At 65.4% G+C, this 177,653-nt stretch carries 169 protein-coding genes, 6 tRNA genes and 1 other RNA gene; 96 read left to right on the top strand and 80 right to left on the bottom strand.

Features of this window, described 5'->3' with window-relative positions:
- Positions 1–68 precede the first annotated feature (68 nt).
- The 3 genes from pdxA to Q8Q53_RS08565 all read right to left on the bottom strand — a co-directional run bounded on the left by pdxA (position 69) and on the right by Q8Q53_RS08565 (position 5,096).
- Positions 69–1,073 carry a 4-hydroxythreonine-4-phosphate dehydrogenase PdxA gene (gene pdxA / locus Q8Q53_RS08575; RefSeq protein ID WP_305701346.1) on the bottom strand — a complete coding sequence of 335 codons (1,005 nt, stop codon included), beginning with the start codon at positions 1,071–1,073 and terminating at the stop codon, positions 69–71.
- 245 nt (positions 1,074–1,318) lie between these two features.
- The gene (locus tag Q8Q53_RS08570) at positions 1,319–2,695 is read right to left on the bottom strand and encodes a peptidylprolyl isomerase (protein ID WP_371136532.1); all 1,377 of its coding nucleotides are present in this window, start codon (positions 2,693–2,695) and stop codon (positions 1,319–1,321) included.
- 139 nt (positions 2,696–2,834) lie between these two features.
- Complete coding sequence (locus Q8Q53_RS08565; protein WP_305701345.1) at positions 2,835–5,096, bottom strand: LPS-assembly protein LptD; 2,262 nt, start codon at positions 5,094–5,096, stop codon at positions 2,835–2,837.
- 109 nt (positions 5,097–5,205) lie between these two features.
- Between Q8Q53_RS08565 and Q8Q53_RS08560 the strand changes: the two genes are divergently transcribed.
- The 5 genes from Q8Q53_RS08560 (at position 5,206) to Q8Q53_RS08540 (ending at position 8,955) form a co-directional block, all read left to right on the top strand.
- Positions 5,206–6,669 (top strand): leucyl aminopeptidase, encoded by a 1,464-nt coding sequence (locus Q8Q53_RS08560; RefSeq protein ID WP_305701344.1) that lies wholly within the window; start codon positions 5,206–5,208, stop codon positions 6,667–6,669.
- Positions 6,670–6,678: 9 nt separating this feature from the next.
- Positions 6,679–7,113 (top strand): DNA polymerase III subunit chi, encoded by a 435-nt coding sequence (locus tag Q8Q53_RS08555; protein ID WP_305701343.1) that lies wholly within the window; start codon positions 6,679–6,681, stop codon positions 7,111–7,113.
- A 77-nt stretch (positions 7,114–7,190) separates the two neighbouring features.
- A complete protein-coding gene (gene ndk / locus Q8Q53_RS08550; protein ID WP_305701342.1) occupies positions 7,191–7,613 on the top strand; it encodes a nucleoside-diphosphate kinase in 423 nt (140 codons plus the stop codon).
- Between the two features lie 103 nt (positions 7,614–7,716).
- A complete protein-coding gene (locus Q8Q53_RS08545) occupies positions 7,717–7,962 on the top strand; it encodes a hypothetical protein (RefSeq protein WP_305701341.1) in 246 nt (81 codons plus the stop codon).
- Positions 7,963–8,076: 114 nt separating this feature from the next.
- Complete coding sequence (locus tag Q8Q53_RS08540; protein ID WP_305701340.1) at positions 8,077–8,955, top strand: type II toxin-antitoxin system death-on-curing family toxin; 879 nt, start codon at positions 8,077–8,079, stop codon at positions 8,953–8,955.
- Between the two features lie 112 nt (positions 8,956–9,067).
- On the opposite strand, the gene purN is transcribed toward Q8Q53_RS08540, so the two are convergent.
- Both purN and purM read right to left on the bottom strand, forming a co-directional pair.
- Positions 9,068–9,958, bottom strand: a complete 891-nt coding sequence (gene purN, locus Q8Q53_RS08535; RefSeq protein ID WP_371136533.1) for a phosphoribosylglycinamide formyltransferase — start codon at positions 9,956–9,958, stop codon at positions 9,068–9,070.
- Positions 9,959–10,013: 55 nt separating this feature from the next.
- Positions 10,014–11,105, bottom strand: a complete 1,092-nt coding sequence (purM, locus tag Q8Q53_RS08530; protein WP_305701338.1) for a phosphoribosylformylglycinamidine cyclo-ligase — start codon at positions 11,103–11,105, stop codon at positions 10,014–10,016.
- A gap of 83 nt (positions 11,106–11,188) precedes the next feature.
- On the opposite strand from purM, the gene Q8Q53_RS08525 reads away from it, so the two are divergent.
- From Q8Q53_RS08525 to Q8Q53_RS08510, 4 genes are read left to right on the top strand one after another with little or no spacing between them, the layout of a single operon-like run.
- Positions 11,189–12,460: a heavy-metal-associated domain-containing protein gene (locus Q8Q53_RS08525; protein WP_305701337.1), complete on the top strand. Its 1,272-nt coding sequence runs from the start codon at positions 11,189–11,191 to the stop codon at positions 12,458–12,460.
- Positions 12,461–12,470: 10 nt separating this feature from the next.
- A complete protein-coding gene (locus tag Q8Q53_RS08520) occupies positions 12,471–13,088 on the top strand; it encodes an ATPase (RefSeq protein ID WP_305701336.1) in 618 nt (205 codons plus the stop codon).
- 60 nt (positions 13,089–13,148) lie between these two features.
- Complete coding sequence (gene epsC, locus Q8Q53_RS08515) at positions 13,149–13,883, top strand: serine O-acetyltransferase EpsC (protein ID WP_305701335.1); 735 nt, start codon at positions 13,149–13,151, stop codon at positions 13,881–13,883.
- Entirely contained in the window at positions 13,880–14,227 is a 348-nt protein-coding gene (locus Q8Q53_RS08510) for a DUF2794 domain-containing protein (RefSeq protein WP_305701334.1), read from the top strand. Before epsC ends, Q8Q53_RS08510 begins: the two co-directional genes overlap by 4 nt.
- A gap of 140 nt (positions 14,228–14,367) precedes the next feature.
- On the opposite strand, the gene Q8Q53_RS08505 is transcribed toward Q8Q53_RS08510, so the two are convergent.
- Entirely contained in the window at positions 14,368–15,282 is a 915-nt protein-coding gene (locus Q8Q53_RS08505) for an SDR family NAD(P)-dependent oxidoreductase (RefSeq protein ID WP_305701333.1), read from the bottom strand.
- Positions 15,283–15,490: 208 nt separating this feature from the next.
- On the opposite strand from Q8Q53_RS08505, the gene Q8Q53_RS08500 reads away from it, so the two are divergent.
- Positions 15,491–16,912, top strand: a complete 1,422-nt coding sequence (locus Q8Q53_RS08500) for an OprO/OprP family phosphate-selective porin (protein WP_305701332.1) — start codon at positions 15,491–15,493, stop codon at positions 16,910–16,912.
- On the opposite strand, the gene Q8Q53_RS08495 is transcribed toward Q8Q53_RS08500, so the two are convergent.
- Entirely contained in the window at positions 16,909–17,571 is a 663-nt protein-coding gene (locus Q8Q53_RS08495; RefSeq protein WP_305701331.1) for an HAD-IA family hydrolase, read from the bottom strand. The two genes, Q8Q53_RS08500 and Q8Q53_RS08495, sit on opposite strands and share 4 nt — an antisense overlap.
- Positions 17,572–17,633: 62 nt before the next feature.
- Here Q8Q53_RS08495 and glmU point away from each other — a divergent pair, with 62 nt between their 5' ends.
- From glmU to Q8Q53_RS08470, 5 genes are all read left to right on the top strand, one after another.
- Positions 17,634–18,995: a bifunctional UDP-N-acetylglucosamine diphosphorylase/glucosamine-1-phosphate N-acetyltransferase GlmU gene (gene glmU / locus Q8Q53_RS08490; RefSeq protein WP_305701330.1), complete on the top strand. Its 1,362-nt coding sequence runs from the start codon at positions 17,634–17,636 to the stop codon at positions 18,993–18,995.
- Positions 18,996–19,050: 55 nt separating this feature from the next.
- Positions 19,051–19,296 (top strand): CopG family transcriptional regulator, encoded by a 246-nt coding sequence (locus Q8Q53_RS08485; RefSeq protein WP_305701329.1) that lies wholly within the window; start codon positions 19,051–19,053, stop codon positions 19,294–19,296.
- A gap of 3 nt (positions 19,297–19,299) precedes the next feature.
- Positions 19,300–19,665, top strand: a complete 366-nt coding sequence (locus Q8Q53_RS08480) for a type II toxin-antitoxin system VapC family toxin (RefSeq protein WP_305701328.1) — start codon at positions 19,300–19,302, stop codon at positions 19,663–19,665.
- A gap of 18 nt (positions 19,666–19,683) precedes the next feature.
- The gene (glmS, locus tag Q8Q53_RS08475) at positions 19,684–21,507 is read left to right on the top strand and encodes a glutamine--fructose-6-phosphate transaminase (isomerizing) (protein ID WP_305701327.1); all 1,824 of its coding nucleotides are present in this window, start codon (positions 19,684–19,686) and stop codon (positions 21,505–21,507) included.
- A gap of 116 nt (positions 21,508–21,623) precedes the next feature.
- Positions 21,624–23,930: a bifunctional diguanylate cyclase/phosphodiesterase gene (locus Q8Q53_RS08470; protein WP_305701350.1), complete on the top strand. Its 2,307-nt coding sequence runs from the start codon at positions 21,624–21,626 to the stop codon at positions 23,928–23,930.
- A 119-nt stretch (positions 23,931–24,049) separates the two neighbouring features.
- On the opposite strand, the gene purQ is transcribed toward Q8Q53_RS08470, so the two are convergent.
- The 6 genes from purQ to Q8Q53_RS08440 all read right to left on the bottom strand — a co-directional run bounded on the left by purQ (position 24,050) and on the right by Q8Q53_RS08440 (position 29,930).
- A complete protein-coding gene (purQ, locus tag Q8Q53_RS08465) occupies positions 24,050–24,727 on the bottom strand; it encodes a phosphoribosylformylglycinamidine synthase subunit PurQ (protein WP_305701326.1) in 678 nt (225 codons plus the stop codon).
- Entirely contained in the window at positions 24,724–24,960 is a 237-nt protein-coding gene (gene purS / locus Q8Q53_RS08460) for a phosphoribosylformylglycinamidine synthase subunit PurS (RefSeq protein ID WP_305701325.1), read from the bottom strand. Before purS ends, purQ begins: the two co-directional genes overlap by 4 nt.
- Positions 24,961–25,046: 86 nt before the next feature.
- Entirely contained in the window at positions 25,047–25,721 is a 675-nt protein-coding gene (locus Q8Q53_RS08455; protein WP_305701324.1) for a response regulator transcription factor, read from the bottom strand.
- Positions 25,722–25,816: 95 nt separating this feature from the next.
- Positions 25,817–28,687, bottom strand: a complete 2,871-nt coding sequence (locus Q8Q53_RS08450) for a pitrilysin family protein (RefSeq protein WP_305701323.1) — start codon at positions 28,685–28,687, stop codon at positions 25,817–25,819.
- Between the two features lie 73 nt (positions 28,688–28,760).
- A complete protein-coding gene (purC, locus tag Q8Q53_RS08445; RefSeq protein ID WP_305701322.1) occupies positions 28,761–29,543 on the bottom strand; it encodes a phosphoribosylaminoimidazolesuccinocarboxamide synthase in 783 nt (260 codons plus the stop codon).
- Between the two features lie 132 nt (positions 29,544–29,675).
- Positions 29,676–29,930, bottom strand: coding sequence for a hypothetical protein (locus tag Q8Q53_RS08440; RefSeq protein WP_305701321.1), 255 nt, complete (start codon positions 29,928–29,930; stop codon positions 29,676–29,678).
- 20 nt (positions 29,931–29,950) lie between these two features.
- Between Q8Q53_RS08440 and Q8Q53_RS08435 the strand changes: the two genes are divergently transcribed.
- Positions 29,951–30,700: an enoyl-CoA hydratase/isomerase family protein gene (locus tag Q8Q53_RS08435; RefSeq protein ID WP_305701320.1), complete on the top strand. Its 750-nt coding sequence runs from the start codon at positions 29,951–29,953 to the stop codon at positions 30,698–30,700.
- Between the two features lie 27 nt (positions 30,701–30,727).
- Here the strand turns inward: Q8Q53_RS08435 and Q8Q53_RS08430 are convergent, their stop codons facing one another.
- Positions 30,728–31,912: a glycosyltransferase gene (locus Q8Q53_RS08430; protein ID WP_305701319.1), complete on the bottom strand. Its 1,185-nt coding sequence runs from the start codon at positions 31,910–31,912 to the stop codon at positions 30,728–30,730.
- Positions 31,909–32,481, bottom strand: a complete 573-nt coding sequence (locus tag Q8Q53_RS08425; protein WP_305701318.1) for a helix-turn-helix domain-containing protein — start codon at positions 32,479–32,481, stop codon at positions 31,909–31,911. Before Q8Q53_RS08425 ends, Q8Q53_RS08430 begins: the two co-directional genes overlap by 4 nt.
- A 98-nt stretch (positions 32,482–32,579) precedes the next feature.
- On the opposite strand from Q8Q53_RS08425, the gene Q8Q53_RS08420 reads away from it, so the two are divergent.
- Complete coding sequence (locus tag Q8Q53_RS08420) at positions 32,580–33,050, top strand: DUF6456 domain-containing protein (protein ID WP_305701317.1); 471 nt, start codon at positions 32,580–32,582, stop codon at positions 33,048–33,050.
- A gap of 4 nt (positions 33,051–33,054) precedes the next feature.
- Here Q8Q53_RS08420 and Q8Q53_RS08415 read toward each other — a convergent pair whose 3' ends face one another.
- A complete protein-coding gene (locus Q8Q53_RS08415) occupies positions 33,055–34,833 on the bottom strand; it encodes an ABC-F family ATP-binding cassette domain-containing protein (protein ID WP_305701316.1) in 1,779 nt (592 codons plus the stop codon).
- Between the two features lie 67 nt (positions 34,834–34,900).
- Here Q8Q53_RS08415 and Q8Q53_RS08410 point away from each other — a divergent pair, with 67 nt between their 5' ends.
- From Q8Q53_RS08410 to Q8Q53_RS08390, 5 genes are all read left to right on the top strand, one after another.
- Positions 34,901–35,743, top strand: coding sequence for an aminotransferase class IV (locus Q8Q53_RS08410; RefSeq protein WP_305701315.1), 843 nt, complete (start codon positions 34,901–34,903; stop codon positions 35,741–35,743).
- 46 nt (positions 35,744–35,789) lie between these two features.
- On the top strand, positions 35,790–36,083 hold the full coding sequence (locus Q8Q53_RS08405; protein ID WP_305701314.1) for a PepSY domain-containing protein: 294 nt from the start codon (positions 35,790–35,792) through the stop codon (positions 36,081–36,083).
- A gap of 91 nt (positions 36,084–36,174) precedes the next feature.
- Entirely contained in the window at positions 36,175–36,852 is a 678-nt protein-coding gene (locus tag Q8Q53_RS08400; protein WP_305701313.1) for a response regulator transcription factor, read from the top strand.
- Positions 36,853–36,949: 97 nt separating this feature from the next.
- Positions 36,950–38,272: an ATP-binding protein gene (locus tag Q8Q53_RS08395; RefSeq protein WP_305701312.1), complete on the top strand. Its 1,323-nt coding sequence runs from the start codon at positions 36,950–36,952 to the stop codon at positions 38,270–38,272.
- Positions 38,272–38,967, top strand: coding sequence for a hypothetical protein (locus tag Q8Q53_RS08390; protein ID WP_305701311.1), 696 nt, complete (start codon positions 38,272–38,274; stop codon positions 38,965–38,967). Before Q8Q53_RS08395 ends, Q8Q53_RS08390 begins: the two co-directional genes overlap by 1 nt.
- Positions 38,968–38,970: 3 nt before the next feature.
- Here the strand turns inward: Q8Q53_RS08390 and Q8Q53_RS08385 are convergent, their stop codons facing one another.
- Entirely contained in the window at positions 38,971–39,264 is a 294-nt protein-coding gene (locus Q8Q53_RS08385) for a chorismate mutase (protein ID WP_305701310.1), read from the bottom strand.
- 89 nt (positions 39,265–39,353) lie between these two features.
- Here Q8Q53_RS08385 and Q8Q53_RS08380 point away from each other — a divergent pair, with 89 nt between their 5' ends.
- From Q8Q53_RS08380 to Q8Q53_RS08320, 13 genes are all read left to right on the top strand, one after another.
- The gene (locus tag Q8Q53_RS08380) at positions 39,354–40,370 is read left to right on the top strand and encodes a polyprenyl synthetase family protein (RefSeq protein WP_305701309.1); all 1,017 of its coding nucleotides are present in this window, start codon (positions 39,354–39,356) and stop codon (positions 40,368–40,370) included.
- Positions 40,371–40,468: 98 nt separating this feature from the next.
- A complete protein-coding gene (locus Q8Q53_RS08375; protein WP_305701308.1) occupies positions 40,469–41,485 on the top strand; it encodes an aldo/keto reductase in 1,017 nt (338 codons plus the stop codon).
- Between the two features lie 164 nt (positions 41,486–41,649).
- Positions 41,650–44,100 carry an ATP-dependent helicase HrpB gene (gene hrpB, locus Q8Q53_RS08370; RefSeq protein WP_305701307.1) on the top strand — a complete coding sequence of 817 codons (2,451 nt, stop codon included), beginning with the start codon at positions 41,650–41,652 and terminating at the stop codon, positions 44,098–44,100.
- Between the two features lie 91 nt (positions 44,101–44,191).
- A complete protein-coding gene (locus tag Q8Q53_RS08365; RefSeq protein ID WP_305701306.1) occupies positions 44,192–44,470 on the top strand; it encodes an ETC complex I subunit in 279 nt (92 codons plus the stop codon).
- 18 nt (positions 44,471–44,488) lie between these two features.
- On the top strand, positions 44,489–45,526 hold the full coding sequence (locus tag Q8Q53_RS08360) for a hypothetical protein (RefSeq protein WP_305701305.1): 1,038 nt from the start codon (positions 44,489–44,491) through the stop codon (positions 45,524–45,526).
- 214 nt (positions 45,527–45,740) lie between these two features.
- An RNA gene (gene ffs, locus Q8Q53_RS08355) (signal recognition particle sRNA small type) lies at positions 45,741–45,838 on the top strand.
- 36 nt (positions 45,839–45,874) lie between these two features.
- Entirely contained in the window at positions 45,875–47,695 is a 1,821-nt protein-coding gene (locus Q8Q53_RS08350; protein WP_305701304.1) for a DNA polymerase III subunit gamma/tau, read from the top strand.
- Positions 47,692–48,030 carry a YbaB/EbfC family nucleoid-associated protein gene (locus Q8Q53_RS08345; protein WP_305701349.1) on the top strand — a complete coding sequence of 113 codons (339 nt, stop codon included), beginning with the start codon at positions 47,692–47,694 and terminating at the stop codon, positions 48,028–48,030. Before Q8Q53_RS08350 ends, Q8Q53_RS08345 begins: the two co-directional genes overlap by 4 nt.
- A gap of 314 nt (positions 48,031–48,344) precedes the next feature.
- A complete protein-coding gene (lon, locus tag Q8Q53_RS08340; RefSeq protein WP_305701303.1) occupies positions 48,345–50,753 on the top strand; it encodes an endopeptidase La in 2,409 nt (802 codons plus the stop codon).
- A gap of 231 nt (positions 50,754–50,984) precedes the next feature.
- Positions 50,985–51,257 carry an HU family DNA-binding protein gene (locus tag Q8Q53_RS08335; protein WP_305701302.1) on the top strand — a complete coding sequence of 91 codons (273 nt, stop codon included), beginning with the start codon at positions 50,985–50,987 and terminating at the stop codon, positions 51,255–51,257.
- A gap of 178 nt (positions 51,258–51,435) precedes the next feature.
- Entirely contained in the window at positions 51,436–51,714 is a 279-nt protein-coding gene (locus Q8Q53_RS08330) for a hypothetical protein (protein ID WP_305701301.1), read from the top strand.
- A gap of 90 nt (positions 51,715–51,804) precedes the next feature.
- Positions 51,805–54,531 carry a preprotein translocase subunit SecA gene (gene secA / locus Q8Q53_RS08325; protein ID WP_305701300.1) on the top strand — a complete coding sequence of 909 codons (2,727 nt, stop codon included), beginning with the start codon at positions 51,805–51,807 and terminating at the stop codon, positions 54,529–54,531.
- Between the two features lie 100 nt (positions 54,532–54,631).
- Positions 54,632–55,369 (top strand): sulfite exporter TauE/SafE family protein, encoded by a 738-nt coding sequence (locus tag Q8Q53_RS08320; protein WP_305701299.1) that lies wholly within the window; start codon positions 54,632–54,634, stop codon positions 55,367–55,369.
- 40 nt (positions 55,370–55,409) lie between these two features.
- Here the strand turns inward: Q8Q53_RS08320 and Q8Q53_RS08315 are convergent.
- Together Q8Q53_RS08315 and Q8Q53_RS08310 are read right to left on the bottom strand one after the other, a co-directional pair.
- Positions 55,410–55,484 (bottom strand) — tRNA-Asn (locus Q8Q53_RS08315).
- Between the two features lie 78 nt (positions 55,485–55,562).
- Positions 55,563–56,342 (bottom strand): NAD kinase, encoded by a 780-nt coding sequence (locus tag Q8Q53_RS08310; protein WP_305701298.1) that lies wholly within the window; start codon positions 56,340–56,342, stop codon positions 55,563–55,565.
- Positions 56,343–56,415: 73 nt separating this feature from the next.
- Between Q8Q53_RS08310 and Q8Q53_RS08305 the strand changes: the two genes are divergently transcribed.
- The gene (locus Q8Q53_RS08305) at positions 56,416–57,720 is read left to right on the top strand and encodes a GGDEF domain-containing phosphodiesterase (protein ID WP_305701297.1); all 1,305 of its coding nucleotides are present in this window, start codon (positions 56,416–56,418) and stop codon (positions 57,718–57,720) included.
- Positions 57,721–57,881: 161 nt separating this feature from the next.
- Here the strand turns inward: Q8Q53_RS08305 and mfd are convergent, their stop codons facing one another.
- The 3 genes from mfd to Q8Q53_RS08290 form a co-directional block, all read right to left on the bottom strand.
- A complete protein-coding gene (gene mfd / locus Q8Q53_RS08300) occupies positions 57,882–61,370 on the bottom strand; it encodes a transcription-repair coupling factor (protein WP_305701296.1) in 3,489 nt (1,162 codons plus the stop codon).
- 91 nt (positions 61,371–61,461) lie between these two features.
- On the bottom strand, positions 61,462–61,758 hold the full coding sequence (locus Q8Q53_RS08295; RefSeq protein ID WP_305701295.1) for a succinate dehydrogenase assembly factor 2: 297 nt from the start codon (positions 61,756–61,758) through the stop codon (positions 61,462–61,464).
- A gap of 160 nt (positions 61,759–61,918) precedes the next feature.
- Positions 61,919–62,323, bottom strand: coding sequence for a host attachment protein (locus tag Q8Q53_RS08290; RefSeq protein ID WP_305701294.1), 405 nt, complete (start codon positions 62,321–62,323; stop codon positions 61,919–61,921).
- 140 nt (positions 62,324–62,463) lie between these two features.
- Here Q8Q53_RS08290 and recG point away from each other — a divergent pair, with 140 nt between their 5' ends.
- Positions 62,464–64,521, top strand: a complete 2,058-nt coding sequence (recG, locus tag Q8Q53_RS08285; RefSeq protein ID WP_305701293.1) for an ATP-dependent DNA helicase RecG — start codon at positions 62,464–62,466, stop codon at positions 64,519–64,521.
- 94 nt (positions 64,522–64,615) lie between these two features.
- The gene (locus tag Q8Q53_RS08280; RefSeq protein WP_305701292.1) at positions 64,616–65,050 is read left to right on the top strand and encodes a DUF3429 domain-containing protein; all 435 of its coding nucleotides are present in this window, start codon (positions 64,616–64,618) and stop codon (positions 65,048–65,050) included.
- A gap of 37 nt (positions 65,051–65,087) precedes the next feature.
- Here Q8Q53_RS08280 and Q8Q53_RS08275 read toward each other — a convergent pair.
- Positions 65,088–65,164: transfer RNA gene (locus Q8Q53_RS08275), tRNA-Pro, on the bottom strand.
- A gap of 111 nt (positions 65,165–65,275) precedes the next feature.
- On the opposite strand from Q8Q53_RS08275, the gene thyA reads away from it, so the two are divergent.
- The 4 genes from thyA to Q8Q53_RS08255 all read left to right on the top strand — a co-directional run bounded on the left by thyA (position 65,276) and on the right by Q8Q53_RS08255 (position 70,318).
- Entirely contained in the window at positions 65,276–66,238 is a 963-nt protein-coding gene (gene thyA, locus Q8Q53_RS08270; RefSeq protein ID WP_305701291.1) for a thymidylate synthase, read from the top strand.
- Between the two features lie 270 nt (positions 66,239–66,508).
- Positions 66,509–67,822, top strand: coding sequence for a 3-methyl-2-oxobutanoate dehydrogenase (2-methylpropanoyl-transferring) subunit alpha (locus Q8Q53_RS08265; protein ID WP_305701290.1), 1,314 nt, complete (start codon positions 66,509–66,511; stop codon positions 67,820–67,822).
- Between the two features lie 166 nt (positions 67,823–67,988).
- Entirely contained in the window at positions 67,989–69,023 is a 1,035-nt protein-coding gene (locus Q8Q53_RS08260) for an alpha-ketoacid dehydrogenase subunit beta (protein WP_305701289.1), read from the top strand.
- A gap of 5 nt (positions 69,024–69,028) precedes the next feature.
- Positions 69,029–70,318 carry a dihydrolipoamide acetyltransferase family protein gene (locus Q8Q53_RS08255; RefSeq protein ID WP_305701288.1) on the top strand — a complete coding sequence of 430 codons (1,290 nt, stop codon included), beginning with the start codon at positions 69,029–69,031 and terminating at the stop codon, positions 70,316–70,318.
- 158 nt (positions 70,319–70,476) lie between these two features.
- Here the strand turns inward: Q8Q53_RS08255 and Q8Q53_RS08250 are convergent, their stop codons facing one another.
- Positions 70,477–70,923, bottom strand: coding sequence for a hypothetical protein (locus tag Q8Q53_RS08250; protein WP_305701287.1), 447 nt, complete (start codon positions 70,921–70,923; stop codon positions 70,477–70,479).
- A 244-nt stretch (positions 70,924–71,167) separates the two neighbouring features.
- Between Q8Q53_RS08250 and Q8Q53_RS08245 the strand changes: the two genes are divergently transcribed.
- Positions 71,168–71,244, top strand: a tRNA-Asp gene (locus Q8Q53_RS08245).
- A 16-nt stretch (positions 71,245–71,260) separates the two neighbouring features.
- Here Q8Q53_RS08245 and Q8Q53_RS08240 read toward each other — a convergent pair.
- From Q8Q53_RS08240 to Q8Q53_RS08220, 5 genes are all read right to left on the bottom strand, one after another.
- Complete coding sequence (locus tag Q8Q53_RS08240) at positions 71,261–72,337, bottom strand: MBL fold metallo-hydrolase (RefSeq protein ID WP_305701286.1); 1,077 nt, start codon at positions 72,335–72,337, stop codon at positions 71,261–71,263.
- A gap of 48 nt (positions 72,338–72,385) precedes the next feature.
- Positions 72,386–72,601, bottom strand: a complete 216-nt coding sequence (locus Q8Q53_RS08235; protein WP_305701285.1) for a DUF2842 domain-containing protein — start codon at positions 72,599–72,601, stop codon at positions 72,386–72,388.
- Positions 72,601–73,173 (bottom strand): 5-formyltetrahydrofolate cyclo-ligase, encoded by a 573-nt coding sequence (locus Q8Q53_RS08230; RefSeq protein ID WP_305701284.1) that lies wholly within the window; start codon positions 73,171–73,173, stop codon positions 72,601–72,603. The genes Q8Q53_RS08235 and Q8Q53_RS08230 overlap by 1 nt, the downstream gene beginning before the upstream one ends.
- A 220-nt stretch (positions 73,174–73,393) precedes the next feature.
- Positions 73,394–73,696 carry a cell division protein ZapA gene (locus Q8Q53_RS08225; RefSeq protein WP_305701283.1) on the bottom strand — a complete coding sequence of 101 codons (303 nt, stop codon included), beginning with the start codon at positions 73,694–73,696 and terminating at the stop codon, positions 73,394–73,396.
- Positions 73,693–73,896 carry a hypothetical protein gene (locus Q8Q53_RS08220; protein ID WP_305701282.1) on the bottom strand — a complete coding sequence of 68 codons (204 nt, stop codon included), beginning with the start codon at positions 73,894–73,896 and terminating at the stop codon, positions 73,693–73,695. The genes Q8Q53_RS08225 and Q8Q53_RS08220 overlap by 4 nt, the downstream gene beginning before the upstream one ends.
- Positions 73,897–74,116: 220 nt before the next feature.
- On the opposite strand from Q8Q53_RS08220, the gene tkt reads away from it, so the two are divergent.
- The 5 genes from tkt (at position 74,117) to thiE (ending at position 80,197) form a co-directional block, all read left to right on the top strand.
- Positions 74,117–76,114, top strand: coding sequence for a transketolase (gene tkt, locus Q8Q53_RS08215; protein ID WP_305701281.1), 1,998 nt, complete (start codon positions 74,117–74,119; stop codon positions 76,112–76,114).
- Between the two features lie 19 nt (positions 76,115–76,133).
- The gene (gene gap, locus Q8Q53_RS08210; protein WP_305701280.1) at positions 76,134–77,141 is read left to right on the top strand and encodes a type I glyceraldehyde-3-phosphate dehydrogenase; all 1,008 of its coding nucleotides are present in this window, start codon (positions 76,134–76,136) and stop codon (positions 77,139–77,141) included.
- Positions 77,142–77,250: 109 nt separating this feature from the next.
- Positions 77,251–78,453, top strand: a complete 1,203-nt coding sequence (gene pgk / locus Q8Q53_RS08205) for a phosphoglycerate kinase (RefSeq protein WP_305701279.1) — start codon at positions 77,251–77,253, stop codon at positions 78,451–78,453.
- A gap of 102 nt (positions 78,454–78,555) precedes the next feature.
- Positions 78,556–79,452, top strand: coding sequence for a fructose bisphosphate aldolase (locus Q8Q53_RS08200; protein ID WP_305701278.1), 897 nt, complete (start codon positions 78,556–78,558; stop codon positions 79,450–79,452).
- A 109-nt stretch (positions 79,453–79,561) separates the two neighbouring features.
- On the top strand, positions 79,562–80,197 hold the full coding sequence (thiE, locus tag Q8Q53_RS08195; protein WP_305701277.1) for a thiamine phosphate synthase: 636 nt from the start codon (positions 79,562–79,564) through the stop codon (positions 80,195–80,197).
- Here the strand turns inward: thiE and Q8Q53_RS08190 are convergent.
- Entirely contained in the window at positions 80,194–80,577 is a 384-nt protein-coding gene (locus tag Q8Q53_RS08190; RefSeq protein ID WP_305701276.1) for a hypothetical protein, read from the bottom strand. The two genes, thiE and Q8Q53_RS08190, sit on opposite strands and share 4 nt — an antisense overlap.
- Before the next feature lie 129 nt (positions 80,578–80,706).
- On the opposite strand from Q8Q53_RS08190, the gene efp reads away from it, so the two are divergent.
- From efp to Q8Q53_RS08150, 8 genes are all read left to right on the top strand, one after another.
- Complete coding sequence (gene efp, locus Q8Q53_RS08185; protein WP_305701275.1) at positions 80,707–81,273, top strand: elongation factor P; 567 nt, start codon at positions 80,707–80,709, stop codon at positions 81,271–81,273.
- Positions 81,274–81,280: 7 nt separating this feature from the next.
- Complete coding sequence (locus Q8Q53_RS08180) at positions 81,281–82,099, top strand: inositol monophosphatase family protein (RefSeq protein ID WP_305701274.1); 819 nt, start codon at positions 81,281–81,283, stop codon at positions 82,097–82,099.
- An 89-nt stretch (positions 82,100–82,188) separates the two neighbouring features.
- Positions 82,189–82,536 (top strand): hypothetical protein, encoded by a 348-nt coding sequence (locus tag Q8Q53_RS08175; protein ID WP_305701273.1) that lies wholly within the window; start codon positions 82,189–82,191, stop codon positions 82,534–82,536.
- Positions 82,537–82,605: 69 nt separating this feature from the next.
- A tRNA-Leu gene (locus tag Q8Q53_RS08170) sits at positions 82,606–82,689 on the top strand.
- A 49-nt stretch (positions 82,690–82,738) separates the two neighbouring features.
- Entirely contained in the window at positions 82,739–84,061 is a 1,323-nt protein-coding gene (locus tag Q8Q53_RS08165; protein ID WP_305701272.1) for a M20 family metallopeptidase, read from the top strand.
- A 133-nt stretch (positions 84,062–84,194) separates the two neighbouring features.
- On the top strand, positions 84,195–84,620 hold the full coding sequence (locus Q8Q53_RS08160) for a rubrerythrin family protein (protein ID WP_305701271.1): 426 nt from the start codon (positions 84,195–84,197) through the stop codon (positions 84,618–84,620).
- 101 nt (positions 84,621–84,721) lie between these two features.
- Positions 84,722–86,047: a heterodisulfide reductase-related iron-sulfur binding cluster gene (locus Q8Q53_RS08155; protein ID WP_305701270.1), complete on the top strand. Its 1,326-nt coding sequence runs from the start codon at positions 84,722–84,724 to the stop codon at positions 86,045–86,047.
- Between the two features lie 41 nt (positions 86,048–86,088).
- On the top strand, positions 86,089–86,685 hold the full coding sequence (locus Q8Q53_RS08150; RefSeq protein WP_305701269.1) for a DUF3501 family protein: 597 nt from the start codon (positions 86,089–86,091) through the stop codon (positions 86,683–86,685).
- On the opposite strand, the gene Q8Q53_RS08145 is transcribed toward Q8Q53_RS08150, so the two are convergent.
- Complete coding sequence (locus Q8Q53_RS08145) at positions 86,682–87,227, bottom strand: hypothetical protein (protein WP_305701268.1); 546 nt, start codon at positions 87,225–87,227, stop codon at positions 86,682–86,684. The genes Q8Q53_RS08150 and Q8Q53_RS08145 overlap by 4 nt on opposite strands.
- A gap of 131 nt (positions 87,228–87,358) precedes the next feature.
- Positions 87,359–87,535: a hypothetical protein gene (locus Q8Q53_RS08140; RefSeq protein WP_305701267.1), complete on the bottom strand. Its 177-nt coding sequence runs from the start codon at positions 87,533–87,535 to the stop codon at positions 87,359–87,361.
- Positions 87,536–87,701: 166 nt separating this feature from the next.
- On the opposite strand from Q8Q53_RS08140, the gene Q8Q53_RS08135 reads away from it, so the two are divergent.
- The 7 genes from Q8Q53_RS08135 (at position 87,702) to Q8Q53_RS08105 (ending at position 98,070) form a co-directional block, all read left to right on the top strand.
- Positions 87,702–89,090: a short-chain fatty acyl-CoA regulator family protein gene (locus tag Q8Q53_RS08135; protein WP_305701266.1), complete on the top strand. Its 1,389-nt coding sequence runs from the start codon at positions 87,702–87,704 to the stop codon at positions 89,088–89,090.
- A gap of 96 nt (positions 89,091–89,186) precedes the next feature.
- Complete coding sequence (locus tag Q8Q53_RS08130) at positions 89,187–90,572, top strand: TIGR03013 family XrtA/PEP-CTERM system glycosyltransferase (protein ID WP_305701265.1); 1,386 nt, start codon at positions 89,187–89,189, stop codon at positions 90,570–90,572.
- A 1-nt stretch (position 90,573) separates the two neighbouring features.
- Complete coding sequence (gene prsK / locus Q8Q53_RS08125) at positions 90,574–92,688, top strand: XrtA/PEP-CTERM system histidine kinase PrsK (protein ID WP_305701264.1); 2,115 nt, start codon at positions 90,574–90,576, stop codon at positions 92,686–92,688.
- 1 nt (position 92,689) lies between these two features.
- Entirely contained in the window at positions 92,690–94,054 is a 1,365-nt protein-coding gene (prsR, locus tag Q8Q53_RS08120; RefSeq protein WP_305701263.1) for a PEP-CTERM-box response regulator transcription factor, read from the top strand.
- A 5-nt stretch (positions 94,055–94,059) separates the two neighbouring features.
- A complete protein-coding gene (locus Q8Q53_RS08115; RefSeq protein WP_305701262.1) occupies positions 94,060–95,895 on the top strand; it encodes a tetratricopeptide repeat protein in 1,836 nt (611 codons plus the stop codon).
- Between the two features lie 94 nt (positions 95,896–95,989).
- Complete coding sequence (locus tag Q8Q53_RS08110; protein ID WP_305701261.1) at positions 95,990–97,048, top strand: CaiB/BaiF CoA-transferase family protein; 1,059 nt, start codon at positions 95,990–95,992, stop codon at positions 97,046–97,048.
- A gap of 68 nt (positions 97,049–97,116) precedes the next feature.
- Positions 97,117–98,070: a bile acid:sodium symporter family protein gene (locus Q8Q53_RS08105; protein ID WP_305701260.1), complete on the top strand. Its 954-nt coding sequence runs from the start codon at positions 97,117–97,119 to the stop codon at positions 98,068–98,070.
- Here the strand turns inward: Q8Q53_RS08105 and Q8Q53_RS08100 are convergent, their stop codons facing one another.
- Together Q8Q53_RS08100 and panB are read right to left on the bottom strand one after the other, a co-directional pair.
- Positions 98,071–99,138, bottom strand: a complete 1,068-nt coding sequence (locus Q8Q53_RS08100; RefSeq protein WP_305701259.1) for a DUF475 domain-containing protein — start codon at positions 99,136–99,138, stop codon at positions 98,071–98,073.
- A gap of 54 nt (positions 99,139–99,192) precedes the next feature.
- Complete coding sequence (panB, locus tag Q8Q53_RS08095) at positions 99,193–100,062, bottom strand: 3-methyl-2-oxobutanoate hydroxymethyltransferase (protein ID WP_305701258.1); 870 nt, start codon at positions 100,060–100,062, stop codon at positions 99,193–99,195.
- A 146-nt stretch (positions 100,063–100,208) separates the two neighbouring features.
- Between panB and Q8Q53_RS08090 the strand changes: the two genes are divergently transcribed.
- Positions 100,209–101,816 (top strand): amino acid permease, encoded by a 1,608-nt coding sequence (locus tag Q8Q53_RS08090; RefSeq protein ID WP_305701257.1) that lies wholly within the window; start codon positions 100,209–100,211, stop codon positions 101,814–101,816.
- A gap of 219 nt (positions 101,817–102,035) precedes the next feature.
- Here Q8Q53_RS08090 and Q8Q53_RS08085 read toward each other — a convergent pair.
- From Q8Q53_RS08085 to recJ, 3 genes are all read right to left on the bottom strand, one after another.
- Positions 102,036–102,111, bottom strand: a tRNA-Glu gene (locus Q8Q53_RS08085).
- A gap of 26 nt (positions 102,112–102,137) precedes the next feature.
- Positions 102,138–102,213, bottom strand: a tRNA-Glu gene (locus Q8Q53_RS08080).
- A gap of 77 nt (positions 102,214–102,290) precedes the next feature.
- Complete coding sequence (gene recJ, locus Q8Q53_RS08075; RefSeq protein ID WP_305701256.1) at positions 102,291–104,075, bottom strand: single-stranded-DNA-specific exonuclease RecJ; 1,785 nt, start codon at positions 104,073–104,075, stop codon at positions 102,291–102,293.
- Positions 104,076–104,190: 115 nt separating this feature from the next.
- Here recJ and Q8Q53_RS08070 point away from each other — a divergent pair, with 115 nt between their 5' ends.
- The 3 genes from Q8Q53_RS08070 to Q8Q53_RS08060 all read left to right on the top strand — a co-directional run bounded on the left by Q8Q53_RS08070 (position 104,191) and on the right by Q8Q53_RS08060 (position 106,090).
- The gene (locus tag Q8Q53_RS08070) at positions 104,191–104,673 is read left to right on the top strand and encodes an NAD(P)H-dependent oxidoreductase (protein WP_305701255.1); all 483 of its coding nucleotides are present in this window, start codon (positions 104,191–104,193) and stop codon (positions 104,671–104,673) included.
- Between the two features lie 299 nt (positions 104,674–104,972).
- Positions 104,973–105,542 (top strand): hypothetical protein, encoded by a 570-nt coding sequence (locus tag Q8Q53_RS08065; protein ID WP_305701254.1) that lies wholly within the window; start codon positions 104,973–104,975, stop codon positions 105,540–105,542.
- Between the two features lie 2 nt (positions 105,543–105,544).
- Entirely contained in the window at positions 105,545–106,090 is a 546-nt protein-coding gene (locus Q8Q53_RS08060) for an AHH domain-containing protein (RefSeq protein ID WP_305701253.1), read from the top strand.
- A gap of 118 nt (positions 106,091–106,208) precedes the next feature.
- Here the strand turns inward: Q8Q53_RS08060 and Q8Q53_RS08055 are convergent, their stop codons facing one another.
- The 4 genes from Q8Q53_RS08055 to Q8Q53_RS08040 all read right to left on the bottom strand — a co-directional run bounded on the left by Q8Q53_RS08055 (position 106,209) and on the right by Q8Q53_RS08040 (position 110,329).
- Entirely contained in the window at positions 106,209–107,189 is a 981-nt protein-coding gene (locus Q8Q53_RS08055; RefSeq protein ID WP_305701252.1) for a nitronate monooxygenase family protein, read from the bottom strand.
- Positions 107,190–107,273: 84 nt separating this feature from the next.
- Positions 107,274–108,431 (bottom strand): iron-containing alcohol dehydrogenase, encoded by a 1,158-nt coding sequence (locus tag Q8Q53_RS08050; RefSeq protein WP_305701251.1) that lies wholly within the window; start codon positions 108,429–108,431, stop codon positions 107,274–107,276.
- Between the two features lie 157 nt (positions 108,432–108,588).
- A complete protein-coding gene (locus tag Q8Q53_RS08045) occupies positions 108,589–109,629 on the bottom strand; it encodes an amidohydrolase (RefSeq protein ID WP_305701250.1) in 1,041 nt (346 codons plus the stop codon).
- A 58-nt stretch (positions 109,630–109,687) separates the two neighbouring features.
- On the bottom strand, positions 109,688–110,329 hold the full coding sequence (locus Q8Q53_RS08040) for a TetR/AcrR family transcriptional regulator (RefSeq protein WP_305701249.1): 642 nt from the start codon (positions 110,327–110,329) through the stop codon (positions 109,688–109,690).
- A gap of 76 nt (positions 110,330–110,405) precedes the next feature.
- On the opposite strand from Q8Q53_RS08040, the gene Q8Q53_RS08035 reads away from it, so the two are divergent.
- From Q8Q53_RS08035 to Q8Q53_RS08020, 4 genes are read left to right on the top strand one after another with little or no spacing between them, the layout of a single operon-like run.
- Positions 110,406–111,434, top strand: coding sequence for a phosphotransferase family protein (locus tag Q8Q53_RS08035; RefSeq protein ID WP_305701248.1), 1,029 nt, complete (start codon positions 110,406–110,408; stop codon positions 111,432–111,434).
- 10 nt (positions 111,435–111,444) lie between these two features.
- Positions 111,445–112,182 carry an SDR family NAD(P)-dependent oxidoreductase gene (locus Q8Q53_RS08030; protein ID WP_305701247.1) on the top strand — a complete coding sequence of 246 codons (738 nt, stop codon included), beginning with the start codon at positions 111,445–111,447 and terminating at the stop codon, positions 112,180–112,182.
- A gap of 18 nt (positions 112,183–112,200) precedes the next feature.
- Complete coding sequence (locus tag Q8Q53_RS08025; protein WP_305701246.1) at positions 112,201–113,427, top strand: acyl-CoA dehydrogenase family protein; 1,227 nt, start codon at positions 112,201–112,203, stop codon at positions 113,425–113,427.
- Positions 113,428–113,441: 14 nt separating this feature from the next.
- Positions 113,442–114,482: an alcohol dehydrogenase family protein gene (locus tag Q8Q53_RS08020; RefSeq protein WP_305701245.1), complete on the top strand. Its 1,041-nt coding sequence runs from the start codon at positions 113,442–113,444 to the stop codon at positions 114,480–114,482.
- 231 nt (positions 114,483–114,713) lie between these two features.
- Here the strand turns inward: Q8Q53_RS08020 and leuA are convergent, their stop codons facing one another.
- Positions 114,714–116,387 carry a 2-isopropylmalate synthase gene (gene leuA, locus Q8Q53_RS08015; RefSeq protein WP_305701244.1) on the bottom strand — a complete coding sequence of 558 codons (1,674 nt, stop codon included), beginning with the start codon at positions 116,385–116,387 and terminating at the stop codon, positions 114,714–114,716.
- Between the two features lie 234 nt (positions 116,388–116,621).
- Here leuA and Q8Q53_RS08010 point away from each other — a divergent pair, with 234 nt between their 5' ends.
- A complete protein-coding gene (locus Q8Q53_RS08010) occupies positions 116,622–117,059 on the top strand; it encodes a PaaI family thioesterase (RefSeq protein WP_305701243.1) in 438 nt (145 codons plus the stop codon).
- Positions 117,059–118,195 (top strand): epoxide hydrolase family protein, encoded by a 1,137-nt coding sequence (locus tag Q8Q53_RS08005; RefSeq protein ID WP_305701242.1) that lies wholly within the window; start codon positions 117,059–117,061, stop codon positions 118,193–118,195. The genes Q8Q53_RS08010 and Q8Q53_RS08005 overlap by 1 nt, the downstream gene beginning before the upstream one ends.
- A gap of 17 nt (positions 118,196–118,212) precedes the next feature.
- On the opposite strand, the gene Q8Q53_RS08000 is transcribed toward Q8Q53_RS08005, so the two are convergent.
- The 5 genes from Q8Q53_RS08000 to miaA form a co-directional block, all read right to left on the bottom strand.
- Complete coding sequence (locus tag Q8Q53_RS08000) at positions 118,213–118,863, bottom strand: YceI family protein (RefSeq protein ID WP_305701241.1); 651 nt, start codon at positions 118,861–118,863, stop codon at positions 118,213–118,215.
- A 59-nt stretch (positions 118,864–118,922) separates the two neighbouring features.
- Positions 118,923–119,942 (bottom strand): ketol-acid reductoisomerase, encoded by a 1,020-nt coding sequence (ilvC, locus tag Q8Q53_RS07995; RefSeq protein ID WP_305701240.1) that lies wholly within the window; start codon positions 119,940–119,942, stop codon positions 118,923–118,925.
- A gap of 128 nt (positions 119,943–120,070) precedes the next feature.
- A complete protein-coding gene (gene ilvN, locus Q8Q53_RS07990; protein WP_305701348.1) occupies positions 120,071–120,586 on the bottom strand; it encodes an acetolactate synthase small subunit in 516 nt (171 codons plus the stop codon).
- 163 nt (positions 120,587–120,749) lie between these two features.
- Positions 120,750–122,492 (bottom strand): biosynthetic-type acetolactate synthase large subunit, encoded by a 1,743-nt coding sequence (gene ilvB / locus Q8Q53_RS07985; RefSeq protein WP_305701347.1) that lies wholly within the window; start codon positions 122,490–122,492, stop codon positions 120,750–120,752.
- A 150-nt stretch (positions 122,493–122,642) separates the two neighbouring features.
- Positions 122,643–123,614 carry a tRNA (adenosine(37)-N6)-dimethylallyltransferase MiaA gene (miaA, locus tag Q8Q53_RS07980; protein WP_305701239.1) on the bottom strand — a complete coding sequence of 324 codons (972 nt, stop codon included), beginning with the start codon at positions 123,612–123,614 and terminating at the stop codon, positions 122,643–122,645.
- Between miaA and serB the strand changes: the two genes are divergently transcribed.
- Complete coding sequence (serB, locus tag Q8Q53_RS07975; RefSeq protein WP_305701238.1) at positions 123,607–124,488, top strand: phosphoserine phosphatase SerB; 882 nt, start codon at positions 123,607–123,609, stop codon at positions 124,486–124,488. The genes miaA and serB overlap by 8 nt on opposite strands.
- Here the strand turns inward: serB and Q8Q53_RS07970 are convergent.
- Positions 124,485–125,063, bottom strand: a complete 579-nt coding sequence (locus Q8Q53_RS07970) for a hypothetical protein (protein WP_305701237.1) — start codon at positions 125,061–125,063, stop codon at positions 124,485–124,487. The two genes, serB and Q8Q53_RS07970, sit on opposite strands and share 4 nt — an antisense overlap.
- 108 nt (positions 125,064–125,171) lie before the next feature.
- Between Q8Q53_RS07970 and Q8Q53_RS07965 the strand changes: the two genes are divergently transcribed.
- The gene (locus Q8Q53_RS07965) at positions 125,172–126,017 is read left to right on the top strand and encodes a Coq4 family protein (protein WP_305701236.1); all 846 of its coding nucleotides are present in this window, start codon (positions 125,172–125,174) and stop codon (positions 126,015–126,017) included.
- A 69-nt stretch (positions 126,018–126,086) separates the two neighbouring features.
- Here Q8Q53_RS07965 and purL read toward each other — a convergent pair whose 3' ends face one another.
- The 3 genes from purL to Q8Q53_RS07950 are packed head-to-tail and all read right to left on the bottom strand — an operon-like array spanning position 126,087 to position 129,360.
- Positions 126,087–128,270, bottom strand: a complete 2,184-nt coding sequence (gene purL, locus Q8Q53_RS07960) for a phosphoribosylformylglycinamidine synthase subunit PurL (RefSeq protein ID WP_305701235.1) — start codon at positions 128,268–128,270, stop codon at positions 126,087–126,089.
- Positions 128,271–128,302: 32 nt separating this feature from the next.
- A complete protein-coding gene (locus Q8Q53_RS07955; protein ID WP_305701234.1) occupies positions 128,303–128,956 on the bottom strand; it encodes a hypothetical protein in 654 nt (217 codons plus the stop codon).
- A gap of 8 nt (positions 128,957–128,964) precedes the next feature.
- Positions 128,965–129,360 (bottom strand): DUF2177 family protein, encoded by a 396-nt coding sequence (locus Q8Q53_RS07950; RefSeq protein ID WP_305701233.1) that lies wholly within the window; start codon positions 129,358–129,360, stop codon positions 128,965–128,967.
- Between the two features lie 63 nt (positions 129,361–129,423).
- Here Q8Q53_RS07950 and Q8Q53_RS07945 point away from each other — a divergent pair, with 63 nt between their 5' ends.
- The 5 genes from Q8Q53_RS07945 (at position 129,424) to queA (ending at position 133,131) form a co-directional block, all read left to right on the top strand.
- On the top strand, positions 129,424–129,681 hold the full coding sequence (locus Q8Q53_RS07945; RefSeq protein WP_305701232.1) for an exodeoxyribonuclease VII small subunit: 258 nt from the start codon (positions 129,424–129,426) through the stop codon (positions 129,679–129,681).
- A gap of 3 nt (positions 129,682–129,684) precedes the next feature.
- Positions 129,685–130,581 carry a polyprenyl synthetase family protein gene (locus Q8Q53_RS07940; protein ID WP_305701231.1) on the top strand — a complete coding sequence of 299 codons (897 nt, stop codon included), beginning with the start codon at positions 129,685–129,687 and terminating at the stop codon, positions 130,579–130,581.
- A complete protein-coding gene (gene coaD / locus Q8Q53_RS07935) occupies positions 130,582–131,094 on the top strand; it encodes a pantetheine-phosphate adenylyltransferase (protein ID WP_305701230.1) in 513 nt (170 codons plus the stop codon).
- A gap of 86 nt (positions 131,095–131,180) precedes the next feature.
- The gene (locus Q8Q53_RS07930; RefSeq protein ID WP_305701229.1) at positions 131,181–131,861 is read left to right on the top strand and encodes a peptidylprolyl isomerase; all 681 of its coding nucleotides are present in this window, start codon (positions 131,181–131,183) and stop codon (positions 131,859–131,861) included.
- A 232-nt stretch (positions 131,862–132,093) separates the two neighbouring features.
- A complete protein-coding gene (gene queA / locus Q8Q53_RS07925; protein ID WP_305701228.1) occupies positions 132,094–133,131 on the top strand; it encodes a tRNA preQ1(34) S-adenosylmethionine ribosyltransferase-isomerase QueA in 1,038 nt (345 codons plus the stop codon).
- A gap of 253 nt (positions 133,132–133,384) precedes the next feature.
- On the opposite strand, the gene Q8Q53_RS07920 is transcribed toward queA, so the two are convergent.
- The 3 genes from Q8Q53_RS07920 to Q8Q53_RS07910 are packed head-to-tail and all read right to left on the bottom strand — an operon-like array spanning position 133,385 to position 135,012.
- Positions 133,385–133,762 (bottom strand): hypothetical protein, encoded by a 378-nt coding sequence (locus tag Q8Q53_RS07920; RefSeq protein ID WP_305701227.1) that lies wholly within the window; start codon positions 133,760–133,762, stop codon positions 133,385–133,387.
- A 6-nt stretch (positions 133,763–133,768) separates the two neighbouring features.
- Positions 133,769–134,425 (bottom strand): YkgJ family cysteine cluster protein, encoded by a 657-nt coding sequence (locus Q8Q53_RS07915; protein ID WP_305701226.1) that lies wholly within the window; start codon positions 134,423–134,425, stop codon positions 133,769–133,771.
- The gene (locus Q8Q53_RS07910; protein WP_305701225.1) at positions 134,422–135,012 is read right to left on the bottom strand and encodes a TetR/AcrR family transcriptional regulator; all 591 of its coding nucleotides are present in this window, start codon (positions 135,010–135,012) and stop codon (positions 134,422–134,424) included. Before Q8Q53_RS07910 ends, Q8Q53_RS07915 begins: the two co-directional genes overlap by 4 nt.
- 44 nt (positions 135,013–135,056) lie before the next feature.
- Between Q8Q53_RS07910 and Q8Q53_RS07905 the strand changes: the two genes are divergently transcribed.
- The 5 genes from Q8Q53_RS07905 to Q8Q53_RS07885 all read left to right on the top strand — a co-directional run bounded on the left by Q8Q53_RS07905 (position 135,057) and on the right by Q8Q53_RS07885 (position 141,852).
- Positions 135,057–136,496: a carotenoid oxygenase family protein gene (locus Q8Q53_RS07905; RefSeq protein ID WP_305701224.1), complete on the top strand. Its 1,440-nt coding sequence runs from the start codon at positions 135,057–135,059 to the stop codon at positions 136,494–136,496.
- 96 nt (positions 136,497–136,592) lie between these two features.
- Positions 136,593–137,723, top strand: coding sequence for a tRNA guanosine(34) transglycosylase Tgt (tgt, locus tag Q8Q53_RS07900; protein ID WP_305701223.1), 1,131 nt, complete (start codon positions 136,593–136,595; stop codon positions 137,721–137,723).
- A 70-nt stretch (positions 137,724–137,793) separates the two neighbouring features.
- Positions 137,794–138,909: a DNA cytosine methyltransferase gene (locus Q8Q53_RS07895; protein ID WP_305701222.1), complete on the top strand. Its 1,116-nt coding sequence runs from the start codon at positions 137,794–137,796 to the stop codon at positions 138,907–138,909.
- Positions 138,906–139,745 (top strand): NotI family restriction endonuclease, encoded by an 840-nt coding sequence (locus tag Q8Q53_RS07890; protein ID WP_305701221.1) that lies wholly within the window; start codon positions 138,906–138,908, stop codon positions 139,743–139,745. The genes Q8Q53_RS07895 and Q8Q53_RS07890 overlap by 4 nt, the downstream gene beginning before the upstream one ends.
- A gap of 109 nt (positions 139,746–139,854) precedes the next feature.
- Positions 139,855–141,852: a S9 family peptidase gene (locus Q8Q53_RS07885; protein WP_305701220.1), complete on the top strand. Its 1,998-nt coding sequence runs from the start codon at positions 139,855–139,857 to the stop codon at positions 141,850–141,852.
- A 302-nt stretch (positions 141,853–142,154) separates the two neighbouring features.
- Here Q8Q53_RS07885 and rpsD read toward each other — a convergent pair whose 3' ends face one another.
- The 6 genes from rpsD to Q8Q53_RS07855 all read right to left on the bottom strand — a co-directional run bounded on the left by rpsD (position 142,155) and on the right by Q8Q53_RS07855 (position 146,711).
- Complete coding sequence (rpsD, locus tag Q8Q53_RS07880) at positions 142,155–142,769, bottom strand: 30S ribosomal protein S4 (protein ID WP_305701219.1); 615 nt, start codon at positions 142,767–142,769, stop codon at positions 142,155–142,157.
- A gap of 168 nt (positions 142,770–142,937) precedes the next feature.
- The gene (locus Q8Q53_RS07875) at positions 142,938–144,164 is read right to left on the bottom strand and encodes a TrmJ/YjtD family RNA methyltransferase (RefSeq protein WP_305701218.1); all 1,227 of its coding nucleotides are present in this window, start codon (positions 144,162–144,164) and stop codon (positions 142,938–142,940) included.
- 87 nt (positions 144,165–144,251) lie between these two features.
- On the bottom strand, positions 144,252–144,728 hold the full coding sequence (gene nrdR / locus Q8Q53_RS07870) for a transcriptional regulator NrdR (RefSeq protein ID WP_305701217.1): 477 nt from the start codon (positions 144,726–144,728) through the stop codon (positions 144,252–144,254).
- Positions 144,729–144,944 carry a hypothetical protein gene (locus tag Q8Q53_RS07865; protein ID WP_305701216.1) on the bottom strand — a complete coding sequence of 72 codons (216 nt, stop codon included), beginning with the start codon at positions 144,942–144,944 and terminating at the stop codon, positions 144,729–144,731.
- A gap of 4 nt (positions 144,945–144,948) precedes the next feature.
- Complete coding sequence (gene glyA / locus Q8Q53_RS07860) at positions 144,949–146,262, bottom strand: serine hydroxymethyltransferase (RefSeq protein WP_305701215.1); 1,314 nt, start codon at positions 146,260–146,262, stop codon at positions 144,949–144,951.
- The gene (locus Q8Q53_RS07855) at positions 146,259–146,711 is read right to left on the bottom strand and encodes an RpiB/LacA/LacB family sugar-phosphate isomerase (RefSeq protein WP_305701214.1); all 453 of its coding nucleotides are present in this window, start codon (positions 146,709–146,711) and stop codon (positions 146,259–146,261) included. Before Q8Q53_RS07855 ends, glyA begins: the two co-directional genes overlap by 4 nt.
- 187 nt (positions 146,712–146,898) lie before the next feature.
- Between Q8Q53_RS07855 and Q8Q53_RS07850 the strand changes: the two genes are divergently transcribed.
- Entirely contained in the window at positions 146,899–148,596 is a 1,698-nt protein-coding gene (locus tag Q8Q53_RS07850; RefSeq protein WP_305701213.1) for a M20/M25/M40 family metallo-hydrolase, read from the top strand.
- 54 nt (positions 148,597–148,650) lie between these two features.
- On the opposite strand, the gene rpoD is transcribed toward Q8Q53_RS07850, so the two are convergent.
- The 4 genes from rpoD to Q8Q53_RS07830 form a co-directional block, all read right to left on the bottom strand.
- Positions 148,651–150,663 carry an RNA polymerase sigma factor RpoD gene (gene rpoD / locus Q8Q53_RS07845; RefSeq protein WP_305701212.1) on the bottom strand — a complete coding sequence of 671 codons (2,013 nt, stop codon included), beginning with the start codon at positions 150,661–150,663 and terminating at the stop codon, positions 148,651–148,653.
- 20 nt (positions 150,664–150,683) lie between these two features.
- On the bottom strand, positions 150,684–152,555 hold the full coding sequence (dnaG, locus tag Q8Q53_RS07840) for a DNA primase (RefSeq protein WP_305701211.1): 1,872 nt from the start codon (positions 152,553–152,555) through the stop codon (positions 150,684–150,686).
- Between the two features lie 81 nt (positions 152,556–152,636).
- A complete protein-coding gene (locus tag Q8Q53_RS07835) occupies positions 152,637–152,960 on the bottom strand; it encodes a GIY-YIG nuclease family protein (protein ID WP_305701210.1) in 324 nt (107 codons plus the stop codon).
- A 147-nt stretch (positions 152,961–153,107) separates the two neighbouring features.
- Positions 153,108–153,560 carry a GatB/YqeY domain-containing protein gene (locus Q8Q53_RS07830; RefSeq protein ID WP_305701209.1) on the bottom strand — a complete coding sequence of 151 codons (453 nt, stop codon included), beginning with the start codon at positions 153,558–153,560 and terminating at the stop codon, positions 153,108–153,110.
- 156 nt (positions 153,561–153,716) lie between these two features.
- On the opposite strand from Q8Q53_RS07830, the gene carA reads away from it, so the two are divergent.
- Positions 153,717–154,883, top strand: a complete 1,167-nt coding sequence (gene carA / locus Q8Q53_RS07825; RefSeq protein ID WP_305701208.1) for a glutamine-hydrolyzing carbamoyl-phosphate synthase small subunit — start codon at positions 153,717–153,719, stop codon at positions 154,881–154,883.
- A 188-nt stretch (positions 154,884–155,071) separates the two neighbouring features.
- Here carA and Q8Q53_RS07820 read toward each other — a convergent pair whose 3' ends face one another.
- Positions 155,072–155,419: an endonuclease domain-containing protein gene (locus Q8Q53_RS07820; RefSeq protein WP_305701207.1), complete on the bottom strand. Its 348-nt coding sequence runs from the start codon at positions 155,417–155,419 to the stop codon at positions 155,072–155,074.
- 68 nt (positions 155,420–155,487) lie between these two features.
- Between Q8Q53_RS07820 and carB the strand changes: the two genes are divergently transcribed.
- Together carB and greA are read left to right on the top strand one after the other, a co-directional pair.
- Positions 155,488–158,811, top strand: coding sequence for a carbamoyl-phosphate synthase large subunit (gene carB / locus Q8Q53_RS07815; protein ID WP_305701206.1), 3,324 nt, complete (start codon positions 155,488–155,490; stop codon positions 158,809–158,811).
- A 108-nt stretch (positions 158,812–158,919) separates the two neighbouring features.
- Positions 158,920–159,396 carry a transcription elongation factor GreA gene (gene greA, locus Q8Q53_RS07810; protein ID WP_305701205.1) on the top strand — a complete coding sequence of 159 codons (477 nt, stop codon included), beginning with the start codon at positions 158,920–158,922 and terminating at the stop codon, positions 159,394–159,396.
- Between the two features lie 48 nt (positions 159,397–159,444).
- On the opposite strand, the gene Q8Q53_RS07805 is transcribed toward greA, so the two are convergent.
- The 5 genes from Q8Q53_RS07805 to Q8Q53_RS07785 all read right to left on the bottom strand — a co-directional run bounded on the left by Q8Q53_RS07805 (position 159,445) and on the right by Q8Q53_RS07785 (position 161,597).
- Positions 159,445–159,672, bottom strand: a complete 228-nt coding sequence (locus Q8Q53_RS07805) for a DUF4170 domain-containing protein (RefSeq protein WP_305701204.1) — start codon at positions 159,670–159,672, stop codon at positions 159,445–159,447.
- A gap of 92 nt (positions 159,673–159,764) precedes the next feature.
- A complete protein-coding gene (locus tag Q8Q53_RS07800; protein WP_305701203.1) occupies positions 159,765–160,256 on the bottom strand; it encodes a hypothetical protein in 492 nt (163 codons plus the stop codon).
- Positions 160,253–160,600 (bottom strand): hypothetical protein, encoded by a 348-nt coding sequence (locus Q8Q53_RS07795; RefSeq protein WP_305701202.1) that lies wholly within the window; start codon positions 160,598–160,600, stop codon positions 160,253–160,255. The genes Q8Q53_RS07800 and Q8Q53_RS07795 overlap by 4 nt, the downstream gene beginning before the upstream one ends.
- The gene (locus Q8Q53_RS07790) at positions 160,597–160,986 is read right to left on the bottom strand and encodes a phage holin family protein (protein WP_305701201.1); all 390 of its coding nucleotides are present in this window, start codon (positions 160,984–160,986) and stop codon (positions 160,597–160,599) included. Before Q8Q53_RS07790 ends, Q8Q53_RS07795 begins: the two co-directional genes overlap by 4 nt.
- Positions 160,987–161,018: 32 nt before the next feature.
- Positions 161,019–161,597 (bottom strand): hypothetical protein, encoded by a 579-nt coding sequence (locus tag Q8Q53_RS07785; protein WP_305701200.1) that lies wholly within the window; start codon positions 161,595–161,597, stop codon positions 161,019–161,021.
- A 160-nt stretch (positions 161,598–161,757) separates the two neighbouring features.
- On the opposite strand from Q8Q53_RS07785, the gene eno reads away from it, so the two are divergent.
- Positions 161,758–163,044 (top strand): phosphopyruvate hydratase, encoded by a 1,287-nt coding sequence (eno, locus tag Q8Q53_RS07780; protein WP_305701199.1) that lies wholly within the window; start codon positions 161,758–161,760, stop codon positions 163,042–163,044.
- Between the two features lie 57 nt (positions 163,045–163,101).
- Here the strand turns inward: eno and Q8Q53_RS07775 are convergent, their stop codons facing one another.
- Both Q8Q53_RS07775 and Q8Q53_RS07770 read right to left on the bottom strand, forming a co-directional pair.
- Positions 163,102–163,503, bottom strand: a complete 402-nt coding sequence (locus Q8Q53_RS07775) for a hypothetical protein (protein ID WP_305701198.1) — start codon at positions 163,501–163,503, stop codon at positions 163,102–163,104.
- A gap of 225 nt (positions 163,504–163,728) precedes the next feature.
- Positions 163,729–164,085, bottom strand: a complete 357-nt coding sequence (locus Q8Q53_RS07770) for a hypothetical protein (protein ID WP_305701197.1) — start codon at positions 164,083–164,085, stop codon at positions 163,729–163,731.
- 43 nt (positions 164,086–164,128) lie between these two features.
- On the opposite strand from Q8Q53_RS07770, the gene Q8Q53_RS07765 reads away from it, so the two are divergent.
- Genes Q8Q53_RS07765 through Q8Q53_RS07750 form a run of 4 tightly spaced genes read left to right on the top strand, consistent with a single transcriptional unit; the run spans position 164,129 to position 167,389 of the window.
- Positions 164,129–165,202, top strand: coding sequence for a phosphotransferase family protein (locus tag Q8Q53_RS07765; RefSeq protein WP_305701196.1), 1,074 nt, complete (start codon positions 164,129–164,131; stop codon positions 165,200–165,202).
- Positions 165,203–165,208: 6 nt separating this feature from the next.
- Positions 165,209–166,294: a hypothetical protein gene (locus tag Q8Q53_RS07760; protein ID WP_305701195.1), complete on the top strand. Its 1,086-nt coding sequence runs from the start codon at positions 165,209–165,211 to the stop codon at positions 166,292–166,294.
- On the top strand, positions 166,287–166,871 hold the full coding sequence (locus Q8Q53_RS07755; protein ID WP_305701194.1) for a DUF1214 domain-containing protein: 585 nt from the start codon (positions 166,287–166,289) through the stop codon (positions 166,869–166,871). The genes Q8Q53_RS07760 and Q8Q53_RS07755 overlap by 8 nt, the downstream gene beginning before the upstream one ends.
- Positions 166,868–167,389, top strand: a complete 522-nt coding sequence (locus Q8Q53_RS07750; RefSeq protein WP_305701193.1) for a DUF1254 domain-containing protein — start codon at positions 166,868–166,870, stop codon at positions 167,387–167,389. Before Q8Q53_RS07755 ends, Q8Q53_RS07750 begins: the two co-directional genes overlap by 4 nt.
- 43 nt (positions 167,390–167,432) lie before the next feature.
- Here the strand turns inward: Q8Q53_RS07750 and Q8Q53_RS07745 are convergent, their stop codons facing one another.
- The 7 genes from Q8Q53_RS07745 to Q8Q53_RS07715 all read right to left on the bottom strand — a co-directional run bounded on the left by Q8Q53_RS07745 (position 167,433) and on the right by Q8Q53_RS07715 (position 174,704).
- Positions 167,433–168,365: an aldo/keto reductase gene (locus Q8Q53_RS07745; protein WP_305701192.1), complete on the bottom strand. Its 933-nt coding sequence runs from the start codon at positions 168,363–168,365 to the stop codon at positions 167,433–167,435.
- Positions 168,362–168,781, bottom strand: coding sequence for a 6,7-dimethyl-8-ribityllumazine synthase (gene ribH / locus Q8Q53_RS07740; protein WP_305701191.1), 420 nt, complete (start codon positions 168,779–168,781; stop codon positions 168,362–168,364). The genes Q8Q53_RS07745 and ribH overlap by 4 nt, the downstream gene beginning before the upstream one ends.
- A 5-nt stretch (positions 168,782–168,786) precedes the next feature.
- Entirely contained in the window at positions 168,787–170,058 is a 1,272-nt protein-coding gene (ribB, locus tag Q8Q53_RS07735; RefSeq protein WP_305701190.1) for a 3,4-dihydroxy-2-butanone-4-phosphate synthase, read from the bottom strand.
- Positions 170,059–170,117: 59 nt separating this feature from the next.
- A complete protein-coding gene (locus Q8Q53_RS07730; protein WP_305701189.1) occupies positions 170,118–170,921 on the bottom strand; it encodes a crotonase/enoyl-CoA hydratase family protein in 804 nt (267 codons plus the stop codon).
- Between the two features lie 61 nt (positions 170,922–170,982).
- Positions 170,983–171,966 carry a HupE/UreJ family protein gene (locus Q8Q53_RS07725; protein WP_305701188.1) on the bottom strand — a complete coding sequence of 328 codons (984 nt, stop codon included), beginning with the start codon at positions 171,964–171,966 and terminating at the stop codon, positions 170,983–170,985.
- Positions 171,966–172,796: a peptidylprolyl isomerase gene (locus Q8Q53_RS07720; RefSeq protein ID WP_305701187.1), complete on the bottom strand. Its 831-nt coding sequence runs from the start codon at positions 172,794–172,796 to the stop codon at positions 171,966–171,968. Before Q8Q53_RS07720 ends, Q8Q53_RS07725 begins: the two co-directional genes overlap by 1 nt.
- Positions 172,797–172,808: 12 nt before the next feature.
- Complete coding sequence (locus tag Q8Q53_RS07715) at positions 172,809–174,704, bottom strand: DUF3604 domain-containing protein (RefSeq protein ID WP_305701186.1); 1,896 nt, start codon at positions 174,702–174,704, stop codon at positions 172,809–172,811.
- A gap of 142 nt (positions 174,705–174,846) precedes the next feature.
- Between Q8Q53_RS07715 and Q8Q53_RS07710 the strand changes: the two genes are divergently transcribed.
- On the top strand, positions 174,847–175,620 hold the full coding sequence (locus Q8Q53_RS07710) for a tyrosine-protein phosphatase (RefSeq protein WP_305701185.1): 774 nt from the start codon (positions 174,847–174,849) through the stop codon (positions 175,618–175,620).
- A 3-nt stretch (positions 175,621–175,623) separates the two neighbouring features.
- Here the strand turns inward: Q8Q53_RS07710 and Q8Q53_RS07705 are convergent, their stop codons facing one another.
- Positions 175,624–176,496 (bottom strand): alpha/beta fold hydrolase, encoded by an 873-nt coding sequence (locus Q8Q53_RS07705; protein WP_305701184.1) that lies wholly within the window; start codon positions 176,494–176,496, stop codon positions 175,624–175,626.
- Positions 176,497–176,615: 119 nt separating this feature from the next.
- Between Q8Q53_RS07705 and trxB the strand changes: the two genes are divergently transcribed.
- Positions 176,616–177,566 (top strand): thioredoxin-disulfide reductase, encoded by a 951-nt coding sequence (trxB, locus tag Q8Q53_RS07700; protein ID WP_305701183.1) that lies wholly within the window; start codon positions 176,616–176,618, stop codon positions 177,564–177,566.
- Positions 177,567–177,653: the final 87 nt, after the last annotated feature.

Genomic DNA, 177,653 nt, shown 5'->3' with positions numbered 1-177,653 from the left:
TGTCGAGCGAAGTCGAGACACGTGTGCGCAACGGGTCTCGACTTCGCTCGACACGAACGGGTGTGGGTTTACCGATCTGCCCGCCGCATTGCGCATTCGCCTGCCATGCGGATCGCGGCGATGGTCGCGCCTGCGTCGGCTTGCCCGGTCCCGGCAATCCCGAACGCGGTGCCGTGGTCGGGCGAGGTGCGGATGATCGGCAGGCCGAGCGTGACATTTACGCCGCTATCAAAATCGAGCGCTTTCAGCGGGATCAGCGCCTGATCGTGATACATGCACAGCGCTGCATCGAACCCGGCGCGGGCGCGCGGGGCGAACAGGGCGTCGGCGGGGTGGGGGCCGGTGGCGGTGATCCCTTCGGCTTGCAGCGCGGCGATGGCGGGCGCGATGATCCGCGCTTCCTCGTCCCCCATGCGCCCGTCTTCGCCCGCGTGGGGGTTCAACGCGGCGATGGCGAGGCGGGGCTGCGCGATGCCGAAATCGCGCTCCAGCGCGGCAGCAACGATCCGGGCGCGGCGGACGATGAGGTCGGTCGAAAGGCGCCGGGGCACTTCGGCCAAGGCGATGTGAACGGTCAGCGGCACCGTGCGCAGGCTTGGCCCGGCCAGCATCATCACCGCGTCGTCGGCGGCAATCCCGCAGGCAGCAGCGACGAATTCGGTCTGGCCGGGATAGTCGAACCCGACTTCGGCCAGCCGCGCCTTGGCAATCGGCCCGGTGACGAGCGCGGCGGCTTCGCCGTCCACCGCCAGCCGGGCGGCTTCGGTCAGCGAGGCGAGTGCAAACTCCGCGCCTTCGCGGTCCGGCGCGCCGGGGCGGTAATCAATGTCGATCCCGGCCAGAACGGGCAGGGCAACATCGAAACAATCAAGCGCTTCGGCAGGGTGGAAAATCTGCACGACTGGCAGCGACAGCCCGCGCCGCTTGGCCGCTTCGGCCAGCAGGTCCGGCCCGCCAACGGCGAAGAACGGCGGCAGATCGTCAGCGAATCGCCGCGCCCAGGCGGCGGCGATCAGTTCGGGGCCGACGCCCGCCGGATCGCCCAGTGATATGGCCAGTGCGGTGTCGGTCATGGGGTGCCGGTCATTGGGTGGTTGCCTCTGCCGTCTGAAGCCGCTGTTCACGCCAAAAACCGCCGTCATGCTGAACTCGTTTCAGCATCCATCGGGCCGCCGCACGCTGCCGCCGCCCTGCAAGCCCAGCCGGGCCGCCGGGCCTGCATCGCGCGCTCTGTGGGTGCAGCGCGATGGACCCTGAAACAAGTTCAGGGTGACGAAGCGAGGCGGCGGGAAGTGAGGCGGGCCGCACTTCCACCAGCTCAGTTGTAATCGATCACCGCATCGCGGCGCAGATCGCGCAGATAGGTTTGCGCGCGCTTGTTGACGCGTTCGTCTTCCATCTGGGTCTGGACCTGTTCGAAATCCGGGCCGGTATCGGCCTTGGGATCGTCACGCCCGCACAGCATCAGCACGCGCACGCCTTCCTGGATCGAGCCGAACGGCGGGGTGGTTTCCCCCAGGTTCAGGCTGAGCACCAGATTTTGCAGCGGGGTGGGAAGATCGCGCGCCTTGATCTGATCGTTGTTGACGACGTCCGCGCCGAGCGAGGCGGCAACTTCATCGGCATTCGCGCAGCCGCGCGCACCGGCCATCGCGTCGGCAAACGCCTTGGCGCGGGCGGTAGCCTGCGTTTCGGTTACGCCGGGGGCAAAGCCGATGGAAATCTGCTTGAGGCTGAGCAGCGCATCGCGCGGATCGGCGGTCAGCACCTGACGCTTGTCGATCAGCAGCAGGATCGAGAACCCGCCCCGGATTTCAACCGGGCCAACCAGCTGGCCGCTTTGCACGGTGGGCAGCAGGGCATCGAGTTCGGTCGGCAGCACGCCGCGCTTCACCCAGCCCAGATCGCCGCCGGTGGCCGCGGTCGAGGCTTCGGAGAACTGGCGGGCATAGCCCACGAAGCTGCCGCCTTCCTTGAGCTGTTCGACGATCTTCATGGCGTTCTGATAGACCGCATCGCGGGTTTCGCTGGTGGCCGAGAGGAAGATTTCGCCGACCCGGTATTCTTCGGTGCCCTTGGCATCCTGCATCCGTTTCAGCACTTCGCGCACTTCTTCGTCCGAGACGTTGACGAACGGCTGGACGTTGCGGCGCAGCAGGCGGTTCCACGACAGTTCACCGCGAATCTGGCGCTTGAGCGAGGCCGAGGATGATCCGACCTTGGCCAGATAGGCTTCCATCGCCTTGGCATCCTGGCCAAAGTTCTGCTGGGCGATGCGCGCGAAGGTCTGATCGACTTCGCTGTTTTCGACTTCGACCTTCTGCGCCTTGGCTTCCTGAATCTGGAGCGTTTCGTCCATCAGGTTGCGCAGCACCTGCATCTTCAGGCGGGTCAGTTCATCCGGGCTGACTTTCCCGCCGCTGGCGTTGACGATCAGCGCCACGCGCTGGTCAACATCGGTGCCGGTGATGATCTCACCGTTGACGATGACCGTGGCCTTGCGGAGGTTGGGATCGTTCTTGGTGAAGAATTCGGGGTTGTCGGGCAGGACCAGGCCGCCCATCGACCCGCCATCCTGCGCCGTGGCGGCGGCGGTCATGGCGACAGTGCCTGCGGCCAGCGCGGCGGCGGCAACACGGAACGACAGACGGGCCTGAAAACGGGCCGAAGAACGGAACAGCGCGGTGCTTTTCACAGTAACCTAATTCCCAATAACGACCGGAGATTCCGGGCCGGACTTGCCAGGGGCACTGCCGCAAACAGGCTTAACCCAAGCTGAGCATCGCGGCGGATAGCGCGTTTAGACGCCAGTGCCAATGTTGCGCACGCCGCTATCACCTGAACCCAAGGTTCCGCAGCGCGAAATTGATCTGGAACGTATTGCCCTTGCGCGCGTCCCCGGTCGCCACGAAATCGCGCCGCCAGGTGAACGCCAGCTCCAGGCATTCATCCTGATAGGCCACGCCGATGCGCGTGCGCAGCGGCTGGAAGCCGTCGGTCGTGGTCAGCGGGTCTTCGTTCTTGCTGGTCAGGTTGATCACGCCCGATCCGAACAGCGACCAGTAACGGGCAAACGAAACCCGCCCGGCAATGCGCAGTTCCTCACGGTCGATCAGATCCTCGATCCCCGAACCGATATTGCGGTTGAGCCGCAGGTAACCGATTTCGGCGTAAGTGCTTTCGGTCCCGATCGTCGCGTCGAATTCGTTGCGGCGGACCGCGAAGTTATCCTTGTCGAGCCGGAAGCGATGCGTGAGCTTCACGAAGTCGCGGAACCGCACTTCGGTCCGCCCGACTACATCGGACACCCGGTTGGACAGGCCGGTGCCATCGGGCAGCAGGGTGGGGCGGCTGGACAGGCGATACGACTGGCCGATGGTGGTCATGATCCGCCAGCCCGGCCGGTCAAACTGCCAGTCCAGCCCATAAGTAAAGCGCACCCCGTCCTCAACCCGGTCATATCCGGGGAAACGGTTGAGCGCGAACAGGTTGGAATCTTCCAGGTCGATCGCGCGGGCGTCTTCGTTCGGCACCGCCAGGTTGCGCAGCCGGGGGCTGGCGACGACCTGGAACCGCGGGGTCAGCACTTGCGTTCCGCCCGCGAACTCGCCCATCAGCGGCCACTTCACGTCGATCGCCGCCGTGGCCAGGCCGCGCGTTTCCCAGCCCGGATTGCCGCGATAGATCGCCGTTGAGGTGAGCGCGTTCTCATCCGAATGATAGACATCGCCGCGCACCAGCGTGGTCAGCGTCACTTCCTGCCCCAGCGGGGTGATCCGCCGCAGATCCCACCGTGCGCTGGCAAAGGCGCGCTGGGTATCCTGCCCGCTGGTGCGGGTGATCGCCATCGAATTGGCCTGCAATTCGATCTTGCCGCCCAGCAGCCGTTCGCCGATCCGGCGGCGATAATCGATGATCGGCAGCGCCACCGGCACCTGCCCCTGGCTGTCGCCGACCCGCAAGGTCTGGGTCGCCCAGCCGGAGATCGAGAGATACGAGTTTTCGTCGATCCGCTCTGCCTCGATCATCGAGCGCAGCCGGTCATCCCGGCTGATGTCATAGCGGCGCAGGAACGTGCGGTCGGATGCGAACCGGCCCGAAGCCGTGATGCTCCAGTTCGGGTTGAACTGGAACTTGCCGTTGGCGAAGAAATAGCCGCGAAAGTCCTTTTCCGAACCCACGCTGTTGCCCGAAATCGAAATGCGGCTGCTGCGCGTGGCATAGCCGGTCACCTGATAGGCGCCCTTGCCGGTCAAGGCCCGGTACTGCGCCGAAATCATCGGCAGCGCCTCGGTATAGACATAGCCGGTCACCGAAATGTCGCGGTTGGGCGACAGGCGCTGATACCAGGTCTCGGAAAACTCCACGCCGTTGGATGCCGACAGGCGCACGTCGGGGATCAGCAGGCCCGAAATCGGCCGTCCATCGGTGGTCAGCACCAGCCCCGGCAAAGGCAGCAGCCGCGCGCCGAACAGTTCCAGCCGCGCGCCCTTGAAAGTCACCTGCTTTTTGCTGTCGTCATAGATCACGCGCTGGGCGGTGATGCGCCAGCTGGGCTGGCGGGGGCAGCCTTCATCGTCCTCGATCGCGCAGGCGGTATAGACCGCGCGTTCCAGCAGGATCGTGCCGTCCTCGGCGCGCGAACCGCTGGCCGCGGCCAGCCGCCCGCCTTCACGCAGGGCCAGCAGCATGTTCTGCATCGCCCCGGCCTTGAACTCATCGGTCAGTTCGATCTTGTCGGTGAACAGCTGGTTGCCATCCGCATCGACCGACCGGATATTGCCAGTCGCCTCGATCAGGCCGGTTTTCCGGTTCCAGATGATCTGGTCAGCCCGGACGGATTGATCGCCGCGCCGCATCACCACGCTGCCGAAGGCGGTGATGATTTCCGTGTTGCTGTCATAACTGACGCCGTCGGCTTCGAATCCGATGGTTTCACCATCGCTGGCCGTCAGGGCGGCGTCGGCCGGTTCGTCCTGCGCCAGGGCCGCGACCGGCGCGCAGGCCAGCATGATCGCCAGCGCTAGGCCGCCGGTTCGCCAGCTGGATGGGCACAGTTCCGGAAGTGGCAGCAGGGGCTGCGGGTCAGGGAGCATGGCTTGCCTATCGCACCGCCCGCGCCTAACTGCAATCCACGCAAACCACTTGGACCAACACTTCATCGCGGGTGCGGGGCCGGTGGGTCAGTTTCCCATGGGAGCAAGCATGATCATCGAATTTCTCGCCGGACCAATTATCGCCGGAACCAGCCCGGTCGCGCGCATCGTCAACCTTGATGCGCTGCCCGCCGATCTTGACGCGGTGCTGGTCGAAGGCGCGCGCGCCTCGCGCTTTACCGGCAAGACCGGGCAACTGCACGAAGGCTTCGTCGCGCAGGGCGGCGCGGTGGTGCGCATCGCGCTGGCCGGGGCGGGCGATCCCAAGGCCAAGGACCGCAGCGCCGCGCTGGAACGCGCGGGCGCGGCGGTGACGGCAAAGTACCTGACCTCCGGCGTGACCGCGCTGACGCTTGACCTGTCGGGTGCAGGCCTGTCGGCCACCGATGCGGCGGCGGTGCTGCTGGGCGCGCGGCTGCGCGGCTGGCGGCACGATGCCTATCGCACCAAGCTGGCCGACGATCAGAAGCCCAGCCTGACCACGATCCACGTCGCCAACGCCCCCGCCGGGACGGTTGAGGCCTGGGCCATCGAAGCCGCGCTGGCCGAGGGCGTGGAGTTCACCCGTGAACTGGTGACCGAACCGGCCAACGTGATCTATCCCGCCAGCTTCGTCGCCCGCGCGCAGGCGCGCCTTGCCGGAACCGGCGTGGTGATCCGCGTGCTGGGGCAGGCCGAAATGGCCGCGCTGGGCATGGGCGCGCTGCTCGGCGTGGCGCAAGGTTCGGTGCGCGAACCGCAATTGCTGGTGATGGAATGGAAGGGCGGCCCCACTGGCGGCAAGCCCGCCGCCTTCGTCGGCAAGGGCGTGACGTTCGACACCGGCGGCATTTCGCTGAAAGCCCCTGGCGGCATGGAAGACATGAAGTGGGACATGGGCGGCGCAGGCGCGGTTGCGGGCGCGATGCTCGCGCTGGCCAAGCGCGGGGCCAAGGCAAACGTGGTCGGCATCTGCGGGCTGGTGGAAAACATGCCCGATGGCAACGCCCAGCGCCCCGGCGATGTCGTGACTTCGATGTCGGGCCAGACGATCGAGGTTATCAATACCGACGCCGAAGGGCGGCTGGTGCTGTGCGATGCGGTGACCTGGGTGCAGCAGGAATTTGACCCCACGGCGGTAATCGACCTCGCCACGCTGACCGGCGCGATGATCATCTCGCTGGGCAACGAACACGGCGGGCTGTTCTCCAACGATGACAAGCTGGCGGGCAAGCTGCTCGCTTCCGGCACAGCGACGGGCGACAAGCTGTGGCGCTTCCCGATGGGTCCGGCCTACGACAAGCTGATCGACAGCCCGATTGCCGACATGAAGAACGTCGGCCCGCGCGAAGGCGGCTCGATCACGGCGGCGCAGTTCATCCAGCGGTTCGTGAACAAAGGCACGCCCTGGGCGCACCTCGACATTGCGGGCATGGTCTGGGCGGCCAAGCCCGGCGCGACCTGGGACAAGGGTGCAACGGGCTTCGGCGTGCGCGTTCTGGACCGCTTTGTGCGGGACCATCTGGAAGACTGAGGCCCGCCCATGCGCGTGGATTTCTATCAGCTTGGGCAGGGCGGCGCGGAAAGCGCCCTGCCGCTGATCGCGCGCAACACGCTGAAACTGGGCGAACGGCTGCTGGTCGTGTCCGCCGATGACGACCTGACCGCGCGGCTCAGTCAGGCGTTGTGGGCGCTGAAGGACAGCTTTCTGGCGCACGGGCTGGCGGGCGGGCCGCACGATGCCAGCCAGCCGGTGCTGCTGGCCGACCTGCCCGATGCGGCCAACGGCGCGCGCTATATCGCCATGGCCGATGGCCGCTGGCTGGACCAGGCGCTGGAATATGAGCGCGCGTTCCTGTTGTTCGACAACGCCAATATCGATGATGCGCGCGGCGTGTGGCGCACGCTGGGCGGCCATGCCGGGCTGGAGCGCAACTTCTGGCGGCAGGAGGACGGGCGCTGGATCAAGGCTGCATGAATGTTGCAGCGCGGCGCAATCCCCGCTAGGGCGCGCGCCAACAGACCCCTCCCGTAATAGTTCGCAAGGATAATACCATGGCGGTTACCCGCACTTTCTCGATCATCAAGCCCGATGCCACGCGCCGCAACCTGACCGGCGCGGTCACCGCCAAGCTGGAAGAAGCCGGCCTGCGCGTCGTTGCCTCGAAGCGCATCCAGATGACCCAGGAACAGGCCGAAGGTTTTTACGCGGTCCACAAGGAACGCCCCTTCTTCGGTGAACTGGTCAGCTTCATGGTCAGCGGCCCGGTGGTCGTGCAGGTGCTGGAAGGTGAAAACGCCATGCAGCGCAACCGCGACGTGATGGGCGCCACCAACCCCAAGGACGCTGCCCCCGGCACGATCCGTGCGGAATTCGCCGAATCGATCGAAGCCAATTCGGTCCACGGCTCGGACTCGGACGAGAACGCGGCGATCGAAATCGCCTACTTCTTCAAGCCGGAAGAAATCGTCGGCTGAACCATCCGGTTCACCGTTTCAGGAAAGGGCCGTCGGAGCGATCCGGCGGCCCTTTCCTTTTGCGCGCGGTTCGGCCTATCCTGCCGCGCAAAGGAGAGACGCAATGAAAGGCATGGGTGCGGGCGGAGAAGATTGCCCGTTTGAATTCAATTTCGATCCGGCGACGTTCAAGGTCGGCGATACGGTCAGCTACCGGGTGGGTGGCAGTTTCGACGGCTTTCCCTTCGTCGGCACGCTGATCGAAGTGGGCGATGATTTCGTGGTGATCTCACCGGGCGAAAGCGAACCGGACGCCCGCTACAAAGGCACCCGCGAAAGCCGCCCGCTGGTGGATGAGAGCGAGATTTAGCAGGCGCGGCGCTGCCTGGTCTGGGGGGGGCTTGCAACTGTCGCGGTAATTCCTTCCACACATTGCGTCGGAGGTGCCGTTGTCAGTCCGTTGGCGGATTGGCATCTGTCGAGCATGAACGATCTTGAACCCGCAATCCTCGAACAATACCGGCGAGTTTCCGAAAGTTATAACGAGGTCACCCAGTTTCCTCGCCCCTGCTTGAGCGTGGGCGATGTACTCCGCGCCCACTACATGATTGCCAATCACTTCTATCTGGAGGGCGAAGGCATAGGAGGCATCGGCCCCAAGGATATTAATGCGCTGGAATCGACCGTTTGCCGGCAAACCAGCGGATATGGCGGACGGTCCAAGTGGAACGGTCCATTCGAAATATCAGCGACTCTTTTTTTTGGAATTATAAAAAACCACAGCTTTTATGACGCGAATAAGCGCACGGCGTTCCTCTCTATGCTCTACCAGCTTTATAGCGTCGGCTTCTGCCCATCGGTCGGTGAGAAGGAAATTGAAGATTTCACCGTTGAGGTCGCCGAAAACTCTATAGAAAAATATTCCCGCTTCAGGGACTTAAAGAAGTCTGGCGATGAGGATCCGGAGGTCAAATTCATCGCTTACTGGCTGAAGAAGCGTATGCGCCCTATGAACAACGAAAGGCATTCAATTACCTTTCGGGATTTGCAGAGAATCCTGAACCGATACGGCTACTCTCTGGAAAATCCAGATCGCAACTACATTGATATCATGAGGGAAAGAGAGGAGAAAAGGGGCTTCCTTTTCAAAAAGACCGAGTTGGTGAAGTCCAGAGTTGGGCACATCGGCTTTCCGAGATGGGGCGCTGAGGTGCCAAAGGGAACGATCAAGCTAGTACGCTCACTGACAAAGCTCCGGCATGAAGACGGCGTCGATTCAAAAGCTTTTTTTGACGGGCTAGATTCCATGCAATCGCTAATTACAACCTACAACGCGCCATTGCTAAGTCTTGCCCATCGCTAACGTTGCCGCAATTACGGTGACCAATTACGGTGACAGTGCATTAAATTGGCAACTGCGATTGACCCCAAGCTTCGCCGACGAATGGGTTACTGTCTCTGAACTGCTTCCCGCCTCAAAATTCGAACATCGCCGCCAGTTTCGCCGAAGCAACTGCACGCCAGCTGCGCGCCAGCCAGTCGGACACGCCGTCCCAGTCGACGTCCGGCTGGTTCAAGATTACCCCGACCCAGCCTGCCGCGCCGTAATAGGCCGGGCGGAAATAGGCGTGGGGCTGGGTGTCGATCAGGCCGTCGAGTTCGTCCGCGCCGCTGGTCTTGGCCAGCAGGGCGATGTGCGCCGTGCCGTGGTGCTGGTCGTTGAAGTGGGCGAAATACTTGCCCCCCACGCGCCAGCCGGGGGAGCCGTGGCTGGGGCGCTCTTCCGCTTCGGGCAGGGCCAGCGCCAGTTCGCGCACCCGCTCCAGCAGCCAGACGGGATCGCTGCCGCGCGCGACGAGGGCGGAGAGGCAGCGCGAATAGAGCTGGTGTTCCGCGATCAGCACCCGCGCGGCGAGGCTGTCGGCAGTGTCACCGGGCAGGATCGCCACTGCCGTCTGCCCCAGCATGGGGCCGTCATCCAGCTCTGCCGTCACCAGATGCACCGTGCAGCCGCCGTGGCTGTCACCCGCCGCCAGCGCGCGGTCATGGGTGTGGAGGCCGGTGTATTTGGGCAGGAGCGAGGGGTGGATGTTGACCATCCGACCGTCCCAGCCGCTGACGAATTCCGCCGTGAGGATGCGCATATATCCGGCCAGCGCGACATACTGCGCGCCGCTGGCCCGGATCGCGGCGTCCATCGCGGCGTCATGGTCGGCGCGGGCCATGCCCTTGTGCGGCAAGGCGAACGTCGCCACGCCCTCCGCCGCGGCCAGCGCGAGGCCGCCCGCGTCCGGGTTGTTGCTGGCGACCAGCACGATCTCGTAAGGGCAATCCGCCGCGCGGCTGGCATAGAGCAGCGCGGCCATATTGGTGCCGCTGCCTGAAATCAGGACGGCGACTTTTGCCCGATCAGGCCGGGTTTCAGGCAAGATGGATCGCTTCCCAGGCCTCGCGCGCGCTCCACGCCTCGGCGCTGCCCTGCACGGTGCAGCCGCGCGGCCCCGGTTCAATTGCGCCGATCACGTGGACCGTTTCGCCCGCCGCGACCAGATCGGCCTGCACGCTGGCGACATCGTCCGCCGCCACGGCCAGCACCATGCCGATGCCGCAGTTGAAGGTGCGCGCCATTTCGCCCGGCTCGATATGGCCCTGCGCCTGCAGGAACGCCATCAGCCGGGGCTGTTCCCACGCATCGACATCGATCCGGGCGTGCAGGCCCTTGGGCAGGACGCGCGGCACGTTTTCGAGCAGGCCGCCGCCGGTGATGTGCGCCAGCGCGTGGACCCGGCCAGAGCGGATCACCGGCAGCAGGCTTTTTACATAGATCCGGGTCGGCTCGATCAGGTGGTCGATCAGCAGCCGGTCGGCATCGAACAGCGCCGGGCGATCGAGCTTCCAGCCCTTGTCCGCCGCCAGCCGCCGGACCAGCGAATAGCCGTTGGAATGGACCCCCGAACTGGCGAGGCCCAGCAGGACGTCACCCGCCGCGACGCGGTCGCCGGTCAGCTGCTGGCCGCGCTCCACCGCGCCGACGCAGAAGCCCGCCAGGTCATAGTCCCCGGCGGCATACATCCCCGGCATTTCCGCCGTTTCGCCGCCGATCAGCGCGCAGCCCGAAATCTTGCAGCCATCGGCGATCCCCGCAACGACGCGCTCGGCCACGCCGCTGTCGAGCTTGCCGGTGGCGAAATAGTCGAGGAAGAACAGCGGCTCCGCGCCCTGCACGATCAGATCGTTGACGCACATCGCGACCAGATCGATCCCGATTCTGTCGTGACGGTCATGGTCGATCGCCAGCTTGACCTTGGTGCCGACCCCGTCGTTCGCGGCGACCAGCAGCGGATCGGTATAGCCAGCGGCTTTCAGATCGAAGAACCCGCCAAAGCCCCCCAGTTCCGCATCCGCGCCCGACCGCGCGGTGGCTTTCGCCAGCGGCGCTATGGCTTTGACCAGGGCATTACCGGCGGCAATCGACACGCCGGCCTGCTCGTAGCTGTAAGACTTTTCAGACATGTTTGCGCGCCTAACGCTTTCCGGCTTGGATTTCCATCGCCGTTTGGGCAAAAGGCCGACGGTTTTCCCCGATGACACCCATTATGACCCTTTCCGACCTCGGCCGCTGGCGGCCCGGACCCGCCGCCACCCTGCTGGGCGGGCTGGGCGTTGCGCTGGCCGTGGCGCTGGTCGCGATCGGCCCGGCGCGGCTGATCGCGCAGGTCGAGGGGGATCGCGGCATCCTGCCGGTGGCCACGTCCAGCGATGTGGAGATCAGCGGAATTACCGTCAACACCACCGGCAAGACCGGGTGGGAAGCGCGGCTGGCGGGCTGGAAAGTCGCGCAGAAGCAGGCCTGGGCCAAGGCTGGCGGCGCTCCGCTGGCGGACGGGGTGATCGAAAGCATGGTCTCCGCCGTGGTGATCGAGCGCGAACAGATCGGCCCCCGGCGCTATATCGCGACGCTGACCATCGTGTTCGACCGCGCGCGCGCCGGGCAGTATCTGGGCGCGGTAACCACCGGAGTGCGGGCGCGGTCTGCCCCGCTGCTGACGATTCCCGTGCTCTATTCGGGCGGCGTGGCGCAAGTGTTCGAAGTGCGCGGGCCATGGCAGGCGGCGTGGGCGCAGTTTCGCGGCGGCACCAGCCGGATCGATTATGTCCGCCCGAGCGGTGCAGGCGGCGAATCGCTGCTCGTCACGGCCGGCCAGCCCGCCCGGCGCAGCCGGGCCTGGTGGCACACCGTGCTGGACCAGTTCGGCGCGGCGGATGTGATCGTGCCCGAAGCGCGGCTGGAACGGCAGTGGCCCGGCGGCCCGGTGCGCGGCACCTTCACCGCGCGCTACGGCCCGGACCGGACGTTCCTGGAATCCTTCACGCTGACCGCCAATGACGAAGCGGGCGTGCCCCGGATGCTGGCCGATGCCGTGGTCCGGATCGACGCGGCCTATGCCCGCGCGCTGGAGCAAGGGTTGCTCAAGCCCGATCCGACCATCCGTCAGGGTTCCGGCATGGACGCGGGCCTGGTCGCGCTGATCCAGCGGGCGCAAGCGGCAGAGCAGGCCGCCAGGGCCGCTGCCGCCGCGCCGGAGACGGCGGCAACGCCGGGGGCCGAACCGACCGCGACTGCGGCTGCAACCAGCACGTTCACGGTCCAGTTCGCCTCGCCCGATGCCGGGGCGGTCGACGCCGCGCTGGCGGCGGTGCGCGGCGCGCCGGGGGTCCAGGGGGCATCGACCACCAGTCTGGCAATGGGCGGCACTTCGGTGATGCGCGTCAGCTATGCGGGCGATCTGTCCGCGCTCGCGGCGGCGCTGCGGGCGCGCGGGTGGCAGGTTTCGGTCGGCAGCAACGCGCTTTCGATTCGGCGCTAGGATCGGCAGGGTGGGACAGATCGCGCTTCCGCTGACCCCGGGCGGGCCGGGCAGTGTGCCGCGAATCGTGGTCGGCAATGCCAACCGCGCCGCGCTCGAAGCGATGGCCGCGGCCGCCAGCTGGCCGTTCCGCACCGCAATCCTGCTTGGCCCGCCGCGCTGCGGCAAGTCCTTGATCGCCCGCTGGTTCGCCGAATCGGGCGGGGGTGAAGCGATCGACGATGCGGACCGGCTGGACGAGACCGACCTGTTTCACCGCTGGAACCGCGCGCAGGAAAGCGGTGTGCCGCTGCTGCTGGTCAGCGGCGCGGCGGAGGGGGCGTGGCAGGTGCGCCTGCCTGATCTGGCTTCGCGGCTGGGGGCGGCGCTGCATCTGCAAATCGGTGCGCCGGACGATGCGATGCTGGCAGACCTGATCATGCTGCACGCGCAGCAGCGCGGGATCGTGCTCGGCCCGGATGCCTGCGCCTATCTTGTGCCGCGGGCAGAGCGTTCCCACATCGGGGCCGAGCGGCTGGTCGCCGCGATTGACCGGCTCAGTCTGGAACGCAAACAGGCCCCGACGCTGTCGGTCTGGCGCGATGCGCTGGAAGAACTGATGGGGCCGCAGGAGCCGCGGCTGTTTTAGGCCAAGTGGCAGTCGGGGCGGCTTGCGTTCGCGCGGGCTGCATGGGAATAAGGGTGAAGAATGCCGGGACGTCTGTTCAGCTATGTCGACTCGATCGTCGCCCGCGATCCCGCGCCCCGTTCGCGCTGGGAGGTGTTGCTGTATCCCGGCGTCTGGGCGCTGGGCTGGCACAAGATTGCGCACCGCCTGTTCAAGGCCCGGCTGTTCTTTCTGGCGCGGCTGGTGAACCACTTCGCGCGGTTCATGACCTCGATCGACATCCACCCGGGCGCGACCATCGGCAAGAACTTCTTCATCGACCACGGGTTCGTGGTGATCGGCGAAACCGCCGACATCGGCGATAACGTGACGATGTATCAGGGCTCCACGCTGGGCGGCACCAACCCGACCAACGGGATGGGCGGCAAACGCCACCCGACCATCGGCGACGGCGCGATCATCAGTCTGGGCGCGGCGATCCTTGGCCCGATTTACGTCGGCGCGGGCGCGCGCATCGGCGCCAACGCGGTGGTGACCAAGGACGTGCCCGAAGGGGCGACGATGGTGGGCATCCCGGCCAAGCAGATGCTGGTCGAGGTGAAGCCCGAAACGCAGAACTTCGTCCCCTATGGCACGCCGTGTTCAGACCGGTTCGATCCGGCGACGCAAAAGCTGGAACTGCTCCAGTGCGAAATGCTCGTCCTGCAAAAGCGGCTGGCCGAGCTGCTGGATGAACGCGACGCGGTGAAGGCCGAGGCTGCGGCGAAGTCCGCCGCCAAAGCCGCCGCGAAAACCAAGCCCAAGAAGAGCGCTTGAGCGCGGTCGTCACCCCGTTCCCCGGCCACGCGGCCGCCCCGACCCAAGTCGGCTTTGACCGCACGGAACTGCTGCGCATCCTGGACCTCTACGGCCGGATGGTCGCCGCAGGCGAATGGCGCGACTATGCGATGGACTTCACGAAAGACGCCGCGATCTTCTGCGCCTATCGCCGCGCCGCCGAATACCCCCAGATCCGGCTGGAGAAACGCCCCGCCCTGCGGACCAAGCAGGGGATGTGGGTGCTTTACGGCGAAGGCGGGCAAGTCCTGAAACGCGGGCACGACCTCGCCAGCGTGCTCTCCCCGATGGAGCGGCGGCTGGTGAAGCTGGTGGCGGGGTAGGGGCGGGCGTTGGGCTGAATGCCGGATGGTCATTGTCCACGGCATTCGATCCGCTCAACGCCTCACCCCCAAACAAAAACCGCGCGGAACGGGCATTCCCATTCCGCGCGGTTGTGTTTAGCCCGGCAGGGCGGGCTGGATCAGCCGAGGCCGCCGATCTTGGCCAGCGCGGCCATCACCACGCCGGACTGTTCGCCGCCGGACTGCGGCACGATTTCGCCCGTGCGGTCGATGATCTGGTCCCAGTGGGCGGCGATGCCTTCTGGGGTGCGTTCGGCTTCCGGCAGGGCGATGCCCGGCGTCAGGGTGACGTAGGACGCGTGATAGGCGCCTGCGCCTGCGCCGACGATCATGTTGGTGGGGGCGTCTTCGCTGACCAGGAACAGCGCCGCCGGGGCGACGTTTTCAGGCTTCAGCGCGGTGAACAGCGCTTCGGGCATGCCGAGGTCTTCGGTCATGCGGGTGCCGGCGACGGGGGCCAGCGTGTTGACCTTGATGTTGTTCTTCGCGCCTTCGAGGTAGAGCGTCTTGGTCAGGCCAGCCAGGCCCAGCTTGGCCGCGCCATAGTTGGCCTGGCCGAAGTTGCCGAACAGGCCGGTCGACGACGCGGTCATCAGGATGCGGCCATAGTTCTGTTCGCGCATCGTTTCCCACACCGCCTTGGTGCAGTTGGCGCTGCCGATCAGGTGGACGTCCACGACCAGCTTGAAATCGTCCATCGTCATCTTCACGAAGCTCTTGTCGCGCAGGATGCCGGCGTTGTTGATCAGGATGTGGACGCCGCCCCAGGCTTCCCTGGTCTTGGCGACCATTTCGACCATCTGGTCAAAATCGGTCACGCTGCCGCCGTTCGACATCGCTTCGCCGCCCAGCGCCTTGATTTCCTCGACCACTTTGAGCGCGGCGTCGGAGTGGCCGGTGCCATCGCGCGACCCGCCGAGGTCGTTGACCACGACTTTCGCGCCGCGCTTGGCCAGTTCAATCGCATAAGCCCGGCCCAGGCCGCCGCCTGCGCCGGTGACAATCGCGACGCGGTCCTTGAAAGAAATCGTCATATCGTGTGCTCCGCTGCAAAAGGGTTGATCCGGCCTGAAACAGGCTGGAAACGGGGCGTCACTGACACGTTGCCGCGCCCCTTTCAACTGCCGATACTGCCAGCCGCCTTGCCGTAGCGGCAGGCGACGGACGATTGTCAAATATATGTCATAGTGCCGTCTTAAAGGCGACTTCGAATCGTAACACTGCCGCCTGGAGGGGCACACCATGAACCGCACGCTTCGCACTTCGACCATCGCACTGGCCCTGGCCGCAGGATGGGCGATGCCTGTTCACGCGGCGGCAGCCAAGGACAACGCCGTCATGCAGCAGCTGGCCGCGATGCAGGCGCAGCTGGAACAGCTGAACCAGCGCGTCGGCACGCTGGAAGGTGATCTGGCCGCAGCCAAGGCCCGCGCCGAGGCGGCGGAAGCCCAAGTTGCGGTGGCCGTCGCCAAGGCTGAAGCGGCGAAGGTGGCGGTCGCCGCCATTCCCGCCGCGTCGGTCACGGCCAGGCCCGCCACCGACGTAACGTGGGACGGCGCACCGAAGCTGGCGACGAAGGACGGCTGGTCGTTCAAGCCGCGCGGCCGGATGCAGCTGGACGTGGCCGGGGTGGACGCGCCGGACAGCATCATCAGCCGCCAGAAGCTGGGGATCGCCACGGAAATCCGCCGCGCCTACATGGGCTTTGACGGCACGATGCCCGGCGGGTTCGGCTATCGGATCGAGGCAGAGTTCGCCAACGCGGCGGTGGAACTGACCGACATCTACCTGACCTACAAGGTCAACCCCAGGCTGACGGTCACGGTTGGCCAGCACAAGCCGTTCCAGTCGATGGAGGACATGACGTCCGACTTGTTCAGCAGCTTTATGGAGCGTGCCGCGTTCAACAGCGCGTTCGGGTTTGAGCGCCGCGTCGGCGTCAGCGCGACTTATACCGGCAAGCAGGTGCTGGTGCAGGGCGGGGTGTTCACCGACAACGCGCGCGACCTGCTGACCGACAGCGACAACAGCTTCAGTCTGGATGGCCGGGTGGTGTTCATGCCCAAGCTGGCGGGCGGCCAGCTGCACATCGGCGGATCGGGCCATTACCGCGAATTCAACGATCTGGCGAACATTGCGAACTATGCCGCGCGCCCGTTTGTCCACACCACCGACTTGCGGCTGGTCAGCACCGGCAACATCGGGGCATCGGGGGAGCGCGCGTTTGGCGGGGAACTGGCCTATATTCACGGGCGCTTCCACGCGACGGCGGAAAGCAGCTGGATCACGGCGATCCGCCCCGGCCTGACCAACCCCACGTTCAACGGCGGCTATGCCGAAGTCGGCTATCTGCTGACCGATGACGTTACCGCCTACAAGAACGGCGCGTATGACCGGATCCGTCCGAAAACCCCGTTGGGCAAGGGCGGGATCGGCGCGGTGCAGGCCAATCTGCGCTATGACTGGCTGGATTTGAACAGCGGCACGATCCGGGGTGGCCGCCAGCAGATCGCGGGCGCATCGGTGGTCTGGATGCCGACCGATTACACCCGCTTCATCCTGAACTATGGCCACATCTGGCTGAACGATGCTGCCGTGGCTGCGGGGCTGGTCCGCGATTACACGGCGGATTCGATCGGGATGCGCGCCCAGATCGACTTCTAAAGACCAGCCAGGGCCGGGATCAGGGCGTCGAAGTGGTCGATCACCGCATCGGCGCCCAGATCGTGGACCGGCAGGTCGTTGAACCCGAAACTGACCGCGACGCAGGGCAGGCCAGCGGCGCGGGCCGCGTGGGTATCGAACGTGGTATCACCGACATAGGCCGCCGCGCCGCCGCCCGCGCGCGTCACCATCGCGTGCAGGGCATCGGGCGCGGGCTTCAACGGAAAGCCGCCGCCGCCGCCGATCACGCAGGCGAAGCGATCCAGCAGCCCCAGTTCGCCGAGCAGCTTTTCGGCCAGCGGCTGCGGCTTGTTGGTGACCATGGCGATCGCCGCGCCCGCATCGTCCAGCGCATCGAGCATCGCCGCCCCGCCGGGATAGAGCGCGGTGTGGACCGCGATGTTGTCCTCATAGAACGCCAGCAGCGGGGCATAGAGCGCCTCCACGTCCAGCCCTTCGTCCCCGCCGGTCAGCGCCAGCGCGCGGCGCAGCATCAGCCGCGATCCGCCGCCGATCAGGCCGGACACCGCCGCATCCGGCACCGGCGGGCGGTCCACCAGCGACAGCGCATGGTTGACCGCCGCGCCGAGGTCTTTCGAGGTGTCGAGCAAGGTGCCGTCGAGGTCGAACCCGACGATCCGGAAGGGAATTTTTGTCATCGGGTGCGCTCGTGCCGCGCGATTGTGGAATCGGCAAGCATTTGGTGGCATGGCGCTTAACCATGAGCGCTGAAACCGAACTTGCCGTCATCGTCCTTGCCGCGGGCAAGGGCACCCGCATGAAAAGCGACCTGCACAAGGTGCTGCACCCGATCGCGGGCCGCCCGATGCTCGAACACCTGCTCGCCAGCGTGGCGCAGCTCGCCCCGGCGCGGCAGGTCGTGGTGGTCGGCAGCGGGCGCGATCAGCTGGAAGCGACGCTGAAGGGCCGCGCTGCCCTCGCCGTGCAGGACCCGCAGCTGGGCACCGCCCATGCGGTCCAGCAAGCCGAAGGCGCGCTGGCGGGCTTCGCGGGCGATGTGCTGGTGATGTACGGCGACGTGCCGTTCGTGGCGCCGGATACCATGCGCGCGATGCTGGAACGGCTGCACGATACCGACGAACCCGCCGTGGTGGTGCTGGGCTTTGCCCCGGACGACGCGCTGCACTATGGGCGCGTCATCGCAGTGGGCGACCGGATCGTGAAAATGGTCGAATACAAGGACGCCGACCCGGACGAGCGCGCCTGCAACCTCTGCAATTCGGGCCTGATGGCGGTGCGCGCGGGCGATCTGTTCGCGCTGCTGGCGCGGGTCGGCAATGACAACGCGCAGGGCGAATACTACCTGCCTGATGTCGTCAACATCGCGCTGGCCGATGGCCGGGTCTGCGCCGTGGTGACAACCGAAGATCCGGATGAGGTCGCCGGGATCAACAGCCGCGCCGAACTGGCCGAGGCGGAAGCGCGCTGGCAGCAACGCCGCCGCCGCGCCGCGATGGATGACGGCGCCACGCTGACCGCGCCGGAAACGGTGTGGTTCGCGTGGGATACGCAATTGGGCCGTGATGTTCTGGTGGAACCCAACGTGGTGTTCGGCCCCGGCGTGACCGTGGCCGACGGCGTAAAAATCCGAGCGTTCTGCCATCTGGAAGGGGCGACCCTTGCCAGCGGAGTCGAAGTCGGCCCCTATGCTCGCCTGCGCCCCGGCGCGGTGCTGGAAGAACAGGCCAAGGTCGGCAACTTCGTCGAGGTCAAGAAGTCCACCATGGGCAAAGGCGCGAAAGCCAACCACTTGTCCTACATCGGCGATGCCGAAGTCGGGGCGGGGGCCAACATCGGCGCGGGCACGATCACCTGCAATTATGACGGCTACTTCAAGTACAAGACGATCATCGGCGAACGCGCGTTCATCGGCTCAAACTCGTCGCTGGTAGCCCCGGTCAGAATCGGCCCGGACGCGATCGTCGGCGCGGGCAGCGCGGTGACGCGCGATGTCGGCGCGGGCGAACTGCGGATCGTGCGCGCCGACCAGCTGGTCAAACCCGGCTGGGCCGACCGCTTCCATGATGCGATGAAGAAGAAGAAGGCGGAGAAGAAGGGGTAGGGGCATGGCGCTGCCACGGGATTGACATGATATCATGATATGATATCAGTATATCATGCGAACGCTGGTCGATATCCCGGATGAAGACGTCGAAAAGCTCGACGCGCTGGCCAGCCGCAGCAAGCGGTCGCGCGCGGCGGCAATCCGTGAGGCGATCCGGCTTTATCTGGTGCAGCAGGGCGATGATCGCAGCTGGATTGACCGGGGCTATGGCCTGTGGGCAGACCGCGACGACATTGGCGATGCGGTCGAATATCAGCGCGCAATGCGCGAGGACCGCACACCGTACGAAGATATCTGACGCGTGTCGGCGCCCTTTTTCGACACCAACATCCTGATCGACTGGCTTACGCGCCGGCCGCAGGCTTATGCCGAAATCTCGCGTTACGGCGCGCATCGGATCAGCCGCATCGTCTGGACTGAAATCCTGGCGGGCGAGCCGCTGGAGGCGCGCCCGGCAGTGCAGGAGGCCTTGTCGCACTTTGAAGTCGTGGAAATCGACCAGCGCATCGCCGCCGCTGCCGCCGATATCCGGTTCCGTCAGAAAATGAAGCTGATGGACGCCTATATCCTGGCCACCGCGCAAGTGAACGGTGCGATCCTCATTACACGAAATACAAAGGATTTTCCGGCAGAGATGCCGGGTATCCGCGTTCCTTATACTCTTTGACGAAGGCAGCAGCAGGCCATGTGTGGAATTATCGGCATCGTCGGCAAGGAAGAAGTCGCGGACCGGCTGGTCGATGGGCTGCGGCGGATGGAGTATCGCGGCTATGACAGCGCGGGCGTCTGCACGGTCCATAACGGCCAGCTGATCCGCCGCCGCGCGCCGGGCAAGCTGATCGGGCTGGTGCGTGAACTGGCGCGCGATCCCGCGCCCGGCACCACCGGGATTGCCCACACCCGCTGGGCCACCCACGGCGCGCCGACCGCCGCCAACGCGCACCCCCACGCGACCGAGCAGCTGGCGCTGGTCCACAACGGGATCATCGAGAACTTTCGCCAGCTGAAGGAAGCGTTGCAGGCGCGCGGGCACAAGTTTGAAAGCGACACCGATACCGAAGTGGTCGCCCACCTGATTTCCGAACAGGTCGATGCGGGCAAGACCCCGGCCGAGGCCGTGCAGGCGGCGCTGCCGCAATTGCGCGGCGCGTTCGCGCTGGCGATCGCGTTCCGCCAGTATCCCGACATGCTGATCGGCGCGCGGCTCGGCTCGCCGCTGGTGCTGGGATTCGGCGACGGGGAAACCTATCTGGGATCGGACGCGCTGGCGCTGGCCCCGCTGACCCAGCAGATTACCTATCTGGATGAAGGCGACTGGGTGATCGTGACGCGCGAGGGCGCGCAGATCTTTGACAAGGACAACCAGCCGGTCACCCGCGAAGTCACCACATCGGGCGCATCGGCTGCGGCGATCGAGAAGGGCAATTACCGCCACTTCATGCAGAAGGAAATCTTCGAGCAGCCGACCGTGGTGGCGCAGACCCTGAAAAGCTATATTCGCCAGCTCGATCAATCGATTGCCCTGCCGCAGTTCGATTTCGATCTGAGCCAGATCAGCCGCGTGACGATCGTGGCCTGCGGGACCAGCTTCTATGCCGGGATGGTCGCGAAATACTGGCTGGAACAGTTTGCGCGCCTGCCGGTCGACATCGATGTGGCGAGCGAGTTTCGCTACCGCGATCCGGTGCTGGAGCCGGGCGGCCTCGCGCTGTTCATCAGCCAGTCGGGCGAAACCGCCGATACGCTGGCCGCGCTGCGCCATTGCAAGGCGGCGGGGCAGACCATCGCGGTGGTGGTCAACGTGCCGACCAGCTCGATGGCGCGCGAGGCGGACCTGCTGCTGCCGACCCACGCCGGGCCGGAAATCGGCGTCGCCAGCACCAAGGCCTTCACCTGCCAGCTGGCCGTGCTGGCCGCGTTTGCGGCGAACATGGCGGTGAAGCGCGGGCGGATGGACCGGGCAGAGGAGATGGAAATCGTCACCCAGCTGCTCGAAACGCCCGCCACGCTGAACGCGGCGCTGGCCCACGATGACGAGATCGCGGCGATTGCGCCGTTGATCGCTCCGGCGCGCGACGTGCTCTATCTGGGGCGCGGGCAGGATTATCCGCTGGCGCTGGAAGGCGCGCTGAAGCTGAAGGAAATCAGCTATATCCACGCCGAAGGCTATGCCGCCGGGGAAATGAAGCACGGCCCGATTGCCTTGATCGATGAAGCCGTGCCGGTGATCGTGCTGGCCCCCAGCGGCCCGCTGTTTGAAAAGACCGTGTCCAACATGCAGGAAGTGCGCGCGCGCGGCGGCAAGATCGTGCTGATTTCCGACCGCGCCGGGCTGGATGAAGCGGGCGAGGGCTGCCTGGCGACGATTGAAATGCCACGCGTTCACCCGCTGATCGCGCCGCTGATCTATGCCGTCCCGGTGCAACTGCTGGCCTATCACGTGGCCTGCGTGAAAGGCACCGATGTCGATCAGCCGCGCAATCTGGCGAAATCGGTGACGGTCGAGTAGCGTCAAGGCGCAATTGCGGGACAAGCTTTACGCGGTGATAAGGTTTGCGCGCGTAAAAGGCGCGGGTGACACACAACCAGCCCACTTCCGCGGCGCTTCCGCGCAACCTGCCGGTCATGGCGGTGCTTGGCCTGAACGATTCGGGCGACGCCGACTGGGTTCGCCTGCGCGGCTTGCAATATTCCAGCCTGTCGAACGTTACCAGGCTGCGGGTCATGGCGCATGCCATCGCCGCTGCGGGCGTCTTGCGGCTCTATTACGATACGATTTCAGTGTTCATCGTGCTGGGCTGGATGATCGCGTTGGGGGTCAGCCTGTACTATTCGGCCCTGACCGACCGGTCGCTGGCGGATGCCGACAAACGGCGGTTGTCGCGCGATGAAGTGAAGCAGCAGACGCTGCTTTCGATCTCGACCGCGCTGATCTGGATCGTGCCGATCGCTGCATTCGGACCATTTGGCGATTCGTCGCGAATGCTGGAATTGTGGGCGGTCACCGCGATGCTGATGACCGCCACGGCCGTGCTGATGCCGGCCGTGCCGCTGGGCAACCTGATCTTCGCCGGGGTGGTGGCGGTCGGTTCGCTGGTCAGCTTCGTGTTCATGGGCAGCTATGACATGGCGGTCATTTCGGTGCTTTTCGGCACGGTTGTCGCGCTGGGGGCGATCGAAAATGCCCGCTCGTTCCTGACCGCGCGCGTGGCCGAATCGGCCATGGCGGAAAAAAGCGAGGTCGTCTCGCTGCTGCTGCGCGAGTTCGAGGAGGGTGAGGCCGACTGGCTGTGGCAGATCGATACCTCGCGGCGCTGCCGCTCGGTCAGCCCGCGCTTTGCGTTTGCGCTGGGACTGTCGCCGGACGAGATTGACGGCAAACCGTTCATCCAGATGATCGCCGGGCCAGCCTGGGAAACGGGCCAGTTCCCGTCCAGCCTGCACGATCTGGCGGAACGGCTTAAGCGCCGCGAGAATTTCTCCAACCTGCTGGTGCGGGTCACGATCAACGGCCAGCAGCGCTGGTGGGAACTGTCCGGCACGCCCAAACTGGGCGAAAATGGGGTGTTCGACGGGTTCCGCGGGGTCGGCTCCGACGTGACCGAGCAGCGCGAAAGTTCCGACAAGATCGCGCACATGGCGCGCTATGACACGCTGACCGGCCTGCCGAACCGGATGATGGTGACCGAAGCGCTGGGTGATGCCCTGCGCTATGCCGCGCAGTGGCGCACCCGCTGCGCGTTCCTGATGATCGATCTCGACCGGTTCAAGTCGGTCAACGATACCCTGGGCCACCTGGTCGGCGATCAGTTGCTGGCGCGCGTGTCGGAACGGCTGAAGGGCCTGATTACCGACAACGAGCTGTGCGGACGCCTTGGCGGCGATGAATTTGCCATCGTGGTGCGCGACGCATCGGACCACACTCGCGTTACGCGCGTGGCGCAGGCGGTGATCGAGCTGCTGTCGCGCCCGTATGAGGTGGATCACCACACGCTGTATATCGGTGCCAGCGTCGGTTCCGCGATTGGCCCGCGCGATGGGAACACGGTGGAAACGCTGATGCGCAACGCCGATCTGGCGCTCTACCGGTCCAAGGAAGAGGGCGGCGGCCAGCACTTCAACTACGAACCCTCGCTCCACGCCCATGCAGAAGAACGCCGCAAGCTGGAATTCTCGCTCCGCCGCGCGCTGGAACGCAACGAATTCGTGCTGAATTATCAGCCGGTGGTCGATGCCAAGGACGAAACCATCGTCAGCTTCGAAGCATTGCTGCGCTGGCACAGCGAGGAGCATGGCTTTGTCAGCCCGGCCAAGTTCATTCCGCTGGCCGAGGATACCCGCCTGATCGTGCCGATCGGCGAATGGGTGCTGCGCGAAGCCTGCCGCGAGGCGATCAACTGGCCGTCCAACGTCAAGGTGGCGGTCAACGTGTCGGGCGAGCAATTGCTGGAACAGAACTTCATCGCCACGGTCGTGGGCGCGCTGTCGTCTACCGGGCTGCCCGCCCAGCGGCTGGAAATCGAAGTCACCGAAAGCATCTTCGTGCGCGATTCGTCGGCGGCGCGCGGCGTGCTGGAACAGATCATGGCGCTGGGCTGCGGGATCGCGCTCGACGATTTCGGGACCGGCTATTCCTCGCTCGCCTATATCCGCAACTTGCGGTTTTCGACCATCAAGGTCGACCGCAGCTTTGTGCAGGGCGCGGCCGCCGACAATCCGGAAAGCCTGGCGATCATCCGCGCCGTGGTGGCGATGGCGGAAAGCCTGGAAATGTCGACCACGGCCGAAGGCGTCGAAACCGAACGCGAACTGGCGATCATCCGGGGCCTGGGCTGCCGCAAGATCCAGGGCTATTACTTCGGCCGCCCGATGCCCGCCGCCGATGCGCGCAGCCTGTTCAATCGCCCGCAGTTGCAGCGCGCGAACAGCTGACAAATACATAAATCGCCCCTCCCCAGCGGGGCGGGGTTGGGGGTGGGGCCTGACTGTGCGAGTGTGAGAACCCCCATCCCAACCCTTCCCCATCGGGGAAGGGCTTTCGGGTTTGGAGCTTACGCGCCGACCAGCCCCTGGATTGCGCTTTCGAACAGCGCGCGGCCATCGGTGCCGCCCTGTTCGGGCTCGATCATGCGTTCGGGGTGGGGCATCATGCCCAGCACGTTGCCGGCCGCGTTCAGCACGCCCGCGATGGCGCGGGCCGAGCCGTTGACCAGTTCGGCGTAGCGAAACGCCACCCGGCCTTCACCTTCCAGCCGGTCGAGCGTGGCATCGTCGGCAAAGTAATTGCCATCGTGGTGCGCCACCGGGATCAGGATTTCCTGACCGGCGGTGTAGCCGCTGGTGAACAGGCTCTGGTTGTTTTCAACCGTCAGCTTCACGTCGCGGCAGACGAAGCGGATGCCCGCGTTGCGCATCAGCGCGCCCGGCAGCAGTCCGCTTTCGGTCAGGACCTGAAAGCCGTTGCACACGCCCAGCACCGGCACGCCGCGACCCGCCGCTTCGATCACGGCCTTCATGATGTGGCTGCGCGCGGCCATCGCGCCAGAGCGCAGGTAATCGCCGTAGGAGAACCCGCCGGGCAGGGCGATGAAATCCAGCCCATCCGGCAGGGCATCGTCGCCATGCCAGACGCGGTGCGGCGCGGTGCCCGAAACCTTCTCCAGCGCATCGGCCATGTCCCGGTCGCAGTTGGAGCCGGGGAAGGTGATCACGGCGGAGCGGAAGGTCATGCCGCCACCCGTTCGATGCGGTAGTTTTCGATCACCATGTTGGCGAGCAACTGCTGGGCCATTGCCTCCAGCGCGTCGTCGGTGACGGTGTCGTCCACGTCGAGTTCGATCAGGCGTCCGGCGCGGACATCCTGCACGCCTGAAAAGCCCAGACCTTCGATCGCATGGTGGATCGCGCGGCCCTGCGGGTCGAGCACCCCGTTCTTGAGGCTGACATAGACGCGGACCTTCATGGGCGGGGCCTTTCCAAACGGGGCAGGGAAACGTGACCGCGCCTATGCCGCCAGAACGGCGGCGGGGCAAGGGTGGCGCGCGCGTTTTAACCCGCTGGCAGCGAATCCAGCACGTAGCCGAGCGATCGGACAGTGCGCAGCGGATCAGGCACGCCGTGCGCGGTCAGCGACCGGCGCAGCCGCCCGATCCAGACATCGACCGTGCGTTCGTCAATCGCTTCGCTGTCCTTGCCGATCCGTTCGATCAGCGCGGTGCGGCTGAAGACCTGATCGGGATGTTCGCAGAAATGGGCCAGCAGGCGAAACTCGTTGGGCCGCAGGATCAGCGGCGCGCCGCGAAACCGGACCTGATGGGCGGCCAGATCCAGCGTCAGGTCGCCGTGTACCAGCCGGGTCCGCGCGGCGGCGGCCTGGTCTTTGGTTTCATACAGTTCCAGCCGCTGGGTCAGCTTGGCCGGGCTGAGCGGGCCGATCAGGTAATCATCCGCCCCGGCGCGCAAGGCGCGGCGCTGGTCATCGGGATCGCCAGCTTCCAGCACCATCGTGATGTGCCCGTGGCGCGTGGTTTTCGATTCGCGCAGGCGGCGGACCATTTCCAGCCCGGACAGTTCCGGCAGCAGCCAGTCGACAAAGCACCAGATCGGCCCGTCGAACGGGGTATCGGGAATATCCGGCCCCAGCGGCAACGCGCGCACCCCCGGCTTCACCAGCGATAGGGTGCCATACAGTGTAGGGTCCTGGGCGGTCAGCAGAACAGTCATCGGTCCGGTCTTGGCTACATCGGGTCAGTTGATCCTGAACCTGCACCATGGCCGGATGATATGACGCTTTCGTGACGGTAATCCGTCAGTTCAGGCTACTGCGGCGGATCGACCCCTTCGGGCAGCACCGTGACTTCGACCGCTCCGGCATCGGTCAGGTATTGCCGGACCAGTTCCTGCAACCGCGCGGGCGTGATCGCCGCAGTCCGCTCTTTCGCGCGGGTATAGCGCTCGATCCGGTCGGCTTCGGTCTGGGCGCGGTCGACATAAGTCAGCCAGCCGCCATTGGTCTTGAGCGCGTTGTCGAACCCTTCGAGCATCGGCGCGCGGGCGCGCAGCAGCATGTCGGCGCTGATCGGCGCGCCGCGCAGCGTGGCCAGCGTCTCAAGGATCGCGGCGCGGGTCGCGGCGATCTGGCCGACATCGACCGAGGCGTTGATCGAGAACGTCCCATAGCCCCGCCAGGTGCGCGAGGCATTGCTGTTCACGCCGGGGGAATAGGCCTTGCCCAGCTTTTCGCGCAAGGTGTCGGTGATCGCCAGTTGCACCACCCGGTCCAGCACCTGCAATTCCAGCGCGGCGACCGGGTCTTCCCCGTCGCGCGTCGGCCAGGTCAGGGTCAGCAGCGCCTGATCCTTCGCGCCGGTGTGGCGCAGCGTCCGGGGGCTGCGGTCGGCGGTGAAGGGGCGGGTCCGGCGGTCGGCATAAGCGCGGAACTCCGCCTCACGCGGGGGTAGCGCGCCGAGTGTCTTGCCGACCAGCGCGATCGCCTGATCCTCGTCGAAATCGCCGACCAGCCCGATTTCGACCGCGCCGTTGGCGAGCCGTTCGGAGACATCGGTTTTCAGCTTGTCAAACGTCAGCGCGCGCCATTCCTCGACCTTGCCCAGGCTGAAGCGCGGGTCATTGTCAGACAGGATCGCGCCCAGATCGGCATTCAGCGCGCTGCCCGGCGTGGCGCGCAGCGATGCGAACATGTTGTTGATCGTCTGGCGGAACAGCACCTCGCCCTCGCGGCGATAGCCCGGTTCGGTCAGCTGGGCGGTGAACATCTGCAATTGCAGTTCCAGATCGGACGGCGTCGTTCCGGCCAGCGCCACAAAGGTTTCGTCGGTGGCGCTGAGGCCGGCCGAAACCGTCCGGCCAGCCAGCAGCGAATCCAGTTCATCGCGGCTGTGCTGGCCAAGGCCGCCTTGCGCGAACACGGACATCATGTTGGTGGCATGCGGATTTTCCCGCGTCCTGAGCAATTGCCCGCCATCGACCGACAGCTGCACCAGCACGCGTTCCTTCTCGATTGCGGTGCGCTTCAGGTTCAGCCGCACGCCGTTGGCAAAGCGCAGCTGGCGGATGCCCAGCAGCGGCTCGGGCGTATCGCTGACCACCGTCCCGGCGGGGCCGAAATCGGTATAGGCAAAAGTGCTGGTGGTTTTCGCTGCCAGCGGCTTGATCGGCGCGCGCATCGCCGCATCCCACGCGGCGCGGATTGCGCCGGCCCCGCCTTCGGGATCGCGCCGCCCGTGAAAGCGCAGCAGCGGTGCTTCCAGTGGGACCAGTTCGCGCTGGAGCGCCGCCATCACCGTTTCAGGCGTAATCAGCGGGATGAACGCTTCCAGCCGGTCGAGCGCGCGGGACGGCAGATCGGGCACTTGATCGTCGTTGATCAGCGCCAGCGCCGCGCCCAGCAGCTGCGAATGGCTGCGCGTGCTTTCCGATGCCGCCGCGTTGAGGTTGGCTTTGCGGATATTGGCGACCTGTTCGGCCACTTCCGGCGCGCTGAAGCCATAGCGCAGCGCGCGGCGATATTCCTTCACCGCCTCGGTCAGGCCGCGCTGCCATTTGCCGTCCACGGTATCGACCGCGATGCTGGTGGTGCGGCCCACGCGGAAGACATCGCCGGAGCCAAGCCCTGCGCTGCGGAACGGCGCATTCCCTTCGCGCGTGCGGCTGAGCAGGCGGCGGTTGAGAATGGCATAGCCGATCTGGCGCAGCAGGTTTTCGCGCCGCTGGGCAATGCTGTCACGCTCATCCAGCCAGGGGCCGATCCGGGTGGCGATGATCCGTTCGGACAGCGCCGGATCGACGAACACATCGACCTTGTCCGCCGCCTTGGGATCAAGCGGGCCGGGGCTGGGCTGCGGCTGCGCCGGGGCGGGGCGCCAGTCGCCGAACCGGCGCTGGATCGCGGCCTCGACTTCGGCCGCGTCGAAATCGCCGACGATCAGCAGCGTGGTGTGGCGCGGCACATATTCGCGCTGCCAGAACGCGCGCAGGCTCTCCGCCGTGGCCGCGTTCAGCGTTTCGGCGGTGCCGATGGCAAGACGCTGGGTAAACCGCGCGTCGGGGGCCAGGAATTCCTGGCTGTCCTGATAATTGCGCAGGGCAAAGGTATTGCGATCGCGCATTTCGGCCAGCACCACGCCGCGCTCGCGCTCCACCGCGTCGGGCGAAATCACCAGTTCGCTGGCGGTTTCGCGCATGATCATCAGCGCGGTATCGAGCAGCGCGGGATCACCGCGCGGCAGATCGAGCATATAGGTCGTGCGATCATAACTGGTGCTGGCGTTGGTGTGCGCGCCAAACGCCAGCCCCTGCCGTTCCAGCAGCTTCACCATTTCGCCTTCGGGCAGGTTGGTGCTGCCGTTGAAGGCCATATGCTCGACATAGTGGGCAAAGCCGCGCTCGCTCTCTTCCTCGTCGAGCGATCCGGCGGCGACCTGCATCCGCACCATCCCGGTCCCCTTGGGCGTGGCGTTGCTGCGGATGACATAGCGCATGCCATTTTCCAGCTGGCCGAACCGGTAGCCCGGATCGACCGGCACGTCGCTCGCCTCGAACGCCCAGGTCGGGCGGGGCGGCAGTGCGGTTGCGCCAGAGGCAGAAGCCAGTCCTTCGCTGCGCGGGGCGCAGGCGGACAGGGCAAACGTGGAAATCGACAGGGCGAGCAGGAACTTGCGCGATAGCATCCCGGCGTCGTGCCGCAATGTGCCCGCCGGGGCAAGGGGCCTCCTCCCCCGCGAGGGGGGAGGAGGCCGAAGCTTACTTGCCGCGCAGCTTGCGGTGGGCCGACAGGTCGAGCACTTCGCTCGGCCCGTTGTCGGTGTCCAGCAGGCCAAGGCGGCGGGCGACTTCCTGATAGGCTTCTTCTTCGCCGCCGAGATCGCGCCGGAAGCGGTCCTTGTCGAGCTTTTCGCCGGTCACCATGTCCCACAGGCGGCAGCCATCGGGGCTGATTTCATCGGCCAGGATCACGCGGCTGAAATCGCCGTCCCAGATCCGCCCGAACTCCAGCTTGAAATCCACCAGCCGGATGTTGATTGCGGCAAACATCCCGGACATGAAATCGTTGATCCGGATCGCCATCGAGGAAATGTCCTGCATTTCCTCGTTGTTGGCCCAGCCGAAGCAGGCAATGTGCTCTTCCGCGATCAGCGGATCGCCCAGCGCATCGTCCTTGTAATAGTATTCGATCAGGGTGTGCGGCAGCGGTTCGCCTTCGGGAATGCCCAGACGCGTGCTGATCGAACCGGCGGCGACGTTGCGCACGACCACTTCGATCGGCACGATTTCGACCTGCCGGACCAGCTGTTCACGCATGTTCAGCCGCTTGATGAAGTGGGTCGGGATGCCGATGTGGTTCAGGCGGGTGAACACATACTCGCTGATGCGGTTGTTGATCACGCCCTTACCGTTGATCGTGCCCTTTTTCTGGGCGTTGAACGCGGTCGCATCGTCCTTGAAATACTGGATCAGCGTGCCCGGTTCGGGGCCTTCATACAGGATCTTGGCCTTGCCTTCGTAGATCTGCCGGCGACGAGACATCATCACGTTCCTCGAAAAACCAAGCCCCGGCAAATGCGAGTCTGGATGACTCGCGCAGCCGGGGCGAACGGCCAAGCCTCTACGCGATTTGGCGCAGGCGTGCAACGTGGCGGTGGGTTTGGGGAAAACCGCTCAACCGGGATCGCTGAAAATCCGCCAGTCCAGCTCTGCCGACGTGGCAATCAGGCCGAATCCTCCGTGCCGCCGGAAAGCTGGCTTGACTATGCCCGCCGCAACTTCGACCAGCTTGACCGTGACGATGAACAGGAGAATCCCAGGATGATGTTGTTGGGGCTGCATTTGCGGTTGATTGGCCGGCCGGGCCGGAACTGGCCGCTGGAGAAGTTTTTCCGCCACGCCGCCGCGCGCGGGGAAATTGCCGCGCACTTTGCCTGCGTGGCACCGGCATGACGCTGCGGCTGGAAACCGACGGTGCGACCGCGCACCTGCTGATTGACCGCGCGGACAAGCGCAACGCGTTCAATCAGGCGATGTGGCTGATGCTGCCGGGGCTGGTGGCGCAGGCGGTGGCCGATCCGGCGGTGCGGGTGATCGTGCTGCGCGCTGCCGGTGACGGGGCGTTCTGCGCCGGGGCCGACATTGGCGAGATGATGGCCAACCGCGACAATGCGGAGTGGCTGGCGGCCAATCAGGCGGCGATCAACGCCGCGCAATATGAACTGACCCGCGCGGCCAAGCCGACCATAGCGTTCATCGATGGCGATTGCATCGGCGGTGGCTGCGGGCTGGCGCTGGCCTGCGATATCCGGGTGGCGACCCCGCGCGCACGGCTGGGGATTACCCCGGCGAAACTGGGGCTGGTCTATCCGCTGCACGATACCAAGCTGCTGATCGACCTTGTTGGCCCCGGACAGGCGCGGCGAATCCTTTACACTGGCGCGCTGCTGGATGCCGCCGAAGCGCTGCGGATCGGGCTGGTCGAACAGCTGGGCGCTGATGCCGAAGACCTGATCGCGACCATTGCCGGAAATTCGAGCTTCTGCGCCAGCGGAACCAAGCAGTTCGTCCGCCGCGTGCTGGACGGCCAGACCGATGACGATGCAGACACGCTGGCAACTTTCGCGGCGGCATTCAGCGGGGCGGATTTTCACGAAGGGGCTTCCGCCTTCCTCGCCAAGCGCAAGCCGCAGTTCTGATCCGCTGCGGACGAGCAGGGGGGCGGGTTATCCCCCCCCAGCCAGTCCGCGCCAGTGCTCTACCAGTGCAGCGGCGTTGGCTTCCCAGCTGAACGGAGCAGCGCCGCGCAGCACATCGGCGCGGGCCGGGGGCGCGGCGAGCAATTCGCGCACAGCCGCTGCAATCGCAGTGCCATCGCGCGGGGTCATGCGGCCCCACGCCGGATCGGTCAGCAGCTCCTGCGCGCCGGGGATCGGGGTGGTGACGACCGGGGTGCCGCAGGCCAGCGCCTCGACCCAGGCATTGGCCAGCCCTTCGCTGGCGGTCGGCAGCACGAACACATCGGCGGCGGACAGCACCCACGGCAGATCGCCATGCGGGACCGCGCCGAGGAAATGGACCCGATCCGTCAGCCCCAGTGTGGCGGCGCGGGCGCGCAAGGGCGCTTCGTCCGCGCCCGATCCGGCGAGCAACAGGTGCGCGTCCGGCAACTGTGCCAGTGCATCGATGGCGAACGCCTGCCCCTTGCGCGGGATCAGCGCGCCGACCGTGGCGAGCACCGGCACAGCTTGCGGCAAGCCCAGCCGCGCCCGCGCTTCGGCCTTGTCGAGCGGGCGGAACACTTGGCGGTCCAGCCCGGTGCGGTGGATCGTGATCTTGTCACGCGGGATGCCCAGTGCGGCCATGTCGTCCGCGATCCCGCCCGCGACGGCGAGCAGTCCGGTCGCGGCTTGCCCCGCCTCGCGCACTTGCCGTGCGGTGCCGGGGGCGCGGCCCCAGTGGTGAATGTCCGCGCCGCGCGCCTTGATCGAGGTCGGGAGGTTCAGCGCCTGCCCGATCCGCACCGCTGCCGGGCCATCGGGATAGAAGAACTGCGCATCGACCAGATCGAACGCTGCATCGCCGTGCAGTGCGCGCGCCAATGGCAGCACCGCACGGGCAATCGCGCCCGCGTTGAAGCGCCCGCCGATCCCCGGCAGCAGGGTAAAGCGCGGGCGCAGCACTGGCACGCCGCCGCGCTGCTCGACCGCCGCTACGCCGCGCAAGGCCCGGTAACGCGGGTGGAGCGAGAGCGGGAAGGGCGGCAGCCCGATGGGGTTGATCAGCGTCAGTTCCACATCGCCGCGCGCCGCCACGGCCTGCATCTGGCGTTCCACGAACACCCCGAAATTGGGGGTCTGGTCATTAGGGTAAAGCGTGCTGAGCGACAGCACCCGCAAGGGGCGGCTCACAGCTTGCGCACCAGCATTTCGGCGCCCGCCAGCCAGGCCGGATGGTCGATCACCACTTGCCGGGTGCCTTGCCCCGGCGGCAGCAGCGCGATGCGCGTGCCATCCCGGTCAATCATCCGCCCGAACGCGAACCGCCCGCCCGCGCGCGGGGCCAGCACATCGCGGTTGAGCAGCTTGCCGAAGCCATCTGGCCCGACCTGCCGCAGCCAGACCTGATCCCCGGCGCGGTATTCCCCGGCGCTCGCTTCCACCGCCAGCACCACCAGCACACCTTCGCCGATCAGCGCGGTCGGCAGGATCGCGTCGCGCGGTTCGGTCAGCGGTTCGGTCCCGGCCTCGGTCATCCGGGCGATGTAATGCGGGGTATCGTCGGATTCCGTGCGCACCAGCAGTTCCGGTTCAACGTCCAGCGCGGCGGCGATCCGGTTCATCCAGGTCAGCGACAATTGCCGCATCCCGGTTTCCAGCCGCCCGATCGTCTGCGCGGTGGTGGGCGGGGTGCAGCGCGCGGCCACATCGGCGAGCGTCAGGTTCATGGCGCGGCGAATGTCACGGATGCGGTTGATCATGGCGGCGGACCTTTAACCAGAATGGTTTTAGCGCTTTCCTACAATCAGTCCGATTTGGCAAGTCCCTGGGCGAATCGAGGCTAACCAAGGGAGCCAGCATGACGCGCATTCTGAAAGAGGTTGAACTGGATGAAACCGGCCCGCTGCGCACCCCGCCGCGCGTCGGTCGCCGCCGGGTGACCGTGAACCTGGCGGAAAGCCCGCTCGGCTGGCTGCATGCGCGCGGGCACTTGTCCGATGCGCAGTTTGCCGCCGGGGAAGCCTTGCGCCGGGATTGGGAAATGGCGCAGCTGTCCGCCGGGGTCACGATGCGCTGGGACGCGGTGCGGACCAGGGGCAGCGGCGAACGCGGCCTGAACCCCGGCGAACGCCAGCTCGCCGCGCGCCAGCGCTTCGACGCAGCGATTGCGGCGGCGGGGCCGGGCCTGTCCGACGTGCTGTGGCGCGTGGTCTGCGCGGGCGAGCCGCTGCCCGACGCCGAACGCGCGCTGGCCTGGCCGGTCCGCAGCGGCAAGCTGGTGCTGAAACTGGCGCTGGACCGGGTCGCGGGGTTTTACCGGATCGGCTGAGCGCTCAGCCCTCGACCTGCTCGGCCAGATCCAGCCAGCGTTCTTCCGCCGCGTCTTTCTCAGCGCGGGCGGCGTCGATGGCCTTGGTCAGCGCGGCGAACCTGGCCGGGTCGCGGGTGTAGAGCGCGGGGTCGGCCAGTGCGGCTTCATCGCGGGCGATGACTTTCAGCAAGTCCTCGATCCGCCCCGGCAGCAGATCGTAATCGCGCTGGTCCTTGTACGACAGCTTGCCCTTGCGCGGGGGCGGCGGCGGCGCGGTGACGGGCGCAGCGGCCTTGGGCTTGCCCGAAACGGTGCGCTGTTGGCGCTGCTTTTCCCAGTCGGCATAGCCGCCGGCGACGACATCGACCTTGCCGGTCCCGTCCAGTCCCAGCGTGATCGTGACCGTGCGGTCGAGGAAGTCGCGGTCGTGGCTGACGATCAGCACGGTGCCATCGTAATCGGCGATCACTTCCTGCAACAGGTCGAGCGTTTCGAGGTCGAGGTCGTTGGTCGGTTCATCCAGCACCAGCAGGTTCGACAGCCGCGCAAATTCGCGCGCCAGCAGCAGCCGCGAACGCTCCCCGCCCGATAGCGTGCCGATCCGCGCTTCGACCAGACCGGGATCGAACAGGAAGTCCTTCAGGTAGCCCTGGATATGCTTGCGCACCCCGCGCACGTCGATCCAGTCGCCGCCTTCGGCCAGCACATCGCGGACGCGCTTTTCAGGCGACATCAGGCTGCGCTGTTGGTCGATCAGCACCCCTTGAAGGGTCTTTGCGAGCGTGATGGTGCCGCTGTCGGGCGCCAGTTCGCCGGTCAGCAGTTTCAGCAGCGTGGTCTTGCCCGCGCCGTTCGATCCGACGATCCCGATCCGGTCCCCGCGCGTGATCCGCAGCGTGAAGTCCTTGATGATCGGGCGGTCACCAAAATTCTTGCAGACCTTGTCGGCCACGATCACGGCTTTGGACTTGGCGTCGTCCACCGCCAGCCCCAGTTTCGCGGTGCCTTGGGGGGAGAGCATCGCCGCCCGCTGGGCGCGCATTTCCCACAGCTTTTCCAGCCGGCCCTGGTTGCGCTTGCGCCGCGCGGTAACGCCGCGTTCCAGCCAGTGCGCCTCGATCTTCAGCTTGGCGTCCAGCTTGTCGGCGGCGCGGGCTTCTTCGGCGTAGACGGTTTCCATCCACGTTTCATAGCCGCCGAACCCGATTTCCTTGCGCCGGATCGAGCCGCGATCCAGCCACAGCGTCGCCTTGGTCAGCCGGGTCAGGAAGGTCCGGTCATGGCTGATCACCACGAACGCGCCGTTAAACCGCGACAGCCACGATTCGAGCCAGTCAATCGCGGCGAGGTCGAGGTGGTTGGTCGGCTCGTCCAGCAGCAGCAGGTCCGGTTCGGATGCCAGCGCGCGGGCCAGCGCGGCGCGGCGGCGTTCCCCGCCGCTGGCGCTGTCGGCCGGGCGGCTCATGTCGATGCCAAGCTGCCCGGCGATCGCCTCAACCTCATGCCGGGGCGGGGCGTCTGCGCCGTGCAGCGCAAAGTCCATCAGCGTGGCATAGCCGGTGAAGAACGGGTCCTGTTCCAGCACCACGATCCGGGTGCCGGGCTGGACCGAGCGGTTGCCCTTGTCGGCATCGACTTCGCCCGACAGCAGTTTCAGCAGCGTGGTCTTGCCCGCGCCGTTGCGCCCGATCAGCGCCAGCCGGTCCCGCGGGCCGACATGAATGTCGAGATCGCGGAACAGCCAGCCATTGCCTTGTTGCAGGCTGAGGCCTTCCCAGCTGAGGATCGGTGCGGCTGCCATGGTGCGCGGCAACTAGGCGGCTGATGGCAAGTTGACAAGGCGGGAGCCGCGCGGGCAGGGATGCGCCATGCGAACAGTCTGGCTCAACGGTGAATTCCTGCCCGAAACCGAGGCAAAGGTATCAATCTTCGATCGCGGGCTGCTGTTCGCGCAAGGGGTCTATGAAGTGTCCCCGGTGCTGGACGGGCATTATTGCAACTGGCCCCATCACGCGGCCCGGCTGGAACGGTCAAAGGCGACCGCGCGGATCACCGACGACACCGACTGGCCGGTCGTGCTGTCGCAGCTGATCGCCCGCAACAACCTGACCGAGGGGCGCGTCTATCTCCAGATCACCGGCGGCGCACCGGAGGACCGCGATTTCCTCTCGCCCGTGCCGAATGTGCCGGCCACCCGGTTCGCGTTTACGCAGGACGTCGCGCTGGTCGACATTCCCAAGGCCAGAACCGGGCTGAAAGTGATCCTGCATCCCGACCGCCGCTGGACGGTCCGTTCGGCCAAGACCACGCAGCTGCTCTATGCCGTGATGGCCAAGGAGCTGGCGCGCGATGCGGGCGTGGATGACGCCTGGCTGGTCGAAAACGGCGTGATTACCGAACAGACCAGCGCCAACGCCCACATCATCGATGCGCGCGGCGTGCTGGTCTCGCACCCGGTCGACAGCGGCGTGCTGCCCGGTGTTACCCGGATCAATGCGCTGGCGATTGCGCGGGACATGGGGCTGGCCGTGGAAGAGCGCCCCTTTACTCCGGATGAGCTGTACGCCGCGCGCGAGGCGTTCGTATCGGCCGCCGGATCGCTGGTGCTGCCGGTGGTCGAAGTGGATGGACGACCGGTCGGTTCGGGCACGCCGGGGCCGCTGGCCACGGAAATCCGCGCGCGCTACATCGCCTTGCTGCGGCATGGCTGAACCATTCACACCGCGTTCAATCCTGGGGTTGTAGCGACAGATCATCATGCGAAAGCTTACCTTCCTCATCGCCCTTGCCATCGCGGTTCCCGCCATGCCTGTCCTTGCCCAGCCGGGCGGGGAACAGAAACAGGTGCGCAAGGAAGCCCGCGCCGGAAACGTGCTGCCGCTGCGCCAGCTGGAACAGAAAGTGCTCCCGGCGATGGCAGGCGCACAATACCTTGGCCCGGAATATGATCCGACCGTCATGGTCTATCGCATGAAGTTCATTCGCGACGGGCGGGTGATTTTCGTCGATATCGACGCCCGGTCCGGCGACATCCTGCGCCAGTCGCGCTAGGCGCTGCAACTGGCCGGATTGCGTGATGCCGTTTGCTTGACGCCGTGGGGGTTAGGCCCCATTTATCCGGCCTTCCACAGGGGATTTTCCAATGCGCATCCTGATCGTCGAGGACGAACCGACTCTCGGCAAACAGCTGAAGTCCACGCTTGAAGCCAACGGCTATGCGGTCGACCTGTCGGTCGACGGCGAAGACGGGCACTTCATGGGCTCGACCGAGGAATACGACGCCGTGATCCTCGATCTGGGCCTGCCGGAAATCGACGGGCTGACCGTGCTGGGGATGTGGCGCAAGGAAGGCCGCAAGTTCCCGGTGCTGGTCCTGACCGCGCGCGACAGCTGGTCCGACAAGGTCGCCGGGCTGGACGCGGGTGCAGACGATTACCTTGCCAAGCCGTTCCAGACCGAAGAACTGATCGCCCGCCTGCGCGCGCTGATCCGCCGCGCATCGGGCAACACCAGCAGCGAACTGATCGCGGGCGAAGTGCGGCTGGACACGCGTTCGGGCCGGGTCACGCTGAACGGCGAACCGGTCAAACTGACCGCGCAGGAATACAAGCTGCTTTCCTATCTGCTGCACCACAAGGGCAAGGTCGTCAGCCGGACCGAACTGATCGAGCATATCTACGATCAGGATTTCGACCGGGATTCGAACACGATCGAAGTTTTCGTGACCCGTATCCGCAAAAAGCTGGGGGCCGATGTGATCACCACGATCCGCGGGCTGGGCTACAGCCTCGACGATCCGGTCGGCCCCGGCCGGGGTTAATGGGGCCAGACCCTGGTCGGATCGGGTGACAGCCGTGCTGGATAGCCCTCAACCGGAACCTGTCGTCCGATCGCATACCGGTTCCCTGTCGCGGCGCATGATGGTGATCGCGGCGGGGTGGATCGCGATCCTGCTGCTGCTCGGCGGGCTCGCGCTCGACCGGACGCTGGCCAACCTCGTTACCCGCAATTTCGACAACCAGCTGGGCTATATGCTCACCGCGATGATCGGGTCGGCGGAAATCGGCCCGGACGGCGAAGTGTTCTTCAACCGCCCGCTGGGCGATCAGCGCTTTCTGGAACCGAGCAGCGGGCTGTACTGGCAGATCAGCGGTCAGGGGCATGAGGATTTTCCCTCACGCTCGCTGTGGGACCGCAGCCTGAAAGTCCACGCCGACCACTTCGACAACGCCCCGCACATCTATGACAGCGACCAGTTCGCCGGCGAACCGCTGCGGGTGATGGAACGTTCGATCATCCTGCCGGGCAGCGAGACCAAGTGGTGGTTCACCGTCGCGGAAAGCCGGGCGGAACTGGACGGCCAGATCCGCCGCATCCGCTCGATCCTGGCTTGGAGCTTCCTCGTGCTGGGGCTGGGGCTGTTCCTGATGGCGGCTTTGCAGACCTGGTATGGCCTTGGCCCGCTGCGCGGCGTGCGGCGCGCGATCCAGCGCATGCGCTCCACCGGCGCGAACCGCGTGACCGATCCGCTGCCGCTGGAAGTGCAGCCGCTGGTGCTGGAACTGAACGCGCTGCTGGCCCATTCGGAAAAGCAGGCGGAAGAGGCACGGACCCATGCCGGGAACCTGGCCCACGCGCTCAAGACCCCGCTGACCGTGGTGATGAATGCGGCCACTGCGCGCTCGCCCGACTTGCCCGATACCGTGATCCGCGAAGCGGCCGTGATGCGCCGTCAGGTCGATCACCATCTGGCCCGCGCCCGCGCGGTGGGCCGCCGCGCCGTGGGCCAGGCCCGCGCCAGCGTGACGGAAAGTGCCGAGGCGGTATTGCGCGCCGTGACACGACTATATGAACGCACCCGGTTCGATCTGGACGGCAACCGCAACGCGCAAGTCGCGATCGAGCGGCAGGATCTGGATGAGATCCTGGGCAACCTGATCGAGAACGCGGCCAAATATGGCGGGGGCAGCGTGTTCGTCACGCTCGACGCCGTGCCGGGCAGCGAGCAGTGCGAAATCTGGGTCGAGGACGACGGCATGGGCATCCCCGAGGCGGAGCGCGAACGCATCTTCGATCGCGGCGCGCGGCTCGATACCGGCAAGCCCGGCACCGGACTGGGGCTTGCGATCGTCCGCGATGTGGCAGAGATTTACGGCGGATCGGTCGCGCTGGAAGAGAGCGAGGATCTGGGCGGGCTGCTGGTCAAACTGCGCCTGCCACGCGTGCGGGGGGCAGGGTGATGAACGGGTTCAGCCGGGCGCTTCTGGCGCTTGCCGCCGCGGCGGTGCTGGGTGGGTGCAACATGGTCGTGTCCGAGCGGCCATGGTTCGCAGCGCCGTCTGGCCCGCAGCTCAAAAAGGGGATCTGGGCGATGCTCGACACGGCCGATTGTTCGCTCGATCCCGCAGCCGCGCTACCCGACTGGCCGGATTGCGCGCGGCCCGTACTGGTGCGCGGTGGGGAATACCTTGGCCCTGCCGCCAGCGACGATGATCGCCCCCCGGCCGAGCGGCTGGACCCGGCGCGGTGGGACAAGATCGTCCACGTTCTGGCCGACGGCACCCCGCAGATTGACCAGATCATCTCAAATCGTCCGGTCGGCGGCGGCCCGCCGGTGGACGGCGTGGACACGGACAAGCCGTTCTATATCTACACCGCCGTGCAGCCGACCGCGACCGACAGCGCAGGCCGGATCACCGCGCTGCGCCGCTGGCCGGTGCTGTGCGGCCCGAAACCACCGCGCAAACAGGGTCTGTCCGGGCGCACCCGGTTCGTGACCGACAAGCCGTTCAAAGGACTGGTGGTCAAAGGCGATTCCTGCGGCGCGAAAGACATTCCCGCCCTGCGCCGCGCCGCCGCCGGGAGCGAGGCCATCGCAGCGGGTGACGGCTTTTCGATCATCATCAGCCGCTGGGTGCGTGATTACGCGCCCTGAGCGCTATTTCGCCGCCGCCTGTTCGTGGTGGCGGATGACTTCCTGGATGATGAAGCGCAGGAACTTTTCGGAAAACTCCGGGTCGAGCTGTGCGTCCTCGGCCAGCTTGCGCAGGCGGGCAATCTGGCGATCCTCGCGCCCCGGATCGGACGCGGGCAGCTGGTTCTCGGCCTTGTAGGCACCAACCGCCTTGGTGATGCGGAATCGCTCGGCCAGGATGTGGATCAGTGCGGCATCGATGTTGTCGATGCTGGACCGGAAACTGGCGAGCACGGGATCTGACGGGGCTTCGGACATAGCTGCGCCGTTAGCATGACATTTTACACAGTTCCATGGCCGTGAATGCACTTGCGTTCAGGACGATCGGGGGGCAATGGCCCTCCCTGATGAGCGCCAACGTGATCCCCCTGCGCCCCCGCGCGGATGAGCCTTCCCTCCAGCCGATGCTTGCGCTGACTGCCGATGGCATGAACAGCGTCAACGCAGTGATTCTGGACCGGATGCAAAGCCGCATTCCGCTGATCCCGGCGCTGGCCGGGCACCTGATCGCAGGCGGCGGCAAGCGGATGCGCCCGATGCTGACGCTCGCCGGGGCGGCGCTGTGCGGCTATCAGGGTTCGCGCCACTACAAGCTGGCCGCTGCAGTTGAATTTATCCACACCGCCACCCTGCTGCACGATGACGTCGTCGATGGCAGCGAACTGCGCCGGGGCAAGGCGACCGCCAACATGGTATTCGGCAACCCGGCGACCGTGCTGGTTGGCGATTTCCTGTTCACCCGCAGCTTTGAACTGATGGTCGAGGATGGCAGCCTGAAAGTGCTGAAAATCCTCTCCAATGCCAGCTCGGTCATTTCCGAAGGCGAAGTCGATCAGCTGACCGCGCAGCGCCAGATCGAAACGAGCGAGGAACGCTACCTCGGCATCATCGGCGCGAAAACTGCCGCGCTGTTCGCCGCCGCCACCCGGATCGCCGCCGTCGTTGCCGAAAAGGGCGAGACGGAAGAACGTGCGCTCGAAGATTACGGTCGCAATCTGGGCATTGCCTTTCAGCTGGTCGATGACGCGATGGATTACGATTCCGAAAGCGGCGAGATGGGCAAGGGCAAGGGTGACGATTTCCGTGAGGGCAAGATGACCTTGCCGGTGATCCTCGCCTATGCCCGGGGATCCGAGGAAGAGCGCGAATTCTGGCGCGCGGCCATCGGCGGCCACCGCACTGCGGATGCCGATCTGGCCCACGCGGTAGAACTGATCGGCCGTCACGACACCGTCAGCGCCACCCGCGAACGCGCCCGCCACTTTGCCCAGCGCGCGATCGATGCGATTGCAGGGTTCCCGGCCGGGGCCGCGCGCTCGGCGATGGCCGAAGCGGCCGAGTTTGCGGTGCATCGCCGGTTCTGATTGGCGGCGTGCCGCCCCGTCTGCCCAAGGCCCATTGACCCCGCCCCGCCAACCCGGCACCGTTGCGCGCAAGCACAGCATCGGGAGTTACCAACATCATGCAGCACCGCCGCCTCGGCAGATCCGCCCTCGTCGTGTCCGATATCTGCATGGGGACGATGACCTTTGGCAGCCAGGTGGACGAGGCAACTGCGCTGCGGATCCTCGACCAGTGCTTTGAACAGGGCATCAACTTCTACGACACGGCTGAGGGCTATCCCGTGCCGCCGGACCCGAAGTGGGTCGGGCGGACCGAGGAGATCGTGGGGAAGTGGCTGAAGACCAAGCCGCGCGATGCGATTATTCTGGCCACCAAGGTGTCCGGCCCCAGCCACGTCTGGTTCCGCAGCCCCAAGCGCGAAGGGATGACCGCGCTCGACCGGCGCAACATCATCGTCGCGCTGGAAGACAGCCTGACCAAGCTGGGGACGGACTATATCGACCTGTACCAGACCCATTGGCCCGATCACGACACGCCCTATGACGAAACGATGGAAGTGCTGGATGAACTGGTGCGCGCGGGCAAAGTGCGGATCACCGGCTGTTCCAACGAAACCAGCTGGGGCCTGATGAAATCCATCGCCGCGTCGGAACGGCTGGGGACGGCGCGCTATCAGACGATCCAGAACAATTTCAGCCTGAACAACCGCCGGTTCGAGGATGAACTGGCGCAGGTCTGCCGCCAGGAAGGGGTCAGCCTGATCCCCTATTCCCCGATTGGCGGGGGTGTGCTGACCGGCAAGTATTCGGGCGGTGCGAAGCCCGAAGGCGCGCGCTTTTCACGCTATCTGGCGATGGAAGGGCGGCAGGCGGCAATGGGGCGGCGGTTCGTCAACGACAAGTCGATTGCCTCGACCGAGCGGTTTGCGGCGATTGCGGCCGAAGCGGGGATGAGCGCGGCGACCATGGCGGTGGCATGGTCGAAGCAGCATGATTTCGTCGCCTCGACCATCGTTGGGGTCAGCAAGGAAGAGCACTTGCCCGATATCTTCGCGGCGGCCGATCTGGTGCTGCCGGCGGACGTGATGAAGGCCATCAACAAGGTCAGCCGCGAGATCATGTACCCGATGGGTTAAGGCCTCTTCCTCCCCGGCACGGGGAGGGGGACCACCGCAGGTGGTGGAGGGGCAGGCACGACAAAGCCCGCCCTTGACTGTCGTTAATGCCTGCCTGTGCCCCTCCACCATGCTTCGCATGGTCCCCCTCCCCGTGCCGGGGAGGATCGGCTAAGGCCCTTCGCGTGACTGACCTTCCCATCCACGCCGTCCTGCCCGATCTGCTCGCCGCATTGCGCGCCGGGACCAGCGCGGTGCTGATCGCGCCGCCGGGGGCGGGCAAGACGACCTCGGTGGCAACGGCGCTGCTGGCGGAGCCGTGGTGCAGCGGAACGGTGATCCTGCTGTCCCCCCGCCGCGTGGCGGCGCGCGCAGCGGCGGAGCGGATGGCCGAATTGCTGGGCGAGGCGCCGGGCGAGACGGTCGGCTACCTCACCCGGCTGGACAGCAAACGCAGCGCCCGAACCCGCGTGCTGGTGATGACCGAGGCGATTTTCGTTTCCACGATCCTGAACGACCCGGAACTCACCGGCGTTTCCGCCGTGCTGTTCGATGAAGCGCACGAGCGGCATCTCGATTCCGATCTGGGGCTGGCGCTGGCGATTGAAAGCCAGCAAGTGCTGCGGCCCGATCTGCGGCTGGTGGTGATGTCCGCCACCATCGACGGTGCGCGGTTTGCCGGACTGCTCAGTGACGCGCCGGTGGTGGAGAGCGAAGGCAAGGCCCATCCGCTGACCGTCCGCTGGCTGGGTGCGCGACCGGACCTGCGGATCGAGGACGCGGTGACCAGCGCGATCCTGACCGCATGGCGCGAGGAAACCGGCGATATTCTGGCCTTCCTGCCCGGCGTGGGCGAGATCGAGCGGGTGCGGGAACGGCTGGCGGACAGGCTGCCCGCCGCGCTGGTCCTGCCGCTGCACGGCCAGTGCGAACCGGCCGCGCAACGCACGGCGATCCGGCGCGACGCGCAGGGGCGGCGGCGGATCGTGCTGGCCACCGCGATTGCCGAAACATCGCTGACGCTCGACGGCGTATCGGTGGTGGTCGATGCAGGCCTGTCGCGCCGGGCGGAGTATGACAAGGCGGCGGGCGTGACCCGGCTGGTCACCCGCCGCGCCAGCCAGGCCGCCGCGGCGCAGCGCGCGGGCCGCGCGGCGCGGCAGGGGCCGGGGACGGCCTATCGCCTGTGGGAAGAAGCCGCGCATCCGGGGCGCGCGCCGTTCGATCCGCCCGAAATGCTGACGTCCGATCTGGCGCCGCTGCTGCTCAGTCTGGCGCAATGGGGCGCGGGCGATCCCGCTGCGCTGCCGTGGATCGACCCGCCGCCAGCTGCTGCCATTGGCGCGGCCCGCGCGGTGCTGCAATCGCTGGGGGCGCTGGACGAGGCGGGGCGGATCACGCCGCACGGGCGCAGCATGGCGGCGCTGCCGATGGAGCCGCGCCAGGCGCATATGCTGCTCTATGCGGCGCAGCATGGCGCGGGCCGGGAAGGCGCGCGGCTGGCGCTGTTGTTGCAGGAGCGCGGGCTTGGCGGGCGCGGTGAGGATCTGGCGGCGCGGCTCGACCGCTGGAATGCGGACCGCTCGGCACGGGCCGAAGCCTCGCGCAAGCTGGCGGAGCGGTGGGAGCGGCAGGCGCGCGGGCTGGTCAGGAACGCCGCTCAGAACGGCCCGCCGCTTGGCATTCTGCTGGCGGAGGGTTTCCCCGACAACATCGCCCGCCGCCGCTCTGCCACGGGTGAGGAATGGCTGACATCAGGGGGCCGGGGCCTGCGGCTTGATCCCGTGTCCTCGCTCGCCCGCGCGGAATGGCTGGCCGTGGGCGAGGCGCAAGGCTCTGCCACCGGCGCGCGGATCACCGGGGCGATTGCGCTGGACGAGGCCGAAGTGACCCGCTGGCTCGCGCACCGGATTGAACGGCGCACCGCGCTGCGCTGGGTGGCGGATGACAAGCGGGTCGAAGCGCTGCTGGAAGCGCGGCTGGGCGCGGCCACGCTGGCGCGCGGCCCTGATCCGGCCCCGGACCCGGCGGCAATCCGCGCGTTCATGGTGGACAAGCTGCGCGCCGAGGGATTGGGACTGGTCCCATTGTCGCGTGCCAGCGAGAACCTGCTGTGCCGCGCCCGCTTTGCCGGGGTGGCGGCGCTGGACGAGGCGGCGTTGCTGGCTGATCTCGACGACTGGTTGGGGGCGCTGCTGACACGGCGGCTGGACCAGCTGGATTCCGGCAAAGTGCATGAGGCCCTGCGTGCGCGGCTGGATTACAGCGCGCAGCAGGCGCTGGACCGGCTTGCGCCCGCGCAGTTCACCAGCCCGGCGGGCACGTCCCACGCCATCGACTATGACGATCCCGGCGGCCCCAGCGTGGAATTGCGCGTGCAGGCGCTGTTCGGGCTGGACCGCCACCCCACGTTCGGTCAGCCGCCGCTGCCGCTGCTGCTCAAACTGACTGATCCGGGACACAAGCCGGTTCAGACCACCCGCGATCTGCCCGCGTTCTGGCGCGGATCGTGGCGCGATGTGGTCAAGGACATGAAGGGCCGCTACCCCAAGCACCGCTGGCCCGACGAGCCATGGAGCGAAGTGGCCAGCCTGAAAACCAAGAACGCGTTTCTTGCCAGACCGCAAAGCCGCTGACGCGGCTGCGGCTGGAAAAACGCTCAATCGCCGCGCGGGCTGGTGTAACCGGACTTGATTCCAGCCGCGATTCGACGCAGGGCTGCTGCCTATGTCCGCACGTATCTTTCAGCGCCCGAAAAACGCCATGCAGTCCGGAAAGGCCCTGCTTGGTCAATGGATCCTCGAATTCGCGCCCGCCGAAGCGCGGCGGCCCGACCCGCTGATGGGCTGGACCGGATCGGGCGACACGCAAGTGCAGGTCGTGCTGAAGTTCGACACCCAGGCCGAAGCGCAGGCCTATGCCGACAAGCACGGCATCGCCGCCGAAACCCACGCCACCCCGCCGCGCCGGTTGAAGCTGCAAACCTACGCGGACAACTTCCGCTGATTAAGCGCGCGCGCCGCCTTGCTGGGGCTGACGGCCGGGGCCAGCCTGCTGGCCGCGCTGCCGGTTCGAGCTGAGCAACCGGCGCTCCACAGCATTACCCCGGCGCAAGTCGAAGGGTTGTGCCCCGGCGTGACCCTGCCCGGAACAGTGCTGGGCGCGCCGCGTTCGGCGCAGGACGCCGGGTTTGTGGCATCGCTGCACAAGCTGCCCGCGCGGTTCGCCCCGTTTGCCGAGGCTGAGCTGGACCTGACCGACTGGTCCGACCGGCTCGCCGCGATCACCTGGCGCGGGGCCAGTCCGGACGGCGATGTGAACACGCGCACGATGGAGGCTTTCCGCGCAGCCATGACGGCGGCGGGCTGGGCCGAAACGGTGCAGGGCGATCTGATGACGCCGCTGGGCTTCGATGCGGTCATGTTCGAAAAGGACCTGCCGACCAATCTGGGCACGCGGCGGATGCTGGTGGAATTCGATACCCCCGGCGCGCTGATGCTACGGTGCGGGGATGCCGAGTTGCTGGAACTGGCGCTGGCGGAGCGCGACGGCAAGCTGGCCCCCGGATCGCCGCGCCCCTCGCTTCCAGCGCTGGGACCGGCCGCAGCGCTGCCGGACGCTTCGGTGTGCGCCGATCCCGCCGTGCAGGCGGTGTTTGTGGATGAAGGCCGGATCGATGAAGCCAATCCGGCGCTGCAAAGGCTGCTGGCGGCAGGCGAACAGTCTGGCGCGATGAGCCATGCGGCCAAGCGGCTGAATACCTGGCTGAAATGGAAGCTGCTCGGCTCCGGCAAGATTGACGCCGACGCGCTGTGGACCGTGCAGGAGCGGGTCGAGGCCCATGACGGCGAAGCGCTGACTCAGGATATGACCGGGTTTCTGGCGGCAGCGGGAGCGATGATGCAGGCCCGCAAGGCTGGTGACCGCGCGCAGATCTGCCGCGCGTTTCTGGACGTGATGCACTTTCAACACGCGCGCGAGCAGCGCGAAGCGGCGAAGTGGACCAGAGTGAACGCCGCGCTGGAGGCTGAGGCTGCTCGGCTGGGTATTGCGCTGGACTGAGCATGGCTGGCGCAGTTCTGCTCTGACGGCAGAAAATGAAACGGACGCGCCGGATGCTTGGGTCGCGCTGTAAAGCAACCGGCACGCCCGTTCCGACCCTTTACCCAGGGGAGGGAGAGGGTCTGTTGTCACCACGAAAGCGACGACATGCGATCCAAATATCGCGAATCGCGCCCATGGGCTTGCGCAAACGCGACAGCGCCGCCATATGCGCCGCGGGAGTCCGGGCGGGCGTTTGCGTTCGCCAACTTGGTCAGGTCCGGAAGGAAGCAGCCACAACGGATTGCGGCGGGTCGCCCGGCTCCTTTTTTCCTGACAATTTTTGCGCCAGCGCCTACCTAGGCAGCAATGGACGATTCACCCGACATTTTTGGCGACGAGCCGGATCACGACGACGCTGCGCCCAGCGCGGCAGAGCTTGAGGCAGCTGGCCAGTCGGCCATGTTCGGTGAGCCGGGACCGGTGGCAGTGCCCCCGCCCGCCGCAGTGACCACCCCGGCTGCGGCGCAGCCCTATCGCGTGCTGGCGCGCAAGTACCGGTCGCAGACGTTTGCCGAACTGATCGGGCAGGACGCGATGGTCCAGACGCTGGCCAACGCGATCCGGCGTGACCGGCTGGCCCATGCCTTCCTGATGACCGGCATTCGCGGGGTCGGCAAAACCTCGACCGCGCGGCTGATCGCCAAGGCGCTGAACTGTGTCGGGCCGGACGGGCAGGGCGGGCCGACGATCGACCCGTGCGGGCAGTGCGAGCCGTGCGTCGCGATTGCCGAGGGGCGGCACATCGACGTGATCGAAATGGACGCCGCCAGCCACACCGGCGTCGACGACGTGCGCGAGATCATCGAGGCGGTGCGCTATGCCGCCGTATCCGCGCGCTACAAGATCTACATCATCGACGAAGTTCACATGCTGTCGCGCAACGCGTTCAACGCGCTGCTCAAGACGCTGGAAGAACCGCCGCCGCACGTGAAGTTCCTGTTTGCCACGACCGAAGTGGACAAGCTGCCGGTCACGGTGCTCAGCCGCTGCCAGCGGTTCGATCTGAAACGCATTCCCGCGCCGCTGCTGGCCGAGCATTTCGGCCAGATCTGTGTGAAGGAAGGCGTGACCGCCGAGCCGGAAGCGCTGAACATGATTGCCGCCGCTGCCGAAGGCTCGGTGCGCGATGGTCTTTCGATCCTGGACCAGGCGATTGCCCATGCCGACCTGGGCGGGGACGGCAACGTCAGCGCGGATCAGGTCCGCGACATGCTGGGGCTGGCCGACAAGTCCGCGCAGCGCCGGATTTTCGCGGCGCTGCTGGCGGGTGACGGGGCAGGCTTGCTGGACCTGATCGACCAGCAATACGCGCTCGGGATTGAGCCGATGGCGCTGCTGCGCGGCGCGCTGGAATTGACCCACCGGATCACTGTCGCCCAGCTCGGCAAGAGCGACGAGGCCGCGATTTCGGCGGAGGAACGCGCCGCGATCGAGCAGTGGGCGGACGCGCTTTCCGCCGGGCAGCTCCACCGGCTGTGGCAATTGCTGCTCAAGGGCCATGACGAGGTCAAGTCCGCGCCCGATCCGCTGGTCGCCGCGCGGATGGCGCTGCTGCGGGTGATGCACGCCGCCGACATGCCCGATCCCGGCACCCTGATGCGCAAGCTGGACGACATGGCCGCGCGCGGGGTGTTGGCGGTTGCAGCTCCGGCTGGCAGCGAAGCGGGTGCGGGTGCGGGCGCGACCGCCCCGCAGGCCCAGCCCGCAGCCTCCGCGCCGGACCGGATGGTGCATGACTGGGCCGTGCTGGCCGACCGGGTCGATCAATCCGGGCAGCTGCGGGTGGCGCAAGTCATGCGGGACTGGATCCGGGTGATCGCGCTGAAACCGGGCGAACTGATCTTTTCGGTCGCGCCGGGTTATCCGGCCGATCCGGTCCCCGAAATCCGCGATGCGCTGCTGCGCGCGACCGGTGAACGCTGGCAGCTGACGCGCGGCGAGGGAGAGGCGCAGCCGACCTTGCGCGAAGCGGTCGAAGCTGAAAAAGCCGCGGCGCGCGCTACGATGCTGAACCTGCCGCTGGTGCAGGCCGCGCTCGCCGCGTTCCCCGATGCGGTGCAAGTTCAGGATACCGCCGAAACCCGCGATACCCGCGGCGGCGGCAAGACATGGAGAAACAGAGCGTGAAGTCGATGGAAGAGATGATCAAGGCCGCTCAGGCTGCCGCTGAGACCATCCAGAAGCAGATGACCGAAAGCCAGACCAAGCTCGACGGGATCGAAGTGGTCGGCGCGGCTGGTGGCGGGCTGGTGAAAATCCGCTGCTCGGCCAAGGGCCGGATCATCGGGGTCGCCATCGACGACAGCCTGATGCAGCCATCCGAAAAGGGCATCCTGGAAGACCTGATCGCCGCCGCGTTCAACGACGCGCGCGCCAAGGCCGATGAAGTCGCCGGGCAGGAAATGGCCCGGATGCAATCCGGCATGGGCCTGCCGCCGGGGTTCAAGCTGCCGGGGATGTAGGTTGGCGGCCGTGTGCCCCTGACACCACCAGACAAACACGCCGTCATGCTGAAACAAGTTCAGGGTGACGGGTGGAAAATTGGAATAGTGGGGGCGGCAAGCGCCAGCAAACCAAGTGCGGCGGCTCGGCTTCATGGGGGCACCGGCCCCGCGCGCACGGGGGCACGCGCGGTCCACCTGTGCCATCCACAACGACGCACCCCCATCCCATTGCACGCGGGGCAGGGGACCCCCATATCCTGATTCAAAGCCGGGATTCACCTGGCATACCTATACGCGCGGCTCGTTGGGCGCGCCGCACTGGATGGATTGATATGACGACTTTGCTTCCCCTCTTGCCGCTGCGCGACATTGTCGTGTTCCCCGGCATGGTTGTCCCGCTGTTCGTGGGCCGCGAAAAGTCCGTTGCCGCGCTGGAAGCGGCGATGGCGGGCGACAAGGACATTTTCCTGCTCGCCCAGCTTGATCCCGGCTGCGACGATCCGGAGCGCGATGACCTTTACGATATCGGCGTGATCGCCACGGTCCTGCAACTGCTCAAGTTGCCCGATGGCACGGTGCGCGTGCTGGTCGAGGCGAAGCAGCGCGGCCAGTTGGAGGCCGTGCGGCTGGAACAGGCCAGCACCGGCGAAATGATGGTCGCGCAGGTGGAGCGGCTGGAACCGGTGACCGTATCGGGCACAGAAGTGTCCGGCATGATGCGCAGTGTGGTCGATACGTTTGCCGAATATGCCAAGCTCAACAAGAAGCTGCCGCAGGACGCGGGTGAGAATCTGGGCGACATCGTCGATGCCGGGCAGCTGGCAGACAGTGTCTCTGCCCATATCCAGGCCAAGGTGTCCGACAAGCAGGCGATGCTGACCGAAGACGATCCGCTCAAGCGGCTGGAAATGGCGCATGCCTTCATGGAAGGCGAACTGGGTGTTTTGCAGGTGGAACGCCGCATCCGGGGCCGGGTGAAGCGCCAGATGGAAAAGACCCAGCGCGAATATTACCTGAACGAGCAGCTGAAGGCGATCCAGTCCGAACTGGGCGGCGACGGCGAGGAAGCGAACGAAATCGCCGAGCTTCAGGAAAAGATCGAAAAGCTGAAGCTGTCGAAGGAAGCCCGCACCAAGGCGAGCGCCGAGCTGAAGAAGCTGAAATCGATGCAGCCGATGAGCGCGGAAGCGACCGTCATCCGCAACTATCTGGACGTGTTGCTGGGCCTGCCGTGGGGCAAGCGGAGCAAGCTGAAAAAGGATATTCACGCGGCGCAGTCCGTGCTGGATGCGGACCATTATGCGCTCGACAAGGTCAAGGACCGGATCGTCGAATATCTGGCCGTGCAGGCCCGCACCAACAAGCTCAAAGGGCCGATCCTGTGCCTCGTTGGCCCGCCGGGCGTGGGCAAGACCAGCCTGGGCAAGTCGATTGCCAAGGCGACCGGGCGCGAGTTTATTCGCCAGTCGCTGGGCGGCGTGCGTGACGAGGCCGAAATTCGCGGCCATCGCCGCACCTATATCGGCTCGCTGCCGGGCAAGATCATTTCCAACCTCAAGAAGGCCGGGACCAGCAATCCGCTGTTCTTGCTGGATGAGATCGACAAGCTGGGCCAGGATTTCCGGGGCGATCCGGCCTCGGCGCTGCTCGAAGTGCTCGATCCGGAACAGAACGCCAAGTTCCAGGACCACTATCTGGAACTCGATTACGATCTGTCGGACGTGATGTTCGTCTGCACCGCGAACAGCCTGAACCTGCCGCAGGCGCTGCTGGACCGGATGGAGATCATCCGGCTGGAAGGCTATACCGAGGACGAAAAGGTCGAGATCGCGGAGCGCCACCTGATCGCCAAGCAGATTGAGGCGCACGGGCTGAAGGCGGGTGAATTCACGCTGGAGACCGAGGCGCTGCGCGACCTGATCCGCTATTACACCCGCGAAGCCGGGGTCCGCACGCTGGAGCGTGAAATCGCCCGGCTGGCGCGCAAGAGCCTGCGTCAGATCCTGGAAGGCAAAGCCGCCGCCGTGACCGTCACGGCGGAAAATCTGGGCGATTTCGCCGGGGTGCAAAAGTATCGCCACGGCGTGTCGGAAGAAGAGCATCAGGTCGGTGCGGTCACGGGTCTGGCGTGGACCGAAGTGGGCGGCGAACTGCTGACCATCGAAAGCGTCACCGTGCCGGGCAAGGGCATGGTCAGGACGACCGGCAAGCTGGGCGAGGTGATGAACGAAAGCGTGCAGGCGGCCTTCAGCTTCGTGCGCGCACGCTCACCCGCTTATGGCATCAAGCCGTCGCTGATCCAGAAGAAGGACATCCACATCCACTTGCCCGAAGGCGCGGTGCCCAAGGATGGGCCAAGCGCGGGCGTGGGGATGGTGACGTCGATCGTCTCGACCCTGACCGGCATCGCCGTGCGCAAGGATGTGGCGATGACCGGTGAGGTCACGCTGCGCGGGCGCGTGCTGGCAATCGGCGGCCTCAAGGAAAAGCTGCTTGCCGCCTTGCGGGGCGGGATCAAGACGGTGCTGATCCCTGAGGAAAACCGCAAGGATCTGGTCGAAATCCCGGCCAACATCCGCGAAGGGCTGGAGATCATTCCGGTCAGCCATGTTGACGAAGTGCTCGAACGCGCGCTCGTTTCCATGCCTGAACCGATTGTCTGGACCGAAGCGGATGATCTGGCCAGCCAGCCCGGCCATGCCGCAGCCGGGGCAGCCGGAGCCGGGCCGACGGCGCATTGATTGATGTTGCATTGCAGCGATTTCGGATGCCGTCCGATTCGCTGCGATGCAGCATGGCCGCGCCCGGCCCTTGCAACGCTCACTTCGTCGAAATTGGCGGGAAAACGTCCGGAATCGCGGGTTACTTTTGCGCTTTGGCTTTGACACGCTGCTGAAAAGCCGCTCAATTCCGCCATCATTTGAGGCGATCCAACGCAGCAACAGATTTTCGCAAGGTAGGGGGTTTCAGGAATGAACAAGAACGAACTGATCGGGGCCGTGGCTGAAACGAGCGGGCTTTCCAAGACGGATGCCACCAAAGCGGTCGAAGGCGTGTTTGAAGCGATTACCGGCGCATTGAAGTCCGGTGACGAAGTCCGGCTGGTCGGATTTGGCACCTTCTCGGTCGCCAAGCGCAAGGCGTCGACCGGACGCAACCCGCGCACTGGTGAGCCGATGAAGATCAAGGCCTCGTCGCAGCCGAAGTTCAAGGCTGGCAAGGGCCTGAAGGACGCCGTAAACTAACCAACGCTGGCGGCCGCAACGCCTCGCGGTCGCGCACTTGCCAACGCCGCGCTTGCCAGTCCGGCAAGCGCGGCGTTTGCATTTTGCGGTGCCGGCCTGCCGCGCAGTGAACGCGGCGGCAGCGCCTGCCGGGGCGGGGCTGGACGTCCGGCCAAGCACACCCTATATCCCGCCGGTAATGAACCGCTTACTGCTTGCCTTGCTGGCCCTGCTGACGGGCATGATGACGCAAGTCACGCCCGCGCAGGCGCGCATGGGCGGTGGTTCAGATACGGAAATCGGCGCAGTGGAATCCGTGCGCGGTGCGGCTCGTCCGGCGGCCAGCGCCTCACAGGCCATCGCCGCGCCCGTCGTCCGGCAGGAACGGCGCGATCGCGAAGCGACCCGTGTTCGTCCGGCGCGCACGCAGATTTTCATCCCCTCGGTATTGTTCGGGCCGGACCGCGCGCTGGAATAGCGCGCGTCGTCGTCTGCCCTGTCTCAATCGTGCCGCGCGCGCAGCGCCGGCGCGGTGCATACCCATACCTTCCAGTTCAGGAATCTGCTTATGTTCGGCGCCATCGCCAAGGCCATTTTCGGCTCGTCCAATGATCGTTACGTCAAATCGCTCGACAAGTTCGTGCAGCAGATTGCTGCCTATGAAGCCACGATCGAAGGCCTGAGCGACGCGGAACTGACCGCGCAGACCCAGAAGTTTCGCGATCAGCTGGAAGCCGGCAAGACGCTGGACGACATCCTGCCCGAAGCGTTCGCCACGGTGCGCGAAGCGGGTAAGCGCGTGCTGGGGATGCGGCACTTCGATGTCCAGATGATCGGCGGCATCGTGCTGCACCGGGGCGAAATCGCCGAAATGCGCACGGGTGAAGGCAAGACGCTTGTGGCGACGCTGGCGGTCTATCTCAACGCGATCGAGGGCAAGGGTGTCCACGTCGTCACGGTCAACGATTACCTCGCCCGCCGCGATGCCGAATGGATGGGCCAGATCTATCGCTTTCTGGGCCTCAGCGTGGGCGTGATCGTGCCCAACATGCCGGAACACGAACGCCGCGGCGCTTATGAAGCCGACATCACTTATGCCACCAACAACGAGCTGGGCTTCGATTACCTGCGCGACAACATGAAGCGCGAGCGCGGCGAAATGGTGCAGCGCCCGTTCAATTACGCGATTGTCGACGAAGTGGATTCGATCCTGATCGACGAGGCCCGGACCCCGCTGATCATTTCCGGCCCGACCGATGACAAGTCGGACCTGTATATCTCGGTCGATGCGATCGTCCAGAAACTGTCGGCCGAGGATTACGAGGCTGACGAAAAGACCAAGAACATCACGCTGACCGAAGACGGCGTCGAGAAGGCCGAACGCCTGCTGGAAGATGCCGGCCTGCTGGTCGGCAGCAACCTGTATGACATCGAGAACACCCAGGTCGTCCATCACCTTGATCAGGCGTTGAAGGCCAACGTGATGTTCAAGCGCGACATCGACTACATCGTCAAGGACGGGAAAGTCGTCATCATCGACGAGTTTACCGGGCGCATGATGGACGGGCGGCGCTGGTCGAACGGGCTGCACCAGGCGGTCGAGGCCAAGGAAGGCCAGAAGATCGAGCCGGAGAACCAGACCCTCGCCTCGATCACGTTCCAGAACTATTTCCGGATGTATCCCAAGCTGTCCGGGATGACCGGCACGGCGGCGACCGAAGCGGCGGAATTCTTCGACATCTACAAGATGAACGTGGTGACCATCCCCACCAACATCCCCGTCCTGCGCGTGGACGAGGAGGATGAGTTCTACAAGAACACCACCGACAAGTTCCAGGCCATCGCCAAGCTGATCCGCGAACGCAGCGAGGTTGGCCAGCCGGTGCTGGTCGGCACCGTGTCGATCGAAAAGTCGGAACTGCTGTCGAACTACCTGACAGAAGAAGGCGTCAAGCACGCCGTGCTGAACGCCCGGTTCCATGAAATGGAAGCGCATATCGTGGCGCAGGCCGGACGGCTCGGGGCGGTGACCATCGCCACCAACATGGCCGGGCGCGGGACCGATATCCAGCTGGGCGGGAACATCGAGTTCCGGATCGACGCCGAACTGGCCGATCTGCCCGAAGGACCGGAACGCGAGGCCGCGATTGCGCAGATCAAGGCCGAAGTCGCCGCCGACAAGGAGAAGGTCCTTGCCGCCGGGGGCCTGTGCGTGATCGGCACCGAACGCCACGAAAGCCGCCGGATCGACAACCAGCTGCGCGGTCGTTCAGGCCGTCAGGGCGATCCGGGGCTGTCGAAGTTCTATCTGTGCCTCGAAGACGATCTGCTGCGTATTTTCGGGCCCGACACGCTGTTCTCACGGATGATGAACAGCAACCTGGCCGATGGCGAGGCGATCGGATCGAAGTGGCTGTCGAAAGCGATCGAGACCGCGCAGAAAAAGGTCGAAGCGCGCAACTACGACGTGCGCAAGCAGGTGGTCGAATACGACAACGTGATGAACGATCAGCGCAAGGTGATCTACGAACAGCGCGCCGACATCATGGATGCCGCTGCGATTGACGACGTCGTGCTGGATATGCGCCATGATACCGTCAACACGCTGGTCGGCGATGCCTGCCCGCCCGGCTCCTACCCCGAACAATGGGATATTCCGGCGCTGCGCCAGCGCGTGCTGGACGTGACGGGCGTGGACGCGCCGATTCAGGAGTGGCTGGAACAGGACGGGATCGAGCCGGAAGTGATCGAACAGCGGATTGCCGCGCTGGTCGATGACAAGATGGACGCGAAGGTCGGTGAAGATGCCTCGATCTGGCGGCAGGTCGAAAAGCAGGTGCTGCTGGAACGGCTGGATCATTACTGGAAGGAACACCTCGCCACGCTCGACGCGCTGCGCCAGGTGGTGTTCCTGCGCGCCTATGCGCAAAAGACCCCGCTCAACGAATACAAGCAGGAAGCGTTCGGCCTGTTCGAAAAGATGCTCGACGGGATCCGCGTGGATGTGACGCGGGTGCTGTGCAACAGCGAACTGCGGATGCCCGAACCGGTCCAGCTGCCTGACCTGCCGGACTTCCTGACGACCCATATCGACCCGTTCACCGGCGAAAACGATGCGGGCCGGATGCCGGGTGCAGAAGCGATGCTGGGCGCACTGGGCGGCGGCGCGGCGGCAGCGCGGCTGGCGGCGCCGGGCGAGGGTGATCCCTATGCCGACCTTGGCCTGTCGCGCAACGCACCGTGCCCGTGTGGTTCGGGCGAAAAGTACAAGCACTGCCACGGGGCCGCTGGCTGATATGACAGCGCGGCGCGCAGCCGCCGCACCGCCAGTCCCCCTCCTGCCTGCGGGAGGGGAGCATGCGGTGTCTGGCGGTTCGCGCTGACGGGGTCACCCGATGATCTGGCTGCCGTTCGGCTTTTTCCTGACCGCGCTGCTCTATGCCTCGGTGGGGTTTGGCGGCGGGTCCACTTATAGCGCGCTGCTGTCGCTGGCCGGGTTCGATTACCGGCTGCTGCCGATTGTCAGCCTGTGCTGCAACGTGGTGGTGGTCACCGGCAGCACCATCCGCTTTGCCCGCGCGGGCGAGCTGCCCTGGCGCGGGGCGCTGACGCTGTCGCTGGTGGCCGCCCCGCTGGCGTTTCTGGGCGGGCTGACCCCGATCCGCGAGGACGCGTTCCTGATCCTGATGGGTCTCAGCCTGGTCGGCGCGGGACTGGCGCTGTTCCTGCCGCGCGCACCGGAAACGGATGAAGCGCCCGCCCCCCTTGCCCGGTTGATGGGCTGGGCCGCAGCGCCGCTGGGCTATCTGGCGGGGCTGGTCGGGATCGGCGGCGGCATATTCCTGGCCCCGCTGCTGCACCTGACCCGCTGGAACAAGGCGCGCCGAATCGCGGCGACAACCAGCCTGTTCATCCTGATCAATTCGCTGGCCGGACTGTTCGGGCAATTGCTCCGCGGCGGCGCCGATCGCTTTGCCGAGGCGCTGACCGGGGCCTTGCCGCTGCTGGTCGCGGTGGTGATCGGCGGGCAGCTCGGCAGCCTGCTGGCGCTGCGCATTCTGCCTGAACGCATGATCCGCTGGCTCACCGCCGCACTGACGATCTGGGCGGGCAGCAGGCTGCTGCTCGGCTGAATCAAAAAAGCCCCGCCGGAGGGCAGGGCCTTGGAAAAACTGGCTCCCCGAGTAGGATTCGAACCTACGGCCATTCGATTAACAGTCGAATGCTCTACCGCTGAGCTATCGGGGAGCAGCCCCGTCGCCGGGGCAGGGGTGCGCGTATAACAGCGTCGATGCGTTTGGCAAGCCGGTCTGCGCGCAAAAATACTCAGAACTGGAATTGCTCGGCAAAGATGCGCTCTTCCAGGGTTTTGCCGGGGTCGAACAGCAAGGTCAGCTGGCGTTCGCGCGCGATCTTTACTTTGACCGCCAGAATATCGCGCAGTTCCTTCTGGTCCGCGACCGTTGCGACCGGGCGTTTGAGCGGCTCGATCACGCGGAAGTCGATCTCGTAATGATCGGGAATGATCGCACCGCGCCAGCGGCGGGGGCGGAACGGGCTGATCGGGGTCAGCGCCAGCATGTTGGAGCCGAGCGGCAGGATCGGGCCGTTGGCGGACAGGTTGTAGGCGGTGGAGCCAGCAGGCGTGGACACCAGGATGCCATCGCAGAACAGTTCCGGCAGGCGGACCTTACCGTTGACCGATACTTCCAGCTTGGCGGTCTGGCGGGTTTCGCGCAGCAGCGACACTTCGTTGATCGCGCAGAAGCTTTCCTGCGCGCCGCTGCCGGTGGTGGCGATCATTTCCAGCGGATTGACCGCCAGCTGGCGGGCGCGGGCGATCCGTTCCAGCAGCGGGCGGCTGGACTTGGGCCGGTTCATCATGAAGCCGACCGTGCCGTAATTCAGGCCGTACGCCGGGATCACCCGGTTCATGTCCAGCATCTGGTGCAGCGCGTGGAGCATATGTCCGTCGCCGCCCATCACCACGGCAATATCCGCCTGCTCCAGCGGGACGAAATCGGCCAATTCGCGTAGCTGCTGCGCGGCGTCCTGGGCGCGTTCGGTATCGGATGGCATCAGGGCCAGACGCGGCGGCTTGGTCATGCGCGGGTGCATATGGCCGCAGGGGGGCTTTGGCAATCGCCGAGCGCGAACACTTTAGTAGGGAGGCTGTGCTATGCGGATTGCAATGCCGTTCCTTGCGCCCGACGAACTTGATGCCAGCCGCGATGCGGTAACCGGCCTGCCGGGCCGCGATGCGGCGCGCGCGCGGCTGGGCGAATGGCTGGTGCGCGGGGCGCAAGTGCATGCACTGCTGATCGGGCTGCGCCGGTTCGATGCCGTGAACCTGGCTTACGGCACCGCCGCCGGGGACGCGGCGCTGGCCGAAGTGGCCGCGCGGCTGAAGCATTTTGCCGCCGATGAACTGGACGGCCCCTGGCTGGCAGCGCGCAGCGGGGGCGGGCAATTCCTTTTGCTGTGCGCCGATCCGTGCAGCCGCGAACGCTGGCAGGTGTTTGCCGCGCAATTGCTGGAAGTGCTGGCCCGGCCGATTTCCACCGCCGCAGGCACGCTCCGGCTGTCGCCGCGCGGCGCGCTGCTGCGCGGGCTGGCGGACGAAACTGCGGATTCGATGCTCGACCGGCTGGGACAGGCACTCGCCACCGTGACGGCGCAGGCGGGCCGCCGCCTGCTGTGGGCCGATGGTGAGCCAACCCGCGCCGGGCGCAGCGCCGCGCAGCTGGAAGCAGACCTGCTCCACGCGCTCGACCGGGGCGAGATCGAAGTGGTCTATCAGCCGCAGTTTTCCTGCTCCGACAACCGCCTGACCGGGGCAGAAGCGCTGGCCCGCTGGAACCATCCGCAACTCGGCCGGATCGGCGCGGGCGCGCTGTTTGCGATTGCCGAACGGGCGGATCATGTGGCGCAGCTGTCACGGCAGGTCGCGCAGCAGGCGCTGGCGGGGGCAAAGGGCTGGCCGATGGACTTGCGGCTGTCGCTCAATGTCACGCCGAACGATCTGGCGGTGAGCGACTTTGCCGAAGCGTTCACGGCGCTGCTGGCCGAAACCGGTTTTCCGGCCTGGCGGTTGACGCTGGAGGTGACGGAACAGGTGCTGCTGGCCGATGTTGCCCACGCCGCGCAGGCGCTGGGCAAATTGGCGGAGCGCGGGATGCGGATCGCGCTGGATGATTTCGGCGCGGGGTTCTGCAACTTCCGCTATCTCAAGCTGCTGCCGCTGCATTACCTCAAGCTGGACCGCAGCATGATCGACGGCGTGGTGGGCGATGCCCGCGATCTGGCGGTGCTGCGCGCGATCGTGGCGATGGCTGGCGCGCTCGACCTGAAAGTGATTGCCGAAGGGGTGGAAACCGAAGCCCAGCGTGCGCTTGCCGCGGCTGAGGGCTGCGCATTCTATCAGGGCTTCCTGCGCGCCCAGCCGATGAGCGCGGGCGATTTCGGGGAACTCGCGCGGGGATAGCGCGCGGTCAGCTCCTTAAGTCCGATCCATCTACCACCCCCGCCCATGCTGAGCTTGTCGAAGCATTGCCCTTGTTCTGGCGGCCGCGCGCGTGGGGCGAAGGGCAGGACGGTCCTTCGACAGGCTCAGGACGGGCGGGGTTGGGGGGGGGCGGGCTGGAGTTACCGCTTCGCCTTGCGTGCAATCGCGCTCAGCCCCTTGGTCAGCTGGAACAGGCCGTTGAGCCGGGCGTCGGCATTGCCCCACGCGCGGTTGACCACCAGCTTGTTGTCGGGGCGCAGCTTGATCGCGCCTTGCAGGCGCTCGGCGTAGTTGATCAGCCCCAGCGGGTCGGGGAACTCATCGTGATAGAAGCTGACGAGGGTGCCCTTCAGCCCGACGTCGATCTTGGAAATGTTGGCCGCGATGGCCTGACGCTTGATTCCGATAAGCTTGATCAGGTTGACGGTCGGCGGCGGGAGCGGGCCAAAGCGGTCAATCATTTCGGCGGACAGCGCCTCCACATCGTCGGTATCCTCGGCGTCGTTGAGGCGGCGATAGAGCGCCATGCGCACGGCAAGGTCCGGCACGTATTCTTCCGGGATCATGATCGGCGCATCGACCGTGATCTGCGGCGACAGCGCGCTGCGTTCCCGCGCCAGCCCGATTTCACCAGCCTTGGCGGCCAGAATCGCGTCTTCCAGCATCGATTGGTAGAGCTCAAACCCGACCTCGCGGATGTGGCCGGATTGTTCATCGCCCAACAGGTTGCCCGCGCCGCGAATGTCGAGATCGTGGCTGGCGAGCTGGAAGCCCGCGCCCAGCGAATCGAGATCGCCCAGCACTTTCAGCCGCTTTTCCGCGACTTCCGACAGCTGGTTGTCCGCCGGCGTGGTGAGATAGGCATAGGCCCGCAGTTTCGACCGGCCAACCCGCCCGCGCAGCTGGTACAGCTGCGCGAGGCCGAACCGGTCCGCACGGTGGATGATGATCGTGTTGGCCGACGGAATATCGAGGCCGCTCTCGACGATCGTGGTGGACAGCAGCACCTCGTATTTCTTCTCGTAGAACGCGCTCATCCGTTCTTCGACTTCGCTGGGGGCCATCTGGCCGTGCGCGGTGACGAAGCCGATTTCGGGCACGGTGCGGCGCAGCCACTTTTCCACGTCCTCCATATCGGCAATGCGCGGCACGACGATGAAGCTTTGCCCGCCGCGATGGTGTTCGCGCAGCAGGGCCTCGCGCATCACCATGTCGTCCCATTCCATCACATAAGTGCGCACCGCCAGCCGGTCGACCGGCGGGGTCTGGATCGTGGACAACTCGCGCAGGCCCGACATCGCCATTTGCAGCGTACGCGGGATCGGCGTGGCGGTGAGGGTCAGCATATGCACATCGGCGCGCAGTTGTTTCAGCGCTTCCTTGTGATTGACGCCAAAGCGTTGTTCTTCATCCACCACGACCAGCCCCAGCCGCTTGAACTTTACGCTTTTGGACAGCAGGGCATGGGTGCCGATGACCACATCGACCGTCCCGTCGGTCAGCCGGGCGCGGGTTTCGCGCGCCTCCTTCTCTCCCACCAGTCGCGACAGCCGCCCGATTTCCAGCGGGAACCCGGCGAAGCGTTCCCTGAAATTGGTGAAGTGCTGGCGCGCCAGCAGCGTGGTCGGCGCGATCACCGCCACCTGATGCCCGGCCATCGCGGCGACAAACGCGGCGCGCAGCGCAACCTCGGTCTTGCCGAAGCCGACATCGCCGCAGACCAGCCGGTCCATCGGGCGGCCTGCGGCCATGTCGTCCAGCACATCGCCAATCGCGGCTTCCTGGTCGTCGGTTTCCTGCCAGGGGAAGCGGTCGATGAACTGGTCAAAGCTGCCGTCCGGCTGGATCACGATGGCGTGCCGCAGCGCGCGCAGGGCGGCAGTTTTCAGCAATTCGTGCGCGATTGCACGGATGCGTTCCTTCAGGCGCGAGCGGCGCTTTTGCCAGGCCTCGCCGCCCAGCTTGTCGAGCGCGACGAATTCCGCATCGCTGCCATAGCGTGACAGGACGTCGATGTTCTCGACCGGGACGTACAGTTTGTCGCCGCCCGCGTATTCGAGGCAAACGCAATCGTGCGGGCTGTCGCCGACGGGGATGGATTGCAGCCCGCCATAACGGCCGATCCCGTGGTCCATGTGGACCACCAGATCGCCGGGGGTGAGCGCCGAAAGTTCGGCCAGGAACGCGTCCGCGCCCTTGCGGCGTTTCTTGCGGCGGACCAGCCGGTCGCCCAGAATGTCCTGCTCGGTAATCAGTTCCAGTTCGTCGCCCGCAAACCCGGTTTCCAGCGGCAGGACCAGCGCGACCGGCGCGCCTTTCGCGGCCAGCCCCAGCGCTTCCTGCCAGTTGTCGGCCATGACCGGGGCGGGGCGGGTGGCTTCACCCAGGATCGCGGCAATGCGGGCGCGGCTGCCTTCGGTATAGGCGGCGATCAGCGCCTTCTTGCCGCGTTTCGCCAGCGCGGTGAGGTAATTGGCGGCGGCCTCATAGACGTTGTCACCGCGCGCCCGCTCTGGCGCGAAATCGCGGCTGCTGCCGAACCCGAAGTCGATCACACTCGCGCTGTCGGGCTGGGCGAAGATGTCGAGCTTGTGGATCGGGCTATCCGCCGTCGCTGCGTCCAGTTCCGACTGCGCCAGATACAGCGCCGCCGGTTCGAGTGGGCGATAACTGCCTGCGGCCTTGCCGGAAGTGTCGCTGCGCGCGGCATGGTAATCCGCGATGTCGCCCAGCCGTTCATCGGCGGCGGCAATCGCCGCGCTGTCGATCAGCAGCGTGTCGGCGGCGGCCAGGTGATCGAACAGCGTTACCAGCCGCTCTTCCAGCAGCGGCAGCCAGTGCTCCATCCCCGCCAGCCGCCGCCCGTCGCTGACCGCCTGATAGAGCGGATCGCCGGTGGCATGCGCGCCGAACAATTCGCGATAGCGGGTGCGGAAGCGCTTGATCGTGTCATCATCGAGCAGCGCCTCGCTGGCGGGCAGCAGCAGGTGCGCGGGGACTTCACCGATCGAGCGCTGGGTGTTGGGATCGAACAGCCGCAGCGTTTCCAGTTCATCCCCGAAGAAGTCCAGCCGCAGCCCGTGTTCAAGGCCCGATGGATAGATATCGAACAGCGATCCGCGCACCGCATATTCGCCCGCATCGGCGACCGTATCGGTGCGGCTGTAGCCCTGCCGCTGGAGCAGGCCGATCAGGCTTTCGCGGCCGATCTCCATCCCCGGTTCGAGCAGGCGGACCGATTCGCGAATCCGGAACGGGGTCATCACCCGTTGCAGCGCGGCGTTGATCGTGGTGACCAGCAGTTGCGGCTTGGGGCTGACGCGCTGCAACCGGTGCAGCGCCGACAGCCGCCGCGCGCTGACCGACAGGGCCGGGCTGGCGCGGTCATAGGGCAGGCAGTCCCACGCCGGAAATTCGATCACATCGAGTTCCGGGGCAAAGAACGCCGCGGCATCGCTGACACCGCGCATCGCGGCATCGTCCGCCGCGATGAACACCGCGCGGCCGCCGCCGCTGCGGGCATGGGCCGCGCGCGCCAGATCCGCCAGCACCAGCGGCTGGCTGCCACGCGCGACGGATGACAGCGTCAGCGGGGTCTTGGCGGCAAGGATCTTTGAAAAATCAGGCATGGTCCACGCAACAGCAATTGCCCCGCGGGCCGAAAACAAGGCCAGCGGGGGGGAATGATGCGATGGTCCTTAGCGGGTGGAACCGCGCCTGTCAGCGCGGGATTTCGACGTAGTCCAGCTTGCGGAACGCATCCATCAGCGGCCCGGTGTATTCGTCCGGCACGGACAGCGTGCCCAGCGCCCAGCCGAGGATGTTGACGTCCTCTTCATCCAGCAACGCTTCGTACCAGACAATTTCAGCCTCGCCCCAGCTGGCATGGTGCCGGTCAAAGAAGCAGCCGATCATGTAATCCGCTTCACGCGTGCCGCGATGCCAGGCGCGGAACTTCAGGCGGCGGAGGCGATCTTCAAGCGAGGGGGCTTCACGCGAGGGGACGGGCTGGGTCATGCAGCGCCGGTTACGGCAGGTCGGGCCGATCCGCAAGCTGGCCGAACTCCCCTCCCCGGCGGGGAGGGGTTGGGGGAGGGGGCGGCGCCATCGCTGAGAAGCCGTACACCCCCACCCAACCTCCCCCGCAAAAGGGGGAGGGGTAAGCGCAAGGCGAGAATCAGCTCTTTTCGCGCAGCGCCGCGACGATATCGTCTGCCTGCTTGCCGATCAGGTCCTTGCTCAGTTCCTTTACCACCGCGCGTTCGGTCTGCTTGTGATAGTGCTTGCGCACTTCACCCAGCGTGCGCGGCGGGGCGATCACCACCAGTTGTTCGATCTTGTGGCCGAGCACCTGACTGTTGAGCCATTCGGTTGCGGCGATGGCGTGGGCGTCTTCTTCCACCTGATGGCCGGCGTGGTTGCCCGAACTGGAATGATGGCCCGCGCCGGAATGGTTGCTGCTATCCAGCTTCGGCGAGTCGAACGCGGTCAGCTGCGGTTCGGCTTCGTCCCCGGTGTTGCGATAGAGTTCGAAGTTTTTCCCGTCGATCAGCGCGATGACGGTTCCGTGGGGCAGCAGCATTCGGGTTCTCCTGATTTCATTGTGCCCGCTTGTGGGGGCTGAAGGCATAAAGCCCCGGGCGGGCGGGGTGTTCCATGCGCTGGGTCAAAGTCTATGACAATTCTCGCCATCGGTCACGGAGTTTGGCATAGGCGCTGGCGATGCGTCCCGATCGGCTCAACCCCCTGTTCGCCGCCGCCGACAGCCTGAAAGGCGTCGGGCCCGGACTGGCGCGCCCGCTGGAGCGGCTGGGGCTGACGCGGGTAAAGGACTTTGCCTATCATCTGCCCGACCGGTTCGTGCAGCGCCGAGCAGTGGCCGATCTGGACGAAGCGGGGGTGGGCGAAAACATCGTCGTCGCGCTGACCCCGCTGGAATACCGCAGTTCCGCCGGGCGCGGGCCGTTCCGGGTGCTGGCAGCAGACAGCGCGGGCAACGTCTGCGCGCTGACCTATTTCGGGCGCAATGGCGGCTGGGCCAAAAAGCAGCTGCCGCTGGGCGAAACCCGCTGGATCGCCGGGCGGCTGGATCAGTTCGGCCAGACGCTGCAAATCGTCCACCCCGATCACGTCGCCGAAGGCAGCGATCTGGCGCTGGGCCAGCTGGTGGAGCCGGTCTATCCGCTGTCCGAAGGGCTGACGCAGGGGCGGCTCGCGGCGCTGGTCCAGCTTGCGCTGGCGCACGTTCAGCCGCTGCCCGAATGGATCGAGCCGGGGCTGCTGGGCAAGTTTCAATGGCCCGCCTGGGCCGATGCGCTGGCGCTGGCCCACCGGAGCGAACATCCCGCTGCGCGCGACCGGCTGGCCTATGATGAACTGCTGGCCAACAGTCTGGCGCTGCTGCTGGTCAAGGAATCGAACCGCACCCGCGTCGGCACGCCCTTGCGCGGCGACGGGCGGCTGCGCGGGAAACTGCAACTGCCGTTCGCGCTGACCGGCGCGCAGGCGCGTTCGATTGCCGAGATCGAGGGCGATCTGGCCCAGACCGCGCCAATGCTGCGGTTGCTGCAAGGCGACGTCGGTTCGGGCAAGACGGTCGTCGCGCTGGAAGCCATGCTGATCGCGGTGGAAGCCGGAACGCAGGCCGCGCTGCTCGCGCCGACCGAAATCCTCGCGCGCCAGCATCACGTCACGCTCACCCGGATGGCGGCGGGGACGGGGGTGACGATCGCGCTGCTGACGGGGCGCGACAAGGGCCGGGTGCGCGAATCGATCCTGATGGGGCTGCTCGATGGCAGCATCGACATGATCGTCGGCACCCACGCGATCTTTCAGGACACGGTCAGTTACAAGCATCTGGCGATGGTGGTGATCGACGAACAGCACCGGTTCGGCGTCGGCCAGCGGCTGATGCTGACGCAAAAGGGGAAGCGCACCCCGCACTGCCTGGCGATGACCGCCACCCCGATCCCGCGCACGCTGACCCTGGCGCAATATGGCGAAATGGACGTTTCCCGGCTGGACGAGATGCCCCCCGGCCGCCAGCCGATCGACACCCGCGTGGTGGCGGTGGAGCGGCTGGACGATGTGGTCGGCGCGATCGGGCGGCATATCGCCACCGGGCAGCAGGCCTATTGGGTCTGCCCGATGGTCCGCGAAAGCGAGACGGACGACATCGCCGCGGCCGAGGCGCGCCATGCCGAACTGCAGGCGCGGTTCGGTGATACGGTCGTGCTGGTCCACGGCCAGCTGCGCCCCGAAGCCAAGGACGCGGCGATGGAACGCTTCGCCAGCGGGCAGGCCAGCCTGCTGGTCGCGACGACCGTGATCGAAGTCGGCGTGGACGTGCCCAACGCGACGCTGATGGTGATCGAACAGGCCGAACGGTTCGGCCTCGCCCAGCTGCACCAGCTGCGCGGACGCGTGGGGCGCGGCGCGGAAAAGAGCACCTGCCTGCTGCTGCGCGGCGCGGCGCTGTCCGAAACCGGGCGGGAACGACTGGCGCTGATGCGCGAGACGCAGGACGGGTTCCGGCTGGCCGAGGAAGACTTGCGCCTGCGCGGCGGCGGCGAACTGCTCGGCACCCGGCAATCGGGCGACACGCCGTTCCGCGTCGCCAGCCTGGAACAGATCCAGCGCCTGCTGCCGATTGCCCACGATGACGCCCGCCTGCTGGTGGACCGCGATGGCGGCCTGACCGGCGAACGCGGCGAAGCGGCGCGGTTGCTGCTGTACTTGTTCGAGCGGGATTGGGGCGTGCAGCTGCTGCGCGGGGGGTAGGGGGCGTCGCCGCGACCCAATAGGGCTTTCGTCCCGATTGTGACGGCGCGCCTGCCACGCCAATTCCGGTGCAATTCACACCGGAGTAGCTGCCATGGCCTTGCCCCAATCCCTTCGCCAGCTGGGCTATGCCGGGCTGTTGCCACAAGCCGCTGCGGTGGTGGTCGCGCTCGATGGCGGGGAATGGCGCTGGACGGCGCTGGCGGTAGGGTTTGGCTATGCCGCGCTGATCTTCAGCTTTCTGGGCGGGGTGTGGTGGGGCATTGGCGTGGCGCGCGATGATGCGCCGAGTTGGATCTTCGCCGTGGCCGTGGTGCCCAGCCTGATTGCGCTGGCGGCCTATCTGCCGTGGATTGCGGGCTATAACTGGCCGGGGCCGTCGCTGCTGGTGGTCGGCGCGTGCCTGCTGCTGACGCCGCTGGTGGACCGCGCCATCGGTTTTTTGCCCGCAGGTTGGCTGGCCTTGCGCCTGCAATTATCGCTGGGACTGGGCGCCATGTCGCTGGCGCTGGGCGTGCTGGCTCTTTGAAATTGCCGGTCTGGTAATCCGGCTCAAAAGAGCGATTTGGTCGGGGAAAGAGGATTCGAACCTCCGGCCCCTGCCTCCCGAAGACAGTGCTCTACCAGGCTGAGCTATTCCCCGACCGATCGCGGGAACCCGAAGGAACCCAAGGCAGGAGCGGGCCTATAGGATGCGTTTTCCGCAGTGGCAAGCAGGCTTTCGGAATTTTTGCAGGTTGGCTATCAGGCCGCAATGCAGACTGCCGATAATTCCTCGCTTCCTGGCCCCTCCGATCATTGGGAATGGCAGTATCTCAGCCTTATGCGCCGCATCTGGGAGCAGGGCGATGAACGGATCGACCGGACGGGAATCGGCACGCGATCCGTCTTCGGGGCGCAATTGCGGTTCGATCTGGCGGGCGGAGCGATGCCGTTGCTCTCGACCAAGCGGGTCTACTGGAAAACCGCGACGCGCGAATTCCTGTGGTTTCTGACCGGCGATACCAACATCCGCACGCTCTGCGCGCAGGGCGTGGAAATCTGGACCGACTGGCCGCTGGACCGCTATCGCAAGGAAACCGGCGATGAGATTTCGCGCGCCGATTTTTCAAAACGGATCGTGGACGATGCCGATTTTGCGGCACGCTGGGGCGATCTGGGGCCGGTTTACGGCAAGCAGTGGACCGACTGGCCGGTCTATGAACCAGTGGGCGACGGGCTGTTCCGGCAGCGCGCAGCGGGCATTAATCAGGTCGCCGACCTTGTCACCAGCCTGCGCACCAACCCCGGCAGCCGCCGCCATATCGTCGAGGGCTGGAACGTGGCCGAGCTGGACCGGATGGCGCTGCCGCCGTGCCACAAGACCTATCAGTTCCATGTCAGCGCCGGAAACCGCCTGTCGTGCATGATGGTTCAGCGCAGCTGCGATGTGGCGCTCGGCCTGCCGTTCAACCTGTGGGGCGCGGCGCTGTTCACGCGGATGCTGGCGCAGCAGTGCGACATGGAGCCGGGCGAACTGGTGTGGATGGGCGGGGACACGCACCTCTACCTCAACCACGCCGATCTGGTGGAGCAGCAACTGGCGCGCGTGCCGCAGGGGAATCCGGTGATGGCGATTCACCGCCGCCCGGCATCGATCTTCGACTATGGACTCGAGGATTTCGAAGTCACGGACTACGCCCCGCAAGCCCACATTTCCGCACCTGTGGCGGTGTAGGCCGTGCAATGAATCACCTGTTCCCCGCATCGTCATGCTGAACTTGTTTCAGCATCCATCGTGCCGATTGCGATGGCGGTGCGGGTGGAGAGATGGACCCTGAATCAAGTTCAGGGTGACGGTAAGTTGTTGTGATATAGCGAGGTTATGGATTAACGCGGCTGGCTTGTCGATAGTTGACGCTGAAACCAGTTTGAAATAAAATAACGCGTATCTAAAATATGCTTACCCGGCGCATGGGGCGCGCGGGTCAGCGGGAGAGCGCGAACGATGGCCGACCGGCCCGCCAGTGAAACCCCTTCGTATGGCAATGGCGGCAGCAACCTGCCGCCGCTGTCGCTGCACGTGCCGGAGCCGCGCTTTCGCCCCGGCGATCCGGTCGATTACACCCATCTGGCGATCCCGCCCGCCGGTGCGCAGCCCCGCCCGGATGAGGCCTGCGCGGCCAGCGACACCGCGCCGCTCTGCACCGATCTGATCCGGGTGCTCGATGACAGCCATCAGGCGGTCGGACCGTGGGACCCTAAGCTTGACGCCGAAACGCTGCGGCGGATGCTGCGCGTGATGGCGCTGACCCGCGCGTTCGATGACCGGATGTATCGCGGCCAGCGACAGGGCAAGACCAGCTTCTACATGAAATGCACCGGCGAGGAGGCGACCTCGGTCGCGTCTGCCTTCGCGCTGGCGGACGATGACATGGTGTTCCCCAGCTATCGCCAGCAGGGCATCCTGATCGCGCGCGGCTATCCGATCGTGGAGATGATCAACCAGATCTATTCCAACCGCGCGGACAAGCTGAAGGGCCGCCAGCTGCCGATCATGTATTCCAGCCGCGAGCATAGCTTTTTCACGATCAGCGGCAATCTGGCGACGCAGTATCCGCAGGCCGCCGGCTGGGCGATGGCGAGTGCGATTCGCGGCGACAGCCGGATTGCCAGTGCGTGGGTCGGCGAAGGGTCCAGCGCGGAAGGCGATTTCCACGCCGCGATGACCTTTGCCACGGTCTATAACGCGCCGGTGGTGTTCAACATCGTCAACAACCAGTGGGCGATTTCCAGCTTTTCCGGGTTTGCCGGGGCCGAGCGGGCGACCTTTGCCAGCCGCGCGGTGGGCTATGGCATGGCCGGGCTGCGGGTCGATGGCAACGATCCGCTGGCGGTCTATGCCGCTGCGCGCTGGGCCGCGAACCGGGCGCGCTCGAACATGGGGCCGACCCTGATCGAGCATTTCACCTACCGCGCCGAAGGGCATTCCACCTCCGACGATCCCGGCCAGTACCGCAGCGCGCACGAGCGGACCGAATGGCCGCTGGGCGATCCGATCATGCGGCTGAAACGCCACCTGATCGCGCGCGGCGAATGGTCGGTCGAACAGCACGCCGCGATGGACACCGAACTGATCGAAGGCGTGAAAGCCGCGACCAAGGAAGCCGAAAAGAACGGGATTCTGGGGCACGGCCTCCACCACCCGTTCCACACCATGTTCGAGGACGTGTTCGAGGAACTGCCCTGGCACCTGCAAGAACAGTCGGAGCAAGCGATGCGCGAACGCCGGATCAAGTGGCCGGAGTGGAAGGAATCATGAGCGTGATCCAGGAGTTCCAGCCGCAAGCCCCCCACCTCTTCAGAGGAGGGGCAGCGAGACTTGGCGAGGCATCGCCGAGCCTAGTCGCAGCGGGGTGGTGCAATCGTCGCCGGACCGCGCTGCGCGCGGCACCACCCCCGGCCCCTCCTCTGAAGAGGAGGGGGGTATGAGCGAGGGAATCGCACCCGTCCGCCGCCTCAACATGATCGAGGCGATCAACGACGCGCTCGACGTGATGATGGACCGTGACCCCGATGTGGTGGTGTTTGGCGAGGACGTCGGCTTTTTCGGCGGCGTGTTCCGCGCCACCGCCGGCCTGCAAAAGAAATACGGCACGCACCGCGTGTTCGATACGCCGATCAACGAATGCGGGATCATCGGCGCGGCAGTGGGGATGGGGGCTTATGGCCTGCGCCCGGTGCCGGAAATCCAGTTTGCGGATTATATCTATCCGGGGCTGGACCAGCTGGTGTCCGAAGCCGCGCGGCTGCGGTATCGCTCGGCGGGCGAATTCATCGCGCCGATGACGGTGCGCTCGCCGTTCGGCGGCGGGATTTTTGGCGGGCAGACCCACAGCCAAAGCCCGGAGGCGCTGTTCACCCACGTCGCGGGGCTGAAAACCGTGATCCCGGCGACGCCCTATGACGCCAAGGGGCTGCTGATCAGCGCGATTGAAGACAATGATCCGGTGATCTTCTTCGAACCCAAGCGCATCTACAACGGCCCGTTCAACGGCTTTTACGACCAGCCGGTCGAACCCTGGGCGCGCCACGAAGGCAGCGAAGTGCCGGAAGGGTATTACTCGATTCCCCTCGGCAAGGCGCGGATCGCCCGCGCGGGCGAAGCGCTGACCGTGATCGCCTATGGCACGATGATCCATGTTGCCGCTGCGGTCTGCGCTGAAAAGGGCGTGGACGCGGAAATCATCGACCTCCGCAGCCTGGTGCCGCTGGACATCGACACTGTGCAGAAGTCGGTGGAAAAAACCGGCAAATGCCTGATCGTGCATGAAGCGACGCGCACCTGCGGGTTCGGTGCGGAACTCTCCGCGCTGGTGCAGGAGCGCTGCTTCTATCACCTCGAAGCGCCGATCGAGCGGGTGACGGGGTTCGACACGCCTTATCCGCACAGCCTTGAATGGGCATATTTCCCCGGTCCCGTCCGCATTGGCGAGGCGCTGGACCGCTTGCTGAAAGCTTGAGAACGATGGGCCGTTACACTTTCAACCTCCCCGACATCGGCGAAGGCATTGCCGAGGCCGAAATCGTCGCCTGGCACGTCAAGGTCGGCGACCGGATCGCGGAGGACGACAAGATCGCCGACGTCATGACCGACAAGGCTACGGTCGAGATGGAAAGCCCGGTTTCGGGCGTAGTCGTCTCGGTCGCCGGGGCCGAGGGCGATATGCTCGCCATCGGTGCGCCGCTGGTGGTGATCGAGACGGACGGCGAGGGTGGGGTTGAGGCTGAGGCTGAGGCGGTATCCATCCCCGAATCCTCCACCCCGTTCGTGTCGAGCGAAGTCGAGACACCAGGCGCCCCCCTCGTAATGGTCAGTGAACCGGAACCTGCCGCTGAACCGCAGCGTGTCTCGACTTCGCTCGACACGAACGGGGGTGGGCGGAAAGAGGTTAAGGTGCTGGCCAGCCCCGCCGTTCGCGCCCGTGCCGCTGAACTCGGTATCGACCTCGCGCAAGTGAAGCCTGCCGAGGATGGCCGGGTGCGCCACGCCGATCTCGATGCGTTCCTGTCCTACAACGGCGCCTACCGCGCCGGGGCCAAGCCGCGCGCGGACGAGGCGATCAAGGTCATCGGCCTGCGCCGCCGGATTGCCGAAAACATGGCGGCGTCAAAGCGCAGCATTCCGCACTTCTCCTATGTCGAGGAATGCGACGTGACCGCGCTGGAAACGATGCGGGCGCAGTTGAACGCGATGCCGGGGGACCGGCCCAAGCTGACCATGCTGCCGCTGCTGATCGCGGCGATCTGCCGCACGCTGCCGGACTATCCGATGCTCAACGCGCGCTATGACGACGAGGCGAACGTCGTGACGCGGTTCGGCGCGGTGCATCTGGGCATGGCGACGCAGACCGATGGCGGGCTGATGGTGCCGGTGATCCGCGATGCGCAGGACAAGAACCTGTGGCAGATCGCCCGCGAAATCGTGCGGCTGGCGGGTGCGGCGCGCAGCGGCACGGCCACCAGCGCGGAGCTGTCGGGATCGACCCTGACCGTTACTTCACTCGGCCCGCTGGGCGGCGTTGCGACCACGCCGGTCATCAACCGGCCCGAAGTGGCGATCATCGGCCCCAACCGGATTGTCGAACGTCCGATGTTCGTGCCCGATGGCATGGGCGGCGAACGGATCGAAAAGCGCAAGCTGATGAACATCTCGATCAGCTGCGACCACCGCGTGGTCGACGGCTGGGATGCGGCCAGTTTCGTTCAGGCGCTCAAGCGGCTGATCGAAACGCCGGTGGCGCTGCTGACGGATTGATGCCGAGTTTCCGATCGTCACCCTGAACTTGTTTCAGGGTCCATCGTGCCGCTAACGCAGCTCGCGCAGGTTAATAAAGCTCAGCGCGGCGAAATGGATGCTGAACCAAGTTCAGCATGACGGTTGGCCAAAGCAGGTTTGTGGGTTGGTCTGCCCCTTCAGCGCACGATCGCGCTATAGGCGATCCGGCCCGATCCCAGCGCGGCGCGGCGGTGATCGACCTGCCAGCGCACATGGGTAACGTCTTCCGGCGTGGCGATACGGCTGCCGGTCCGCAGCTCGCCCAGCTTGCCCCAGGACTTGCCGCCATCGACCGAAACCTGTTCCTCGCCATTGGCGCTGCCCTGATAGGCGACGGCGCGGGGGAGCGGATTGGTCACGGTGAAGCTGCCTGCGCCGCCCATCCGGTACCAGTTGACGATATAGACCACGCGGTCACCCCGGTTGAGGCGGCTGGCGGGTTCCAGCAACCTGCCCGACGTGGGCGAACCGCGTTCCACGAACACGGCGCTGTCCAGTGCAACGCTGGGGTTGGCCGCAGCGGGAAGGGCGGCGGAAAACGGTGCGGCGCAGGCCAGCAGCACGATGGCATGGCGGATGTTCACAGGCGGTCAGTCCCCAACTGGCAGCGGCCCAGGCGGGCAGCGGATACCGCTTAGATCGCGCATTCCGGCAAACATTTGGTTAATGCCGCCTTGTGCAGGATGCTTGCCAAAGGGTGACCGCGCGCGCGAAGCGCAGCAAAATCGGGCGATCCGGGCCTGTGGAAAAATTGCGCGTCAGTGCGCGCGCGAAGGCTGTTGACAGGAATCGGGGGCTGGCCTAGAGGCGGCGCTCCCCAAGGGGCGAGCGGGTGTAGCTCAGTTGGTTAGAGTGCCGGCCTGTCACGCCGGAGGTCGCGGGTTCGAGCCCCGTCACTCGCGCCACTTGGGGAATTTATTCCTAAAAAGCGTTGCTGAAGTCGATGGATTTTCCCCCTGCGGGGAGGGAAATCATCATGCCGTCTTCGGCCAGCCGCAGATCGCCGTCAAACGCGGCTGGCGCATCGCCCAGGAACTTCCGCTCGATCAGGCGCACCGGCACCGGCGGGACCAGATGATACAGCACCAGCGCCTTTGCCCCGGCCGTTTGCGCCGCGCGCGCGGCATCGACGGGGCTGGCATGATAGTTCTGGATGTCGGTCATGATCTGGGCTGAATCCTTGCGCCCGCGCTCGGCCAGTTTGGCTCCCAGCGCGGCGACCATCTCCATGTTCAGCGCTTCGTGGAACATCACGTCCACGCCCTTGGCCGCAGCGTTGAAGCTGGCCGAAAACACCGTGTCACCGCTGATCGCCAGCGACCGGCCCTTGTAATCGATCCGGTAGCCCAGCGCCGGGGAAATGGGGGCATGATCGACCCGGATGGCGGTAATCCGCACGCCGTCCCGGTCATGGACCACCGCGCTGTTCGCGCCCGCAGGCAGGTCGATGATCTGGGCCGCGCCGCCAAAGCCTTCCGGCCGGACAATCGCGGCTCCGTGGTGGGCGATGCGGTAACCCTTGTCGATCTGATAGGCCTGCATCAGCCCGCCGACGACCTGATCGGTCCCTTGCGGGCCGTGGACCGGGAGCGGCGCACTGCGCGATCCCCCGACCCACGCCTGCAGCAGCAGTTCGCCAAGGCCATCGAAGTGATCGGAATGCAGATGCGTCAGGAATGCGGCCTGCGCCTTGGGAATCGGGAAACCCATCCGCAGCAGTTTGCGGATGGAGCCGGAACCGGCGTCGAAGATGAAGGCCTGCTGCCCGGCCAGCACGGCAATGCATGGCCCCGCACGGGTCGCATCGGGCATCGGGGAGCCGCTGCCGCAGACATAGGCGTGCAGGCCATCGGGCAGGGCGGCCGATTGATCGACCCCCACGCTGGTATCCAGCGCGCGCTGAAAGGCCCGGTCCGCCAACCAGTCACGCCCGAGCACCAGGAACAGGCCAATCAGGATCACGCCGATTGCGAACAACCGGCCAAGTTTGCCACGCATTACCCATTCCCCCGCAGATTGTCGGGAGAGGCTAACCCGGTGCAGCGCTTAGCGCCAGCGGCCAGTTTCCATCCACAGCACGAACCGGCGCAGCGGCAGCAGCCAGACCACGCCCAGCACGATATAGACCGGCGTTTGCCCCAGCGCAGGCCAGTCTTCGATCAACGGGCCGACATAGCGCGCAATCAGGCCGCCATAGACCAGCAGCGCAATCAGCAGCGCCAGCACCCCCAGCGGGATCCGCATTGTCGGTTCGGTGCGCATCAGAACGGTCCGTAAAAACGAGTTGGGGTGACCACGCCTTTCAGCGTGATATCGTGGGGTTCGACTGGCAGGTCATCGACCAGCTGGCAATCCCAGGCGAGGCCGATTGGCAGCACGTGCGGGTGGGCGGCCAGATAGCGGTCGTAATGCCCGCCGCCCTGACCCAGTCGCTGGCCGTCGGCGGTAAAGCCCAGCAGCGGCACGATCAGCACGTCGGGCGTCATTTCCGCCGCATCGCCGCGCGGTTGCAGGCTGCCCCACGGTGCAGGTTCGAGCAATTCGGCGACATGGGGATTGTCCCAGCGGCGAAATTGCATCGGCGCGCTGCGATCCGCAAACCACGGCAGCGCCAGCGCGTGCCCGGCCTCGAACAGCCAGCGGGCATAGCCGCCGGTCGGCGCTTCGCCGCCGATGGCGCGATACAGGCCGACGCTGGCCCCGGCGGGGATCAGGTCTGCCACCGGGCGCGGCGGGCGCATCAGCACCAGCGCGCGGACATTGGCGGGCAAGGTTTCGGCGTGCTCGCGGCGGCGGGCGCGCAATTCCGCCCGCAAAGCCTGCTTATCTGTCACGGAAGCCTGATTCCTTGCCGAAAGGGTGAAGGGTGGGTGACGGGACCACCATGGGCCGTTGCCGGGAAATCCTCTGACGCGTTCACGTCAGGTGGGGACCATGTGTGCCGGACCAGGATCCGACCAGGGACAGCCCCCATTGGATTTGCTTATAGCCTCAGGGATTTTCGAAGGCTCGCACCGGGCAGAACCCGTCACGCCCTATTTAGGCGCGGCAAGCCTAACGCTCAAGGTGCGATGCAATATTTTCCAGACGGCTGGCCAGCGCTTCCAGCGCGGGGGCATCGCGATCCGGGCTGGCGGCGGCCAGCGCGTCAGCCAATGCGGCGCGGGCCTCGTGCAGTTCATCGGCCAGAACCAGCGCCGCGAACAGCAACTGGCGCGGTTCGCTTTGTCCGGCCGAGCCCATCGACTGGACCTTGTCGGCGATGGTCGCACCCAGCATGCGGATGTGGTCTTCCTCGCCGTCATCGCAGGCGACGGTATAGGCGCGGCCCCCAATCTGGAGCGTGACGTTGGTCATCCTTGCGCCCCTTCGATCAAAAGATCGAGCTGCTCAAGCCCGTCGGATACCGCAGCCCGCAACCGGCCGTGGCGGGCGCGCAGGCGGTCCAGTTCTGCTCCGGCGGCCTTCCCATCGCCTACATGGGCGGCGGCGGCTTCGATCCGCGCCAGCGCGGCGTCGATCCGCGCAAGGGCAGTGGCGGTGCGATTGGCGTCCATAGCCCATACGGCTAGCGCAATTCAGGACGTCGGCATAGTCTGCGCGCATGGATTTCCCACTGTGGCGGGGCTGCGGCGGGGCTTGTTCAGCAGTTCACGGGGCAGTCCGGGGGCGGGGGCGCTTGACGGGGGACGGTCCAGCCGCAAAGGGATGACGCGAACGAATCGCTGCTGCAACGCAGCACTTGTCTTATGCCCGCATTTCCGGGAGTACATACCTATGCAGCCTGACCCGTCCCGCCTGGCACCGATGGCCAACGCCATTCGCGCTCTTTCCATGGACGCGGTCCAGCAGGCCAACAGTGGCCATCCGGGAATGCCGATGGGCATGGCCGATGTGGCGACCGTGCTCTATTCGCAGTTCCTGAAGTTCGATCCCGCCGCGCCGAAGTGGGCTGACCGGGACCGGTTCGTGCTGTCGGCGGGCCACGGCTCGATGCTGATCTATTCGCTGCTGCACCTGACCGGCTATGCCGCGCCGACGATGGCGGACATCCGCAATTTCCGCCAGCTGCACTCGGTCTGCGCCGGGCACCCGGAAAACACAGAGCTGGCGGGCGTGGAATGCACCACCGGTCCGCTGGGGCAGGGGCTGGCGATGGCGGTCGGCATGGCGATGGCCGAACGCCACCTCAACGCCGTGTTCGGGGATGATCTGGTCGATCACAAGACCTGGGTGATCGCGGGCGACGGCTGCCTGATGGAAGGCATCAACCACGAAGCCATCGGCCTTGCGGGCGTGAACAAGCTCGGCCGCCTCAACGTGCTGTGGGATGACAACAACATCACGATTGACGGCGATACCTCGCTGTCGACCTGCGAAGACATCTGCGCGCGCTATGCCGCGACCGGCTGGCACACGGTGCGCTGCGATGGGCATGACCATGCCGACATCGCCCGCGCGCTGGCCGAAGCCGCCGCTGATCCGCGCCCGTCGCTGGTCGCGTGCAAGACGGTGATCGGCAAGGGCGCGCCGGGCAAGCAAGGCGGTCACAGCGTCCACGGCGCGCCGCTGGGTGCGGACGAAATCGCCGCCGCGCGCGAATATCTGGGGTGGAGCGCCGCTCCGTTCGAAGTTCCGGCGGACATTCTGGCTGACTGGCGTGTCCTGGGCGCCAAGGGTGCTGCGGCCCGCAACGAATGGGAAGCGCGCCTTGCCGCTTCACCCGCACGCGGAGAGTTTGAAAGCCGCCTGATGGGCGTCGCCGATCTCGCTTCGCCCGCACTCGAAAGCTACATCGCCGGACTGGTCGCCGCGCCGCAAAAGGTTGCGACCCGCAAGGCCTCGGAAATGGCGCTCGGTCCGCTGACGGAACAGCTGCCGCACCTGCTGGGCGGCAGCGCCGACCTTACGGGCTCGAACCTGACCAAGACCAAGTTCACCGTGCCGTTCGGCGCGGACAACTATGCCGGCCGCCACGTCTATTACGGCATCCGCGAATTCGGCATGGCCGCCGCGATGAACGGCATGGCGCTGCACGGCGGGGTAGTGCCCTATGGCGGCACGTTCCTGGTGTTCTCCGACTATTGCCGCAACGCGATCCGCATGAGCGCGGTGCAGCACGCGCAGGTTGTTTACGTGATGACGCACGATTCGATTGGGCTGGGCGAAGACGGGCCGACCCACCAGCCGGTCGAACACGTCATGTCGCTGCGGATGATCCCCAACCTCAACGTGTTCCGCCCGGCCGACGTGATCGAAACGGCGGAATGCTGGGCGCTCGCGCTGGAAACCACCGGCACGCCTTCGGTCCTTGCGCTCTCGCGCCAGAACCTGCCGCAGCTGCGCGGCGCCGGTGATGAAGGCTGGACCCGCAGCGCCAACCGCTGCGCGAAGGGCGCTTACCGCCTGAAGGCCGCTGATGCCGCGCGTCAGGTCGTGCTGGTCGCGACCGGCAGCGAAGTCGAAATCGCGATGGCCACCGCCGCCGCGCTCGAAGCCGCCGGGATTGGCGCGGACGTCGTGTCGATGCCCTGCGCGGAACTGTTCGTGGCCCAGGACGCGGCCTACCGCGCCGATGTGCTGCCCGCCGATGTGCTGAAAGTCTCGATCGAGGCGGGCGTCACGATGGGCTGGGAACGTTTCACCGGGATCGACGGTTTGAACATCGGGATCGACCGGTTCGGCGCGTCTGCTCCGGCGGATGAACTCTACAAGTATTTTGGCATCAGCGCAGATGCCATTGTCCCCCAGATCACGGCCAAACTGGGCCTCTAACACAGCAGGAGCTACGCACATGGCGATCAAAGTTGCGATCAACGGTTTTGGACGTATCGGGCGCAACGTCGCCCGTGCCATTCTTGAGCGGACCGACCACGATATCGAACTCGTGTCGATCAACGATCTGGCCTCGGCCCAGGCCAACGCAATGCTGTTCCAGCGGGACAGCGTCCATGGCCCGTTCGGCGGCACGGTCGAAGTTGATGGCAATGACCTGATCATCAACGGCAAGCGCATCAAGGTGACCGCTGAGCGCGATCCGGCGAACCTGCCGCACGCTGCCAATGGCGTTGATATCGCGATGGAATGCACCGGCTTCTTCACCGACCGCGCAAGCTGCGAAAAGCACCTCGCCGCCGGTGCCAAGCGCGTGCTGATCTCGGCTCCCGGCAAGAATGTCGACCTGACGGTCGTGTTCGGCGTGAACCATGACAAGCTGACCGCCGATCACGTGATCGTGTCGAACGCGTCATGCACCACCAACTGCCTGGCGCCGTTTGCCAAGGTGCTGAACGATGCCATCGGCATCGAACGGGGCCTGATGACCACGATCCACGCCTATACCAACGACCAGAAGATCCTGGACCAGATCCACGAAGATCCGCGCCGCGCCCGTGCTGCCGGCATGTCGATGATCCCGACCACCACCGGTGCCGCCCGCGCCGTGGGTGAAGTGCTGCCGGAACTGAAGGGCAAGCTCGATGGCAGCGCCATCCGCGTGCCGACCCCGAACGTCTCGGTCGTCGACCTGACCTTCACGCCCAAGCGCGACACGACCAAGGAAGAAGTCAACGCGCTGCTCAAGGCCGCGTCGGAAGGCGCGCTGAAGGGCGTGCTGGGCTTCTCGGACGAACCGCTGGTGTCGATCGACTACAACCACTGCCCGAACAGCAGCACCATCGACAGCCTGGAAACGGCCGTGATCGATGGCAAGCTGGTCCGCGTGCTGAGCTGGTATGACAACGAATGGGGCTTCTCCAACCGCATGGTCGACACGGCCGGCGCGATGGGCAAGCTGATCTGATCGGGGTTTAACCACCCACTTATCCGTTCGTGTCGAGCGTAGTCGAGACACGCGGCGCAGCGGTTCTCGACTGCGCTCGAACCGAACGGAGCTTGAGGAATACCGGTAAATGACGAAGTTCCGCACGCTCGATGACCTTGGTGATGTAACCGGTCAGGTCGCACTGGTCCGCGTGGACCTCAACCTGCCGATGCAGGACGGGGCCGTGACCGACGATACGCGCGTGCGGGCGGCGGCTCCCACGATCCTCGAACTCTCGGCCAAGGGCGCGAAAGTGCTGTTGCTGGCCCATTTCGGTCGTCCCAAGGGGGAACGCGTTTCCACCCAGTCGCTGTCGATGGTGATCGATACCGTGCAGGACGTGCTGGGCAAGGAAGTGATGTACGTGCCTGAAATCGCCGGGCCGATTGTCGAACAGACCATCGGCATCCTGCGCGCGGGCGACATCGCGGTGCTGGAAAACACCCGGTTCTGGAAGGGTGAGGAAAAGAACGATCCGGAACTGGCGAAAGCGATTGCCGCCAACGCCGATTTCTATGTCAACGATGCCTTCTCCGCCGCGCACCGCGCGCACGCCACGACCGAGGGGCTGGCGCACGTGCTGCCCGCTTATGCCGGGCGCGCGATGGAAGCCGAACTGACGGCGCTGGAAAAGGCGCTGGGCAATCCTGAACGCCCGGTCGCCGCCGTGGTCGGCGGGGCCAAGGTGTCGTCCAAGCTGGACGTTCTGACCCATCTGGTGACGCAGGTCGATCACCTGATCATCGGCGGCGGGATGGCCAACACGTTCCTGGCCGCGCGCGGCGTGAGCGTCGGAAAATCGCTGTGTGAGCATGACTTGGCCGCAACTGCTGAGAGTATTCTTGAAGCGGCGGACAAGTCCGGCTGCACCGTCCACCTGCCGTATGACGTGGTCGTGTCCAAGGAATTCGCCGCCAACCCGGCGAGCCTGCGCACCTGCAACGTCCACGAAGTGGCGGCGGATGAAATGATCCTCGACGTTGGCCCGCAAGCGGTCGAGGCGCTGGCCGATGTGCTGAAAACCTGCCGCACGCTGGTCTGGAACGGACCGCTCGGCGCGTTCGAAACCCAGCCGTTCGATGCCGCCACCGTCGCGCTGGCGCGCAGTGCCGCCGCGCTGACCAAGGAAGGCGCGCTGGTTTCGGTGGCGGGCGGGGGCGATACGGTCGCCGCGCTCAATCATGCGGGCGTTGCGGACGATTTCACTTATGTTTCAACCGCTGGCGGGGCCTTCCTCGAATGGATGGAAGGCAAGGAACTGCCCGGCGTGAAGGCGCTCGAACAAGCCTGATTGCCCGGTTACACGCGCGGTTGCGATTTTGCGCCGCGCTCGCTATCGGCCCGAATTACATACGTATGCACCTATCACGCCTCAACACAGGGATCTGAACCGATGAATACCGCTGCAATGACTGCCAAGATGGCCGAAGGTAATGGTTTTATCGCCGCGCTGGACCAGTCGGGCGGCTCCACCCCCAAGGCGCTGGCCGGTTACGGCGTGACCGAAGATGCCTGGTCGACCGAAGCGGAAATGTACGGACTGATCCATGCGATGCGTGAACGGATCATCACCTCGCCGGTGTTCACGGGCGCGAAGGTGATCGGCGCGATCCTGTTCGAACGCACGATGGACGGCATGGCGGGCGGGATGCCGGTGCCGCAGGCGCTGATCGACAAGGGCATCGTCCCGTTCATCAAGATCGACAAGGGTCTGGAAGATGAAGCGAACGGCGTGCAGCTGATGAAGCCGATGCCGGAACTCGACGCGCTGCTGATCAAGGCCAAGGCGCTGGGCGTCTATGGCACCAAGGAGCGCTCGGTCATCAACTCCGCCAACCGCGAAGGCATTGCCGCCGTGGTCAAGCAGCAGTTCGAAGTCGGCAATCAGGTGCTCGCCCACGGCATGATGCCGATGATCGAGCCGGAAGTGAACATCAAGAGCGAGACCCGCGCCGAGTGCGACGCGATCCTGCTCGACGAAATCCTGAAGGCGCTGGATGCGCTGCCGGACGGCGTGCAGGTCATGCTCAAGCTGTCGCTTCCCGTGGTGCCGGGCACGTTCGATCCGCTGGTGAACCATCCCAAGGTGCTGCGCGTGGTTGCGCTGTCGGGCGGTTACAAGCGCGCCGAAGCCTGCGTCGAACTGGCCAAGAACGCCGGGATCATCGCCAGCTTCAGCCGCGCGCTGCTGGAAGACCTGCGCTTCCAGATGAGCGACGACGAATTCGACGCCGCACTGGCCGAAGCGATTGACGCGATTCATCACGGCTCGACGGTCAAGACCGCCTGAGCGCGCTGATTTACCGGTTGGAGAGGACGGCGCCGGTCACTTTTAAGTGGCCGGCGTCAGTCATGTCTGGCCCCTTGGCTTGCACTGGTAGCGGCTGTAGAGCGGCGGGATGACTGACGCAGAACCCGCCGCCACCCAGCTGTACCTGATCTCGCCGCTTGATGTGGGCGGAACCTTCCCGGACCGGCTGGCCCGCGCACTCGATGCCGCGCCGGTCGCGGCGTTCCAGCTGCGGGTGAAGGACATCGACGAGCATCAGGCCGCGCGGTTGGCCGAGCCGCTTCAGGCGATCTGCGCGGCGCGCGGCGTGGCGTTCATCGTCAACGATTCGATTGGCCTGGCCAAGCGGATCGGCGCGGACGGGGTGCATCTGGGCCAGTCCGACGGCACCGTGGCCGACGCGCGTGAGCGGCTGGGCCGCGATGCTCAGATTGGCGTGACCTGCCACGGCAGCCGCCATCTGGCGATGGAAGCGGGCGATGCCGGGGCGGATTATGTCGCGTTCGGCGCGTTCTTTCCCAGCGCCACCAAGGACACCGAACACCGCGCCGAACTGGATGTGCTGACCTGGTGGCACGACCTGATGGAAATCCCCTGCGTCGCGATCGGCGGGATCACCCCGGACAACTGCGGCCCGCTGGTGGAGGCGGGAGCGGACTTTCTGGCCGTGTCCGGCGCGGTCTGGAACGGCGATGAAGCGGCTGCCGTGCAGGCCTTCCACCGCGCCATCGCGGCGGCGCTTTAGCGGTTGTTCTCGACCTTGCGGACACAGCGCAGATCGCTGTCGGTGCCGTCGGGGTTCATCCGGCGCAGGAAGTTGCCGGACAGCTTGTGGTATTTCTCCCCCTTGCGCGGGCCGCTGGTCAGCGTGACGAGGTCGCCCGTCAACAGATAGGTGCCGCGTCCGGCCGGGGTGCGATAGCTGGACGCGTTGACCACGGTAAACCCTTCGCCGTCCTGCGTCACGCCCGCCGGACCGGTGGCATCGCCGGGCAATTCGCACACATAAGTGCCGTGCTGCAGCGTTCCGATCTGGCCGCCCGGTGTAGCGTTGGCCGGCGTGGCATTGGCGGGAAGCAGCGCGGCAGCGGCCAGCAGGGCGAACGGGGCAAGGGACTTGGTCATAGCCGGTTTCCTATACCGCTGCCGGATGAGCCGCAACTGAACTGCGCTGCCGACCTTGCCCCAGGGCCGCGCACGCGCTAAGGGCGCGCCTTTCCGGTTATCGGCTCTTTCTCAAGCTTGAGGCTCCCAATGGCGAAGATCAGCGGCGTGGACATTCGTCCCGGCAACATTCTCGAATATGAAAAAGGCATCTGGAAGGTCGCCAAGACCCAGCACACGCAGCCGGGCAAGGGCGGGGCTTTCATGCAGGTCGAGATGAAGAACCTGATCGACGGTCGCAAGACCAACGTCCGCTTCCGCAGCCAGGACACGATCGAGCGCGTCCGGCTCGACACCAAGGATTTCCAGTATCTGTATGCCGAGGGCGACGATCTGGTGTTCATGGACGTTGAAACCTATGACCAGATCAACCTGCCGGCCGATCTGCTGGGCGATGCCGCCGCGTTCCTGCAGGACGGGATGACCGTGCTGCTCGAAATGTATGACGAGCGCCCGATTTCGGTGCAGCTGCCCGAACAGGTTGAAGCCACCATCGTCGAAGCCGACGCCGTGGTGAAGGGGCAGACCGCCTCGTCCAGCTACAAGCCCGCGATCCTCGACAACGGGGTGCGCGTGATGGTTCCGCCGCACATCGAAAGCGGCACCCGCATCATCGTGGACGTGTACGAACGCGCCTACGTCAGCAAGGCGAACTGAGCGCACCATGGCAGCGATTTCCGGCATGATCCGCGTGATGGAAAAGGCCGCCCGCAAGGCGGGTGGCCGGCTTCGTCGCGACTTTGGCGAGGTCGAGCATCTCCAGGTCAGCCGCAAGGGCCCGGCCGACTTCGTGTCGAAGGCCGATCAGGCCGCCGAACGCACCATCTGGGACGAACTGCGCACCGCGCGGCCGGACTGGGGCTTTGTGCTGGAAGAAGGCGGCGTGATCGAAGGCGATCCGACCAAGCCGCGCTGGATCGTCGATCCGCTCGACGGCACCAGCAACTTCCTGCACGGCATCCCGCACTTCGCGATTTCCATCGCCGCGCAGGAACCCAAGCTGGATGGCAGCGGCTGGGGCGATGTGATTGCCGGGCTGGTCTATCAGCCGATCACCGATGAAAGCTTCTGGGCCGAAAAGGCGCGCGGGGCATGGCTGCAGGACCGCCGCCTGCGCGTGTCGGCCCGCCGCCATCTCGATGAAAGCCTGATCGCCACCGGCATCCCGTTCGCGGGCCGGGGCGATTCGGCGGAATGGGGCAAGATCTACGCCGCCATCGGCCCACAAGTGGCGGGCATCCGCCGGTTTGGCGCGGCCTCGCTTGATCTCGCCTGGGTTGCCGCCGGACGGTTCGACGGGTTCTGGGAAAGCGGTCTGGCCCCGTGGGACACCGCTGCCGGGTGTCTGCTGGTGCGTGAAGCGGGCGGCTTCGTGACCGACTGGCGCGGTGTGTCGCAGCCGGTCTGCGATACCCAGGTGCTCGCCGGGAACGACGCGCTCCATTCCAAGCTGCACAAACTGGTCGCGGGCGCGCTGCGCTGAGGCACGGCGGGCCGGGGCGCGGCGTTAGTCAGATCTTAGGCATAACCGGCGATACTCGTCCGTGACCTGATGGTCCGCGGGAGTTTGCTGTGGCGCTTGGAACGATAACTGCCGGACTGGCCTTTGCCCTGCTGGCGCTGAACCCGCCGGTCCCGGCCACCGTGGTGCCGCCGGATCTGTTGCCGCTGGTATTGCCAGATCACCGGTTCGACTTGTCCGATCTGCCGGACGTCGCCGCCGCGCTGCCCAATCCGCGCAGCCATCGGTTTGGCCAGCCATCCATCGATCCCGCCGAGCTGCAAGGCGCGCGCTGGACTCCGCCCGCCAAATCATGGGGCAGCGCGGGTGACGGGCCAGTGCTGGAAATCGGCGCGCTGGGATCAAGGCGCAAGCGCGGCCCGGACCTGGCGCACATCTCGCTCGATTGGGATTTCTAGGACGATTTTTAGCGGCCAGAGTGCTTGCCCCGCGTGGCGCGCGCGGCTAAGCGGCGCTCTCACGGCAGTGCCCCTGTGGTGGAATGGTAGACGCGACCGACTCAAAATCGGTTGGAGAGATCCGTGCCAGTTCGAGTCTGGCCAGGGGCACCAGTCGCTGATTGCGTTGCAGATCGCACGATTGCGCTCTAGCCTGCGCGGCATGATCAAGCCTCTCTTCACCACTGCCGCCGCGCTGATCGCGCTCGTCTCGACCCCTGCCGCCGCCGATTCCGTGCGCGACAAGGTCAAGGCCGATCTGCCTGAGCTGATGGCGATCTATCGCGACCTGCATCAGCACCCGGAACTGTCGTTCCAGGAAGTCCGCTCGGCCAAGATCATGGCCGATGCCGCGCGCAAGGCCGGGTTCGAGGTGACCGAAGGGGTGGGCAAGACCGGCGTGGTCGCGGTGCTGAAGAATGGCCCCGGCCCGGTCGTGCTGATCCGCGCCGACATGGACGGGCTGCCGGTGCCGGAACAGACCGGGCTGGCTTATGCCTCGAAAGTCCGGGCGATTTCCTCGGCGGGCGTGGAAAGCGGTGTGATGCACGCCTGCGGGCACGATACCCACATGGCCGGCTGGATCGGCGCAGCGCGTGCGCTGGCGGCCAGCCGCGACCGCTGGTCGGGCACGCTGGTGATGATCGGGCAACCGGCGGAAGAGATCAACGCCGGGGCGGACGCCATGCTGAAGGACGGGCTGTTCACCCGCTTTCCCAAGCCGGATTTCGCGCTGGCGTTCCACGATACCGCCGACCTGCCGTCGGGTGTGATCGGAGTGAAGCCCGGCTTTGCGCTTGCCAACGTCGATAGCGTCGACATCACGGTCAAGGGGCTGGGCGGGCACGGGGCCTATCCGCATACCACCAAGGACCCGATCGTGCTGGCCAGCGCGATCGTGATGCGGCTCCAGACGCTGGTCAGCCGCGAAGCCAGCCCGTTCGACCCCTCGGTGGTGACCGTTGGCAGCTTCCACGGCGGGGCCAAGCACAACATCATTCCAGACGAAGTGAAGCTGCAGCTGACCGTGCGCAGCTATTCCGACGAATCGCGCAAGCTGCTGCTCGACGGGATCAAGCGGATCGCGGCGGGCGAAGCGCAGACCGCAGGCGTTCCGGCAGACCGGATGCCGGTGGTCACCGTCGATCCCAATCCGGGGCTGGCGACCTGGAACACGCCCGATTTCAGTGAGCGGATGGCGACGTTCTTCAAGGGCCGGTTCGGCGCGGGGCGCGTGGTGGAAACCCCGCCTTCGATGGCGGGTGAGGATTTCGGCGCGTTTGCCCGGACCGATCCTGACCGGATCAAGACGCTGATCTTCTGGGTCGGCGGGCGGCCGCAGTCCGCGTTCGATGCGGCCAAGCGCGAAGGCAAAGTGCTGCATGGGTTGCACAGCCCGTTCTGGGCGCCGGAGGCCGATCAGGTCGTCGCGACCGGGGCGGAAGCGCTGGCCAGCGCGGCAGTGGAACTGATGCCGAAACGCTGATTTCAGTTTTGCGAATTATTCGCATTAAGTTGATCGCTTTTAGCGATTAATCATCGCAGAAATTCCTGATGGAAAGGAAAGCCGACCACGCCCATCTAGGGGTGGCCCAATTCCCACCAACAGGAGAGATATCATGGCACTCAAGGGTTCCCAGACCGAGGAAAACCTCAAGGCAGCGTTCGCCGGTGAAAGCCAGGCCAACCGCCGTTACCTGTACTTCGCCCAGAAGGCCGACATCGAAGGTCACAACGACGTTGCCTCGGTGTTCCGTTCGACCGCCGAAGGCGAAACCGGCCACGCCCACGGCCACCTCGAATACCTCGAAGAATGCGGCGATCCGGCCACCGGTGAACCGATTGGCGATACCGTGTCCAACCTGAAGGCGTCGATCGCGGGCGAAACCCACGAATACACCGACATGTATCCGGGCATGGCCAAGACCGCGCGCGAAGAAGGCTTCGACGAAATCGCGGACTGGTTCGAAACCCTGGCGAAGGCTGAAAAGAGCCACGCCGGCAAGTTCCAGAAGACGCTCGACACGCTCCTCGCCGACGCGTGATTGATGACTGCGGGCGGCGGGGGCAGCACTGCTCCTGCCGCCCGTAATCTTTTGAACAATCGCAATTTTTATTGTCGTGAAAGTTACAGGGGACATCCGCGATGGAAGGCAGCCTTGAAGCGCCCACCCGCCACCCGATTCCGTGGCAGGACGAATCATGGTATGACGAAGCCGCGCTCGATGCCGAGCTGCGCCGCGTCTATGATATCTGCCACGGCTGCCGCCGCTGTTTCAACTTGTGCGACAGTTTCCCGATCCTGTTCGACGCCATCGACGAGGCCCCGAACGAGGAGGTCGAGGATCTGACCCCGGTCCAACTGAAGGCCGTCGTGGACGCCTGCACGCTGTGTGACATGTGCTTCATGACGAAGTGCCCCTATGTGCCGCCGCACAGCTTTGACCTCGATTTCCCGCACCTGATGTTGCGGTATCGCGCGGTTGAGCACCGCAAGGGGCAGACCTCGTTCGCCGATACCCAGCTCGCCGAAATGGGCCGCAACGGCAAGCTCGGCTCGGCGCTGGCCGGGCTGGCCAACTGGGCGACCGATCAGGACAACGGCCTGACCCGGCCGATCATCGAAAAGGTCGCCGGGATTGACCGCCGCGCGCACTTGCCGCCGTTTCTGGAAACGCCGCTGGTCAACCAGGCCGCCGGGATCATCCCCGCACCCAACCCGGATGGCCCGGTGTTTGGCAAGAAGGTGGCGGTCTATGCCGGCTGCCACGACAATTTCAACGACGGCACCCCCGGCCTCGCGCTGATCAAGGTGCTGGCCCACAACGGCGTGCGCGTGCGGATCGAACATCCCGATTGCTGTGCCATGCCCAAGCTGGAAAACGGCGACATGGCCGCTGTTGCCAGTGCGGCGCAGCGGATTTCCGCGCACTTTGCGCCGCTGATCGCCGATGGCTGGGATATCGTTCCGCTGACCACCAGCTGCGCGCTGATGCTGAAGTTCGAATGGCCGCTGATCGAGGTCGGCAACGACAATGTCACGCTGCTGGCGAAGCACAGCTTCGACGTGTCGGAATATATCGTCGCGCTGGCCAAGGACACCGGCCTTGCCCCGATCAAGGCAATGCCCGCGTCGATTGCGGTCCACTTTGCCTGCCACGCCCGCGCCCAGAACATGGGGCCAAAGGCGATGGAAATGTTGCGCCTGATCCCTGAGGCCAAGCCCGCGCTGACCGAGCGCTGCTCTGGCCACGGCGGCAAGTGGGGCATCTTCAAGGAAAACTTCGACCGTGCGGTCAAGGTCGGCAAGCCTGCCGCGCGCAATCTGGTGAAGACCAATCCGGACCTGATCGTGTCGGAATGCCCGCTCGCCGGACCGCATCTGAAACAGGTGATTACGGCCAACGGCGGAGAAGCACCGGAGCGGATCGGTCATCCGATTGAAATCGTCGCCAAAGCCTACGGGCTGTAAAGAATTTCACGCACCCGATTTGATTTGTAAGGAACATTGCAATGCCCCGCGATCAGCGAAGCATCACTGCTGCCGACATCATGCCGCTGGACCAGTACGAGCTGATCCGCGCCGACAAGAAGCAGGAAGCGATCGAGCGCAAGAAGCTCACCCGGCTGGCGGTTGGCCCTTATGCCACTGTCCTGTTTGAAAACTGGGATTCGATGTGGCTCCAGATCCAGGAAATGCTCCGGATCGAAAAGGGCGGGGATGCGCAGCTGGTCGATGAACTGGCCGCTTATGACCCGATGATCCCCAAGGGCCGCGAGCTGACCGCGACGGTGTTCTTCGAAATCGGCGACGCGGACCGCCGCGATGCTTTCCTGCGCACGATTGGCGGGGTGGAAGATCACATCGCGATCCAGGTCGGCGGCCATGAAATGCGCGCCCGCCCCGAAGGCGACACCGAACGCACCCGCGCCAGCGACAACAAGGCCAGCGCGGTCCACTTCTTCCACTTCGATTTCACGCCCGAAGCGATTGCCGCGTGGAAATCGGGCGAGGGCAATGCGCTGCTGGTGATCGACCACCCGAACTATGGCCACGCAGCACTGATCAGCCCTGATGCGCGGGCGTTCCTTGCGCGGGAATGCTTCTAGTCGCCGTCGCCGGAGCTGCCTGAACGGGCCATCGATGATTGCAGCAGTGCGGCGGCCTGATCGGCGCTGGGGCTGCTCGGTTCGGGCGGGCTGCGCCGGCCGTCGTCATCGCCGCCCGCAGGCAGGCCGCGCATCGTTGCCGCATCGCCGCCGGGAAAGGCTCCGGGCGGCGGCGCAAGGAAGGCCGGTTGGCCGCGGTTCGGGCCAAGCTGACGGCCCCGTGGTGCGTTTCCGGCCAGCATTGGTGGCGGATTGGGATCGGTCGACCCCCCGCTGAAGCCTGCGTTATCCGCCCCGGCGCTACCCCAACTGCCGCCGCCGGACCGCTCCGAACCGGCGTCGGCCACTTCGCGTGAGCCAACCTGTTCTGCTTCGGTCTGGGCCAGCTTGTTGCGCGCTTCGCGCTCAGCCAGTTCCTGCCCCAACTGCGATTGTTCGCCGCCTGCAAACAACGCGATCAAGCCAGTCAGCACCACGGTTGCACCCGCGAAGTGCTTGAGCAGCTTGGGAGAAATCGGTAAAGACTGAACGGGACGGCGCATGACCATGGGTTATCGCGCCGGAAAGTTAACCATGGACAGCGCAGGTGTGGTTACCAACGAATTGACGGCCGCCTGCGCGAAAGGGGCGCGCCGACGGCCGTCGTTACTCCTCCCCAGGAGTCAGGTGGGCGTCAGGCGTAAGAGCCGAGCCGATGGTAGAGCGCGCTGATCCGCGCGAGTTCTTCGGGTTCCTCGGTCGAGCGGGCATGGCTGGCGAGGGCCTGACGGAGCAGGCGGAAGTCGTTGTTCGAAAGCAGCGCGCGGGCCCGGCTCGGCTCGCGGACTTCGTTCATTTGCGCGGTTTCCATGGGGTGTTCCTTCGTTGCTACGGTGCGGACCCTGTGTCCGTTGCCTCATGCTGATAGGCCAGGTGGGCGCAGGCTTAGTAGGAAAAATTACAATTCATCTTGTGTGGATGGCGTCAAAAATCGGAAATTATTTGTCATGTTGTAAATAATATGACAAACAGCGGCGATGAACGATCCGACAATTCTGGCTGGCCCGACGGTCCGCCGCCTGCGCCGCCGCGAAGGCTTGACCCAGGCCGCCATGGCCGCACGGCTTGGCATTTCTCCCAGCTATCTCAACCTGATAGAGCGCAATCAGCGGCCGCTGTCGGCGCGGCTGGTGGTGGCGCTGGCCGAACAGTTCGACTTCGATCCGCGCAGCCTGCGGCAGGATGAGGCGGTCGGCGGGGTTGACGGCCTGCGCCGCCGCCTCGCGGACGAACGCTTTGCCGACCTCGCCATCGACCGTGACGAAATCGCCGAATGGCTCGCTGCCGCGCCGCAGGCGGCGCTGGCGTTTGCCCGCCTGTACGACGCCAGCGGCACGGACATTGCCACCGCGTCCAGCGATCCGATGGATCTGGTGCGGCGTGAAATCGAGCGCTGGCGCAACCATTTTGCCGACCTTGACGCGGCGGCCGAGGCCTTGTCGGACGAACTGCGGCTGTCAAACGCCGATATCGGCGCGGCGCTGGCGGAGCGGCTGCGCCAGCAGCACCAGTTGTCGGTGCGGATCCTGCCGGCCGATGTGATGCCCGATGCGCTGCGGCGACTGGATCTGCACGCGCGGCAGCTGCAATTGTCCGAAATGCTCGACGGCCCGTCGCGCAACTTCCAGATCGCGGTGCAGCTGGCGCTGCTGGAGCAACGCGATGAGATCGCCGCGATTGCCAACGGCGCGCAGTTCACCGACCGCGCCGCCTGGCGGCTGTTCCGCCGCCACCTGGCGGCCTATTTCGCTGCGGCGTTGCTGATGCCCTATGGCCGGTTCATGCGCGCGTGCGAGGCGACGGGATACGATCTGGACTTGCTTCAGCGGCGGTTCGGCGTGGGATTTGAACAGCTCGCCCACCGCCTGACCACGTTGCAGCGGGTCGGCCAGCGGGGTCTGCCGTTCTTCATGGCCCGGATCGACCGCGCCGGGCAGTTTGCCAAGCGCTATGCCGGGGCCAGCGGCACGCTGCTGCTGGAAAGCGGCACAAGTTGCCCGCTGTGGGCCGCGCATGAGGCGTTCGAGCGGGCCGGGCGGACCTGCGTCCAGCTGGTTGAGCTGCCCGACGGCGCGGGCCAGCCCTCACGCTGGCTGACGATGGCCCAGACGGTCGAGCGCAGCGGCTCGCTGGGGGCGCGCGCCGCGCGGTTCGCGGTCGTGCTGGGGCTGGAGGCGCGGCTTGTCGGGCAACTGGCGCAGGCGCGCGGGCTGTCGCTTGATCCGGTGAACGCGGTCCCGATCGGGCCTGGCTGCGCGCAGTGCCACCGCGCCGATTGCCTGCAACGCGCGCTGCCGCCGCGCGGCGCGGCGCTGGAGTTTGATGAACGCACGCGCGCGCTGACGCCGTTCAGTTTCCGCGGATAGTCGCTCTTCACCAATACCTGTAAAGTTTACCGACATTTCACCTCTGGGCGTTAGGCCGGGTCGGACCATTCACACCGAAGGCCGTCCAGCGCGACAATGATCCGTCTATTCAAACACTACATCCCGCACGCGGTGATCCTGCTGGGACTGATCGATCTGGTGCTGCTGTGCATCGCCGGGGAAATCGCCTGGCGGGTGCGCGCGGAGCAGATCGGGATTGCGGCCGGTGAGACACTCAGCCGACTGTGGCAGCTGTCGGCGTTCTCGGCGATCATCCTGACCGCGATGATCGCGGTGGGGGTCTATGGCTCGGACGCGCTGCGCTCGATGCGGTTTGCCACGGCGCGGTTGCTGGTGGCTATTTCGCTGGGGGTGATTGGGCTGGCGTTCGTCGATTTCCTGCTCGGCGGGCACAATTTCTGGCGCTCGACGCTGGCCTATACGATGGGGATCGCGATTGTCCTGTTGGTGCTCAACCGGCTGGTGATCGGCGGGCTGCTGGGCAACGCCGCATTTCGCCGCCGGGTGCTGGTGCTGGGCGCAGGCGCGCGGGCCGACCGGCTGCGCAAGCTGGCGGAGCGGCCCGAAAGCGGCTTCGTGATTGTCGGTTATGTGGCGATGACCGACAGCGCACCGGTGGTCGAGGAATCGATTGCGCGCAGTGCGATCCACAACCTGACCCGCCATGTCGAAAATCTCGACGTGACCGAAGTGGTGCTGGCGCTGGAAGAACGCCGCAATGCGCTGCCGCTGGGGGATCTGCTGCGGATCAAGACCACCGGGGTGCACGTCAACGACTTTTCGAGCTTTATCGAACGCGAAACGGGCCGGGTTGATCTCGATACGGTCAACCCCAGCTGGCTGATCTTTTCCGACGGGTTCTCATCCGGACGGATGGTGTCGAGCGCGGCGAAGCGGCTGTTCGACATTGCCGCGAGCGCGTTGCTGCTGGTGCTGACCGGACCGGTCATCGCGCTGTTCGCGCTTGCGGTGAAGCTGGACAGCAAGGGGCCAGCGTTCTTTCGCCAGACCCGCGTGGGGCTGTATGGGCAGGACTTTGACCTGATCAAGCTGCGCTCGATGCGCACCGATGCCGAGGCGAACGGGGCGCAGTGGGCGCAGAAGGATGACCCGCGCGTGACCCGGCTGGGCAAGTTCATCCGCAAGGTCAGGATCGACGAACTGCCGCAGGCGTGGGCGGTGCTGAAAGGCGAGATGAGCTTTGTCGGCCCGCGTCCGGAACGCCCGGAGTTTGTCGCCGATCTGGAAGAAAAGCTGCCCTATTACGCCGAACGTCACATGGTGAAGCCGGGGATCACCGGCTGGGCGCAGATCAACTATCCTTATGGCGCGTCGATCGAGGATTCGCGGCACAAGCTGGAATACGACCTGTACTACGCCAAGAACTATACGCCGTTTCTGGACCTGCTGATCCTGCTGCAAACCTTGCGGGTGGTGCTGTGGCACGAGGGCGCGCGCTAGGATGGCGCTGGCGACCACCCTTTGGCCGGGCATCGCCGCGCTGCTGTGGCTGATTGCCGCTGCGGCCTGCGGGGTTGTGGCCATGTGGCTGTGGCGCTTGGTCGAACGGTTTGGCCGGGCCTGCACCGCGCTGGCGCTGGCACTGGCGGTAACCGGGATATGGGCGCTGAGTTCCGGCTTGCTGGGACCAGCCAGCACGGTAACCGCACTGACCGAAGCGGGGCGCAACCTGGGCTGGCTGTTCGCGCTGTACCGGCTGTTTGCGGTCGACGGGCGGCTGGACAGCGTCCAGCCGGTCAGGCCGATGCTGTTTGCGCTGGGGTTTGTCGAACTGGTGCAGGGCTTTGCCCACGCCTTGTTCGACGCGGCCAGCGCGGCAGAGACTTCGCTGGCAGCCTATGCCTTCCAGACCGTGACACTGCTGCACCTGCTGTTGCAGATTGGCGGGTTGGTGCTGGTTCACAACCTCTATGTCGGGGCGCGGGCCGAAACGCGGTTGCTGCTGCGCTGGCCGGCCGCGGCGCTGCTGGTGCTGTGGGGGTTCGATCTCAATTACTATACGGTCGCCTATCTGACTTATGGCACGCCCGAAGTGCTCGCGGCGTTGCGTTCTGTCGCGGTGCTGGTCACGGCGCTGCTGCTCGCCATCGGGGCGCTGACCGGGCGGAAGGAAGCCAGCCTGCGGCCATCGCGCGCGGTGACCTTTCAGTCGCTGTCGCTGATGCTGATCGGCGGCTACCTGGTCAGCATGGTGGCGGTGGCGCAGTGGCTGTCGTGGTCGGGCGGGAACCTGACGGCCTCGCTGCAACTGGGCGTGCTGGCGGCAGCGACGGTGCTGGGCGTGGCGGTGCTGGCATCGGCGCGGATGCGCGGCTGGATGCAGGTGATGCTGACCAAGCACTTGTTCCAGCATCGCTATGATTACCGCACCGAATGGCTGCGCTTTACCCGCACGATTGCCAAGGCGGGTAGCGCCGGGACGACCCTGAACGAGCGGATCATTCGGGCGCTGGCCGACATTACCGACAGCCCGGCAGGCCTGCTGCTGACGCCGGGGGAGGGCGGCCAGCTTGAACTGGCGGCGCGCTGGCAGTGGCCCACGGCCGAGGTTCCTGCGGTCGCGCTGTCACAGGGGCCGTGCCGGTTCTTCGAACAGGGCGGCTATGTCGCTGATCTGGATGAACTGCGCGGCGGGCGGGCGAGCGCCGAGGCGGCCGCCGCTGTGCCGCAGTGGCTGCTGGATGACCCGCGCGCCTGGGCGCTGGTGCCACTGCTGCATTTCGAGCAACTGGTCGGCATGATCGTGCTCGCCCGCCCGCCGCACGCGCGCAAGCTGGACTGGGAAGACTTCGATCTGCTGCGCATCGCCGGACAGCAACTGGCGAGCTATCTGGCTGAACACGCCGGCCAGTCGGCGCTGGCCGAGGCGGGACGGTTTGACGATTTCAACCGGCGCATTGCCTTTGTCATGCATGACATCAAGAACCTGGCGAGCCAGCTCAGCCTGCTGGCCCGCAACGCTGAACAGCATTCCGACAATCCGGAATTTCAGCGCGATATGCTGATTACCCTGCGCAATTCATCGGACAAGCTGCACACGCTGTTGTCGCGCCTGTCGCGGTATGGTTCGTCCGCGATCGAGACGCTCAGCCCGGTCGCGGCCGATGAGGTCGCCGCTCGGGTCGCTGCGCAGTTCCAGTCGCTCCACCACGTCCAGCTGGTCGAGGCCGCGCCGTGCCGGGTGGCGGGGCAGGCGGATTCGCTGGAACAAGTGCTGGTCCATCTGGTCCAGAACGCAATTGATGCCAGCCCCGATGGTGCGCCGGTGTTCCTGCGGGTGGCCTGCGAAGGCCTGAGCGGGGTGATCGAAGTGCTCGATTCGGGCACCGGAATGAGCGCCGAATTCGTCCGCAGCCGGTTGTTCAAGCCGTTCGACAGTTCCAAGCCCGGCGGCTTCGGGATCGGCGCCTATGAGGCGCGCGAACTGGTTCGGGCGATGCGCGGGCGGCTGGAAGTGGAAAGCCGCGAAGGGCTGGGAAGCCGCTTCACCATTCATCTGCCGCTGTTCGATGCGGTGGAACTGATCGATACTCTTGCTGCCAAACGAGTTGCTTAAAATGTCCGATCCCAAACCCAAGCTGCTGATCGTCGAAGATGATGCGGGGCTGCAGGCCCAGCTGAAGTGGGCCTATCCCGAATTCGACGTGGTCATCGCCGGCGACCGGGCCAGCGCGCTGGCGGCGCTGCGGGCCGATGAACCCCCGGTGGTCACGCTGGACCTGGGCCTGCCGCCCGATCCCGACGGGACGAGCGAGGGCTTTGCCTTGCTCGACGCGATCATGGCGCTCAAGCCTGACACCAAGGTAATCGTCGCCAGCGGCCACGGCGCGCGCGAATCCGCGCTGTCGGCGATCGCCAAGGGGGCCTATGATTTCTATCAGAAGCCGGTCGATATCGAGGCGCTGGGGTTGATCGTCCGGCGCGCGCTGGAACTGCACCGGATCGAGGCGGAAAACCGCCAGCTGGCCACCCGGACCGGCGAAGGCAACCGCGTGCTGGGGCAGATGATCACGGGCGCGCCGGAAATGGTGAAAGTCGCCCGGACGATCGAACGCGTCGCCAACACCAACGTTTCGGTCATGCTGCTGGGGGCCAGCGGCACCGGCAAGGAACTGCTGGCGCGCGGCTTGCATGACGCGAGCGATCGTTGCGGCGGCGCATTCGTGGCCATCAACTGCGCGGCGATCCCGGAAAACCTGCTGGAAAGCGAACTGTTCGGGCACGAAAAAGGCGCGTTCACCGGGGCGGTCAAGACCACCGAGGGCAAGATCGAGCTGGCCCACGGCGGCACGCTGTTCCTCGATGAAGTCGGCGATATTCCGCTGCCCTTGCAGGTCAAGCTGTTGCGGTTCCTGCAGGAACGGGTGATCGAGCGGATCGGATCGCGCAAATCAATTGCGGTCGACACGCGGATCGTATGCGCGACGCATCAGGACCTTGAAGCGATGATCGCGGATGGGCGGTTCCGTGAGGACTTGTTCTATCGCCTGGCTGAGATCGTCATCAAGATTCCCAGTCTGGCTGAACGCCCCGGCGATGCCGGGTTGCTGGCGAAGGCGTTCCAGACCCGGTTTTCGCGGGAAATGAACCCATCGGTCAAAGGCTTTGCCGCCGATGCACTCGCCGCAATCGATGCCTGGCACTGGCCGGGCAACGTCCGTGAACTGGAAAACCGGGTGAAGCGCGCGGTCATCATGGCCGATGGCAAGCTGATTTCCGCAGCCGATCTGGATCTGGCCGATCCGGACGAAGCGGGCGAAGTGGCGCTGAACCTCAAATCCGCGCGCGAGGGAGCCGACCGGCGGGTGATCCGGCACGCACTGGCCCGCAGCGAAGGCAATATCTCGCAAACGGCCAAGCTGCTGGGGATCAGCCGCCCGACGCTCTACGATCTGCTCAAGCAATACGATCTTCAGGCCTGAAGCCAGTGCTGGTGCGCCGCCTGTTCGCCGCGCTGGGCCTTGCCGGGGTGCTGCTGGCAGCGCCGCTGCTGGCCTTGCCGGACGTTCAGCAAGGGCCGATCAACGCGGCCCGCGCGGCGCTGCAACGGGGTGACGGGATTGCGGCGGAAGCCGCGTTGCGCAACGCGATCAAGGCCGGTGCGCCGCGGGACGCGGTGGCGGCGTGGATGGGGGAAGCCTTCATCTATCAGGGCGATCTGGCGCGCGCGCGGGGCTGGCTGGAGCCGGGGCAGTTCACCCCCGATGCGGCGGGGCGGGGCTGGCAGGCGCTGGGGATGCTGGAACGGCTGGATGGCAACCTGCCCGCCGCCGGTCAGGCCTATGACCGGGCGCTGGCGCTGATGCCGGACGATGCGCAGTTGTGGGTCGATATTGGCCGCCTGCGCTATCAGGGGGGAGAGCAGATTCTGGCGGTCGACGCGGTAAACCGGGCGCTGACGGCCGATCCGGACAATGTCCGCGCGCTGGAGTTTCAGGCCCAGCTGCGCCGCGACCAGTCCGGCTGGGAGGCCGCGCTGCCGCTGTTTGAGCGCGCGCTGGAAATCGCCCCCGAAGACCTGTCGCTGCTGAGCGGATATGCCGCAACGCTGGGCGAACTGGGGCAGACCACCCGGATGCTGGCGGTGACCCGCCAGATGATCGAGGTCGCGCCGAGCCATCCTTATGCCTTTTACCTGCAGGCCGTGCTGGCCGCGCGCGCCGGGAAGATGGAACTGGCCCGCAGCCTGCTGGCCCGCACCGGCGACAAGCTGAAGGGGATGCCAGCCGCGCTGGAACTGCAGGGCTTGCTGGAACTGGAAGCAGGCAACGCCAATCTTGCCGCCGGTCTGCTCGAACCGCTGGCGCAGCGCCAGGGGGCGAACCAGAAGCTGCAACTGCTGCTGGCCCGCGCGCTTTATGAAGCGGGTGATTACGGCAAGCTGCATAGCCGGTTCGATGCGCTGGCGGCACGCCCCGACGCTCCGGCCTACCTGCTGCTGCTGCTGTCCCGCGCGCATGAGGAGCAGGGCAATCGCGCCGCCGCCGCGCCGCTGCTCGACCGGGCGGCGGGAGCGACGATCCCTGCGCTGATGCCGATCCCGGAACGGGACCCGATCGGCGTGCTGGCGCTGCGCTGGAATGCGGCGCCGGGGTCGCCGGAAACGGCGGTCCCCTATGCCCGCAGCCTGCTGGCGGTGCGCGATCTGCGCGGCGCGGCCGGAGTGGCCGGCCGGTTCCGGCAATTGCATCCCGGATCGTCCGAGGCGCTGGCGCTGTGGGGCGATGTCGCGCTGGCCACCGGTCAGGCGGGCGAAGCGCTGGCGGCCTATGACCAGTCGGCGCAAATCCGCTTTCCCGAACCGCTGCTGCTGCGCATGGGCGAAGCGTTCGACAAGGCCGGGCGCGGGCGCGATGCGATGACGGTTACCGCCAACTACCTCGCCGCGTTTCCCGGCAGCCGGTTGGCCGCGCGGATGGGGGCGAGCCACCGCGCGTTTACTGGCGACTGGGCAGGTGCCCGCGCGCTGCTGGAAAGCCTGCGCGCACGCGGCGGCAATCGCGATGTGCGGCTGCTCGCCGATCTCAGCCTGGCCCAGCTGCGGACGGATGACGTCAAGGCCGCGCAGGAAAGTGCGGCGCGCGCCTATGCGCTGCAACGCGGCAGCGGGGTTGCGGCGCAGGCGCTGGGGATGGCGCTGGCCGCCGCGGGCAAGGAACCGCAGCGCGCCCGCGACCTGCTGGACAAGGCGCGCAAGATGGGCGGCGACAACCCGTTGCTGGCGGAAGCGCGCGCGCAACTCGCGGGAAACGGCGCCGCCTGACCGGAATTGTTCTGGATAAGGCTCGACAGGGCCGCCAAGGCAATTTAATCGCATGATTAAATGCTGGATCAACAGACTGTAAGGTGAGGCTGCGATGGCGGGTGTTCTGCAAGGGGTGACGGTAATTGAACTGGCGGGGATCGGACCCGGCCCGTTCTGCGGGATGATGCTGGCCGATCACGGCGCACGGGTGATCCGCGTGGAGCGGCCGGCCAATGCAGGCCGGTTCGGCGATGGCGGCAACCGCGATATCCTGAACCGCAACCGTGAACGGATCGAACTGGACCTGAAAGATCCGGCGGCGATTGAACAGATCAAGGAACTGGTCAGGACGGCCGATGCGCTGATCGAAGGGTATCGGCCTGGGGTGCTGGAACGGCTGGGGCTGGGGCCGGAAGTGCTACTGGCGATCAACCCGAAACTGGTGATCGGGCGGATGACCGGCTGGGGTCAGGACGGGCCGATGGCGCCGCTGGCGGGCCATGACATCAACTATATCGCGCTGACCGGCGCGCTCCATTCCTATGGCCGCAAGGGCGAAAAACCCAGCTTCCCGGTCAATGCCGTGGGCGATTTTGGCGGTGGCGGGATGATGCTGGCGTTCGGCGTGGTCTCGGCCATTCTGCATGCGCGCAGCGGCGGACCGGGCCAGGTGGTCGATTGCGCGATGGTCGATGGTGCGGCGATCCTGTCGGCGATGACTTATACCTTCCTGGGCAATGGCCAGTGGAAGGATGAGCGCGGGGTCAACCTGCTCGATTCGGGCACGCACTTCTATGACACCTACGAAACCAGCGACGGGAAGTGGATCTCGCTCGGTTCGATCGAGCCGCAGTTCTATGCGCTGCTGATGGAAAAGACCGGCCTGACCGGCGATCCGGACTTTGCCCAGCAGATGAACCCGGCCAAGTGGGACGAGCTGAAAGCGCGGATGACCGCGCTGATCCTGACCAGGACGCGCGATGAATGGTGCGCGATCATGGACGGCACCGATATCTGCTTTGCCCCCGTGCTCAGCCTGACCGAAGCGCCGCAGCACGCGCACAACGTGGCGCGTGCGACGTTTGTCGAAGACGGCGGGATGGTCCAGCCCGCACCTGCGCCGCGCTTTTCCGCCACGCCCGCGCCGCCGGTTTCGCTGGCCGGTCGTTAAGGCGTAAAGCCCCTTTCCAAACGCTGTCATTCCCGCGAAAGCGGGGATGACAGTTGAGGGGCGACGTTGTGAATTTCCTGACACGGCTTGATCTGCTGGTGCGCGTTCTGCTGGCGGCCATCGCGCTGGCAATCGTGCTGCCGGTAACCGGTGCCGCGCGCGAAGTGGTGCAGTTCATCGCCAACGCGGCGGTGTTCATCCTGTTCTTCCTCAACGGGCTGCGCCTGCCGCGCCATGAAGTGCGCGCGGGCCTGTCGAATCACCGCCTGCTCTGGCCGCTGACGGCGTGGGTCTATGGCGTCATGGCGCTGGCGGGCTGGGCGACCTGGCAGCTGGGGCAGGGCTGGATGCCCCCGATGATCGCGCTGGGCTTTCTCTATCTGGGCTGCATGCCGTCCACGGTCCAGTCGGCGACGGCCTACAGCTCGCTGGGCGGGGGCAATGTCGCCAGTTCAGTGATTGCGGCGGCGCTGCTCAACATTCTGGGCGTGTTCATTTCCGCGCCGCTGTTCTCGTTGCTGGGCGGGGGCGGCGCGGCGGAATTTCATGCCGACAGCCTGGTCAAGGTGATCGGCATGCTGCTGGTCCCGTTCATCGCCGGGCAGCTCATGCAGGACCGGCTGGGCGATTGGGTCAAGGGCCATCGTCAGCTGGTGACGGGGATGGACCGCGCGGCGATTGCCATCGCGGTCTATGTCGCGTTTTCCGGCGCGGTGGAGCAGCGGTTCTGGACGCGGATCGATCTGGAGGGCTGGGTCTGGCTGATCGCCGGAACGAGTGTGCTGCTGGTCATCGGCCACCTTGGCGCGTGGTGGCTGGGCCGCGCCGTGGGGCTGGACCGCGCCAACCGCGTGACCATGCTGTTCGCGGGCGGGCAGAAAAGCATCGCCATGGGCGCGCCGATGGCGACCGTGCTGTTTCCGCCCGCCGTGGCGGGGGTGATCCTGCTGCCGATCCTGCTGTACCACCTGGTCCAGCTGATCATCGCCGCGCCAATTGCGGTGCGGCTGCGCGGCGGTTGATCAGTCCGCCCGGACGGCGGTTTCGAGCTCGCCGTCGGGGAACTTGCGCTTGTGGCGGATCGACCACCACAGCGACAGCCCGATCAGCACTGCGCCGATCAGCCCGGTGATCGTTTCGGGGATGTGGAACTTGGCCGAGGCCAGCATGATCCCGCCCAGCGCGATGATCGCCCAGAATGCCCCATGTTCAAGGAACCGGTATTCCGCCAGCGTGCCCTTTTGCACCAGCATGATCGTCATCGAACGCACGAACATCGCGCCGATCGACAGGCCCAGCGCGATCACCACCATGTTGTTCGACAGGGCGAACGCCCCGATCACGCCGTCAAAGCTGAAGCTGGCGTCGAGGATATTGAGATAAAGGAACCCGCCAAGGCCGGAACGGATGACCGCGCCTTGCGCCGCCAGCGCCTGTTCGCGCATTTCCAGCAATGTCCCCAGCGCTTCAACCGCGATGAACGTGACGATCCCGAGCGTGCCCGCAACCATGAAGGTCAGCGCGTCGGCCGGGTTCAGCAGGCCGGAAATCAGATAGATCACCACCAGCAGGATCGCGATTTCGGCCGCCTTGATGTTGGAACAAGCGCTCAACTTCTGTTCGATCCAGGCGATCCAGTGGACGTTCTTTTCACCGTCGAAAAAGAACGACAGGCCGACCATCGTCAGGAACGCGCCGCCGAAACCGGCAATGCCGACATGCGCGCTTGATACGATTTCCTCATAGCGTTTGGGGTCGTTGAGAGACAGGTTGATCGCATCCATCGGGCCGAGTCCGGCCGCAATTGCCACGATCGCCAGCGGGAACACGATTCGCATCCCGAACACCGCGATCAGCATCCCCCAGGTCAGGAACCGGCGCTGCCAGATCTCGTCCATTTCATCGAGCACGGACGCGTTGATCACCGCGTTGTCGAACGACAGCGATACTTCCAGGATCGACAGGACAACCACGATCCACAGCATGCTCAGCGTGCCGGCAATCGTGCCGGTCTGCATCCAGCCATACCATACCGCGATGGCCAGACAGAACAGCGTGAACAGGATAGCGACCTTGTAATAGCGCAGCACGATGAATTTCCCTGTCAGACTGGCCGGTCCTGATCAGGACGCGTCGTGCGGCCCTTACTTGGGTTGATAGGTTTGTTCCAGCCCCGGAAACTGGCGCGCGCGCACTTCGGCTGCGTAACGCTCTGCCGCGCCGGAAATCGTCTCGGCAATCGCTTCATAGCGTTTCACGAACCGGGGGACGCGCTCGAACATGCCCAGCATGTCCTCGGTCACCAGCACTTGCCCGTCACACTGGGCGGACGCGCCGATGCCGATGGTCGGGCACTGGATCGCCTGGGTGACTGCAATGGCGATCGGTTCAACCACCCCTTCGACGACCACCGCAAATGCCCCGGCTTCGTCCAGCGCCACAGCGTCGGCGACGATCTTGGCCGCTTCGGCATCGCTGCGGCCGCGCGCGTTGTAGCCGCCCAGCACGTTGACCGCCTGCGGGGTCAGCCCGACGTGGCCCATCACCGGGATGCCGCGCGCGGTCAGGAACGCAACCGTTTCGGCCATCACCGCGCCGCCTTCGAGCTTGACCGCCGCGCAGCCGGTTTCCTTGAGCAGCCGGGCCGCGCTGGCAAACGCCTGCTGCGGCGAGGCTTCGTATGCGCCGAACGGCATATCGACCACCACGGCGGCATGATAACTGCCGCGCACCACCGCCGCGCCGTGGGCCGCCATCATGTCGAGCGTCACCGGTACGCTGGAGGGCAGGCCATAGATCACCTGACCGAGCGAGTCCCCGACCAGCAGCAGATCGCAATGCGCATCCAGCAACTGCGCCTGCCGCGCAGTATAGGCCGTCAGCATCACGACCGGATCAGCCGTTACGCCGCCCACCTTGCGCTGGCGGATCGCGGGGATCGTCAGCCGCTTCATCGGGGCGGGGGTGGGGTTGGCGCGGCTGGTCGCGGTGTCGAGCTGGAAAGTGGTGGACATCCCGCCTGTCTAGCCCGTCCCGCAAAGCTGGGGAAGAGGCACCAGTTAACCCTTGCCATCGCTTCGCTTCGCGTTAGCTTCCCGCCGCAGGGAATGGTGGCGGACTGTCCATGCGGCGGGCCGCCCATAAAGTTTAGGGGAACCGCATGTTCGGTCGCGTCAAATCACTCGACGCCATTTTGGCAACTGCCGAAAAGAAATCACTTCATCGTTCGCTTGGTGCCTTTCAGCTGACCATGCTGGGCGTTGGCGCGATCATCGGCACCGGCATTTTCGTGCTGACCGCAGAAGCCGCGCAAAAGGCCGGGCCGGGGATGCTGATCAGCTTCATCATCGCCGGGTTCGTCTGCGCCGTAGCCGCGCTGTGTTATGCTGAAATGGCATCGATGGTGCCGGTTTCTGGTTCGGCTTACACGTACAGCTATGCTGTCATGGGCGAATTGCTGGCCTGGATGGTCGGCTGGGCGCTGGTGCTGGAATACGCCGTTGCGGCCGGGGCCGTGGCGGTTGGCTGGTCGGGCTATTTCGTGGGCTTGCTCAGGGAATACCTGGGTATCACGCTGCCGGCCGAACTGGTCAACGCCGATGCCCTGATCGCCCAGATCAAGCTGGCGTTCGGTGCCACCAACAGCGAAGCGATCCAGACCGCGATTGCCACGGGCGGGTTCGTCAACCTGCCCGCCGCGATCATCGCGCTGCTGGTGACCTGGCTGCTGGTGATCGGGACCAAGGAAAGCGCCTATATCAACGCTGTCCTGGTGATGGTGAAGATCACGGCGCTGACGCTGTTTGTCATCCTGGCATTGCCAGTGATGAACAGCGCCAACTTCGAACCGTTCGCGCCGCTCGGCTTTGGCGGGATTTCGGCCGCTGCGGCCTCGATCTTCTTTGCCTACGTCGGGTTCGACGCGGTTTCGACTGCGGCCGAAGAAACCAAGAACCCGCAGCGCAACATGCCGATCGGCCTGATCGGCAGCCTTGCGATCTGCACCGTGTTCTACATCCTGGTGGCATCGGGCGTGATCGGTTCGGTCGGTGCGCAGCCGCTGTTCGATGCGGCTGGCAATGCGCTGGCACCGGGCAGCACCGAACTGGCCGCAGCCTGCGTTACCGACGCGGGCAAATCGGTGGTCTGTTCGAAGGAGGCACTGGCCTGGACGCTGCGTGAAATCGGCTGGCAGCAGATCGGCAACCTCGTCGGCCTCGCCGCCGGTCTGGCGCTGCCTTCGGTCATCCTGATGATGATGTTCGGCCAGACCCGCATCTTCTTCGTGATGAGCCGCGACGGCCTTCTGCCCGAAGTGCTGAGCAAGGTTCACCCCAAGTATCACACCCCGCACGTCGTGACCGTGATCACCGGGATCTTCGTGGCGATTTTCGCCGCGCTGTTCCCGGTCGGCGCGCTGGCGGACATCTCGAACTCCGGCACGTTGTTCGCGTTCGCAATGGTGGCAATCGCGGTGCTGATGCTGCGCAAGCGCGACCCGTCGCGCACGCGTCCGTTCCGCACCCCGGCGGTGTGGCTGGTTTCGCCGCTGGCCGCGTTCGGATGTCTCTATCTGTTCTGGAGCCTGTCGGGTTACACCAAGCTGCTGTTTGTCGGTTGGGCCGTGATCGGTCTGATCGTCTACTTTGCCTACAGCCGCAAACGCAGCCACGTTGGCCGCGGGCTGGTCGAAGTGCACGAAATGGATGCCGACGTGCCGCCGCAGCCGGTGCCGCCGCTGCCGGGCGGGATTGATCTGAACGATTGATCCCGGCCGCAAGGCTGACTTCAAGAGGGCCGCTTCCCGGTGGGGAGCGGCCTTTTTTGCTGGTTGCGGATTGCCGCCCGGTTTGTGCGCGAAGCAAGCCGGACCCCGGATCAGGTCCGGGGGTGACGAAAGCGGGGGAACGCGCCGCCAGACGCACGCGCGCGGCTGGTTCTGCCAATCCGGCAGAGCGTGCATCAGCGTTGTTGTGGTGAAAAAGGTTGGTGACCCCTACGGGAATCGAACCCGTGTTTCAGCCGTGAAAGGGCCGCGTCCTAGACCGCTAGACGAAGGGGCCAAAAGCCATGTCGCCACCGTCAAAGATGGTGACCCCTACGGGAATCGAACCCGTGTTTCAGCCGTGAAAGGGCCGCGTCCTAGACCGCTAGACGAAGGGGCCAAACCGGCTGGCACCGGAGGCGAGCCGCGCGTTTAGGCAAGCGTACGAAGAGGGTCAAGCCCCCGCGCACGATTATTTCAGTCGAGCCACGCCGCGTCCTCGACATGCAGTTCGGCTTGCGGGCGGCTGGACCAGTCATCGATCTTCGCACGCCCCGCCAGCCACAGCCGCCGGTCGCGCGAACGGTGGAGCAGGGCCTGGCCCAGATCGGTGGTCGCCGCGCGAAATGCGATCGCCTTGAAGCTGCTGCCGTCATCGCCCCGCACGATCAGCCGGACGTGATCGGTGCCCACCAGATCGGCCTTGACCAGCCGGAGCGGGCCGACCGCGATTCGCGGGCCGGGCCAGCCCATGCCGAACGGCCCGGCGGTTTCCATCGCCTCGACCAGTGCCGGTGCCAGCCCGCGCGGGGCCAGCGCCAGATCCAGCAGCACGGCCTGATTGGCCATTGCTGCGGTCACGCTGGCGCCCAGCCGTTCGTCCAGCCAGTCCGCCAGCGCGTCCAGCTGGTCCGGGGCGATTGTTAGACCAGCGGCCATGGCGTGCCCGCCGCCGGCGACCAGCAAGCCTGCCGCGCGGGCGGCAATGATCGCGGCGCCCAGGTCCACCCCGGCGATGGAACGGCCAGAGCCTTTGCCATTGCCGGCCTCGTCCAGCGCGATCACCAGCGTCGGTTTGCCGGTCTTTTCCTTGATCCGTCCGGCGACGATCCCGATCACGCCGGGGTGCCAGCCGCGCCCCGCCAGGCAGATCACGGCGCGGTTGTGCTGGGCGGCCAGTTGCGCTTCGGCGGCTTCCTGCACGGCGGCCTCGATCGCGCGGCGCTCCTCGTTGAGGGCGGACAGCTGCGCGGCGATCATCTTCGCCTCGTCGGGGTCTTCAGTGGTCAGCAGCCGCACGCCCAGCGTCGATTCGCCCACGCGCCCGCCTGCGTTGATGCGCGGTCCCAGCGCAAACCCCAGGTCCGAACAGGTCGGCGCGCGGCTCAGGCGGCTGGCGTCGATCAGCGCGGCCATGCCGATATTCTCGCGCCGGGCCATCACTTTCAGCCCTTGCGCCACCAGCGCGCGGTTCAGCCCGTGCAGCGCGGCGACGTCCGCCACGGTGCCCAGCGCGACCAGATCGAGCAGCGAAAACAGGTCCGGTTCCGCGCGGCCCTTGAAAAAGTCCTGCGCGCGCAAGGTCCGCACCAGTGCAACCGCCAGCAGGAACGCGACGCCCACGGCCGCAAGATGGCCATGGGCGGCGCCCAGATCGCTTTCATCGAGCCGGTTGGGGTTCACCAGCGCCATCGCGCGTGGCAGCACGGCGGCGCACTTATGGTGATCGACCACCACCACGTCCACGCCCGCGCCGTGCGCCATTTCCAGCGCTTCATAGGCCATCGCCCCGCAATCGACCGTGACGATCAGGCTGGAGCCTTCCTCGGCCAGACGCACCAGCGCCTCACCCGACGGGCCATAGCCTTCGAGCAGCCGGTCCGGGATGTAATAGCGCGAGGGCTGGCCCAGATCGCGCAGCAGCCGCACCAGCAGCGCGGCGCTGGTCGCGCCATCGACGTCATAGTCGCCATAGATGGTGACCTGTTCGCCGGTCAGCACGGCCTGCGCCAGCCGCTCTGCCGCTGCGTCCATGTCGCGGAACGCTGACGGATCGGGCAGGAACGCGCGCAGCGATGGGTTGCGGTGCCGTTCAAGGTCTTCGGGCGGAACCCCGCGCGAGAGCAACAACTGGGTCACCAGATCGTGTTCCAGCGTCGCCGCATTGCCGCCGCCGACATCCATGTTGCCGCCGCGCCAGCGCCAGATACGGCCGGAAAGCGAACGGTCGATGCCGAGGATCGATGAGGATGCGGTGGACATGCTCCCCGGCTACTCCATTGCGATCATCAACGGAAGTTGCGCGCGCCGCCTTTCGACAATTGACAAGCGGGGCGGGGAAGGGTCCGTTAGGGCGCACGCAGCAAAGGAAACGTATTTGCCGGATCAGCTGGCGATCATCTGGCACAGCCGCACGGGCGCGGCGCGGGCGCTGGCTGAAGCGGCGCACGGCGGGGCTGACGGCGCAGCGCGGCTGATCGCGGCAGATCAGGTGACCCCGGCAGACCTGCTGGCGGCGGGGGGATACCTGTTCGTGTGTCCCGAAAACCTGGGCGCGCTGTCTGGTCCGATGAAGGAAATGTTCGATTCCTGCTATTATCCGCTGCTTGGCCGGATCGAAGGGCGCGCCTATGCGACCGTGATCGCGGCGGGCAGTGCGGGCCAGGGCGCACAGGCCCAGCTGGACCGGATCGTTACTGGCTGGCGGCTGAAACGGGTGGCGGACGGGGTGATCGTCAATCTGGATGCCCAGACGCCCGAGGCGATCCTGGCGGCCAAAGTGGTGCCTGCCGCAGCGCTGGAACAGGCGGCACAACTGGGGGCAGCGCTGGCTGAGGGGGTGGCGCTGGGTGTGTTCTGACCGGATGGCTCCGTTATGGCGGCATTTGCTGTGTCCGGACTCGACTTGTCGGTTGAAAAAATGCCAGAGAATAAAGGGCATAGGCGGCTTGGGAGACTATCATCGTTGCAGCGAATGACATCGCGGAAAACGCTGGCGGCGCGGGCGGTGCGATCCTGTCGCTACTGTTCGCGCCCGGTCAGCGGCCGGATGCCGATGCGCTGCAAGCCCTGTCGGCCATCAGCCTGCGCGGTTCGGCCGACCTGCCGATTGCGTTCTCGGTAACCGCGCGCGGCGCGGACGACGATGGCTGGGCTGAATTGCTGGCGATGGGGCTGGCGTTCGATTGCCTTGAACTTGCCCCCGGCCGGGCCACCCGTCCGGTCGATCCGGGCCAGCCGCTGGGACTGGATGCTGCGCCGGACGGTGAACTGATCGTGCTGCAACCCGGACCGCACCTGATCGACGGGGCGGGGCTGCTGCCGGTGGTGCGGGTGCTGGCCGGCCTTGGGCTGGCGCTCTGCACGTTGCCGGGCGTGCGGGCGGTCTGCTGGGGGCCGGCGGGCACCTGCATGGCGCCTGATTATTATCAGCGGATCGTGGCGGGCTGGCTGGCGGGCGGCGCGTTTCCGGCGCTGGGGCTGACGATGCTGAACCGCACGGCGGGCGGGGTGATGGAATCGCGCGGGCTGGCCTTTCTGACCGGTCAGGAACTGCGGTTTGAACCCGGACCCGACGTTTCGGCGCAGCACGCCGGTCAGATCGCGGTGCGGTTGATCCACCTGCTGGCCGAACACGGCCCTGTGCTCGCCGCCCAAGATCTTGCCGGACCGGTGGGTGAACTGCTCCACGCCGCTCCGGAAGGAGCCGTGTTGCGGGTCTGGATGTGAACGTGCTGGCGCACACCCGGCAGGTGGGTCTGCGTCCGCAGCTGTCCTTCCGGGCGGTGAACCGGCGGGATGTGCCGGGCTATGATCCGGGGTTGCAGCGCCATCATATCCTGCCCCGGCAAGTGCTGTCGTGCCCCAGTCTGGTGCCGATGCTCAGCGAACTGGGGCAGGACCGGATCGGGTTTGACGATTTCCGCCGCAATGGCCTGTTGCTTCCCGCCAACGATTTTGCGGCTGTGCGGATCGGCCTGCCGCTGCATCGCGGGCCGCACCGCACCTATAACGAACTGGTGCTGGAACGGATCGGCCAGATTGAAGCTGGCTGGTCGGCCCAGCGCCCGCGCGCGCCGGAACTGGCGCTGAACGATGCGCTGATGCGGCTAGAATTGCTGCAACGCGCCCTGCGCCGCCGCCTGCTGGACCAGCGCCGCCGGATGCGGCTGAACACGCGCGACCCGCTGGCGCAAGGCGCGCTGGGACAGGGCGTGGACTTTGCCGAACTCGATGCAATGGCCGCGCTGCTCTGGCCGGATACGGCGGGGGAATAGCGCGCGAAAACGCTACTCCCTCCCCTTCAGGGGAGGGTTGGGGAGGGGGCGGCCAGCTCAGCTCATCACGCCCCCACCCCCAGCCCCTCCCCTGAAAGGGAGGGGGGAATGGTTGGGATCAGGCCAGCGTCAGGCGGGCCTTGTCGGCCAGTTCCTTGCGGGCCTGGTTGTATTCCGCTTCCAGCCGGTCGACGCGGTCAGCCACGGTTTCCACCGCCTTGACCGCGCCGATGCCCTGGCCCGAACCCCAGATGTCCTTCCACGCCTTGGCTTCGGTGTTGCCGCCAGAGCCGAAGTTCATCTTGCTGGGATCGCTCTGCGGCAGGTTGTCGGGATCAAGCCCTGCGGCGACGATCGACGGGCGCAGGTAGTTGCCGTGAACGCCGGTGAACAGGTTCGAATAGACGATGTCCGAGGCGCTGCCCGAAACGATGGCGTCCTTGTAACCCTGATCGGCGTTGGCTTCGGCCGTGGCGATCCAGGCGGAGCCGATGTAACCGAAGTCCGCCCCCATCGCCTGCGCGGCGAGGACCGAGCGGCCGCAAGCGATTGAACCGGACAGCGCGATCAGCCCGCTGAACCATTCGCGGATTTCCTGCATCAGCGCAAAGGGTGACAGCGTGCCGGCATGGCCGCCAGCCCCGGCGGCGACCGGGATCAGGCCGTCGGCGCCCTTTTCGATGGCCTTGCGGGCAAAGCGGTTGTCGATCACGTCGTGCATCACGATCCCGCCCCACTTGTGGACCGCCGCGTTGATGTCCTCACGCGCGCCAAGCGAAGTGATCGTCAGCGGCACCTGCCACTTGGCGCAGACTTCCATGTCCTCTTCCAGCCGGTTGTTGGATTTGTGGACGATCTGGTTGACCGCGAAGGGCGCGGCGGGCCGATCCGGGTTGTCCCGGTTGTGCGCGGCCAGTTCCTCGGTGATCCGGTGCAGCCATTCGTCCAGCACGCCAGAGGGGCGGGCGTTGAGCGCCGGAAAGCTGCCGATGATCCCGGCCTTGCACTGCGCGATCACCAGATCGGGCGTGGAAATGATGAACAGCGGCGAGGCGATGACGGGCAGGCGCAGGCGATCAAACGGAGCGGGCAGGGCCATGAAGTTCCTCTCAAGGTATGATTTGGGTTTTTCTATGAGACTGATTGCGGCGTGTCGAGCGGACTTTGGTCCCGCCGGTGCCGGTCAGTTCCACGCCTGCGCATAGAGCGCCGCGATCTCATCCGCGTCCGGCACGCGGGGGTTGTTGGCGGGGGAGCCGGAGGCCAGCGCCTGCGCCGCCATCAGCGGCACCAAATCGTCCCACCGGGCCTTGTCGATGCCATAGGCGGCGGGGGTGGGGACGGAGAGGTCCGCGTTGATCCGGTGCAGTGCTTCCACCAGTCGGCCCACGGCGGACTGGTCGCTTTCGGTGTCGTCCGCGATCCCCATCGCGCGGGCGCACGTGGCATAGCGCGGCAGCGCGGCGGGGGCGGACCACTGCGTCACCACCGGCATCAGCATCGCGTTGGACAGCCCGTGGCTGACGTGGAAATGCGCGCCGATGGGCCGGCTCATCCCGTGGACCAGTGCAACCGAGGCGTTGGAAAAGGCAATGCCCCCTTGCAGCGCGCCCAGCATCAGCGCCTCCCGCGCGGCGCGGTTGCCGGGATCGGCACAGGCCAGCGGCAGGTTGGGCCAAATCAGGCGCATGGCCGAGAGGGCGGCGGTGTCCGAGAACGGATTGGCGCGGACAGAGACATAGGCCTCGACCGCGTGGACCAGACTATCGATCCCGGTATCGGCGGTCAGCCGTGCGGGCTTGGTCAGGGTCAGCTCGTAGTCGAGGATCGCCAGCGTGGGGAGATAGGCGAGGCCCATGCAGAGCATCTTCTCGTCCGTCGCGGCATCGGTGATGACGGTGACGCGGGTCGCTTCCGATCCGGTCCCGGCGGTGGTCGGGATCGCGATGATGGGCAGGGCGGGTGCATCTTCCTGATGCGGGGCTTTCAGCGCGGTGATGGGAACATCGCGCGCCGCCTTGACCGCGACGACTTTGGCGGTGTCGATCGAACTGCCACCACCCAGGCCAATCACGCAGTCATGGTCGCCCTCACGCAGGAACTCCGTCGCCGCCTCGACCGAGGTGACGGTGGGATCGGGGACGACGCCGGTGAATGCGCGGCTGGCCATCCCTGCGCCGGCAAGGATCGCCTCCACCCGTTCCAGCACGCCTGATGCCGCCATCCAGCTGTCGGTCACGATCAATGGGCGCGAGAGGCCGAACTGGGCGAGCGCCTGCGGCAATTCGTCCAGCGTTCCGCCGCCGATCCGGATCGCGCGGGGCAGGTGGATGGCGGCCATTGTGTGAGCTCCTTGGTCCGTCTTGCCCCTCTCCTTTAGGGGAGGGGTTGGGGTGGGGGCGGTTTGCCGCAATGTTCTGCGCCCAAGCCCCGCCCCGCTGCGACTAGGCGGCACAGCCGCCAAGTCTCGCTGCCCCTCCCCTGAAGGGGTGGGGTGTTCAATTCAACAAGTCTTCGATGCCATAGAACCGCGCGGCGGTTCCGGCATAGAGCGCGCGCTTTTCGTCGGCCGAGGCGCCCAATGTCAGGCGCTTGAACGCGTTCCACAGCACGGGATAGCTCGCGCCCCACTTGTCGACCGGGTAATTGCTTTCGAACATCGCGCGGGTTGGGCCAAAGGCTTCGATGCAGGTTTCGATGTAGGGCCGCCACATCGCCGCCAGCGTTTCGGACGACAGCCCCGCTTCGGGGCCGTGATCGGGCATGCCCGCGAACGACATGGCCAGGCCGCCCAGCTTGATCGAGACGTTGGGGCAGGCAGCAAGGTCTTGGATGGCGGTGCGCCAACCGTCGAAGCGTTCATGCAGCTTGCCATGATATGGCCCCATGCCCAGCGGGGTGCCGCAGTGGTCGACCACGATCGGCTGGTCGGGGAAGGCGCGGGCGAGGTCGACCACGTCGCCCAGTTGCGGTTCCAGCACCCACGCATCGAACGTCAGGCCGAGTTCGCCGAGGTGCTGGAAGCCCGCCCGGAAGGTGGCATCGCGGTAAAGCCCCTGCGGCGCGTGGAACGGCGGGCCGAGGGTATCGGGATTGGCGTCCCACGCGCCCTGATGGCGGATGCCCTTGAACCGTGCGGTCGTGGCCATCAGCAGCTCCAGCACGGGCCGCGCGCCGTCGCCCAGTCGCAGGTCGGCGTGGCCGATGATCCCCGCGCAGAGCCGCTGGTTGCCATAAAGTCCGCTGGCGCTCTGCGCGGCGACGCCGTTGACGTATTCAACCTCGCCCAGCACTTTCAGCGCATCGCTGGCGCCGCTGCGGTAAAATGCGCCGCATTCCATGAACACCGTACCAATCACGTTGTGACCGCTGGTGGTGTCGGCGTGGAGTTCATTGAAGGTGTAGTAAGGCGAGCGCGCGACGGCGGCGATGAACGGGTGGTGTGGTTCCGGGAACGCCGTCATCATCGGCCGCAAGTCCCACAAGTGGTGGTGCGGATCGATGATCGGCAGGTCGGGTTCCAGGATCGCTTCGGTCATCAGGGGCTTCCTCTCGATTGGCCTCTTCACGGGCCGGATTTGGTTGAGCTTATGGCGCTCAGGCTTCCCACTCAAGCATCGCGGCCAGCGAGCAGGCGATGCGGGTCAGTGTGGTGTCGCTGCTCCACATCGGGTGCGGGCGCGACTGATCGGCCAGTTCGCTTTCGCGGCTGGCCAGAATGCCGCCCAGCGCCGCGCCCATGAACAGCAGCCGCTGGTTGAGCAGGGTGCGCGAGACGCCCGGCTTCAGGCGGCGAATATGCTCGAAACAGCGCAAGTAGCCAGAGTTCCAGCGCCCCTCCAGCGCGTCCATGAACAGCGCGCGGTGCGACAGGCCCAGCACCACGACGAAGCGGTTGTAGCATTCGCCCGACGGCGGCGGCGCGGGGTTGAGCGAGGTGCGGACCAGTCCTTCAACCACTTCCAGCACACTGCGCGGGCCGCCGTGCGCTTCGGCCTCGTCCAACCAGCGGTTGCGTTGGTCGTCGATCAGGCGCGCGCCATCGACGATCAGTTCGCGGACCAGTTCCTCCTTCGATCCGAAGTGATAGCCGACTGTCGCATGGTTCTTCTGGCCCGCTGCCTCGGCAATCTGGCGGACGGTCACGCCGTCGATCCCGCGCTCGGCGAACAGCTTCAACGCCACCGCCTTGAGATGCTCGGCCGCGTCGGAACGGGCGGGGAGGGCGGGTGCTTCCATTGGGGGAAACATAGTTTGACTCCGGGATAGGTCAAATGCATTATCCATCTGGATAAATATAACGAGAGGATAACCGGTGGACCCTGGCGTCGACCTTGCCGCGCTGGAGCGCTGGATGGACGGGCAGGGCCTCGGGTCCGGTCCGCTGGAGCGTGCGCAGCGGCTGGCTGGCGGCACCCAGAACATCCTGCTGCGCTTCACCCGCGCGGGCCGGGGCTATGTCCTGCGCCGTCCGCCGCCGGTGCTGCGGGCCAATTCGAATGAGACGATGCGGCGTGAGGCGCGGGTGCTGGCGGCGCTGGCGGGCAGCGCCGTGCCGCACCCCGGCCTGATCGCGGCCTGTCCGGACGAGGACGTGATCGGCGCGGCGTTTTACCTGATGGAGCCGATTGACGGGTTCAATGCCACGCAGGGGCTACCCCCGCTCCACGCCGGGGACGCCGCCGTGCGCCGCCGGATGGGGCTGGCGATGGTCGAAGCCATCGCGGCGCTGAGCAAGGTCGATTACCGGGCGGTCGGGCTGGCCGATTTCGGCAAGCTGGACGGCTGGCTGGAACGGCAGGTCGGCCGCTGGGCGGCGCAGCTGGCCAGCTATGCCGAACTGCCGGGCTGGACCGGGCCGGAGGCGATTCCGGGCGTGGAGAAAGTCGCCCGCTGGCTCGACGCGCACCGCCCCGATGCGATCCAGCCGGGGATCATCCACGGTGACTTCCATTTTGCCAACGTCCTGTTCCGGCATGACAGCGGCGAACTGGCCGCTGTGGTCGACTGGGAACTGTGCACGCTGGGCGATCCGCTGCTCGTTCTGGGCTGGCTGATCGCGACCTGGCCCGAAGGCGATGCGCCCCACGCAACCGATGTGGCGATCACCCCGTGGGAGGGCTTTGCGACGCCTGACGAACTGACCGCGCACTTCGCCGCGCAAACGGGCCGCGATCTGGCGCACCTCGATTGGTTCGCGGTGCTGGCCTGTTATAAGCTGGGGATCATTCTGGAAGGCACCCACGCCCGGGCCTGCGCCGGCAAGGCCCCGCGCGAGGTGGGCGACCGGCTCCACGCGCACACCATCCACCTGTTCCAACGCGCGCTGCGGCGCATTGCCTGAGGGAAGTTTCATGCACAGTGACACCGATTTTACCGGCCAGCACATTCTGGTCGTCGGCGGATCGAGCGGGATCGGCAATGGCATCGCCCACGCGTTCCGGGAACGCGGCGGCGACGTCCACGTATGGGGCACGCGGGCCGACCCGGCGGAATACGATCCGGCGGACGGGTCGGACCTGACCGGGCTTGGCTATACTTGCGTCGATGTCGCTGATCCCGATGCCATCGCCGCCGCGCCGCTGCCGTTCGATCAGCTGGACGTGCTGGTGCTGTGTCAGGGCACGGTCGTCTACAAACGCGGAGAATTTGAACGGCCCGGCTGGGATCGGGTGATGGCGGTCAATCTTGACAGCCTGATGCACATTGCGCGGAAATTCAAACCACAGCTGCTGGAAGCGGGGGGCAGCGTGATTGTGGTCAGCTCGATTGCGGGTTTCAAGGCCAACATCGGCAATCCGGCCTATGCCGCGTCAAAGGCCGGCGCAATCAGCCTGACCAAGACGCTGGGGCAGGCCTGGGCGCCAGAGGGCATCCGCGTTAATGGCCTCGCGCCGGGGCTGGTCGATACCAAGCTGACCAAGGTCACGACCGAGCATCCGGACCGGCTGGCCGGTGCGCTGGCCAGCATTCCGCAGCGCCGCATGGGCCTGCCCGCCGACATGGCCGGGGCCGCCATCTTCCTCGCCTCTCCGCTCGCCTCTTACGTTACCGGTCACACGCTGATCGTCGACGGCGGGCTTTCGCTTTAAATAAAGGATACCGATCACATGAACTTCGAACACAGCGACAAGGTGAAGGGCCTGCTGGCGCAGATTCAGGCCTTCATGGACGAACATATCTATCCCGCCGAGCAGGCCTATCACGACTTCGTCACCGATCCGGCCAACCAGTGGCAGGAATGGCCGGGGATGGAGCCGCTGAAGGAAAAGGTCCACGCGCTGGGCCTTTGGAACCTGTTCCTGCCGCACGAATACGGCGAGTTTTCGCCCGGCCTGACCAATCTGGAATATGCCCCGCTGGCCGAGCTGATGGGCCGCGTGCCGTGGTCCAGCCAGGTGTTCAACTGCTCCGCGCCCGATACCGGCAACATGGAAGTGCTGGCCAAGTTCGGCAGCCCGGAGCAGCAGGAAAAGTGGCTCAAGCCGCTGCTGGCGGGTGAAATCCGCTCGGCCTATGTGATGACTGAACCGCAGGTGGCTTCGTCCGATGCGACCAATCTGGAACTGTCGATCACGCCGGACGGTGACGAATATGTGCTGAACGGGCGCAAGTGGTGGATTTCCAACGCGATGCACCCGCGCTGCGATATCTGGATCGTGATGGGCAAGACCGATTTCGACGCCCCGCGCCACGCCCAGCATTCGCAGATTCTGGTCGAGCCGAACACGCCCGGCATCACCATCGTGCGTCACCTGACCGTGTTCGGCAGCCACAATTCCCCGGGCGGTGAGGTTGAGCTGCGCTTCGACAATGTCCGCGTGCCCAAGGGCAACCTGATCCTGGGCGAAGGGCGCGGGTTCGAGATTGCGCAAGGCCGCCTCGGGCCGGGCCGCATCCACCACTGCATGCGCTCCATCGGTCAGGCCCAGCGCGCGCTGGAAATCATGGCCCGCCGCGCGGAAAGCCGCGTCGCGTTCGGCAAAAAGCTGTCCGACCAGTCGTCGATCCGGCAGGACGTGGCGAAAAGCTTCTGCGAGGTTGAAATGACCCGTTTGCTGACGCTGAAAGCTGCTGACGCGATGGACCGATATGGCAACAAGGTCGCCAAGGACCTGATTGCCGCGATCAAGGTCGTCGCCCCGCAAATGGCCCAGACGGTCTGCGACCGCGCGATCCAGGTCCACGGCGGGATGGGCGTTTCGGACGATACGCCAATTGCGCGGTTCTTCACGCTCAACCGCTTTGTCCGCATCGCCGACGGCCCGGATGAAGTGCACATGAGCCAGCTCGGCAAGCAGAAGATCAAGGAATATGTCGCGATGAACGAGCGCTAGGGGAGGGACCGGCAATGAAAGCCCTGCGATACTATGGCGCGCGCGATATCCGGCATGAGGCGATGGACGATCCAACGCCCCAGTCGGACCGCGATGCCATCGTTCAGGTCACCGCCTGCTCGATCTGCGGCAGCGATCTGCACATTTACCACGGCCACGGCTTTTCCGAGGACACGGGCTTTTGCGTCGGTCACGAAGCCGTGGGCGAAGTGGTTGAAGTGGGGCGCGGGGTCAGCCGGTTGAAAGTGGGCGACAAGGTGATGATCCCGGCCGCGGTGGGGTGCGGATCATGCCGGTCATGTCTGTCCGGCGTGGTCAACCTGTGCGAATTCGGCATGGGGTCCTGCTATGGCCTGTCGGCCAGGTTGCAGGGATCGCAGGCCGAAGCGGTGCGGGTTCCGGCAGCGGATATCAACGCGGTATCGGTGCCGGACGGCGTCAGCATGGAACAGGCGCTGATGATGACCGATGCGCTGGCCACCGCGTGGTTTGGTGCACGCAATGCCGATGTCCGGCCCGGCAGCAGCGTGGCGGTGATCGGGCTTGGCCCGATTGGGCTGATGGCGGTCGACAGCGCCTTCGTGATGGGCGCGCACGTGGTCTATGCAATCGACCCGATCCCCGAACGCCGCGCGTTGGCCGAAGCGGCCGGGGCGATTGCGCTGCATCCGGACGAGGCGCTGGAACGGATCAAGCAGGATACGCGCGGGCGCAAGCTCGATTGCGTGGTCGAAGTGGTCGGCAGCGACGCGACGGTCGATTTCGCGCTGCGGCTGGTTCGCCCGCGCGGGACGGTGTCGGTCATCGGCGTGCAGCAATCGCGGCGCTTCCCGTTCCCGCTGGAACGTGCTTTCGCGGCGGGGCTGACCTTCCGCACCGGGACTTGTTCGGTGCCGGAAGAACTGCCCGCGCTGTTCCCGCTGGTGCAGTCAGGCCGGTTGAGGCCCGAAAAGTACATCAGCCACCGCATGCCGCTCAGCCAGGGTGCAGAAGCCTATCGCCTGTTCGAAGCGCGCGAGGCCGGAGCGCTGAAAATGGTGCTGATCCCGGATTGAGCAGGCAACTCCCCTCCCGCCTGCGGGAGGGGTTGGGGGAGGGCCTGTTACCCTGATTCACTCCCAACCCATCCGTTCGTGTCGTGCGTAGTCGAGACACCCCAGCGCAACCGTGTCTCGACTACGCTCGACACGAACGGATAGGGGTTTTTGACAGGCCCTCCCCCAGCCCCTCCCGCAGGCGGGAGGGGAGGTAAGGCCGCGCCCGCTTGCGGGCGCAGTTTGTCCTGTTCAGCCCGCCACCGCGTTGGCAGCACTCAGCACCGCGCGGACACTGGCGGTGGCGACGTCTTCATCGATGCCCACGCCCCAGATGGTCTTGCCATCCGCCGTCACGCATTCGACATAGGCCGCCGCGCGGGCGTCCGATCCGGCACCCATCGCGTGTTCGGAATAGTCCCGCACTTCCAGCGCCACGCCAAAGCTGTCGGCGATCGTCGACACGACGGACGAGATGAGCCCGTTACCGCGCCCCGAAACGCTCCGTTCCTTGCCGTCCAGTTCGATCTTGCCGGCGAAGACGCGGGTGCCATCGGACGCGCGCTTTTCGTCGAAATCGACCAGCTGAAAATGCTGCGGGTTGCCCAGGCGATAGACCCGCTGGAACACGTCCCAGATGTCTTCCGCCACCAGTTCGCGGCCCAGCTGGTCGGCCAGTTCCTGCACGTGCTTGGAGAAGTGCGCCTGCATCTTCTTGGGCAGCTTCAGCCCCTGATCCTGCTCGATCACCCAGGCGAAGCCGCCCTTGCCGGACTGCGAATTGACCCGGATCACCGCTTCATAGCTGCGGCCGAGGTCCGCCGGGTCGATCGGCAGGTACGGCACGGCCCACTGCTCATCATTGCGGGTTTCCTGCGCGGCGAAGCCCTTCTTGATCGCATCCTGATGGCTGCCGGAAAAGGCCGTGAACACCAGTTCGCCGCCATAGGGATGACGTTCCGGCACTTTCAGCTGGTTGCAGTATTCGACCGTCTGGATCACGTCGTCGATATTCGAGAAGTCCAGCTGCGGGTTGATCCCCTGCGTGTACATGTTCAGCGCAACCGTGACGAGGCAGCAGTTGCCGGTGCGTTCGCCATTGCCGAACAGGCAGCCTTCGACGCGGTCTGCGCCCGCCATCAGCCCCAGTTCCGCCGCCGCGACGCCGGTGCCCCGGTCGTTGTGGGTGTGCAGCGAAATCACCGCGCGGTCGCGGTTCGGCAGGTTGCGGCAGAAATACTCGATCTGGTCGGCATAGATGTTGGGCGTCGCCGCCTCGACCGTGGCCGGCAGGTTCAGAATGATCGGATGCTCTACCGTGGGTGCCAGCACTTCCATCACCGCTTCACAGCATTCGATGCTGAAATCGACTTCGGCGGTGGAGAAGGTTTCCGGGCTATATTCGAAGTGCCAGTCGGTCTGCGGGAAGCGGGCCGCCTGATCGCGCAGGAACGTCGCGCCTTGCCGGGCGATTTCCTTGATCTGCGGCTTTTCCAGCCCGAACACCACCTGCCGCCACAGCGGCGACACCGCGTTGTAGACATGGACGATGGCCGATTTCGTGCCCGCCAGACTTTCGAACGAAGTCTTGATCAGATCCTCGCGCGACTGGGTCAGCACTTGCACCATCACATCGTCGGGGACGCGGCCGGAATCGACCAGCCCGCGGATGAAATCGAACTCGGTCGCGCCCGCGCTGGGGAAGCCGACTTCGATTTCCTTCAGGCCGATCTTGACCAGCAGGTCGAAGAAGCGCGTCTTCTTTTCCGCGCCCATCGGATCGATCAGCGCCTGATTGCCATCGCGCAGGTCGGTGGACAGCCAGCGCGGCGGCTGGGTGATGACGCGCGACGGCCACTGCCGGTCGGGCAAGTTGATTTGCGGGAAGGGCCGATATTTGGCCGAAGGGTTTTGCAGCATGGTCATAGCGGTGTCTCGGGTACTGGCATTGCGACGGTAAGGCGGTGGATTATCCCTTGGGTGCCGCATCGCGCGTCACCGGGACACGCCAGCTCACGCCCAAGGGCGGATAAGTCGCAGGGTAAGGCCGGTCCGGAGGATCATGCCCTTGCCTATGGTGAATCAGCGCGGGCTTGTAAAGAGGCAGAAGGCCGTGCCACCATGTCTGCGACAACTGGATAAATCCCGATGGGAGAGATGATGAGCGACGCAGATGCCGCGCAGGATGCGCTGTATGAAACGATGGGGCTGGTGCGGATCGTCACCATGGACCCGGCTGGCCGGGCAGTGCTGGAGTATGAGGCGCGGCCCGGCATGTGCCATTCGGGCGGCGTGGTGCAGGGCGGGTTCGTATCCGGCTGGATCGACGCGGCGATGGCCCATGCGGCGATTGCGCTGAACGGGCCGGACGTAACGCCGATGACGCTGGAATTGAAAGTCAGCTTCTTCGCGCCCGCGCGCCCCGGCCGGGTGTTCGCCGAAGGCTGGGTGGAGCGCAACGGGCGCCGCACCTGCTTTTACGAAGGTTGCCTGAAGGACGGCGCCGGAACCGTGCTGGCCAAGGCCACCACTACGATGCTGCTGATGGACAAGGCACGCGTCCAACGCGCCTCTGCCGCCGCGCTGGAGAATGCATGATGACTGACGTTCGCCCGTTCACGCTGGCCGTGCCGCAAAGCCAGCTGGATGACCTGAACGCGCGGATCGACCTGACCCGCTGGCCGGAAAAGGAAACCGTGCCCGACTGGTCGCAAGGCACGCCGCTGGCGGCCTTGCAGGATTTCGTGGCTTACTGGCGCCACCAGTATGACTGGCGGCGGTGCGAGGCGCGGCTGAATGCGCTGGGGCAGTTCATGACCGAGATTGACGGGCTGGACATTCATTTCCTGCACGTCCGCTCGCCCCATCCGCAGGCAATGCCGCTGGTTATCACGCATGGCTGGCCGGGTTCGGTGATCGAGTTCATGGGCGTGATCGAACAGCTGGCTGAACCGGTGAGGTTTGGCGGCAAGGCCGAGGATGCGTTTCATGTCGTCGCGCCGTCGCTGCCGGGGTTTGGCTTTTCCGGCAAGCCGGCCGGTACTGGCTGGGGCGTCGAAAAGATCGGGCGCGCGTGGGGCACGCTGATGGCTCGGCTCGGCTATGACCGCTGGTTCGCGCAAGGCGGGGACTGGGGCAGTGCCGTCACCACCGCGATTGGCGTGCAGCAGGTGGCGGGGTGCGCCGGTATCCACCTCAACATGCCGATCGGTCGGCCGGAGCCGGAGGATCTGGCCAATCCCAGCCCGCCGGAACTGAAGGCGCTGGGGGCGCTCAAGCATTATCAGGACTGGGATTCAGGCTATTCCACTCAGCAGCGCACCCGGCCGCAGTCGGTGGGCTATGGGCTGGTGGATTCGCCGGTCGGGCTGGCGGGCTGGATTTACGAGAAGATGTGGGCGTGGACCGACAATGCGGGCCAGGCGGAAGACGCGCTGACGCGCGATGCGATGCTCGATAACCTGATGCTCTACTGGCTGCCCGCCACCGGTGCGTCATCGGCGCGGCTCTATTGGGAGAGCTTCGGGGCGTTCGCGCCGCAGACAATCGAACTGCCGGTGGCGGTCAGCGCGTTCCCCAAGGAAATCCTGCCGACCCCGCGCAAATGGGCGGAGCGCAACTTCCCGAACCTCGTCCATTGGGGCGACATGGACAAGGGCGGGCATTTCGCGGCGTGGGAACAGCCCGCTGCCTTCGTGGCCGAACTGCGCCGGGCCTTTGCGCTGATGCGCTGAGGCCCGGCGCAAGCCGTTTACTTCACAAACGCCGCGGCGATTTCCAGTTCGACCGCATCGGACACCAGCGGAATGGCATAGTTGATGCCGAAATCGCTGCGCTTGATTGTCGTGCGGGCGGTGAAGCCGACGTTTTCCTTGCCGCCCATCATCGCCGGAGCCTTGCCCGCGCCATAGAACGCGGCGTCCAGCACGACCGGGCGGGTCACGCCGTTCAGCGTCAGGTTACCGGCGATCTTCGCCTTCAGCTTGCCCTGCGGGGTGACCTTGGTCGACACGAACCGGGCCGGGGCGGGGTTCGATCCGAAGAAGTCGGGCTTGCCGCCGACCTCCTTGGCATCGCGCAGCATATGCGCGGTCAGACCGGCGCTGGCGGTGGCGAGCTTCGACAGCGGAATGGTCACGTCTACGCTGGAGGCGGCGGGTTTTTTGGGATCGAGGTTCAGCGTGCCGGTAATGTCACCGAACAGCCCAGTGTAGGGCGAGAAGCCGAAGTGATCGACTTTCCACGCGATCAGGGTGTGGCCTGCATCGGCCTGATAGGTCCCGCCGGTAATCGCGGCGACCGATTTCGATCCGGGCAGGGTGGGCGCGGGCTGCGCCCCGATCGGCAAGGCAGCGGCAGCGAGGGCAGCGGCGGCGAGGCCCAGAATCAGTGGTTTTTTCATAAGTGCTCCGGGGGAAAATTGCGAACAATTCGCAATCTTCCCCCAAAGCGGGCGTCAGGTCAATTCTTGGTCTGGTCGACCAGCTTGTTTGCGCCGATCCACGGCATCATCGCGCGCAGCTGGGCACCGGTCTTTTCGATCGGGTGCGCTTCGGCGGTCTTGCGGGCGGCCTTCAGTTCCGGCTGACCGGCGCGGTTGTCGAGCACGAAGTTCTTCACGAACCGGCCCGACTGGATGTCGGCCAGCACGCGCTTCATTTCGGCCTTGGTTTCGGCAGTGATGATGCGCGGACCGGTGGTGATGTCACCATATTCGGCCGTGTTCGAGATCGAATAGCGCATGTTGGCGATGCCGCCTTCATACAGCAGATCGACGATCAGCTTGGTTTCGTGGAGGCATTCGAAATAGGCCATTTCCGGCGCGTAACCGGCTTCGACCAGCGTTTCGAACCCGGCCTGGATCAGGTGGGTGATCCCGCCGCACAGCACGGCCTGCTCACCGAACAGATCGGTTTCGCATTCTTCCTTGAAGTTGGTTTCGATGATGCCGCTGCGGCCGCCGCCAACGCCCGAGGCATAGGCCAGCGCGACGTCATGGGCATTGCCCGATGCGTCCTGATGGACCGCGATCAGGCACGGCACGCCGCCGCCCTTGAGGTATTCGCCGCGCACGGTGTGGCCCGGACCCTTCGGCGCGATCATGATCACGTCGATATCGGTCGGGGCTTCGATCAGGCCGAAGTGGATGTTCAGGCCGTGCGCGAAGGCGAGGGCCGAACCGGGGCGCATGTTGCCCTTCAGGTCGTTGTCCCAGATCGCAGCCTGATGTTCGTCGGGGGCCAGGATCATCACGATGTCGGCCCACTTGGCGGCATCGGCGTTGGCGAGGACCTTGAAGCCGGCGGCTTCGGCCTTCTTGGCGCTGGCCGAACCGGGACGCAGCGCAATGGCCACGTCCTTAACGCCGCTGTCGCGCAGGTTCTGCGCATGGGCGTGGCCCTGCGAGCCATAGCCAACGATGGCGATCTTCTTGCCAGTGACCAGATTGAGGTCGCAATCGGCGTCGTAGTAAACCTTCATTTCCCGTCCTTACCTTTTAATCGTCATGCTGAACTTGTTTCAGCATCCATTGTGCCTTGATCACCGACCCGTGCCAGCGGCACGATGGACCCTGAAACGAGTTCAGGGTGACGGTGAGGGTGAAAACTCTAGGCCGCTTCCGCGCCCCGCATCATGCCGACCACGCCGGTGCGGCCCACTTCGACCAGTCCCAGTTCGCGCATCAGGCTGACGAAGCGGTCGATCTTGTCGGGCGTGCCGGTCAGCTCGAACACGAAGCTGCTGGTCGTGGTGTCGACCACCTTGGCGCGGAACACGTCCGCCAGCCGCAGCGCCTCGACCCGCGAATCTCCGGTGCCGGCCACTTTGACCAGCGCCATTTCGCGTTCCACGTGCGCGCCCATTTCGGTCAGGTCGACAACCTTGTGGACCGGTACCAGCCGGCCCAGCTGGGCGTGGATCTGGTCGATCACCGCAGGCGGGCCGTGGGTGACGATGGTGATCCGGCTGATCGAATGGTTTTCCGAAATGTCGGCCACGGTCAGGCTGTCGATGTTATAGCCGCGCGCGGTGAACAGCCCGGCGATCTTCGCCAGAATGCCCGCTTCGTTGTCGACGGTAATGGTCAGAACGTGGCGTTCCGACTGTTCGTGCTTGATCTTCATCATACCTGTTCTCCCCCCTCCTCTTCAGAGGAGGGGCTGGGGGGGGTGGCGCCGAAGGCGCGCGGGCGCAGGCACCACCCTGCTGCGACCAGGTTCGGCTTTGCCTCACCAAGTCTCGCTGTCCCTCCTCTGAAGAGGAGGGAGGAAGCTGCAGTCATCTTCATCACACCAATGCCTTCGCTTCATCGTCCATGGTCCCGGCAACGCTGTCGCCGTAAAGGATCATGTCCGTGTGCGATGCACCCGACGGGATCATCGGGAAGCAGTTGGCTTCCTTGGCGACCAGGCAATCGACGATCACCGGGCCGGGATGGTCGATCATCGCCTGAATGCCGGCGTCCAGCTGGCTCTCATCCTCGATGCGGATGCCCTTCCAGCCATAGGCTTCGGCCAGCTTGACAAAATCGGGCAGGCTGTCGGAATAGCTTTCCGAATAGCGGCTTTCATAAGTCAGTTCCTGCCACTGGCGGACCATCCCCATCCATTCGTTGTTGAGGATGAACACCTTCACCGGCAGGCGGTACTGCGTGGCGGTGCCCAGTTCCTGGATGTTCATCTGGATCGAGGCATCGCCCGCGATATCGATCACCAGGCTGTCCGGATTGCCCAGCTGCGCGCCGATGGCGGCGGGCAGGCCATAGCCCATCGTGCCGAGGCCGCCCGAGGTCAGCCACTTGTTCGGGCCAAAGAAGTGGAAGTACTGCGCCGCCCACATCTGGTGCTGGCCGACTTCGGTGGAAATCACCGGGTCGCGGTGCTTGGTCAGCTGGAACAGGCGCTCAACCGCCAGCTGCGGCATGATCGCTTGTGGGTCGCGCGGATAGGCCAGGCTCTTGCGGGTGCGCCAGCCGTCGATCCGGGCTTTCCAGTCCGACAGGTCCTGCGCCTTGCGCGTGCCCCATGCGGCGATCAGCTGGTCCAGCACTTCGCCGCAATCGCCGATGATCGGCAGATCGACCGTGACGGTCTTGTTGATCGAGCTGCGGTCGATATCGATGTGGATCTTGGTCGAATTGGGCGAGAACGCATCCAGCCGCCCGGTCACCCGGTCATCAAAGCGGGCGCCGATGCAGACCATCAGGTCGGTCTGGTTCATCGCCATGTTGGCTTCGAACGTGCCGTGCATTCCCAGCATGCCCAGCCAGTCGGCATGGTCGGCCGGAAACGCGCCGAGGCCCATCAGCGTGGAGGTGACGGGCGCTCCGGTCAGGTCCTGCAACTGGCGCAGCAGCTCTGCCGCGCGCGGGCCGGAATTGATCACGCCGCCGCCGGTATAGAAAATCGGCGCGCGGGCATTGGCCAGCAGTTCGATCGCGCGGGCGATATCCTTGTCGGACCCGCGCGTCTGCGGATTGTAGCGCGAGGGCCGGGGCGCGGGCGCGCTGTCCCACACGGTCGATGCGATCTGCACGTCCTTGGGAATGTCGATCAAGACCGGGCCGGGGCGGCCGGTGGTGGCGATGCGGAAGGCTTCCTCGATGATCCCGGCCAGTTCCGCCGGGTCTTTCACCAGATAGTTGTGCTTGGTGCAGTGGCGGGTGATGCCAATGGTGTCGGCTTCCTGAAACGCGTCCGAGCCGATCAGCCCGGTCGGGACCTGCCCGGTGATGACCACCAGCGGAATCGAATCCATGAACGCATCGGCAATGCCCGTGACGGCATTGGTCGCGCCGGGGCCAGAGGTGACCAGCACGACGCCGGGCTTGCCGGTGGAGCGGGCATAGCCTTCTGCCGCGTGGGCCGCACCGGCCTCATGCCGGACCAGAATGTGGCGAATGCGCGCGTCATTGAACAATGCGTCGTAAATCGGCAGAACTGCCCCGCCGGGATAGCCGAACACGAATTCGACCCCCTGCCGTGCCAGGCTTTCCACCAGAATTCCGGCGCCGCTGCGCTCCTCGGTCACGCTCATTCCCTTCAAAAATCAGGTGCGGTCCCCTGAAAGGATCAACCCGGCACAGTGGGCTGTGCCGGGTCTCCCTCTCCAACTCGCGCGAAAACCGCAAGAGCGGTTGTTGAATTTGCCTCTAGGGAGAGAAAAATAACGCGTCAAGGCTTAAATACGCAACAAAGATACAAAATTAGTGGCAATATCGAAACTATCTCCATCGACGCGCGGCCATTCCGGCGGGGGCTGACGGCGGAACCAGGTGTACTGGCGCTTGGCATAGTTGCGCGTGGCCTGTGCGCCGCGCGTTTCAACCTCGGCCAGCGTGCATTCCCCGCGCAGGAAGGCGGCGATTTCCGGCACGCCGATCGCGCGCATGACGGGCAGGGCGGGGTCCAGATCGCGGGCCAGCAGCGCACGCACTTCGTCAATCGCGCCGCCTGCCAGCATCGCCGCGAACCGCGCATCGCAGCGGGCATAGAGCGCAGCCCGGTCTGGCAGCAGGATCAGCGGGTGCAGGGCGATGGCGTGGCCGATCCCGCCAACCTTGTCAGCCTGCCAATCGGCGAGGGCGCGCCCGGTCGAGCGCACGACTTCCAGCGCGCGGGCAATCCTGACGGCGTCGGCGGGCGCGAGCAGCGCCGCGCGGGCCGGGTCTTCGGCCTGCAAAGCGGTGTAAGCCTCGGGGACGGGCAGCGCGCGCACGGCGGCGCGCACGAGCGTGTCGATCGGGGGAACGGGGGCGATCCCGTCGAGCAAGGTGCGCAAATAGAGCCCGGTCCCGCCCACCAGGATCGGCACGCCGCCTTGGTCATGGACCTCGGCGATGACCGCGCGGGCGCGCACCGCCCAGTCGGCGGCGGAGCAGGCCTGCGCCCCGTCCCATTCCCCGAACAGGCGGTGCGGCACGCCCTGCATTTCCTCAGCCGCTGGGCGGGCGGAAAGCAGCGCCAGATCGGCATAGACTTGCGCGCTGTCGGCATTGATGACGGTGGCCGCGCGGCCTTGCTGCGCCAGCGCGAGGGCCAGCCGCACTGCGCAATCGCTCTTGCCGCTGGCGGTTGGCCCTGCGATGAGCGCGGCCGGCGGAAGGCCAGTTACCGATGTTGTTACCGATTCAGGGAATTCAGACGTGTTCATTGCCCGCTTGATAGCAGAACCCGCGCGGCTTGCCGCAAATTGTGATGCGGCGATCCACGCGCTGGAAGCGCAGGGCATGAAAGTCCACCGGGCTGAGCCGCTGGCCGCGCATGACGATGTGCTGGAAGTTGCGGCTGACCATGGCACCGCCGCCACCTTGCGCGCCGTGCTGGACACGCAGTTTGCGCCGGTGGACCTGCTGGTCGCGAACCACGCGCCGGGCGTGCCGGGGGTGTTTGTATCCGACATGGATTCGACCATGATCTCGGCCGAATGCATTGATGAGCTGGCGGACTTTGCGGGCCTGAAGGACCAGATCGCCGGCATCACCGAACGCGCGATGCAGGGCGAACTCGACTTTGTCGAAGCACTGACCGAGCGGGTGCGGCTGCTGGGCGGGCTGGGCGAGGATGCGATCCAGCAGTGCCTCGATGAGCGCATCTTCGACATGCCGGGCGCGCGCACGCTGGTCGAAACGCTCAAAAGCCACGGCACCCGGACCGTGCTGGTGACGGGCGGCTTTCACCAGTTCGCCGACCCGGTGGCAGAGCGGCTGGGATTTGAACGCGTGGTCGGCAACCGGCTGGCGACGCTGCACGGCAAGCTGACCGGAGGCCTGGTCGGCGATATCGTCGACAGTTCGGTCAAGGAAGCCGTGCTGCGCGCCGAAGTTGCCCGCCGTGATGGTGCGGCCAGTCTGGCCACCGGGGACGGCGCGAACGACATCCCGATGTTGATGGCGGCGAGCTATGGCATCGCCTATCACGCCAAGCCCAAGGCCCGCGCGGCCGCGCATGGCTGGGTGGAGCAGGGCGACCTGACCGCCGTACTGAAATTGCTCGGCATCGCGCGCAGCGATTGGACAGTGCTCTAGGCCTTCGCCGGACGCCGCGCAGCCAGTCGCAGCCCCAGCGCAGCCAGCGCCAGCGCGGTGCCGATCACGCCGACGATCCGCGTTTCAGCGGTCATCAGCCGGCCAGCATACGACAGCGTGAAGATCAGCCAGAGATAGTGGATGCCCACCCGGTGCAACCGCTTCCAGTTTGCGCCGAGCTTGCGCATGGCGCCATCCGTCGATGTGGCGGCCATGGCGTAAAGCACGACATAGCCCAGCCCGCCGGGAATCAGCGTTTCCAGTCCGCGCGTTTCGTCACCCAGCTTCAGGAACATCACCAGTGCGAACAGGTGAACGGTGTGACACGCCGCAAACCCCAGCCCCCAGAACCGCCGGTCACGCAGCACCGCTGCGCGCCATCCACCCGGCCAGAGCCGCGCCAGCGAGGAGGCCAGATAGACCAGCAGGAAAATCGGAAAGCCAACGCGCGCGGTCCAGCGCGCGGCGAGTTCCCAGCCGTCGGTTGGCAGCACCCCGGAACCCAGCCCGATCAGCATCGCGGCCACGCCGATCACAAGGCCGATCAACAGCGGCCACTGGCTTGGTATTGGCATCCCCACCCCAACCTTTATCAAACATAAGGGGAATTACCAAAGTCGCTGCACAAATGCTACCGCCCTTGCAGTATTGACATTAATGTTAGTAGTTCGCATATTCGAAAAATGGAAAACCTTGGCCCCGTTCTGTCACCCGCGCCTGACCATGCTGATGCCGTTCAGCCCGCTGCCGACCTGCCGGTCATGGACCCGGCGCGGCCCGCCATGCGGTATGATTTTCCCAAGGCTTGGCGCCACTTCAAGGAACTGGTGAAGGACAAGGAAAACACCGCCGAAGTCGCCCCGATCTTTGAGGCGCTGCCCTGGCGGCAGGGTTATGACGCGGCCAAGGCATTTCTGGCGACCGAGCAGGGCCAGCGCCTGCGCGCGACCGAACCGTTCCTGCCAACCTTGCTGGATGACCATGAAACCCTGCGCAAGCTGCCCAAGGGCAGTCTGGCGCACGTGTACTGCGATTTCATGGAACGCGAAGGACTGACCGCGCACGGTCTGGTCGAGGATCTGGGCAAATATCGCCGCCCGGATCAGTATTACGCCGATCAGGTCGAATGGTATTTCAACCGGATGCGCGATACGCACGATTTGCAGCATGTGCTGTCCGGCTATGGCCGCGATGCGCTGGGCGAACAGTGCGTGCTGGCGTTCACCTATGGCCAGCAGCCCGCGCTCGCGCATCTGTTCCTTGGCTATGCCGGGGCGCTGGAAATCCGCAAGCGGGTCAAGAGCAAGGCGCCGATCCTGCGCGCCGTGCGTGAAGCACAAAAAGCGGGCAACGCCGCCCGCCGACTGGTCGAACAGCCGATCCGCGAATTGCTGGCGATGCCCTATGCGGATGCGCGCAACGCGGTGGGGATTACGACTCCGCACTATTATCAGGCCGCGCACAGCCAGTGGCGCAGTGAGGGGGTCGATCCTTACGATCTGCTCGCGGCGATCAAGCGGGCGGCCTGACCCTCTCCGGAAAAGTCCAACCGTCATGCTGAACTTGGTTCAGCATGACGGCTGTGGGCAGGTGGTGACCTAGCTTTCCATCCAGTCGCGGAAGAACGCGTCGTTGGCTTCGCGCAGCGCGGCCAGTTCCACCGCGAAGCCGGGGCCGGACACGGCGCTGCCGCCGGTGGTGCCGATCCGGATCATCGGGATGCCAGCCGCCTGAATCTGCTCGGCCGCAGCACTGGTCACGACATAGCGTGCCTGATCTTCGCCGAACGCGGTGAAGTGATCGCCGATTTCTTCCAGTTTGCAGCCGATCCCGCTCGCCAGCGCCATTTCGGCCAGAGCGACGAGCAAGCCGCCGTCTGACACGTCATGCACCGCGGTAACCTTGCCGTCTGCGATCAGCTGGCGGACGAATTCGGCGTGGGCGCGTTCCCTGGCCAGATCGACCGGCGGGGGCGCGCCGTCTTCGCGGCCATGCACTTCGCGCAGCCACAGCGACTGCCCGAGGTGCCCGTTCGACTGGCCGATCACGAAGATCGCCTCGCCCGCAGCCTTGAAGGCCACGGTCGCCATCGTACCATAGTCCGCCATCAGCCCGACACCGCCAATCGCCGGGGTCGGCAGGATCGCGGAGCCGCCGCCGGTGGCCTTGCTTTCGTTGTAGAGGCTGACGTTGCCCGACACGATGGGGTAGTCCAGCGCGCGGCAGGCATCGCCCATGCCTTCGAGGCAGCCGACGATCTGCGCCATGATTTCCGGGCGCTGCGGGTTGGCGAAGTTCAGGCAGTTGGTGATGGCCAGCGGCACCGCGCCGACCGCGCTGATGTTGCGGTACGTCTCCGCGACCGCCTGCTTGCCGCCTTCGTAAGGGTCGGCATAGCAATAGCGCGGGGTGCAATCGGTGCTCATCGCCAGCGCCTTGCGGCTGCCGTGGATGCGCACCACGGCTGCATCGCCGCCGCTTTTTTGCAGCGTGTCCGCGCCGACCTGGCTGTCATACTGCTGCCAGATCCAGCTGCGGCTGGCGAGGTCCGCGCAGCCCATCAGCTTGAGCAGGTCCGCGCCCAGATCGGCGGACGGCGGCACATCGCCCAGCGGCGCGACGTTGGCCCATTTGGCATAGTCCGCGCGGCTGGCGGCGGGCCGGTCATAGAGCGGCGCGTCTTCGGCCAGCGGCCCCAGCGGAATGTCGCACACGGTTTCGCCCTGCCAGGTCAGCACCATGTGACCGGTGTCGGTCACCTCGCCGATCACCGCAAAGTCCAGTTCCCACTTCCTGAAGATCGCCTCGGCCATCGGCTCCTTGCCGGGCTTCAGCACCATCAGCATGCGTTCCTGCGATTCGGACAGCATCATTTCATAGGGGGTCATGCCTTCTTCGCGGCACGGCACCTTGTCCATGTCGAGGATGATCCCGGCCTTGCCGTTGGTCGCCATTTCGACGCTGGAACTGGTGAGGCCAGCCGCGCCCATGTCCTGAATGGCGACGATCGCGTCGGTCGCCATCAGTTCAAGGCATGCCTCGATCAGCAGCTTTTCGGTGAACGGATCGCCGACCTGCACGGTCGGACGCTTTTCGTCCGACTTTTCGTCGAAGTCGGCGCTGGCCATCGTCGCGCCGTGGATGCCATCGCGCCCGGTTTTCGATCCGACATAGACGATCGGATTGCCGATGCCGGTGGCGGCGGAATAGAAGATCTTGTCGGTATCGGCCACGCCCACGGTCATCGCGTTGACCAGGATGTTGCCGTCATAGGCCTTGTGGAAGTTGGTTTCGCCGCCGACCGTCGGCACGCCCACGCAGTTGCCATAGCCGCCGATGCCCGCGACCACGCCTTGCACCAGATGCTTCATCTTCGGGTGGTCGGGCCGGCCAAAGCGCAGCGCGTTCATGTTGGCCACGGGGCGCGCGCCCATTGTGAACACGTCGCGCAGGATGCCGCCAACGCCCGTTGCCGCGCCCTGATAGGGTTCGATGTAGCTGGGGTGGTTGTGGCTTTCCATCTTGAAGATCGCGGCCTGACCGTCACCGATGTCGATCACGCCCGCGTTTTCGCCCGGACCGCAGATCACCCACGGTGCCTCGGTCGGCAGCTTCTTCAGGTGGATGCGGCTGGACTTGTACGAGCAATGCTCTGACCACATCACCGAAAAGATGCCGAGTTCCACCATGTTCGGCGCACGCCCCAGCGCGTGCAGCACGCGGGCGTATTCTTCCTCGGACAGCCCGTGGGCGGCGACAACTTCGGGAGTGATTTCGGCCATTGGCGGCCCTTAGCGCCGCCCGGCGAGTCCCGCTAGCCCGTTCTGGCCGAATTTGCGGCGCTTTTCCCCATCCACCACGCCGCCAGCGTCGCCGCGCCAAACGCGACGAACGCCAGCAGGCTGGTGCCGGTGGTCACTTCCGGCTCGACCGGTCCGAACCAGTTGACCGCTTGCAGCGCCAGCAAGACCGCCGCCAATACGCCGACGCGCAGCGCCGATGGTCGCCGCGCGCGAACATACAGCCACAGCGCGCCAAAAGTCAGCCCCAGTTCCAGCGGCATTTCAATCGCCGGATGGTTCCACAGCCCCAGCCCCAGCTTGGGCGGGCTGCCCGCCAGCGTCAGATCGGGCACGTGGACCAACAGATCCATGAACCAGTGCGACAGCACTACCAGCGCGGCGATCCCGGCGGCGGCGCGGCTTTTCGTCAGGCCCAGCACCAGCGCACCGAACGCGGCGGCAAACCCCGCGCTGCCCAGCAGGCTGTGGGTATAGGGCATGTGATAGAGGTCCATCGGGTTCATCACGCTGATCCCCGGCGTCACCCGCATCGCTTCCGTGCCGGTCAGCAGCAGGCCGAAGAACGCCCAGTCGACCAGTTGCCCGGCCACGAACAGCGTGCCGATCCCCGGCGCTTTGGGCCGGGCGGCGAGGGCGAGGGCGGGGGCCCAGTGACCGATGAACATGGCGCCCCTCAGCCCAGCTGCCGCACCGCGAAAGTCGCAATCCCGCAGGCCAGCGCCGTGGCGGACGCGCCCCACGCGATATCGACCAGCGTCACGTGAACCGGCCAGACTTTCAGCGTCGCCTGATTGGTCAGGTCATACGTCGCATAGGCAATCCCGCCGAGCAGCGCGCCGTTCAGTACCGCGTGCGGCACTCCCAGCGCCATGCCGGGGCGCACCGCGAACCACACCATCGCCGCGACATAGAGCAGGTAGAACACCAGCGCCGGACCCATCCGGAACTGCTCTGCCAGCAGATCGCCCAGCGCCGGGCGGTAAAAATTCGGCCCGGCCCAGCGCAGCCACAGCGCGTCAAGGATGCCGAATGCGATTCCGGCGGCCAGATAGGCGATAATCCACTGCATCGAACACTCCCAAGGTTGCAGGCAGCTTGACCCTTGGCCGCTGCACGGTCAATGCTTGATCCCATGAGCGAGACTGCTGCCGATATCGCCGCGATGAGCTTCGAAGATGCGCTGCGCGCGTTGGAAGATGTGGTGCGCAAACTGGAAAGCGGGGAAGTGCCGCTGGACGATTCCATCACGCTGTACGAACGCGGGGAAGCGCTGCGCAAGGCGTGTCAGGCCCGGCTTGATGCCGCGCAGGCCCGGATCGAGAAGATCGTCGCCGGACCGGATGGACAGGCCGCTGCCACCCAGCCGTTCGATGCCGAGCAGGGCCGCTAGACGATGAGCGCCAGCCCACTGCTGAAAGCCGCGATGGAGCGGATTGCCGCTGATGTCGCGGCCATGTTCGATGCCCTGATGCCGGTCCCGAATGACCCGCGCGCGCGGCTGGTCGAGGCGATGCGCTATGCCGTGCTGGGCGGGGGCAAGCGCCTGCGCCCGCTGCTGCTGACGGCGGTGGCGGATATATACCGGGTGGACCGCACCGCCGCGCTGCGCGCCGGAATCGCGATCGAATCGATCCACGTCTATTCGCTGGTCCACGATGACCTGCCCTGCATGGACAACGACGCCATGCGCCATGGCCGGCCGACCGCGCATCTGGCCTTTGATGAGGCGACCGCCGTGCTGGCGGGCGATGCGCTGCACGATTTCGCGTTCGAAGTGCTGGCCGATACCGCCACCAGCAGCGATCCGTTCACCCGCGCCGAACTGATCCTGACACTGGCCACCGCCAGCGGATCGAACGGCATGGCGGGCGGACAGATGATGGATATCGTGGCCGAAACCAGCCAGTTCGATTTGCCCACGATTACCCGGCTGCAACAGCTGAAGACCGGCGCTTTGCTGGGGGCGGCGGTTGAAATGGGCGCGGTGCTGGGCAAAGTCCCGCTTGAGGGGCGGGCGCATCTGCGCGGCTATGCCCGCGACATCGGGCTGGCCTTCCAGATTGCCGATGACCTGCTCGATCACGAAGGCGATGAAGCTGCGGCCGGCAAGGCGCTGCGCAAGGACGCGGCGGCGGGCAAGCAGACGTTCGTGTCGCTGCTGGGGGCTGACCGGGCGCGCGATCAGGCGCGGATGCTGGTCGAACAGGCTGTGTCGCATCTTGGCTCACACGGGCAGGAAGCCGAATTGCTGCGCGATATCGCGCGTTATATTGTGGAGAGGGACCACTAAATGGCAACGCGCATCGGGGTCTATCCCGGCACATTCGATCCGATCACGCTTGGCCACTCCGACATTATCCGGCGCGGGGCAAAGCTGGTGGACAAACTGATCATCGGCGTGACCACCAATATGTCCAAAAACCCGATGTTCACGCCTGAAGAACGCATGGCGATGGTGGAGCGTGAAGTGGCAGCCATGGGGATCGACAATTGCGAAGTGGTCGGGTTCAACGCGCTGCTGATGAAGTTTGCCCAGGTCCAGGGCGCGTCCGTGATTGTGCGCGGCCTGCGCGCTGTGGCCGACTTCGAATACGAATATCAGATGGCGGGGATGAACCAGCAGCTCAATTCCCGGATCGAAACGGTGTTCCTGATGGCCGACGTCAGCCTGCAACCGATCGCATCGAAGCTGGTCAAGGAAATCGCGCTGTTCGGCGGAGAGATCAACCGGTTCGTCAGTCCTGCCGTGCGCGATGATGTGGTGGCGCGAATTGCCAAGACAGGCACGCTGGGCGACTATTAGACTTTCCGTTCATTGCCACGACAGCGTTGCGGGTTTATCCGGCCATACAACGCCTTTGCTGCCCTATCCAATCGAGTACGCACCGCATGATCCGTCGCTCTATCGCCTCCATTGCTCTGGGCCTGTCACTGGTCGCCGTTCCGGCGTTTGCCAAGGCGAAGCCCCCGGTCACCCCCGCCGCTCCGGTCATGAGCGCGGCGATCAACCCCGATCCGGCGGTTGATCCGGACAATATCCTCGCGCTCGACTTGTCGAATGGTGGGCGCGTGCTGATCCGGCTGGTGCCGGAATGGGCACCTGTTCACGTCGAACGGATCAAGACGCTGACGGCTGAAGGCTTTTACAACGGCGTCGTGTTCCACCGCGTGATCGATGGCTTCATGGCCCAGACCGGCGACCCGACCGGCACGGGCGGCGGCGGATCAAAGCTGCCCGACCTCAAGGCTGAGTTCAATTATCTGCCGCACGTGCGCGGCACCGTGTCGATGGCCCGCACTGATGAGCCCGACACCGCGAACAGCCAGTTCTTCATCGTGTTCTACCCGCGCTTTGCGCTTGATCACCGTTACACCAACTTTGGCCGCGTGATTGCGGGCATGGACATGGTCGACACGATTGAGCGGGGCGAACCGCCGGTAAACCCGACCAAGATCCTGCAAGCCTCGCTGCTGTCGCAGAACAAGCCGCGCCCGGCGGTTTCGGCTCCGGTGGCGGCTCCGGACGTGCTGGCACCGGGCGTGACTGCGCCGGGAACTTCGGGCGAGTAACAGCGCAACTGTCATGCTGAACTTGTTTCGGCATCCAACGGGCCGCACACGCTGCGCTATGTTGGTTTAGACAGGCGGCACCGCCGGGCGTCCTTGCAGGGTTTGGCTGCGCTAAACGATGGATGCTGAAACAAGTTCAGCATGACGATATGACACGAACGGATAGCGGCTGGGATGCAGGCGCAAGCCCGTGCTTGTCCAACTGCCCATGCCCCCGCTAAGGGCACTGGCCATGCGCGTTGATCTGTTCGATTTCGACCTTCCGCCCGAAAACATCGCCCTGCGCCCCGCGCGGCCGCGCGATGCGGCGCGGCTGTTGCTGGTGCCAGGCCCCGCCTGCGCGCTGAGCGATCACCATGTGCGCGATCTGCCCGGCCTGCTGCGTGCGGGCGATGTGCTGGTGTTCAACGACACCCGCGTGATCCCGGCCCAGCTCGAAGGCCGCCGGGGCGAGGCCAGGATCGGCGCAACCCTGCACAAGCGGATCGATCTGCGCCGCTGGCAAGCCTTCATCCGCAACGGCAAGCGGCTGCATGTCGGCGATCAAATCCAGTTTCCCGCCGACGTCACCGCCAAGGCAGAAACCCGCCACGATGATGGCAGCTGGACGCTGGCGTTTGGCGGGGATGAGCCGGTCGAAGTCCTGCTGGAACGCGCCGGACGCATGCCGCTGCCGCCCTATATCGCGGGCAAGCGTGATACCGATGCCGCCGACAAGCTGGATTACCAGACGATGTTCGCCGCCCGCGACGGGGCCGTCGCCGCGCCCACGGCGGCGCTGCACTTCACGCCGAAACTGATGGCCGGGTTGACCACCGCCGGGATCGGCCACGAAACGCTCACGCTGCACGTGGGGGCGGGCACGTTCCTGCCGGTCAAGGCAGATGACACCGCCGACCACCAGATGCACGCCGAATGGGGCCGGATCGATGCCGAAACGGCGGCACGCCTCAACGCCGTGCGGGCCGGCGGCGGCCGGGTGATCGCGGTCGGCACCACGTCGCTGCGTCTGCTGGAAAGCGCGGCGGGCGAGGATAACGTGATCCATGCCTTCGACGGCGACACCGCGATTTTCATCACCCCCGGTTACCGGTTCAAGGCGATCGACGGGCTGATGACCAACTTTCACCTGCCCAAATCGACGCTGTTCATGCTGGTTTCGGCGTTGATGGGCCGTGAACGGATGCAGGCCGTCTATGCCCACGCCATCGCGGCGGGGTACCGGTTCTACAGCTATGGCGATTCAAGTTTGTTGCTGCCGGAGGGGTAGGGCGGGGCCACCGACCACACCGCCGTCCAAAACCCGTCACCCGCCAACCGTCACCCGCCAACCGTCACCCTGAACTTGGTTCAGGGTCCATCCCTCAGCCCGCGCAGCATGGCCGGATCGGGCGCAAGCCTCACAGCCAGCCATTTCTGGTAACCACAGTGACTGCGGCGCGATGGATGCTGAAACGAGTTCAGCATGACGATTTCGGGTAGGCCGGGGTCGGGTTTGGCAGAGTCAGGCAGGACGGAGAGCCTTACTGCCCCGGCTCAACCGTCTTCAGTTTGATCTGCTGACTGTCCAGCTTTTCCAGCTTGATCTGGCGGCTCTGGAACTTGCCCTGCCGGGATTCCAGCTTGTGCTGCACGCTGTCAGTCTTGTGCTGCAAGCTGTCGTGCTTGTGCTGGACGCTGTCCACGGTGCCTTCGGCGGTTTCCAGCTTCACCTTCTTGTGCTGCGCACTGCTCATTTTTTGCTGGTGGCTGGCGGCGGCGTCCTTGGCGAATATCGTCGGCCCGTCAGTGGGCGGCGCGGCCTCGGCGCTCATCCCCAGGGAGGCGGTGAGCAGGGTGATCGCAGAGGCGATGGTCGCGCCCGTGCCGGGAATCCCGCGCTTGGTGTCGGTGTTTGCCATGGCCTCTCACTCCTGCTGGTTCAGCTTGTTGAGTTCTGCATACAGCAACGCGATATGCATGTCCAAGCGCTTCGCCGGCTCGCCCGGTTCGGCCACGCCCGCCTGCGCACAATGCGCCGCGATCGCCGCGTCAAGGTCGAGCAACTCGAACACCGCCGCCCCCCCGGCATCGCCGTCCGGCAGCTGTCCCAGCACGTCGCGCGCCGCGTTGACCCACTCGGCATAGGCATCGGCGGCCGCGATGAAGGGCTGGGCCTGCTGCGCTTCCACGTAATCCGCTATCGTACCGTCCCCGCCGAATGTCCCGCCTGACAGCGGATGCGGATCGAGCTGGAGCCAGTGCTCGGTCCCGTCGCCCGCGCGCCGCCGCCCGAGCGGATAGAGCCGGCAGACCAGCGGCCGCGCCGGGTGGACCGTGCAGCCCTGCTCCCCCAGGAACACGCAGACATCCGCCTCCGTCCGCGCCAGCGCCGTGCCCGCGCCGCCTTCGGTCCACCGCTCGCGGAAGGCGCGCGCTGTCACCCCCTTGAGCGCGGCCAGCTGCGCAATTTCATAGGGGTTGGTCTGGATGATCTTGTGATGACAGCACCGCGAACAGGCCGCGCACCGAAAGGCGAACGGCTCGGTCCGGGCGGCGGCGTGCTGGGCGGGCAGGTTGGTCATTGGTGCCGCCCAAACAGCGTCTTCGGATCGATCACCTGGTCGATCAGGGCCTCGTCGGGGGGCAGCTGGCCATCCAGCATCAGCATGGCGAGGCCGTGGACGATCGCCCAGGCCTGGACCATCAGGCGGCGGGTTTCTTCCGCGTCGCCGCCGGTCGCCGCCGTGGCCTTGTCGTGCAGCAGTCGGGCCGCGATCGATTGGCCGAACACGGTTTCGCCCGCCGGGGGCAGGTGGGTGAAGATCAGGCGGAACAGGGCCGGGTGGGCGAGGGCGAAGCGGACATAGGCCCGCCCCGTCGCGCCGAATGCGCCCGGCCCGCCACCCATCGACTCGGCAGCGGCGCGCTGCGCCTCGCCCAGTTTGTCGATCCCCGCGCCCGCCAGCGCGACCAGCAGCGCTCGCTTGTCGGGGAAGTGGCGATAGACGGCGGTGGCCGATACGCCGACGTCACGCGCGATCTGGCGCAGCGAAATATCGCCTATTTCCGTGGTTTCCAGCGCCCGCAACCCCGCATCGACCAACGCGCTGCGCAAGTCGCCGTGGTGATAGGTGCGGACCGCTTCGAGGGATGTTGACACTGTTACCATTCGCGCTATGTTTACGCCATAAACATTAAAGGGAGATCTGTGTCATGGCAAGCAGCGTCGAAACCGTCATCCGCGCCGTCGTTACCAAGGGGATCGAGAAAGTCGCCGGGTTCAACCGCGCCCGGATGGACGAAACCCGCGCGCATCCGTTCCTGACCGGCATTCACGCGCCGATGACCGAGGAGCGCACGCTGACCGATCTGGCCGTGACCGGCACGATCCCGGCGGAGCTGTCGGGCCGCTACGTCCGGATCGGGCCGAACCCGTTCAACCCCGATCCGCGCGGCCACCACTGGTTCATCGGTGACGGCATGGTCCACGGCGTGCGGATCGCGGGCGGCAAGGCGCTGTGGTATCGCAACCGCTTCATCCGCTCGCAGATGCTGGAAGCCAAGGGCGGCCCCGCTGCTGCCCCCGGACCCCGGCGCGGGAAGCGCGATCTGGTCAACACCAATGTCATCCAGCACCGCGGCCAGACGCTCGCGATTGTCGAGGCGGGATCGTTTCCGGCGCTGCTCAACGATGAACTCGAAACGGTCGCCTACACCGATTTCGGCGGCACGCTGCAAACCTCGTTCAGCGCGCACCCGCATGAAGACCCGCTGACGGGGGAACTCCACGCGATCTGCTATGACGGTATGACGCAGGATACCGTCTGGCACGTGGTCGTGTCCCCAGAGGGCAAAGTCGTGCGGCAGGAACCGATCCCGGTCGAGCATGGGCCGTCGATCCATGAATGCTCGATCACCGCAAAGTACGTGCTGGTGTTCGATCTGCCGGTGACGTTCTCGATGAAGGCGCTGATCGCGGGGGAACAGTTCCCCTATCACTGGAACACCGAGCACGCGGCCCGCGTCGGCCTGCTGCCGCGCGGCGGCACGGCGGAAGACGTGATCTGGTGCGGGGTCGATCCGTGCTATGTCTTCCATGTCGCCAACAGTTACGACACGGCGGACGGCAAGGTGATTGTCGATCTGTCGGCCTATGAAACGATGTTCGCGGGCGGGCCGGATGGGCCGAACGGCAAGTCGCTGGGGATGGAGCGCTGGGAGATTGACCCCGCCACGCGCCGCGTTACCCGCACCACGCTCGATGCCGCCCCGCAGGAATTCCACCGCCCGGATGAGCGCTTTTTCGGGCAACCCTATCGCTACGCCTGGTCGCTGGGCCTGCCGGAGCAGGTGGAGGACAGTTTCCTGGGGGCGACGCCGATCTATCGCTATGACCTGCACACGGGTGAGCGGCAGGCGCACGATTTCGGGCCAAACCGTGTGCCCGGTGAGTTCGTGTTCGTGCCGCGCAGCGCCGATGCGCCGGAAGGCGATGGCTGGGTGATGGGCTATGTGATCGACGCCGCGAACGAGACGACCGATCTGGTCATCCTCGACGCTGCCGACATGGCCGCGCCTCCGGTGGCCAGCATCCATATCCCCCACCGCATCCCGCCGGGCTTCCACGGCAACTGGCTCGCCGACGCCGGTTGAGCCAGACCCGCTAGCGGGACCACAGGAACGGGCCAGTCCGCGCGAGAAGCTGTGCGGGCTGGTTCTTTCCGCGCAAGACGGCTAACCGCTGCGCGCATGACTGCCCCGCGCTTCCAGTTCACCATCCACGCCGCCGACGGCAAGGCCCGCACCGGCACGATTGCCATGCGCCGGGGCGAGATCCGCACGCCCGCGTTCATGCCGGTCGGCACGGCCGCCACCGTCAAGGCGATGAAGCCCGAAACCGTCCGCGCGACCGGCGCCGATATCCTGCTGGGCAACACCTATCACCTGATGCTGCGCCCCGGCGCGGAGCGGGTGGCGCGGCTGGGGGGGCTCCACAAGTTCATGAACTGGGACCGCCCGATCCTGACCGACAGCGGCGGCTATCAGGTGATGAGCCTGTCGGACCTGCGCAAGATCACCGAAGAGGGCGTGACCTTCAAAAGCCACCTCGATGGCTCGAAGCACCTGCTCACGCCCGAACGCTCGATGGAAATCCAGCGCCTGCTGGGCAGCGATATCGTGATGGCGTTCGACGAATGCCCGCGCGCCGATGCGCCCTATGACGTGATCGCCGCTTCGATGCGGATGTCGATGCGCTGGGCGCAGCGCAGCCGCGACGGGTTCGACAGCGGCGAGGAACACGCGGAGCGCTCCGCGCTGTTCGGCATCCAGCAGGGCGCGCTCGACCAGACGTTGCGCGGCGAAAGCGCCGCCGCCCTGCGCGAGATCGGGTTCGATGGCTATGCCATCGGCGGGCTGGCCGTGGGCGAGGGGCAGGAGGCGATGTTCGCCACGCTCGACTTCGCGCCGGACCAGTTGCCCGAAGACCGCCCGCGTTACCTGATGGGCGTGGGCAAGCCCGACGATCTGGTCGGCGCGGTGGAGCGCGGGGTCGACATGTTCGATTGCGTCCTGCCCAGCCGGTCGGGCCGCAACGGGCAGGGCTTTACGTGGAACGGCCCGGTCAACTTGCGCAACGCCCGCCATGCCGAAGACACCAGCCCGCTGGACGAACGCTGCCCCGGCGACTGCTGCACCAAATACAGCCGCGCCTATCTCCACCACCTGCACAAGAACGGCGAAATCCTGGGCGCGATGCTGCTGACCGAACACAACCTTACGTTCTATCAGCAACTGATGCAGGCCATGCGCGATGCGATCGCGGCGGGCACGTTTGCGGTGTTTGCGGCTGAGTTCCGGCGGGGGTATTTGAAGGGTTAGGCGGGCAGTTATCCACAAGGCTTGCTCTGGTTGAGCAAGGGGCATATGCAGAACAAAAGGGGATTTCGTCATGGATTCGTGCCCAACGGTCATTGATTTGTTTTGCGGTGCTGGCGGGCTGAGCGAAGGGTTCCGTCAAGCTGGTTTTCAGGTGCTGCTGGGCAGTGATATTGATCCGACTTTCGGGACAACTTTTGCGAAGTCCCACCATGGCGCGCTATTCGTCGCTAAGCCAATTCAAGCGTTGACCAGCGCCGAGATAATGTCAGCGACAGGTCTAGGCAAAGGTCAACTCGATGTGTTGGTAGGAGGGCCGCCCTGTCAGGGGTATAGCGTTTACAACCACGGACGTGGTGAACATGATCCTCGCGCTGGCTTATTCCGTGAGTATCTTCGATTGGTCCGCGAACTAGCTCCAAAATGGCTGGTCATGGAGAATGTCACTGGGTTGCTTTCCATTTCAGGTGGACAGCTTATCAAGACGATCGCAGAAGAATTCTCAAAACTTGGATATTGTGTGCAATGGCGCGTTCTACGTGCGGAGGATTATGGTGTCCCGCAAGAGCGGCGCCGGGTGGTTTTTATTGCCAATCGTGTTGGAGCTTCAATCGAGTTTCCAAAGATTGAGTATGGAGCAGGGAAGCTTCCTTACACGTCGATCTGGGACGCAATAAGCGATTTACCTCTGTTGGGAGCGAGCACGGGGGTAGACTATGCGACCGCGCCCAGCACTCCGTTCCAAGCCCGTATGCGTAAGGGCAATCCGCGGCTGAGTAACCATGTCGGTCCCAAGTTGGGCAAGGCGAATTTGGAGCGTATTCGGCATATCCCGCAAGGGGGATCGTGGCGAGATATTCCTTTTGACTTGCTTCCAGAAGGTATGAAGCGCGCAAAGCGTAGTGACCATACAAAGCGCTACGGTCGACCGCGGTTGACCGACCTATCCTGCACGATCCTGACTAAATGCGACATCCATTGGGGTGCATATATCCACCCGGTAGAGAATCGTGCTTTCACAGTCCGCGAAGCAGCAAGATTACAATCGTTCCCCGACGATTTTGTGTTTTATGGCAGTATGACTGAACAGTTTGTTCAAGTTGGAAACGCAGTCCCGCCGATGCTTGCGCATTCAATTGCGTCTGCAATTATTGATTCCGACAAGGCAATAGAGCGCATCGCAGCATGAATATTTCTGAAGTGTTCGGGCACGGTGTCGGTGAGCACTCCGATGCAGCTTGGGCTGACCGAAAAAGTAAGTTTTGTCGTTTCAGGGGCGGCCCATGCAACAAGTCTAGCAAATCTGACCCAATCGGAATTTGCTCTGTGTCTGACGGTGTGAACGCTGCATCGCTCTGTCCAACCCGGTTTCTTGAAGATGGACGGATTTTTCGCGACGCAGCCCGTTTGGCCTTTGGAATCAATTCCAGTTATGCTGTGTTTCCGGAAATTAGGATTTTGCAAGTCCCGGATGCGAAGAAGCCAGGTGAATTCAAGAAAATTGGAAAAGTCGACTTCATCCTTGGTAAGGTTGAAGGTGGCGTTGTGTCTGATTTTTGTGCTGTCGAGGTGCAAGCTGCTTACTTTTCGGGACTGGAAACGCGGAGCCTTTTAAGGCATTTTATGGAGCGCCAAAATTTTGGAGCGCTGGATACATTTCGTCGCCCTGATTTCCGATCATCAGCGCAGAAACGTTTAATTCCGCAGTTGCAATTGAAAGTTCCAGTATTTCGGCGATGGGGGAAGAAGTTTTTTGTTGTAGTTGACAGTCAATTTTTCAATTCGCTTCCTGAATTTCGCACCACCAGTCAGGCAAACAGCGAGTTAACCTGGCTTGTGTACCCCTTGAAGCGTGACCTTGAAATATATCGTATGGATGATGTGCTAACCACATTTACCGAATGGGCAGATGTTGAAACGTCGTTACGCGAGGGGCGTGCGCCGGATCCGGCGGAAATCATTTCGGAATTGCAATTGAAGTTTGCCCCTAAAGGTAAAGCCTCAGTGCGTGTCTTTCAGTGCTGATTTAGGAGCCCTTGTTGGCATCTTTGTTGTGAACGCTTGATCGCTCTTTGACTTGCACTTACCGACCCTCACTGCATTATCTTCCCACGATTACAGGCAGGGGCATGGAATGAAGCGCAGGGTATTGGGTGTGTTGGCTGCGTTGCTGGCCGGCGTTTCGGCGGTTCCGGCGACCGCGCAGGATGGGCTGGCGCTGGCGCAGCGGTTTGGGGCGTTGGAGGCGATTCGCTCGATCAGCCTGTCGCCCGATGGCACCAAGATCGCCTTTGTCACCCCGCATCCCACGGTCGGCACGGCGGTCTATGTCGCGGACCTGACCACCGGCGCGGCGCCGGTGCGGATCATTGCCTCGGCCAGCAAGGATGAGCAGATTTATTGGTGCGGCTGGCCCACGGCGGCGCGGCTGGTGTGCAAGGTCAGCGTCGATTTCAACATGGGCGGACGCTGGATCAAGGTTGCGCGGGCCTATGCGCTGAATTCCGATGGCAGCGATCCCAAGTTGCTGACCGCGGTCAACAGCCGCCAGCTGGGGCTGGACGGCAGCGGCGGGAACGTGCTGGACTGGGACGTGGCGAGCAAGCCCGGCGCGGTGCTGATGTCGCGCTTTTTCATTCAGGAGGACCGGGCCGGATCGCTGATGGCGGAGCAGCGCCAGGGGCTGGGGGTTGAGGAAGTCGATACCGTCACGCTCAAGCGCCGCAATGTTGAACCTCCGCGCAGCGATGCGCGCGAATACATTACCGATGGCCACGGCACCGTGCGGATCATGGGGGCGATTGCCTCCAACCCGGATGGCTACATCCGCGAGGAGATGAGCTATTTCTACCGCAAGCAGGGCGCGCGGGAGTGGTTGCCGCTGTCAAAACTGACGCTGGGCGACACCGGCGGGGTGGGGGGCTTCAACCCCTATGCGGTCGATCCCGCGAAGAACGTGGTGTACGGGTTTGACGATCACGAGGGCCGCGCGGCGCTGTTCAGCATCGCGCTGGACGGCACCGAAACGCGGCAGTTGCTGGTCAGCCGCGATGATGTCGATGTTGATGGGCTGGTGCGGATCGGGCGCGACAACCGCGTGGTCGGGGCCAGCTATGCCACCGAAAAGCGTGTGGTCGATTATTTCGATCCGGACCTGAAAAAGCTGGCGGGCGCGCTCAGTCGGTCCTTGCCGGGCAAGCCCAGCATCGGTTTCGTCGATGCCAGCAGCGGGGAAACCAAGCTGCTGATGGTCGCCGCCAGCGACGTCGATCCGGGGCGCTATTACCTGTTCGACAAGACCACGCGCCAGCTGGGTGAAGTGCTGCCGGTGCGCCCGGAACTGGCCGGGATCGCGCTCGCGCCGATGAAGCCGGTGACTTATCCTGCCGCCGATGGCACGCAGGTGCCGGGCTACCTGACCCTGCCGCCGGGCAGCAGCGGCAAGGGGCTGCCCGCCATCGTCATGCCCCACGGCGGGCCGGGATCGCGTGACGAATGGGGGTTTGACTGGCTGGTGCAGTTCTATGCCCAGCGCGGCTTTGCGGTGTTGCAACCCAATTTCCGGGGCTCCACGGGCTATGGCTCGGCCTGGTATCGCAAGAACGGGTTCCAGTCGTGGCGCGAGGCGATTGGCGATGTGAACGACGCCGGGCGCTGGCTGGTGGCGCAGGGCATCGCCGCGCCGGACAAGCTGGCGATCGTCGGCTGGTCCTATGGCGGCTATGCCGCGCTGCAAAGCCAGGTGCTGGACCCGTCACTGTACAAGGCGGTCGTCGCGGTCGCCCCGGTGACCGATCTGGAGCGGCTGCGCGCCGGTGCGCAGGGCTATCGGAACCAGTCGCTGGTCCAGAAGTTCATCGGGCAGGGGCCGCACATCAAGGAAGGCTCGCCCGCGCAGAACCCCGGCAGCTTCAAGGCGCCGGTGCTGATGTTCCACGGCGACCGCGACCTGAATGTCGATATCGGGCAGGCGCGGCTGATGGCCGAACGCCTGCGCGGCGCGGGCAAGCCGGTGGAACTGGTCGAGTTTCCGGGCCTCGCCCACAGTCTGGTCGATGCGGGTGCGCGCACCCGGCTGCTGAGTGAAAGCGACGCGTTCCTGCGCAAGGCGATGGGCCTGCCAGCCAATTGAGCGGGTCGAAGGACGCGCTGTTTCGCGGAAGGGCTTCGGCAGTCTTCCGTCAAGTCGGCATCGGTCACCCGTCACCCTGAACTTGTTTCAGGGTCCATCTCTCCTCCTGCACGGACAGTGCGGGCCGAGAAATGGATGCTGAAACAAGTTCAGCATGACGGTTTAGACTTTACGGTGGCGAAGGGGATAAGCGCCAAACAAGTTCAGGGTGACGGAAAGCGAAGGCATACTCTGGTGCGCTTGCACAAACAAAAAGGGCGGCCCCGCGGGGCCGCCCTTCGTGTGTGGTATGAACCGACCGATCAGCGCGAATAGAATTCGACGACCAGGTTCGGTTCCATCTTCACCGGGTAAGGCACTTCATCCAGCGTCGGAACGCGGACGAAGGTGATCTTGTCGGTGCCGTCCTGCGCGACATAGTCAGGCACTTCGCGTTCCGGCAGACCCTGTGCTTCGGCGATCAGGGCCATTTCCTTGGCCTTCTTGCCCAGCGACACGACATCGCCCGGACGCACGCGGCGGCTGGCGATGTTGCACTTCACGCCGTTCACATAGATGTGGCCGTGCGAAACGATCTGGCGGGCCGAGAAGATGGTCGGCGCGAACTTGGCGCGGTACACGACCATGTCGAGGCGCTGTTCCAGCAGGCCGATCAGGTTCTGACCGGTATCGCCCTTGATCTTGGCGGCTTCCTGATAGGTGCGCTTGAACTGCTTTTCGGTCACGTCGCCGTAGTAGCCCTTGAGCTTCTGCTTGGCGCGCAGCTGGATGCCGAAGTCCGACACCTTGCTCTTGCGGCGCTGGCCATGCTGACCGGGACCATAGCTGCGGCGGTTGACCGAGCTTTTCGGACGGCCCCAGATATTTTCGCCCATCCGGCGATCAATTTTATACTTCGATGACTTGCGCTTCGACATGCGAGACGCTCCTTCAATTTGCATGGGGCTGGCGACAACCGCCAACCTACTGGCCCGGAACCGCACCATTTCCGCCAATTACGGAATGCGACCACCGCTTCACCGGAGTGCGAGGTCAATTGCGAAGGCGGGCCATTGGCCGGGAATCGCCCCTAAGTCAAGCTTTGGTCATGCTTTCGGGGCACGCTTGTGCAGGTTGGACAGCACGCCGCGCAAGGTGCGCACTTCCAGATAGTTCCAGCCTGGCTTGGTCAGGATGTTGCGCAAGGCCAGCCGGGTGGCCTCTGCGCGGGCCGGAGGGAAGAAGTAATCGCGCGCGTCCAGCATGGCTTCCAACTGGCCCAGCATCCCTTCCAGATCTTCCTGCGGGGCGGGGGGGAGCAGGTCTTCAACCGTCGGCTGGGCCAGATCGACCTGCTTTGACCATTCATAGGCACACAGGATCACCGCCTGCGCCAGATTGAGCGAGGCAAACGCCGGGTTGATTGGCACGGTCAGGATCGCGCGGGCCAGCGCGACGTCTTCGGTTTCAAGGCCCGACCGTTCCGGGCCGAACACCAGCGCGGATCGCCCGGCGCTGCCAATCGCGGCATCGCGGTGGATTGCCTGCGCGGCCTGTTCCGGCGTGACGACCGGCTTGGTCACCCCGCGCTTGCGCACGGTGGTGGCATAGACGTGCGCGCAATCGCTGACCGCATCGGCCAGCGATTCGAACACCGCGGCGTGTTCCAGCACTTCGTCCGCGCCCGCTGCTGCCGGACCGGCGCTGGGGTTGGGCCAGCCATCGCGCGGGGTGACGAGACGCAGTTCGGTCAGCCCGAAATTGAGCATCGCCCGCGCGGCCTTGCCGATATTCTCGCCCAGTTGCGGCCGGACGAGGACGATTACCGGCTTGGGGGGAGGGGCGTGACGTCCTTCGAGACGCGGAGCGGCCTTCGACAAGCTCAGTCCGCTCCGCTCCTCAGGATGAGCGAATGTTTGAGTTGCCGGTTCCGCGGGGCGGGCGGTTGGTTGAATTGCCCGTTCTTCAGGAGCCGCGAGGGATTGGGATACCCGCTCATCCTGAGGAGGCGCTGAGCTTGTCGAAGTGCCGTCTCGAAGGACCGCACCCCCAGCCCTGCGCGCCAACTGGCTCACCAGCGCCCAGTCCCCGGCAATCAGCGCTTCCTTCTTGGCCCGCGACCAGCCCTTGAGCTTGCGTTCGGCGGCAAAGGCGGCATCGCAGTCGGCAAAGGTGTCGGACCACACCAGTGCCACCGGAAGCCGGGTGGCGGTGTAGCCGCCCAGCGTGCCAGCGTTGTGCTGGGCAACGCGCAGGTCGAGATCATCGGTATGGCCGATGTAGTAGCCGCCATCCGAGCACCGCAGCATGTAGGTCCAGAAGTGCGGGGTCATCGTTATCCGGCAGGTCCTTCGAGACGCGGAGCGGCCTTCGACAAGCTCCGCTCCGCAGGATGAGCGGCAAGGGACGGCCCGCAAGGCTCAGTCGTTACCGGCATCGCGCCCACCGACGTCCTGGATCGTGCTGGCGAATTCCTCGAAATCGCGCGCTTCGGTGAAGTCGCGATAGACGCTGGCGAAGCGGATATAGGCGACTGCGTCCAGCTGGCGCAGGCCGTCCATCACCATTTCGCCAATGTCGCGGGCGGGGACTTCGCTTTCGCCCAGGGTTTCGATCTGGCGCTGCACGCCCGATACAAGCTGGTCGATCCGTTCCTGCGGGACGCCGCGCTTGCGGCAGGCGAGCGAGACGGATTGTTCGATCTTGGCCCGGTCGAACGGTTCGCGCTTATCGCCGCTTTTGACCACGATCACTTCGCGCAGTTGCACGCGCTCAAACGTGGTGAAGCGCGCGCCGCAGCCTTCGCACTGGCGGCGGCGGCGAATCGCGGTGTTATCCTCGGTCGGGCGCGAATCCTTTACCTGGCTGTTGTCATGCGCACAGAACGGACAGCGCATTCAGGGGCGCAGCCGTTTGTAGAGCATGAACCCGGCCCCGGCGATCAGGCCCAGCGGCCAGCTGACGACCGGCAGCAAGGCACCTGCCACCGCGCCGACCGCAGCGCCGGTCAGCACGGGCTTGGTCGATGGGTGGGCCATGCCCTGCTTGGCCATGCCGACGATCTCCTCGCGGGCGTTGTCGATCAGGTCATCACCGCGCTTGGGATCGTTCATGGCATCAAAGCTCCGGATAGATCGGGAAACGGCTGCACAGTTCTTCAACGCGGACGCGGACGCGGGCTTCGACCTGCCCGTCGCCTTCATCGCCGTTGCGTGATAACCCGTCTACCACTTCTGCGATCAGTGCGCCAATGGTCCGGAACTCTTCCTCACGAAATCCGCGCGTGGTGCCCGCAGGCGTGCCGAGGCGAATGCCGGAGGTGACGAACGGCGAGCGCGTGTCGTTGGGGATGCCGTTCTTGTTGCAAGTCAGATACGCGCGGTCGAGGCCCTTTTCGGCGGCCTTGCCGGTCACGTTCTTGGCCGTCAGATCGACCAGCATCAGGTGGTTGTCGGTCCCGCCCGAGACGATCCGCAGGCCATTGTCGGCCAGACTGGTCGCCAGTGCGCGGGCGTTGGCAACGATCTGCGCGGCATAGGCCTTGAATTCCGGCTGAAGCGCTTCCTGGAAGGCAACCGCCTTGGCCGCGATCACGTGGACCAGCGGACCACCCTGGAGGCCGGGGAACACGGCGGTGTTGAACTTCTTGGCCAGCGCCTCATCGTTGGTCAGGATGATCCCGCTGCGCGGGCCGCGCAGGCTCTTGTGCGTGGTGCTGGTGACGACATGGGCGTGCGGGAACGGCGAGGGATGCGCGCCGCCCGCGACGAGGCCGGAAAAGTGCGACATGTCGACCAGCAGATAGGCGCCCACCGCATCGGCGATTTCGCGGAACTTCTGGAAGTCCCACACCCGCGAATAGGCGGTGCCGCCCGCGATGATCAGCTTGGGCTTGTGCTCATGCGCCAGCCGCTCAACCGCTTCCATGTCGAGCTGTTCGTCTTCGGGGCGCACGCCGTAGGGCACGGGATTGAACCACTTGCCGCTCATGTTCACGGGGCTGCCGTGGGTCAGGTGACCGCCAGAGTTGAGGTCCAGCCCCATGAACGTATCGCCGGGGTTCAGCAGCGCGAGGAACACCGCCTGATTCATCTGGCTGCCCGAATTGGGCTGGACGTTGGCGAACGCGCAGCCGAACAGTGCCTTGGCGCGCTCAATCGCCAGCGTTTCGACCACGTCGGCATATTCGCAGCCGCCGTAATAGCGCTTGCCCGGATAGCCTTCGGCATACTTGTTGGTGAAGACCGAACCGGTCGCTTCGAGCACGGCCAGGCTGGTGATATTTTCGGACGCGATCAATTCGATCTTGTGCTGCTGGCGGCCCAGTTCACCGCGAATCGCGGCGTGCACTTCGGGATCGGTCTGCGCGAGGTGTGCGGTGAAGAAACCTTTCGACCGGATTTCCGGCTGGGCGTCGGCGATCACGGTCATGCGGTTGCTCCTTCAAAGGCAGGGTTGGAAAGCTTGTCGACCCGGGGGCCATGCCGGCCACCACCAAAGTCGGTGTTCAGGAATGCGTCAAGACAGGCTTTGGCCATGTCCTCGCCAATCAGCCGGGCGCCCATGGCGATGGCGTTGGCATCGTTGTGCTCCCGCGCCAGCGCGGTGGACAGCGGCTCTGACACCAGCGCGCAGCGCAGCGCCGGGTTGCGGTTGACCGCGATCGAAATGCCGATGCCCGATCCGCACAGCGCGACGCCGCGTTCGGCCGTGCCATCGGCGACGACGGCGGCCAGCTTGTAGCCATAGTCGGGATAATCCACCCGGTCGGCGGTGTCCGGGCCAAGATCGGCGACCTGATGGCCAAGGCCGATCAGGTATTCGCGCAGCTGCGCCTTCAGATCGACTGCGGCGTGGTCAGAGGCAATGGCAATGCGCATGAGCTGGGCGCCTGTCCTTCGGGGGAGGGGGAATCGCGTGCGCATCCCCTTAGTCGCGCCTTGCCCGTATTGCCAGTGTTTGGGGCTTGGCCTTTGGTCCAGCATCCCCGGTTTGACATTCGGGGATGCGCGGCGCAGCTTTTGGGCAACAGACAGTTTGCAATACAGACAAGTTCGGGGGAGCGGGATGAACAAGGGCTTTGGCATGGTCGCGGTGTTGCTGGCCGCCGTGGTGCTGGCGATCATGGCGACCACGCCGCCGATGCCGCAAGGCCCGCAAACCCCGCCGACCGAGTTTGCGGTTGCCCGCGCCATGCCCGATGTGGTCGCCATCGCGCGTGAACCGCACATCACCGGCACGCCCGAAAACGCGCGGGTGCGCGATTACATCGCAGAGCGGATGCAGACGCTGGGCATGGACGTATCGACCAGCACCGGCACGGTAGGGGAACGCGGCACGGCCAAGCGCAACCGCTGGACCGGGCGCGATGATCCGCCTGCGACGCTGACCAACGTCATCGGCGTGCTGCCGGGGCGCAACCGTGCGCTGCCCGCCGTGCTGCTGATGTCGCACCACGATACCGTCTGGGGATCACCCGGCGCGGCGGACGATACGGCGGGCATCGCGGTCAGCCTGGAAGTGGTGCGGGCGATCAGGGCCGGGGGCGGGGCGGAGCGCGATCTTGTCGTGCTCGTCACCGATGCCGAGGAACTGGGGCTGGAAGGGGCGAAGCACTTCTTTGCCCAGCATCCGCTGCGGACCCGCGTCGGTGCGGTGATCAACATGGAGGCGCGCGGCGGGGGCGGGCGCACCACGCTGTTCCAGACATCGAAGAACAACGGCAACGCGGCGGCGCTGTTCGCCGATGTCGTGCAGCGCCCGGGCGGCAGTTCGCTGGCGGCGTATATCTACAGCGTGCTGCCCAACGATACCGATCTGACCCCGGTGCTGGCGGGGCCGTACACCGCCTATAACTTCGCGTTCATCGGCCGGTCGGGGCTGTATCATTCCCCGCTGGCGACCCCGGCGCGGCTCGATCAGGGCGCGGTGCAGGACATGGGCACGCAAGTGCTGGACCTGACCCGCGCGCTGCTGAGCGCCCAGTCCATGCCCGCGCCCGCGCCCGATGCGGTGTTCTTTGATCTGTTCGGGCGGATCATGCTGACTTATCCGGCCTGGGCGGGCTGGGCCATGCTGGTGCTGGCAGTCGGGGCTTTGGGCTGGACGGCGCGGACCACACCGGATTTGCGCGCGCTGGGCGGCGGGGCCGGGCGAATGGCGGGATTGCTGCTGCTGTCGGGGGCGGTATTCTACGTGCTGAACGTGCTGTCCGGCGCGGATGGGCCGACCGATTATTATGACCGGCTGGCCGCGATTCCCCGGCTGGAGGCCATTGCCGCGCTGGCGGGCGCGGCGGCGGCGCTGGTGCTGTTCGGGGGCGGAGCGCTGACCACTGCGGGCAAGGTCGGCGCGGCGTTGCCGCTGCTGCTGATCGCGGCGGCCGGGCAGGCAATTGCCCCCACGGCAGCCTATTTCATGGTTGTGCCGGTCATGCTGGCGGCGCTGGCGCTGCTTTCGCTGGAGCGGTCACGCGGCACGGCGGCGCGGCTGTTTGCGGGTGCGGCGGCGGCGGCGGTGCTGGGCTACATGCTCGCGCTGGGGCACCAGTTGATGCAGGGCGTCGGGCCAACCATGCCGATGGCGGCGGCGCTGCCGCTGGCACTGGCGGCGCTGGGGCTTCTGCCGGTCTGGCCCGGCCTGACCACCCGGACGGCGCGCGTCGCGGCGGCGGCACTGTTGGTGGCGGCGATTGGAGTTGCGCTGTGGGTGCGGCTCGATCCGGTGGCAGAGAGCGTTGCGGTCTACGCCGATACCAAGCGCTGATGCAAAAAGGCCCCGGGGTTACCGGGGCCTTGATGGGGATTGATCCAGCGCTGGTTACTGGTCCAGGAAGCTGCGCATCTTGCGCGACCGGCTGGGGTGCTTGAGCTTGCGCAGCGCCTTTGCCTCGATCTGGCGAATACGTTCGCGCGTGACCGAGAACTGCTGGCCGACTTCTTCCAGCGTGTGATCGGTGTTCATGCCGATCCCGAAGCGCATCCGCAGCACGCGTTCCTCACGCGGGGTGAGCGACGCCAGCACGCGGGTGACGGTTTCCTTGAGGTTGGCCTGAATCGCGGCATCCACCGGGATGATCGCGTTCTTGTCCTCGATGAAATCGCCCAGGTGGCTGTCTTCCTCGTCCCCAATCGGCGTTTCGAGGGAGATCGGCTCCTTGGCGATCTTCATCACCTTGCGAACCTTTTCGAGCGGCATCGACAGACGCTCGGCCATTTCTTCCGGCGTCGGTTCGCGGCCCTGCTCGTGCAGGAACTGGCGGCTGGTGCGGACCAGTTTGTTGATCGTTTCGATCATGTGGACCGGGATACGGATCGTGCGGGCCTGATCGGCGATCGAGCGCGTGATCGCCTGCCGGATCCACCATGTCGCATACGTGCTGAACTTGTAACCACGGCGGTACTCGAACTTGTCGACCGCCTTCATCAGCCCGATGTTGCCTTCCTGGATCAGGTCCAGGAACTGCAGGCCGCGATTGGTGTATTTCTTGGCGATGGAAATCACCAATCGCAGGTTCGCCTCGACCATTTCCTTCTTGGCGATCCGCGCTTCGCGTTCGCCCTTCTGGACCATGTTGACGATGCGGCGGAATTCGGTGAGCGCCATGCCTGTGGCCGAAGCTATGTCTGCCACTTCGGCACGGATGCGTTCAACCGCGTCTGTTTCGTTTTCGGCGAAGGCGGCCCACTTCTTGTCCTTCTTGGACATCGCGGACAGCCAGGTATCATCCAGTTCCTTGCCGACATAGGTGTCGAGGAAGTCCTTGCGGCTGACCTTGTGACGCTCTGCCAAGCGCAGCATCTGGCCGCCCAGCGCCGTCAGGCGGCGGTTGAAGGCGTAGAGGTTGTCGACCAGGTATTCGATCTTGCTGGCGTGGAACTGCACGCTTTCGACTTGCGCGGTCAGTTCCTCGCGCAGTTCCTGGTACTGCTTTTCCTTGCCCGCCGGCAAGTTCAGCCCCAGGCTCATCGATTCGAGGCGGTTGGCCTGAAGCTTTTCGAACTTGCGAAACAGGTCCGTGATCAGCGCGAACTTTTCCAGCGCTTCCGGCTTTAGCTGCGCTTCCATCTGGGCGAGCGAGAGGGTGTTGTCCTCTTCCTCTTCCTCGGCCGGGCGGCGCGCGCGGCGCTCGATATCGTCTTCGTCCTCGGCGTCGGCGGATTCCTCCTCGACGTCTTCTTCTTCCTTGAACGAGGGACCGGCAGTGGCTTCGCTGATTTCGCCGCCGCCTTCTTCCTCACCTTCCTCGGTCAGGTTTTCGGGCGCCGGTTCCTTCGACAGCATCGCATCGAGATCAAGGATTTCGCGCAGCTGCATTTCGCCTGCGTTCAGCGATTCGGACCATTGGATAATGGCGTGGAACGTGATCGGGCTTTCGCACAGCCCCAGGATCATCGTGTCGCGGCCAGCCTCGATCCGCTTGGCGATGGCGATTTCGCCTTCGCGGCTGAGCAGTTCGACCGCGCCCATTTCGCGCAGGTACATCCGCACCGGATCATCGGTGCGCTCGATGGTTTCCTTTTTCTTGATCAGGTCCGGGCGTTCACCGACGGGATCCGGCTCGTCGATTTCATCGACTTCCTTCTCTTCCGGGTCGACCGCATCTTCATCGCTTTCGACGATGTTGACGCCCATTTCGCTGATCGCGGCCATGATGTCCTCGATCTGCTCGGAGTTCATCTGGTCTTGCGGCAGCGCTTCGTTCAGCTCGTCATACGTGATCACGCCGCGCCGTTTGGCGCGGGCAATCAGCTTCTTGATCGAAGCTTCGTTGAGATCGATCAGCGGGGCATCGCCGCCGTCTTTTTCGCTGCCGTTAAGTTCTTCGTCCATCAACTCGCCATGTTCCGTGTTTACGCCGTTCCTCCCGGAGCGGCGGATCGCGCGCTGGCCATTTGCCGCAGACGCGAATCGAATGCCAGCTTTCTCTTTAACAGCCGCTGCTGTTCGGCATATGCCCCTTCTGACAGGTCCTGCTCGAACCGCGCGGTGGCTGCCGCCAGCGCGGCTTCCAGCGCGGGGCGTTCGACCAGCAGACCGATCGCCTGAGCCAGTTCCTCACGGGCCTGTTCGGGCGGAATCTCGTCAGTCAGAAAGCCAAATCGCAGCGAGGCATATTCGTCGGGGGTCGGGGCTGCCAATCCCCGAACGGCCAATATGGTGGCCAGCGCCGCCATTTCAAGCGGTTCGCCGGTTTCCGCCGCATCAACCAGCGCATCGAACCGGGGATCGGCCAGCTGGGCCTGCACCAGCGCGTCGCCATGGCGAGGAATCTCGTCCGGGAAGCGCAGCAATCCGGCGACCGCCGCCGCCGCCAGCGCATCGCGCGATCCCCCGGCGGCCGAGCGCCGCAGCCGCCCGGTCTGTTCCGGGTCAGAGCGCGGCGGCGGGGCCTTGCCGCCAAAGCGCGCATTCCCGCCGCCGCGCGGGGCAGGCTGCCAGGCCCGCTCCTCGCGCCGGGGGAAGGCGAAGGCGGAAAACCGTTCCTGCAACTCGCGCTTGTACAGCGCCTTGATGTCCGGGTCCTGGATCGTGTCGACGTGGGCCATCAGCCGCGCTTTCAGCCCCGCCTTGTCCTCCGGCGTTTCCAGCGGCACCGCCTCGCGCTCATGCTCCCACAACAGGTCGAGCAGGCTCTGCGGGCTGGCCAGCAGCGCTTCCATCGCCCGCGCGCCGTCGCGCCTGATCAGGTCGTCCGGGTCCATGCCGGTCGGCAGGCGCACGATCCGCAAGCTGTGCGCGGGGCGCAGCAGGGGCAGGGCGCGGGTCACGGCGCGCATCGCGGCGCGCTGGCCCGCCGCGTCACCATCGAAACACAGCACCGGGGTTTCGACCAGCCGCCACAGCATCTCGATCTGCCGCTCGGTCAGCGCGGTGCCGAGCGGCGCGACCGCATCGGCAAAGCCTGCCGCCGCCAGCGCGATCACGTCCATATAGCCTTCGACCACCACGATCCGCCCGGTCTGGCGCGATGCAGGACCGGCGCGGTGCAGGTTGTAAAGCGTGCGGCCCTTGTCGAACAGCGGCGTATCGGGGGAATTCAGATACTTCGGCGCATCGGTTTTCTTCGCATCCAGAATGCGCCCGCCAAACGCGATCACCCGCCCGCGCGCGTCCTCGATCGGCAGCATCAGCCGCCCCCGGAACCGGTCATACGGCTCCTTGTCATCGACCGCGATCCGCAGGCCGGCCTCGATCAGTTTGGCTTCGGGAACGTCGGCCAGCGCGGCTTTCAGCGCCTGCCGGCCATCCGGCGCGAACCCGAACCCGAACCGCTGGAGCGTATGCGCATCGAACCCGCGCGTGGCGAGATAGGCGCGGGCGCGCTCTCCCTCTGGCGCGGCCAGCCGCTCCACGAACCACGCCTGCGCCGCCGCCATGACGTCATGCAGCGAATCGCGCACCTGGGCTTGCTCGGCCGCGCGCGGATCGGGCGCGGGCACTTCCAGCCCGGCCTCGGACGCCAGTTCCTTGACCGCATCCATGAACGACAGCCCGCGCTGATCGGTCATCCAGCGAATCACATCGCCATGCGCCCCGCAGCCAAAGCAGTGATAGAACCCCTTGGCGTCGTTGACGGTGAAGCTGGGCGATTTCTCGTTGTGGAACGGGCAGCACGCCTTGAACTCATGCCCCGCCTTGGTCAGCCGCGTGGTCCGCCCGATCACGCTGGACAGCGTGACGCGCGCGCGCAGTTCATCAAGCCATTGCGGGGTTAGGGTCATGGTGTGTGCGGTGTCTCGACTTCGCTCGACACGAACGGAATGTGGGCTGAAGGAATGTGGGCTGGATGATCCAAAATCCAATTACTCCCCCCCACCGTTCGTGTCGAGCGAAGTCGAGACACGTTCACCCGGCGGCCGCGCAAAGTGCGAAACTCGCTTCCAATCCCCTGCGATCAGCGCTTCCTTCTTGGCGCGGGACCACTTCCCCACTCGTATTTCGGATTCGATGGCTTCGATCCGCGTGGGGAAATCCGCAGCCCAGACAAGCTCCACCGGGCGGCGGCGCGAGGTGAAAGCGCAATGTCCGCCGTGGTGGTGTTCGGCGATGCGGCGGTCGAGATCATCGGTGTGGCCGGTGTAATACTTCCCGTCAGCGCAGCGCAGGATGTAGGTCCAGAAGGCCATATCAGTGCTGGCGGGTCAGCGCTGGCGTGTCTCGACTTCGCTCGACACGAACGGATGGGGTGGGTTGAAAGCCATCAAAACTCCCAATTGTTCGCCCCACATCTCCGTTCGTGTCGAGCGAAGTCGAGACACGCCAAGCCCCAATCCTCAGCCCAGCGCCGCCTTCACCAGCCCGCTGGCCTTGCCCATGTCCAGCTCGGTGCCATGCCGCGCCTTCAGTTCGGCGATCACCTTGCCCATGTCCTTGATCGAGGTCGCGCCCAGTTCCGCCTTGATCGCTTCGATGGCGGCTTTCGTTTCGTCCTCGCCCATCTGCTGGGGCAGGAATTCCTCGATCACGGCCAGTTCGGCCTTTTCCAGATCGGCCAGCTCCTGCCGGTCACCCTGCTCAAACAGTGTGATCGATTCGCGGCGCTGTTTGGCCATCTTTTGCAGCACGTCGACCACCAGCGCGTCGTCTTCGGGCAGCTGGCTGGCGGTGCGCAGTTCGATGTCCTTGTCCTTCAGCTTGGCCAGGATCAGGCGGACGGCGGCAAGGCGGGGCTTGTCGCCGGCTTTCATGGCGGAGATTTGCGCGGCCTTGATCGAATCGCGAAGCATTTTGGGTGGTTTCCTGTAAGAACGGTTTCGGTGTTGGGGAAAGCGGCGATCTAGCCGGTATTTTCCGCTTTTCATAGGTTGACGCTGCGCCCCGACAAGTCTAGCCGCCGAGCCTTAGCAACATCGCCAGAACACCTGCCAACGGAGCGCCTCCCCATGGCCGACGCCGCCACTACGCACGCACCCCAACCACAGGGTGCGACGGGAGTCCTTGTGCTGGCCGATGGCCACGTGGCCTGGGGCCGCGGTTTCGGGTTTGTCGGAGAAGCGGTGGGCGAAGTCTGCTTCAACACCGCGATGACCGGATACCAGGAAGTGATGACCGATCCGTCCTATGCCGGGCAGATCGTCACGTTCACTTTCCCGCACATCGGCAACGTCGGCGTTAACGATGAAGACATGGAAAGCCACGTTGACGGCGCAGTCGGCTGCGTGGTGCGTGAAGACGTGACGCTGTCCTCCAGCTTCCGCGCGCAGGGCGAACTGGGTGCATGGCTGGCGGCCAAGGGCAAGATCGGCCTGTCGGGCATCGATACCCGCGCGCTGACCCGCCGCATCCGCCTGTCGGGCGCGCCCAACGCGGTGATCGCGCATTCGCCCAGCGGCACGTTCGATATCCCGGCGCTGATCAAGCGCGCCGCGGCATGGCCGGGGCTTGAGGGGATGGACCTCGCCCGCGTGGTCAGCCGCGCGCAAGTTGAAAGCTGGGAAGGCGGCGTCTGGACGCTGGGCAAGGGCTATGCCCGCAGTCCGCGCGATGCCCGCCCGCACGTCGTGGCGATGGATTTCGGCGCGAAGGACAACATTTTCCGCAATCTGGTGCAAGCCGGTGCGCGCGTGACCATCGTGCCCGCACAGACGCCCATCGACGGGGTGATGGCGCTGGAGCCGGACGGCGTGTTCCTCTCCAACGGCCCCGGCGATCCAGCCGCGACCGGCGCTTATGCCGTGCCGGTGATCCAGCAACTGTTGAACCGCGATGTGCCGGTGTTCGGGATCTGCCTGGGCCACCAGATGCTGGCGCTCGCCGCCGGGGCCAGGACCACCAAGATGCACCAGGGCCACCGCGGCGCGAACCATCCGGTCAAGCGGCTGGAGGACGGCGTGGTCGAGATTACCTCGATGAACCACGGCTTCGCAGTCGATAACACCGCGCTGCCGGACAGCGTGACCGAAACCCACGTCAGCCTGTTCGACGGCTCCAACTGCGGCATCGCGGTCAAGGGCAAGAAGGCGTTCAGCGTGCAATATCACCCCGAAGCCTCGCCGGGACCGATGGACAGTTTCTATCTGTTCGAGAAGTTCGTGGGGATGTTGGGTTGAGCAAACTGTCCACCATCCTTCCGGCCACTATGCTTCCGGGTAGCCCCGGAAAGCCCCTCCCCGACGGGGAGGGGTTGGGGTGGGGGAGAGCGGCAATGCCGCTCGTCTTCCCCGATGTGTGTGAAACCCCCTCCCAACCCTCCCCAACGGGGAGGGCTTTTGAGGTTGTGCGGGCCGGTCACGGGCGTTCAACGATTCAGGGTGATTTCCAGTTCGCGCATGATCGTGATCAGAACCCCATCAGTATTTTCCAGCACTTCATTGTTCCAGAAGCGGATTACGCGAAAGCCGAAGCCCTCGATGGCGCGGGTGCGAGCCAGATCGGCGGGGTTGTCGGCATGCTGTCCGCCGTCGAGCTCGATGACCAGTCGGGCGGAGCGGCAGGCGAAATCGACCACAAAGTTGCCGATGGGGAACTGGCGGGTGAATTTCACGCCCAGTTGCTTGCTGCGCAAGTGCGCCCACAGCCGTTGTTCCGCATCAGTCGGGTTCGCGCGCAACTTGCGTGCAATCGGCGTAAGACGCTTTTCACCCACCGCACGTCTTCTCCCCACGTCCTCTCCCTGATGGGTGAGGCGGTTAATGTATTGCATAAGGCTGGCTAATGCCCAAACGCACTGACATCTCCTCGATCCTCGTCATTGGCGCCGGTCCGATTGTTATCGGGCAGGCTTGCGAGTTCGACTATTCCGGCACCCAGGCGATCAAGGCGCTGAAGGAGGAGGGCTACCGTGTGGTCCTCGTCAACTCCAACCCCGCCACGATCATGACCGATCCGGACATGGCCGACGCGACTTATGTCGAGCCGATCACGCCCGAAATCGTCGCCCGGATCATCGAGAAGGAGCGGCCCGACGCCGTTCTGCCGACGATGGGCGGGCAGACCGCGCTGAACACCGCGCTGGCGCTGTTCAATGACGGCACGCTGGAAAAGTACGGCGTGACGATGATCGGCGCCGATGCCGACGCCATCGACAAGGCCGAGGACCGCCTGCGGTTCCGCGATGCGATGGACAAGATCGGGCTGGAATCGGCCCGCAGCGGCGTGGCCCACACGGTGGAGGAAGCCTTTGCCGTGCTGGAACGCACCGGGCTGCCCTCGATCATCCGCCCCAGCTTTACGCTGGGCGGCACGGGCGGCGGCGTGGCCTATAACAAGGCTGAGTTCGAGCATATCGTCCGCTCCGGCCTCGATGCATCGCCCACCACCGAAGTGCTGATCGAAGAATCGCTGCTGGGGTGGAAAGAGTATGAGATGGAAGTCGTGCGCGATCGCAACGACAACTGCATCATCATCTGCTCCATCGAAAACGTCGATCCGATGGGCGTCCACACCGGCGATTCCATCACCGTCGCGCCCGCGCTGACGCTGACCGACAAGGAATACCAGATCATGCGCTCGGCGAGCATTGCCGTGCTGCGTGAAATCGGCGTCGAAACCGGCGGGTCGAATGTGCAGTTTGCGGTGAACCCTGCCGATGGCCGCCTGATCGTGATCGAGATGAACCCGCGCGTGTCGCGCTCATCCGCGCTGGCGTCCAAGGCCACCGGCTTCCCCATCGCGCGCGTCGCGGCGAAGCTGGCGGTGGGCTATACGCTGGACGAGCTGACCAACGAAATCACCGGGGCCACCCCCGCCAGCTTCGAACCCAGCATCGACTATGTCGTGACCAAGATCCCGCGCTTCGCGTTCGAAAAGTTCAAGGGCGCCGAGCCGCTGCTGTCGACCGCGATGAAGTCGGTTGGCGAAGTCATGGCGATTGGCCGCAACTTCAAGGAATCGATGCAGAAGGCCCTGCGCGGGCTGGAAACCGGTCTGGACGGGTTCAACCGCGTCCTCTCGCTCGAAGGGGCGGGCCGCGATGCCATTGTCGCCGCGCTGTCGCGCCAGACGCCGGACCGGCTGCTGATCGTGGGTCAGGCGTTCCGCGACGGCTTCACCGTCGATGAAATCAACGCCATCACCCACTATGACAAGTGGTTCCTGCGACAGATCGAAGAGATCATCGCCGAAGAAACGAAGATCATGGAAGACGGCCTGCCCAATGACGCAGCGGGCCTGCGCAGGTTGAAGGCGATGGGCTTTTCCGACAAGCGCCTGTCGGTGCTCGCCGTGCGCGGCATCCACGTGGCCGGCGGGCTGGGCGAAACCAGCGCGCGCCGTTCGGGCCTGCTGCACGATGCACTGCGCGCGATGGCCGGTGCCACCAGCGAAGACGAAGTGCGCGCACTGCGCCACAAGCTGGGCGTCCACCCGGTGTTCAAGCGGATCGACAGCTGCGCGGCGGAGTTCGAGGCCGTCACGCCCTATATGTATTCGACCTATGAAGCGCCGATGTTCGGCGCGCCAGAAGACGAATCGCGCCCGACCGACCGGCGCAAGATCGTGATTCTGGGCGGTGGTCCGAACCGGATCGGGCAGGGGATCGAGTTCGATTATTGCTGCTGCCACGCGTGCTTCGCGCTGGAAGAAGTCGGTTACGAAACGATCATGATCAACTGCAACCCGGAAACGGTCAGCACCGATTACGATACGTCGGACCGCCTCTATTTTGAGCCGTTGACGGCCGAAGACGTGCTGGAAATCCTGCGGGTGGAACAGCAGAACGGCGAACTGGTCGGTGTGATCGTGCAGTTCGGCGGGCAGACCCCGCTGAAGCTGGCGCAGGCGCTGGAAGATGCCGGGATTCCGATCCTGGGCACCTCGCCCGACGCGATTGACCTGGCCGAAGATCGCGAACGCTTCTCGGCGCTGGTCGATAAGCTGGGGCTGATGCAGCCCGCCAACGGCATCGCCCGCAGCCGCGACGAAGCGGTCGCGGTGGCGAACCGCATCGGCTTCCCGGTGCTGATGCGCCCCAGCTATGTGCTGGGCGGCCGCGCGATGGAAATCGTCGACAGCGTGGCGCAGCTGGATGACTACATCGCCACGGCGGTGCAGGTATCGGGCGATTCGCCGGTGCTGATCGACCAGTATCTGCGCGATGCGATCGAATGCGACGTCGATGCGCTGTGTGACGGCGAACAGGTCGTGGTCGCGGGCGTGATGCAGCACATCGAGGAAGCCGGGATCCATTCCGGCGACAGCGCCTGCACCCTGCCGCCCTATAACCTGCCCGCCGAAATCATCGCCGAGATGGAGCGTCAGGCCGAATTGCTGGCGCTCGCGCTGGGCGTGAAGGGCCTGATGAACATCCAGTTCGCGGTGAAGGACGGCGATGTCTACCTGATCGAGGTCAATCCGCGCGCCAGCCGGACGGTGCCGTTCGTGGCCAAGGCCACCGGTCAGGCGGTCGCCAAGATCGCGGCGCGGGTGATGGCGGGCGAAATGCTGTCGACCTTCCCGCCGTTCAAGCGCGAGTTCGACTATATGTCGGTCAAGGAAGCGGTGTTCCCGTTTGCGCGCTTCCCCGGCGTTGATCCCGTGCTGTCACCGGAAATGAAATCGACCGGCGAAGTCATGGGCATCGACCGCAATTTCGCGACCGCCTTTGCCAAGGCCCAGCTCGGCGCGGGCATGACGCTGCCGCAGGGCGGGGTGGTGTTCGTCTCGGTCAAGGACACCGACAAGCCGGTGATCCTGCCTGCGGTGAAAAAGCTGGTGGAGCTGGGCTTTGGCCTGATCGCCACGGGCGGCACCGCGAAGTACCTCGCCGAAATGGGCGTTCCGGTCGACCGCGTGAACAAGGTGGCCGAAGGGCGCCCGCACATCGTCGACAAGATCATCGACGGCGATATGGCGCTGATCTTCAACACCACCGAAGGCTGGCAGAGCCTGAAGGATTCGCAATCGATCCGCGGATCGGCGCTGTCTGGCAAGGTGCCATACTTCACCACGGCGGCGGCTTCGGTCGCAGCTGTGGAAGCCATTGCCGCGCTGCGCGGTGCACAGCTTGAAGTGCGGTCATTGCAAGCCTATTATGGATAATTAATCGCGTTCCTCAGCACATCGCGATCGCCCGGACCCGTCGCTGCCTTGGCACGGGACGGGATTCGAGTCTCTGGCTGGGGCGCGGCAGGAAGGAAGTGACTGAAGATGGCGAGCGTTGAAAAGCTGCCGATGCTGGCGGAAGGCTATGAACGGCTGATCGTCGAGCTGAAGGCGCTGCGGGAGGAACGGCCCAGGATCGTTGACTCGATCGAGGAAGCGCGCGCGCACGGCGATCTGTCCGAAAATGCCGAATATCATGCCGCCAAGGAACGCCAGGGGCAGGTTGAGGCGACCATCGGTGACCTTGAGGACCGCGTCAGTCGCGCTCAGATCATTGATCCGACCACGCTTTCGGGCAGCAAGATCATCTTCGGCGCAACGGTCACCCTGCTGGATGATGACGACAAGCCGGTCCGCTACCAGATTGTCGGCCCGTATGAGGCGGACGCCAGGATCGGCCGGATCAGCTATGCCTCACCGCTCGGCCGCGCGCTGATCGGGCGTCAGGTTGGCGATGAAGTCGAAGTGTCAGTGCCGGCTGGCGATCGCTGCTATGCTGTTGAAAAGATAGAGTTCATCTGAACCTGACAGCAAAAGGCCCTGCATTTGCAGGGCCTTTTTTCGGACCGGTCAGCGCTTCAGCATATCCGGCTGGAGCAGGCGGTGCAGGTGCACCACCACAAATTTCATTTCCGCATCGTCTACCGTGCGCTGTGCAGCGGCGCGCCATGCCTCTTCAGCGACGGTATAGTCAGGGAATACCCCGACGAGTTCGATCTGGGAAAGGTCGGCAAATTCAAGCCCCTGCGGGTCCTTGACGCGCCCACCCATGACAAGGTGAAGTTTCTGATCGCTCATGACAGTTCCTGGGAGAGAGGAGGTCTGCCAATAGGCACAACATTACGGCATCGCAAGGCTGCGAATGGCCGAATTCGTTACTTTTTGGGGGCTCAGGAGCTCGCGCCGGGCGATTTCCGGCGCGCGCGCGCGGCCAGTCTGATCGCTTCGCCCGCCAGCATCAGGCCGGTGCTGCGCGCCGATCCGGCGGAACGGCCAAGGCGTGCCCGCAGCCGGGCCGCTCCGCTGCCGACATCGCCCAGTTTGTCCGAGGCGGCGGTGCTGGCCGTCTGCCCGGCCTGTTTGCTGATCGCCAGACCAATGTCTGCCGCCAGAGTGGCAACGGTCAGCAAGCGACCGCCCAGCTTTCCGCCAAACCGCCTGGGCACCAGCGCCCCGGCCAGCAGGCCAAGGCCTGCCCCGGCGGCAACCACCAGCCAGGGATATTCTGCCGCCAGCGAACGATAGCTTTCCGGCGGATAGGCATCGGGCAGGGGCGGGCGCGTCGCCACGGCCGGGGTTGGATCGCTGTCGCGCTGGAGCCGCTCCTGCGAGGCTGCGATCTTGCCGCGAATGCGCTCGCTGCGGGCTTTGGCTTCGCTCACTCGGCTTGCTCCTCGGTTGGTTCGTCGAAGTCCGCACTAGCCGGTTCATCCTGAACGGCGGCTGGCTTGAACAGGCCGGAAACCCCGCGAACAAGCTGATCCCGAAAGGTCCAGAGTGCCAGCGCGCCAATCGTGCCGGCGATCAGGCCCTTGCTGTCCTTCGCGACCGCCAGTGCCTGATCAGCCAGATCGAGCGCATCGTCCTTGACCTTTGCGACGATCCGTCCGCCCACGCTGCGCGCGGCAAGGTCAGCCTTGACCTGCGCGACATGGCCATCGACCAGCTTGCGCGCCGCGTTGCGGTTCGCGCGGTCGGCGGCGAGGCGCGTTTCGGCTTCGGTCACGCCGCGTCATCCTTTGCCGTCAGTTGCCCGGCGACCTGCTTCCAGCGCCGCGCCGCCGTCCACCCGCACAGCGCGGCGACAGCCAATAGCAGGAGCACCGAAGCCAGCGTTGCCAGCCACGGACCGATCACGCTGGCCAGGCTCAGCACCAGCCCGAACGTCAGCGCCATCAGCGCAAAGCACACCAGCACCAGCGCCAGCCCGCCCCATGCGGCCACGGCCTTGGCACCTTGCCCGGCCACGGCCGCGCGCGACTTCTGATAGGCGAGTTCCGCTTCCAGCAAGGTGCGGCCATCGTCGATCAGCCGCTGGACATCATCCACCAGCGATCGCTCCGCCGCGTCATCGGCGGCGGGCCTGATCAGTGGAGGGACCGCTTCTTCCATCGGCGTCAGACTTGCGTCCGTCGGTGCCGCTGTCAATTGTTCGACGATCCACCCTTGAACAGGCGCGAGATCAGAAAGCCCGCAACGGCAGCAAGGCCGATAGCAAGGCCGGGGCTCTTGCGGACGAATTCCTTCGCGTCCTCGCCCAGTTCGACGAGTTCCTTGGATTCGATCTTCGCGGCGGTTTCCTGCATCGAACGGGCGGCGGTGCGGGCATAGTCGCCATACTTGGCACCCAGTTTTTCATCGATGGTCGGCGCGCTGTCAGCGACCAGCTGGCCCAGCGTGCCGATGGCGTCGCTCGCCTTGGCCTTGCCGTCGTGCGCCAGCTCGGTGGCGCGTTCCCTGGCCTGACCGGCCAGATCCTTGGCCTCGTCCACCCAGTCACCGCTTTTGGCGGCAAGCTGGTCCTTGTACTCGCCGGCGCGGGCCTGTGCCTCGGCCGTCAGCGCCTTGGCACCGGCGCGGGCGTCTTCGATGGCCTGGGAGAACTTGGCCTTCGCTTCAGGCACGCCAGCGGTCACCGGGGCCGCAGCAGCAGCCTTGGGCTTGCGGGCGGCGGGCTTTTTCGCCGCAGAGGCGGTGTCGGTTGCAGTCGGGGTCTTCGCCATGGGTCATGCCCTTTATCTATGCCACGAAATGTGGGCCTGATTTTGATGTGGTAACGCAATAGCCCCGCTGCAAGTTCCTGTCATGCTGCAAAGCAACTTGTGCCGCCGTCTTGCACTGCTAAGGAACCTCGCAACTGACCCCGCAGGAGATGAACCCGCCATGACCGCGATCATTGATATTCACGCCCGCGAAATCCTCGACAGCCGGGGCAACCCCACCGTCGAAGTTGACATCCTGCTGGATGACGGCAGCTTTGGCCGCGCCGCAGTGCCCTCGGGCGCGTCGACCGGCGCGCACGAAGCGGTCGAACTGCGCGACGGCGACAAGAGCCGCTACCTCGGCAAGGGCGTGCGCAAGGCGGTTGACGCCGTGAACGGTGAACTGCGTGAGGAACTGCTCGGCCTTGACGCCGAAGACCAGCGCGACATCGACCTGACGATGATCGCCATCGACGGGACCGAGAACAAGAGCCGGATCGGCGCGAACGCGATCCTCGGCACCTCGCTCGCCGTGGCCAAGGCCGCTGCCGCCGCGCGCGGCCTGCCGCTCTATGCCTATGTCGGCGGGGTTTCGGCGCATGTCCTGCCGGTGCCGATGATGAACATCATCAACGGCGGCGAACATGCCGACAACCCAATCGATTTCCAGGAATTCATGATCATGCCGGTCGGCGCGCCGACCCTGACCGAAGCGGTGCGCTGGGGCGCGGAAGTGTTCCACACCCTGAAAAAGGGGCTGGCCGAACAAGGGCTGTCCACTTCGGTCGGGGACGAAGGCGGATTTGCCCCAAACCTTGCCAGCACCCGCGCCGCGCTCGATTTCGTGATGAAGTCGATCGAACAGGCCGGGTTCAAGCCGGGGACCGAAATCGCGTTGGCGCTGGACTGCGCGGCAACCGAATTCTTCAAGAACGGCAAGTATGAAATCACCGGCGAAGGGCTGTCGCTCAGCCCGGTCGAAATGGCGGATTACCTCGCCGACCTGTGCGCCGGTTACCCGATCCGTTCAATCGAGGACGGCATGGGCGAAGACGATTTCGAAGGCTGGAAGGCGCTGACCGACAAGATCGGCGACAAGATCCAGCTGGTCGGCGACGATCTGTTCGTGACCAATCCCAAGCGCCTGACGATGGGCATCGGCAAGGGGCTGGCCAATTCGCTGTTGGTGAAGGTCAACCAGATCGGCACGCTGACCGAAACGCTGGACGCGGTCAGCATTGCCAACCGCAACGGCTATACCGCCGTGATGTCGCACCGGTCGGGCGAGACGGAAGATTCGACCATTGCCGACCTGGCGGTCGCGACCAACTGCGGCCAGATCAAGACCGGCAGCCTTGCGCGGTCGGACCGGCTGGCCAAATACAACCAGCTGATCCGGATCGAGGAAGAGCTGGGCGACGCTGGGCATTACGCGGGTGAGGGTGCCTTCGGCCGCCTTTCGGCCTGATCCGCTTATACGGAACACGCGGGGCGCGGCGGGATAACCGCCGCGCCTCGTTTTGCGTCAGAGGGCGATTTCGCGTTGCAGCTGGATGAAATAGCGGGTCATCGTTTCATACCCGTCCGGCGTCAGGTGCAGGAACACGCGGCGGGCGTCGGTGGAGTCGTTTTCCCGCCGGACCAGCCCACGCGATTCCAGGATGACAATCCAGCGTAGCGCTGTGCTGGTCGGCACTGCTGCACCGATGCAGGCGGCGCTCACGGACAGATGTTTTCCTTCGGATTGGGCGATAAACAGGTCCAGCAGCAGGTCCCAGGCTGGTTCGCCAAACAGGCTTTCATCGCCAAACGCCCGGGCCCGACAACGCCGCGCACGATAGACGATGCGGGCATATTCGGTCAGCCGTTCACGATCAGGCGGTGGCAATTGCGCGTATTCGCCCAGATTGTCGGTTGCGACCGGCATCATGGGTTGTTCGGCAATATCCGGTCTCAGTCTGGACGCGATACTTGCCAGTTCTTCAGCAATTGTGCGCAATCGCAGCGCCTGGTTATCGCGCGCCACACAACCCCTTTCCCCAAAACAAGCCGTTCAACCGGTCGCAGCCGATAGGCCATAGGATTTAATATGGGGATAACGGGGTTACGTGTCTTTCCGGCACTGGTCCAAAATGGACGGAATTTGAAACGATTACCCCGATTTGGATGATTTACGGGTTTCCGCCACGCTGACTTCCAGCGCGTGAATGGCAGCATCCAGATGCGCTGCAGCGACAGATGCGCCCATGCGGTCCAGCTGTCGCTGACAGCGAACGAGCGTGAACTTCAAGATAGTCACATTAAGCAAATCCGTCCTTTGCGCTGCTTCCGCGAGTCCTGATTCACGAATAACACGAAGTTTCACGTATTGACAACGATGTTGCTTAGCCAAACCACGCAATTGTCCGCTTGCCCCAGTCCGGGACAAATCCGGCGTCGATCCTTGCCGCCATTCCACCTGATGCCGCCATTCCACCTGATCGGGCAGGCGGTTGCCAGTCCCGCCCAAGTGCTTTAACCGTTCGTTTAAACCATAAGTGGTGAGGATGAGGATGGCAGATTTCCCGGTGCACCCGGATGCGATCACGGCTGACTGGCTGACGGAACGGTTGCGCATCGCGCGCGTGCTGGAACACGGCCTCGTGACCGACCTGCAATGGCAGCCGATCGGCACGGGACAAGTGGGCGACAGCGCCCGGATCACCCTGACCTATGACATCCCGAGTGCAGGCCCGGCCACAATCGCGGGCAAGTTTCCCGCCGCCGACGCGATGAGCCGCCAGACGGCGGGCGCGTTTGGCCTCTATGCCAAGGAAGTGGGCTTCTACCGCGAGATCGCGCCGCATCTGGCGGTGCGCGCCCCTTACGTGCTGGCCGCTGAAATCGCGCCGGATGGCGTTGATTTCATCCTGCTGTTCGAGGATCTCGGCCCCGCGCGCGGCGGCAACCAGCTGGCCAGCTGCTCCGCCGCCGATGCCCGCGCCGGGGTGAAACAGGCCGCCGCAATCCACGCCCCCAGCTGGAACCACGCAGGCCTGCTCGCCACGCCCTGGCTGCAACCCAACCCGGCGCAGGTCGAGCAGATCAAGGCGCTGTATCCGGGTGCCCAGGCGATTTTTCGCGAACGCTATGGCGATCTGCTGGAGCCGGAATTCATGGCTGTCTGCGAGGCCCTGAACGAAGCGGGTGAGCTGTGGTTCGGGCGCGAGGCGCGGACGAAATGCATTGTCCACGGCGATTTCCGGCTGGATAACATGCTGTTTGATATCAAGGGCGGGGCGGAAGAGATTGCGGTGCTCGACTGGCAGACCGTGGCCATCGGCAGCGGCCTCACCGACATCGGCTATTTCCTCGGCACCGGCATCGGCGATCCGCTGCGCCGCGCGCATGAAGCTGAACTGCTGGACCTCTATTGCGCCGAAATGACCGCGCGGGGCGTGGCGCTGACCCGCGATGCGATCTGGGACGATTACGTGATCGGCGCGCTCCACGGGGTGTCCACCGCGGTATTCAGCGCCGCTTATGTCGAGCGCACGGCGCGCGGCGATGACAACTTCCTCTCCATGGCGCGCGGCGGCTGCGCACTGGCGCTGCAACACGGCAGCATTGCCAAGCTTCAAGGATAAGACGCGATGACTTTGACCAAAGGTGACGATTATCCGCTGCACCAGACGCCGGAGCCGGTGGCCTATGCCGGGACCGACCGCAATTTCTACGACCGCTATTTCTTCAACGGCTATGCCCCCGATGGCTCCGGCTTCTTCGCCGCCGCGTTCGGGGTCTATCCGCACCTCAACGTCGCCGACGCGCACTTTTCGGTGATCCGCGACGGGGTGCAGCACAACCTCCACGCGTCGAAGGAACTGGGGATGGAGCGGCTCGATCTGGTGGTCGGGCCGATCCGGATCGAGATCATCGAACCGCTCAACATCCTGCGCGTGACGGTCGACGGGGAAGGGCTGAAGGCCGACCTGACCTTTACGGGCCGCGCCTTTCCGATCGAGGAGCCGCGCTTCATCCACCGGATCGGGCCGCGCACGTTCATGGATTACACCCGGATGACCCAGAACGGGCACTATACCGGCTGGATCGAGGTTGACGGCGTGCGGCAGGATTGCGCCCCCGGCACCGTCGGCACGCGCGACCGCAGCTGGGGCGTGCGGCCGGTGGGCGCGCGCGATGAACAGCCGCACGGCACCGGCGTGGTTCCCGGTTTCTTCTGGCAGTGGACCCCGATCAACTTCGGGGATCGCAGCGTGTTCTTCCACGTCAACGCCGATGCCAAGGGCAACAAGTGGAACACCCGCGCGGTGATCGCCCCCGATGGCAGCACGGCAGACGGGCAGCTCGATACCGAAGGCGAAATGGTCTCTCCGCTGGAACCCGGCACGCGCTGGCCCAAGGGCGGGGTGCTGACCATCGAAGGACCGGACGGCCCGGAAACGCTGCGGCTGGAGCCCGTCGGCCGGTTCCAGATGCGCGGGATCGGCTATACCTCGCCCAAGTGGGGGCATGGCCTCCACCACGGTCCGCTGGACGTGGAGCGCGAGGATTTTGGCCTCGCCCAGTGCAACCCCGGCGGGATGGACAATTACCACGTCCAGCTGCCGTGCAAGGTCTATAGCGACAAGCACGGCGAAGGCTTTGGCGTGTTCGAACAGCTGATCCTGGGGCCGTACAAGCCCTATGGCCTGAAGGAGTTCATGGACCTTGGCTAAACGCTTGAAACTGGCGCTGGCGATTGTGGCGGGGCTGGCGGTTGGCGCCGGGTCTGCGGCATGGAGCATGAAGCGCGGCGGGCTGAGCGGCGCGGGCGCGGGCGGCTGGTATGGCAATTCGGTCACCGGCTCGGTCGACGCCGATCCATGGACCCGCGCGCGGGTTGCGCTGACCGGACTGCTGGCGCTCAACAAGAGCCAGGCGATCTATTTCACCACCAACGTCGATGCCGCTGGCGCGCGGCTGCGGGAAGACTGCCGGTATCAGGTGGCGGGCGCGGCGCTGCCCGCGCAGTGGTGGTCGGTGACGGTCTATGCCGATGATGATTACCTGCCGCTCAACGACGATGACGCGCTGTCGTTCGATGCGACCGAAGTGAAGCCGGATGCGGCGGGCAAATGGACCGCGCTGGTCGCGCCGAAGCCGGCGGGGGAGGGGGCCTGGGCCTCCAGCCGCAAAGCGGGGGAGTATTCGCTGACGCTGCGGCTCTATCAGCCGGCCAGATCGGCGCAGGATGATTTCGCCGCGATCCCGCTGCCCACAGTGACCCGGCTCGATTGTGGAGGTGCGGCATGAACGCGGGCCTGAAATATGCGCTGGCGTTTGCGCTGGCAGCGGGAGTGGGCCATGTCGCCACGATCCTGGCCGCTCCGCGCGCGATCATGGATGTGGCGCTGGGCAAACTGTCGAACGACGGAGCCGCGATCAACCGCTTCGTGTTCGGCAACCGGGTTACCCAGCAGTCCCGCAACGTCGTTCGCCCGTCGCCGGACCTGGCCTATGCCAGCTGCGTTTACGACCTGTCGCGCGGCCCGCTGCTGGTCACCGCCGCGCCGTCGCCGGATAATGGTTATGTCTCGCTCTCGGTCTTCGATGCCCGGACCGACAATATCGCGGTGTTCGATACCGGACAATTCCCGCAAGGCATCCGCTTCGTGCTCGCGCGCGAAGGGCAGGCCGTGCCTGCTGGCGAACCGGTGGTCCGCGCGAACTACGATACCGGCGTGATCCTCGACCGCCGCCTCGCCCCGACGGCAGAACTGTTCGCCGCAGCCGACAAGGCCCGCCGCGCGGACAGCTGCGCGCCGCTGTGACTTCATCACCCCTCCCCGGCGGGGAGGGGCTGGGGAGAAGCGCTCAGGCCGCGCTCAGTCGGGCGAGTTGCTCTGCGTTGAGGTGCAGCGCGGTGGAGGCGCACAGTTCCTTCACTTGCGCCGCGCTGGTCGCGCTGGCAATTGGCGCGCCGATCCCGGGCTGAACCCGCAGCCATGCCAGCGCAACTTGTGCATGGGTTGCACCGGTTTCACGGACAACATCGTCCATTACCGCCAGCAGCGGTTTGCCGGTTTCGATCAACGTGGTCATCCGCGTGCCGCGCACCGATTTGGCCAGATCGGCCTCGGTCCGGTACTTCCCGGTCAGAAAGCCCGAAGCCAGCCCGTAGAACGGCAACATCGGGATGCTCCGCTCGGTGCAGATGCGTTGCAAATCCGGGCCATAGGCGGCGCGGGCAACCAGGTTGTATTCGTTCTGCAACACGCTGAACGGCATCGCCGCTTGCTGCTGCGCCGCATCGAGCGCTTCAGACAGGCGCCCCGCGGTGAAGTTCGATGCGCCCAGCGCGCGGACTCTGCCGGTTTTTGCCGCGCCATCGAACGCGGTCACGATATCGGCCATCGCCAGCTCTTCGTAATCGCGGTGCGCGTAGTAGAGATCGACATAGTCGGTCTGGAGCCGTTCCAGCGACGCATCGAGCGAGGCCAGCACGCGCGCCGGTTGATACAGTTCACTGCCGCCGAGCATGCCCGTCTTGGTGTGCAGCCGCATTTCGGCGCGCTTGCCGCTGGCCGCGAACCATTTGCCCAGCACCGTCTCGCTCTCGCCGCCCTTGTGGCCCGGAACCCAGGCCGAATAGACATCGGCCGTGTCGATCATCCGCCCGCCAGCCGCATAAAAGGCGTCCAGCACGGCAAAGCTGGCGTCCTCGTCCGCCGTCATGCCAAAGACGTTGCCGCCCAGCACCAGCGGGATGCCGGCGATGGCCGGGGCTGCTGCCGGGTTCAGGCTCACGCGAACTTTTCGCGCAACTTGAGCAGGGCGAGCGCGGCAAGGGCAGCTTCGCCGCCCTTGTCCTTTTGCGCGGGGTCGGCGCGGACCAGCGCCTGCGTCTCGTTCTCCACCGTCAGGATGCCGTTGCCGATGGCCATGCCATCCATCGTCAGCGCCATGATCCCGCGCGCGCTTTCGCCCGCGACGATCTCGAAGTGATAGGTTTCGCCCCGGATCACCACGCCGATGGCGACATAGCCGTCATAGATCTGCGCGGTGTCGGCCAGATTGATCGCGCCGGGGATTTCCAGCGCACCGGGGACGGTGATCACGTCCACTTCATGACCCGCCTTGGTCAGCGCAGCTTTCGCGCCAGCGACGAGCATGTCGTTGAGGTGGTCATAGAACCGGGCTTCGACAATCAGGAACTTGGCCATGGGGATTATCCTTCGAGGATCGGGCGTTCGCCCACGATGTTCAGGCCATAGCCTTCGATTGCCACGATGTTGCGGTGCGAATTGGTCAGCAGGACCATATCATGGATTCCCAGGTCGGCCAGAATCTGCGCGCCGATGCCATAGCTGCGCAGGTCCATCTTCGGGCCGCCCCTGCCGCCGACCTCTTCGGACAACTGGTCGCCGCTGGACGGCATCAGCAGCACGATCACGCCCGAGCCAGCCTCTCCCACCGAAGCCATCGCGCGTTGCAGCACGCGCTTGCGCGGCCCCGGCTGGCCGAGGACGTCCGAGAAGATCGACATCCCGTGCATCCGCACCAGCGTCGGCTCACCCGGCACGACATGGCCCTTTTGCAGCGCGATATGCGTGGATCCATCCACCTTGTTGCGATAGGTCTTGGCAATCCAGTCGCCGCCGTAATCAGACGTGAAAGGTGCTTCAGACACGCATTCGACCAGATGGTCGTTACGGCGGCGGTATTCGATCAGGTCGCGGATCGTGCCCATTTTCAGGCCGTGGCGGCGCGCGAACGGGACCAGATCGTCCATCCGGGCCATCGTGCCATCGTCGTTCATGATCTCGCAGATCACGCCCGCCGGGTTGAGGCCTGCCAGGCGCGAAATATCGACCGAGGCTTCGGTGTGGCCGGCGCGGACCAGCACACCGCCGTCGCGGGCGATCAGCGGGAAGACGTGGCCGGGGGTAACGATGTCATCGCGGGTCTTGCCGGCATCGATTGCCACCGCAACGGTGCGGGCGCGGTCCCCGGCGGAAATCCCGGTGGTCACGCCTTCGCGCGCTTCGATCGAGACGGTGAAGGCGGTTTCGTGGCGGGTGCCGTTGGCGCGGCTCATCAGTTCCAGCCCCAGCTGGTCGGTCCGCCCCTTGGTCAGCGTCAGGCAGATCAGCCCGCGCCCGTGGGTGGCCATGAAGTTGACCGCATCGGGGGTGGCCATCTGTGCCGGGATCACCAGATCGCCCTCGTTCTCGCGGTCCTCGTCGTCGACCAGGATGAACATCCGGCCGTTGCGGGCTTCCTCGATGATGTCCTCGATCGGCACGAGCACGCGCTCGTCCTCGGCATCGGCGAGGAAGCGTTCCAGCTTGCGCAGGGTTTCCGCCGTGGGGTTCCAGTCCGCGTCGGTGCAATCCCGCAGCGTATTGGCATGAAGACCCGCAGCCCGCGCCAGTCCGGCGCGCGACATCCCCCCGTCAGTCACGAGGCGGCGGACGCGATCGATGATGTTTGTGCTCATGATTCGCCGATTATCACATTGTGATGTGATTGCTATAGGGCAAATCACATCAATGTGTTTTAGTCGCCCTTGAAGACTGGCACCCGCTTTTCGAGGAAGGCGTTGACGGCTTCCTCATGGTCCTTGGTGGCATGCGCCACGGCCTGCATCGCGGCGGACATTTCCAGCACGGTCGCCAGATCGGTGCGGCGCGCTTCCCACAGCAGGCGCTTGGTCATCCGCACCGCGAAGGGCGGATTTGCGGCGATTTTGGCGGCGAGCGCGCGGGCGGTGTCCATCAGCTGGTCATCCGGCACGACCCGCGAAACCAGCCCGCAGGCCAGCGCTTCGGCGGCGTCGAGCATATCGCCGGTCAGCGACATTTCAGCCGCCTTGGAAAAGCCCACGACGCGCTGGAGCAGCCATGCGCCGCCATCGCCGGGGATGATCCCCAGCTTGACGAAGCTTTCGGCAAATTTCGCGCTTTCGCCCGCCACGCGCAGGTCGCACATGCAGGCCAGATCCAGCCCCGCGCCGATCGCCGGACCATTGACCGCAGCGATCATCGGCACTTCCAGCGCCGCGAAGGCGAGCGGGAGCAGCTGGATGCCGCGCTTGTAATTGCCGCGCGTTTTCGCGGGCAGGCCCGCGTTCAGGCCCGAACCCGGCTTCATCTTGGCGATGTTCCCGCCGGACGAAAACGCCTTGCCCGCGCCGGTCAGGATCGCGACGCGTGCGGATGGATCGCCTTCCAGCCGGTGGAGCGCATCCAGCAGCGCTTCCACCACGTCCTGATCGGAAATCGGGTTGCGCATTGCCGGCTGATTGAGCGTGATGGTGACAATGCCGCTGGCATCGGCGTCATACAGGACGGGGCTTTCCACGGAAGTTCCTCCTAAGGCTGGTTGGCCTCGCCATGCGGCAGGCCCTGCGCTTTGTCCAGCATCAGGCGAGCATCCGTTCAATGAACCAGAAGCTGGACACGATCCCGATCCCGTAAGTGGCCGCAACCGTTGCCGGGCGCAGCGCGGTGGGCGCGGTTCGGCGGATCAGCGTCAGCACGGCAAGGCACCCTGCCACGATCACCAGCTGCCCCAGTTCCACCCCCAGATTGAACGTCAGCAGCGCCAGCGGCACATCGGTTTCGGGCAAGCCGATCTCACGCAGCGCGCCTGCAAAGCCGAAGCCGTGGACCAGCCCGAACAGGAAGGCGATCACCCACGGCAACCGCTCCGACAGGCGCGGCTGGCCATCGCGCTGCTTGGCGATTTCGACGGCGAGGAAGATCAGCGACAGCGCAATGACGGCCTCTACCGGTTGCTGTGCCAGCCCGATCAGCCCCAGGCTGGTGCCGACCAGCGTGATCGAATGCGCCACGGTAAAGGCGGTGGCCGCTTTGACCACCGGTCCCAGCCGCCCCAGCAGCAGCACCAGCGCGACCACGAACAGCAAGTGGTCATACCCTTCAAGGATATGGATCACCCCCAGGGCCAGATAGGTCTGCGCCACTTGCCAGCGATCCGGCACGGCCATGACCTCTGCGGTTGGGCTGTCATAGGTCAGGCGCGTTGCCTGCACCGGGCGGCCGAGCGGGGCGACCCGCAGCAGCGCATCGGTCATGCTGGTTTCCATGCCCTTCAGGCCGATCACCTGCCCGTCGAGCGGGGCTGTGCAGGTGTATGTTCCGGTTGCGATCACCGCTGCGCCGACCAGCCGGGTGTCACCGGGGGCCAGCGTGCAGAAATCCGGCAGCAGCGGCTGGGCGCGGGTGGCGAGGCCGCCCAGCACGGGGGCTTTCCACACCAGTTTCCAGGTTGCGGCGTCTTGCTGGGTCAGTTCCAGATAACCGGGGCGCAGATCATCGGCCGATGCAGGAAAGGCGGGCAGCAGCAGCGCCAGCACTGCCAGCAGCAGGGCGCGCAAGGCCATCACGGGCGTTCGATCACCACGTCATAGCCGTCCAGCAGTTTGGCGTAAGCGGCATTCACCGCTGTCTGCGTGGCTGCACTGCGCCAGTCGTTCTCAACCCGCTTGCGCACATCGGCCAGCCGCGGGGTCGGGGGCGGATCGCGGCGTTCGATCCGGACGAGGTGCAATCCCGCACCGGATGGAACAGGACCGCTCCACTGGCCGACCGGCAGTTTGGCGAGGCCAGCGACGAAATCTTGTCCCAGCACGGCTGCCACCTCGCTGGCAGGGGCGCGGCTGAAGCTGGCGGGGATCGGGGCGGGCTGGCGTAGCGCATCCGCCGCCTCGCCGCGCTGCAAGGCGGCGAGGGCCTGCGCCGCCGCGGCGCGCGCGGCCGGAGTGTCACCGCCCAGATAGACTTGCTTGAAGTCCAGCAACGGTTCGGCGGCATATCGCGCCGGATCGGCATCAATCAGCGCCTGCAACTGCGCGTCGGTAGGGGTTTTCGCTTCGGCATCACTGGCGGCCAGTCCGACCATCTTGTTGCGCAGGCGGCGGATCACGACTTCATCGTCCTGATCCAGCCCTAACCGCAGGGCCTCGCGGTAATAGACCTGATCCATCACGTAATCGCGGATCAGTCCGTCCACCTCGTCTGCCGTGGGCGCGCGGCGAAAGCTTTGCATCCAGCGTTCGACCAGCCGGTTCGCTACCGCCTCACTGACCACGATCCGCCGTTCGCCCGTATCGGGCGGGCGACCGGACAAGACCGCGAACACCAGCGCCCCGGCGATCATGAAGTGCACCAAAGGTTCGCGCAGCAGCCCTGCCGCGCGGGATCGCCAGGTCATGCGTCAGGTTCCTCAGGCGGTGGGCGTGTACCAGATGGCCGAGCTATAGGCGCGTTCCTGCTGCTTCACCCGGACTTCAGGGTTCAGCTTCACCTTGAACCGCACCGCATCGAATGCGGGCCAGCTGGGCGTCGGGATTTCCAGCACGCGCACGTAATAGAACGCACGGACTTTCGGATCGAATTCCGGATCGCTCCACACCGTCGCCAGCGTCGGCGCGCCGATGCTGTTCTGGTAGGTCGCGGTCGCCACGTTGACGGTATCGCCTACGGCTGGAACCTTGCCGCCCGCTGCCTTGCGCTGGCCATCCATGTCGCTCCACACGACATCGAACACCTTTTCCTGCGCCTTGCCAGCCTTGTCGACCCAGCCCTTGACCACTTGCACGCGGTCGAGGTTGGCGCCGAGCGGGTCTTTCAACGCCGAGACGATAAAGCTGGGCCGCGCACCCGGCTTGGTCGCCAGTTCGCCGCCCATCGGCACGCCCCGTTTATACCCGGCGCGCACCCAGTCACCCTTGAGGTCGTCGCCCTTGAAGTCCCACCCGCCAAAGAACCGCACGGTCATGCGCGGGCCGGTGGTGGCGTAGACTTCGCGGCGGGCCATCGCATCCCAGATCGCGGCGCGGGTGTTGGCCTTGGCCCAGACGGCAGCATAACCGCCCGCCAGATAGTGCCAGCCGAACCGGCCGACGCGGGTGCCCAGGTTCTGGCCTTCGTTGGCGCGAGTGGCGCTCGGCTCGTTGCCGGAATGCTTGCCAAAGAAGTTGTCCTCGTCCCCGGTGGCAAGGCTGGTGTGGCTGTCGGTCGAACCGATCACGCCGAACTTGTAGGGGTTGGCGCCGGTCTGCGCCTCGATCAGCAGGCCGCGTTTCAGCGCCTCGCGGACATACTCGCCCGCGAACATCTCGTTCTTCTTGGGCTCCTGCATCAGCAGGTTGTTGAGTTCCCACCCGGCGACGCCGAACCCGGCAAATTCGTCGTTCGACGACAGGAACGGATGGGCTTCGCTGTCGCCCTTGATCTGGGTGATTTCCACCACCGGTTCCAGCCGCGCGCGGCGCTTGGCGTATTCGGCCGTCATCGGCCCGCCGCCGGGCGCGGTCAGTTCGAACATCAGCCCGTTGGACAAATTGGAATTGTGCGGAATGGCCAGCACCTTGCCCCCGGTGCTCTTTTCATAGGCCTCCATGTAGTTCCAGATTTCGTCTGGCGTTTCCTTGTAAGTCGGGTCGATCGGCGCGACTTTGCCAACCTTGTCGATCCCGTCGCGGAAAATAACGTTGCGGTGCAGGTTGTTGCCGCCCTGCATCAAGGTATATTCGAACCCGGCAAACGCGGTGAACTTGCCCGGTTCGTTATAGCGTTCGACCGTCTTGAGATGTTCCTTCCAGATCGACTGGGTGCGCTCAGCCGCCGCATCCGCATCCATCATCGCTTCGGGCAGATCGTTGCGGCCGCGCGCGTCGAGCAGTTCGGCCATCGCCTGCTGCGAACCGGCCGGACCTTCATGCATCAGGTCATACCAGCGGCGCATCCGTTCATCGCGGATCATCAGGCGGGGGGCGTCGTAAAGCGCCTTGGTCGCGCCCATCGCCTCGGCATGGTCGGCAATCACCAGAAAGTCGAGCGGACGGGCCAGCTTGGCCTTCATGCCGGTCGTGGCGGTCACTTCCTCACCCCGCGCAAAGCGGAGCGCTTCTTCAGGCCCAAGCCGCACACCGAAGCCAAAGGCATCGACGGAATTGGAGGTGTGGAGGTGGGTATCGCCCCAGAACACGCGCTCCGGAAATTCGGTTTCCGCAACCGCGACTTCACTGCCGCCGGTCGCCTGCTTGATCCGGTCGCAACCGGCGGTGAGCATGGTCCCGGCCATCAAGGCCGCCGCCAACGCGTATTTGCCTCGCATACTGTCCCCTCCATCAACCCTTGAACGGGTTGTTTTCTGCAATGCGTTACAATGCCATGCGCGCGCCCCGCGTCAACCGCGCGTTTAACTTGCCACGAAATGCCGATTGCGCTGGGTCGATTCCCCTGCCAATCCGCGCGGCATGACTGAAACTCGCGTCCTTCCGCTTTCCGGCATCCACAACTTCCGCGACTATGGCCTGTACCCGGTTGCGGGCGGCGGGCGGGTCCGCGCTGGCCTGCTGTGGCGCTCGGCCCAGCACGGCGATGCGACCGATGCCGATCTCGATACGGTGAAGGGGCTGGGCATCGGCACCGTGGTGGACCTGCGCGGCAACAGCGAGCGTGATGCCAACCCGTGCCGCCGCTATCCCGGCTTTGCCGCCGAAGTGCTGTTCCATGATGGAGAGACCGCGGGGCTGCACGTGCAGGCAGCGGCCAGCAATCCGTCAGCGACAGAAGCCCGCGCGGCGATGCAGCGGTTGTATGAAGGCATTGCCTATCGCCCCACGCTGACGCCGATGATCAGCTGTTACTTCAACGTCTTGCGGCAGCGGGACGATGCCAGCCTGGTCCACTGCGTGGCGGGCAAGGACCGCACCGGCTTTGCCGTCGCGCTGCTCCACCATGTGCTGGGTGTTCACGCCGACGATATCATGGCCGATTACCTGCTGACCAACGTGGCCGGCAATATCGACCGGCGCATCGCCGCCGGGGCCGAACAGATCCGCGCAAGATATGGCGCGATTGATGAAGCCACGATTCGCACGCTGATGGGGGTGGAGCCGGAATACCTCGACACCGCATTCCAGGCGATCCGTGCCAGCCATGGCAGCGTCGACGCCTATCTGGCGGACGTGATCGGGCTGGACGACGCTGCGCAGGGCCAGTTGCGCGAACGGTTCGTCGCGGACTGACGCTTACAGGAACGCCCGGATTTCGGCCATGAACCGGTCATACTGGTCATGGTGCAGCCAGTGGCCGGCGTTCTCGAACTCGATAACGCGCACGTCGTTGCCAAACACGTCCAGACGGCCGTCCTTTTCCGGGTTCGATGCCCAGCTGTCCGCGCCATAGAGCAGCAGCATCGGACAGGTGATCGCCGCCCACAGCTCGTCCGTGCGCGCTTGCGGGACGTCCTCGAACGGCCAGTTGTTCAGATAGGGATCGAACTTCCAGCTGAACGTCCCGTCCTCGTTCCGGCTGGCGCCGTGGACCGTCAGGTGACGGGCCTGTTCGTCGGTCAGGAAGGAATTTTCCTCCTTCATGCGGGCAAACGCCGCCTCGATACTCGGATACTTGCGGGGCACGCGTCCGGCGGCCTTGCGGCGGTTTTCGATCCATTCGCGGAACCGGTTGGCATAGCCTGCCCCCTCGCGCTCAGCCCGGACAGTGGGGGAGGGGCCAAGCCCTTCAATGTTCACAAACTTTCTGACCTTTTCAGGGTAAAGTCCTGTGAAACGGCTGGAAATGTTGCCGCCCAGCGAATGCGCAACGATCGTCACCTGATCGTGGCCCAACGTGTGGATGAGCTGCGCAAAATCATAGACGAACGCGGACATTTCATAGTTGCCGTCCGGCGCCCAGGCGCTGTCACCGTGTCCGCGCAGGTCAGGTGCAATCACGTGCCAGTCCCTGGCCAGTACCTGCGCCACCCAGTCCCAGCTGCGGCAATGGTCCCGCCCGCCGTGTTGCAGGATCAGTGGCGGCGCTTCCGGGTTGCCCCAATCGACGTAATGCAGCCGCAGGCGCTGCGAGATAAAGCTGTTCGAGGTGGGTCCGTTTGCATGCATGGCACCGGCTTTGCTACCAACCTGCGTCCGCGTCAACTTGTGGGCAACCCCGGCCAAAGCGTTTGCAACTGTTCGCCCGCGTTCCTAGATGCCCGGGCAGTTACAGGCAGGATATGGCAATGACGACCCACACCACGCGCATGTTGATCATCGGTTCCGGCCCGGCGGGCCTTTCGGCAGCGATCTATGGCGCGCGTGCGGGTATGCAGCCGATCGTGGTGCAGGGGCTTCAGCCTGGCGGGCAGCTGACCATCACCACCGACGTGGAAAACTATCCGGGCTTTCGCGATGTGATCCAGGGGCCGTGGCTGATGCAGGAAATGCAGGCTCAGGCCGAACATGTCGGCACGCGGATGCTGTGGGACACCATCACCGAGGTTGATTTCAGCGGCCCGCCGTTCCGCGCAATCGGGGATTCGGGCGACGTCTATGAAGGCGACACGCTGGTGATCGCGACCGGCGCGCAGGCCCGCTGGCTGGGCGCGCCGGGCGAACAGGAGCTGTCGGGCAAGGGCGTTTCGGCCTGCGCCACGTGCGACGGGTTCTTCTATCGCGGCAAGAAGGTCGTGGTGATCGGCGGCGGCAACACCGCGGTCGAGGAAGCGCTCTACCTCACCAACCATTCGCAGGACGTCACCCTGATCCACCGCCGCGATTCGCTGCGCGCGGAGAAAATCCTGCAGGACCGGCTGCTGGCTCATCCCAACATCAAGGTGCTGTGGAACAAGGCGGTCGAACGCTTCGTGGGTGAAGGCACCGGCCTGACCGGCGTGGAACTGAAGGATACCGTGACCGGCGAGACGATGATCGAGCCGACCGACGGCGCGTTCGTCGCCATCGGCCACGCCCCCGCGACCGAACTGTTCAAAGGCAAGCTGGAACTGGATGCGGGCGGCTATATCGTCGTCCAGCCCGGCACCCCCAAGACCGCAATCCCCGGCGTGTTCGCCTGCGGGGATGTGATGGACCACACCTATCGTCAGGCGGTGACGGCGGCGGGCACCGGCTGCATGGCCGCGCTGGATGCGGAGCGCTTCCTGGCGGAGCGGGAATTTTTGGCGGCGCGCTAACGCTCGACCATTCTGATTTTTCCTCCACCCCGTTCGTGTCGAGCGTAGTCGAGACACTTGCGCCTTGTGTCTCGACTACGCTCGACA

It is taken from the genome of Novosphingobium sp. (assembly GCF_030699305.1).
In the GTDB taxonomy this organism is placed as follows: domain Bacteria; phylum Pseudomonadota; class Alphaproteobacteria; order Sphingomonadales; family Sphingomonadaceae; genus Novosphingobium.
This window is presented reverse-complemented; position numbering and strand designations above follow the sequence as displayed.

Excerpts from the sequence above, each read along its gene's own strand:
- tgt (WP_305701223.1), top strand. The coding sequence starts at position 136,593 with ATGACTGCCCCGCGCTTCCAGTTCACCATCCACGCCGCCGACGGCAAG.
- rpsD (WP_305701219.1), bottom strand. The coding sequence starts at position 142,769 with ATGTCGAAGCGCAAGTCATCGAAGTATAAAATTGATCGCCGGATGGGC.
- purQ (WP_305701326.1), bottom strand. The coding sequence starts at position 24,727 with ATGACCTTCCGCTCCGCCGTGATCACCTTCCCCGGCTCCAACTGCGAC.
- Q8Q53_RS08030 (WP_305701247.1), top strand. The coding sequence starts at position 111,445 with ATGCACAGTGACACCGATTTTACCGGCCAGCACATTCTGGTCGTCGGC.
- Q8Q53_RS07930 (WP_305701229.1), top strand. The coding sequence starts at position 131,181 with ATGATCCGTCGCTCTATCGCCTCCATTGCTCTGGGCCTGTCACTGGTC.
- Q8Q53_RS08020 (WP_305701245.1), top strand. The coding sequence starts at position 113,442 with ATGAAAGCCCTGCGATACTATGGCGCGCGCGATATCCGGCATGAGGCG.
- Q8Q53_RS08165 (WP_305701272.1), top strand. The coding sequence starts at position 82,739 with ATGATCAAGCCTCTCTTCACCACTGCCGCCGCGCTGATCGCGCTCGTC.
- Q8Q53_RS08290 (WP_305701294.1), bottom strand. The coding sequence starts at position 62,323 with ATGCTGCTGCCCCACGGAACCGTCATCGCGCTGATCGACGGGAAAAAC.
- leuA (WP_305701244.1), bottom strand. The coding sequence starts at position 116,387 with ATGACCATGCTGCAAAACCCTTCGGCCAAATATCGGCCCTTCCCGCAA.
- lon (WP_305701303.1), top strand. The coding sequence starts at position 48,345 with ATGACGACTTTGCTTCCCCTCTTGCCGCTGCGCGACATTGTCGTGTTC.
- Q8Q53_RS07710 (WP_305701185.1), top strand. The coding sequence starts at position 174,847 with ATGACTGAAACTCGCGTCCTTCCGCTTTCCGGCATCCACAACTTCCGC.
- Q8Q53_RS07835 (WP_305701210.1), bottom strand. The coding sequence starts at position 152,960 with ATGGCCTTCTGGACCTACATCCTGCGCTGCGCTGACGGGAAGTATTAC.
- Q8Q53_RS08160 (WP_305701271.1), top strand. The coding sequence starts at position 84,195 with ATGGCACTCAAGGGTTCCCAGACCGAGGAAAACCTCAAGGCAGCGTTC.
- glyA (WP_305701215.1), bottom strand. The coding sequence starts at position 146,262 with ATGACCGTGATCGCCGACGCCCAGCCGGAAATCCGGTCGAAAGGTTTC.
- Q8Q53_RS07885 (WP_305701220.1), top strand. The coding sequence starts at position 139,855 with ATGAAGCGCAGGGTATTGGGTGTGTTGGCTGCGTTGCTGGCCGGCGTT.
- Q8Q53_RS08390 (WP_305701311.1), top strand. The coding sequence starts at position 38,272 with ATGAACGGGTTCAGCCGGGCGCTTCTGGCGCTTGCCGCCGCGGCGGTG.
- Q8Q53_RS08200 (WP_305701278.1), top strand. The coding sequence starts at position 78,556 with ATGAATACCGCTGCAATGACTGCCAAGATGGCCGAAGGTAATGGTTTT.
- Q8Q53_RS08395 (WP_305701312.1), top strand. The coding sequence starts at position 36,950 with ATGATGGTGATCGCGGCGGGGTGGATCGCGATCCTGCTGCTGCTCGGC.
- Q8Q53_RS08500 (WP_305701332.1), top strand. The coding sequence starts at position 15,491 with ATGAACCGCACGCTTCGCACTTCGACCATCGCACTGGCCCTGGCCGCA.
- Q8Q53_RS07950 (WP_305701233.1), bottom strand. The coding sequence starts at position 129,360 with ATGCAGTGGATTATCGCCTATCTGGCCGCCGGAATCGCATTCGGCATC.
- thiE (WP_305701277.1), top strand. The coding sequence starts at position 79,562 with ATGACTGACGCAGAACCCGCCGCCACCCAGCTGTACCTGATCTCGCCG.
- Q8Q53_RS07895 (WP_305701222.1), top strand. The coding sequence starts at position 137,794 with ATGGATTCGTGCCCAACGGTCATTGATTTGTTTTGCGGTGCTGGCGGG.
- Q8Q53_RS07765 (WP_305701196.1), top strand. The coding sequence starts at position 164,129 with ATGGCAGATTTCCCGGTGCACCCGGATGCGATCACGGCTGACTGGCTG.
- thyA (WP_305701291.1), top strand. The coding sequence starts at position 65,276 with ATGCAGACTGCCGATAATTCCTCGCTTCCTGGCCCCTCCGATCATTGG.
- mfd (WP_305701296.1), bottom strand. The coding sequence starts at position 61,370 with ATGCCTGATTTTTCAAAGATCCTTGCCGCCAAGACCCCGCTGACGCTG.
- Q8Q53_RS08560 (WP_305701344.1), top strand. The coding sequence starts at position 5,206 with ATGATCATCGAATTTCTCGCCGGACCAATTATCGCCGGAACCAGCCCG.
- glmU (WP_305701330.1), top strand. The coding sequence starts at position 17,634 with ATGAGCGCTGAAACCGAACTTGCCGTCATCGTCCTTGCCGCGGGCAAG.
- recJ (WP_305701256.1), bottom strand. The coding sequence starts at position 104,075 with ATGTCCACCGCATCCTCATCGATCCTCGGCATCGACCGTTCGCTTTCC.
- Q8Q53_RS08330 (WP_305701301.1), top strand. The coding sequence starts at position 51,436 with ATGAACCGCTTACTGCTTGCCTTGCTGGCCCTGCTGACGGGCATGATG.
- purL (WP_305701235.1), bottom strand. The coding sequence starts at position 128,270 with ATGGCCGAAATCACTCCCGAAGTTGTCGCCGCCCACGGGCTGTCCGAG.
- Q8Q53_RS08310 (WP_305701298.1), bottom strand. The coding sequence starts at position 56,342 with ATGACCAAGCCGCCGCGTCTGGCCCTGATGCCATCCGATACCGAACGC.
- Q8Q53_RS08110 (WP_305701261.1), top strand. The coding sequence starts at position 95,990 with ATGGCGGGTGTTCTGCAAGGGGTGACGGTAATTGAACTGGCGGGGATC.
- ilvN (WP_305701348.1), bottom strand. The coding sequence starts at position 120,586 with ATGAAGATCAAGCACGAACAGTCGGAACGCCACGTTCTGACCATTACC.
- Q8Q53_RS08425 (WP_305701318.1), bottom strand. The coding sequence starts at position 32,481 with ATGATCAACCGCATCCGTGACATTCGCCGCGCCATGAACCTGACGCTC.
- pdxA (WP_305701346.1), bottom strand. The coding sequence starts at position 1,073 with ATGACCGACACCGCACTGGCCATATCACTGGGCGATCCGGCGGGCGTC.
- Q8Q53_RS08150 (WP_305701269.1), top strand. The coding sequence starts at position 86,089 with ATGCCCCGCGATCAGCGAAGCATCACTGCTGCCGACATCATGCCGCTG.
- Q8Q53_RS08375 (WP_305701308.1), top strand. The coding sequence starts at position 40,469 with ATGCAGCACCGCCGCCTCGGCAGATCCGCCCTCGTCGTGTCCGATATC.
- Q8Q53_RS08045 (WP_305701250.1), bottom strand. The coding sequence starts at position 109,629 with ATGACCGAAGCGATCCTGGAACCCGACCTGCCGATCATCGATCCGCAC.
- Q8Q53_RS08130 (WP_305701265.1), top strand. The coding sequence starts at position 89,187 with ATGATCCGTCTATTCAAACACTACATCCCGCACGCGGTGATCCTGCTG.
- Q8Q53_RS08525 (WP_305701337.1), top strand. The coding sequence starts at position 11,189 with ATGACCCTTTCCGACCTCGGCCGCTGGCGGCCCGGACCCGCCGCCACC.
- Q8Q53_RS07750 (WP_305701193.1), top strand. The coding sequence starts at position 166,868 with ATGAACGCGGGCCTGAAATATGCGCTGGCGTTTGCGCTGGCAGCGGGA.
- Q8Q53_RS08450 (WP_305701323.1), bottom strand. The coding sequence starts at position 28,687 with ATGCTATCGCGCAAGTTCCTGCTCGCCCTGTCGATTTCCACGTTTGCC.
- Q8Q53_RS08190 (WP_305701276.1), bottom strand. The coding sequence starts at position 80,577 with ATGACCAAGTCCCTTGCCCCGTTCGCCCTGCTGGCCGCTGCCGCGCTG.
- Q8Q53_RS08010 (WP_305701243.1), top strand. The coding sequence starts at position 116,622 with ATGAGCGACGCAGATGCCGCGCAGGATGCGCTGTATGAAACGATGGGG.
- Q8Q53_RS08540 (WP_305701340.1), top strand. The coding sequence starts at position 8,077 with ATGAACGATCTTGAACCCGCAATCCTCGAACAATACCGGCGAGTTTCC.
- Q8Q53_RS08405 (WP_305701314.1), top strand. The coding sequence starts at position 35,790 with ATGCGAAAGCTTACCTTCCTCATCGCCCTTGCCATCGCGGTTCCCGCC.
- Q8Q53_RS08280 (WP_305701292.1), top strand. The coding sequence starts at position 64,616 with ATGGCCTTGCCCCAATCCCTTCGCCAGCTGGGCTATGCCGGGCTGTTG.
- Q8Q53_RS08455 (WP_305701324.1), bottom strand. The coding sequence starts at position 25,721 with ATGACTGTTCTGCTGACCGCCCAGGACCCTACACTGTATGGCACCCTA.
- greA (WP_305701205.1), top strand. The coding sequence starts at position 158,920 with ATGGCGAGCGTTGAAAAGCTGCCGATGCTGGCGGAAGGCTATGAACGG.
- Q8Q53_RS08295 (WP_305701295.1), bottom strand. The coding sequence starts at position 61,758 with ATGACCCAGCCCGTCCCCTCGCGTGAAGCCCCCTCGCTTGAAGATCGC.
- Q8Q53_RS08040 (WP_305701249.1), bottom strand. The coding sequence starts at position 110,329 with ATGGAAGCACCCGCCCTCCCCGCCCGTTCCGACGCGGCCGAGCATCTC.
- Q8Q53_RS07725 (WP_305701188.1), bottom strand. The coding sequence starts at position 171,966 with ATGGCCTTGCGCGCCCTGCTGCTGGCAGTGCTGGCGCTGCTGCTGCCC.
- Q8Q53_RS08420 (WP_305701317.1), top strand. The coding sequence starts at position 32,580 with ATGACGCGCATTCTGAAAGAGGTTGAACTGGATGAAACCGGCCCGCTG.
- glmS (WP_305701327.1), top strand. The coding sequence starts at position 19,684 with ATGTGTGGAATTATCGGCATCGTCGGCAAGGAAGAAGTCGCGGACCGG.
- prsR (WP_305701263.1), top strand. The coding sequence starts at position 92,690 with ATGTCCGATCCCAAACCCAAGCTGCTGATCGTCGAAGATGATGCGGGG.
- Q8Q53_RS08350 (WP_305701304.1), top strand. The coding sequence starts at position 45,875 with ATGGACGATTCACCCGACATTTTTGGCGACGAGCCGGATCACGACGAC.
- Q8Q53_RS08050 (WP_305701251.1), bottom strand. The coding sequence starts at position 108,431 with ATGGCCGCCATCCACCTGCCCCGCGCGATCCGGATCGGCGGCGGAACG.
- Q8Q53_RS08435 (WP_305701320.1), top strand. The coding sequence starts at position 29,951 with ATGACGCTGCGGCTGGAAACCGACGGTGCGACCGCGCACCTGCTGATT.
- carB (WP_305701206.1), top strand. The coding sequence starts at position 155,488 with ATGCCCAAACGCACTGACATCTCCTCGATCCTCGTCATTGGCGCCGGT.
- trxB (WP_305701183.1), top strand. The coding sequence starts at position 176,616 with ATGACGACCCACACCACGCGCATGTTGATCATCGGTTCCGGCCCGGCG.
- Q8Q53_RS08240 (WP_305701286.1), bottom strand. The coding sequence starts at position 72,337 with ATGCGTGGCAAACTTGGCCGGTTGTTCGCAATCGGCGTGATCCTGATT.
- Q8Q53_RS08495 (WP_305701331.1), bottom strand. The coding sequence starts at position 17,571 with ATGACAAAAATTCCCTTCCGGATCGTCGGGTTCGACCTCGACGGCACC.
- Q8Q53_RS08485 (WP_305701329.1), top strand. The coding sequence starts at position 19,051 with ATGCGAACGCTGGTCGATATCCCGGATGAAGACGTCGAAAAGCTCGAC.
- rpoD (WP_305701212.1), bottom strand. The coding sequence starts at position 150,663 with ATGGACGAAGAACTTAACGGCAGCGAAAAAGACGGCGGCGATGCCCCG.
- miaA (WP_305701239.1), bottom strand. The coding sequence starts at position 123,614 with ATGAACACGTCTGAATTCCCTGAATCGGTAACAACATCGGTAACTGGC.
- Q8Q53_RS08400 (WP_305701313.1), top strand. The coding sequence starts at position 36,175 with ATGCGCATCCTGATCGTCGAGGACGAACCGACTCTCGGCAAACAGCTG.
- Q8Q53_RS08055 (WP_305701252.1), bottom strand. The coding sequence starts at position 107,189 with ATGGCCCTGCCCGCTCCGTTTGATCGCCTGCGCCTGCCCGTCATCGCC.
- carA (WP_305701208.1), top strand. The coding sequence starts at position 153,717 with ATGGCCGACGCCGCCACTACGCACGCACCCCAACCACAGGGTGCGACG.
- tkt (WP_305701281.1), top strand. The coding sequence starts at position 74,117 with ATGCAGCCTGACCCGTCCCGCCTGGCACCGATGGCCAACGCCATTCGC.
- Q8Q53_RS08555 (WP_305701343.1), top strand. The coding sequence starts at position 6,679 with ATGCGCGTGGATTTCTATCAGCTTGGGCAGGGCGGCGCGGAAAGCGCC.
- Q8Q53_RS07720 (WP_305701187.1), bottom strand. The coding sequence starts at position 172,796 with ATGACCTGGCGATCCCGCGCGGCAGGGCTGCTGCGCGAACCTTTGGTG.
- Q8Q53_RS08335 (WP_305701302.1), top strand. The coding sequence starts at position 50,985 with ATGAACAAGAACGAACTGATCGGGGCCGTGGCTGAAACGAGCGGGCTT.
- eno (WP_305701199.1), top strand. The coding sequence starts at position 161,758 with ATGACCGCGATCATTGATATTCACGCCCGCGAAATCCTCGACAGCCGG.
- recG (WP_305701293.1), top strand. The coding sequence starts at position 62,464 with ATGCGTCCCGATCGGCTCAACCCCCTGTTCGCCGCCGCCGACAGCCTG.
- Q8Q53_RS07865 (WP_305701216.1), bottom strand. The coding sequence starts at position 144,944 with ATGAACGATCCCAAGCGCGGTGATGACCTGATCGACAACGCCCGCGAG.
- ndk (WP_305701342.1), top strand. The coding sequence starts at position 7,191 with ATGGCGGTTACCCGCACTTTCTCGATCATCAAGCCCGATGCCACGCGC.
- Q8Q53_RS07790 (WP_305701201.1), bottom strand. The coding sequence starts at position 160,986 with ATGGAAGAAGCGGTCCCTCCACTGATCAGGCCCGCCGCCGATGACGCG.
- Q8Q53_RS08505 (WP_305701333.1), bottom strand. The coding sequence starts at position 15,282 with ATGACGATTTCTTTCAAGGACCGCGTCGCGATTGTCACCGGCGCAGGC.
- purM (WP_305701338.1), bottom strand. The coding sequence starts at position 11,105 with ATGTCTGAAAAGTCTTACAGCTACGAGCAGGCCGGCGTGTCGATTGCC.
- Q8Q53_RS08090 (WP_305701257.1), top strand. The coding sequence starts at position 100,209 with ATGTTCGGTCGCGTCAAATCACTCGACGCCATTTTGGCAACTGCCGAA.
- Q8Q53_RS07940 (WP_305701231.1), top strand. The coding sequence starts at position 129,685 with ATGAGCGCCAGCCCACTGCTGAAAGCCGCGATGGAGCGGATTGCCGCT.
- Q8Q53_RS08260 (WP_305701289.1), top strand. The coding sequence starts at position 67,989 with ATGAGCGAGGGAATCGCACCCGTCCGCCGCCTCAACATGATCGAGGCG.
- Q8Q53_RS07855 (WP_305701214.1), bottom strand. The coding sequence starts at position 146,711 with ATGCGCATTGCCATTGCCTCTGACCACGCCGCAGTCGATCTGAAGGCG.
- panB (WP_305701258.1), bottom strand. The coding sequence starts at position 100,062 with ATGTCCACCACTTTCCAGCTCGACACCGCGACCAGCCGCGCCAACCCC.
- Q8Q53_RS07965 (WP_305701236.1), top strand. The coding sequence starts at position 125,172 with ATGGAAAACCTTGGCCCCGTTCTGTCACCCGCGCCTGACCATGCTGAT.
- purS (WP_305701325.1), bottom strand. The coding sequence starts at position 24,960 with ATGAAGGTCCGCGTCTATGTCAGCCTCAAGAACGGGGTGCTCGACCCG.
- Q8Q53_RS07890 (WP_305701221.1), top strand. The coding sequence starts at position 138,906 with ATGAATATTTCTGAAGTGTTCGGGCACGGTGTCGGTGAGCACTCCGAT.
- secA (WP_305701300.1), top strand. The coding sequence starts at position 51,805 with ATGTTCGGCGCCATCGCCAAGGCCATTTTCGGCTCGTCCAATGATCGT.
- purN (WP_371136533.1), bottom strand. The coding sequence starts at position 9,958 with ATGGCCGCGCTGCTCTATGCCAGCCGCGCGGCGGATTGCCCTTACGAG.
- Q8Q53_RS08225 (WP_305701283.1), bottom strand. The coding sequence starts at position 73,696 with ATGACCAACGTCACGCTCCAGATTGGGGGCCGCGCCTATACCGTCGCC.
- Q8Q53_RS08180 (WP_305701274.1), top strand. The coding sequence starts at position 81,281 with ATGGCAGCGATTTCCGGCATGATCCGCGTGATGGAAAAGGCCGCCCGC.
- epsC (WP_305701335.1), top strand. The coding sequence starts at position 13,149 with ATGCCGGGACGTCTGTTCAGCTATGTCGACTCGATCGTCGCCCGCGAT.
- ribH (WP_305701191.1), bottom strand. The coding sequence starts at position 168,781 with ATGGCCAAGTTCCTGATTGTCGAAGCCCGGTTCTATGACCACCTCAAC.
- Q8Q53_RS07910 (WP_305701225.1), bottom strand. The coding sequence starts at position 135,012 with ATGGTAACAGTGTCAACATCCCTCGAAGCGGTCCGCACCTATCACCAC.
- Q8Q53_RS08365 (WP_305701306.1), top strand. The coding sequence starts at position 44,192 with ATGTCCGCACGTATCTTTCAGCGCCCGAAAAACGCCATGCAGTCCGGA.
- Q8Q53_RS08000 (WP_305701241.1), bottom strand. The coding sequence starts at position 118,863 with ATGAAAAAACCACTGATTCTGGGCCTCGCCGCCGCTGCCCTCGCTGCC.
- queA (WP_305701228.1), top strand. The coding sequence starts at position 132,094 with ATGCGCGTTGATCTGTTCGATTTCGACCTTCCGCCCGAAAACATCGCC.
- Q8Q53_RS08265 (WP_305701290.1), top strand. The coding sequence starts at position 66,509 with ATGGCCGACCGGCCCGCCAGTGAAACCCCTTCGTATGGCAATGGCGGC.
- Q8Q53_RS08135 (WP_305701266.1), top strand. The coding sequence starts at position 87,702 with ATGAACGATCCGACAATTCTGGCTGGCCCGACGGTCCGCCGCCTGCGC.
- dnaG (WP_305701211.1), bottom strand. The coding sequence starts at position 152,555 with ATGACCCTAACCCCGCAATGGCTTGATGAACTGCGCGCGCGCGTCACG.
- Q8Q53_RS08025 (WP_305701246.1), top strand. The coding sequence starts at position 112,201 with ATGAACTTCGAACACAGCGACAAGGTGAAGGGCCTGCTGGCGCAGATT.
- nrdR (WP_305701217.1), bottom strand. The coding sequence starts at position 144,728 with ATGCGCTGTCCGTTCTGTGCGCATGACAACAGCCAGGTAAAGGATTCG.
- Q8Q53_RS08305 (WP_305701297.1), top strand. The coding sequence starts at position 56,416 with ATGCGGATTGCAATGCCGTTCCTTGCGCCCGACGAACTTGATGCCAGC.
- Q8Q53_RS08140 (WP_305701267.1), bottom strand. The coding sequence starts at position 87,535 with ATGGAAACCGCGCAAATGAACGAAGTCCGCGAGCCGAGCCGGGCCCGC.
- Q8Q53_RS07875 (WP_305701218.1), bottom strand. The coding sequence starts at position 144,164 with ATGACCCCGCACTTCTGGACCTACATGCTGCGGTGCTCGGATGGCGGC.
- Q8Q53_RS07920 (WP_305701227.1), bottom strand. The coding sequence starts at position 133,762 with ATGGCAAACACCGACACCAAGCGCGGGATTCCCGGCACGGGCGCGACC.
- Q8Q53_RS07915 (WP_305701226.1), bottom strand. The coding sequence starts at position 134,425 with ATGACCAACCTGCCCGCCCAGCACGCCGCCGCCCGGACCGAGCCGTTC.
- Q8Q53_RS08155 (WP_305701270.1), top strand. The coding sequence starts at position 84,722 with ATGGAAGGCAGCCTTGAAGCGCCCACCCGCCACCCGATTCCGTGGCAG.
- ilvC (WP_305701240.1), bottom strand. The coding sequence starts at position 119,942 with ATGAAGGTTTACTACGACGCCGATTGCGACCTCAATCTGGTCACTGGC.
- Q8Q53_RS08415 (WP_305701316.1), bottom strand. The coding sequence starts at position 34,833 with ATGGCAGCCGCACCGATCCTCAGCTGGGAAGGCCTCAGCCTGCAACAA.
- Q8Q53_RS08235 (WP_305701285.1), bottom strand. The coding sequence starts at position 72,601 with ATGCGCACCGAACCGACAATGCGGATCCCGCTGGGGGTGCTGGCGCTG.
- ribB (WP_305701190.1), bottom strand. The coding sequence starts at position 170,058 with ATGAGCACAAACATCATCGATCGCGTCCGCCGCCTCGTGACTGACGGG.
- Q8Q53_RS07905 (WP_305701224.1), top strand. The coding sequence starts at position 135,057 with ATGGCAAGCAGCGTCGAAACCGTCATCCGCGCCGTCGTTACCAAGGGG.
- Q8Q53_RS07955 (WP_305701234.1), bottom strand. The coding sequence starts at position 128,956 with ATGTTCATCGGTCACTGGGCCCCCGCCCTCGCCCTCGCCGCCCGGCCC.
- Q8Q53_RS08380 (WP_305701309.1), top strand. The coding sequence starts at position 39,354 with ATGAGCGCCAACGTGATCCCCCTGCGCCCCCGCGCGGATGAGCCTTCC.
- Q8Q53_RS07775 (WP_305701198.1), bottom strand. The coding sequence starts at position 163,503 with ATGCCGGTCGCAACCGACAATCTGGGCGAATACGCGCAATTGCCACCG.
- Q8Q53_RS08545 (WP_305701341.1), top strand. The coding sequence starts at position 7,717 with ATGAAAGGCATGGGTGCGGGCGGAGAAGATTGCCCGTTTGAATTCAAT.
- Q8Q53_RS07830 (WP_305701209.1), bottom strand. The coding sequence starts at position 153,560 with ATGCTTCGCGATTCGATCAAGGCCGCGCAAATCTCCGCCATGAAAGCC.
- Q8Q53_RS08005 (WP_305701242.1), top strand. The coding sequence starts at position 117,059 with ATGACTGACGTTCGCCCGTTCACGCTGGCCGTGCCGCAAAGCCAGCTG.
- Q8Q53_RS08145 (WP_305701268.1), bottom strand. The coding sequence starts at position 87,227 with ATGCGCCGTCCCGTTCAGTCTTTACCGATTTCTCCCAAGCTGCTCAAG.
- Q8Q53_RS08385 (WP_305701310.1), bottom strand. The coding sequence starts at position 39,264 with ATGTCCGAAGCCCCGTCAGATCCCGTGCTCGCCAGTTTCCGGTCCAGC.
- Q8Q53_RS07805 (WP_305701204.1), bottom strand. The coding sequence starts at position 159,672 with ATGAGCGATCAGAAACTTCACCTTGTCATGGGTGGGCGCGTCAAGGAC.
- Q8Q53_RS07850 (WP_305701213.1), top strand. The coding sequence starts at position 146,899 with ATGAACAAGGGCTTTGGCATGGTCGCGGTGTTGCTGGCCGCCGTGGTG.
- Q8Q53_RS07705 (WP_305701184.1), bottom strand. The coding sequence starts at position 176,496 with ATGCATGCAAACGGACCCACCTCGAACAGCTTTATCTCGCAGCGCCTG.
- Q8Q53_RS07715 (WP_305701186.1), bottom strand. The coding sequence starts at position 174,704 with ATGCGAGGCAAATACGCGTTGGCGGCGGCCTTGATGGCCGGGACCATG.
- Q8Q53_RS08255 (WP_305701288.1), top strand. The coding sequence starts at position 69,029 with ATGGGCCGTTACACTTTCAACCTCCCCGACATCGGCGAAGGCATTGCC.
- prsK (WP_305701264.1), top strand. The coding sequence starts at position 90,574 with ATGGCGCTGGCGACCACCCTTTGGCCGGGCATCGCCGCGCTGCTGTGG.
- Q8Q53_RS07785 (WP_305701200.1), bottom strand. The coding sequence starts at position 161,597 with ATGGCGAAGACCCCGACTGCAACCGACACCGCCTCTGCGGCGAAAAAG.
- purC (WP_305701322.1), bottom strand. The coding sequence starts at position 29,543 with ATGTCTCGTCGCCGGCAGATCTACGAAGGCAAGGCCAAGATCCTGTAT.
- Q8Q53_RS08320 (WP_305701299.1), top strand. The coding sequence starts at position 54,632 with ATGATCTGGCTGCCGTTCGGCTTTTTCCTGACCGCGCTGCTCTATGCC.
- pgk (WP_305701279.1), top strand. The coding sequence starts at position 77,251 with ATGACGAAGTTCCGCACGCTCGATGACCTTGGTGATGTAACCGGTCAG.
- Q8Q53_RS07760 (WP_305701195.1), top strand. The coding sequence starts at position 165,209 with ATGACTTTGACCAAAGGTGACGATTATCCGCTGCACCAGACGCCGGAG.
- Q8Q53_RS08220 (WP_305701282.1), bottom strand. The coding sequence starts at position 73,896 with ATGGACGCCAATCGCACCGCCACTGCCCTTGCGCGGATCGACGCCGCG.
- efp (WP_305701275.1), top strand. The coding sequence starts at position 80,707 with ATGGCGAAGATCAGCGGCGTGGACATTCGTCCCGGCAACATTCTCGAA.
- Q8Q53_RS08565 (WP_305701345.1), bottom strand. The coding sequence starts at position 5,096 with ATGCTCCCTGACCCGCAGCCCCTGCTGCCACTTCCGGAACTGTGCCCA.
- Q8Q53_RS07970 (WP_305701237.1), bottom strand. The coding sequence starts at position 125,063 with ATGCCAATACCAAGCCAGTGGCCGCTGTTGATCGGCCTTGTGATCGGC.
- coaD (WP_305701230.1), top strand. The coding sequence starts at position 130,582 with ATGGCAACGCGCATCGGGGTCTATCCCGGCACATTCGATCCGATCACG.
- gap (WP_305701280.1), top strand. The coding sequence starts at position 76,134 with ATGGCGATCAAAGTTGCGATCAACGGTTTTGGACGTATCGGGCGCAAC.
- Q8Q53_RS08470 (WP_305701350.1), top strand. The coding sequence starts at position 21,624 with ATGGCGGTGCTTGGCCTGAACGATTCGGGCGACGCCGACTGGGTTCGC.
- Q8Q53_RS07945 (WP_305701232.1), top strand. The coding sequence starts at position 129,424 with ATGAGCGAGACTGCTGCCGATATCGCCGCGATGAGCTTCGAAGATGCG.
- Q8Q53_RS08410 (WP_305701315.1), top strand. The coding sequence starts at position 34,901 with ATGCGAACAGTCTGGCTCAACGGTGAATTCCTGCCCGAAACCGAGGCA.